The following is a 226,658-nucleotide window of genomic DNA, read 5'->3' as shown; positions in this document are numbered from 1 at the left end:
ACAGCTCGTCGTCCCCGAGCATCGCGTAGTTGCCCAGGTTCAGCAGGATCTGCAGCTTCTGGTCGACGTAGCTGTAGATCTCGGTGTACGGCGGGATGGCCACGTCCGCTTCGGCGAAGCTGATCTTCAGGACGATGAAGAACGGCAGCATGAAGAACAGGAACAGCCAGATGAACGGGATCCCGATGACCAGCTGGCGGCCTCCAGGAATTATTCGGTCGAGTCGGCGCTTGAGCTTTCGCATGTTCATGAGCGCAGTACCACGCCGCTGTCGTCTTCCCACCACACGTAGACCTGGTCACCCCAGGTCGGCCGCGCGCCACGGCGCTCGGCGTTGGCGACGAAGGATTGCACCAGCTTGCCGCTCGGCAGCTCGACGTAGAACACCGAATGGCCACCCAGGTAGGCGATGTCATGGACCTTGCCGCTGGACCAGTTGTACTCGCAGGTCGGCATCTCGGCGGTCACCAGGAGTTTTTCCGGGCGGATGGCGTAGGTCACCGACTTGTCCTGGACCGAGGTGCTGATGCCGTGGCCGACGTAGATGTTGCGGTCCACGTCCTTGCAGGTGATCAAGGCATGGCCTTCGGCATCGTCCACCACTTCGCCCTCGAAGATGTTGACGTTGCCGATGAACTCGCAGACCAGGCGGCTGACCGGGGTCTCGTAGATATCGATCGGGCTGCCGATCTGGGCGATCCAGCCCAGGTGCATGATGGCGATGCGCTCGGCCATGGTCATGGCCTCTTCCTGGTCGTGGGTCACCATCACGCAGGTCACGCCTACGCGCTCGATGATCTCCACCAGCTCCAGCTGCATCTGCGAGCGCAGCTTCTTGTCCAGGGCACCCATGGGCTCGTCGAGCAGCAGCAGCTTGGGTCGCTTGGCCAGGGAGCGGGCCAGGGCCACGCGCTGGCGCTGGCCGCCGGAGAGCTGGTGCGGCTTGCGCTTGGCGTACTGGCTCATCTGCACCAGCTTGAGCATCTCCGCCACCCGGGCGTCGATCTCCGCCGAAGGGATCTTGTCCTGCTTGAGGCCGAAGGCGATGTTCTGGGCCACGGTCATGTGCGGGAACAGCGCATAGGACTGGAACATCATGTTGATCGGCCGTTCGTAGGGCGGCATGTCGGTGATGTCCACGCCATCGAGGAAAATCCGGCCCTCGGTAGGCCGTTCGAAGCCGGCCAGCATGCGCAACAGGGTGGACTTGCCCGAACCGGAGCCGCCCAGCAGGGCGAAGATCTCGCCTTTCTTGATCTCCAGGGACACATCGTCCACGGCCACCGTCTCGTCGAACTTCTTCGTGACCCGGTCGATCTTGACCAACACCTGCTTGGGTGTCTGGTCGCCCTCGAGGGCTTTCTTATAGGCGCCGGAGGCAACTGCCATTTGCGAAACTCCCAACAAAATTTTCAGCCCGCCCCTGGTGGACGGGTCCCGGATAGTTTGAGCCTGTAGAACTATTTACCCGTCTTGACCTTGGTCCAGCTGCGGTTCATCAAGCGTTGGATACTGGCTGGCAACTCTATGGACACGTAAGTCTTGTCGAGCACGGCCTGCGGTGGATAAACCGCTTCATCGGCGCGGATGGACTGGTCCATCAACTTGTCCGACCCGGGGTTGGGGTTGGCATAACCGACGTAGTCACTGACCTGGGCGATCACCTCAGGTTGCAGCAAATAGTTGATGAAGGCGTGGGCCTCGTTGACGTTGCTCGAGTCCTTGGGGATGGCGAGCATGTCGAACCACAGGGCACCGCCTTCCTTGGGGATGGCGTAGGCGATGTTCACGCCCTTGCCGGCATCGGCAGCCCGGGCCCGGGCCTGGAACACGTCGCCGGAGAAGCCGATGGCCACGCAGATATTGCCGTTGGCCAGGTCCGAGATGTACTTGGACGAGTGGAAATAGGTCACGTAGGGGCGTACCGCCAGGAGCTTGGCCTCGGCCTTCTTGTAGTCCTGGGGATTGGTGCTGTTGGCGTCCAGCCCCAGGTAGTTGAGCACCGTGGGCATCATTTCGTCGGCGGAATCGAGGAAGGCCACGCCGCAGCCGCTGAGCTTCTTGATGTTCTGCGGTTCGAACAGAGCGCTCCAGGAGTCGATCTTGTCCACACCCAGGGCGGCCTTCACTTTCTCGACGTTGTAGCCGATGCCGTTGGTGCCCCACAGATAAGGCACCGCGTATTGGTTGCCCGGATCGTTGGCTTGAAGGCGCTTGAGCAACTGCGGGTCGAGGTTGGCATAGTTGGGCAACAGGTTCTTGTCGAGCTTCTGGAAGGCCCCGGCCTTGATCTGCTTGCCCAGGAAGTGGTTGGACGGCACCACCACGTCGTAGCCGGTGCGGCCGGCCAGCAACTTGCCTTCCAGGGTTTCATTGGAATCGAACACGTCATACAGCGGCTTGATACCCGTGCTCTTTTCGAAATCTGCCAGGGTGCTCTGACCGATGTAGTCGGACCAGTTATAAATATGCACGGTCGATGCCGCCTGGGCGCTTGCCACCAGCGTCAGGCTGGCGGCGGCCAGCATGGCTTTGCGAAATAAAGTAGTAGGCAAGTGGAGGTCCTCTTGAATAGTTGGGCCAAAGTTGCCCCGCGCTACCTGACAGCCCCCAAGCTGCCCAGCAACAAAACCGGCGCGCAACTTACCCTCGATAAACCAATCCAGCAAAACTTTCTGTCATTTATTTATTTCCTGTTGCCGCCCTCGCCATGACGACGGCAACAGGCATCGCTGCAAATCGGCTTATTTGCCGGATTTGATCTTGGTCCAGCTGCGGGTCAGGATGCGCTGGGTCGCGGCCGGCAGGTCGGCGATCGCGTACAACTTGGCCTGGACATCGGCAGGAGGGTAGACGCCTGGGTCGCTGGTGATGTCTTTATCGACCAGAGGAGTGGCGGCCGCGTTACCGTTGGGGAAACGCACGGCGTTGGTGATCTCGGCCATGATTTCCGGCTTCTGCAGGAAGGTCATGAACTTGTAGGCGCCCTCGACGTTTTCCGCATCCTTGGGAATGGCGACCATGTCGTAGAAGCTGCCAGCACCTTCCTTGGGAATGTTGTAGCTGACCTTGACCTTGTCACCGGCCTCGGCGGCGCGGGCCTTGGCCTGGTAGATGTCACCCGAGTAGCCCACGGCCACGCAGATGTTGCCGTTGGCCAGGTCCGAGATGTACTTGGAAGAATGGAAATAACCGATCGAAGGACGGATCTTGAGGAACAGCTTCTCGGCCTCGTCCAGTTGTTTCTTGTCCTGGCTGTCGGTCGGATAACCCAGGTAATGCAGTGCCACCGGGATCATCTCGGTCGGCGAATCGAGGAAGCTGATGCCGCAGGACTTCAACTTCTCGGCGTTTTCCGGCTTGAACAGCAGGTCCCAGGAGTTAGTCGGAGCGTCGGCACCCAGTGCGGCCTTGACCTTCTCGGCGTTGAAGCCGATGCCGATCGAGCCCCACATGTAGGGGAAGGCATGCTTGTTGCCCGGGTCGCTCACCGATACCGCCTTGAGCAGCGATTCGTTGAGATTCTTCCAGTTCGGCAACTTGGATTTATCCAGTTCCTGGTAGACACCAGCCTTGATCTGCTTGGCCAGGAAGTTATTGGAAGGCACTACCACGTCATAACCGGACTTGCCGGCCAGCAACTTGGCTTCCAGGGTTTCGTTGCTGTCGAACACGTCATAGACCACCTTGATGCCGGATTCGGCTTCAAACTTCTTGATGGTGTCCGGCGCGATGTAGTCGGACCAGTTGTAGACGTGCAGCACTTTATCGTCCGCTTGTGCCGCCGTCGCCATCACGCCCATCAGGGACATGGCGAGGAGGGTCTTGCCAGCTAACTTCATACCTAATGCCTTCATGCGTAATGCTCCAATTGTTCTTTTTAAGCACATTCTCGGTGACCCGCTGCCGGGTGCCACTGTCCGGGCCCCCTGAAAACGGCGGCTAGTCTGGCAAGATCCAAGGCCGGCTTTCAAGGCAAGTTCCGGCCTTTATATCCGCTTTGAGCGCAGTGCCCGCAAGCACTGCGCTCAAAGCCTAGCACTCAGCCCCGCAGCGCACCCAAGGTCAGGTCCAGGCACTTGCGCGCCTTGGCCACCAGCTCGTCGATTTCCGCCTCGCTGATCACCAGCGACGGGGCGATGATCATGGTGTCGCCCACGGCACGCATGATCAGGCCGTTGTCGAAGCAGAACTGCCGGCAGATCATGCCCACGCCCCGGCCTTCGTAACGCGCCCGAGTGGCCTTGTCCTTGACCAGTTCGATCGCCCCCAGCATGCCCAGGCCGCGAACTTCGCCCACCAGCGGGTGGTCGCTGAGCTCGCGCAAACGCTTCTGCAAATACGGTGCCGTCCGGTCATGTACCTTCTCGACGATTTTCTCTTCGCGCAGGATGCGGATGTTTTCCAGGCCCACCGCCGCTGCCACCGGGTGGCCGGAATAGGTGAAGCCGTGGTTGAAATCACCGCCCTCGCTGAGCACTTTGGCCACGGTGTCACGCACCACCACACCACCCATGGGGATGTAACCGGAGGTCAGGCCCTTGGCGATGGTCATGAGGTCAGGTGCAAGGTCGTAGTAGTCGGAGCCGAACCACTGGCCGGTACGGCCGAAACCGCAGATCACTTCGTCGGCGACGAAGAGGATTTCGTATTTGGCGAGGATCTCCTTGATCTTCGGCCAGTAGGTTTCCGGCGGGATGATCACACCGCCCGCGCCCTGGATCGGCTCGGCGATGAAGGCCGCGACGTTGTCCTCGCCGACTTCGAGGATTTTCTTCTCCAGTTGCTCGGCAGCCCACACACCGAACTCATCCGGCGTCATGTCGCCGCCTTCGCCGAACCAGTATGGCTGCGGGATATGCACGATACCCGGGATCGGCAAGCCGCCCTGCTCGTGCATGCCGCTCATGCCGCCCAGGCTGGCGCCGGCCACCGTGGAGCCGTGGTAGCCGTTGATACGGCCGATGATGGTCTGCTTCTTCGGCTTGCCCTTGAGCGCCCAGTAGTGACGGACCATGCGCAGCACGGTGTCGTTGCCCTCGGAGCCGGAGCCGGTGAAGAACACGTGGCTCATGCCTTTGGGCGCGACGTCGATGATCGCCTTGGCCAGCTCCAGCGCCGGCGGGTGGGCGGTCTGGAAGAACAGGTTGTAGTACGGCAGTTCGCGCATCTGCTTGCTGGCCACTTCGGCCAGTTCATCGCGGCCGTAACCTACGGCCACGCACCACAGGCCGGCCATGCCGTCGAGGATCTGGTTGCCTTCACTGTCCCACAGGTACACACCCTTGGCATGGGTGATGATCCGCGGCCCCTTCTCCTTCAACTGGTTGAAGTCGCTGAAGGGTGCCAGGTGGTGATCACTGCTGAGGGTTTGCCACTCGCGGGTTTGCGGGTTTTTATGAGTCATCAATGTCTCCTTGGTATCAGTGAAGGCGCCACCGACGGGCAGCGGCGCCTGGCGTATCAGACGGCGAACAACAGGAATTCCCTCTCCCAGGAACTGATCACGCGCTTGAAGTTTTCATGCTCGGCTCGCTTGACCGCGACGTAGCCGGTGATGAACTTGTGGCCCAGGTACTTCTCGATGGTCTTGCTGTTTTCCATGCGCTCCAGGGCGTCCTCGATGGTCAGCGGCAGGCGCAGGTTGCGGCGCTCGTAACCACGGCCCACCACCGGTGCGCTCGGGTTGTGCCCTTCGACCATGCCGATGAAGCCGCACAGCAGGCTGGCGGCGATGGCCAGGTAGGGGTTGGCGTCGGCACCCGGCAGGCGGTTTTCCACCCGGCGGTTCTGCGGCCCGGCATCCGGCACCCGCAGGCCCACGGTGCGGTTTTCCTCGCCCCACTCGACGTTCACCGGCGCCGAGGTATCGGGCAGGAAGCGGCGGAACGAGTTGACGTTGGGGGCGAACAGCGGCAGCAACTCGGGGATGAACTTCTGCAAGCCGCCGATATGGTTGAGGAACAGCTGGCTCATGGTCCCGTCGTCGTTGGAGAAGACGTTCTTGCCGGTGCTGATGTCGACGATGCTCTGGTGCAGGTGCATGGCGCTGCCCGGCTCGCCGGTCATGGGCTTGGCCATGAAGGTGGCGGCCACATCATGCTTGAGCGCCGCTTCGCGCATGGTGCGCTTGAACACCAGGATCTGGTCGGCCAGGGACAGGGCGTCGCCGTGACGGAAGTTGATCTCCATCTGCGCCGTGCCGTCCTCGTGGATCAGGGTGTCGAGATCCAGCTCCTGCAACTCGCACCAGTCGTAGACGTCCTCGAACAGCGGGTCGAATTCGTTGGCGGCCTCGATGGAGAACGACTGGCGCCCGGTTTCCGGACGCCCGGAGCGGCCCACCGGCGGCTGCAGCGGGTAGTCGGGGTCGTCGCTGCGCTTGGTCAGGTAGAACTCCATTTCCGGCGCCACGATCGGCTGCCAGCCATGGTCGGCATAGAGCTTGAGGACCTTCTTGAGCACGTTGCGTGGCGACAGCTCGATGGGGTTGCCTTGCTTGTCGTAAGTGTCGTGGATCACCTGGGCGGTGGGCTCGATGGCCCAGGGCACCAGGTACACCGCGTTATGGTCCGGGCGACAGATCATGTCGATGTCCGCCGGGTCCAGCAGTTCGTAATAGATGTCGTCTTCGACATAGTCGCCGGTCACGGTCTGCAGCAGCACGCTCTCGGGCAGGCGCATGCCTTTTTCGGCGATGAACTTGTTGGTCGGCGAGATCTTGCCCCGGGTGATACCGGTCAAGTCGCCGATCAAGCATTCGACTTCTGTGATCTTGTGGTCTTTCAACCAATCGGTGAGCTGGTCGAGGTTGGTACTCATAAATGCCTCTAGGCTGAGTTTCCTGACTCTCTATTAAGTCAGGCGTTGTGTGACGCCTGGGCGTCGCGCTGTTTTGCCCGCTCGCGGCAGGCATCACCAAAAGCCTGGAAGATGGCCAGGTAGTGAGGATTGCAGCTTACCTGCCATTCGGGGTGCCATTGCACCCCCAAAGCAAAAGCCTTGCTCCTGTCTACGGAAATCGCCTCGACCAGCCCGTCTGGAGCACGCGCCTCGACCCGCAAGCCCGGAGCCAGACGCTCCAGGCCCTGGGCATGGATGGAATTGACTTGCAGGGTTTGCGGCAGGCCCAGGTCGGCCAGCACGCCACCGGCCTCGACATGCAGGTCATGGGCCGGGGCGTACCAGGCATCCAGGGGCTGGCCAGGTTCATCCCCATGGCGGTGGTCCATGAACGGCGGCACCTGGTGTACGTCCTGGTGCAGGCTGCCGCCCAGGGCGACGTTCATTTCCTGGAAGCCGCGGCAGATCCCCAGCACCGGAACCCCGGCCTCGACGGCGGCCCGCAGCAGCGGCAAGGTGGCGGCGTCCCGTGCAGAATCATGAGCAGTGCCCGGCGCGCTGGCCTGGCCCTGGTAATGGAAAGGTTCGATATTGGAGGGGGAACCGGTAAAGAGGATGCCGTCCAGTCCGTCCAGGATATCGCACGGTGCCAGCAACGCAGCCAGGGATGGGAGGATCACCGGCAGGCCCTGGGCCGCGGTGGCCACCGCCTGGACATACTCGTCGCCACTGATGTGGTAAGCGTGCAGACCGATCTGCCTGGAGCAGGCGGTGACGCCGATTAACGGCCGGCGAGACATGAAACACCCCGGTATTATTGATGTTATGGGTTTGAGCCGAGCTTAGCCTTGTTCATTTTTTTACACAACACCCCTGTAAAAGATACAACACAGCTCACTCAAGCACGGGGTGGACAGGGTGCCCAAACCCATAAAAGCGCCCTGTTTTACGGCAAAAATGCCCCGCCAGCCCTTTATTAGGGCATAAAAGGCCTCGCTTGACTTCGGCATGCCGTTCGGGTTGACTGAAACCAGAAAAGATCAATGATTGATATTTTTAACAACAAAGGTATTGCATCATGTCGGTACCCCCGCGTGCCGTTCAGCTTAACGAAGCGAACGCGTTCCTTAAGGAACATCCTGAGGTCCTGTACGTCGACCTTCTGATTGCGGATATGAATGGTGTGGTGCGCGGCAAGCGCATCGAACGCACCAGCCTCCACAAGGTCTACGAGAAGGGCATCAACCTCCCGGCTTCCCTCTTTGCCCTGGATATCAATGGCTCCACGGTGGAAAGCACCGGCCTGGGCCTGGATATCGGTGATGCCGACCGGATCTGCTATCCGATCCCCGATACGCTCTCCAACGAACCCTGGCAGAAGCGTCCCACCGCACAGCTGCTGATGACCATGCACGAACTGGAAGGCGAGCCGTTCTTCGCCGACCCCCGTGAAGTGCTGCGCCAGGTAGTGAGCAAGTTCGACGAACTGGGCCTGACCATCTGCGCCGCGTTCGAGCTGGAGTTCTACCTGATCGACCAGGAGAACGTGAACGGCCGTCCACAGCCTCCACGCTCGCCGATCTCCGGCAAGCGCCCGCAGTCGACCCAGGTCTACCTGATCGACGACCTCGACGAATATGTCGATTGCCTGCAGGACATCCTCGAAGGCGCCAAGGAACAAGGCATCCCGGCCGACGCCATCGTCAAGGAAAGCGCCCCGGCGCAGTTCGAAGTCAACCTGCACCACGTCGCCGACCCGCTCAAGGCCTGCGACTATGCGGTATTGCTCAAGCGCCTGATCAAGAACATCGCCTACGACCATGAAATGGACACCACCTTCATGGCCAAGCCTTACCCAGGCCAGGCGGGCAATGGTCTGCACGTCCATATCTCGGTGCTGGACAAGGATGGCAAGAACATCTTCACCAGCGAGGATCCCGAGCAGAACGCCGCGCTGCGTCACGCGATCGGCGGTGTGCTCGAGACCCTGCCAGCGTCGATGGCGTTCCTGTGCCCGAACGTCAACTCGTACCGTCGTTTCGGCGCCCAGTTCTACGTGCCGAACGCGCCGAGCTGGGGCCTGGACAACCGCACCGTGGCCCTGCGCGTACCTACCGGCACGCCGGACGCAGTGCGTATCGAGCACCGGGTTGCCGGCGCCGACGCCAACCCCTACCTGCTGATGGCCGCAGTGCTGGCGGGCGTGCACCACGGCCTGACCAACAAGGTCGAGCCCAGCACCCCGATCGAGGGCAACGCCTACGAGCAGGTGGAGCAGAGCCTGCCGAACAACCTGCGCGACGCCCTGCGCGAGCTGGACGACAGCGAGATCCTCAACAAGTACATCGATCCGAAGTACATCGACATCTTCGTCGCGTGCAAGGAAAGCGAGCTGGAGGAGTTCGAACACTCCATCTCCGACCTCGAGTACAACTGGTACCTGCACACCGTCTGAACGGCTGGCAGCCAAGAACGCCGCGTGGCCCAAGGCTCGCGGCGTTTTTTTATGCCCCTGATACGTGATCGCGGCTCGTGCCTGCCACTACAGGAAACAGCGCCCTCGCGTACAATGCCGGCTGCCCGACAGGAGACCCCGATGACCCGCACCGCCCCTCTTCGCAAGCCCCAGGCTCGCAGCCAGGCCCGGATCGACTCGATACTCGACGCCGCCCGCACCCTGCTGGCCGCCGAGGGCGTGGCCAGCCTGTCGATCTACAGCGTGGCCGAAAGGGCGCAGATTCCCCCCTCATCGGTCTATCACTTCTTCGCCAGCGTCCCGGCCCTGCTGGAAGCCCTCACCGCCGATGTCCACGCTGCGTTCCGCGCCTGCCTGCAGGCCCCCATCGAGCACGACCAGCTCACCAGCTGGCGGGATCTGTCACGCCTGGTGGAGCAGCGCATGCTGGCCATCTACGACGAAGACGCCGCGGCCCGCCAGTTGATTCTGGCGCAACACGGCCTCACCGAGGTGACCCAGGCCGACCGCCAGCATGACCTGGAACTGGGCGAGCTGATGCTCCAACTGTTCGACCGGCACTTCGAACTACCTGCACTGCCCCGGGATGTGGACGTGTTCGCCCTGGCCATGGAACTGGGCGATCGGGTGTATGCCCGCTCGGTACAGCAGCACGGGCAAATCACCGCCCGCATGGCCGAGGAAGGCATGCGAGTGTTCGATGCCTACCTGGGCCTGTACCTGCCGCCCTACCTGCCCAAGCGCTCCACGCAGCCCTGAAGCCGGACCTTGACCTGAACGTCAGACCTGGCGCAGCAGCAGTTTGTCGATGTGGTGGTCCACGGTCTTGTGGATGATCAGGTTGGCTCGCTCCCGGGTAGGCAGGATGTGCTCGACCAGGTTCTTCAGGTTCACACGGTCCCAGGTATCGGACGCCATGGCCAGGGCCTCGGGGTCGGAGAGCCCCTTGAACTTGTTGAAATAGGAATCCGCCGACTGGAACGCGGTGTTCTTCAAGTAGACGAAGCGCTCCAGGTACCAAGTCTTGATGGCCTCCGGCGCGGCGTCGACATAGATCGAGAAGTCGATGAAATCCAGGGCATGCAGGCCCTGCCCTTGCACGCCCTGCAGGACATTCAGGCCTTCGAGGATGACGATGTCCGGCGCTTCCACCGACTGCATTTCATCGGCCAGGATGTCGTAGCGGACATGGGAATAGATGGGAATCTGCGCAGTCTCGCCCCGCCGGCACACCGCCTGCAGGAACTCCAGGAACAGCGGTTCGTCGTAGGACTCGGGAAACCCCTTGCGGTGCAGGATGTTCTTTTCCTGCAAGGTGGCCAGGGGGAAAAGAAACGAATCGGTGGTCACCAGATGCACATTGGGCTTGCCTGGCCAGTAGGCCAGCAACGCTGCCAGGACCCGGGCAAAGCTGCTCTTGCCCACCGCGACACTACCGGACACGCCGATCACATAGGGCACCCTGGCCCCGGCCTGCGGCGCCTTCAGTGCCTGCACCCGGGCTGCATGCAAGTGCAGCAGGCGCGACAAGGGCAGCAAGATCTGCCTCACTTCCTCGGGCGCCATGGGCTGGGTCGGACTGGTCAGCGCCTCCATCTCGGACGGCGCCAGGCTCATGGGTTCCCCGGCCCGGAGAGCGGCCCAATGGTCGCGATCGAACTCCAGGTACCCTGCGTTTGGACCCTGCTTTGTTGTCATGTCTGTACTGTTCAGGCCGTGCGAAAGCAGGGAAAGTATCAAATCTGACCGGTATTTACAGCGTCCATGAAAAAAGCCCCGCAGGGCTCCTACCCTCCGGGGCCGTCTATGGCGGCATTCACAGCTTGGCGATCGAGACCTCGGTGGACTTCACGAAGGCGATCACTTCACTGCCGATGGACAGCTCCAACTCCTTGACCGAGCGGGTGGTGATCACCGAAGTGACAATGCCGGAAGCGGTCTGCACGTCGATTTCCGACAGCACGTCACCCTCGACGATTTCCTTGATGGTGCCCTTGAACTGGTTGCGAACGTTGATGGCTTTGATGGTCATGGTATTTCTCCTGGGGTCGAAAAACAGAGCTGCAAGTTTCAAGCGGTCAGTTGCAAGCCCAAGCACGATACTCTTGCTTGCCGCTGCTCTAGAGCGCCCAACGCAACTGCGTGGGCAAGGGTGAAACAGGTTCCGGCTCGGGCGGCGACCCGGGCAATGACAACACGCGATTGAGCACTTCGGTCTCCAGCGCCGCCAGGCGATGGGAACCTCGCACTCGCGGGCGCGGCAGCTCGACAGGCAGGTCGAGACCGATCTCGCCGTCTTCGATCAGGATCACCCGATCGGCGATCGCCACCGCCTCGCTGACATCGTGGGTCACCAGCAGCACGGTGAAGCCATGCTGCTGCCACAAACGCTCGATCAACTGCTGCATCTCGATCCGGGTCAGCGCATCCAGGGCCCCCAGCGGCTCATCCAGCAGCAACAGCCGCGGTTGATGGATCAGCGCCCGGGCCAGGGCGACACGCTGCTTCTGGCCACCGGACAAGGCCGCTGGCCATTCGTTGGCCCGATCCGCCAGGCCCACCGCCTCCAGGGCCTCCAGGGCCTGGGGACGCCAGTTGCCCTTGAGGCCGAGCCCGACGTTGTCGATCACCTTCTTCCAGGGCAGCAAGCGTGCGTCCTGGAACATCAACCGGGTGTCCTCGCGAGCCTCGGCCAGCGGCGCGGCACCAGCCAGCAACTGGCCAGCGCTGGGCTGGTCGAGGCCGGCCAGCAAGCGCAGCAAGGTGCTCTTGCCACAGCCGCTGCGCCCCACCACCGCGACGAACTGCCCTGCGGGAATGTGCAAGTCGATGTCCCGCAGCACCTGCCGCGAGCCGAAGGTCTTCTGCAGCTTGCGCACCGCCAGCGGGATACCCCGCAGCAGCCGCGGCGGTTGCTGGGCAGTCATTGCGCACCTCCCCTGGCGACCCGGTAGGCCGGGTGCCAGCGCAGCCAGACCCGTTCCAGGCCGCGTGCGGCGAGGTCCGCGAGCTTGCCCAGCACGGCGTACATGACAATCGCCAGGACCACCACGTCGGTCTGCAGGAACTCCCGGGCATTCATCGCCAGGTAGCCGATCCCGGAGCTGGCGGAAATGGTCTCGGCGACGATCAAGGTCAGCCACATGAAACCCAGGGCGAAGCGCACCCCCACCAGGATCGAAGGCAGGGCACCGGGCAGGATCACCTGGCGAAACAGAGCGAAGCCCGACAGCCCATAGCTACGGGACATTTCCACCAGTGCCGGATCGACGTTGCGGATGCCGTGGTAAGTGTTGAGGTAGATCGGGAACAAGGTCCCCAGGGCGACCAGGAAGATCTTCGCCGACTCATCGATGCCGAACCACAGGATCACCAACGGGATCAGCGCCAGGTGCGGCACGTTGCGGATCATCTGCACCGAGCTGTCCAGCAGGCGCTCGCCCCATTTCGACAGGCCGGTGATGAAGCCCAGCGCCAGGCCGATACCGCCGCCGATCAGGAAGCCCAGCCCGGCGCGCCAGCCGCTGATGGCCAGGTGGGTCCAGATATCGCCGCTGCGGATCAGGTTGGCCCCGGCCTCGATCACCGCGCTGGGTGCCGGCAGGATGCGCGTCGACAGCCAGCCGGCCGAAACCGCCAGCTGCCACACCGCGAGCAACAGCAGCGGCAGCACCCAGGGCGCCAACCGTTGCACTATGCGTTCTCTGTTCATGGCCGCACCTCAGCTCTGGGACGCGGCTTTGGGGATGATGTCGTTGGCCACCATCTCGCCGAACGGGCTGACATAACCGGCAGCCTCCGGCAGCTTGGGCCGCTCGATGTCCAGGTGCGGGAACAGCAGTTCGGCCACCCGATAGGACTCTTCCAGATGCGGATAACCGGAGAAGATGAAGGTATCGATCCCCAGGTCCGCGTACTCCTGCATCCGCGCCGCCACCGTAGGCCCGTCGCCTACCAGGGCGGTGCCAGCGCCACCGCGCACTAGGCCGACGCCGGCCCAGAGGTTGGGGCTGACTTCCAGCTTGTCGCGACGACCGCCGTGCAAGGCCGCCATGCGCTGCTGGCCCACGGAGTCGAAGCGCGCCAGGGACGCCTGGGCCCGGGCGATGGTCTCGTCATCCAGGTGGGAGATGAGTTTTTCCGCGGCTTTCCAGGCCTCTTCGTTGGTTTCGCGCACGATCACGTGCAGGCGAATGCCGAAGCGCACGCTGCGCCCTTGCCGAGCGGCCTTTTCCCGCACTTGCCGGATCTTCTCGGCCACGGCGGCAGGCGGCTCGCCCCAGGTCAGCACCATGTCCACCTGTTCAGCGGCCAAGTCCTGGGCCGCTTCCGAAGAACCACCGAAATACAGCGGCGGACGCGGTTGCTGCAAGGGTGGATAGAGCAGCTTGGCGCCCTTCACGCTGATGTGCTGGCCGTCGTAGTCGACGGTCTCGCCTTCCAGCACTCGCCGCCAGATGCGGGTGAACTCCACCGAAGCCTGGTAGCGCTCCTCATGGTCGAGGAACAGGCCATCGCCCGCCAGCTCGTCAGGGTCGCCACCCGTCACCAGGTTGAACAGCGCCCGTCCGCCGGACAGTCGGTCCAGGGTCGCTGCCTGGCGCGCCGCCACCGTCGGGGAAATGATCCCGGGGCGCAGGGCCACCAGGAACTTCAGGCGCTGGGTCACCGGAATCAGCGAGGCGGCCACCAGCCAGGAGTCCTCGCAGGAACGCCCGGTAGGGATCAGCACGCCACCGAAACCCAGGCGGTCGGCGGCCTGGGCGATCTGCTGCAGGTAACCGTGATCGACGGCGCGGGCGCCTTCGGCGGTGCCAAGGTAATGGCCGTCGCCGTGGGTGGGCAGGAACCAGAAGATGTTGAGGCTCATGGAGTGGTCTCCTAAGGGGTCGGGTTACGGCGCTTTGGCCACGGCGGCGCCGGGCGTCCAGATCACGTCTTTGATGTTCAGGGGCTTGGGAATCAGCTTGAGCTGGTAGAAGCTGTCGGCGATTTTCTGCTGGGCGGCGATCACTTCCGGGGTCAGGAAGCCCGCGCCATAGCCCTGGCGCTTGACCGAGGTCAGGGTGATTTCGGGAGACAGGCCCAGCAGCGGCGCCACCTGTTGGGTGACCTCCTGCGGGTTGGCCCTGGACCACTCGCCCACCGCCCGCACTTCTTCCACCAGGGTCTCGATCACCTCAGGGTGCCGTTGTGCATAGGGCTTGGTGGCCAGGTAGAACTGGTGGTTGTCGACGATGCCGCTGCCATCACGCAGGGTTCGCGCTTGCAACTGCTGCTCGGCGGCGGCCTGGTAAGGGTCCCAGATCACCCAGGCATCGACGCTGCCACGCTCGAAAGCGGCGCGGGCATCGGCCGGAGGCAAGAACACAGTCTGGATGTCGCTGTACTTCAGGCCGGCATCTTCCAGGGCGCGGACCAGCAAGTAATGGACGTTGGAGCCTTTGTTCAGCACCACCTTCTTGCCCTTGAGTTCCTGCACCGAGCGGATCGGCGAGTCCTTGGGCACCAGGATCGCTTCGCTCAGGGGCGCCGGCGGCTCATAGGCCACGTAGAGCAGGTCGGCGCCGGCAGCCTGGGCGAACACCGGCGGGGTTTCGCCGGTCACGCCGAAGTCGATGGAGCCGACATTCAGCCCCTCCAGCAGCTGCGGACCACCGGGGAACTCGGTCCACTGCACGTCGACACCCTGCTGGGCCAGGCGTTTCTCCAGGGAGCCCTTGGCCTTGAGCAGGACCAGGGTGCCGTACTTCTGATAACCGATACGCAGGGTCTCGGCCTGGGCTTGGACAATGGCACCGAAGGACACAGCCGCAGCAAACAGAGCGACCAAGCCACGGCGCAAAATGACAGGGCGCATGGCGCTCTCCTTTTGGCTCTTGGGTTATGGCTGCACCTGCTTGCCCGTTGGCGGGCGAGTAAGGCCAGTGATGCGAATCAGGGGTGCGGCTCAGATACTCCAGCGAGCACTGAGCAGGCGTTCGTTCAACAGACTCGGGTCCAGCGGCCTGGGTCGGCGCGCCAGGGCGCTGTGAAACTGCTCGAGGGCTTCACGCAAGCGCTGCTCCAGGGCGTCGGCCAATTGCGGCTGGGCGCTGCCTTCGCCGTAGGCGATCTGGCTGTCCTCGGCAAAGATGCCCTGCAGCATTTCCTGGGCCTTGAGCGCCGACAGCACCGGTTTCAAGGCGTAATCCACCGCCAGCATATGGGCGATGCTGCCGCCGGTGGCCATGGGCAGCACCACCTTGTGGTGCAAGGCGCGCTCGGGCAGCAGGTCGAGCAGGGTCTTGAGCGCACCGGAGAAAGACGCCTTGTACACCGGGGTAGCGATCAGCAAGCCATCGGCCTGTTCGATCTGTTGCAGCAGGTCGATGATCCTGGGGCTGTCGAAGCGGGCATGGAGCAAGTCTTCGGCGGGGAAATCCCGCACCTGGTAGCTGACCACCTCCACGCCCTGCTGCTGCAACCAGCGCCTGGCCAACTCCAGCAACACCCCGGAACGGGAGCGTTGGCTGGGACTGCCACCGAGAGAGACCACCAGCATGCAGGGATTCCTTGAGCGATTGGGGCGATTCGCGGGATGCGATCTCGCCGGACTGAACAGACCTTAACAGTCTATTTTTATATCCATAAATCTTATTTTTTCATTTATTTATTCCTTATATGAATATGAGGAACACTGTTTCGCAGGCCAAAAAAAAGGCCGTCGAAACGGCCTGAAAACCCCTGCTTTATGGATAGGTCACGCGCCTCAACGGTTGGGTTGTGGAGTCAGGCGCAGGTAGGGCTTCACTACGCGGTAGCCTTTGGGAAAACGCCGCTTGATTTCCTCTTCGTCCTTGAGGGAGGGCACGATCACCACTTCGTCACCGTCCTGCCAGTTGGCCGGGGTGGCCACCTTGTAGTTGTCGGTGAGTTGCAGCGAGTCGATCACCCGCAGGATCTCGTGGAAATTGCGCCCGGTGCTGGCCGGGTAGGTGATGGTCAGGCGGATTTTCTTGTTCGGGTCGATGATGAACAGCGAGCGCACGGTCAGGGTGTCGCTGGCATTGGGATGGATCAGGTCGTAGAGGTCCGAGACCTTGCGGTCGGCATCCGCCAGGATCGGGAAGTTGACCCGGGTGTCCTGGGTCTCGTTGATGTCCTCGATCCAGCGGTGATGGGAATCCACCGGGTCCACCGACAGGGCGATGGCCTTGACCCCGCGCTGGGCGAATTCGTCCTTGAGCTTGGCGGTAAAACCCAGCTCGGTGGTGCAAACCGGGGTGAAGTCCGCCGGATGGGAAAACAGCACGCCCCAGCTATCGCCCAGCCACTCGTGGAAACGAATCTTGCCGGCACTGGAATCCTGTTCGAAGTCGGGGGCGATATCGCCCAGTCTGAGGCTCATGGATGCTGCTCCTGTGAGTGCGTGATGGGCCTACTCTGCCTGGGGCGCAGATTATTTAAAAAGAATAAATATCGATTTATTAAGATCCTATAGGAATATTAAAAATCTCTTCACTGGACTCGCGGACAGGCCGGGAACACTCTTGGCCACAAGGTTCGAGAAGGCCTTGAGTAGCTGCAAGAAAGAGGGGAATTCAGGAAGGGCTCACGGGGGTGGGCCTGACTTGGAACGAAGCCTCGCCCGGCATTGCGCCGGGCGAGGTTTTTATTGCCGATTACAGCAGCGGGATCGAGTAGCTGACGATCAGGCGGTTTTCGTCCTGGGAACGAGTGTTGGCCAGGTCGGTACGCCACATGGCGTTTTTCCAGGCAAAGCCCAGGTTCTTCAGCGGGCCTTCCGGAATGACGTAGGCAACGGTCAGGTCGCGCTCCCACTCGGTCTTGCTGCCCAGGGCGGTATCGATGTTGTTGCCACGCAGGTAGACCGCGTTGGCGGTCAGGCCTGGCAGGCCGACCTTGGCGAAGTCATAACCGTAGCGAACTTGCCAGGTACGCTCGCCAGCACGGGCGAACTTCTGGATCTGCATGTCGGTGATGGTGCTGTTGGACGAGCCATCGCCCTGGTTCAGCCAAGGGAAGTCGCTATCACCCTTGGTGTACTGGTAGCCGGCGCCGAAGGTGTGGCCTTCGATCGAGTACAGGGCCAGGTAGCTATACAGGTCGTTGTCGACCTTGCCCTTGGTGACCTTGTTGCCGTAGTAACCCGTGGTGTAGTAGCTCGAGGTGTCGCCGTTGCGGCCATCGTCGCGGCTGCGGTAGTAGCGCAGGTCGCTCTTCAGGACACCCGGGCCGATTGCCCAGTTATGCACCAGGCCGAGGAAGTTCTGGTTGTAGAAGTTCTTCAGTTCGCCGTAGTAGTACGAAGCAGTCAGATCCTTGGTGACCTTGTAGTCGGCACCGGCGTAGTAGAACTTGTTGCTGAACTCGCCTTTCGGGTAGTTCGAGCCAGCGTTGGCGCCCGCGATGGACAGGCCTTCGTTGTTGCTCGAGTTACGACCCTTGGCGCGCTCGACCTGGCCGGCAGTCAGGGTCAGGTCCTTGAATTCGTTCGAGGTGATCTGGCCACCCTGGAAGGTTTGGGGCAGCAGGCGACCGTCGTTGTACTTGATCACCGGGTTGTTCGGCAGCAGGGTGCCGATCTTCAGCTCGGTCTGGGAAACCTTGACCTTGCCGGTCAGGCCCAGGCTGGCGAAATCATGAACAGCCTTGTTGCCATCGCTCGGGAAGATGGTGCCGCCGGAAGCGGTACCAGAAGAGTTACCGCTCGTGGCCGGCGAGGAATCCAGGCGCAGGCCATACAGCGCAATGGCATCGACGCCAAACTGGACAGTGCCCTGGGTGTAACCCGAGGTGAAACGCAGATCGAAGCCTTGGCCCCACTCTTCGTTCTTGTTCGGGCCAGTACCGTCACGGTTATCGGTGTTGATGTAGAAGTTACGCAGCCCCAGAGTGGCCTTGCTGTCCTCGATGAAACCAGCGGCGCCTGCCTGCTGCGCCAAAACCCCTACGGCCACAGCCAGGGCCAAGGTGGACTTGTTCATGTATCGCTCCTCTCGTTTTCTAATTCTTGTGGTTCCTGGCCCCAGATCGAAACGCCCGGGTGCCACAGATGCGCGATTAGCGCCAGACCGTGACTGATAAGTCAATCGTAACGATCTGTGTCTTCGACCAATGTCTAATCGCAGTTATTGAGTCCATGCAGGTTAATGAATTACTCATAAACCCAAAAAGAATTATTCCATTCTTTCTCATACTCTTCAGGAATAAGAAACGCCATCCGCTAGTCAAAAGCTCCAGCGTAGACGCTTGCGAGCCTATTCCTGAAAAATATTTTCCCGCCGCTATACCTTCCAGGCCCTCGGCCAGGTCAATGAATAACGTCATAAGGGATCAAAAAAGCGACGCAATATTGGCTAAGGGCCTATCCTCCCGTCAATTTGTTACAGTTTTAGTATCGAAATGAAATTATTCTGAAATACACAGCGCCGCGGTCCGATCCCATGATCGAGCCGCGGCGCTGGCGAACAGCTGGAAGGATTTCAGAGGGCTTTTTCGAAGATCTTCGAATTGCGCTGATAGTTGTACAGCGAGGCCCGCGCCGATGGCAGGCGCTCCACGCTGCTGGGCACAAAGCCCCGTTCACGGAACCAGTGAGCGGTGCGAGTGGTGAGCACGAACAGGGTCTTGAGGTCCTGGGCCCGGGCCCGGGCCTCGATCCTTTCCAGCAATTCATCGCCACGCTTGCCGTGCCGATACTCCGGGTTCACCGCCAGGCAAGCCAGCTCGCCAGCGTCGGAGTCGGCGATCGGGTACAGCGCAGCGCAGGCGATGATCATGCCTTCGCGCTCGACCACGCTGAACTGCTCGATCTCCCGCTCCAGCACTTCGCGGGAACGCCGCACCAGGATGCCCTGTTCTTCCAGCGGGCTGATCAGCTCCAGCAGGCCGCCAACATCCTCGATCGCCGCCTCGCGCACCCGCTCGAACTGCTCCTGGGCCACCAGGGTGCCACCGCCATCGCGGGTGAACAGTTCGGTCAGCAAGGCGCCATCCTCGGCATAGCTGACAATATGGCTGCGCCCTACCCCACCCCGGCAAGCCTCGGCCGCCGCATCCAGCAACTCGGCCTGGTAGTTGGCGCCCAGACGCTGCAAATGGGCAGGCACCTGTTGCGGACGCAGTTCACGCACCAGCTTGCCATTCTCGTCCAGCAATCCCGGGTCAGCCCCGAACAACAGCAGCTTGTCGGCGCCCAGGTCGATGGCGGCACGGGTGGCGACGTCTTCACAGGCCAGGTTGAAGGTTTCCCCGGTAGGCGAATAGCCCAGGGGCGACAGCAGGACGATGGATCGCTCGTCCAGCAGGCGATTGATACCCTTGCGATCGACCCGACGCACCTCGCCGGTGTGATGGTAGTCGACGCCCTCGAGCACGCCGATCGGCCGCGCGGTCACCAGATTGCCACTGGCGACCCGCAACCGCGAGCCCTGCATCGGCGAGGCCATGTCCATGGACAGGCGCGCTTCGATGGCGATGCGCAGCTGGCCCACGGCGTCGATCACGCATTCCAGGGTGGCGGCATCGGTGATCCGCATCCCGTGGTGGTAATGCGGAGTCAGGCCGCGGGCGGCCAGGCGTGATTCGATCTGTGGACGGGAACCATGCACCAGCACCAGGCGCACTCCCAGGCTGTGGAGCAGCACCAGGTCGTGGACGATATTGCCGAAGTTGGGATGTTCGACACCATCGCCGGGCAGCATGACCACGAAGGTGCAGTCGCGATGGGCATTGATGTAGGGAGACGCATGGCGGAGCCAATTGACGTATTCGGGCATGAACCTGAGCCTGTAAATAAAAAGCAGCCTATGAAAGGACGAAACGGAAAACGCACAACGGGCTGATGGTTATCGTCGGAACAGGCTTGGCGACACGCTTACTCTCCTCATGGGTACGGACAGGGACGACGGCAATTTACTGAAATTGGGCCGGCTTCAGGCAGTAATGTTCAATCAATTCCCGTAATAGATGCACGGTAGGCTGCAAGCGTGACATTTCCAGGTATTCCCCCGGCTGGTGGGCGCACGCGATATCCCCCGGGCCGAGCACCAGGGTCTGGCAACCAAGGCGCTGAAGATAAGGCGCTTCGGTGCCGAACGCCACTGCTTCGGCACGATGCCCGGTCAAGCGCTCCGCCACTCGCACCAGTTCGGCGTCCTCGGGCTGCTCGAACGGCGGAACGGCAGGAAACAGCGGCGCATAGTCGATCCGCACTTCGTGCCGTTCGGCCACCGGCCTGAGCCGCTGGCGGATCGCCTCGCGCAGGGCTTGCGGGTCCATGCCCGGCAGGGGCCGCAGGTCGAACTCCAGCGAACACTGGCCACAGATTCGGTTGGGGTTGTCGCCACCGTGGATACAACCGAAGTTCAGGGTCGGCTGTGGCACGCCAAATTGCGGATTGCGAAACTCTCGCTGCCATTGCAGGCGCAGGCCGCGCAGTTCGCCGATGGCATCGTGCATGGCCTCCAGAGCGCTGCGGCCCAGGCTCGGATCCGATGAATGGCCGCTGCGCCCGAGGATGTCGATGCGCTCCATCATCACCCCCTTGTGCAGGCGGATCGGCTTGAGCCCGGTGGGCTCGCCGATCACCGCCGCGCGTCCCAGGGGCCGTCCGGCATCCGCCAGGGCCCGGGCTCCGGCCATGGAGCTTTCCTCGTCGCAGGTGGCCAGGATCAGCAGCGGCTGCTTGAACGGTTGTTCGAGCAACGGCCGCACCGCCTCAATGGCCAGGGCGAAGAAGCCCTTCATGTCGCAGCTGCCAAGGCCGACCCAGCGCCCGTCGACCTCGGTCAGCTTCAGTGGGTCGGTCTGCCACAGCGCGGCGTCGAACGGCACGGTGTCGCTGTGCCCGGACAGCACCAGGCCGCCAGGGCCACTGCCGAAGCTGGCCAGCAAGTTGAACTTGCCGGGGCTGACCTGCTGGATGTCGCAGGCAAAACCCAGGTCGCCGAGCCAACCGGCGAGCAGGTCGATGACCGGCCGGTTGGACTGGTCCAGAGCAGGCTGGGTGCAACTCACCGAAGGGGCGGCGATCAACGCGGCGAATTGATCCTTCATCGACGGCAATGGCATGGGCGGGCTCCGGAATGTCCAAGACGAGGCCCATCATAGGGGCTGTTGCCCCACCGAAGGAACCGCGGCGGCACCTGTCGGCGCCTTGTCCTGTACACTGCACGACCTTGGCAGCCAACTCTTCCCCGGCTGCGCTCCCGATCCTGGATTGTCCGGCCATGCAGAAAGAAACCGAAATCAAACTCCGCGCCAGCCGCGAGACCCTCGCCGCCCTGCGCGAGCACCCGCTGCTGAAGAAACGCAACAAAAGTGGCTGGGAACGCCGTGAATTGATGAACCAGTACTTCGACAGCCCGGACCGCGACCTGGCCCAGGCCAAGGTGGCCCTGCGCCTGCGCCGCGATGGCGACGTGGTGATCCAGACCCTCAAGACCCGTGGCCAGAGCATCGCCGGCCTGTCCGAGCGCAACGAATACGACTGGCAGTTGCCCAAGGCCAAGCTCGACCTGAAGAAACTCGACGGCCAATGCTGGCCCGAAGCCCTGGCCGAGCTGGACAAAAAGACCCTCAAGCCGATGTTCACCACCGATTTCGTCCGCGAGCGCGCGGAAATCGCCTGGGGTCGCGGAAAGGCCAAGGTGGTGATCGAAGCGGCCCTGGACCTGGGCCAAGTGGTCGCCGGCAAGCACAAGGAAGAAATCTGCGAGCTGGAGCTGGAACTGCGGGAAGGCGAACCGGCCGCCTTGCTGGAACTGGCCTCGGAACTGGCCATGACCCTGCCACTGATGCCCTGCGACATCAGCAAGGCCGAACGCGGCTACCGCCTGTTCGATGCCGGCAGCTATTCCCTGAGCCTGCCGGCCCCGCAACTGACTGCCGAAACGCCGCTGGACGAAGCCTTCGCCGCCCTCGCCTGGCACCTGCTGGGCAGCAGCCAGCGCCTGGCCGAACAGTACCGCTTCAACGGCCATTGGCGACTGCTGCAGGAGTGGGTGGAAAACCTCGCCGAACTACGCGCCCTGGCCAGCAGCCTGGGTCAGGCGGCGCCACGCCAAGCCACCGCCGAACTGCGCAGCGCCCTGGACGCGCTGCTCGAAGACTGGCGCCCGCTGGTACAAGCCGGCCTCGATGACGAAGACGTGCGCAAGGCCGCACCGGAGCAGTTCCTCGAAGAGCTGCAGGACGTACGCTGGGGCCTGTTCTCGCTGACTACCTCACGCTGGTTGCTGGCCCGGGCCTGGACCGCCGAGCGCAACACCCGCGGCAATCGCCAGGGTGCCGCGCGCCTGGACAGCTGGCTGCCACGCCTGCTGGCCGAAGAAGCCAGGTCCCTGCAATTGCCGCGCTACCAGCAGCAACCCGAGGACCTGGCCGAGCAACTGCCGCGCATCGAGCGCATCCAGGCCTGGCTGCACCACGCCCGCGGCGTGCTGGAGATCCCCGAGCTGGACCGCCTCTATGGCGAGCTGAACAAGCTGGCGCAACTGGCCAACGAGCCGCTCGGCGACGAAGCCCTGGCGGCACGCAAGCAGCAAGCCATCGCGGTGTTCCAGAACCGTGCCTGGAAGACCCTGCTGCGCATGTGATCAGCGCAGCAGCGGCAGGCTGGTGGTGGACTTGATCTCCGACAGGGCAACGATCGAGTTCACCTCCTGGATACCCGGCACCATGGACAGCTTCTCGAAGAAGAAGCGCTCGTAGGCCTCGATGTCCGCCGCCACCACCCGCAGCAAGAAGTCCACCGCTCCCATCAGCACGTAGCACTCCAGCACTTCCGGGAAACCACGGATCGCCTCGGTGAACTCGGTGAAGTTGGAACGACCGTGGGCATTGAGCTTGATCTCGGCGAAAATCTGCGTGTTCAGCCCGATCTTCTTGCGATCGAGCAAAGTCACCTGGCCGCGAATCACCCCTTCTTCCTTCAAACGCTGGATCCGCCGCCAGCATGGCGACTGCGACAGTCCCACCTGCTCGGCGATCTGCGCGCTGGATAGCGAGGCGTCTTCCTGCAACAAGGCGAGAATCCGGCGGTCATAGGCGTCCAACTCGCTATGCATGATCAATCTCCAAATCAGCTAGATAACGAATATTTCAATTCGCCAAATCTGAAAAACATCCCATCTTAGATAAGAAATACCCAAAACCGAATGTAAAAATTTCTCCACTGAACTGGAGATCACCATGCCCCCTTTCGACACCGCCTCTGGCCCCTCGCCCCGACCTGATGTCTGGAACCCCAGCCAAGCCCATTGCCGTGTGCACTACCAGTTGGCAGCCGACGCCGAAGCCGATGTGCTGTGCCGGGTCCTCAACCATTTCGCCTTGCAGTTCCTGGTGCCACAGCGGGTCTCGGTGCAACAGCAGGACGATATGTTGCACCTGCAAGTGGAACTCGATGGCTTGAGCTGGCATCGCGCCGGGGTGATCGCCGATAAACTGCGCAACCTGGTGTGCGTCTGCTCGGTCGAGTTGCAACAACTGGACCCCATGCGCCTGCAAGCCGCTGGCTGAGGCCGGCAAAACCCTGCAACCCTTGGTTGCCCGCCCTGGGTCCGCCCAAGGCTACCCTTGGCTGTTCCGGTCGGGATCTCGACCACGAACAGGGAGAACCCCATGGGTACCGACAACCTGTCCCGGGACTGCAAGCTGGAGCTCGGCACGTTGCTGCGCGACTTGCAGGCCCAGGGGCGGATCAGCCAGGAGTCCGCCGATCAAGTCATGGCGGCAAGGCAACATGAGATCGGTGAGCCCCGGCACCCGCTGGAGAGCATCGCCGAACAGCACTTGCCAGACCTGCGCCACCCGGGCCGCCAGCTGGACCTGGACAGCCTCACCGCCTGGCTCGCCCAGGAGGCCGGCCAACCCTATCTACGCCTGGACCCACTGCAGATCGATGTAGCCGCCATCACTCCACTGATGTCCCGGGCGTTCGCCCAGCGACACAGGATCCTGGCCGTCGCCGTGGATACTCGGAGCGTGACCGTGGCCAGCGCCGAGCCCTATGTCAACGGCTGGGAAACGGACCTGGCCCATGCCCTGAAGCGCTCCGTGCGGCGGGTGCTGGCCAGCCCGGCGCAGATTCGCCACCTGACCCAGGAGTTCTATCGCCTTGCCAGGTCGGTCAACGGCGCCAGCAACGAACATCGAGGCAGCGGTCCCGGCAACTTCGAACAATTACTGAAGCCGCGCAGCGGCGACCAGGCGCCGGATGCCGACGACGCCCACATCGTCAATATCGTCGATTGGCTGTTGCAGTACGCCTTCGCACAGCGAGCCAGCGATATCCATATCGAACCTCGGCGTGAACAGGGCAACCTGCGCTTGCGTATCGACGGCCTGCTGCACACCGTCTATGCCTTTGAACTCCATGTGGCCCTGGCCATCGTCAGCCGCCTCAAGAGCCTGGGCCGGATGAACGTCGCGGAACGTCGCAAACCCCAGGATGGGCGGATCAAGACCCTCACTCCCGAGGGCAATGCCGTCGAGCTGCGGCTCTCGACCCTGCCCACCGCCTTCGGCGAGAAACTGGTGATGCGTATCTTCGATCCCCAGGTTCTGCTCAGGGACTTCGACCAACTGGGTTTCGGCGCCGAGGACCTCGCGTGCTGGCAAGCCATGACCGCCCAGGCCCACGGCATCATCCTGGTCACCGGCCCCACGGGCTCGGGCAAGACCAGCACCCTCTACGCCACCCTGAAGAAGCTGGCCACGCCCCAGATCAACCTGTGCACCATCGAAGACCCGATCGAGATGATCGAGCCATCCTTCAACCAGATGCAGGTACAGCACAACATCGACCTGGGTTTCTCCAGCGGCGTACGCGCGCTGCTGCGCCAGGATCCGGACATCATCATGATCGGCGAGATTCGCGACCTGGAAACCGCCGAGGTGGCCATCCAGGCGGCCCTCACCGGGCATCTCGTCCTGTCCACCCTGCACACCAACGATGCCCCGGGCGCCATCAGCCGCCTGCTGGAGCTGGGCGTGCCGCACTACTTGATCAAGGCCACGCTGCTCGGGGTCATGGCCCAGCGCCTGGTGCGCACCCTGTGCCGCCATTGCAAGCAACCGGTGGATCTGGACGCGGATCAATGGCGCAGCCTGGCCCCGCCCGAGCGACTGCCGGCGCCCCTGCACGCCCACCGCGCCATTGGCTGCGCCGAGTGCCGGGGCACCGGCTACCGCGGGCGGGTCGGAGTCTATGAAATCATGCGCTTGAACGATGCCTTGAGGCCCCTGATCCAGCCGGAGCTCGATCTGGCCGGACTGCGCCGCCAAGCCGCTGCCACCGGTATGCGCAGCCTGCGCCTGGCGGCCGCGCACAAGGTGACGCAAGGGCAGACCAGCCTGGAGGAAGTCTTGCGGGTCACGCCCTGTAACGAGTCCTGAAAGTGCCGCAAGGGCACACCCCAGGAGCTGGACTACGCTTTAGGCACAGCCGAAACGCGCAGGGAGCCGGGCATGAACATCCGCCATAACATGATCACCTCGGGGGCTATCAGCCTGCTGGCCATCGCCCTGGTGGCCGGCATCGGTCTCTGGGGCCAGGCGCGCCTGGCCAGCGCCCTTCACGACAACGAACTCAATGCCAGCGCCCTGCGCAACCACCTGGAGGCCGACATGATGCATGACGCCCTGCGGGCCGATGTACTGCAGGCGCTGAGCAGCCAACCCGGTGACGAAGCGGCGGGCAACGAGGTCCGCGACAGCCTGCGCGAGCACGGCGACTGGTTCCGCAAATCCCTGGCCGAGAATGCCCGGCTGCCCCTGGCACCGGATATCCGCGAGGCCATCGGTGAACTGCAACCGGTGCTGGAGAACTACATCCGGGCCGCCCAGGACATCGCCGGGCTGGCCCTCAAGGATCCCCAGGCAGCACGCCTGCAGATGCCGGAGTTCTCCCAGCGCTTCACTGAAGTGGAAACCCGCAACGAGGCCCTGAGCAGCAAGATCGAAGCCAGTAGCGCGCAGACCCGCGCCCGCAGTGAAACAGCCGTGCGCCAGGCCGCTGGCTGGCTGGTCGGTGGCAGCCTGTGCGCTGCCCTGGCCCTGTGCCTGCTGACCCGACAACTGCTCAACCGCGTGCTCAAGCCCCTGGAGAAGTCCGTGGCCACGGCCCGGGCCATTGCCCAGGGCGACCTGACCCGCAACATCAGCGTCGACAGCCAAGACGAAGCCGGCCAGTTGCAACAGGCCCTGGGCGAAATGCAGGACAACCTGCGGCGGATGATCACCACCATCCGCCATGAAAGCGAGGAGCTGCGTGGCCGCTCCCACAGCCTCAGCGGTACCTCGTCGAACATCGCCGACGGCGCCAGCGAGCAGGCCGATGGCGCCACCGACATGGCGGCGGCCATGGAACAGATGATCAGCAACATCGCCCAGGTCGCCGAACATGCGCGCAACGCCCAGAGCATTTCGGCCCACTCCGAATCCCTGGCCGGCAGCGGCGGCCAAGTGATACTCGGCGTGGTGAACGGCATGAGCCAGATTGCCGAGGCGGTCAACCAGTCCTCTGCAAGCATCACGGCCCTGGGCCAGTCCTCCGAAGAAATCCACTCGATCATCCAGGTGATCAACAGCATCGCCGAACAGACCAACCTGTTGGCGCTCAACGCCGCCATCGAGGCCGCCAGGGCCGGCGAGGCCGGACGCGGCTTCGCCGTGGTCGCCGACGAAGTCCGCAACCTGGCGGCACGTACCGCGCAATCGACCCGGGAGATCACCGGCATGATCCAGCGCATCCGGGAGACCACCGAACAAGCGGTCAGCAGCATGCAGACCGGAGTCAGCCGGGTGAACGAGGGGGTGAACATGGCCCAGCAGGCGGGTACCTCGATCAACGAAATCCGCCAGGGCGCCCAGCGCTCGGCGCTGATGGTCCAGGAGATCTCCCACACCATCGGCGAACAATCCAAGGCCAGCAGCGAAGTCGCCCAGCGAGTGGAAATGATCAGTGAAGTGGCCCGGCGCAACAGCCAGGCCATGCGCGACCTGAGCCTTACGGTGGAACAGATGGAGAGCTCGGTAGCCACCCTGCAGACCTCGGTCACGCGCTTCCAGCTGTGAAGCCGAGTCCAGCCCCATGGACCAACACTTGAACAGGTGAGCCTGATGCAGATCACAAGCGTGCTGCTACTTTTCGTCGGCCTGGCCGTGGCCCTGGTGTTCATGGGCTTCAAGGTGGTGCCCCAGGGCTACCAGTGGACCGTGGAGCGTTTCGGCCGCTACACCACCACCCTCAAGCCAGGGTTGAACATCATCATCCCGGTGATGGACCGTATCGGGCGCAAGCTCAACGTCATGGAGAACGTCCTCGACATCCCGCCCCAGGAGGTCATCACATCCGACAACGCCACGGTGCAGATCGATGCGGTGTGCTTCTTCCAGGTGGTCAACACTGCCCAGGCCGCCTATGAGGTCAACAACCTCGAGCATGCCGTGCGCAACCTGCTGCAGACCAACATCCGCACCGTGCTGGGCTCCATGGAACTGGACGCGATGCTCAGTCAACGTGACGCGATCAACGAGAAACTGCTGAAGACCGTGGACGAAGCCACCGCGCCCTGGGGAATCAAGATCACCCGCATCGAGATCAAGGACATCAGCCCACCGGCCGACCTGATGGCTGCCATGTCCGGGCAGATGAAGGCCGAACGGGTCAAGCGTGCGCAAATCCTCGAAGCCGAGGGCCTGCGGGCGGCGGCCATCCTTACCGCGGAGGGCAAGAAGCAGGCGCAGATTCTGGAAGCCGAGGGCGAGCGCCAGGCGGCCTTCCTCGAATCCGAGGCCCGTGAGCGCCAAGCCGAGGCGGAGGCCCGGGCGACCCAGGTGGTGTCCGCAGCCATCGCCAGCGGCAACGTCCAGGCGATCAACTACTTCGTGGCGCAGAAGTACGTCGACACCCTGGGCAAGCTGGCCTCGGCCAACAACACCAAGGTGATCCTGATGCCGCTGGAGGCCAGCCAGGTGATCGGTGCCGTGGGCGGCATCAGCGAGATCGTCAAGGCCACCTTCGACGGCAAGAAGACCTGAGGCGACCGCCATGTCGGCATTCCTGCAAGCGCTTTCATTCTGGGACTGGCTGGCCCTGGGCACCGTCCTGCTGATCCTCGAGGTGTTCGGTGCCGGCGGCTACCTGCTATGGATCGGCTTGGCCGCGATCTGCGTGGGAGTCCTGGCGTTCCTGGTCCCGAGCCTGGCGTGGGAAGCGCAATTGCTGCTATTCGGCCTGCTGTCCCTGCTGACCGCCCTGTACTGGTGGCGACGCCAGCGCAGCGCGATCCGCGCCAGCGACCAGCCGAACCTCAACCTGCGGGGCCGCGAGCTGATCGGCAAGACCTTCGTGGTGCATCAGGCGATCGTCAACGGCCGGGGCCGGATCAAGGTTGCCGATGGCGTCTGGATCGCCAAGGGCACTGACGCTCCAGAGGGCGCGCGAGTCCGGGTGGTGGGCCAGGAAGGAACGATCCTGCTGGTCGAAAATCTCGACTGAACGGTCACGGAACTCGACCGGGGAAACTAGAATCAAACGCTGTAGTTCCCCCCTAGTCGGAGTCACCCATCATGCGTCTGAAAACAGCTGTCGCCACAATTGCCCTGCTGTCGCTCCCCGTAGGTTCGGCAATGGCCGACACCTTCTGGCGTAACGTCATTTCCTCCGGTGCGACCACAGGTTCCACCTACCTGACCTTCAAGGATCACAAGCTGATCGTCGCCGCCCAGGACGACGCTGGCAGCTTCGTCGCCAGCCAGGGCAGCATCCGCGGCCCGTACCTGGAGGCCGCTATCCAGAAGGTCCGCTCCGAGAATCCTGGCCTGCAGGCCAGCGACATGGAATTGGCCAATGCCATCCTGGCGAAGAACGCCGTAGCCCAGGAGTAAGGATCGTCCCAGGGATAGCGCACAAACGCCGCCCCCAGGGGCGGCGTTTTTTTGCCTGGCAGATCCCTAACCGGCCTTGGCGGCCCGGGACACCGCCTGCAAACCGGCCAGCGCATAGCTCATCATGTGTTCGATCAACTCGGGCGGATCGAGCTGCAAGCCGGGCAGCACATTGCGCTGCAACTGGCCATGGGCGATCAGCAGGAACAGGCAGGGCGCGAATACGTTGACCGCACAGCGCAAGGTGGCTGGATCGTCGGGCGAACGCTGCATGATCTGGCCAAGGATGGTGCGCACGATCAGCGCCTTGGGGAAGGCCTGCTCCTCGAGCACCTCGGGCAGGACCGAAGAGGGCGACAGCAACTCGCGGGTCAGCACCTTCAAGGCCCAGCCCTGGCGCGCGCTCCCCAGGCCCTCGATCAGCATGGTGATGATCGCCCGCAGCTTGTCTTCAGGGCTTTGCTGGCTCTCGCTCAGGCTGATCATGGTTTCTATTCCAACCAGGCGGTCATGGGCCTCGCGCAACACCGCCCGATACAGGCCGTCCTTGTTCTCGAAGTGATAGTTGACCGACGCATTGTTGGCCCTGGAGCTCTCGCAGATCTGCTTGCTGGTGGTATTGGCATACCCCAGCTCGGCAAACAATTGACCGGCCATCTCCAGAATCTGCTGGCGAGTCGCCTGGCCATCCTGGCGCGGTGCACGAACTACAGCTGCCTGCGGGGAAACGGGAACGACCATGAGTTCCTCACTAAGTTAAATTCAAATTTGACTTTTGTTTATGGACTGCTTAGCTACAAAGCGCCAGTTTCTCGTTCAACCAGGCTCCAAGGTTGCTGTGAAGTGGCGGCTACTCGTCTATTCAGCCAAAGGATATCAGCATGGAAGCACGCGTCATGACTCCCTTCACCTACTTCTCCCTGCCCATGCAGAAGCTGTTCCTGCATAACCAGGCGGAGGTCAGGAACAAGCCCTACGCCAAGTACTTTCGCGGGGACATGCAGGTGCCGCTGTCCGCCGTGCGCAAGATCCAGCAAGGCCCCATGCCCCTGAAGGACACCCTCACCCCGAGCATCGAGGACATCAATCGCCTGCTCGATCCGGACTTCGTCAGCGAGGAGTCCGGCTATGCCCTGCTGCCGGGGCCGATGGCCTATGTGCAAAGCCGCAAGTTCTTTCCCGACTGCACAGCCGACATGTTCAAGTGGTGGTTCATATGGCACCCGCTGGAGTCGGAGCGTTACACCCTGTGGTTCCCCTATGCCCATGTCAGCAACCCTTGTGTGAAGCATCAGCGCCTGTGCGACGAATCCTTGAGCTTCGAAGAGCGACTGTACGGCAACACCTTCTGCGCCTCGGAGTATGTCGGCGACCGCCTGATGCACCTGCATATCGACTTCCAGGAGCCAGGCAAGCTGGGCCTGGACCCCGATCTTTATCGCGAAGCGAAGATCGACGGCAGCGTCAGCGCCCTGATGAGCCTGGCCGATCATCCACAGGTGCCGGTCTCATTGATGGTGCACTTGTTCAAGGAGGTACCGGGCGGCATGTACTTGACCAGCCGCTACTGGGTCGGCGCACATCCTTCCATGGCCCGTTTTCCCGGGGCAGAAAAGGCGGCGGCCATCCTCGGGGAAAACGGCTTGGGTGCCACCGAGCTGGAAACCCTGGCCTATGAATTCGCCGTACACGACATGTGCGAGTTCAACCACCTGGCCAGCTTTCTTCCGGATCTGTATCGGGAGTTCGCGAAGCCTTCAGCTTGAAGCACTAAACCACCGAGCCCACGATGTTCGCGGGCTCGGTGGTTGGAATGAATCAACGTTGTGCACCAGGGCAAATACCGTTGATCAACATGCAAGTGAACTCCTCGATGTCCTGCTCCATCGTCAACTGCTCGGTCAGCAGTCGATACCAGCAAAAACCGAAGATCATATCGAGCAACAATTCACGGTTGGTGTCCTTGGGCAACTCACCATTGCTGATGGCATTCTCCACCAGCTTTCTGGGCAACTCCCTCCTGCGCTCCATGAATTGATCCTTGAGCTGGATCAATGTTGCTGGATCCAGTTGCGCTTCAGCTATCACGCAACGGAAAGCTTCCCCGCAAATGGTTTCCCTCCAGACTTTCCAGAGATTGCGCAGCAAAAAATCGAGATCTTTCTTGAAAGAGCCGAGATCAGGAGCCTTTCTAACTTGTTCGCTCTCGTTTTCGTAGACTTCTGCGATCAACGCCGCCTTGTTCGTCCACCAGCGGTAGATCGTCGGTTTGCTGGCACCGGCTCGACGAGCCACAGACTCGATACTGAGCCCGGAATAGCCGCATTCCTTAAGGATTTCGATAGTGGAAGTGAGGATGGCTTTATGAGTATGAGGACTTCGCAAAGAGCCGATGGAGCTGCGAGATGGTGTACGAGCCACGATAAAAAAATCTCCAGGCAGGGCGCTTGACAAACGCAACGCAGAGTATAGGATTCCCCCGAATCGGAATGAAACGGTCCGTTTCGTTTCATTCTAAAGAGATCTACGAATTTCTTGTACCGGTCCATCTAGATTTTTTGATTATTGCCTCACAGCCAATTAATACGGGGCATTAGACAGGTACGACTTCGAATTCAAGGCTTCAATCTTTTGCTTTCAAGAACAAAGATCACCCTAGATTCTTATTAAACGAAACGTTCCGTATTATAACATAACGAGGTGAAAAAAAAACTGCTTTCGCCTGGCTTTCTTCCATAGAAGAACCGCTCTACTTTGCGGGTTTGCATGACGCCGGCCAGTTGAAGGCAGCAAAACAGTTTTCCATATGTTTCAAGACTGCTCCCGAAGCAGGCACGCCCCAGTTTTCTGAAGAGAATGGAATCAAGAGGAAAATGAACGTGAAAAAAGTAGGCATAGTCAGCTATGGCGCGGGCATTCCGGTCTGCCGCCTCAAAGTGCAGGAAGTCATCAACGTCTGGAAGAACACCGACCTCAAGCTGGTCGAGGAGAACCTGGGCGTCACCGAAAGAGCCGTGCTGCAGCCGGATGAAGATGTCATCACCCTCGGCGTACTGGCAGCACAACGGGCCCTGGACAAAGTCCCCGGCCATGAACTCCAGGCCCTGTACCTGGGAACCTGCACCAACCCCTATGACTCGCGGGCCTCGGCCTCGATCATCCTGGAAATGCTCGGCAGCGGCTACGACGCCTATTGCGCCGACGTCCAGTTCGCCGGCAAATCCGGTACCTCCGCCCTGCAGATCTGCCAGGCCCTGGTGGCCTCGGGCATGACCGGCAGCGCCCTGGCCATCGGCGCCGACACCATCAACCGCAACACCGCTCCCGGCGACCTGACCGAATCCTATGCCGGTGCCGGCGCCGCCGCGCTGCTGGTCGGCACCGAGAATGTCATCGCCGAATTCGATGGCAGCTTCTCTTGCGCCGCCGACATCGCCGACAACATCCGTCCCCAGGGCGATCGCTACATTCGTTCCGGGATGGGCCTGGGGTCGGACAAGAACAGCATCGGCCTGGAAGACCAGACCCGCCGCGCCGCCGAAGGGCTGATGGCCAAGCTGCACACCAGCGCCGCCGACTACGACTACGTGGTGTTCCAGCAAAACCTGGTGTCCACGCCCTACTCCCTGGGCAAGCACCTGGGCTTCAACGCCAAGCAGATCGAACCGGGCATCTACGCCGGCAACGTCGGTGATACCGGGGCGGCCAGCCCGTTGCTGGGCCTGATCAACGTCCTGGACCAGGCCCGTCCAGGACAGAAGATCCTCATGGTGTCCTACGGTTTCGGCGCCGGCAGCGACGCCATCGCCCTGACCGTCACCGACGCCATCGAGCAGTACCAGAAGCGCAACAAGCCGCTGCGCCAGCTGCTCGAGAACAAGACCTATGTCGATTACGGCACGTCCATCAAGTACGAGTTCAAGTACCTGCGGGCTGACTATGCCCTGACCGCCTATCTCTGATTACGCCTGTCTACGCAAGGAGCATGTACATGTGCGCACGTCGTGTTGCAATAGTTTCGGCTGCCTATACGCCGAAGCCCGGTAGTTCACGAGTTCGGCAGACGTTCAAGGAAATGATCGTCGAGTCCGCCTACAAGGCCATCAAGGATGCCAAGATGCACCCCCGTGAAATCCAGGGCGTTGCCTATGGTTATCACGGTGAAGGCATCTCCGAATATGGCGGCCTGGGCCCGACCATTTCCGACGCCCTGGGGATCAGCCCGGCGCCGACTTTCATGAGCACCGCCAACTGCACCAGCAGCTCGGTATCCTTCCAAATGGGCCATCAGATGGTGGCTTCCGGGGAGTACGACATCGTTCTGTGCGGCGGTTTCGAGAAGATGACCGACCACTTCAACTATGCCGAATACATCGGTTCCAGTACCGAATGCGAGTACGACTACTTCCTCGGCATCTCCCACACCGACGCTTTCGCCCTGGCGACCGCCGAGTACTTCCAGAAGTTCGGTTATGCCGGCCGCGAAGCCGACGTCCTGGCCACCTTTGGCCGGCAGATGCGCATCTATGCGCACAACACCCCTACCGCCACCCGCTATGGCCAGGCGATCCCGACCCTGGAAGCGCTGAAGAACAGTGAAGCCTGCGGCTCGATGCTGGCCTGGGGCGAAGCCAGTGGCTGCGCGATCCTGGTCGCCGAGCACCTGGCCCACAAGTACACCGACAAACCGGTGTTCGTGCGGGGTTGCGCCTATACCGGGGTTTCCCACTACTTCGGTACCCGCTTCCACAACCCGACCCTGCATCACCCGGGCCTGCCCAAGGACGTGGGCATGGCCGTCTCGGCCAACTCCATCGCTTGCGCGGAGATTGCCTACAAGAAAGCCGGGATCACCCCCAAGGACATCGACGTCGCCCAGGTCTACGACCTGCTCGGCGCCGGCCTGATCCAGATGGAATCCATGGGCGTCTGCGGCAAGGGCCAGGCTGGTGACTTCGTTCTCGAAGGCGGTATCGCCCTGGACGGCCAGCTGCCACTGAACACCGACGGCGGCAACATCGGCCGCGGCCATGCTTCCGGCTGCGACGGCATCCTGCACATCACCGAGCTGTTCCGGCAGCTGAGGGGTGAAGCCGACAACCAGGTCAAGGGCGCACGCATCGGCGTGTCGCAGAACCTTGGCGGTTATGCGGCGCACAACTCGGTGATTGTCCTCTCGAACGACTAAGGAGCCCGGACCATGTCCATGTACCCAGAACAGATCCACAGAATGACCACCGCCAGCATGCTCCGCGAATGGCGCGAGCATGGTGGCAAGTACCGCCTCGAAGGCAGCCAGTGCGAAGAATGCAACGAGATCTTCTTCCCCCGGCGTACGGTCTGCGGCGCTTGCAACTCCATGAGCGTGAAGCCCTATCGTTGCGCCCGCACCGGGAAGATCGAAGTCATGGCCCACGCCGACAACCCGATCCTGGCGGCCATGGGCTATGGCGAGACCGTACCGCGCTGCATGGCCATGGTCCGCCTGGACGACGGCCTGGTGATCGCCTCGGAAATCGTCGATGTCTGCGATGCCCAGCAACTGAAGGTCGGGGCGCCGGTGCGCATGGTGGTGCGCAAGCATGTGCGCGAAAGCAACCTGGCCTGGCAATACGCCTACAAGTTCGTTCTGGATAAATAACGTGTTGTTCAAGGTGCCTTGCCAAAAGGCACCTTGAAGTAAGCCATAAAAATAAAATCCAACTTAAAAGCTGCATCAGCGGCAACTTCAGTTCTGGAAGTTGCCCTTGGGCCCCGGTTTTCTTGGGCTCTATGAATTCTATTGCCTATTAACGGGGACACTCCCCAACACTTACTTATTGGCCTGAATACGGCCAAGGATGGGTCATGTCTACTCTTTGCCTCCCACACGTAATGTTTCCGAAACACAAGATCACCCAGCAGCAGATGGTCGATCACCTGGAAGGCCTGCACGCCGACCACCCCCGCATGGCCCTGGCCAAGCGCATGATCGCCAACACCGAGGTCAACGAGCGCCACCTGGTGCTGCCGATCGACGAGCTGGCGGTCCACACCGGCTTCACCCACCGCAGCATCGTCTACGAGCGTGAAGCACGGCAGATGTCGTCGGCCGCCGCACGCCAGGCCATCGAGAATGCCGGGCTGCAGATCAGCGACATCCGCATGGTGATCGTCACTTCCTGCACCGGCTTCATGATGCCGTCGCTGACCGCGCACCTGATCAACGACCTGGGCCTGCCCACCTCCACCGTGCAACTGCCGATTGCCCAGCTGGGCTGCGTGGCCGGTGCCGCGGCGATCAACCGGGCCAACGACTTCGCCAGCCTCGATGCGCGCAACCACGTGCTGATCGTGTCCCTGGAGTTCTCCTCGCTGTGCTACCAGCCGGACGACACCAAGCTGCACGCCTTCATCTCGGCGGCGCTGTTTGGCGATGCGGTCTCGGCCTGCGTACTGCGTGCCGACGACCAGGCCGGCGGCTTCAAGATCAAGAAGACCGAGTCGTACTTCCTGCCCAAGAGCGAGCACTACATCAAGTACGACGTAAAGGACACCGGCTTCCACTTCACCCTCGACAAAGCGGTGATGAACTCCATCAAGGACGTGGCACCGGTCATGGAGCGCCTCAACTACGAGAGCTTCGAGCAGAACTGCGCGCACAACGACTTCTTCATCTTCCACACCGGCGGCCGCAAGATCCTCGACGAACTGGTGATGCACCTGGACCTGGCGTCGAACCGCGTCTCGCAATCGCGCAGCAGCCTGTCCGAGGCCGGCAACATCGCCAGCGTGGTGGTGTTCGACGTCCTCAAGCGCCAGTTCGATTCCAACCTGAACAAAGGCGATATCGGCCTGCTGGCGGCCTTCGGCCCGGGCTTCACCGCGGAGATGGCGGTCGGCCAATGGACCGCCTGATGTGAAACCCCGCGTCTGTCCGACCTGACGCTGCCGGGCTACAAGGCAGCGTCAGGCCGTACCCCCACGGCGCCTCGCGCCGAGTTCATGGTTTGCCAAGGAAGCTGAGCGATGAACACTGGAATGCCAATCACGGCGGCCAACAGCCGCTACGAAAGATCCATGGTGCTATTGCTGTCATTGAGCTTCGGGCTGGTGGGGCTGGATCGCTTCATCATCCTGCCGCTGTTCCCGGTGATCATGCATGACCTGCACCTGGACTATCAGGACCTGGGCTACCTGTCCGCCGCGCTGGCCTTCACCTGGGGCCTGTCGGCCCTGGGCATGGGCAGCGTGATCGAACGCCTGGGCACCCGCCGCGTGCTGGTGGTGTCCATCACCGTCCTGTCCTTGCTGTCCGGTTTTTCCGCGCTGGCCACCGGCGTGCTGGGACTGGTGATCCTGCGCGGGTTGATGGGCATCTGCGAAGGTGCCTTCACGCCCACCAGCATCATCGTCACCAACGAAGTGTCGCGTCCCGGCCGACGTGGCCTGAACCTGGGAATCCAGCAGGCGCTGTTCCCGATTCTCGGCCTGTGCCTGGGCCCGCTGATCGCCGCCAGCCTGTTGCAGATGACCGGCTCCTGGCGTGCCGTATTCGCCATCATCTCGCTGCCGGGCCTGGTACTGGCCGCCTACCTGTGGAAGGTCTACCGGCCACAGCCGGCCCCCACCGCCGACCAGGCCTGCGGCCATGCCGGGACGCGCTGGCTGGCAGCCTTCAAGAGCGGCAACGTGAGCCTGAACATCCTGATCATGTTCTGCATCCTCACCTGCCAGTTCGTGCTCTGCGCCATGCTGCCCAGCTACCTGACCGACTACCTGCACCTGGAAACCCTGTCCATGGCCTTCATCATCTCGGCCATCGGCCTGGGCGGCTTCATCGGCCAGTTGATCATCCCCGGGATGTCCGATCGCCTGGGGCGCAAGCCGGTGGTCTCGGCGTGCTTCATGAGCAGTAGCACCCTGGTCGGCCTGCTGATCGTCAGCCCGGCCATTCCCTGGTTGCTGTTCCTGTTGTTGTTCCTGCTGTCATTCTTCAACTTCAGCCTGATCTGCATGACCGTCGGCCCGCTGACCAGCGAGTCGGTGCCCGCGGCCCTGCTGCCCACTGCGACCGGGATCGTCGTGGGCCTCGGCGAGATCCTCGGTGGCGGGCTGTCGCCGGCGGTAGCCGGGTTCGCCGCCAATCATTTCGGCCTGCCGTCGATCCTGTATGTCGCCCTGAGCGGCAGCCTGGCCGGCCTGCTGCTGTCGTTGCTGCTCAAGGAAAACGCCCTCGAGCCCGGCCGCGCACCAAGCCTGGAGCCACGCCCCTTGCCTTCCCGCCCCCTTGCCGATCGAGGACTAGAGAATCATGGATGATTACCTGCTGTTGCTGGATGTCTGCCACAAGGACCAGCGCGCCATCGGGCTGTTCGATTTGCACAATGGCCGCAGTGTGCGGGCGCTCTCCGAACATGGCGGGTTGTACGAGACCCTGCAGTTCTGCGCCCGGCGGCACCTGGACTGGAACGAGCACTTGCGTAGCCTGCCGCCCCATCCCCAACTCGCCGTCGACGGACGCCAGGAAGGCCCGTTGCGCCCGCCCCTCAAGCCCAGCGACAGCCTGCTGGTCCAGGTCAGCGAAGTCACCCTCAATACCCAGCACACCCACCAGGGCTGGTTCTACAAGGGCAATGGCAGCCTGCTCAAGACCGACGGCGAGCCACTGACCGTTCCTTATCACGCCCTGAGCATCGCCAGCCAACCCGGGGTGGTCTGCGTGTACCTGGTGGATCATTTCGGCCAGCTGCGGTTCGTAGGTTTCAGCCTCGGCCATGACATCCGCGACCCGCTGCTGAGCCGCCAGGACGCCAGCTCCTGCGCGCAGTCGCGCCTGCGCCACTGCGCGATCACCCCGGCGCTGATCCTCGGCGAGCTGCAGGGCAGCCTGTCGCTCAACGTCCGGGTCGAGCGCCAGGGTGCGCAGCTGTCCTACCTCAGCTACCGCCTCGACCAGCAGGCCTGGGGGGCGATTCGCAAGTACTCCCAGGCCTTCCTCGAACAGCACGAACAGTTCCTGCAGCCGGGCATGGTCCACTATGTGTTCCACAGCGCCAGCCGACGCGAGAGCGAACTGCAACTGCAACATGGCGACTGGCTGGACCTGGATTGCCCGGAACTGGAGCTGGGCCTGAGCAACCAGGTCGTCGAGGAAGAACTGCTGCACCTGTACCCTCTCGACGCCCAGCCGCGCCGGACCCGCGCCCAGGCTGTCCGCTCGGCCTGGCAACCGGCTCAGCGGTAGGCGTCCACCGGTACGCAGGCGCAGAAGAGATTGCGGTCGCCATAGACATTGTCCACCCGGTTCACCGCCGGCCAGTACTTGTGGGCCCGCACATGGGCACTGGGCAAGACCGCCTGCTCGATGCTGTAGGCCCGCGTCCAGGCACCAGTGATATCGGCCAGGGTATGGGGCGCGCCCTTGAGCGGATTGTCCTCGGCCGGCCACTGGCCCTCCTGGACCTGGGCGATCTCGGCGCGAATGCTCAGCATGGCCTCGACAAACCGGTCCAGCTCGGCCTTGGACTCACTCTCCGTGGGCTCGACCATCAGCGTGCCCGGCACCGGGAACGACATGGTCGGCGCATGGAAGCCGTAATCCATCAGGCGCTTGGCCACGTCCTCCTCGGTAATCCCGGTCAACGCCTTCAAGGGCCGCAGGTCGAGAATGCACTCATGGGCCACCCGCCCGTTGCGCCCGCTGTAGAGCACCGGGAAGGCGCCGCTGAGCTGGGTGGCCAGGTAGTTGGCGGCGAGGATCGCCACCTCGCTGGCATCGGCCAGCTGCGGCCCCATCATGGCGATGTACATCCAGCTGATGGGCAGAATGCTCGCACTGCCCCAGGGCGCGGCGCTGACCGCATCGTTCTGGGGCAACGGGCCATCAATCGGCACCACCGGATGGTTGGCGACGAAGGGCGCCAGGTGCGCGCGCACGCCGATCGGCCCCATGCCCGGGCCACCGCCGCCGTGGGGAATGCAGAAGGTCTTGTGCAGGTTCATGTGCGAGACGTCGGCGCCGATGTCTGCGGGCCGGGCCAGGCCCACCTGGGCATTGAGGTTGGCACCATCCATGTACACCTGGCCGCCATGGCTGTGGACGACTTCGCAGATCTGGCGGATGCCTTCTTCATAGACCCCATGGGTCGAGGGATAGGTCGCCATCAGGCAGGACAAGCGCTCGCCGGCCTGCGCGGCCTTGGCCGCCAGGTCCGCCAGGTCGACGTTGCCGGCCTCGTCGCACTCGACGATCACCACCTGCATCCCGGCCATCTGCGCCGAGGCCGGGTTGGTGCCGTGGGCCGAGGCCGGGATCAGGCAGATATTGCGTTGCCCTTGCCGACGGCTCTCGTGGTAGCGGCGGATGGCCAAAAGCCCGGCATATTCGCCCTGGGCCCCGGAGTTGGGCTGCATGCAGATGGCATCGAAACCGGTGATCGCGCACAGCCAGCGCTCCAGCTCCTCGATCATCAAGCGGTAGCCGGCGGCCTGCTCCCGGGGCGCGAAGGGGTGCAGGTCGGCGAACTCCGGCCAGGTGATGGGGATCATCTCGCTGCTGGCGTTGAGCTTCATGGTGCAGGAGCCCAGGGGAATCATCGACTGGTTGAGCGCCAGGTCCTTGTTCTCCAACTGCTTGAGGTAACGCAGCATCCGGGTCTCGCTGTGATGGGCACTGAACACCGGATGCTCCAGCACCGGGCTGCGGCGCAGCAGCTCATCGGGCAGGCCGGACTCCAGCTCCTCGGCATCCAGCACGGCTACGTCCAGGCCGTGGTCGGCGCCCAGGAACACATCCAGCAACCGGGCGACGGTGGTTTCGTCGCAGGTCTCGTCGAGGCTCAGGCCCAGCCGGCCACGGCCGAGGATCCGAAAGTTGATCCGCTGGGCCCTGGCGCTCTCGATGATCGCGGTCTGGCTGCCGCCCACCTCCAGGGTCAGGGTGTCGAAGAAGTGCCGGTTGACCCGGGCGATGCCATGGCGCTCCAGCCCCGCAGCGAGAATGCAGGTCAGCCGGTGCACCCGCTGGGCGATGCGCTTGAGCCCCTTGGGGCCGTGGTACACCGCGTAGAAAGCGGCGATGTTGGCCAGTAGCACCTGGGCGGTGCAGATATTGGAGTTGGCCTTCTCGCGGCGGATGTGCTGCTCGCGGGTCTGCAAGGCCATGCGCAGCGCCACCTGGCCCCGGGCATCACGGGACACGCCGATGATGCGTCCGGGCATGGCCCGCTTGTATTCGTCGCGGCAGGCGAAAAAGGCCGCGTGGGGACCACCGTAGCCCATGGGCACGCCAAAGCGCTGGGACGAACCCAGCACCACGTCCGCACCCAGCTCGCCAGGCGGGGTCAGCAGCAACAGGCTGAGCAGGTCGGTGGCGACGCAGGCCAGGGCCTGGCGGGCATGCAATTGATCGATCAGCGGCCGCAGGTCGCGGATCTCGCCGTGGGTATCCGGGTACTGCAACAAGGCGCCGAAGACCTCGTGCCCAGGCAGCTTGTCGAGGCTATCGACCACCAGTTCGAAACCCAAGCCCTCGGCCCGGGTCCGCAGCACCGAGAGGGTCTGCGGATGGCAATGTTCGTCGACGAAGAACCGCTTGCTCCCGGACTTGGCCACACGGCTGGCCATGGCCATGGCCTCGGCCGCGGCGGTGGCTTCGTCCAGCAGCGAGGCATTGGCCAGGTCGAGGCCGGTGAGGTCGATGGTCATCTGCTGGAAATTCAGCAGCGCCTCGAGCCGGCCCTGGGCGATCTCCGGCTGGTAAGGGGTATAGGCGGTGTACCAGCCGGGGTTTTCCAGCACGTTGCGCAGGATCACGTTGGGCGTGCGAGTGCCGTGGTAACCCATGCCGATCAGGCTGGTCCAGACCTGGTTCTGCGCCGCATAGCCCTTGAGCCGCGCCAGGGCCGCCGTCTCGTCGAGGGCCGGTGGCAGGTCCAGGGCTCGATTGAAGCGAATGGCCGGCGGCACCGTCTGCTCGATCAGCTCGACCCGGCTGCCGAGCCCGAGGCTGGCAAGCATGGCTTGCTGCTCCTGGGCATCGGGTCCCAGGTGCCGGTCGAGAAATGCATTGGGCTCACGTAGCTGGGTCAGGGATGGCATGGCAGTCTCTCTCCGATGAACGGCGCTCAGCGTCGATGCGACAGGGTGCCAAGCAGCATAGCAGCCGATTCTGCCCCTCGACGCTCTGGCGTCCCGAGGCATTCGGGACCATCATGCTGGGCGTCAGCGCGCCCCCCCCCCGGCGCGCCTCAATCCATGTTCCCAGCGTCCGCTTATCGGGTGTCCCATCGTCATGAGCCAACTGCCTTTCCTGCCGTTCTCCAAACCCACCATCGATGAACCCACCATCGCCGCCGTCGGCGAGGTGCTGCGCTCGGGCTGGATCACCAGCGGTCCCAAGGTCCAGGCCTTCGAGGCGCAGCTTTCGCAGTTCTGCGGCGGCCGCACCGTGCGCACCTTCAACTCCGGCACCTGCACCATGGAGATCGCCCTGCGCATCGCCGGCATCGGCCCGGGCGACGAAGTGATCACCACGCCGATCTCCTGGGTCGCCACCGCCAACGTGATCCTCGAAGTGGGCGCCACGCCGGTGTTCGCCGACATCGACCCGGTAACCCGCAACCTCGACCTGGACCAGGTCGAGGCCGCCATCACCCCGCGCACCAAGGCCATCATCCCGGTGTACCTGGCCGGCCTGCCGCTGGACATGGACCGCCTCTACGCCCTGGCCAGCAAGCATGGCCTGCGGGTGGTGGAGGACGCCGCCCAGGCCCTGGGCTCCAGCTGGAACGGCCAGCGCATCGGCGCGGGCGGCGACTTCGTGTCGTTCAGCTTCCAGGCCAACAAGAACGTCACCTGCTCCGAAGGTGGCTGCCTGGTGCTCAATACCCCGGAAGAAGCGCGCCTGGCCGAGAAATATCGCCTGCAAGGGGTGACCCGCAGCGGCCACGACGGCCTGGACGTGGATGTGCTGGGCGGCAAGTTCAACATGACCGACGTCGCCGCGGCCATCGGCCTCGGGCAGTTTGCCCATATCGAGGCGATCACCGCCCACCGCCGCGAGCTGGCCCGGCACTATTTCGAATGCTTCGGCAGCGATTTCCAGGAACGCTACGGCGCCCAGCTGCCACCTGCGGACTTCAGCAACAGCAACTGGCACCTGTTCCAGCTGGTATTGCCCGAGCGCCAGGATGGCCAGCCGGCCCGCGCGACCTTCATGGAGCAGATGCAGCAACGGGGTATCGGCATCGGCTATCACTACCCGCCGATTCACCTGTTGAGCCTTTACCGCGAACGCGGCTTCAAGGAAGGGATGTTCCCGGTAGCGGAACGGGTGGGACGCCTGATCGTGTCGTTGCCAATGTTCACGGCGATGGACAAGAGCGATGTGGAGCGCGCGGTAGCCGCGGTCAAAGAGGTGTTGCAGAGGTAATGGACTCGCGGCCGGCCCGCTCGAGGGCCGGCCGCGTATGCCTTATTCGCCGATGGAGGCCTTGTAGCCTGCGGCGTCCAGCAATTTTTCCAGGTCCGCCGGATTGGCCGGCTTGAGCTTGAAGATCCAGGCGTCGTACGGCTCGCTGTTGAGCAGTTCAGGGCTGGCGCTCAGCTCCTCGTTGACCTCGATCACTTCACCCGCCACCGGGGCGTAGATGTCCGAAGCGGCCTTGACCGACTCCACGACGCCGGCCTGGTCCCCTGCCCCGAACACCTTGCCGACTTCGGTCAGCTCGACGAATACCACGTCGCCCAGGGCCTCCTGGGCGTGGTCGCTAATACCCACGGTCACGCTGCCATCGGCTTCCAGGCGGGCCCATTCGTGGCTTTCGGCAAAACGCAGGTGGGCAGGGATATCGCTCATGTTCTATGTCCTCAAGAAGAAATGATCAGCGGCGCAATGCCGGCTGCAAAAATGTTAGATCAAGGTTTTGCCATGGCGCACGAAGGTCGGTTTGACTACCCGCACCGGGTACCACTTGCCACGGATTTCCACTTCGGCCCGATCGCCGGTGGCCATCGGTACCCGCGCCAGGGCAATCGACTTGCTCAGCGTAGGGGAGAAACTACCACTGGTGATCTCACCTTCGCCAACATCGGCGATGCGTACCACCTGATGCGCCCGCAGGACGCCACGTTCCTCGAGCACCAGGCCCACCAGTTTGTGCTGTATTCCACCCGCCCGCTCCGCTTCCAGGGCGGCACGACCGATGAACTGGCGCGTAGCCGGCTCCCAGGCGATGCTCCAGGCCATGTTCGCCACCAAGGGTGAAACCTGCTGGTGGATGTCCTGGCCATAGAGGTTCATGCCGGCTTCCAGGCGCAGGGTGTCACGGGCGCCAAGGCCGATGGGCGAGATGCCCGCGCCCACCAGGTCGTTGAAAAAGGCCGGCGCCTGCTCGGCGGGCAGGACGATCTCCAGGCCGTCTTCACCGGTGTAGCCGGTGCGGGCGATGAACCAGTCACCGTCGGCACGGCCCTCGAAAGGCTTGAGTTGCTGGATCAGGGTGGCCCGGGGCTGGCTCACCAGCTCGGCGATGCGCTGGCGCGCCTGGGGCCCCTGGATCGCCAGCATGGCCAGTTCCGCCCGCTCGCGCAGCCGGACCTGGAAGTCGCCCAGGTGGGCCTGCATCCAGGCCAGGTCCTGCTGGCGGGTCGCGGCGTTGACCACCAGGCGATAACTGTCTTGGAGACGGTAGACGATCATGTCGTCGACGATGCCGCCCTGCTCGTTGAGCATGGCGCTGTACAAGGCCTGGCCGGGGCTTTGCAGGCGCTCGACGTCATTGGCCAGCAAGTGCTGGAGCCAAGCCTTGGCCTGGTCGCCGTCGACATCGATCACGGTCATGTGGGATACATCGAACACTCCGCAATCCCGGCGCACTTGATGGTGTTCCTCGACTTGCGAGCCGTAATGCAAGGGCATATCCCAACCGCCAAAATCGACCATTTTCGCGCCGAGGGCGAGATGCAGGTCATACAGAGGCGTACGCTGTCCCATGGGTTTCTCCTTCCGGGCGTGGCGAGGGTGCGGCCTGGCGCTGCAAAGGTGAAAGCCTTGGAATACATGGCTTCCAGCCGGTTCCAGCGTCCCGGCCAAACAACAGACCGCACCGAATGCCGCGCATTGTAGCCGCAAGGTGGCGGGCTGACACCTAACCGATTCGATGGGCCGAGCGACGGATCAGGCCGATCACCGGCAACAGTCCCACCAGCACCAGGGTCAGGGCCGGCAGCGAAGCCCGCGCCCACTCTCCCTCACTGGTCATTTCGAAAATCCGCACCGCCAGGGTGTCCCAGCCGAACGGGCGCATCAGCAAGGTGGCGGGCATTTCCTTGAGCACATCGACGAACACCAGCAGGGCGGCGCTCAAGGTCCCGGGTAGCAGCAGCGGGAGATACACTTTGAAAAACAGTCGCGGGCCACCGACTCCCAGGCTGCGGGCGGCTTCCGGCAGTGACGGGCGGATGCGCTCCAGGCTGGTTTCCAGGGGGCCGTAGGCCACGGCGATGAAGCGCACCAGGTAGGCCAGCAACAAGGCGCAGAGGCTACCCAGCAACCAGGGTTTGCCAGCTCCGCCCAGCCAGGCGGACAGCGGGATCACCAGTTCGCGATCCAGGTAGCTGAAGGCCAACATGATCGACACCGCCAGCACCGACCCCGGCAAGGCGTAGCCCAGGTTGGCCAGGCTGACGCCCGCCTGGATGCCCCGGGTCGGCGCCAGGCGCCGGGCGAAGGCCAGCAGCAAGGCCACGCTGACCGTTATCAGGGCCGCCATGCCGCCCAGGTACAAGGTGTGGACGATCAGGCCGGCGTAGCGCTCGTCCAGATCGAAGCGCCCACGCTGCCAGAACCACGCCAGCAGTTGCAGCAGCGGAATCACGAAGGCGCAGGCGAACACCAGCAGGCACCAGCCACTGGCCGCCAGCGCCTTGAATCCCCGCAGCTGGTACAGGGCCTTGCCCCGAGGGCGCTCGTTGCCGGTACGGCTGGCGCCCCGGGCACGCCGCTCGCCGTACAGCACCAGCATCACCGCCAGCAGCAACAGGCTGGCCAGCTGCGCGGCGCTGGACAGGCTGAAGAAGCCGTACCAGGTCTTGTAGATGGCCGTGGTGAAGGTGTCGAAGTTGAACACCGCCACCGCGCCGAAGTCCGCCAGGGTCTCCATCAACGCCAGGGCCACGCCGGCGCCGATGGCCGGTCGGGCCATGGGCAGGGCCACGCGCCAGAAGGCCTGCCAGGGCGATTGCCCGAGCACCCGCGCGGCCTCCATCAAGCCCTTGCCCTGGGCCAGGAAGGCACTGCGCGCCAGCAGGTAGACGTAGGGGTAGAACACCAGCACCAGCACCAGGATGACCCCGCCGGTGGAGCGCACCCTGGGCAGCCGCAGGCCACTGCCGAACCACTCCCGCAACAGGCTTTGCACTGGCCCGGAAAAGTCCAGCAGGCCGACGAAGACGAAGGCCAGCACATAGGCCGGGATCGCGAACGGCAGCATCAGCGCCCAGTCCAGCCAGCGCCGCCCGGGGAATTCGCAGAGGCTGGTGAGCCAGGCCAGGCTCACCCCGAGCAACGTGACCCCGACGCCGACCCCGAGCACCAGGGTCAGGGTATTGCCGAGCAGGCGCGGCATCTGGGTCTCCCACAGGTGGGACCAGATCTGTTGGTCGACCGCCTGCCAGGAAAACAGCAGTACGCTCAGCGGCAGCAGGACCAGGGCCGCGACGGCAAAGACCAGGGGATACCAACGACGTTGGGCGGGATGGGCCACAAAAAACTCTCGGGCAGATTGAACAGACAAAAATACTGGTGCAAGACACGCGTGGCGAGGGAGCCGCCCCAAGGGTTGCAGACCCACTCCGACAGTTGACTCACGAAATCAGGGTTTGCCAGCGCCGCGCGCTGAAGCGGGAGCACGCTCCCTCGTCACAAAAAGCTGGGCCGCGAAAGAAAACGCCCCGCAAAAGCGGGGCGCAGTATAACGGTAGGCTCAGTTCCAGCCAGCGCGGTCCATCAGGCGGATGGCCTCGGCCTGGCGCTTGCCGGCGATTTCCACCGGCAGGGTATCGGCCACGAACTTGCCCCAGCTGGCGACTTCGGCGGACGGCGCCACCGCCGGGTTGGCCGGGAACTCCTGGTTGACGTCGGCGAAGATCTTCTGCGCTTCAGGGGTGGTCATCCATTCCACCAGCGCCTTGGCGGCCTCCGGATGCGGTGCATGCTGGGTCAGGCCGATTCCCGACAGGTTGACGTGCACTCCGCGATCGCCCTGGTTCGGCCAGAACAGCTTCACCGCCAGGTTCGGTTTCTGCTTGTGCAGGCGGCCGTAGTAGTAGGTGTTGACGATACCCACGTCGCACTGGCCGGCGTTGATGGCTTCCAGCACGGCGATGTCGTCGGAGAACACATCGGTGGACAGGTTGTTGACCCAGCCCTTGAGGATTTCCTCGGTCTTGTCCGCGCCGTGGGTCTCGATCAGGGTGGCGGTCAGCGACTGGTTGTAGACCTTCTTCGCAGTGCGCAGGCACAGGCGGCCTTCCCATTGCTTGCCGGCCAGGGCCTCGTAGGTGGTCAGCTCGCCCGGCTTGACCCGCTCGGTGGAGTAGGCCAGGGTCCGCGCCCGCAGGCTCAGGCCGGTCCAGGCGTGGCTGGAAGAGCGGTATTGCAGGGGAATGTTGCTGTCGATGACCTTGGAGATGAAGGGCTGCAGGATGCCCATCTGCTCGGCCTGCCAGAGGTTGCCGGCGTCCACGGTCAGCAGCAGGTCGGCGGTGGCGTTCTCGCCCTCGGCCTTGATGCGCTGCATCAGCGGCGCTTCCTTGTCGGTGATGAACTTGATCTTCACCCCGGTCTTCTGGGTGTAGGCATCGAACACCGGCTTGATCAGCTCGTCGATACGCGAGGAGTAGACCACCACTTCGTCGGCGGCCTGGGCGGTGCCGGCGATGAGGGTGAGTGCCAGGGCGGTCAGTAGACGCTTCGGTGCCAACATGGGAGCAGTCTCTCGTATGCAAAGTGAGGCGAAATGATAAGGACTCCCATTTGCTGGCTCAACCGAACCCGGAGCCGAGGAGTAACCAGATGTTGCGCGGGCAGCCTTGCTCTGTGCGGCGGCGCCTGCTCGTCATCGTCAGGCACCTCCCTGGACCCGGATCACTCGGCCCGGGCCAGCTCCGGCAGGTCGCCACTCAGGCCCAGTGCCTGGCGCACGAACAGGGCCTTGGCCTCGGGCATCTGGTCGACCACCTTCAGGCCGGTGTTGCGCAGCCAGCGCAGCGGCAGCGGATCGGCCTGGAACAGCCGCTCGAAGCCCTCCATGGCGGCCATCAGCGCCAGGTTGTGGGGCATGCGCTTGCGCTCGAAACGGCTCAGCACCTTGACCTCGGCCAGGCGCTCGCCACGTCCGGCGGCCTCCAGCAACACCTGGGCCAGCACCGCGGCATCGAGGAACCCGAGGTTGACCCCCTGCCCCGCCAGCGGATGGATGGTATGGGCCGCATCGCCGATCAGCGCCAGGCCCTCGGCCACGTAGCGCTTGGCATGGCGCTGGCGCAGCGGCACGCAGAGCCGTGGATCGGCGCCAAGCACCTGGCCCAGGCGCCCTTCGAAGGCCCGCTCCAGCTCGGCGCAGAAGCCTGCGTCGTCCAGGGCCATCAGGCGCTCGGCCTCGGCGGGCGTGGTGGACCAGACGATGGAGCACCAGTCGTGCTGGCCATCCCGCACCAGGGGCAAAAAGGCCAGCGGGCCGGTGTCGGTGAAGCGCTGCCAGGCCGTCAGTTGGTGGGGCTGGCTGCTGCGCACGCTGGTGACGATGGCGTGGTGCAGGTAATCCCACTCCCGCGTAGCGCAACCGGTGAGGCGGCGCACCGCCGAGTTGGCACCGTCGGCGGCCACCACCAGCGGCGCCCGCAGGCTCCGCCCATCGGCCAGGGTCAGCAGCCAGTCGTCGCCGGAGCGGCGCATCTGCTCCAGCCGGGCATTGGCCAGCAAACCGATGTCGCACTCATGCAGGCGTTCGAGCAAGGCATCCTGGACCACTCGGTTCTCGACGATATGCCCCAATACCTCGGCATGCACGCTGGCCGCCGAGAAGTGGATCTGGCCGGTGCCGCTGCCATCCCAGACCTGCATGTCGCGGTAGGGACTGCTACGGCGCCGGGCAATGCCGTCCCAGGCGCCGAGGCGCTGCAGGATCCGCTGGCTGGCCGCCGACAGGGCACTGACCCGGGGCTCGAACGGCGCCTGCTGGTCGAAAGGCTTGACACTCAGGGATCCACCGTCGAGCAGCAGCACTTCCAGGCCGCTGCCCTGCAACGCCAGGGCCAGGGCACTGCCGACCATGCCGGCTCCGACAATCAGCACATCTGCGCGCATTTCCATGCTTTAGGCCTGTCTCGCTTGCGGCTTGAGCCGCACATAAAGGGTTTTGTCGACCCGCGCCACCAGGGTGCCGGAGCCATCGTGAATCTCGACCTGCAACTGCGGCAGGTACTTTTCTCCGCCAGCGGTGTGCTGGCGGATCTGGTCGATCAGGGCCTGGTCGATGCTGAACCGGGCGAACACCGGGCCCTTGCCCGGTGCGATGAAGTCGATGGCCGCGGCCTTGTCCCAGACGATGTAGTCGCGTCCCAGGTTTTCCATCAGCATCAACATGAAGAACGGGTCCACCATCGAATACAGGCTGCCGCCGAACTGGGTGCCGACCATAGTTGCGGTTGTACCAGCCCAGGCCCATGGACACCCGGACCTCGCGAAAGTCTGCGGCGATATGGCGAATCCGTACTCCTGCGCCGAAGTAGGGCGGGTACAGATTCAACACCCAACGCAACAGGCGTGCCTTGCCGACACGCCGGGCCAACCCGTCACGCATCCGGGCGAACACCCAGGCCCATGGCCTGGCGGGCGAACCAGCGCTTGGCCGGCGGCAGCAGGTCCAGGCCGAGCAAGCCGAGGTTGCGCCCTAGCGACAGCAGCGGTAGCTTGCTGCCGAACAGCCGCGTGACCTGGTCGGAGAAGCCTACGGTCAGGTCCTGGTCGAGGCGCTGGCGCTCGCGATAGGCCTGCAGCACCGAGAAGTCGCCCGGCGCGCGTTCGCTGCCGAGCAGGGCATCGGCGAGGGCCTGGGCATCGCGCAGGGACAGGTTGAATCCCTGGCCGGCGATCGGGTGCAGGCTGTGGGCGGCGTTGCCCAGCACCACCAGGTGCGGGCGCACTTGTTCCTCGGCCTCCACCAGAGAGAGCGGATACAGGTGCCGGGCGCCCACTTGCTTGAGAGTGCCCAGGCGATAACCGAACACTCCCTGCAATTCGCTGAGAAAGCTGCGTTCGTCCAGCTCGGCCAGGCGCTGGGCGTCCATGCCCTGGCGGGTCCAGACCAGCGCGCAACGGTTTTCCGGCAGCGGCAACAAGGCCATGGGCCCGTCGTCGGTGAAACGCTCGAAGGCCATGCCGCCATGGGCTTCGCTGGGGGTGATGTTGGCGATCAGCGCACTCTGGTTGTAAGGGCGCTTGCGAACCCCGATGCCCAGTTGCTCACGCAGGCTGGAGCGGCCGCCATCGGCCAGCACCGCGAGGTCGCACTCAAGGGTGGTCTCGTCATTCAGGGTCAGGCGGTAGCCGCCTTCCAGGGGCTCCAGGCGGGTGACCTCGGCCGGACAGCGCCAGCTGATCACGTCCTGGTCCAGCCCTTGCCACAGGCACTGGCCGAGCCAGGCGTTCTCCACCACGTAACCCAGGGCCGGGACGCCCTCTTCCATGGCCGACAGCCGCGCCGTGGAGAAACGACCACGGTCGGACACATGGATCTGCTTGATCGGCTCGGCGCGCCGGGAGATTGCCTGCCACAGGTCCAGGCGCTGGTAGATCTGTCGCGCGCCGAAGGACAGCGCCGAGGAGCGCGCGTCATAGCTGGGCTGGAAACTGTCGCCAGGAGCGAAGGGTTCGATCAGCACGATCTTCCAGCCCCGGGCCTTGGCCCCGGCTTGCAGGGCCAGGGCCAGGCTGGCGCCGACCAGGCCGCCACCGATGATGGCGAGATTGACCCGACTCATGACGCCTGGCCCCGGGCGGCGGCCATCAACGCCTCGATCTCGGCCACGCTCTTGGGCACGCCGCCTGTCAGAATTTCACAGCCCTGCTTGGTCACTACCACGTCGTCCTCGATGCGCACGCCAATGCCGCGCCACTTCTTCGCCACTTGCTGGTTGTCCGGGGAGATGTAGATGCCCGGCTCCACGGTCAGCGCCATGCCGACCTCCAGCACCCGCCACTCGCCGCCGACCTTGTACTCGCCGACATCGTGTACATCCATGCCCAGCCAGTGCCCGGCACGGTGCATGTAGAACGCCTTGTAGGCTTCGCTGGCGATCAACTCGTCAACATTGCCTTCCAGCAGGCCCAGCGTCACCAGGCCGGCGGTGATCACCCGGACCGTCGCTTCGTGAGCCTGGTTCCAGTGCTTGTCCGGGGCGATCTCGGCGAAGGCGGCCTCCTGGGCGGCCAGCACCAGCTCGTAGATCGCCTTCTGCTCCGGCGAGAACCGACCATTGACCGGCCAAGTGCGGGTGATGTCGCTGGCATAGCAGTCGATTTCGCAGCCGGCGTCGATCAGCACCAGGTCACCGTCCTTGAGCACGGCATCATTCTGCTGGTAGTGCAGGATGCAACCGTTGCGCCCGGCCGCGACGATGGACCCGTAGGCCGGCATCTTCGCCCCGCCCTTGCGGAACTCGTAGTCCAGCTCGGCCTCCAGGCTGTACTCATGCAACCCTGGACGACTGGCCTGCATCGCCCGGATATGCGCCTGGGCGGAAATCCGCGCGGCCTCGCGCATCACCTTCACTTCCGCCGCCGATTTATACAGGCGCATATCGTGCAGCAGATGATCCAGGGCAACGAATTCGTTCGGTGGCTGGGCGCCCAGGTGGGCCTTGGAACGGATCACGTTGATCCACTCCATCAGGTGCCGGTCGAACTCGGGGTTGCTGCCCATGGCCGAATAGACCCGGTCACGCCCCTCGATCAGCCCCGGGAGGATGTCGTCGATGTCGGTGATGGGAAAGGCATCGTCCGCGCCATAGTCGCGGATCGCCCCCTCCTGGCCCGCCCGCAGGCCATCCCAGAGCTCGCGCTCGGCATTGCGCTCGCGGCAGAACAGCACGTACTCGCCATGCTCGCGACCGGGCATCAGCACGATCACCGCCTGGGGCTCGGGAAAGCCGCTGAGGTACTGGAAGTCGCTGTCCTGGCGGTAGACGTGCTCCACGTCGCGATTGCGAATGGCCACGGCCGCCGCCGGCAGGATCGCGATGCTGTTGGGCTCCATCTGCGCCATGAGCGCCTTGCGGCGCCGGCTGTATTCAGCTTTCGGGATATGGATCATGGGCAGGCCCGGTCCCTGTCAGGTCAATGCAGAGAAGGCTTGGCAGCCGGTGCGCCGGCCTTGTTGGTTTCGGTGAACAGCAGCAGCGGCGCGACCCGCAGGTACTCCATCACTTCCATGTAGTCGTTCTCACCGTCGTCGGATTCTTCCAGCGCGTCCTGGACCTGGGCGATGGCTGCAAGGTCCTGCAACACTTCCGTACCTTCGGTGCTCAGGGCACTGCTGTCGCGGAAGTTGAGGCCGAAACCGGAGAGGAAACCCTGGCACCACTGGCCAAGGGCGGTGGCACGCTGGGCCAGCGGAGCATCGTCGCTGGGCAGCAGCAGGACCACGGTCATGTCGTCGCTGGTGAGCTCGCCCTTGACCATTTCCTGCAGGCCGATCAAGGCGTTGCGTACGTTTTCCTGAGGTTCGCCTTCGAGCAGCTCGGCAGCGTCCACCAGCCAGCCGTCGACTTCAAAGCCGGCGCCGGCGCAACTGCGCCCCAGCAACAGGCCATGCAGCTCGGCGGGAGAAACAGAATGACCGCTGCTGCTGAGCAGGGTGGCGAAGGCATCGTAAGGGGAGTTCTGAATGGGCATGGGCAGCTAGGCGCCAAGCGGCGCAATGTCTAGAATGAAGGCCTTGTATCGTAGGGCGTGTCATCATTCATTGCCAGCGTCGCGTTGTGCCCTGCGCCCCGTCACAACGGTCCGCGGGGCCTTGGGTGACGGACAGTTTGCCGAGCGGACAGCACCGGATGCGCCGGGGCTGTCCCGCCAGTTGCCACTCATCAGATCAAATTCAGTGGGACACAATGGAAGACACCGACCTGCACGCACTGATGGCCAGACTCGAACTGCTGATTACCCGGGTCGAGCAACTAAAGAGTCAAAACGCACTCTTACTAGCTCAGGAAAAGACCTGGCGCGAGGAACGCGCGCACCTCATTGAAAAAAACGAAATCGCCCGGCGTAAGGTCGAATCGATGATTTCGCGCCTCAAGGCCCTGGAGCAAGACTCATGAGTTCAAGCAATAGCGTTACCGTGCAGATCCTCGACAAAGAATATTCGATCATCTGCCCCCAGGAAGAACGCAGCAATCTGGTGAGCGCCGCCCGTTACCTGGACGGCAAGATGCGCGAGATCCGCAGCAGCGGCAAGGTCATCGGCGCCGACCGGATCGCAGTCATGGCCGCCCTCAACATCACCCACGACCTGCTGCATCGCCAGGAGCGCCCGGACGTGCAGGCCAGCGCGACCACCCGCGAACAGGTACGCGACCTGCTGGAGCGGGTCGACCTGGTCCTGGCGACAGAATCGGACGCAAGCAAGGCTGATTCCTGACAGCGGTTGCGTTATACTCCCGCCACTCCCTGGGGTGCTTGCCAGTTGGCGATGTCCCTGAGCCGATTTGCACTACCCTGGAAGTTGCACGTTGGGCTGGTGTGCATGTCCGCTAGACGGAAAGCCTTAAAGCCTGCTGCATCTCCCGCCTTGAACTCTCGGGTTCAAGGGCTAAGTCGACAGCGGTTCGCCTGGGGAGCCTGAATCATCGATCAATGCCAGTTATCCATGCTGGCATTGGTTTTTCCGGGTAGGCTGTCCTGCCATCCCGACTTGCAAAGCCTCCTCCATGACCGAACCTGCGCTGCCCTCCCGCCCGCAACTTCGCCGCATGCTGCGTAAAGCCCGTCGCTCCCTGACACCCGCCCAGCAGCGCCAGGCCGCCCGTGGCTTGTATCGGCAACTGGCGCAGGATCCGGTATTTCGCCGTGCGCGGCATCTATCGCTGTACCTGCCCACCGACGGTGAAATCGACCCGCGCCTGCTGTTGCGCGCCGCCCAGCGCCGGGGCAAGGCCACCTACCTGCCGGTCCTCAGCGCCTGGCCCCGGACCAAGATGGTCTTCCAGCGCATTCGTCCGGGCGAGCAGCTGCGGCTCAATCGCTTTCGCATTCTCGAACCCAGGATCAATGTCGCCCGCCAGCGCAAGGTCTGGGCCCTGGACCTGGTGCTGTTGCCGCTGGTGGGGTTCGATGAAGAGGGAGGACGCCTAGGGATGGGCGGTGGATTCTACGACCGCAGCCTGGCCTATCTGGCGCGCCGGAAAACATGGCGCAAGCCGAAGCTGCTGGGGCTGGCCCATGAATGCCAGAAAGTCGGAAAACTGGATCAGGCCAGCTGGGATGTGCCGCTGCAGGGCACGGTGACCGATCGGGAATGGTACGGCGCCCGCTAGGCGCCGCATTCTATCGACGCTGACTCAGCGCTTGAGGGGTTGCTGCTGTTGTGCGATCTCGACCGGAGCATCGGTCTTGCTGGCCCATAGGCTCTGTGCATAACCGGTGGTCACAACGCCCAAACCGAACAAAATAACCAAAATCCATAGCAAATCCGGTTGGCGTTTCATCGATTGCCCCCCCTCAGGCAAATCACACACGCTGGCGGCACGGCATCCATAACAAGCCATGCGGCAGCGTCAAGCTTAAAATCCCGGCATTTTGCGATAACGTGAACCGACACGCAAATGCTGGCGTCAACCGACCGTCGGTTTGTCATAAAATTGCCAGATCACCCGTTCATCCACCTTGTCGGAGGGCAAGCGCATGGCCTATTGGCTGATGAAATCCGAGCCGGACGAGCTCTCCATCGAAGGCCTGCAGGCACTCGGCCAGGCACGCTGGGATGGTGTGCGCAACTACCAGGCGCGCAACTTCCTGCGGGCCATGGCCGAGGGCGACGAGTTCTTCTTCTACCATTCCAGCTGCCCCGAGCCGGGCATCGCCGGGATTGGCCGGATCGTCAAGGCCGCCTACCCCGACCCCACCGCCCTGGAGCCGGACAGCGTCTATTTCGATCCCAAGTCCAGCGCCGAGAAGAACGCCTGGAGCGCTATCGACGTGGCCCATGTGCAGACCTTCGGCAAGGTCCTGCGCCTGGATTACCTCAAGCAGCAAGCGGCCCTTGCCGAGATGCCCCTGGTGCACAAAGGCAGCCGCCTCTCGGTGATGCCCGTAACCGCCGAGCAGTGGGCGGCGGTACTTGCCCTGCGCTGAGCCCCGCGCACGCCATGGCCATGCAAGCCATGGCAGCGTTGCCGGTTTTTTGTCACGTCCACCATGCAGCCCGCAAACATTGAGGTTAGGCTAGCGCCCTTTATATTTGACGAGCATCAAGCGGCCCAGGCTTGAGGTTCGTCAGACTAGGACGCTATAGCCGCAGGACGCAGACCCCATGTCGAAGAACCGCCGTTCCTCCCGTGTTTTCGCTGTTTCCCTCTTGATCCTATTGCTCGCCGCCGGTGGTTTTGGCTATTGGAAATCCCTCCAGGACCGCCTGCCAGAAGGCTTGAGCATGGGCAACGGCCGCCTGGAAGCCACCGAGGTGCAGATCGCCAGCAAGATCCCGGGACGCCTGGCCGAGGTGCGGGTCCATGAGGGCGACAAGGTGCTCCAGGGCCAACTGCTGGCACGCATGGATACCCGGACCCTGGAAGCCCAGCGCGCCCAGGCCGAGGCCGAAGTGGCCAGGGCCCGGGAAAACCTCTCTGCCGCCGAAGCCAATGTGCAGTTGCGCCAGAGCGAACTGCTACTGGCCAACCAGGAACTCAAGCGCTCCCAGGAGCTGTTCCGTCGCGGCTTCGCCAGCCAGCAGATCATCGACCAGCAGCAAGCCCGCCTGAGCACCGGCAACGCGGCCGTGTTGGCGGCCCAGGCCCAGGTCGCCTCGGTCAAGGCCGCCATCGGCGCCGCCCAGGCCCAGGTGGCCCAACTCATCAGCGAAATCGACGACAGCAGCCTGCGCGCGCCCATCGACGGCATCATCCAGCTGCGCCTGGCCGAACCTGGCGAGGTCCTGGGCGCGGGTGGCCGGGTGCTGTTGCTGATCGATCCCAACGACCAGTACATGAACCTCTACCTGCCCGCCTCCGTCGCCGGTCGCCTGACCGTGGGCGATGAAGCGCGCCTGTTGCTCGACGGCCTGCCCAACCAGCCACTGCCGGCGAAGATCAACTTCGTCGCGGCCAAGTCCCAGTTCACCCCCAAGGAAGTGGAGACCCGCGACGAACGCCAGAAACTGGTGTTCCGGGTCAAGGTGCGCCTGACCCAACCCGCCGCCGTGCCACAAGCCAAGCCGGGCATGCCCGGTGCCGGCTACGTGCGCACCGCACCCGTGGACTGGCCGGCTAACCTGCAATGAGCGGCCTGGCGCTGCAAGCGACCGGCATCGCTCATCGCTATGGTCCGCAACAGGCCCTGGTCGATATCGCCTTCAGCCTGCCGGCAGGCACCCGTTGCGGCCTGATCGGCCCGGACGGCGCCGGCAAGTCGAGCCTGCTGGGGCTGATCGCCGGGGTCAAGAAACTCCAGCAGGGCCAGCTCCAGGTGCTCGGTGGCGACATTACCCAGCGGCGCCACCGCAGCAGCCTCTATCCGCGCATCGCCTTCATGCCCCAGGGCCTGGGCGGCAACCTGTACCCCGAGCTGTCCATCAGCGAGAACATCCGCTTCTTTGCCACCCTGTTCGGCCTGCCCGCCAAGGAATGCGCGCAACGCATGCACAGCCTGCTGCTGGCCACCGACCTGCTGCGCTTCGCCGAGCGCCCGGCCGGCAAGCTGTCAGGCGGGATGAAACAGAAGCTCGGCCTGTGTTGCGCGCTGATCCACGAGCCGGACCTTTTGATCCTCGACGAACCGACCACCGGCGTCGACCCGCTCTCGCGCCGACGCTTCTGGGAACTGGTGGAGAACGTGCGCCAGCAACGGCCACAGCTGACGCTGCTGGTGGCCACCGCCTACATGGAGGAAGCCGAGCAGTTCGAGCATTGCCTGATGCTCGATCGCGGCCGGCTGATCGCCCAGGGCCTGAGCCAGGAGCTGGCCAAGGTCACCGCCAGCGGCAAGCTGGACGACGCCTTCACCCACTTCCAGGGCGACGGCGGCCAGGACCATCCGCCGCTGGCGATCCCGCCCCGCTCCGGCGCCAACCAGGACATCGCCATCGAGGCCCATGAACTGACCCTGCGCTTCGGCGACTTCACCGCCGTGAACAAGGTCAGCTTCGCCATCGGCCGGGGGGAGATCTTCGGCTTCCTGGGCTCCAACGGCTGCGGCAAGACCACCACCATGAAGGTCCTCACCGGGCTGATGCCGGCCACCGAGGGCAGCGCCAAGCTGCTGGGCAACCCGGTGAACGCCAAGGACCTGGCCACCCGCAAGCGGGTCGGTTTCATGTCCCAGAGCTTCTCGCTGTACGGCGAGCTCAGCGTGCGCCAGAACCTGGAGCTGCACGCTCGGCTGTTCGACTTGCCCTGGGACCAGAGCGGCCCGCGCATCGAGGAACTTATCCAACGCTTCGACCTGGGCGCAATCGCCGGACAGCAGTCCGGCGCCCTGCCCCTGGGTTTGCGCCAGCGCCTGTCGCTGGCGGTGGCGGTGCTGCACCGGCCGGAAGTGCTGATCCTCGACGAGCCCACGTCCGGGGTCGACCCGGCGGCCCGCGACGACTTCTGGCGCCTGCTGGTGGAGCTGTCCCGGGAACAGGGCGTGACCATCTTCCTGTCCACCCACTTCATGAACGAAGCCCAGCGCTGCGACCGCATTTCCCTGATGCACGCCGGCAAGGTACTGGCCTGCGATACCCCAGAGGCGCTGCAGCGCCAGTACGCCGGCGAGACCCTGGAAGCGGCCTTCGTGCGTTGCCTGGAAGACGCCCAGGGCACCCCGGACACTCCACCTCCCGCCCAACCGGAACCAGCAGCCCCGGCCGCGGCCAGCGCCCCCGTGCGCTCGGGCCTGAGCCTGGCGCGGTTGCTGGCGGTGGCCACCCGCGAAGGCAAGGAACTGCTGCGCGACCGGGTGCGCCTGGGGTTCGCCCTGCTCGGAGCGATCTTCATGATGGTGATCTTCGGCTACGGTATTTCCCTGGATGTGGAGAAGCTGGCCTTCGCCGTCTACGACCAGGACCAGACCCCACAAAGCCGCGCCTACCTGGAAGCCTTCCGCAGCTCACGCTACTTCGAGGAAAAACCAACGATCCGCAACGCCGCCGAGCTGCACCGACGCCTGCAACGCTCGGAGATCAAGCTGGCCCTGGAAATCCCTCCCGGCTTCGGCCGCGACCTCTATGCCGGGCGCCAGCCCGTGGTCGCCGCCTGGCTCGACGGTGGCATGCCGTTTCGCGCGGAGACCAGCCGCAATTATGTCGAGGCGGTGCACCAGGGCAACCTCGAACTGCTGGCCGAACACAGCAGCCTGCCGCGCAACTCGCGGCCTGCGGCCAAGCTGGAAACCCGCTTCCGCTACAACCAGGACGTGATCAGCGTGAACGCCATCGGCCCCGGCGTCATGGCGCTGATCCTGGCGTTCATCCCGGCCATGCTCACCGCCTTGGGCATCGTCCGCGAGAAGGAGTTGGGTTCGATCACCAACTTCTACGCCACGCCGCTGACGCGCCTGGAATTCCTCCTGGGCAAGCAGGCGCCCTACCTGGCCGTCAGCCTGATCAACCTGGGGTTGCTGGTGGCCATGAACCGCTGGTTGTTCGGCGTACCGTTCAAGGGCAGCGGCCTGACCCTGGCCCTGGGCGGGGTGCTGTACGTGCTGGCCACCACCAGCATGGGCCTGCTGATCTCAGCCTTCACCCGCACCCAGATCGCGGCGATCCTGGGCACCATGATCATCACCAGCCTGCCGACCATCCAGTTCTCCGGGCTGATCGTGCCGCGCTCGTCCCTGGACGGTTCGGCGGCGGTCATGGGCCAGCTGTTCCCCGCGGGCTACTTCCTCGACATCGCGGTCGGCACCTTCACCAAGGCCCTGGACGTGCGTGAACTCTGGCCCCAGTGCCTGGCGCTGGTGGGGTTCTTCCTCGGCTTCACCGGGCTGAGCCTGGTCATGTTGAAAAAGCAGGAGGTCTGATGAACCGGTTTGCCCATATCCTGCGCCTGGGCCTCAAGGAACTGACGAGCCTGCGCCATGACAGCGTGCTGCTGCTGTTCCTGATGTACGCCTTCACCGTGGCCATCTACTTGCCAGCCGCCGGTTCGGTGATCGGCGTGCACAACGCCAGCGTGGCGCTGGTGGACGAGGACCACAGCGCACTGTCGCGCCTGCTGGGAGAGTCCCTGCAACCGCCGGAATTCCAGGCCCCGGCAACCCTGCCCTACGACCGGCTGGACGCAGTGCTGGACAGCGGGCAGTACACCTTCGTGATCAACGTCCCGGCCAACTTCCAGAACGACCTGCTGGCCGGGCGCCAGCCGGCGGTGCAGGTCAACGTCGACGCCACCGCCATGAGCCAGGCCTTCATGGGGGCGGGCTACATCGGCCGGATCTTCCAGCGCGAGCTGCTCGACTACGCCGGCCAAGGGGACGCCCCCGCCAAGGCCCCGGCCCTGCTGACCACCCGTGCACTGTTCAACACCAACCTGCAGGGCGGCTGGTTCCTCGCGGTGATCCAGATCGTCAACAACATCACCATCCTGGCCATCGTGCTCACCGGCACCGCGCTGCTGCGCGAACGCGAGCACGGTACCCTCGACCACTTGCTGGTGCTGCCGCTCACGGCCCTGGAGATCATGCTGGCGAAAATCTGGAGCAACATGCTGGTGGTGGTGCTGTGCACCTGGATATCGCTGGAGGTGATCGTCAAGGGCCTGCTGGGCGTACCGCTGGCCGGTTCCCTGGGCCTGTTCCTGATGGTCACCGCGCTCTATCTGTTCGCCAGCACGGCCCTGGGCATCTTCCTCGCCACTTTGGCCCGCTCGACCCCGCAGTTCGGCTTGCTGGCGATCCCGGTGATCATTCCGATGCTGCTGTTATCCGGCGGCAGTACACCGCTGGACAGCATGCCGCAGTGGTTGCAATGGGTGATGCAGGGTTCGCCGTCGACGCATTTCGTCAGCTTGAGCGCGGCGATCCTGTTCCGCGACGCCGGCGTCAGCGTGGTCTGGCCCGACCTGCTGGCCCTGGGCGCGATCGGCCTGGCGTTCTTCGCCATCGCCCTGGCGCGGTTTCGCAAGAGCCTGGCGTCCTGAGGTTGCCTCGGGACGCCGACATGCAGGAGCGAAGCTTGTTCGCGATCAGCCGTCAGGCTGGAATTTGGCGGGGGCCGCGATAGCGCTATCGCGGGCAAGCCTCGCTCCTACGGATCGAGCATTACTGGATGATCAGGTTGTTGAACAGCAGGTCCTCGACCACCGGTTTGCCGGTCTCGTCGTTCATCACCTGTTGCACCTGCTTGAGGGCTTCCTGGCGCAGTTTTTCCTTGGCCTCGACATTGTTCATGGTCTCGGCAGTCTGCAGGGCGAACAACGCCACCAGCTGGTTGCGGATCAACGGCTCGTTGGCCTTGACCGCCTGGGCCGCCGGATCGCCGGTCACCCGCAGGGCCACGTCGGCCTTGTAGACCTTGAGCTTGGGACCGCCATCCAGGCCGTAGTTGCCCACGAAGGGGGGGTTCAGGCTGATATAGCTGACTTTCGGCGCTTCGCCTTCTTTAGCCTCTTCGGCCATCGCTGCCACGGGCAGGGAGAGGGCCAGCAGCAACATGATCCACGCTTTCACAATTCGCTCCTTAATCCGGTTTGCGGCCTAGCATAAAGGCCCGCCAGCCTGAGCCCAAGCACAAGCTTATGGCTGGCTATCAGGGCCGGGCATGCTCGTTGACCACCTGGTTCACGCTCCTACACTTATCGGCCACCACTCCCAAAGGAATAGCCCTGATGAAAGCCGTGCTGTGCAAAGTGTTCGGCCCCGCCGAAACGCTGGTGCTGGAAGAGGTCGCAAGCCCAGTGCCGAAGAAGAACGAGATCCTGCTGGACGTGCATGCCGCCGGGGTCAACTTCCCGGACACCCTGATCATCGAGGGCAAGTACCAGTTCAAGCCACCGTTCCCCTTCTCCCCCGGTGGCGAGGCGGCCGGCGTGGTCAGTGCAGTGGGCGAGAAGGTCAGCCATCTCAAGGCCGGCGACCGGGTCATGGCGCTGACCGGTTGGGGCAGTTTCGCCGAGCAGGTGGCGGTGCCGGGCTATAACGTGCTGCCGATTCCCCAGGCCATGGACTTCAACACCGCCGCGGCCTTCAGCATGACCTACGGCACCTCGATGCACGCCCTCAGGCAACGGGCCAACCTACAGCCCGGCGAAACCCTGCTGGTGCTCGGCGCCTCGGGTGGCGTCGGCCTGGCGGCGGTGGAGATCGGCAAGGCCATGGGCGCGCGGGTGATCGCCGCCGCCAGCAGCGCCGAGAAACTCGCGGTGGCCAAGGCCGCCGGTGCCGACGAGCTGGTCAACTACAGCGAGGCCAGCCTCAAGGACGAGATCAAGCGCCTGACCGGCGGCAATGGCGCCGATGTGATCTACGACCCGGTGGGCGGCGACCTGTTCGACCAGGCCATCCGCTCCATCGCCTGGAACGGCCGGCTGCTGGTGGTGGGTTTCGCCAGCGGGCGCATCCCTGAACTGCCGGTGAACCTGGCCCTGCTCAAGGGCGCTGCGGTGGTGGGCGTGTTCTGGGGCTCCTTCGCCCAGCGCCAGCCCCAGGACAACGCGGCGAACTTCCAGCAACTGTTCGCCTGGCACGCCGAAGGCAAGCTCAAGCCCCTGGTGTCCCAGGTCTATCCCCTGGCCGAGGCGGCCCGGGCCATCGACGACCTCGGCCAGCGCAAGGCCGTGGGCAAGGTGGTGGTGCAGGTACGCTGAGCCGCCAGGAGCTGCGTCCTCAGCAGGCCTTGCAACGCTTGAGCCGCGCCTCCAGGTTGCGATCCGGCATGGCGTGGCTGCGCAGGGCCTGGACAGTCTGCTCGACATAGTCGCGGGTGGTGCCGTACCGCCCACAAGCGCTTTCGAACACCTGGTTCAGCACGTGGTCCGGCAGGTTGCCGGCGTAGCTGGGCAGGTGCCGCTCCAGCACGAACCCCAGCGCCTGGACCTGGTTACCATCTTCGAGGCGGCAGTTGAGCCAGTGCGGGCGGTAGGAGGGATAAGGCATTTCCCGCTGCCACAGGGCATACAGCGAATCTTCCAGGCACTCCTCCGACAATCGGTAGGCAAAACCACTGCAGGAGCCGCCACGGTCCAGGCCGAAGACCAGGCCCGGCCGCTCGGGGGTTCCCCGGTGCTCGTGGGACCACAGGTACAGGCCTCGGTGATAGCCATGTACCCGCCCGCGTACCCGCTCGACCGCCGAACACTCAGGGCGCCAGATCAGCGAACCATAGGCGAACAACCAGACCGGCCCACCCTGGTGCCTGGCCATAGTGGCTTGCATGGAGCTGCGCAGTTGTTCGTGGGTCAGCTGCGGCCCGAGATCGAGCCGCGGAGGGTAAGCCAGGTTCAGGTAGCTGGATTCAAGGGCGGTCATGGCGAATAGCGTTCAGCTCCCCGCGAAAAAGAAGTTACTTAATAGAACGCCCGGCAGTAACTACAAGACACATGAGTTACAAGACAAGTTAAGTAAAAACAACTAAGGCCACTTAACTTTAAGGACAGGTATATAACCTACCGATATTTATCAAATTAGATAAATATCGATAGGCTATATAGCAAGTTATAACGTGCAGAGCAGGGTCGGCAGGATCAGGAACGCGGGGCGTAGGCGAATACATCCGCGCGCATCTGGTGGGCGTCCATGCCGGCGCTCACCAGGGCGTCGAGGGTGGCATAGATCATTGCCGGCGAACCGCTGGCATAGACATGCACCGACGACAGGTCGTCGATGTCCTCGCGCACGGCCTCATGCAGCATGCCGCAGCGCCCTTCCCAGCCACACAGGTCGCTGACCACCTTGTGCAGGTAGAGGTTGGGCAGTTGCTGCCACTGATCCCAGTGCTCCAGCTGGTAGAAGTCCTCGGGCCGGCGTACCCCCCAGTACAGGTGCACCGGGTGCTTGAAACCCTTGGCCCGGCAATGCTCGATCAGGCTGTGCATCTGCGCCATGCCGGTACCGGCGGCGATCAGCACCAGCGGGCCATCGGGCAGCTCGGCCAGGTGGGTGTCGCCAAACGGCAGCTCGACCCGTGCCATGCCGTTGCGCTGCAGTTGTTCCATCAGGCTTTGCGCGCTGTTTTCCCGGGCCAGCACATGCAGCTCCAGTTCACGCCCGCAGTGAGGCGCCGAGGCCAGGGAAAACGCCGACTTCTCGCCGTTGTCCCGCTCCAGCAGCAAATATTGGCCGGCGTGGTAGCGCGGTGGCTTGCCCGCCGGCGCCCGCAGCCGGACACGCCAGACATCACCGCCGACTTCCAGGCATTCAACGAGCTGACACGACAGGCTGCGCACCGGCAACTCTCCCAGCGCAAGGACGCCGTCCCACAACACTATGCAATCTTGCAGCGGCTCCGCGATACAAGTGTAGAGCTCGCCGTGGTCACGCACATCGCCGGCCTGCCGCACACTGCCTTCCACCAACAGGGCGGCGCAGACGTGGCAGTTGCCATTGCGGCAACTCTGGGGGCAGTCATAGCCCAGGCGCCTCGCCGCATCGAGAATACGCTCGCCGGGCAGTGTCTCTAGCACTGCTCCGGAGGGCTGCAAGGTTACACGCATCAATCTATTCCTAATTGATTCCAGATGGCATCGATCCGGCGGGTGACCGCCTCATCCTTGACGATGACCCGCCCCCACTCTCTGGTGGTTTCTCCAGGCCACTTGTGAGTGGCGTCCAGCCCCATCTTCGAGCCCAGGCCGGATACCGGCGAGGCGAAGTCGAGGTAGTCGATCGGGGTGTTGTCGATCATCACCGTGTCGCGCTTGGGATCCATGCGCGTGGTGATGGCCCAGATCACGTCGTTCCAGTCCCTGGCGTTGATATCGTCGTCGGTGACGATAACGAACTTGGTGTACATGAACTGTCGCAGGAACGACCACACGCCGAGCATTACGCGCTTGGCGTGGCCCGGGTACTGTTTCTTCATGGTCACCACCGCCATGCGGTACGAGCAGCCCTCGGGCGGCAGGTAGAAGTCGGTGATCTCCGGGAATTGCTTCTGCAGGATCGGCACGAACACTTCGTTCAGCGCCACGCCGAGGATCGCCGGCTCATCCGGCGGACGCCCGGTGTAGGTGCTGTGGTAGATCGGCTTGGTGCGATGGGTGATGCGTTCCACGGTGAACACCGGGAAGCTGTCCACTTCGTTGTAGTAGCCGGTGTGGTCGCCGTAGGGGCCTTCCGGGGCCGTTTCACCCGGATGGATCACGCCCTCGAGGATGATCTCGGCGGTAGCCGGGACCTGCAGGTCATTGCCACGGCACTTCACCAGCTCGGTGCGGTTACCCCGCAGCAGGCCGGCGAAGGCGTACTCGGAGAGCGTGTCCGGCACCGGGGTCACGGCGCCGAGGATGGTGGCCGGGTCGGCCCCCAGGGCCACGGAGACCGGGAACGGCTGGCCCGGGTGCTTTTCGCACCACTCGCGGTAATCCAGCGCGCCGCCACGGTGGCTCAACCAGCGCATGATCACCTTGTTGCGCCCAATCACCTGTTGCCGATAGATGCCCAGGTTTTGCCGGTCCTTGTTCGGTCCGCGGGTCACCGTCAGGCCCCAGGTGATCAGTGGCGCCACGTCGCCCGGCCAGCAATGCTGGATCGGCAACTGCGAAAGGTCGACATCGTCGCCCTCGACCACCACCTCCTGGCACACCGCGTCCTTGACTACCTTCGGCGCCATCGACACGACCTTCTTGAAGATCGGCAGCTTGGACCAGGCATCCTTCAGGCCCTTGGGCGGCTCGGGCTCCTTGAGGAAGGCCAGCAGCTTGCCGATCTCGCGCAATTCATCGGTGGACTCGGCGCCCATGCCCATGGCCACCCGCTCGGGGGTGCCGAACAGGTTGCCCAGCACCGGGATGTCGAAACCCGTGGGTTTTTCGAACAGCAGCGCCGGGCCCTTGGCGCGCAGGGTGCGGTCGCAGACTTCGGTCATTTCCAGGACAGGAGAGATGGGAACCTGGATGCGCTTGAGTTCACCGCGCTGTTCCAGGCCACGAATGAAGTCGCGCAAATCGCGATACTGCATGCAAGAGCCTCGTGTTGGCCGTATCGGTCGGGGTGCAGAGTGTAGCGCCGTTCAGGCCGCAATGGCCAAAGTGCAGACAGCAAAAAGCCGGGTTGCCCCGGCTTTCGCTCGACCCGCCGATGTTACTTGCGCTTCATCGACAGGAAGAATTCATCGTTGGTCTTGGTCTGCTTCAGCTTGTCGACCAGGAACTCGATGGCGGCGACTTCATCCATCGGATGCAGCAGCTTGCGCAGGATCCACATGCGCTGCAGCTCGTCGTCGGCCGTCAGCAGCTCTTCGCGGCGGGTACCGGACTTGTTGATGTTGATGGCCGGGAATACGCGCTTCTCGGCGATGCGACGGTCCAGGGGCAGTTCCATGTTGCCGGTACCCTTGAACTCTTCGTAGATCACTTCGTCCATCTTCGAGCCGGTCTCGACCAGCGCGGTGGCGATGATGGTCAGCGAGCCGCCTTCCTCGATGTTCCGCGCGGCGCCGAAGAAACGCTTGGGTTTCTCCAGGGCGTGGGCATCGACACCACCGGTCAGGACCTTGCCAGAGCTCGGGATCACGGTGTTGTAGGCACGGGCCAGGCGGGTGATGGAGTCCAGCAGGATCACCACGTCCTTCTTGTGCTCGACCAGGCGCTTGGCCTTCTCGATCACCATCTCGGCCACTTGCACGTGGCGGGTTGGCGGCTCATCGAAGGTGGAGGCAACCACTTCGCCGCGCACGGTGCGCTGCATCTCGGTCACTTCTTCCGGACGCTCGTCGATCAGCAGGACGATCAGGTGGCACTCGGGGTTGTTGCGGGTGATGTTGGCCGCGATGTTCTGCAGCATGATCGTTTTACCCGCTTTCGGCGGAGCGACGATCAGGCCGCGCTGGCCCTTGCCGATCGGGGCGCACAGGTCGATGACACGGCCGGTGAGGTCTTCGGTGGAGCCGTTGCCGGCCTCCATCTTCAGGCGATCGTTGGGGAACAGCGGGGTCAAGTTCTCGAACAGGATCTTGTTCTTGGCGTTCTCGGGGCGGTCGTAGTTGATGGTATCGACCTTGAGCAGCGCGAAGTAGCGCTCGCCTTCCTTCGGAGGGCGGATCTTGCCAACGATGGTGTCACCGGTGCGCAAGTTGAAGCGACGGATCTGGCTTGGCGACACATAGATATCGTCCGGCCCGGCCAGGTAGGAGGCATCGGAGGAGCGAAGGAAGCCGAAGCCGTCCTGGAGGATCTCCAGCACGCCATCACCGGAGATTTCCTCACCGCTTTTCGCGTGCTTTTTCAGCAGGGAGAAAATCACGTCCTGCTTGCGCGAACGGGCCATATTTTCTATGCCCATCTGTTCGGCCAATTCGAGCAGTTCGGTAATCGGCTTTTGCTTGAGTTCAGTCAGATTCATATAGGAATGACGTAATCATTTATAGAGGGGGAAATTAAGCTTTTGGCTTAATGAGGCCGCGCCGCGGAGAAGGCGACAGGATCGCGTACTTATTCGAAAAGGAGAGCGTCGGCGACGGCTTGCAGGGGGCATTGGAGAAACCAGTGCGGGGCCGAATGTAACACCTGAGTTTCGGAGCGTCTAGCCCTCAATTACGAAAAAGCCCCGCATTTTGCGGGGCCTTTTCTAACATGCTGAAACCCAGGTTCAGATGTTGGCGTCGAGGAAAGCCGCCAGTTGCGACTTCGACAGCGCACCGACCTTGGTGGCTTCGACGTTACCGTTCTTGAACAGCATCAGGGTCGGGATACCACGTACGCCATGCTTGGCCGGGGTTTCCTGGTTCTCGTCGATGTTCAGTTTGGCAACGGTGAGCTTGCCCTTGTAGGTCTCGGCAATTTCGTCCAGAACCGGAGCGATCATTTTGCATGGACCGCACCACTCAGCCCAGTAGTCGACCAGTACAGCGCCCTCGGCCTTGAGTACATCGGTCTCGAAGCTGGCGTCGCTGACGTGTTTGATGAGATCGCTGCTCATGGAATTCTCCAGGTTGTAAGCAAAAAAACGTGGCCCATCATATCTGCCCTTCCTGCGTTCAGGAAGCCGCAGCTGATTGACTCTCACTATGGTGCCCCTTGAGTTTGGGTATAGCTCAGCCTGGCGCAAAGCGAGAATTCCGCGCCTGCCTATAAAAGCCGAGACATCTTCGCGCGGCATCTCCTATTAATGTCGTCGAGGCCGTCATATGTGCCTTTCGGCGCGTTCCAGGCGCCCCCCGGACATTCCTGCGCGCGGATATCGACCGGATGAGCGGTAGCACCAGCGCGCTCAAGTCCCTCATGGTGCATCCGGGAATATCGGCTGGTGCAGGGTTTCATGCGATGCATCAACGCATTGGCCACTGCGCGTTGGCGCGAGCCGTTGATCGTGGCAGGATGGCGAGGTTATCGACCGAGACCCCCAGCCATGCCCCAATCCCAAGCCAAGAATCTGTCCCTGATCGCCGCGATCGATCTGGGCTCCAACAGCTTTCACATGGTCGTGGCCAAGGCCCGGAACGGTGAAATCCGCATTCTCGAGCGGTTGGGTGAAAAGGTTCAGCTAGCTGCCGGCATCAATGAAGAGCGCCAGCTCAACGAAGAATCCATGCAGCGCGGGCTCGACTGCCTCAAGCGTTTCGCCCAGCTGATCAACGGCATGCCCCAGGGCACCGTGCGCATCGTCGGCACCAACGCCCTGCGCGAAGCCCGCAACCGCGGCGAGTTCATTCGCCGGGCCGAGGAGATCCTCGGTCACCCGGTGGAGGTCATCTCCGGGCGTGAAGAAGCGCGCCTGATCTACCTCGGGGTTTCCCATACCCTCGCCGACACCCCCGGCAAGCGCCTGGTGGCCGACATCGGCGGCGGCAGTACCGAGTTCATCATTGGCCAGCGCTTCGAGCCCCTGCTGCGCGAAAGCCTGCAGATGGGCTGCGTGAGCTTCACCCAACGCTATTTCCGCGACGGCAAGATCACCCCGGCCCGCTATGCCCAGGCCTATACCGCCGCACGCCTGGAAATCATGAGCATCGAACATGCGCTGCATCGCCTGACCTGGGATGAAGCCATCGGCTCCTCCGGCACCATTCGCGCCATCGGCCTGGCCCTCAAGGCCGGCGGCCAGGGCAGCGGCGAAATCAACGTCGAAGGCCTGGCCTGGCTCAAGCGCAAGCTGTTCAAGCTCGGCGACGTCGACAAGATCGACTTCGAAGGCATCAAGCCCGACCGCCGGGCCATCTTCCCGGCCGGCCTGGCGATCCTCGAGGCGATCTTCGATGCCCTGGAACTGCAGCGCATGGATCACTGCGAAGGCGCCCTGCGCGAAGGCGTGCTCTACGACCTGCTGGGCCGTCATCACCATGAAGACGTCCGCGAACGCACCTTGGGCTCGCTGATGGAGCGCTACCACGTGGACCTGGAACAGGCTTCGCGGGTCGAAGGCAAGGCCTTGCGCTCCTTCGACCAGGTGGCGGCCGACTGGGACCTGGAAGACGGCATCTGGCGCGAGTTGCTGGGCTGGGCCGCCAAGGTGCATGAAGTGGGCCTGGACATCGCCCACTACCACTACCACAAGCACGGCGCCTACCTGATCGAACACTCGGACCTAGCTGGCTTCTCCCGCGAGGACCAGCAAATGCTGGCCCTGCTGGTACGCGGTCACCGGCGCAACATTCCCAAGGAGAAGTTCGCCGAGTTCGGCGACGACGGCATCAAGCTGATCCGCCTCTGCGTGCTGCTGCGCTTCGCCATCCTGTTCCACCACATCCGCGGTACCCAGCAGATGCCCCAGGTGCAGCTCAGCGCCAACGGCGACCAGCTGGACGTGAAGTTCCCGGCCAACTGGCTGGATGAAAACCAGCTGACCCAGGCGGACTTCGCCCTCGAGGCCGAGTGGCTGACCCGGGTCGGCATCGTACTCAACGTCAGCTGAGCCCAGCGTCGGGCAAACAAAAAGGCCAGCCCGAGCACTCGGGCTGGCCTTTTGCATTGGCGCCGGCTGAACCTAGCGCACCGGCAACACCGGGCTGCCAAGGCGCTCCAGTAAGGTAGCCTGGGCACTGCGCGGGTTCTGGTTGCCGGTCGGCGTGTTGCGCACATAGCGCCCGTCGGACTGCAGGCTCCAGCTGTGGGTGTTATCGGTGAGATAACTCTCCAGCTCCTTCTTGACCCGCAGGATCAGCTTCTTGCCCTCCACCGGGAAGCAGGTCTCGACCCGTTTGTCGAGGTTGCGCTCCATCCAGTCGGCACTGGACAGGAACATCTGCTCCTCGCCGCCGTTGAGGAAGTAGAACACCCGGGTGTGCTCCAGGAAGCGGCCGATGATCGAGCGCACGTGGATGTTGTGCGACACCCCGGCGATCCCCGGACGCAGGCAGCACATGCCACGCACCACCAGGTCGATGCGCACGCCGGACTGGCTGGCCTTGTACAGCGCGCGGATGATCTTCGGATCGGTCAGCGAGTTGAACTTGGCGATGATGTGCGCCGGCTTGCCGTCCAGGGCGAACTGGGTCTCCCGGGCGATCATGTCGAGCATGCCCTTCTTCAGGGTGAACGGCGCATGCATGAGCTTCTTCATGCGCAGGGTCTTGCCCATGCCGATCAGCTGGCTGAACAGCTTGCCGACGTCCTCGCACAAGGCATCGTCGGAAGTCAGCAGGCTGTAGTCGGTATACAGGCGGGCGTTGGCCGCGTGGTAGTTACCCGTCCCCAGGTGCGCATAACGCACGATCTCGCCCTGCTCGCGCCGCAGGATCAGCATCATCTTGGCGTGGGTCTTGAAGCCCACCACGCCATAGATCACCACCGCGCCGGCCGCTTGCAGGCGGCTGGCCATCTGCAGGTTGGACTCCTCGTCGAAGCGCGCGCGCAGTTCGATCACCGCGGTGACCTCCTTGCCGTTGCGCGCCGCATCCACCAGGGCGTCGACGATCTCCGAGTTGGCCCCGGAGCGGTACAGGGTCTGGCGCACCGCCAGCACGTGGGGATCCTTGGCGGCCTGGCGCAGCAGGTCGATCACCGGGGTGAAGGACTCGAAGGGATGCAGCAGCAGGATGTCCTGCTTGCTGATGACGCTGAAGATGTTCTCGCTGTTCTGCAGCAGCTTGGGAATCTGCGGGGTGAACGGCGGGTGCTGCAGCTCCGGATGGCTGTCCAGGCCGGTGATGCTGAACAGGCGCGTGAGGTTCACCGGGCCATTGACCTGGTAGAGCTCGGTCTCGTGCAGGTTGAACTGCTTGAGCAGGTAGTCCGACAGGTGCTTGGGGCAGGTATCGGCCACTTCCAGGCGCACCGCGTCGCCGTAGCGGCGGGAGAACAGCTCGCCGCGCAGGGCACGGGCCAGGTCCTCGACGTCCTCGGAATCCAGTGCCAGGTCGGCGTTTCGAGTCAGGCGGAACTGATAGCAGCCTTTTACCTTCATGCCCTGGAACAGGTCATCGGCATGGGCATGGATCATCGACGACAGGAACACATAGTTGTCGCCAGGGCCGCCCACCTCTTCCGGTACCCGGATGATCCGCGGCAACAGGCGCGGGGCCGGGATGATCGCCAGGCCCGAGTCGCGGCCGAAGGCGTCGATGCCTTCCAGCTCGACGATGAAGTTCAGGCTCTTGTTCACCAGCAGCGGGAAGGGGTGCGTCGGGTCCAGGCCGATGGGGGTGATGATCGGCGCGATCTCGTCGCGAAAGTAGCGACGGACCCAGGTCTTGAGCTTGGCGGTCCAGTAGCGGCGGCGGATGAAGCGGATCTGGTGCTTCTCCAGCTCCGGCAACAGGATGTCGTTGAGGATCGCGTACTGGCGATCCACATGACCGTGCACCAGGTCGCTGATGCGTGCCAGCGCCTGGTGCGGTTGCAGGCCGTCGGCGCCAGCCTGCTCACGGGCGAAGGTGATCTGCTTCTTCAGGCCGGCGACCCGGATCTCGAAGAACTCGTCCAGGTTGCTGGAGAAGATCAGCAGGAACTTCAGGCGCTCCAGCAGTGGATAGGACTCGTCCAGCGCCTGCTCCAGCACGCGGATATTGAACTGCAGTTGCGACAGCTCGCGGTGGATGTACAAGCTGCTGTCGTCCAGGTTGGGGATGACGATGGCCGGCACCGGTTGCGCCTCGGTGGCCGGGGCCGCGGGAACGGGCTCCAGCTCCGGCGGGGTCTCGGCTACTTGCTCGACCACTGGCTGGGCTTCTTTTACGGCAACTTCTGTGAGTCCTTCGGTATTCATCGCGTGTTCCTGGGAGGGCTATTTTTGCTCTCGTAACAATTGAGCAGCACGAACGGCAAAGTAAGTCAGGATGCCATCGGCACCTGCACGTTTAAAAGCAGTCAGGGACTCGAGAACGACCCCCTCGGCCAACCACCCATTCTGGATCGCCGCCATGTGCATGGCGTACTCGCCGCTGACCTGGTAGACGAAGGTCGGCACCTTGAAGGCGTCCTTGACCCGCCAGAGGATGTCCAGGTAAGGCATCCCCGGCTTGACCATGACCATGTCCGCGCCTTCGGCCAGGTCCGCCGCCACTTCATGCAGGGCTTCCTCGGCATTGGCCGGGTCCATCTGGTACGAGGCCTTGTCGGCCTTGCCCAGGTTCAGCGCCGACCCCACCGCATCGCGGAAAGGCCCGTAGTAGGCGCTGGCGTACTTGGCCGAATAGGCCATGATCCGCACGTTGACATGGCCCGCCAGCTCCAGCGCTTCGCGGATCGCCTGGACGCGACCGTCCATCATGTCCGAGGGTGCCACCACCTGGGCGCCGGCTTCGGCGTGGGACAGGGCCTGGCGCACCAGGGCATCGACGGTGACGTCGTTCTGCACGTAGCCCTGCGCATCGAGAATGCCGTCCTGGCCGTGGGTGGTGAACGGGTCCAGGGCGACGTCGGTGATCACCCCGAGGTGTGGGAAGCGTTCGCGCAAGGCGCGGGTGGCACGCTGGGCGATGCCATTCGGGTTCCAGGCTTCGGCAGCGTCCAGGGACTTGAGTTCCCCGGGCGTCACCGGGAACAGGGCCAGGGCGGGAATCCCCAGCTCGACCCAGTGCGCCGCCTCTTCCAGCAGCAGGTCGACGCTCAGGCGCTCGACCCCGGGCATCGAGGCCACCGCCTCACGGCGATTCTCGCCGTCGAGCACGAACACCGGCAGGATCAGGTCGTCCACGCTCAAGCGATTCTCGCGCACCAGACGTCGGGAAAAATCATCGCGACGGTTACGCCGCAGACGAGTGGCCGGAAACAGGCGATTGGCGGGAGTAAAGCTCACGACGGACTCCATGGCCCGCGCTGGCGGGCGAGCGTGACAGTTATAAGCGGGCATTATGACGAACAGATGACGGTTATGCTCAAGCTGTTGACCGACAGCAACACACATTGTCATTGAGGGGAAATGTTCACGTCGAGACACATTTCGATACTTTCCCCAACGCCGTCGAAGGGGTAGGCTGCGCGTTCATTTCGCCAGCATCCAGACAATGCTCCAACAATTTCTTCAGGATTTCGGCTACTTCGCCCTCTTTCTCGGCACGTTCTTCGAAGGCGAGACCATTCTGGTTCTAGCCGGGTTTCTCGCGTTCCGTGGATACATGGATATCAACCTGGTGATGGTGGTTGCCTTCTTCGGCAGCTATGCCGGTGACCAGCTGTGGTACTTCCTGGGGCGCAAGCATGGCCGCAAGTTGCTGGCGCGCAGGCCGCGCTGGCAGATGATGGGCGATCGGGCCCTGGAGCACATTCGCAAGCACCCGGACATCTGGGTGTTGAGCTTCCGCTTCGTCTACGGCCTGCGCACCGTGATGCCGGTGGCCATTGGCCTGTCCGGCTATCCGCCAGGACGCTACCTGCTGCTCAACGGCATTGGCGCGGCGATCTGGGCCGTGGCCCTGGCGCAGGCAGCCTTCCACTTCGGCGCCGTCATGGAAGGCATGCTCGGCAGCATCAAGAAGTACGAGCTGTGGGTCCTGGGCGCCCTGCTGGTACTGGGCTTGTGCCTGTGGCTGCGGCGGCGTTTCAAGAATGCCCGCCTGGCCAAGCAGATCTACGAAGCCGAACAAGCCGGGCAGCACAACAAGCCGGCCGAGTAAGCGGCCCCTACGCGGCGTCCGGGCATGGGCGCCGCGATTCTCGACTCCTCTCGAACCACCCTATCCTCGAACGCCTGAACTCGCGCACCCAACGGTTTTCCAAGATTGCATGGCCGCAGCTCGACGCGCCCGGAAAAATCCCGGCCCGATCGTGATACCCCTCTGCGGCGACTGGTGACAAACTGCCGGACATTTAGCGCGATGACCCTGGAGAAACCCCATGAGCAAAAAAGTTGCAGTGATCCTTTCCGGTTGCGGAGTCTTCGACGGCGCCGAGATCCATGAAAGCGTGATCACCCTGCTGCGCCTCGACCAGCGTGGCGCCCAGGTGCAGTGTTTCGCACCGGACATCCCGCAGATGCACGTGCTCAACCACCTGACCGGGGACACCATGCCCGAGGCCCGCAACGTCCTGGTGGAATCGGCGCGCATCGCCCGCGGCGAGGTCAAGGACCTGCGCGAGGCCAAGGCCGAGGACTTCGACGCGCTGATCGTTCCCGGGGGCTTCGGCGCCGCCAAGAACCTCTCCAGCTTCGCCACTGAAGGTGCGGCTTGCTCGGTCCAGGCCGATGTCCTGGCCCTGGCCGAAGCCTTTGCCGAAGCCGGCAAGCCGGTGGGCCTGATGTGCATCGCCCCGGCCATGGCCGCGAAGATCTATGGCCCCGGCGTGACGTGCACCATCGGCAACGATGCCGACACCGCCGCCGCCCTGGGCAAGATGGGCGCCGAGCACGCCGAATGCGCGGTGGACGAGATCATCGAGGACAAGGCCCGCAAGCTGGTGACCACTCCGGCCTACATGCTGGCGCAGTCCATCAGCCAGGCCGCCGCCGGCATCAACAAGCTGGTGGACCGGGTACTGGAACTGACCCACGAAGGCCAGCAGTAACAACTACGCCAATGGCCGGGGAGCGCTTGCTCCCCCGCCGCATCAGCCCTGGCGCGCCAATCTGGTCAGGATCCGGTCCAGGGCATTGGCGAACGCCTGCTTCTCCCGATCGCCATAGGGCGCTTGCCCGCCGCTGACCTGGCCTTGCTCCCGCAGGTCGGTGAACAGGTTGCGTACCGCCAGGCGCTCGCCCATGTTCTGTGCATCGAACTCCTTGCCCCGTGGGTCGAGGGCCGCCACGCCCTTTTTCACCAGCCGGTCGGCCAAGGGCACGTCGCTGCAGATCACCAGCTCGCCAGGCACCGCGTGCTCCACCAGGTAGTCGTCCGCGGCATCCGGGCCACTGGGCACCACGATGAGCTTGACGCAGGCGAACGGCGGCTTGATCTGCGGCTGCCCTGCTACCAGCAGCACCTCGAACTGGCGCTTGAGGGCAAAGCGCACCACTTGCTCCTTGGCCGCCTTGGGACAAGCGTCGGCATCGATCCAGACACGCATCGAATCTTCTCCTTACACAATGCAAAACGGGCAAGCCGCTGTAGGAGCGACTTGCCCGCGAGGGCCAGGCCTCGGTTCAGGAAGCCTGCAGGCGGCGCTTCTCGCTCATCCGGCTGCGGCTGTAGAGCACCGCGATCGCCACGATCGCCACGACCTGGGCCCCCAGCGAGTAGGCGTCGGCATGAATGCCCAGCCAGTCGAAGTCGAAGAACGGCACCGGCCGGGTACCGAAGATCCCCGCTTCTTGCAGCGCCTTCACGCCATGGCCGGCGAAGACCACCGACAAGGCACACAGCAATGCGGCGTTGATGCTGAAGAACAGCGCCAGGGGCAGCTTGGCCGAACCCCGCAGGATCACCCAGGCCAGGCCCACCAGCAGCACCAGGGCGGTGCCGCCACCGGCCAGCACCGCGTTGTGCCCAGCTGGGCCGGCCTGCAGCCACAGGGTCTCGTAGAACAGGATCACTTCGAACAGCTCGCGGTAGACCGAGAAGAACGCCAGCACCGCGAACCCGAAGCGACCGCCACCGCCCACCAGGCTGCTCTTGATGTAGTCCTGCCAGGCCGCCGCGTGCCGGCGGTCGTGCATCCATACCCCGAGCCACAGCACCATCACGCTGGCGAACAGCGCCGTGGCGCCTTCCAACAACTCCCGCTGGGAACCGCTGACATCGATCACATAGGCCGCCAGGGCCCAGGTTCCCAGGCCGGCCAGCAGGGCCAGGCCCCAGCCGGCGTTGACGCTACGCACCGCCGACTGCTGGCCGGTGTTGCGCAGGAAGGCGAGGATCGCCGCCAGTACCAGGATGGCCTCCAGGCCCTCGCGCAGCAGGATCAGCAAGCCGGAGATGAAGCTCAGGGACCAGCTCAGGCTGTCGCCGCCCAGCAGCCCCGCGGACTCCTTGAGCTTGGCCTTGGCTGCGTCCAGGCGTTGCTCGGCCTGTTCCACCGCCAGCCCATCCTGCAGCGACTGACGGTAGGCCATCAGGGCTTTCTCGGTATCCTTGCGCACGGCGGCGTCGACGTTGTCCAGGGAGCTTTCCACCAGCTCGAAGCCTTCCAGGTACGCTGCCACCGAAAGATCGTAGGCCTGCTCACGATCGCCGTTGCGATAGGCCGCGAGGCTCTTGTCCAGGGTCGAGGCGGTGTAGTCCAGCAGTTGCCCCGGGCCGCGCTTGACCTGCGGTGGCTGGGCCCGCTGGGCCCGGAAAGTCGCCGCGGCCTGTGGTCCCTGGGCGGCCAGGACCTCGCCCGGGGTCTGCCGGGCCAGATCGGCCAGGTTGAAACCTTGTTCACTCTTGGCCGCAGCCGGGTCGGCGCTGAAACCGGTGATATAGGTCGCCAAGTCCCAACGCTGGCGATCATCCAGCTGATCGGCGAAAGACGGCATGTCGGTGCCTTCCACCCCCAGCCCCAGGGTGTTGTAGATGGCGTACAGGCTCAGGCGATCCAGGCGCTCGGTATCCCGCAGGTTGGCCGGCGGCGGCGTCATGCCCAGGCTCGCCGGGCCGTCACCGGCCCCTTGCTGGCCGTGGCATACCGAACAGTGCTGGGCGTACAACGGCGCGCCACGGGAAGGATCCGGGGTGATGACCGGGGCCTGGCTGACCTCGTAGGCCACCGCCAGCCGGGCGCCCATCTGCCGCGCCAGATGGGCGACCTGGTTGCCCTCCACACGGTCGGCGACCGCCTTGCGCAGGCTGGTGATGCCCTGCTCCAGCTCGGCCTTCTCCGGCTTGGCCGGCAAGTCGGCGATCAACCCCTGCAAGACCCCGAGAAACTCCACCTGCTCACGGTACTCGGCATCATCGATGACCTTGCCGTCCGCCACCGTGGCCGGATAGTCCGCGCCGATGTAGTCCAGCAAATGCAAGGCCTTGGGCGCGCCATCGACGGTATCGGCCAGGAGGTTGGAGCTGCAGAACACCAGTACCGGCAGTACCAGCAGCGCCAGTAAACGGGAAGGGGCAGTCATGAATGATTCTCAAAGGGAAATACGAAGTAACATATTGTTCCCTTCCAATCAGTTTCACTCAAGGTTTATTGGCCCCCTGAAACATCTTCAGTCCACGAGCACTAGCCCTGCGGTTGCTCCATTGCTGTTTCTTGCACCGCATCCTGGCCAGGCCGACGGCACCGACACGGGTTTTCACCGGGTTAACGCAAGCTGTCGGCATCTACCGCCGACCAAGCGCTTGAGCATTGGCAATACCGCGCCTTAACTATCGCGATTCGCTATTTAAAAATATTTTTAATGAGGCCTTGGCAGGTGCGCAGCTTTCCTGCCAGGAGGGCGTCCAACCCGAGCGGCAGCCAGGCTATTTCACTCAAGGAAGAAGAACTCCCCATGGGATCCCGTGCCCTCACCACGGTTGCGCTCGGCGCAATCACTCCGCTTGCCGGCTGATCGGTCTTTCGCAGCCACGATAGCGAGCTCCAGGAAACCAACCAGCCGCTGCGCGCCGATGATCCTGCGCCGAGCTGAAAAAGCGTCCTTCGGGTTAATGCCGGTCAGTTGAGCAAATGGTAGGAGCGAGGCTTGCCCGCGATGGACGTCAGAGCGCTGCGTTCATCCCGTAAACACGCGCTACCATCGCAAGCAATCGAGCGTCGACCGGCTGCTCCTACAGGGGATCACCTCGACTAACGGACTGGCGACCTTCAGGTCGCCTTTTTATCGCCGGGACAACTAGACCGCAGCCTTGCGGATGGTCGCCAGCAAGCCCGCCGCGCCCAGGAACAAACCGGCGAAGGTACGGTTCATGCGTCGCTGCTGGACCGGGGTGCGCAACAGGCGCAAGACCTTGGAAGCCAGCCCGGTGTAGCCGGCCATGACGATCAGGTCGACGACGATCATGGTGGCGCCGAGGATCAGGTACTGCTTGAGCAAGGGAGCGTGGGGATCGATGAACTGCGGCAATACCGCCAACATGAACACCAGCGCCTTGGGGTTGCTGATGTTCACCAGGAACCCGCGGAACACCAGGGCCAGGGGCTTGCCGATCGGCCGCAGGGCTGCGTCGTCGCTAAGATCGCTGGGCATGGAGCGCCATTGCTTGACCGCCAGGTACACCAGGTAGGCCACGCCGAACCACTTGATGGCATAGAAGGCCGTGGCGGAAGCCGCCAGGATCGCACCGACGCCCGCCGCGACGATGGCGATCTGCAGGGCCAGGCCCAGTTGCAGTCCCAGGGCGTTCCAGTAACCACGCCAGAAGCCGTATTGCAGGCCACAGGACATCGACGCGATCGCGCCGGCTCCCGGAGAAAGACTGATTACCCAGCTGGCGGCGAAGAACGCCAGCCATGTCTCAAGCACCATCGCACACCTCGGATCGAATTGGACGTGACTGCCTAAGCTAATCCTCCGATCCGCGGCTGGCCATGTTTTTTTATCGGGCAGTGATGCGGGCCTGGCCGCCGCAAACGGCGACAAGCACCGCAGGAGTTCGGTCAAGGGCCACGCCTGGTGCGCGGCCGCTCGCAGCGTCTACAGCGAACGGGATATTGCCGGCTATGTCTCGTCGAGCCCCACGGGCAGTACATCAGTGCCACGCCAACGACGCACCGAGCGCTGGAAGAACAGGCTGTTGGGCACCTGTACCATGGCGCTGCCGGTACCGGCCTCCTCAGGTTCGATCAGGGTGGTGTAGAGCAGGTTGATGGCCACCACCCGGCCCTTGATTCCCGGCTTGTCGAGGGTATCCACCAGCTCCACCACATCGCCCAGGCGAAACGGGCCGACGGTGAAGATCAGGATCGCGCACAGCAGGTTGGAGAGCACGCTCCACATGGCGAAGAACGCCACGGCCGCCACGGCGACGAAACCGGACAGGGCGGTCCACAACACCGTGGCCGAGACGCCCAGGCGCTCCAGCACGAAGATCACCGCGCTGCCCATGATCAGCCAACGCAGCCCCCCACGCAGGGGCATCAGCAACTGCGGCGGGAATGGATAGCGCTGGCCCAGGCGGGTCAGGCCACGGGCCACGAAACGCTGGGCCAGGTAGCCCGCCAGGAGGATCAGCAGGATCTGCACACCAAGCCACAACGGGCCGATCCACTGCGCCGGCAACGGCAGTTGCAGGGTCTCCATCAGGACAACGCCTCCAGCTCCGCCTGCATGCTTTCCAACAATTCCAGGGCTTCCATCCAGGCTTCTTCCAGCTCGGATTCGCGGGTCTTGAGCTTGGCTTGCTCGGCCAGCAGATCGCGCAGCTCATCCTTGCGGGCCGCCTCATACAACTCGCTGTCGCCAAGGCTGGCCTCGATCTGCGCCAAGCGAACATGGACCTTGCCCAGCTCCGCCTCGAGCTTCTCGGCCTCGCGCTTGTGCGGTGCCAGTTGCTGGCGCAGGGCCGCGGCGGCCTGGCGCTGGGCCTTCTTGTCGGTCTTGTCGGCGTTCACCGGCACACTGCTGGCCGGCGCGCTGCGCAGGCGGTAGTCCACCAGCCAACGGGCGTAGTCATCCAGGTCGCCGTCGAACTCCTCGACCTTGCCGTCGGCCACCAGCAGGAAGTTGTCGGTGGTGCTCTTGAGCAGGTGGCGATCGTGGGAGACCACCAGTACCGCACCGCTGAACTCTTGCAGGGCCATGGTCAGGGCCAGGCGCATCTCCAGGTCCAGGTGGTTGGTCGGTTCGTCGAGCAGCAGCAGGTTGGGCCGATCCCAGGCGATCAGCGCCAGGGCCAGGCGGGCCTTTTCGCCACCGGAGAAATTCAGCACCGGTTCGTCGACACGTTCGCCACGGAAATCGAAGCCACCGAGGAAGTCGCGCAGGGTCTGCTCGCGCTCGGTGGGCGCCAGGCGCTGCAGGTGCAGCAGCGGGCTGGCCTTGGAATCCAGGGAGTCCAGCTGGTGCTGGGCGAAGTAGCCGACCACCGTGTTCTCGCCGCGGGTCAGGCGCCCGGCCAGCGGCGCCAGCTCGCCGGAAAGGTTCTTGATCAGGGTCGACTTGCCAGCACCATTGGGGCCCAGCAGGCCGATCCGCGCTCCCGGAGTGAGCTGCAGCTTGACCTTCTCCAGCACCGTCTTGTCGCCATAGCCCAGGCGCGCCTCGGACAGGTCGAGCAGTGGGCTGGAGATCTTCTGCGACTCACGGAACACGAAGTCGAAAGGCGAATCGACGTGGGCCGCCGACAGCTCTTCCATGCGCTCCAGGGCCTTGATCCGGCTCTGGGCCTGGCGGGCCTTGGTGGCCTGGGCCTTGAAGCGGGCGATGTACTTCTCCATGTGCGCACGCTGCGCCTGCTGCTTCTCGTAGGCTTGCTGCTGCTGGGCCAGGCGCTCGGCCCGGGCACGCTCGAAGGCACTGTAGCCACCGCGATAGAGGGTGAGCTTGCGCTGCTCGACATGGGCCACATGGTCGACCACGGCGTCGAGGAAATCACGGTCGTGGGAGATCAGTAGCAAGGTACCGGGGTAGCCCTTGAGCCAGTCTTCCAGCCAGAGGATCGCGTCCAGGTCCAGGTGGTTGGTGGGCTCGTCGAGCAGCAACAGATCCGATGGGCACATCAGGGCCTGGGCCAGGTTCAGGCGCATCCGCCAGCCCCCGGAGAAGTCACCGACCTGGCGATCCATCTGTTCGTTGGTGAACCCCAGCCCGGCCAGCAGCTTGCGCGCCCGGGCATCGGCGGTATAGCCATCGGCGCTGTCGAGCTCGGCGTGCAGGCGGGCCTGGGCGGCACCATCCTGGGCGGCCTCGGCGGCGGCCAGGTCGCGCTGCACCTCGCGCAGGCGCAGGTCGCCATCGAGCACATAGTCCACGGCCAGGCGCTCGAGGGTATCGACCTCCTGGCGCATGTGGGCGATGCGCCAGTCTGCGGGCAGGAAGCAGTCACCCGAATCCGGATGCAGCTCACCGCGCAGCAAGGCGAACAGGCTGGATTTGCCGGCACCGTTGGCACCGATCAAGCCGGCTTTCTGGCCGGCGTGCAGGGTCAGCTCGGCGTCTTCTAGCAGACGTTGCGGACCACGCTGTAAAGTCAGGTTCTGAAGTCGAATCATAATGGCGGCGGAGTCTACCAGCTTCGCTCGCAACTGGCGCGAGTAGCACTATGTCCTCGGACCTGTGGAGTTTTTCCCTCAAGACCTATGCCCTGCCCGGCGTCCAGGAAGCCTGCCTGCGCTTGCAGGACGGCGGCGCCGATGTCTGCCTGCTGCTCTGCGGTGCCTGGCTTGGCTGGCGCGGCGTGAAGTGCGATGGCCAGCGCCTGGCTCGCCTCATGGAGCTGGCCGGGCCATGGCAACAAGACGTGGTTGGACCGCTGCGGGCGTTGCGCATCGACTGGCGCGCGGCGGCTACCACGGATTCCGACCTGGGCATGCTGCGCGAGCAGCTCAAGTCCCTGGAACTGGAAGCCGAACGCCGGTTGCTGTTGCGCCTACAGGAGCAGGTACGGGAATGGCCCGCAGCCCAGGCCGAGAGCCTGGACGATTGGCTGGAAGGACTGGCGGCCGGAGCCGCCGACCGCGGCGCATTGCAGGTGCTGCGCGCCGCGGTGGCTAGCGCTTAGGAAGCGCTGGAGGGGGTGCTGGCGGCCGGAGTCGCTGGAGCGGCGACCGGGGTGTTTGTCGCGGCGGGAGCCGGCGCAGCCGCTGGAGTTGGAGCTGCCGCTGCTGGCTTGGCGGCCGGTGCAGCAGGTTTGGCCGCGGCGGGTTTGGCGACGGCAGGCTTGGTAGCTGGCTTGGCCGCAGCAGGTTTGGCGGCTGGCTTCTTCGCTGCGGGTTTGGCCGCAGGTTTGGCGGCAGCAGGCTTGGCTGCCGAAGATGCCGCTGGTTTGGCCGCGGCCTTCACTGGCGCCTTGGCCGCAGCTGGCTTGGCGGCTGGCTTGGCTGCAGCTGGCTTGGCAGCGGCGGTCTTGGCAGGTGCTGGCTTGGCCGCAGGTTTGGCAGCAGGCTTGACGGCTGGTTTCGCGGCAGCCTTGGCCGCCGGTTTAGCGGTTGCCTTGGCGGCGACAGGCTTGGCTGCTGGTTTCGCTGCAGGTTTGGCTGCGGCAGTCTTGGCCGGCGCTGGTTTGGCAGCGGCTTTTGCCGCCGGCTTGGCGGCGGGTTTCGCAGCAGCCTTGGCAGCCGGCTTGGCTGCTGGTTTCGCGGCGGCCTTGGCGGCAGGTTTAGCCGCTGGCTTGGTGGCCGGCTTTTTCGCGGCAACCATTACTGGCTTGGCATCACGAGTGCTCAGCGCCTTGGCGGCGGCTTCCTTCACCTTGCCAACGCCCTGGGCCAGCTTCAGGCTTTCCTGGGCATCGCGTTTGAGTTGCAGGATGTAGCTACGGGTTTGTGCCTGGCGCTCTTTCAGTGCGTCCAGCAACTCTTCGAGTTCTTGCGCCGCGGCCTTGGCCTTGGCTTGTGCCTTGGCTTTGCCAGCTGCAGCGGCGTCCTGCAGTTTGGTGCGCGACTTGTGCAGTTTTTCCTGGGCCTTGCCGCGTTGTTTTTCCAGCTTGGCGAGCAGTTTTTCAGCATCAGCCAGGGCTTGGGAACAAGCGTTTTCCAAGTGTTCGAGCAAGCTGCCCGACAGCTGTTGGAGCAAGTGCAACGGAGTATTTACAGGCTTCTTATTGGCCGACATGGTTTACCTCCTGGCTGACGTGAGTTGCGGCTCATACTAGACCTCTGCTGTTACTGCCGCTAGGCCATGTTGACAGTATCGAAAGCCCCGCGTTGCAGCCGATAGAAAATGTTCTGCGCCGCCCTGGACGTTGCCCACCAACGAGGGCCTCGTCGCTGGCATAATCCACCGCTACTCAGGCCGGAGAGTGTCCATGTCGCGTTACCTGCTTTTGTCCTTGAGCCTGTTCTTGCCGCTGGCCCACGCCACCGCCGAACCGCCGCCCGACGACGCCCACGATCTTGCCTACAGCCTTGGTGCGAGCCTCGGCGAACGGCTGCGCGATGAAGTTCCGGACCTGCAGATCCAGGCCCTGGTGGATGGCTTGAAAGCCGCGTACCGCGGCAAGCCGCTGGCGCTCAAGAGCGAGCGCATCGAGCAGATCCTCGCCCAGCACGACGCGCAGATCAGCGAGCAATCGGCCAAGTCGCAGATCGAAGCCGCACTGGAAAACGAACGACGCTTTCTCGACGAGGAAAAGGCCAAGCCGGGGGCCCGCCAACTGGCGGACGGCATCCTGCTCACCGAGCTGGCTCCCGGCAATGGTACAAAACCCAACCCCAACGGCTCGGTCCAGGTGCGCTACACCGGCCGCCTGCCCGATGGCAACGTGTTCGACGAAGCCCGGCAGCCACAGTGGTTCCGCCTGGACAGCGTGATCGCTGGCTGGCGCAGCGCCCTGGCGCAAATGCCTACCGGCGCCCGCTGGCGCCTGGTGATTCCATCCAGCCAGGCCTATGGCACCGAAGGCGCCGGCGACCTGATCGCGCCCTATACACCCCTGGTATTCGAGATCGAGTTGCTGGCGGTCGCCGACTGAAACCCGGAAACGAAAACGGCACGCCTTGGCGTGCCGTTTCATGTACCACCGGACCGACTCTCAGGCCTGGGCCACCGTCTCCTGCTTGTGAGCGTTGTGCAGCACTTCGATCAGGCAATCTTCAAGCTCGAAGCGCTCGTGCAGCAGGCCACCCAGCTCCTTGAACTTTTGCGCCACGCACTGTCCGGCGTCGCACAGGTCGTTGAACGCCAGGAGTTTCTCGGTGATCACGTCGATGCGCGGGTAGAGGGTGTCGGCCAGCTCGAGACCGCGCTTGTCGCCAAAGGCCTTGGCTTCGCTGGTCAGCTGTTCGTAGATCTCAAAATGACCGGCGGAGACATAATCCACCAGGATTCCACAGAACTCTTGCAGGGGTTTCTTGCTCTTGCTCAGCGCCTCGGGTTCGGCGCCCAGCACATCATAGGCTCGAACCAGTTCATGACGCGCCTGCAACCAGCGGTCGATCAACAGGTGAACTCCACCCCAGCGTTCCTGAGCATTCTGACAACTTTCGAGCATGGTGATCTCTCTTCCCTCAAGGGTCATGTCATTGACCGCCGTCCCCCATGGAGACCCTGGATCAGGTCAGGCGCAACAGCATCGAGCAAGCGAATTAGAGTGACAGGTGCGGGCCAGATTATGCCCGCTCGACAACAGCTTCAAGGTACGCAGGAGATAAAGTTCATACAAGCGTTTAATCCGTTGCGCCCCGCCAAACACTGACTCAGGGCAACGCCACAGCCCGTAGCGAGCGCTGCAGGCGATAACCGCTCAAGGCCAGGAGCAGCAGGAAAAACAGCAGGCTCCACTCCGGCAGGCTCATGTCGAGCAGGGTCCAGGATACCTCCGCGCAGTCCGCCGTCCCCATGAAGACCAATTGCAACGCTTGCCACCAAGATAGGTGGCGCAGCATGAATGGCATGTCCGGCAGGCACGCCAGCAATTGCTCGGAAGGAATGTTCTGCAGCAGTACATGGCGCCCTGCGGTGATCACCCCCAATACCCCCAGCAGCAGGTTCAGCCCCCAGTACAAGGGGCGCCCCCAGCGCATGGGACCCTGCAACGCAGCCAGCAAGTTGGCGCCGGCGAGCAGCAGCATCAGCCCACGCTGCACGCCCCACAGCGGGCACGATTCCAGGCCACCCCCGGCTTGCAGGTTGAAGGCCGCCCACGAGGCAAAGGCCCCCACCAGGAACACCAGGGAGAACAGCGAGCGAGAGCCGGCCAGCGACATGGGATATCCGCAACGGAAGAAACAGGCAGCCACGGTAGAGAAAGCGCTCGCTCCTTTCAAGGAGCGCCAAGCCATGGCCGCTCGAAGACCGATCGGCCGTGGCTGGCCAAGCGGGGTATTAAGAAAGGCCGGTTGCCCGCGACGGGCAACCGGTCCAGGGCGCATCAGGCCCGTGCCGGAACCGGCAAGGGAGCGGCCAACAGGCGCTCGTCCAGTAATCCCAGGCCCTCCTGGAACAGCTGGTTGCTACGCTCGGTATCTCCCAACTGAGCCAGCAGGCGGGCCAGTTCGGCGCAGGCTTCGGGATTGCGCTCCAGGCGCAGGCTGCTCTCCAGGTAGTCGCGGGCCTTGCCCCAGAGACTGTTCTGCAAGCTCAGGCGGCCCAGGGTCAGCAACAACCCAGGATCATCCGCATGTTCCTTGAGCCAGTGCTCGGCCGTTTGCAACTGACGTCCAGGGTCGCTGCCACGCACCAGTCCATATAGCCGGGCAAGGTGGCTTTCGTACTTGCGCTTGATCGCCGTGCGCAGCGTCTCCTCGGCTTCGGCCCCGGCACCCAGTAGACGCAACTGCTCGGCATAGGCCAGCACCAACTGCGGCTCTTGGCGTTGGGCGGCGGTCAATTGCTGCCAGGAGCGGTTGAGCGACTGCAACGACGTGGCCTGGTCTTCTTCGCGGCGCGCGGCCAGTCCCAGGTTCTCACCCCAGGCGCGGCGCTCCAGCTCCTGCAACTCGCTGGCCGGCAAGGCCTTGCCTTTGCGCAACTCCGGCAACAGGCGGATCAGCGCTGGCCAGTCGCCACGCTGTTGATGCAGGCGTTGCAGTTGACGCAAGACCTGGACGCTATGGGGATGGCGCTCATGCATGGCTTGCAGGGTGGTCAGCGCACCTTCGGTGTCGCCACGGTCGGTCTGCAATTGGGCGTGGCTCAGGGCGACGGCCAATTCAGCCTGGGGCTGGCGGGTGAGCGCCCGCTCCAGCAGGCTATCGCACTCTTCGTAGTGGCCCTGTTCGTTGGCCGCCCGGGCCGCGCCGAGGTAATACAACAGCGGTTGGCGCTCGGCCTCCGCGGCACGGTGCAGGTGCTTCTGGGCGCTGGCCCAGCGTCCTTCGGCAAGGTCCATCTGGCCTTGCTCGATGGCGATCTGCACCCGGCGGCTGCGATTGCGGCGCGACCATGGATTGACCACCCCGCCGGAAACCATCACCAGCTCCACCAGCAGCTTGATGCCCCAGATCACCAGCCACACCAACGCTACCAAGGCCAGGGTCGCCCACAGGCTCGATTCATAGCGGAAGTTGCTGTAGGCGATCAGCACGTAGCCTGGGTGTTCGGCGATGGCCAATCCCAGCAGGCCGATGGCGGCGATCAGCAGCAGGACGATCACATAGGCGCGCTTCATGGGCTGGTCTCCCGGGCGGTATTCGCCGCAGGCTTGGCCAGGGGCTTGACCGATTCCTCGACGCTGAGGCTACGCCGCTCCAGATAGGCCTGGACCGTGCTCAGGGTCTTGGCCAGGTCCGGGGTGACCACGGTCACCGGCTGCTTGCTCAGTTCGGCCAGGCGCTCGAGCATGAGCTTGCTCTGCGGATTGTCCTGGTTGAAGTGGCCGGTCAGCACGTCACGAGCTTCGGTCAGGGCCTGGGTATAGACCGCTGCCTGGCCGTTGAGCGCCGCCCATTGCGCCTGCTCCAGCGCCAGGCTGAGGGCCAGGCGTACCTGGGTCAGGCCCTGGCCGGCCAGCAGCGGACGGATGTTCTTGTCGGCATTGAAATCGATGCGGAAGTAGCGGGAAACCTGATCCCACCACTGCGCCCAACGGCTGGCGCCGTCGCCGTCGGCGGTGAGGCCCAGTAGCGAATCGCCCCGGTCCTTGTATTCCGGCGCCACGGCGCTGAGTTCCAGGACCTGGTCACGCAGGGCACCCAATTGCAGGAACAGGCCCGTACGGTCCGGCTGCTCGGTGCTGCGCAAGGCCGCCAGGCTCTTGGCCAGTTGCTCGCGGGCAGCGAAGGCGCCCGGGTCGTTCTGCTCGCGCAGGATATCGTCGGCACCCTGGACCAGGGCCTGGGCACTGCTGATGTCCTGCAGGGCCGACAAGCGCAGGCTGGCCAGGCGCAACAGGTGCTCGGCCTCGGCCAGGCGCCAGTCCTTGCGGCTGGCGCCGAGCACTGTCTCCAGGCGCTGGCTCAGGCGCTGCTGGTCGCCTTGCAACTGCGCTACCAGGCGGCGGCGGTCTTCCAGCTCATCGGCCGCGGGCAGTTGTTCCAGTCGTGAGCTCAAGCGCTGCTCACTGAGCTTGAAGCTCTGGGCCTGGTCGCCCAGTGCCTGCAATTGGCTCAACTGTTGTTGGTTGCTGGTCTGCAGGTTGCGCACCTGCCAGACTCCCCAGCCACCGACAGCGACCCCTGCTGCCCCCAGCAGCAGGGCCAGTATCGCCAACCCGTTGCCACGACGCTCGACGGTTGGGGTCGTGGGTTGCGCCGGCGTCTCGGGCACCGGCTGGAGTTCATCTTTAGGCAAGGCTGTTTCGCTCACGTATCCATCCTTTGCGTTTAGAGAACGGGCACGGGATGCTCCCGTAACGCCGTTAGCAAAGCCGCGGCACTGGCGCCGCGGCAATCCACAACTATTTCCGCCCCGGCGGCGCGCGCCATGTCGGCGACCCGAGGGCTTGGAACAAACAACGGCATCTTCGCCAACTGCGGCCAGGCCTGGCCGGCCAACTGCTGCAGGTGATTGAAACCCTGTCCACTGCTGACCACCAGCCCGTTCAAGCGTTCCCCCTGGATCCGCCGCCGCAGCACATCCTCGGCATAGTGCGGCAGGCAACGGCGGTAGAGCTCCAGATAATCGACACTAGCACCTTGGCTGCGCAAGCGCTCGGAGAGCAGTTCGCGACCACCCTCGCCCCGCACGATCAACACCCGGGGTTCTGGCTGGCCGATAGCCTCGCGCAACTGGGGAAGGTCAAGCAAGGCTTCGCTGTCGTCGCCGGCCTGGGGATAGAACACCGGCAGCCCGGCATCCGCGAGAATCTGGCCGGTGCCGGCACCCACGCAGAACCAGCTCTGGGCCGGAGGCTGCGGCCAATACTGACGCAGCAGTTCAAGACCAAGCTTGGCCGCCGGCTTGCTGACCACGATCACCGCACAGTAGCGATCCAGCTCGAGCAGGATCGACCGCCGTGCCTGGGTCACGGGCAGGGGCTGGATCGCCAGCAACGGCAGGCTGGCGCTGGCCACTCCGGCCTCGGCCAAGGTCGCCGCCAGTACAGCGCAATCCTCGGCCGCCCGGGTCAGCAGCAGGCGCCAACCGGTCACTCCTGCCCCGCCTCGCCATAGACCGCGCGCAGGATATCGCCGGCGCCCTGGGCCAGCAGTTCGTCAGCCACTTGCACGCCCAACTGGGCCGCACTGGCTCGCGGAGCCCGGGCCTCGGCACTGAGCAACACGCCACCACTGGGCTCGCCCACCAGGCCACGCAGCCAGAGCTGGTCGCCTTCGAGCACGGCGTAGCAGGCGATCGGCACCTGGCAGCCGCCATTCAAGTGCTTGTTCAACGCACGCTCGGCGGTCACCCGGCTGGCGGTGTCGGCATGGTGCAGGGGCGCCAGCAGCGCATGGATTTCGTTGTCGGCGCTACGACACTCGATGCCGACCGCGCCCTGGCCACCGGCGGGCAGGCTGTCTTCGACGCTGATGGAGGAACGGATGCGGTCTTTGAAGCCCAGGCGGATCAGGCCCGCAGCGGCCAGGATGATCGCGTCGTACTCGCCGGCATCCAGCTTGGCCAGGCGGGTATTGACGTTGCCCCGCAGGAAGCGGATCTGCAGGTCAGGCCGACGGGCCAGCAACTGGGCCTGGCGGCGCAGGCTGGAGGTGCCGACCACACTGCCGGCCGGCAGTTGCTCGAGGCTGGCGTAGGTATTGGAGACGAAGGCATCGCGCGGGTCTTCACGTTCGCAGATGCAGAACAGGCCCAGGCCTTCGGGAAAGTCCATGGGCACGTCTTTCATCGAGTGCACGGCAATATCGGCCTGGTTCTCCAGCAGGGCGGTCTCCAGCTCCTTGACGAACAGGCCCTTGCCGCCGATTTTCGACAGCGGCGAGTCCAGCAGCTTGTCGCCACGGCTGACCATGGGCACCAGGGTCACGACAAGACCTGGATGGGCCTCCTGCAGACGGGCTTTGACGTATTCGGCCTGCCACAAGGCCAAGGCACTTTTGCGGGTAGCGATGCGGATTTCGCGAGAGGACATGGATCAATCCGTACTGAATAAATACGGCAGATGATAACAGCTCAGCCAAAGCAGCTTTGACTTGTATCAGGTACCCGGTGCCCTCCCGCTGCCAAGCTTCCTTGCTGGCAGGCCACGTCCCGCGCCCTAGAGCTGCTGCATCATCTTGCGCACGCCAGCCACATGGCGCCGACTGACGATCAGCGCGTCACCATTGAGCCCCTTGAGGTACAGCTGGAAGTGCCCCAGGGGCGTTCGTTGCAAGCGCTCGATACGCTCGCGGGCCACCAGGGCATTGCGGTGGATACGCACGAAGCGCTCGCCGAATTCGTCTTCCAGGGCCTTGAGCGGTTCATCCAGCAACACTTCGCCGCTCTCGTGGCGCAGGGTCACGTACTTGTGGTCGGCAATGAAATACACCACCTGGCCCAGGGGAATCAGCTCGATGCCCTTGCGGGTACGCGCACTGATATGGCTTCGCGGGCCACTGCCGGTTTCCGCCGCAGGCCGGGTCAGGGCAGCCAGCTGCACGCGGGTGGGTTTCTCGGCCTTCTTCAACGCTTCCAGCAACAGCTCGGAGCGTACCGGCTTGACCAGGTGGACCACGCTGCTGTCATTGAACGCCTCGAGGGCGAATTCATCCGCAGCCGTGCAGAACACCAGCGCCGGAGGCGTTTCGCGCTCGCACAGCTTGCCGGCGACCTGCAGGCCATCCAGGCCTGGCATGCGCACATCGAGCAGGACGATATCCGGCTTCAGGCTGTCGATCAGGCTCAATGCCTCTTCGCCATTGGTGGCGCTGGGCTCCAGGACACTGTACCCCTCGAGTTCGCCGACCATACGGCTCAGGCGCTCGCGGGCTTGGGGTTCGTCATCAACGATCAGGACATTCATATTGCGCTGGATTCCTGCGTGAGTCTCGCACAAGGATAGCGTAGACAGGTGGAGTGACGTCCGTCACGGCGATCCACGCTAAGACTAGTGCGAAGGTCAAAAAGTGCCGCAAGTCGGGCACCAATATTTACCCGTACCTGCCCGGTGCCGCGTCGGGCCGCTGGATGCGCGACAAGGTCGCAGGGAATGCTGGAACTCAACACTAAGCCTCCCTCGTTTATGGCCGGCGTCCAACCTGGCCACGCCCGCCTGGTTTCCTGGACGGGTTGCATGGCCCTGCGCGGTATGAAATCGATGGCCAGCCCATCGCGGCGCCCCCAGGGTTGCCACACGATTGCGCCGTGCCTCTTGTCCAACTGTAGACGGTTGCCAAGACGATATTGCTCAATCGATAAATATCGTTTGATCGATATCATCTTCGGCACTCAGGCAACCGACCTCGCCCAGGCGCGCCGGTTCCAGTCTCCGCGCCGCCAGGACCAGCACCACGCACTCTCGCAGTCGCGGGCCAAAAGCTGCCGACCAGTGCCAGCGACAGCCCGGGCAACCCTGCTATCATCGACGCCTGTTTTTTCACGCCATCTTCCTTCAGCAGATCACGAGCGAATTCATGAGCACTGACAAGACCAATCAGTCCTGGGGCGGCCGCTTCAGTGAACCCGTCGACGCCTTCGTCGCCCGCTTCACCGCCTCTGTCAATTTCGACCAGCGCCTGTATCGCCACGACATCATGGGCTCCATCGCGCACGCCACGATGCTGGCCAAGGTCGGTGTACTCACCGACGCCGAGCGCGACAGCATCATCGACGGGCTGAAGACCATCCAGGGCGAGATCGAGGCCGGCAGCTTCGAGTGGCGCGTGGACCTGGAAGACGTGCACATGAACATCGAGGCGCGCCTGACCGACCGCATCGGCATCACCGGCAAGAAACTGCACACCGGCCGTAGCCGCAACGACCAGGTGGCCACCGATATCCGCCTGTGGCTGCGCGACGAGATCGACCTGATCCTGGGCGAGATCACCCGCCTGCAAAAAGGCCTGCTGGAGCTGGCCGAGCGTGAAGCCGACAGCATCATGCCGGGCTTCACCCACCTGCAGACCGCCCAGCCCGTGACCTTCGGCCACCACATGCTGGCCTGGTTCGAAATGCTCAGCCGCGACTACGAGCGCCTGGTGGACTGCCGCAAGCGCACCAACCGCATGCCCCTGGGCAGCGCCGCACTGGCTGGCACCACCTACCCGATCGATCGCGAGCTGACCTGCCAGTTGCTGGGCTTCGAGGCCGTAGGCGGCAACTCCCTGGACAGCGTGTCGGACCGTGACTTCGCCATCGAATTCTGCGCCGCCGCCAGCGTGGCGATGATGCACCTGTCACGCTTCTCCGAAGAGCTGGTGCTGTGGACCAGCGCCCAGTTCCAGTTCATCGACCTGCCCGATCGCTTCTGCACCGGCAGCTCGATCATGCCGCAGAAGAAGAACCCCGACGTGCCGGAGCTGGTGCGTGGCAAGAGCGGGCGGGTGTTCGGCGCGCTGATGGGCCTGCTGACCCTGATGAAGGGCCAGCCACTGGCCTACAACAAGGACAACCAGGAAGACAAGGAACCGCTGTTCGACGCCGCCGACACCCTGCGCGATTCGCTGCGGGCCTTCGCCGACATGATCCCGGCCATCAAGCCCAGGCACGCCATCATGCGCGAAGCGGCGCTGCGCGGCTTCTCCACCGCCACCGACCTCGCCGACTACCTGGTACGCCGCGGGCTGCCGTTCCGTGACTGCCACGAAATCGTCGGCCATGCGGTGAAGTACGGGGTAGACACCGGCAAGGACCTGGCCGAGATGAGCCTGGAGGAACTGCGCCAGTTCAGCGACCAGATCGACCAGGACGTGTTCGCCGTGCTGACCCTGGAAGGCTCGGTCAACGCCCGCAACCACATCGGCGGTACCGCACCGGCCCAGGTGCGTGCCGCCGTGGCTCGCGGCCAGGCCCTGCTGGGCAGCCGCTAACCCCCCCGTGCCGCCCTGGCCAGCGCCCGGGCGGCACGCCTTCAGCTTCTTCGCGCGGCCATCAGCGCCGCCTTGTCGGCGGCGATGCGCCGGGCATGGGGGCGTTGCTCCAGGCGCTGCAACAGCGCCCTGGCCTCGGGCATCCGGGCCAGGAAATCGATCCCGAACACCTTGTCCCCAACCACCAGGGCAAGGCTCACGCTGTACTGGAAATACAGATCGGCGATGCTCAAGTCGCTGCCCGCCACATACGGATCGAACCGGGCATGGCGCTGTAGCGCGGCGAAACCCTGCAGCAGTTCGATCCCGGCCTTCTCCTTGATCGCCTCGGGCACGCCCACGCCAAAGAACGCTTCGGGAAAACAGGCACGCGCCGGCAACTCGATGTACAACTCGATTTCCCGGGCCAGCGAAAGCACCCTGGCCCGCTCGAAAGGCTCCTTCGGCACCAGCGCGGGTTCGGGCCGGACCTGCTCCAGGTAATCGAGGATCACGCTGGTCTCGCTGATGAAACCCTGCTCCACCTCCAGCACCGGCACCTTGCCCCGGGGGCTGATGGCCAGGGCCTCGGGACTCTGTCCGGCGTAGAACAGCACCTCTTCGAAGGGCAGGCCCTTTTCCAGCAGCGCCAACTTGACCATGTTGTAGTAGTTGCTGATGGCGAACCCATAAAGCTTGAACATTCCATTGCCTCCAGGCCGCGCGGGGTCGGCTGTTTTATAGAAGCTTAACCCTCCGGCCGCCAAGCACCCGGCCCCGGAATCCGGGTAGACTGGCGCCTTTCCTTGAGGAGCCTGCCATGAGCGAGCCAACCGATATCGACAACGACGAAGAAGAGTTCGCCGAAAACACCCTGATCGAGGCGATCGAGAACCAGATCGCCAGCGACAACCCGCCAGCGGCCAAGGCCACGTTCAACAAGCTGACCCTGGTGGGCTACGAGCGCGAAGAAATCCTCAACCTGATGGCCCATGTCCTGGCGATCGAGATCGATGCGATCCTCGAAGAAGACCGCCCCTTCGACACCCAGTGGTACGAAACCGCCCTGCGGGCCCTACCGCAGCTGCCTCCCGAGAAGCAGTGACCCTCGCTTGCCGGGGCGCCACCTCATGCGGTGCCCCACCCACCCTCCAGCCGCTGGCTACACTGCAACCACCCTGCGGCCAAACACCGCTGTCCCGGGCCGCAAAAGAACTCAGCGAACGCTGGACACACCGCCGCCGTGCGGTCACCTTAAGAACGCTGACCTTTCATTCCTAGAAAGTCTGGAGTCCTTATGTCGTATACCCCTGAGTTGGTTGCCGAACTGGAAATCCTCGCACTGTTCAACCTGGACAGCTCCCAGGAAGGCCTGAAGATCCATCAGACCGCCGCCCCTTCCGCCATCGCTGCCGCCCAGCGCCTGTACACCAAGGAGCTGATCACCCAACCCGATGGCGGCTACCTCACCAGCCTTGGCCGCGACGCCGCCGAGCATGCCCAGGGCCTGCTCACCATCCTCACCGTCGCTGAAACCGCCTGAAGTCTTCCCGGGCCTGCGGGACTCCCGTCTGTCGGGATTCCGTAGGCCGTCTCGCGCCAATGCGTTAGAAATCCGGCGTCAAAAAATAAAATCGGCTTAAGGCTCAACCCGTCTGCCGGTAAACTGCCCCGACCCTGAACCTCGCCACGTTCGAGCTCCGCTTGAAATGCCCCATACCCATGAAATCCGTCCCGACCTGGATGAAGGAATCGACCGCAAGGTTCTCAGTCAACTTCGCGCGCGCTTTCTGACCCTCAACGAAGGACGCATGGCCCGGGCGATCGAGGGGCTGTCGGCGCGCCAGCAACTGGTCCTCAACCTGCTGCCGCTGTTCTTCCACGTCAATCACCCGCTGCTGCCCGGCTACGTCTCCGGGGCGACGCCGGCGGGCTTGTCCAACTACGAACCCGACCCCCAGGTACTGGCCGAAGCCCAGCGCCTGACTCGCTCCTTTTCCTACAAGGCCCGCCACGGCAACCCGCCGCGACCGATCCATGGACTGTTCCTGATGGGCAGCCTGGGCACCCTGGCCCAGGCCGACCAGAGCGACATGGACGTCTGGGTCTGCCATGCCCCGGACCTGGACGAGAACGAACTGGCCGAACTGCAGAAGAAGTGCCAACTGCTGGAGGCCTGGGCCGAAGGCCAGGGCGCCGAAGCGCATTTCTTCCTCATCGACCCAAGCCGCTTCGTGCGCGGCGAACGCGATACCCGACTGAGCTCGGACGACTGCGGCACCACGCAGCACTACCTGCTGCTGGACGAGTTCTATCGCACCGCCATCTGGCTCGCCGGACGTACGCCGCTCTGGTGGCTGGTGCCGGTGTACGAGGAGCCGCGCTACGAGCAGTACATCCATACGCTGTTGTCCAAGCGCTTCGTGTCCGCCGAGGAAAACCTCGACCTGGGGCACATGGCGCGCATTCCTCCGGGGGAGTTCATCGGCGCGGGGCTCTGGCAGTTGTTCAAGGGCATCGAGTCGCCCTACAAGTCGGTGCTCAAGCTGCTGCTGATCGAGGTCTACGCCAGCGAGCACCCACGGGTCCAGTGCCTGAGCCTGCGCTTCAAGCAGGCGGTGTTCGCCAACCGCCTGGACCTGGACGAGCTGGACCCCTACATCGTGGTCTACCGGCGTATCGAGGAATACCTCAAGGCCCGCGGCGAACCCGAGCGCCTGGAACTGGTACGTCGCAGCCTGTATCTCAAGGTCAACCGCAAGCTGACGACCGGCAACGGCGCCCGCAGCCCGAACTGGCAGCGGGCGCTGCTGGAGCGCCTGGCCGAGGAATGGGGGTGGGATCAGCGCCAGCTGGCCCTGCTCGACAGCCGCAGCCAGTGGAAGGTGCGCCAGGTCGGCGCCGAGCGGCGCTCGCTGGTCAACGAACTGAACTACAGCTATCGCTTCCTGACCCAGTTCGCCCGCACCGAACAGGCCGCCAGCCTGATCAACAAGCGTGACCTGAACGTGCTGGGACGGCGCCTGTACGCGGCCTTCGAACGCAAGGCCGGGAAAATCGAATTCATCAACCCGGGCATCGCCCCGGACCTGGCCGAAGACACCCTGACCCTGGTGCAGTCGCCGAATCGCAAGGAGCCCGGACAGACCCACTGGGGACTGTACAACGGCAACCTGACGGCCCTGGAGTGGGAACACTTCGCGCCGATCAAGCGCAGTCGCGAGCTGGTGGAGTTGCTCACCTGGTGCCATCGCAACGGCGTCATCGACAGCAGCACCCGCCTGGCCCTGCATCCCGGCAGCAGCGACCTCAGCGAGTTCGAACTGTTCAACCTGCTGGGCAGCCTGCAACAGACCGTGGCCCTGCCGCTGAACACGGTCAGCGAGGACCAGTTGCTGCATGCCAGCGTCCCCAGCGAGGTGCTGGTGCTGGTGAACGTCGCGGTGGACCCGCTCAAGCACCATCGCGAGCTGAACATCCACATGACCACCGAGCGCACCGACTCACTGAGCTATGCCGGGGTGCGCGAGAACCTGGTGCTGACCCTGGACCAGGTCACCCTCAACAGCTGGAACGAGGTCATGGTGGGCCGCCACGATGGCGGACATGCGCTGCTCGAGTGCCTGCGCGACTACCTCAACAACCTGCCGTCGGGCCCCCAGCCACGGCTGCGGGTCCGCTGCTTCTGCCACAACCGCGCGCAGTTCATCGCCCGCCGGGTGGAGGAGTTGTTCGAGACCGCGCAGGACCTGCTGCTCAGCCAGCTCAACTACCGCTACCTGATCCAGGTGCAGCAGCACTACCACGTCCTCGAACTGCTGCCTGGGCAAGTCCGGCATCGGGCCATGGCCAGCCCCGCGGCACTGCTGGAGTACCTGGGGCAGGAGCAAACCCGCTACAGCCCGCTGCACCTGGACCCCATGGCCCTGGAGGAACACGACCTGGCGCTGGTTCTGCCCATGGGCCAGCCGGACTGCATCCAGGTGTTCTACCGGATCGTCGAGGGCCAGGCCGAGCTGTATGTCCTGGATGAGCACAACGCCCTGTGGCAGCAGACCCTGCCCTACCACGATGAACAGAGCTTGCTGGTCCCACTGCAGCGCTTCTTGCAGTCGATCCTCTACCGCCGCGAGGCCCTGTTGCCCATGGTCAACAGCCCCGGCGAGAAACCTCTGGATACACGCTATTTCCAGATACTGCCGTCAGGCACTGGCCGGGCGCGCCGGGTGGAGTCTCGACCCGCCCCGCTGACCCCGATCGACAAGGGGTTCTACGACGTGCAGGCGATCATCGGCAAGGCCGCACCGGGACAGGTGCAAGTCTCGCTGTACTGCAATCAACGGGAGTTTTCCGAACTGGAATATGGCGACCAGTTGTTCAGTGCGGTGGTCCGGGAAATCGTCGAGCAACGTCGCGAACCGGAGCGCTACCGCTGCTACATCACCGACCTGGACCTGTCCGGCCTGCTCGGTGATGGGCAAAGCTCGAGCATTCTCTACCTGCGTTACAAGGCCAGCCTGGAGCGGGCCCTGAACGAGGCGCTGGAGCAGGTCTAGGCAGGTATCAGAGGTGGAAGTCGCCTGCGGCTTCCGGCTGGTATTCGACTTCCAGCAAGGTCAGTTTCAGGGTCTTGCCGCCCGGGGCCGGCCAGTCGATGTATTGACCGACCTGCAAGCCCAGCAGCGCACTGCCCACCGGCGCCAGGATGGAGATCTTGCCTTCGTCGGCATTGGCATCCTGTGGATAGACCAGGGTCAGGTGATAGTCCTTGCCACTGCTTTCTTCACGGCAGTGCACCCGCGAGTTCATGGTGACGACACCGGCCGGAACCTCATCGTGCCCCACCAGCGTTTCGGCGCGATCCAGCTCGGCTTGCAGGGCAATGACGCCTGGCAGCGAGTCGTCCAGACTATCGATCAGGCGCTCCAGACGCTGCACGTCAAGGCGGGTAAGGATGATGGATGGTGCAGTACTCATGATCCTGGCTGACTCCTGTTTTTTCTGCACAAAAAAGCAAAACCCCGCCAAATAAGACGGGGTTCTCACCGGCCTCGAGGTAGCGAGGCGAAGTCGGACACTATCACAGCATTGGCAATAAACAAACTGTGCGGATAGGCGCTACAGGTCCCTCGATGCCGCGGCCTGTTTGCGCTGCAGCGCCTGGGCGCAGATCACCCGGCGACGCTCGTCGTCGGCCGAGCGCCATTCGCGGATGTCCTCCACATGCCGGAAACAGCCGCGGCAGACCTTTTCTTCATCGAGACGGCACAGGCTGATGCACGGCGAACCCACGGCAGGACTGACGTTGCTGTAGAGCGGCTTGGGCGGACGAACCGCGGGACTCTGGCTCACCACTCAGAGCCCGTCGAACTCGAGCTTGATGTCGGCCTGCTCGAAGACGATGCGCTCAAGCATCTCGCCCAACTGCTCGGCACTCTTGTCGCACACCCAGCGCTCGCTTTCGTCGTCGTAGTCGAAGTGGAAACCACCGGAGCGCGCGGCCAGCCACAGCTGGCGCAAGGGCTCCTGGCGACTGAAGATCACCTGGCTGCCGTTGTCGAACTTGACGGTGAGCACGCCGGCCGAGCTTTCCAGGTCGATGTCCAGGTCGCTCTCGTCGAAAATATCCTCCAGCGCCTGCTGGGTGGCGTCCACCAGGTCGTGGAAACGGGCTTCGGTCAAACTCATTGCGGGAACCTCGAAAAGTGTCTAGTCACGCTCAAGCACCGCAAGATACGGGCGCCACCCGGTGAATGCAAAGGATACAGAACCGGCGGCCACCCGGGACAAGCAATCCGCCGGCAAGCCCCGCAGCCATTGACGAAGGCTCTCCAGGCGGGATTTGCCTTGCATAGGCAAGCTGCCGGGTGGCCGGTATACTCGGGCGCAATTTACGCATTCTCAAGGATTTCGCCATGAAGCGCCTGATCTCCGCCCTTGCTGCGCTCGTCGCGGTTGCCTGCCTTGTAACCGCCTGCGGCCAGAAAGGCCCGCTGTACCTGCCTGACGACAGCAAATCCCCTGAAGAGCAGTCCAAGGCGCACAAGCACGACACCTACGATACCTACTAAGGGCCCGCCATGGACGCTTTCAACTACCGCGACGGCGAGCTGCTCGCGGAAGGCGTAGCCCTGTCCGCCATCGCCGAGCGTTTCGGTACGCCCACCTACGTCTATTCCCGGGCGCATATCGAGGCCCAGTACCAGGCCTATGCCGACGCTCTTGCCGGCATGCCGCACCTGGTCTGCTTCGCGGTGAAAGCCAACTCCAACCTGGGTGTGCTCAATGTCCTGGCGCGCCTGGGCGCCGGCTTCGACATCGTCTCCGGCGGTGAGCTGGAACGGGTGCTGGCTGCCGGTGGCCAGGCCGACAAGGTCGTCTTCTCCGGCGTCGGCAAGACCCGTGACGACATGCGCCGGGCCCTGGAAGTGGGCGTCCATTGCTTCAACGTCGAATCCGCCGAGGAGCTGGAGCGCCTGCAACAGGTGGCCGCCGAGCTGGGCGTGCGCGCCCCGGTGTCGCTGCGGGTCAACCCCGACGTCGATGCCGGTACTCATCCGTACATTTCCACCGGACTCAAGGAAAACAAGTTCGGCATCGCCATCGCCGCCGCCGAGGATGTGTACATCCGCGCGGCACAGCTGCCCAACCTGGAGATCATCGGGGTCGACTGCCACATCGGTTCGCAACTGACCACCCTGGCGCCCTTCATCGACGCCCTGGACCGCCTGCTGGACCTGGTGGATCGCCTCGCCGAATGCGGCATCTACCTGCGCCACATCGATCTCGGTGGCGGCCTGGGCGTGCGTTACCGCGACGAGGAGCCGCCGTTGGCCGCCGACTACGTCAAGGCGGTACGCGAGCGCCTGGCCGGTCGCGACCTGGCCCTGGTGTTCGAGCCGGGCCGCTTCATCGTCGCCAACGCCGGCGTGCTGCTGACCCGCGTGGAATACCTCAAGCACACCGAACACAAGGACTTCGCCATCGTCGACGGCGCCATGAACGACCTGATCCGCCCGGCGCTGTACCAGGCCTGGATGGATGTCAGCGCCGTCCGGCCCCGGGATGCCGAACCCCGTACCTACGACATCGTCGGCCCGATCTGCGAAACCGGCGACTTCCTCGCCAAGGAACGTTCGCTGGCCCTGGCCGAAGGTGACCTGCTGGCCGTGCATTCCGCCGGCGCCTATGGTTTCGTCATGAGCTCTAACTACAACACCCGCGGCCGTGCCGCCGAAGTGCTGGTCGATGGCGACCAGGCTGTGCAAGTGCGTCGCCGCGAAACGGTGGCCGAGTTATTCGCTGGCGAAAGCCTGCTGCCGGAGTAAGACCATGCTGCTGCGTTTTACCAAGATGCACGGCCTGGGCAATGACTTCATGGTTCTCGACCTGGTCAGCCAGCACGCGCATATTCAACCCAAGCACGCCAAGCAATGGGGGGATCGCAATACCGGGATCGGTTTCGACCAGTTGTTGATCGTCGAGGCCCCGACCAACCCGGACGTGGATTTCCGCTATCGGATCTTCAACTCCGATGGTTCGGAGGTGGAACAATGCGGCAACGGTGCGCGCTGCTTCGCACGGTTCGTACTGGACAAGCGCCTGACCACCAAGCGTCGGATCCGCGTGGAGACCAAGAGCGGTGTGATCGAGCTCGATGTGCGCAACGACGGCCAGATCAGCGTCGACATGGGTCCACCACGCCTGGTGCCGGCCGATATCCCGTTCCAGGCACCAGCCCAGGCCACCAGCTATACCCTGGAGGTCGACGGACGCCAGGTCGAGCTGGCCGCCGTGTCCATGGGCAACCCCCATGCCGTGCTGCGGGTCGATGACATCAACAGCGCACCGGTCCACGAGCTGGGCCCGAAGATCGAGCACCACCCGCGCTTCCCGGCCCGGGTCAATGTCGGTTTTCTCCAGGTCCTGGACCGTCAGCGCGCGCAATTGCGGGTGTGGGAACGCGGCGCCGGGGAAACCCAGGCCTGCGGAACCGGCGCCTGTGCAGCCGCAGTGGCCGCGATCAGCCAGGGGTGGATGGATTCGCCGCTATTGATCGACCTGCCGGGCGGACGCCTGTCCATCGAGTGGGCAGGCCCTGGCCAACCGGTGCTGATGACCGGCCCGGCAGTACGCGTATACGAAGGACAGGTGCGTCTATGAGTGAGCGAAATCCATGACCGACCAGCCGCAGGTTCCCAGCACAACGCCCGACGAATCCCCCACCCAGAACCTGGAAGCGGCAGCCGTCGCCGCCTACCTGGAGGCGCATCCGGACTTCTTCGTCGCCCACGAAGAACTGCTTGCGGCCTTGCGCATTCCCCACCAACGCGGCGATACCGTCTCGCTGGTGGAACGGCAGATGAAGATCCTGCGCGAGCGCAACATCGAGATGCGCCATCGCCTGTCGCAACTGATGGACGTGGCTCGGGACAATGACCGGCTATTCGACAAGACCCGGCGCCTGATCCTCGCGCTGCTGGACGCCACCAGCCTCGAAGAAGTGGTAATGAGCGTCGAGGACAGCCTGCGCCAGGAGTTCCAGGTGCCTTTCGTCAGCCTGATCCTGTTCAGCGACAACCCCATGCCGGTGGGCCGCTGGGTATCGGCAGCCGAGGCCCAAGGCGCCATCGGCGGCTTGTTGTCCGAAGGCAAGAGCATCAGCGGCAGCCTGCGCGAGCATGAGCTGGACTTCCTGTTCGGCGAAGAACAGCGCAAGCAGATCGGCTCCACTGCAGTGGTGGCCTTGGCGCACCAGGGCATGCACGGCGTACTGGCCATCGCCAGCCGCGACCCACAGCACTACAAGAGTTCGGTGGGCACTCTGTTCCTCAACTACATCGCCGAAGTCACCGGCCGCGTGCTGCCGCGCTTCACCCACTCCCTGCGTTCGGTCCGCTGAGCATGCAAGGACAACTGGACGCCTACTGCGCTCACCTGCGCAGTGAGCGCCAGGTGTCGCCCCACACCCTGGAGGCCTACCGCCGTGATCTTGGCAAGGTGCTGGGGTTCTGCGAGAAGCAGCAGATACGCAGCTGGGCCGACCTGGATATCCAGGGCCTGCGCAGCCTGATCGTACGCCTGCACCAGCAGGGCCAATCCTCCCGCAGCCTGGCCCGGTTGCTATCCGCGGTACGCGGGCTGTATCACTACCTGAACCGCGAAGGGCTATGCGATCACGATCCGGCCAATGGCCTGTCCCCGCCCAAAGGCGAACGACGACTGCCCAAGACCCTGGATACCGACCGCACCCTGCAACTGCTCGATGGCGCGGTGGAAGACGACTTCCTGGCCCACCGCGACCAGGCCATCCTGGAGCTGTTCTATTCCTGCGGATTGCGCCTGTCCGAGCTGACCAGCCTGGATCTTGCGCAGTTGGACCTGGCCGATGGCCTGGTGCAGGTCCATGGCAAGGGCAGCAAGACCCGGGTCCTGCCGGTGGGCCGCAAAGCCCGCGAGGCCCTGGCGCTGTGGCTGCCACTGCGGGCCTTGAGCAACCCGCCGGACGGCGCCCTGTTCGTCAGCCAGAAAGGCCGCCGCCTCGGCCCCCGGGCCATCCAGCTGCGGGTCAAGGCCGCGGGCGAGCGCGAGCTGGGGCAGAACCTGCACCCCCACATGTTGCGCCACTCCTTCGCCAGCCACCTGCTGGAGTCCTCCCAGGACTTGCGCGCCGTGCAGGAGTTGCTGGGCCATTCGGACATCAAGACCACGCAGATCTATACCCACCTGGACTTCCAGCACCTGGCCGCGGTCTACGACAGCGCCCATCCACGGGCCAAACGCAATAAAGGCGGTGAGTAATGACCATCAAGTTGATCACCTTCGACCTCGACGACACTTTGTGGGACACCGCCCCGGTGATCGTCAGCGCCGAAGCCACGCTGCGCCAGTGGCTGGCCGAGCATGCCCCGGACCTGGGCGGCGTGCCGGTGGAGCACCTGTGGGCGATTCGCGCGCAAGTGCTGGAGCGCGAGCCCGAGCTCAAGCACCGGATCAGCGCCTTGCGCCGGCGCGTGCTGTTCCATGCACTGGAGGAAGCCGGGTATGCACACACCCAGGCCAGCCGGCTGGCCGCAGAGGGTTTCGAAGTATTCCTGCATGCCCGGCACCAACTGGAGATCTTCCCCGAGGTACAACCGACCCTGGAGGCCCTGGCCAATCACTTCGCCCTGGGAGTGGTCACCAACGGCAACGCCGACGTGCGTCGCCTGGGCCTGGCGGACTATTTCCAGTTCGCCCTGTGCGCCGAGGACATCGGCATCGCCAAGCCCGATGCCCGGCTCTTCCAGGAAGCCCTGCACCGCGGCGGCGCCAGTGCCGACACCGCGGTACATATCGGTGATCATCCGGGCGACGACATTGCCGGCGCCCAGCAGGCCGGCTTGCGCGCCATCTGGTTCAACCCGGGCGGCAAGGCCTGGGAAGCCGAGCGCGCACCCGATGCCGAGATCCGCAGCCTGACCGAGCTGCCCGCGCTGCTGGGACGCTGGAAATCCCTCTAGCCGCCCACCCGGCTTTTTGCATCGGCATGAAAAAACCCGCAGCGACGGCGGGTTTTTTCAGCAAGCAAGTAGCGAGGCTCAGATAGGCCGGCTGCCGTACTTGTTATCTGGCTTCTTGGGCGGGTCGGCGACCACGTTGGCCTCGACTTCCTGCACTTTGCCGCCACGGGCCAGGAACTCTTCCATGGCACGCGCCAGTGCATCGCGCTCCTTGTTCTTGGCTTCGACACTCGGCAGCTCGTCTACCGAGACAGCAGCCTTGGACTTGCCTTTGGCGGTCGGAGCGGGAACATCACCGCCATCGTCTTCCGCCACATCTTCGGCGGCCGCTTCAAGACCTTCTTCGGTATCGTCTTCGTCACCTACTTCGAGGTCGTCGTTTTCCAGATCATCGTCGCTCATGTTCTACCTCATGACTTGCGAAAAGCAGATTAGTTATAGCCCAGCTCGGCCAACTGTCGAAGGCTGCCGGAAAAAATCAATATCCACTGGTACTCAGCGGCTTATGCCTTATCACCCTGCAAGGTGACAAGGACTTTACGAGCACCGCCGTGATCACGGTGCTCGCCCAGATAAACACCTTGCCAGGTGCCCAATGCCAGCCGCCCCGCCGAGATCGGCAAAGTCAGCTGACAGCCTAGCAAACTGGCCTTGAAGTGGGCCGGGAGGTCGTCCGCGCCTTCGTCGTTGTGTTCGTACCCGGTCATGCCTTGGGGCACCAGGGTATTGAAGAAACGCTCGAAGTCGCGCCGGACCGCCGGGTCGGCATTCTCGTTGACGCTCAACGAGGCCGAGGTATGTTGCAGCAACAAATGCAGCAGCCCGACTCGATATGCCTTCAACTCAGGCAAGCCGGCGAGCAACTCGTCCGTTACCAGGTGAAAGCCCCGGGGCCTGGCCCGCAGGGTAATCAGGGTCTGTTGCCACATACCTATCTCCACGCTTCGGCGCGCATTCTAGCGCGCTCAGGAAAAAAACAAAGCGCCGAATAATCCTGCTTTAGTGTAAGCATTTGCCCTACGAAAAATCGTCTGGCAAACCTGCCAAGGCTCATCAGAAAAACCTTTCATCCTTCCTCAATGACAAGCACCAGGCAAAAAAATGCCCGGCCGAAGCCGGGCTTTTTCGAGCAGGGTGCTTACAGGTTGTAACCGCGCTCATTGTGCTGGGCCAGGTCGAGGCCGACAGCCTCTTCTTCCTCGGTTACCCGCAGGCCGATGATCGCATCCAGTATCTTGAGGATGATGAAGGTCGCCACGGCGGTGTAGATCACGGTCAGGCCCACACCCTTGGCCTGGACCCAGACCTGCGCGGCGACGTCGGTCACGGTGCCGAAGCCACCCAGGGCCGGGGCAGCGAAGACTCCGGTCAGGATCGCTCCGAGGATGCCGCCAATGCCATGCACGCCGAAGGCATCCAGGGAGTCGTCATACCCCAGCTTGCGCTTGAGGCTGGTCGCGCAGAAGAAGCACACCACGCCCGCCGCCAGGCCGATGATCAGGGCCCCCATCGGGCCGACGGTACCGGCTGCCGGAGTGATCGCCACCAGGCCAGCCACCACGCCCGAGGCGATCCCCAGGGCGCTGGGTTTACCGTGGGTGAGCCACTCGGCAAACATCCAGCCCAGGGCTGCCGCCGCGGTGGCGATCTGGGTCACCAGCATGGCCATGCCGGCAGTGCCATTGGCCGCTGCGGCGGAACCGGCGTTGAAGCCGAACCAGCCGATCCACAGCATCGCCGCGCCCATCAGGGTATAGCCAAGGTTGTGCGGGGCCATCGGCGTGGTCGGGAAACCCTTGCGCTTGCCCAACACCAGGCAGCAGACCAGGCCGGCGATACCGGCGTTGATATGGACTACGGTGCCGCCGGCGAAATCCAGCACGCCCCAGTCGCCCATCAGCGAACCCGGACCGCTCCAGACCATGTGCGCGATGGGCGCATAGACCACGGTGAACCAGATGCCCATGAAGATCAGCATCGCCGAGAACTTCATCCGCTCGGCGAAGGCACCGACGATCAGCGCCGGGGTGATGATGGCGAAGGTCATCTGGAAGGTGACGAACACCGCCTCGGGGAATAGCGCCGCCGGACCGGTTACGCTGGCCGGGGTGATACCGGCGAGGAAGGCCTTGGACAGGCCGCCGACGAAGGAATTGAGATTGACCACGCCAGCTTCCATACCGCCGGTGTCGAACGCGATGCTGTATCCATAGATGAACCAGAGGATGGTCACCAGGCCAGTGATGGCGAAGCACTGCATCATCACCGAAAGAATATTCTTGGACCGCACCATGCCGCCGTAGAACAGCGCCAGCCCGGGGATGGTCATGAACAGTACCAGGGCGGTGGAGGTCAGCATCCAGGCGGTGTCGCCGGAATTGAGGACTGGAGCGGCCGCTTCGTCTGCCGCCATGGCCAGGCCAGGCATTACGAGGGGCAAAAGGGCTCCTAGCCCTGCGAATTTACGCAGAGTCATGTTGTTTTCTCCTGGGGCGTTGGGTTTGGGGCGGCTTAGATTGCGTCGGTATCGGTTTCGCCGGTACGGATGCGAATAGCCTGTTCCAGATTGACCACGAAGATCTTGCCGTCACCGATCTTGCCGGTGTTGGCAGCCTTGGTGATGGCCTCGATGACCCGGTCCAGATCCTTGTCGTCGATGGCGACATCGATCTTCACCTTGGGCAGGAAATCGACCACGTATTCCGCGCCGCGGTACAGCTCGGTATGGCCCTTCTGCCGGCCGAAGCCCTTGACCTCGGTGACGGTAATGCCCTGCACGCCGATTTCGGACAGCGACTCGCGCACGTCGTCCAACTTGAACGGCTTGATGATGGCGGTGACTAGCTTCATGAAACTCTCTCCCGAATTGGTGGACTTGCCCCAGGAAAACAAACCCGACTCAAGTCTAAGCGCAGTGCCTGGCTTTGTAACGCATCGTCGGCCCTCCTCAACCGGACCGACGCTAGCCGCCCTGACGAAACACTCCCCGCTTCGTCGGTCGCACTGCATTCGTCACAGCGACTGCATCAGTGCATGGGTCACCAGGGTCTAAGCAGAAAGCTTGCCAGGTCGGGAAATAGCAGCGATTTCATGAAGTTGCCGGCAGCCCGCGGCCAGGGGCGGGAAAACCCGCCACCGATACGCACGATAACGGTGCGCGCGGTTGCGGCCCGATGCGCAAAAAACGTGCAGGCCGGACAGCGCCAAGCCCTCGGTTCGTGCGTGATACACTGCGGCCCATCAGCTATTCAGGACATTCCCATGCTCGCCCCCAAAGATCTCCTCGACGCCCTGAGCGGCCATGCCTCGCGCTTGTTCAGCGGCGAAACGCCCTTGCCGCGCAACGAAATCGAAAGCCAGTTCAAGGCCCTGCTGCAAAGCGGCTTCAGCAAGCTGGACCTGGTCAGCCGGGAAGAATTCGACAGCCAGATGGTAGTCCTGGCGCGCACCCGGGCCCGCCTGGAAAGCCTGGAAGCCAAGGTCGCCGAGCTGGAAGCCAGGCTTGAGCCGAAGGATCAATGAGCTGACCCCCTCTTCGTCGACCTGCCCTTCAGCACGGCTGAAGGACAGGCCGGCGACACATCCTGTCTGCATTGCCCAGCGCTCGCGCTGATCCTCTCGCCTATCCTTGCAACACCGCAGGACGCGGTTCCCACCGCTGCAAGGAAGAACGTCGCATGTCCCTGGCCATCATCCACAGCCGCGCCCAGATGGGCGTACAGGCTCCGGCCGTCAGTGTCGAAGTGCACCTGGCCAACGGCCTGCCGAGCCTGACCCTGGTGGGGCTGCCCGAGACCGCGGTCAAGGAAAGCAAGGACCGGGTCCGCAGCGCGATCCTCAACGCCGGCTTCGACTTTCCCGCCCGGCGCATCACCCTCAACCTGGCTCCCGCCGACCTGCCCAAGGACGGTGGACGCTTCGACCTGGCGATCGCCCTGGGCATCCTCGCCGCCAGCCAGCAACTTCCGGCCACGGCGCTGGACAATGTCGAGTGCCTGGGCGAGCTGGCGCTGTCCGGGGCCGTTCGTCCAGTGCGCGGCGTGCTACCAGCGGCCCTGGCGGCACGGGATGCTGGCCATGCCTTGCTGGTGCCCCGAGCCAATGCCGAGGAAGCCTGCCTGGCCTCGGGCCTGAGCGTGATCGCGGTCGACCATTTGCTGGAGGCGGCGGCCCATCTCAACGGGCAGGCGCCGATCCCGGCCTGCGTCAGCCAGGGCCTGCCCCATGACCGCGCGCCCTATCCCGACCTGCGCGACGTACAGGGCCAACTGGCCGCCAAGCGGGCCCTGCTGGTAGCTGCGGCCGGGGCCCACAACCTGCTGTTCTGCGGCCCACCCGGTACCGGCAAGACCCTGTTGGCCAGCCGCCTGCCCGGCCTGCTGCCGCCACTGCAAGAACACGAGGCCCTTGAGGTAGCAGCCATCCAGTCGGTGAGCAGCCCCGCCCCGCTGGAACATTGGCCACAACGTCCGTTCCGCCAACCCCATCACTCGGCTTCGAGCGCGGCCCTGGTGGGTGGCGGCTCGAAACCGCAGCCCGGGGAAATCACCCTGGCCCACCATGGCGTGCTGTTTCTCGACGAGCTACCGGAGTTCGACCGCAAGGTCCTGGAAGTCCTGCGCGAGCCCATGGAATCGGGGCAGATCGTCATCGCCCGGGCCCGGGAGCGGGTGCAGTTTCCGGCACGCTTCCAGTTGGTGGCGGCGATGAACCCCTGCCCCTGTGGATACCTGGGCGAACCCAGTGGCCGCTGCCGGTGCACGCCGGAGCAGATCCAGCGTTATCGCAACAAGCTCTCCGGCCCGCTACTGGATCGCATCGACCTGCACCTGACCGTCGCCCGCGAGGCCACGGCCCTGAACCCCTCGCCGCAGCCGGGCAACGACAGTGCCAGCGCCGCCGACCTGGTGGCCCGTGCCCGCAACTTGCAACTGCGGCGCCAGGGCTGCACCAACGCCCTGCTCGACCTGCCCGGCCTGGCGCGCCATTGCCGGTTATCCACAACCGACGAGCGCTGGCTGGAAGCTGCCGGCGAACGCCTGGGCCTGTCACTGCGCGCGCTCCACCGCCTGCTCAAGGTGGCGCGGACCCTGGCCGACCTGCAATCGGCCGATGCCATCAACCGCGAGCACCTGGCCGAAGCACTGCACTATCGACCTGGTAGCGGTTGACGCCTCACTGCTGGCTCAGGTCCACCAGTGGAGTCGACCGCACTTCGGTCGGCCGCCCAGCCTGAATCTGTCCGACACGCTCCAGGGCCTTGTCCACAGCGGCCTTGTCCGCCAGCAGGCTGTAGCGGATCTGGAATTGCCGCTGCTCCTTGGCGTCTATGGTCGGCACCAGACTCAACGGACGCTGATAACGTCGGTTGTAGGAAAAGCTGGTGCCCGGCTCCAACCCGGTCACATAGCCTTGGCCCTGGGTATCGGTGTTCTTCCACAGCGAAAACACCGGCAGCTGCCGGGTATTGAAGCCCAGTGACACGCCGCGGCTGCCGGCCTTGTTGTGCAGCACCGCCAGGGTCTCGCCCTGGGCATCGGCATAGGGCACGACGTTGTAGACGGTTTCGTCATAGTCGCGGGTTGGCCCGCGATAGGTCCGCCAGTCCGCGAGATCGGCCCTGGCCTTGTCGTTGAATGGCGACACCTGCTGCACCGGCGCGGCGAACTGCGCGCCCTGTTCCAGGAGCGGCGGACCGAAGTTGCTGTGATACAGCGCCTGGTACTCCTTCGGGTAGTCGCCGTTGTTGGTCAGGCGATCGTTGAGGGTGAAACTACTGCTGCCGGGCTCGGTGACCAGCTCGGTAGCGATGCCGAAATCGACCTTCTTGAACGCCTGCTCCTTGAGCTCGCCACGCAGGCGAATGGCATGGGGCGGGGCCTCGTCGATATGCAGGGTGACCTTGCTGGCAGGGATGTTCGCCGCCCGGCCGTGCAGGGTCAGCAGCTCGCCGTTGTCCATGCCCGGGTGCCCGACCCACTCGTAGCCACAGCGGGTCACCAGTTCGTTGAAGCCTTCCAGCCAGCCCAGGCCGCCACGGCCGTTGAGCTCGATAAACGCTGGATTGACCACCTCCTTGACCGGCGAATCCCAGCCCAGGCGCACATTGCCCACCGAGGCCTGCAACACATTCATGCCGCGGGTCGGCACCACCGAGAGTTTCATCAGACCATTGTCGATCTCGATGATGCTCACCCCTTCCTGGCGCCCGCCGTGCAGGGTGCGCACGGTTACGGAAAACGGCTGCTTGGTCTTCAGCCCCAACTGTTCACTGCTCAGGTGCAAGTTGTCGGGGGCCTTGTCGGTATCGAGCAATACGTAGTCCCAGGCCACGGCGTGGGACGCGGCGCTCAGCGCACCGAGGGTGACCAGCAGTTTCAGCGAAGTCATGGAAAGAAGCCTTTTTTGGAGTTGTGCAGTTTTTATAGCGCTGAAGAATCGTTTCAGCAAGCAACAAAACCTGGCTAATCGCACAATTCCGACACAACCCGCTGTTCGCCTTCAGCCTTCGAAGCCGAGCAGCAGGCCGGCCACTTCCATGACTTCCTGCAACGCCGCCCGGGCAGACTCGGGGCTAGCCCGCAACAGCAGGTCATCGGCGTAACCCATGGTCTGGGCGAACAGCTGCCTTGCCGCGCGCTCGGGGCTGGCGCAGCGGAAAGCCCCGGCCCGGACCCCATCGGCAATGATCGTCGCCAGCATCTTGCGCCACTCGCCGTTGATCCTAAGGTAGGCCTGCGCCAGCTCGGCGTCGTGCATGGCTTCATCCCAGGCATCGAGCCACAGAGCCCATCCGGCTTCGGCGGAATCGGGCAGGCAGTCCCGGAGAAATCCCTGCAGGGCATCCATGGGCGCGGCACCGCGCAAGGGTTCACCCACCGCCTCCAACTGTTCATTGGCAAAACGCACGAATGCTGCGCGGCGCAGCTCCTTCCAATCGCTGAAGTAGTGATAGACATGGCTGCGGGACAGACCGGCATGCTCGGCCAGGTCACGGGTGGAAACCTCGGCGAAACCCTTGCTGTGAAACAGTTCCAGGGCTGCGCCGATGATCTGGTCCTTTCGGTCGTTACGGGACATAGGCAATCGAACCTCTTGGTGCCGGAATGACCGGCCCTTGCGCTTTGAGCGATCGCTCAAGGACAATTGAGCACTCGCTCAATATTAACCGTTATCCCATCTGTGGTGCAGTCATGCCTGTCGTCACTCGTCCCGCCATCGCGGATCCAACCCAGAAACTCAGCCAGCAATCCGCCGGCCAGACCCTCAAGGCCATCGCTCGCGCATACCCGGGCAAGCTGTTCGTCACCTTGTCGCTGGTGGCCCTGGAGAATGCCCTGCTGCTGGCCTATCCGCTGTTCGCCGGGTTCGCCGTGGATTCGATCCTGCGCGGTGACACCGCCCATGCGCTGGTCTACGCCATGGTGGTGCTGGGTTTCTGGATCGTCGGCGCGGCACGGCGGGCCGTGGATACCCGGACCTTCACCCGCATCTATGCGGACCTGGCCGTTCCGGTGATCCTCAACCAGCGCCAGCAACAACAGAACACCTCGACCGCGGCGGCGCGGGTGGTACTGGCCCGGGAATTCGTCGACTTCTTCGAGAAGCACGTGCCGGTCATCGCCACCGCACTGGTCTCGATCATCGGTGCCGCGGTGATGCTGCTGGCCATCGAACCCTGGATCGGCCTGGCCTGCCTGGCGACGCTGGTGCTGTGCGTGGTGTTGCTGCCGCGTTTCGCCCGGCGCAACCAGCAGTTGCACGAACGCCTGAACAATCGCCTGGAAAAGGAAATCGGCCTGGTGGCCAAGGTCGGCGCCCACTCCCTGCAGCGCCACTACCGCCTGCTGTCGCGGCTGCGGATCTGGCTCTCGGACCGCGAAGCCACGGCCTACCTGTTCCTCGGCGTGGTGGCGGCGGTGCTGTTCGTGATCGCCATCACCCTGCTGTCACTGTCGCCCGAGATCAAGGCCGGCCATGTGTATGCGGTCATGACTTACTTGTGGACCTTCGTCAGCAGCGTCGACGAGGCACCGAGCATGATCGACCAGTTGGCGCGCCTGCGGGATATCGGCCAGCGCGTGGACCCGGGGCTTGGCGATACTGCCGAGCCCCGGTGAACGTCAGAACGGCCGAATGCGGAAACCGCCAGCCCCCTGCTCGGCGAACTTGTAGTACGCCGACAGGTTGATCTGTTCAGCGATGTGCTGGGCGAACGACACACCGTCATCGCCCCAGACCCGACCGATATGGCTATAGGCAAAGGCTTGGGTCGCCCATTTCTTGTCACCCTTGCCCATGTTGTTCATGGCCACATAACCCGATGACTGGGCAGACATGCCACTGACCTCGCCACTGACATCGTTCTGGCCGTTGGTCAGCGGCGAGATGAACACTTTGGCGCTGGAGGTCCGGGCTTCGGCGTACTGCGAGAGTTTCTGGTTCTCCGAATGGTTGAGTACCAGCAGGACCTTGCCCTGCAACTGGCTGGCGGTGGGCCAGGACTTGCCCTTGAGGTTGCTCTGCAGGGCTCCGGCACTGCTGCCGATATGGCTCGCAAGCTCCTGGGGGGTATACAACTTGCCCTGGAAAATCCGGCTCACCAAGTCATCGAAGTCCTGCGGCGTGCGTCCCGAGCTGGCTTTTGACCAACCCTGCTTCTTGTCCAGGATCACGGTGATGGGGAAATGCCCCGGGTGGCCGTCACTCCAGTGCTTGATGTCGTTCAGGCAGGCTTCCAGATCGTTCTTGCCGGTGCCGTCGCCCGTGCAGTTATTGTCGTTGCCGGACTGGAACAGGGTGCCCGCGTCGTGCCGTACAAACCAATGCCGGGGCGACCCGCCGGTCGCGGCATCTTGCTGGTCCCAAAAATCCAGTTCCAGGGTGCGCACACTGTCGAGCACGCTGCTGAAGGTGCGGGCGTACTGCTTTTCATAGCAGTTGTGGCAGGCCACTTGGGCAATCCGGTTGAACGGGGTATTCCAGGACGCCGGGTCGATGAACGCCGGGCTTTCCTGGCCGAAGGCTGCCTGGCCGAGCAAAAGCGTCGACACAGCCAATAGAGGGGGAACGAAACGGGATAGACGAGTCATGCTTGCTCCTGCTGAAAGGTCAGTCCTTGAAGGGCAATCAACCGCTCATCTGTTTTAGTCCAATCATGCGTCATTGCAACCAGCGCCCTCCAACGCCGGGCCGGAGGGCAGGTGCCGTCAACGGAAGCGATCGACCTCGTGGCGCAGGTCGGCGGCCAGGGCCTCCAGCTCGCGCGCGGTGACGGCCAGGTTGGACACCACCTCACGCTGCTCGCTGTTGGCCTGGGCGATGCTCTGCAGGTTGCGGCTCAGGACCGTGGCCGTGCTGCTCTGCTCCTGGGTCGCGGTGGTGATGGCGGCGAATTGCTCGCCGGCGCTCTGGCTCTGCTCGTCGATCAAGGCCAGCGCCGCGGCCACTCCGGCGTTGCGCGACAAACCTTCCTGCATCAGGCGGTTGCCCTGCTCCATGGTCTGGATGGCATTGCCGGTTTCCTGCTGGATGCTGTTGATCATCTGCGAGATTTCCGCGGTGGCCTCGCGGGTGCGCGATGCCAGGTTGCGCACCTCGTCGGCCACCACCGCGAAACCGCGACCCTGTTCCCCGGCGCGGGCCGCCTCGATGGCCGCGTTGAGGGCCAGCAGGTTGGTCTGGTCGGCGATGGCGGTGATCACCCCGACGATCCCGCCGATTTCCTGGGAGCGCTGCCCCAGGGTATCGATCACCGCCGCCGTGCTGCCCAGGGCACCGGCGATCTGTTCAAGCGACGAGGAAGCCTGCTCCATGGACTCGCGGCCGATGTGAGTCTGCTCGGCGTTTTCCTGGGCCAGGCGCTGGGTGCTACCCATGTTGTCGGCGATGTTCAGCGAGGTGGCGCTGAACTGCTCGACCGCCCCGGCCATGCTGGTGATTTCCCCGGATTGCTGCTCCATGCCTTCGTAGGCACCGCTGGACAGCCCGGACAACGCCTGGGCCCGGCCACTGACTTCAGTGGCGGAGCGGCGGATGTGCTCGACCATGGTCGACAAGGCCTCGCCCATCTGGTTGAAGCTGCGGGCCAGCTGGCCGATCTCATCGTGGCTGGACACATTCAAGCGCGCGCTCAGGTCGCCACCGCCCAAGGCCTGGGCCTGGCGCACCAGGTCGCCCAGGGGCGCCAGCTTGCTACGCAGCAACCACACCGTGGCGCCTACCGCCAACAGCATCGCCAACAGGCTGCCGATCACCAGGCGTAGCCCCACGCTCCAGGTCACCTGGCGGATCTCGGACTTGGGCATGCTCGCCACCACCGACCAGGGGCCGTCGGCGAAAGGCATCGCCAGGCTGTAGAAGTCCTCGCCACCATCGCTCCAGAAGCGCCCCTTGCCCGGCTCCTTCGCCGCGTCCACCAGGACCTGCGCCGCCTGGTCCAGGGCCTGCACGCCGGCCGGCGGCACCAGCCACTTGTGCTGTTCGTCGAGCAGGGCCAGGGAACCGCTCTGGCCGATGCGGAAGCGCTTGAGATTGGCGAACTGGGCGTTCTGCGCATCGGTGTAGTCGAAACCCACGAACAACACGGCGATCACTCGACCACTGCGGTCCGTCACCGGGGTGTACTGGGTCATGTAGAAACGTTCGAACAGCAGCGCGCGGCCAACGTAGCCCTGCCCGGCCATGAGCTTCTGATAGGCCGGATGGGCATGGTCGAGCAGGGTGCCGATGGCGCGGCTGCCATCCTGCTTGCTCAGGGAAGTGCTGACACGGATGAAGTCGTCACCGCTGCGTACGAACAGGGTCGCGACCCCGGCAGTCATCTGCTTGAACTGGTCCACTTCATCGAAGTTGTTGTTCAACACCGCGTTGCCCAGGTGCAAGCCAGGCGTCGGCACCCCGGCGACCGTCACCGGCTCTTCGGGATGCACGCTCAGTCCGCTGCGAAAGCGATTCTCGAACAGGCCGCTCAGGCGCTGGGTGCTCTCGCGCAGGCTGCCATGGAAGGTGTTGAGTTGGTCGGCCAGCAGGCGGGCTTCGCTGGCCAGGTGTTCTTCGCGGGTATCGAGGTTCGCCGAATCCAGCGAACGCAAGGCAAACAGGGTGCTGCCGCTGATCACCAGGGCGAGGACCAGGGCAAGGGCGAGCCCTAGCTGGGAGGCTATCCGGGCACGGGGTTGGGACATGATGGCTCCTGGCCGAGAAGGCGGATCATCCTGATCACGTGGCACGCTCGGCAGCAATAATTCCAAGGTTTTCTAGTGAGTCAGGACCTTCCTGGACGCTGGTTCCATATCCCAGGATTCGGCGGCGCCCGGCAATACTTGAGCGGTTTGCAAGGATATATCTCCAGCCCCGCCAACCGGGAGCTTCAACGTTTCAGCCCAGACGCTCCACCTGGGGCAATTGCATGGCCGCGACCTCCCCTTGCAAGAAGTCGCTCAGGCGCCGCAGGCGCTCGCCGCCGGGCCGGGTCCTGGGCCACACCAGATAGTAGTTCAGGCCGCTGGCCACCGCTGTCGGCCAGGGCAGGCTCAAGCGTCCCTGGGCCACGTCCTCGGCCACCATCAGCAGATCGCCGATGGACACGCCGTAGCCCCGTGCCGCAGCGATCATCCCCAGCTCCAGGGTGTCGAACACCTGCCCGCCCTTGAGCGAAACCTGGCCGGCCAACCCCATGTGTTCGAGCCAACTGCGCCAGTCGCGACGGTCCGGGGTCGGGTGCAGCAACTCGGCGCTCGCCAGGCGCGCCGCATCCCAGGGCTGGTCGTGGAGCAGGTTCGGCGCCCCTACCGGAATCAGCAGTTCCGGGAACAGGTAGCTGGACTCCCAGTCCGCGGGAAAGTGGCCGTTGCTCAGCAGGACCGCGCAGTCGAAAGGCTCCTGGTTGAAATCCACCGAGTCCACATCCATCCACGCGCTGGTGAGCTGCACTTCGTTGCCCGGCTGCAAGTGGCGGAAACGACTGAGCCGCGCCAGCAACCAGCGCATGGTCAGGGTCGATGGCGCTTTCATGCGCAGGATGCCGTCTTCACCGTGCAGGATGCTGCACGCCCGCTCCAGGGCGCCAAACCCTTCACGCACGCCGGGCAACAACAGGCGGGCCGCTTCGGTCAACAGCAGGTTGCGTCCGCTACGCTGGAACAACCGGCAGGCGAAGTGTTCTTCCAGGGTACGGATGTGCCGGCTGACAGCGCTCTGGGTGATCGACAGTTCCTCGGCAGCCCGGGTGAACGAACTGTGCCGGGCGGCGGCTTCGAAGGCCCGCAGGGCGTAGAGAGGGGGTAGACGGCGGGACATGCTCAGGCTCCGGTAGCGCAATGACGCCACGCTACCAGAAAGCGCTTCGCATGAGTTTTTATCATGCCAGCAAGTATATTTATCGCTTTGTGCAACGAGCCAAGAGCGCCGAGAATCAGCGCTCCTACCGATATCCACCTGATCGAGCCTGATGACCATGCAGCATCCTGCACGTACCGAACTCTGGGCCATCCTGCGGCTGGCGGGGCCGTTGATCGCCTCGCAGCTGGCGCACATGTTGATGGTTCTCACCGACACCCTGATGATGGCTCGCCTGAGCCCCGAGGCCCTGGCCGGCGGCAGCCTGGGCGCAGCCAGTTATTCCTTCGTCTCGATCTTCTGCATCGGGGTGATCGCCGCGGTGGGTACCCTGGTCGCGATCCGGCATGGCGCCGGCGATATGGAGGGCGCCACGCGCCTGACCCAGGCCGGCGTGTGGCTGGCCTGGCTGATGGCCCTGGTGGCCGGCCTGCTGCTGTGGAACCTCAAGCCAGTGCTGTTGCTGTTCGGCCAGACCGAGAGCAACGTCCAGGCCGCCGGCCAGTTCCTGTTGATCCTGCCCTTCGCCCTGCCCGGCTACCTGAGCTTCATGGCCTTGCGCGGCTTCACCAGCGCCATCGGCCGGGCCACGCCGGTGATGGTCATCAGCCTGTGCGGCACGGTGGCCAACTTCCTGCTCAACTACGCGCTGATTACCGGCATGTTCGGCCTGCCCAAGCTCGGGCTGGTGGGTATCGGCCTGGTCACCGCCATCGTCGCCAACTGCATGGCCGTGGCCCTGGCCTGGCACATCAAGCGCCACCCGGCCTATGCCGCCTACCCGCTACGCCAGGGGCTGTCGCGGATCAGCACCCGCTACCTGCAGGAACTGTGGCGCCTGGGCCTGCCCATCGGCGGGACCTATGCCGTGGAAGTCGGGCTGTTCGCCTTCGCCGCGCTGTGCATGGGCACCATGGGCAGTACCCAGCTGGCGGCGCATCAGATCGCCCTGCAGATCGTCTCGGTGGCGTTCATGGTCCCGGCGGGAGTCTCGTACGCCATCACCATGCGCATCGGCCAGCACTACGGGGCCGGGCAACTGCTGGACGCGCGCCTGGCGGGCAGGGTCGGCATCGCTTTCGGCGCAGTGGTGATGCTGGGATTCGCGGCGGTGTTCTGGCTGCTGCCGAACCAGCTGATCGGTCTGTTCCTCGATCACAACGACCCGGCCTTCGCCCCGGTGATCCATCTGGCGGTGAGCCTGCTGGCGGTGGCGGCCTGGTTCGAGCTGTTCGACGGCACCCAGACCATTGCCATGGGAGCGATTCGCGGCCTCAAGGATGCCAAGACCACCTTCCTGGTGGGCCTGGGCTGCTATTGGCTGATCGGCGCGCCTTCGGCCTGGCTGATGGCCTTCACCCTGGGCTGGGGGCCGACCGGCGTCTGGTGGGGCCTGGCCCTGGGGCTGGCTTGCGCCGCCATCAGCCTGACCCTGGCGTTCGAGTGGCGGATGCGGCGCATGATCAAGCGCGAGGGGGCGGCACCGGCCATGGACCTGCAGCCCGAGTGAGCCCCAGGCTCAGACCACCTCTTCGCGGAACGCGCGCTGGCTGTTGCCGAAGGTCAGGTATTCCACCAGCTCGGCCAGCGGCAGCGGCTTGCTGATCAGGTAGCCCTGGGCCTGGTCGCAGCCGAAGTCGCGCAACAGCGCCAGTTGCTCGGCGGTTTCCACGCCTTCGGCCACCACCTCCAGGTTGAGGTTATGGGCCAGGTTGATCATGGCATGGACCAGCTTGCGGTTTTCCTCGCGCTGCTCCATGCCACCGACGAAGCTCTTGTCCACCTTGAGCAGGGCGATCGGCAGGCTGTTGAGGTGCACGAACGAAGAGAAACCGGTGCCGAAGTCGTCCAGGGAAAAGCGCACGCCCAGGCGCCCCAGGGCGTCCATGGTCTGCTTCACCAGGTCGCTGCGGCGCATCACGGCGGTTTCGGTCAGCTCGAACTCCAGCCACTGCGCCTCCACCCCACGTTCGGCGATCAGCCGGCCCAGCGTCGACAGCAGCTGGCTGTCCTGGAACTGGCGGAACGACAAGTTGACCGCCATGTGCAGCGGCTCCAATCCACGCTCGCGCAAGGCCTGCATATCCCGCAAGGCGCGGGAAATGACCCAGTAGCCCAAGGGAACGATCAACCCGCTCTGCTCGGCCAGGGGCACGAACTCGCTGGGCGGCAGCAGGCCGCGCTCACCATGGCGCCAGCGCACCAGGGCCTCTAGGCCGACGATCTTGCCGTCATGCAGGTTCAGCCGCGGCTGGTAGTGCAGCTCCAGCTCATCGCGGCGCAGCGCCCGGCGCAGCTCGCTTTCCAGATCGGCCAGGCTGCGCGCGTTGCGGTTGATCCGCTCGTTGAAGACATGAAAGGTGCAACCCTGGGTGCTCTTGGCCTGCTGCATGGCGATGTGCGCGTGCCACATCAGCGGGTCGGCACCGGCGTTGGCGCGGGCATGGGCGATCCCCAGGCTGCAGCCGATCAACAGGCTTTCACCATCGATCCAGTAGGGTTCGGCCATGGCTTGGGTGATGCGCTCGGCCATCCATTCGGCGCGCTGTGGGGCGCGGCGGGTATCGATCAGCAAGGCGAACTCATCGCTGCCCAGGCGCGCCAGCTGGTCGCCGGCCTCCAGCTGGCTCTTGAGCCGCGAGACCACCTGCAGGATCAGCCGGTCACCGGCCTGGTGGCCCAGGGCATCGTTGGCGTGGCGAAAGTTGTCCAGGTCCAGGTGGCCCAGGGCCAGGCCGCGTCCGTCGTTTTCCGCCAGACGCGCCGCCAGCAGCGTCTGGAAACCCTGGCGGTTGGCGATGCCGGTCAAGGGGTCCTGCTCGGCCAGGCGCTGCAAGGTGCTCTCCAGCACTCCGCGCTCGCGCACATGGCGCAGGCAACGACGCAAGGCATCGGTGCTCAGGCTCGAACCCACCAGCCAGTCGCTGGCCCCCGCCGGCGTCACCATGGGCTCCTGGTCCAGCAGCAAAATCGTCGGCAGGCTGCAACGCCCGGGTCCGGGCTGCAGTTGTGGAATGGTCAACAGGACCGCGTTGCGATCATTTTCGAACAGTCGGCTGACCGACTCCCAGCTGGGAGCGTTGATCAATACCACCGAGTCCCCCAACGGAGCGACACACTCGCGCAACAACGCTGTCCATACCGGCTCGAGGGCCAGTAGCAGCACACGCAAGGGTTCGACAGGCTTGGACAAGCTAGCTCCCTAGACTCTGCAAAAAAGTTGGCGGCGGGCATTATGGCGCGCGAAAGGACAATATCAATTGATATTAATTATCATACGCAACTTCTTGTACCGCTCTGATGCGAACGTTAGACGCATATTTAGCGCGCATCCTGCGGGAAAGTATCAAAACCGGCAAATTTAGATAGCGTTATGCGTCACAAGTCGGAGAGACGCAGCAGAATCCGTTCATCCTGTTAAAATGCCCGCCCTTTTCGCAACCGACCCCTTTTTTCCGTCATGTCCCGACTCAATCCCCGGCAGCAAGAAGCCGTGAACTACGTCGGCGGCCCTCTTTTGGTGCTCGCCGGTGCAGGCTCCGGCAAGACCAGCGTGATCACCCGCAAGATCGCCCACCTGATCCAGAACTGCGGGATCCGCGCCCAGTACATCGTCGCCATGACCTTCACCAACAAGGCGGCACGGGAAATGAAGGAACGGGTCGGCACCCTGCTGCGCAGTGGCGAAGGTCGCGGCCTGACCGTATCGACCTTCCACAACCTGGGCCTGAACATCATCCGCAAGGAACATGTGCGGCTGGGCTACAAGCCGGGCTTTTCGATCTTCGACGAGACCGACGTCAAGGCCCTGATGACCGACATCATGCAGAAGGAGTATTCCGGGGACGACGGCGTCGACGAGATCAAGAACATGATCGGCGCCTGGAAGAACGACCTGATCCTGCCGGCCCAGGCCCTGGAAAACGCGCGCAACCCCAAGGAACAGACCGCGGCCATCGTCTACACCCACTACCAGCGCACGCTCAAGGCGTTCAACGCGGTGGACTTCGACGACCTGATCCTGCTGCCGGTGAAGCTGTTCGAGGAGCACGCCGACATCCTCGAGAAGTGGCAGAACAAGGTGCGCTACCTGCTGGTGGACGAGTACCAGGACACCAACGCCAGCCAGTACCTGCTGGTGAAGATGCTCATCGGCACGCGCAACCAGTTCACCGTGGTAGGCGACGACGACCAGTCGATCTATGCCTGGCGCGGCGCGCGCCCGGAAAACCTGATGCTGCTCAAGGACGACTACCCGTCATTGAAAGTGGTGATGCTGGAGCAGAACTACCGCTCCACCAGCCGCATCCTGCGCTGCGCCAACGTGCTGATCTCCAACAACCCCCACGAATTCGAAAAGCAGTTGTGGAGCGAGATGGGCCACGGCGACGAGATCCGCGTGATCCGCTGCAAGAACGAGGACGCCGAGGCCGAGCGGGTGGCCATGGAAATCCTCACCCTGCACTTGCGCACCAACCGTCCCTACAGCGATTTCGCGATCCTCTACCGGGGCAACTACCAGGCCAAGCTGATCGAGCTGAAGCTGCAGCACCACCAGGTGCCTTATCGCCTGTCCGGTGGCAACAGCTTCTTCGGCCGCCAGGAAGTGAAGGACCTGATGGCCTACTTCCGCCTGATCGTGAACCCCGATGACGACAACGCGTTCCTGCGGGTGATCAACGTGCCACGTCGGGAAATCGGCTCCACGACCCTGGAGAAACTCGGCAACTACGCCACCGGACGCGGTATCTCCATGTACGCCGCCACCGAGGAAATCGGCCTGGGCGAGCACCTGGACAGCCGCTTCACCGACCGCCTGGCACGCTTCAAGCGCTTCATGGACCGGGTCCGCGAACAATGCGCCGGCGAGGATCCGATCGGCGCCCTGCGCAGCATGATCATGGATATCGACTATGAGAACTGGCTGCGCACCAACAGCTCCAGCGACAAGGCCGCGGACTACCGGATGGGCAACGTCTGGTTCCTTGTCGAGGCCCTGAAGAACACCCTGGAAAAAGACGAAGATGGCGAGATGACCGTCGAGGACGCCATCGGCAAGCTGGTCCTGCGCGACATGCTGGAACGCCAGCAGGAAGAGGAAGACGGCGCCGAAGGGGTACAGATGATGACCCTGCACGCCTCCAAGGGCCTGGAGTTTCCCTACGTGTTCATCATGGGCATGGAAGAGGAGATCCTCCCCCACCGCTCCAGTATCGAAGCCGATACCATCGAGGAGGAGCGACGCCTGGCCTACGTGGGCATCACCCGCGCGCGCCAGACCCTGGCCTTCACCTTCGCGGCCAAGCGCAAGCAGTACGGCGAAATCATCGACTGCGCGCCAAGCCGCTTTCTCGACGAACTGCCTCCGGACGACCTGGCCTGGGAAGGCAACGACGACACGCCGACCGAGGTCAAGGCCGTTCGCGGCAACAACGCTTTGGCCGATATACGCGCGATGCTAAAGCGGTAAAATCGACTATTTTTCAACAGACCCTTGGCCCCAAAGCGGCCAATAGAGGAAGCTCCGTGGAAGCACTGCACCAGAAAATTCGCGAAGAAGGCATCGTGCTTTCCGATCAAGTACTGAAAGTCGATGCCTTTCTGAACCATCAGATCGATCCGCAATTGATGAAATTGATCGGCGACGAATTCGCCAGGCTGTTCAAGGACTCGGGCGTCACCAAGATCGTGACCATCGAGGCCTCCGGCATCGCTCCTGCGATCATGACCGGCCTGAACCTGGGTGTACCGGTGATCTTCGCCCGCAAGCACCAGTCCCTGACCCTGACCGAGAATCTGCTCTCGGCCACCGTCTATTCCTTCACCAAGCAAGTGGAAAGCACCGTGGCCATTTCGCCACGGCACCTGACCAGCAGCGACCGCGTGCTGGTCATCGACGACTTCCTGGCCAACGGCAAGGCCTCCCAGGCCCTGATCTCGATCATCAAGCAGGCCGGTGCCACCGTGGCCGGCCTGGGCATCGTGATCGAGAAATCCTTCCAGGGCGGCCGCGCCGAACTGGACGCCCAGGGCTACCGCGTGGAATCCCTGGCGCGGGTCAAATCCCTTTCCGGCGGCGTGGTCACTTTCATCGAGTGACCCGGCGCCAGGCTCACGGTTGACGGGTGGCCTGCAGGCCGGCCAGCAACAAACGCTGGTACAGGTCCTCACGCAGGCCCTCGGGTTGCTCCAGCCCCATGCGCTCCAGGTGCTCGGGAAATGCCCCGGCCTCCGGCGCGTCGAAGGCCGCCTTGCCCAGCTCGAGGATCTCGCTGAGCTTGAACTTGCTCTTGAGCCAGTTCAGCGCCCGCAGCAAATCGCGCTCCTGGACGGTGAAGTCACTGCCCAGCGGATATTCGGGGAACAGATGGCGATGGCGCGCCTGTATGTCCAGCAAGCGCTGCGGGCTGTTATCGGCAAAACGCGGTTCCAGGCGGAAGTCCCTGGGCAGCTTGCCGGCTTTCTGAGCCTGTTCAATCAGACCTGGCTGGAAGCGTGAGTCGCTGATGTTGAGCAGCGCCTCGATCACCTTCGCATCGGACTTGCCCCGCAGATCGGCGATCCCGTACTCGGTGATGACGATGTCCCGCAGGTGCCGCGGGATGGTGCAATGGCCGTACTCCCAGACGATGTTGGAGCTGACCTCCCCTGCCGACTCCCGCCAACTGCGCAAGATCAGCACCGAACGGGCATCCGCCAGGGCATGGCCCTGGACCACGAAGTTGTACTGCCCGCCCACGCCGCTCAACACCCGCCCACCCTGCAACTGGTCGGACACCGCGGCGCCCAGCAGGGTCATGGTGAACGCGCTGTTGATGAAGCGCGCATCGCGACGCTGCAGGCGCTTGAGTTCCTCATGGCCATACAGCTCGTTGATGTAGCTGATGGCACTCATGTTGAACTCCGCCAACCGCTCCTTGGGCAGCTCGCGCAAGCGCTGGTAGAAACTGCGTGGTCCGAGGAAGAAGCCGCCATGGATCGAGACCCCGCCCGGCGTGGCCGGGTCCAGGGTGCCGGCATTGGCCTGGCCCTGCAGCTCCAGGCTCGGGTAGACCTTGCGCCGCACGATCCCGGCATCGGCCAGGGCCAGCAAGCCGTTGACGAACATCTCGCTGCAACCATAGAGCCCCTGGGCAAATGGCTCGACGCCGCCCTCGCGATCGATCAGCGGCTGCCAATGATCCACCTGCAAGTCCGCCAGCAAGGCACGGTAGCCCGGGTTGTCCGCCTGGCGTGCCAGCAAGGCGGCGGTCAGCGCATCGCCCATGGAGCCAATGCCGATCTGCAGGGTGCCGCCGTCGCGTACCAGGGTACTGGCATGCAGGCCGATGCAGTGGTCTTGCACGCCCACCGGCATGTTCGGCGTGGAAAACAGCGTGCTGCGCTCTTCTTCGTCGATCAGCAGGTCGAAATCCCTCGCCTGGACTTCAGCGTCGCCCGGCATGTAGGGCAGGTCCGCATGGACCTGGCCGAGGACCAGGATGGTCTCCCCGGCGGCGCGGCGCTTGGCGACCAGCGGCAGCATGTCCAGGGTGATATCCGGGTTGCAACTCAGGCTCAGCTGGCCAGGCCGCTGCGGATCGCGGGCCACCAGCTGGGCCACCAGGTTCAGGCCGGCGGCATTGATGTCCCGGGCCGCATGGCTGTAGTTGCTGCTGACGTAGTCCTGTTGCGCCGCCGCGCTGTGCAGCAGGCTGCCGGGCTGCATGAAGAACTGCTCGACGCGGATGTTGGCCGGCAGGCTGTCACGGTGCAGGTCGGCGAGGAAGTCCAGTTCGGGATAGTCGCCGAACACCCGCTCGACGAAGGGTTCGAGAAACCGCCGCTGCAAGCCGTCGCCCAGTGCCGGGCGCCCCAGGCTCAGGGCGGTGTAGATAGTCAGTTGGCGTTCGGGCAACTGGGCGATACGCCGGTACAGGGCATTGGCGAACCGATTGGGTTTGCCCAACCCCAGGGGCATGCCCATGTGGATGTGTTGCGGCAAGCGGGCGAGCACTTCATCCACCGCCTGCTCGATGGAACAGGATTGCAGCATCTGACCCTCCAGGAACCGTCCGTGAATTGAGGTTGGACCGAGCTTGCCGGGAGTTTGCTGCATTGAACAGGGCGCAGGTCAAATCGCGCCCACAAAAAAGCCGCTCGCAAGCGGCTTTTTCGCTGCAGATGACCGCTTATTTCAGGCCGGACATTTTCCGGATCGCGCCCTTGAGTTCCTCATCGGAGCAATCGGCGCAGGTGCCTTTAGGCGGCATGGCATTGATGCCGGTAATCGCCTTGGCCAGGATGCCATCGAGGCCGCCCTGGTGATCGGCACGCTCCTTCCAGGCAGCGGTATCGCCGATCTTCGGCGCGCCCAGCAGGCCGCTGCCGTGGCAAGCGTTGCAGTGCTTGGCGATCACGTCGTCCGGCGACTTGGCGCCACCGCCACCGCCTGCGGAGGCAGCGACTTCCATCCCCTTGCATTCCTGACCCTGGACACAGACCTGGCCAACGGGCTCGAGGCGCTTGGCGATATCGTCATTGGTCGCAGCTTGAGCGCTGACTGCCCAAAGGGCCAATACGGTTGCTGGTGCGGCCAGCATTTTCATAATTAGGTTCACGCGTACACCCTCAATGGTGGCTAGTCACGCCTGCGGCCACGGTTTCGCAGGCGGGCGAAAGTATAACGGTTAGCCCGTCACACTGAAACAACCCCAAAGTCGAAGGGGTCTTGATCGCGGCGAAATGTCGCTGGGGCCTCGCTGCAAGCCTTGCGGGACGCCTCTTGGCCTAGAAATTCGCTGGGGTGGCTGCGCTGATTAGTCGCGCCGGCACATCGAACGGATTACGGAAACGATGGGGCTTGGTGCTTTCGAAATAGTAGCTGTCACCGGCCTCGAGGATGAAGGTTTCCAGGCCTACCACCAGCTCCAGGCGACCTTCGAGCAGGATTCCGGTTTCTTCGCCGTCATGGGTGAGCATCTCCTCACCGGTGTCGGCGCCCGGCGGGTAGATCTCGTTGAGAAAGGCGATGGCGCGGCTCGGGCGTGCACGCCCCACCAGCTTCATGGTCACGGCGCCATCGGAGATGTCGATCAGTTCGTGGGCTTTATAGACGATCTGCGAAGGAGTCTCCTGGAGGACCTCCTCGGAAAAGAACTCCACCATGGACATGGGGATGCCGCCCAGCACCTTGCGCAACGAGCTGATCGAAGGACTGACGCTGTTCTTCTCGATCATTGAAATGGTGCTGTTGGTGACGCCCGCACGCTTGGCGAGTTCACGCTGGGACAAACCCTTCAGTTTACGGATGGATTGCAGTCGCTCACCGACGTCCAATACGGCAGTCTCCTAGGCGGGAATCAGGCGTTGTTGTAATCGAGCGTTATCATGGCGACAGCGTTCAGTATTTACAACACTTGCCCCGGATTCCCCCAGGATAGGCGACTTTCGGTACGGCCCGCGGGCTCTCAGCCCTCGCTGTACACCAGCGGCACCCGCCGCAGGTTGCAAAAGAACTGGTAGGGGATGGTGTCGGCCGCGAGGGCGACCTCGCTAGCCAGGATGTTCTTGCCCCACAGCTCCACGGTCGAGCCCAGGCCGGCCTCGGGCACGTCCGTCAAATCGACACACAGCATGTCCATGGAAACCCTGCCCAGCAGGCGGCTGCGCCGGCCGGCCACCAGTACCGGGGTGCCGGTGGGTGCATGGCGCGGGTAGCCGTCGGCATAACCCATGGCGACCACGCCGATCCGCATCGGCTTGTCGGTGATGAACTTGGCGCCGTAGCCGATGGGTTCGCCGGCAGGCAGCTCACGCACGCAGATGACCTTGGACTCCAGGGTCATCACCGGTTGCAGGCGCTCGGCCAGCGAGTTGGCTTCTTCGAACGGCGTCGCCCCGTAGAGCATGATGCCCGGGCGCACCCAGTCGCTGGGCGCGCTGGGCCAGCCCAGCAACGCCGGCGAGTTGCGCAGGCTGACCTCGGCCCCCAGGCCCTGCCGGGCCGCTTCGAACACCGCGATCTGCTCGGTGCTGCTGGTGCAATGCAGTTCGTCGGCACGGGCGAAGTGGCTCATCAGCACGATCTTCTCGACCTTGCCGCTGGCCTGCAGCCGCTGGTAGGCGCCCTGGTAGTCCTTGGGGTGCAGGCCGACCCGGTGCATGCCCGAGTCCAGCTTGAGCCAGACCGTCAGCGGCTTGGCCAGGCTCGCTTGCTCGATGGCCTCCAGCTGCCACAGCGAATGCACCACGCACCACAAATCATGCTCGATGATCAGCGCCAGCTCCGATGCCTCGAAGAACCCCTCCAGCAACAGCACCGGCGCGCCAATGCCCGCGGCGCGCAGCTCCAGGGCTTCCTCGATGCAGGCCACGGCGAAACCGTCGGCGCAATCCTCCAGGGCCTGGGCGCAGCGCACCGCGCCATGGCCATAGGCATCGGCCTTGATCACCGCGAGGGCACGGGCACCCGAGACTTCGCGGGCCAGTTGATAGTTGTGACGCAGGGCTTGGAGATCGATCAGGGCACGGGCAGGACGCATGGCGGCGGACTTCTAGGCGGTCATGGGAATAAAAACCGGTGCTGGATGGCGCAGAACCACCACCGGCACCGGGAGAGGGATCTTTTCGTTTAAGGCAGGGCGGCCACTACCGACAGCTCGACGAGGATTTCCGGCTCGCAGAGCTTGGCCTCGACGGTGGCCCGGGCCGGTGCCACGCCTTTGGGCAACCACTGGTCCCAGACACTGTTCATGCCTTCGAAATGGGCATCGATGTCCTTCAGGTAGATGGTCACCGACAGCAGCCGGGTCTTGTCGGTGCCGGCCAGGTCCAGCAAGCGCTCGATGCTGGCCAGGGTTTCCCGGGTCTGTTGCTCGATCCCGGCCTGCAGGTTGTCGCCGACCTGTCCGGCCAGGTAGACGGTACCGCCGTGGACAACGATCTGGCTCATGCGCTCATTGGTGAGCTGGCGCTGGATTGACATGTTTAGCTGACTCCTGGGGGTTGCCATAACGGGAAATGTCGAGGCCTTCGGCACTGATCTGCGGCTTCTTCCTGGCCATCAGGTCCGCCAGCAGGCGGCCCGAACCGCAGGCCATGGTCCAGCCGAGCGTACCGTGGCCAGTGTTCAAGAACAGGTTGCGATACGGCGTGGCGCCGACGATCGGTGTGCCATCCGGGGTGGTGGGACGCAGCCCGGTCCAGAAGCTGGCCTGGGACAGGTCGCCGCCCTGAGGATAGAGGTCGTTGACGATCATCTCCAGCGTTTCACGCCGGCGCGGGTTCAACGACAGGTCGAAACCGGCGATCTCGGCCATGCCGCCGACCCGGATACGGTTGTCGAAACGGGTGATCGCGACCTTGTAGGTTTCGTCCAGGATGGTGGACGTCGGGGCCATCGCCGAGTTGGTGATCGGCACGGTCAGGGAGTAGCCCTTGAGCGGATACACCGGCGCCTTGATGCCCAGTGGCTTGAGCAATTGCGGCGAGTAGCTGCCCAGGGCCAGTACGTAGCGGTCGGCGGTTTCCAGCTTGCCGTCGATCCACACGCCGTTGATCCGGTCGCCGGCGAAATCCAGGCGCTGGATGTCCTGGCCGAAACGGAATTCGACCCCCAGCTTGACGGCCATTTCCGCCAGGCGGGTGGTGAACATCTGGCAGTCGCCGGTCTGGTCGTTGGGCAGGCGCAGGGCACCGGCGAGGATGTTGGTGACGCTGGCCAGGGCCGGCTCGACCCGGGCGATGCCGTCGCGGTCCAGCAGTTCGAAAGGCACGCCGGACTCCTTGAGCACGGCGATGTCCTTGGCCGCACCGTCCAGTTGCGCCTGGGTACGGAACAGCTGGGTGGTGCCCAGGCTGCGACCTTCGTAGGCGATGCCGGTTTCCGCCCGCAGTTCGTCGAGGCAGTCGCGGCTGTATTCGGACAGGCGCACCATGCGCTCTTTGTTCACGGCATAGCGGCTGGCGGTGCAGTTGCGCAGCATCTGCGCCATCCACAGGTATTGATCGACGTTGGCGGTGGCCTTGATCGCCAGCGGGGCGTGGCGTTGCAGCAGCCACTTGATGGCCTTGAGCGGAACGCCCGGGGCGGCCCATGGCGAGGCATAGCCAGGCGATACCTGGCCGGCGTTGGCGAAGCTGGTTTCCATGGCAACGGCAGGCTGACGGTCCACCACGGTCACTTCGAATCCGGCTTGAGCCAGATAATAGGCACTGGTGGTTCCGATAACGCCACTGCCCAAGACCAGAACGCGCATTTTCATATCCTCATCGCGGCTGACCGCCGCCGGTTGTTATTCGAAGCAAAGATGCGCGCAGTGTAAGAAACATCAGGCAGTGATTTTCACTATATAACCGCCTATATTTGGCGAGAATTCTCGGCAATATCGCTTTTCACGGAGGGGCATCCCCTATGAGAACCAACCACCAGACCCGCCGCGCCCTGGACAAGATCGACCGCAACATCTTGCGCATCCTGCAGGCCGACGGACGCATTTCCTTCACCGAGCTGGGGGAACGGGTCGGCCTCTCCACCACCCCCTGCACCGAGCGGGTACGGCGCCTGGAACGCGAGGGGATCATCATGGGCTACAACGCCCGCCTCAACCCGCAGCACCTGAAGGGCAGCCTGCTGGTCTTCGTCGAGATCAGCCTGGACTACAAGTCCGGCGACACCTTCGAGGAGTTCCGCCGGGCGGTACTCAAGCTGCCCCACGTGCTGGAGTGCCACCTGGTCTCCGGCGACTTCGACTACCTGGTCAAGGCACGGATCTCGGAGATGGCCTCGTATCGCAAGCTGCTGGGCGACATCCTGCTCAAGCTGCCCCACGTCCGCGAATCCAAGAGCTACATCGTGATGGAAGAGGTGAAGGAAAGCCTGAGCCTGCCGATTCCCGACTGAAGAGGGTTAGACCAGCACCTGGCGCTGGCTGGCCATGTAGTCGTGGATCTGCTTCTCGACCTGCGGATGAATCAGCTCCACCGGGCGCCGGCCATTGGGGCACGGCAGGCTCGGGGTGGTGCCGAACAGGCGGCAGATCAGCGGTCGCTCGTCATACACCGTGCACCCCTCGGGGCCCAGGTGCACACAGTCCAGCGCCGCCATGGCCGCGTCCTGCTCGGCAGCGGTCTTGCGCGGCAAGCGGGACATTTCTTCCGGCGACGTAGTGACCGGGCCGCAGCAGTCGTGGCAGCCGGGCACGCACTCGAAGGAGGGAATCTGCTGGCGCAGGCTACGGACGATCTGGCGGTTACAGCTCATTAAAAGGCCTACAGGCGCGTGGACGACCGTGGATTCTGCCTCAAATCCCCGCGCCAGGTCAGCGCCGACCGCCCTGCGGTTGCCCCGCCGGAAAGGCGCGGATTATCCTCCGTGCATTTTCCAGACCCGATCAGGACGACGCCCTTCATGCCCGCCAGCCTCCAGCACGCCGCCAGCGACCGGCACCCCGCTTCCTATTACGCCGCCAGCAGCCTGCCGCAACCGGACTATCCGGCCCTGGCTGGCGAGCAGGTCGCGGACGTGTGCGTGGTCGGCGGCGGCTTCTCGGGGCTCAACACCGCGCTGGAACTGGCCGAGCGCGGGTTCAGCGTGGTTCTGCTGGAAGCCCGGCAAATCGGCTGGGGCGCCAGCGGGCGCAATGGCGGGCAGTTGATTCGCGGCGTCGGCCACGGCCTGGAACAGTTCACCAAGGTGATCGGCAGCGAAGGCGTGCGGCAGATGAAACTCATGGGCCTGGAGGCGGTGGAGATCGTGCGCCAGCGCATCGAGCGCTTCCAAATCCCTTGCGACCTGACCTGGGGCTACTGCGACCTGGCCAACAAACCCGCCGAGCTCGAAGGCTTTGCCGAAGAAGCCGAGGAACTGCGCAGCCTCGGCTATCGCCACGAGACCCGCCTGCTACAGGCCAGCGAAATGCCCAGCGTGGTGGGCTCCAAACGCTACGTCGGAGGCCTGGTCGACATGGGCTCCGGCCACCTGCATCCGCTGAACCTGGCCCTGGGCGAGGCCCAGGCCGCCCAACGGCTGGGAGTGCGCCTGTTCGAACATTCGTGCGTGACCCGCATCGACTACGGGGCCGAGGTCAAGGTGCATGCGGCCCGCGGCACGGTGCGCGCCAAGACCCTGGTGCTGGGCTGCAACGCCTACCTCAACGACCTCAATCCGCAACTGGGCGGCAAGGTCCTGCCGGCCGGCAGCTACATCATCGCCACCGAGCCCCTGAGCCCGGACCAGGCCCAAGAGCTGTTGCCACAGAACATGGCCGTCTGCGACCAGCGGGTGGCCCTGGACTACTACCGGCTCTCGGCCGACCGGCGCCTGCTGTTCGGTGGCGCCTGCCACTACTCCGGGCGCGACCCCAAGGATATCGCCGCCTACATGCGACCGAAGATGCTGGACGTGTTCCCGCAGCTGTCCGCCGTGAAGATCGACTACCAGTGGGGCGGGATGATCGGCATCGGCGCCAACCGCCTGCCGCAGATCGGCCGGCTCAAGGACCAGCCCAATGTGTATTACGCCCAGGCCTACTCGGGCCATGGAGTGAATGCCACGCACCTGGCGGGCAAGCTGTTGGGCGAAGCCATCAGCGGCCAGCACGGTGGTGGCTTCGACCTGTTCGACAGGGTGCCGCACATCACCTTCCCCGGCGGCAAGCACCTGCGCTCGCCGCTGCTGGCCCTGGGCATGCTCTGGCATCGCCTGAAAGAGCTGGCCTGAGTACCAATAACCTTCTCTGCTGCCAGGGCCCGACGACCCTGGCAGGCAAGCTCCGCTACCGCCGCCAGAAGGGCTTGAGCCCTTCCTGCCGGGCTTCGTCAGGGCTCAGGCCGATATCCCGCAATTGTTCGGCCGGCATCTCCAGCAGGGCCCTGCGCGTGCTCAGCCGATGCCAGTACAAGCCCCAGCGGCCGAGGCCGGAAGGCGCGGAACGGGACGATGCTCGCTCCACTGCCTGTTCCTGCTCCGCCACCAGTTCCTGACCGTGTAACGACAGCCGCACATCGCTCAAGCCGTTCATCTGCATCGCTCCTGTTGCTCAAGTTGCCATGAGCCGACATGATGCGTGTCAAGCGAAAACCAATACAGAGCCAAAGCATCTGTATTAACTCCATACAGATTTAGCCAAAATCCTGCTGAATCCTGGATTTTTTGCCGATCTGTACCGGTCCTCACGCCTACCACTACGAGGCAACAGCATGACCCTCTATGTGAATCTCGCCGAACTTCTGGGCACCCGCATCGAACAGGGCTTCTACCGCCCCGGTGACCGGCTGCCGTCGGTGCGTGCCTTGAGCCTCGAGCATGGGGTCAGCCTGAGCACGGTGCAGCAGGCCTATCGCCTGCTCGAGGACAACGGCATGGCGATGCCCAAGCCCAAGTCGGGCTATTTCGTTCCGCCCAGCCGCGAACTGCCGGCCCTGCCCGCAGTGGGCCGCCCGGCTCAGCGGCCGGTGGAGATTTCCCAGTGGGACCAGGTGCTGGAACTGGTCCGCGCGGTGCCGCGCAAGGACGTGGTACAGCTGGGACGCGGCATGCCGGATATCACCACGCCGACCATGAAGCCGCTGCTGCGGGCCCTGGCCCGGCTCAGCCGCCGCCAGGACATGCCCGGCCTGCATTACGACAACATCTACGGCGTGCTGGAGCTGCGCGAGCAGGTCGCGCGGTTGATGCTGGATTCAGGCTGCCAGGTGGGCGCCAACGACCTGGTGATCACCACCGGTTGCCATGAAGCGCTGTCCACCAGCATCCGCGCCATCTGCCAGCCCGGGGATATCGTCGCCGTGGACTCGCCGAGCTTCCACGGCGCCATGCAGACCCTCAAGGGCCTGGGCATGAAGGCCCTGGAAATCCCCACCGACCCGGTCAGCGGCATCAGCCTGGAAGCCTTGGAACTGGCCCTGGAACAGTGGCCGATCAAGGCCATACAGTTGACCCCGAACTGCAACAACCCCCTGGGCTACATCATGCCCGAGCAGCGCAAGCGTGCCTTGCTGACCCTGGCCCAGCGCTTCGACGTGGCGATCATCGAAGACGATGTGTATGGCGAACTGGCCTACACCTACCCGCGCCCACGGACCATCAAGTCCTTCGACGATGATGGGCGCGTGCTGCTGTGCAGTTCGTTCTCGAAAACCCTGGCGCCCGGCCTGCGCATCGGCTGGGTAGCCCCCGGGCGCTACCTGGAACGGGTGCTGCACATGAAATACATCAGCACCGGCTCCACGGCTCCGCAACCCCAGGTGGCCATCGCCGAGTTCCTCAAGGGCGGCCATTTCGAGCCCCACCTGCGCAAGATGCGCAACCAGTACCAGCGCAACCGCGACCTGATGCTGGACTGGGTCAGCCGCTACTTTCCCGCTGGCACCCGCGCCAGCCGCCCGCAAGGCAGCTTCCTGCTGTGGATCGAACTTCCCGAGCGCTTCGACTCTCTGAAGCTCAACCGCATCCTGCTGGACCAGGGGGTGCAGATCGCCGTGGGCAGCATCTTTTCCGCCTCGGGCAAATACCGCAATTGCCTGCGGATGAACTACGCTGCCAAGCCAACCCCGCAGATCGAGGACGCGGTGCGCAAGGTCGGCGCCGCGGCCAGCCAGCTACTCAGCGACATCCAGGACTGACGCCTGCCCCTTTCGTCCCAAGCCAGGCAGGTACCCCGTGCAGTGATACGAGATGACCCGACTTGAGCCGTAAACAGGCGTTCTCCTTGCTTCTGCTGCTGGGCCTCGGGCTCGGCGGCTGCGCCACTCCACCAGCGCCACCCCGGCCCAGCCAGGCCCTGGCCGCCACCGACTCGGCGTTCGCCCAGTCGATCAAGGCCCAGGCCGCTCCCTACCAAGGACGCTCGGGCTTTCGCCTGCTGCCCAACAGCACCGAGGCGTTCATCGCCCGGGCCGAATTGATTCGCCGCGCGCAAAGCAGCCTCGACCTGCAGTACTACATCGTCCACGACGGCATCAGCACACGGATGCTGGTGGACGAACTGCTCAAGGCCGCCGATCGCGGCGTGCGGGTGCGTATCTTGCTGGACGACACCACCAGCGACGGCCTGGACCAGATCATCGCCACCCTGGCGGCCCACCCGCAGATCCAGATCCGCCTGTTCAACCCCCTGCACCTGGGGCGCAGCACCGTCCTCACCCGCTCCATGGGCCGCCTGTTCAACCTCTCGCAGCAACATCGGCGGATGCACAACAAGCTGTGGCTGGCCGACAACAGCGTGGCCATCGTCGGTGGGCGCAACCTGGGGGATGAGTACTTCGATGCCGAGCCCAACCTGAACTTCACCGACATCGACATGCTCAGCGTCGGCCCGGTAGCCGAGCAGTTGAGCCACAGTTTCGATCAGTACTGGAACAGCGCCCTGAGCAAGCCGGTGGATGGGTTCCTGTCCCGAGCCCCGTCGGCCCGTGACCTGGACAATACCCGGCTGCGCCTGGAGCAATCGCTGCAAGACAGCCGCCGGCAGAACCAGGCGCTGTATCGACAGCTGCTGGCCTATCAGACCCAACCGCGCCTGGAGCTCTGGCGCAAGGAACTGATCTGGGCCTGGAACCAGGCCCTGTGGGACGCGCCGACCAAGGTCCTGGCCAAGGGCGACCCCGATCCGCAACTGTTGCTGACCACCCAGCTGGCACCGGAACTACGGCGCGTGAGCCAGGAGCTGGTCATGGTCTCGGCCTACTTCGTCCCCGGCCAGTCCGGCCTGGTGTACCTGACGGGCCGCGCCGATGCCGGGGTCGCGGTGAGCTTGCTGACCAACTCCCTGGAAGCCACCGATGTCCCGGTGGTGCATGGCGGCTACGCGCCCTATCGCAAGGCGCTGCTGGAGCATGGAGTAAAACTCTATGAACTGCGACGCCAGCCTGGGAAGCATGGCGGCAGCGGGCCACGGCTGTTCCACAGCGGCGCCGTGCATGGCTCCGACTCCAGCCTGCACAGCAAGGCGATGATCTTCGACCAGCGCAAGAGCTTCATCGGCTCGTTCAATTTCGACCCGCGTTCAGTGTTGTGGAACACCGAGGTCGGGGTGCTGGTGGACAGCCCGGAGCTGGCCGGCCACGTGCGCGAGCTGGCCCGGCAGGGTATGGCCCCGGCCCTGAGCTACGAGGTCAGGCTGGAGGGCGGCAAGCTGACCTGGGTCACCGAGGACCAGGGCCGGCTGCACAGCCTGGACCACGAGCCCGGCAGCTGGTGGCGCCGGATCAACGCCTGGCTGAGCACCCGCATCGGCCTGGAACGCATGCTCTAGCCACTACGACGGCTGGGCCTGGGGGCTACCGAAGGCGCCCGGGCACCGCAGCAGGAGCAGCAACCCGAAGGCTCCGGCCGCCACCAGCAGCAATATGGCATGGCCACTGACCCACTGGCTGCCCGCCCCCGCCACCAGGGGACCGACCAGACAGCCGATCCCCCAGAGCTGGGCCACGTGGGCATTGGCCCGCACCAGCGCGTCGTCACGATAGCGCTCGCCGATCAGAATCAGCGACAGGGTGAACAAGCCACCGGCGCTCGCGCCGAACAGCACCCACAGCGGCCAGATCAGCCAGCGGTTATCCAGCAGCAGCGGAATGGCCAGGCTGGAACACAGCAGGATCACCGCGCAGCCGGTGAACAACCCACGCCGCGATATCCGGTCGGCCAGGGCGCCGATCGGCAATTGCAGCAGCGCATCGCCCACCACCACGGTGCTGACCATCGCCAGGGCGATCTCCTCGCTGAAGCCCTGGCTCAGGCAATACACCGGCAACAGGGTGAGGATCAGCGCCTCGAAGGTGGCGAACAGCGCCACCGCCCAGCCAATCGCCGGCAATGCCTGGCAGAAGAGCCAGAGGTCCTTCAGGGTCACGCTGCACGACTCGGTGGCCGGGGCGCCGCTGCGCCCCAGCAGCAGCAAGGGCGCCACCGCCAACAGGCCGACCGACACCCAGAAGCCGTAGTCATGCTCGGTGCCCAGCACACCCAGCAGCAAGGGTCCGGCCAGCTGGCTCAGGGCGTAGCCGCTGCCATACAGTGCCACCAGCCGCCCGCGCCACTGCTCTACAACCAGCTGGTTGATCCAGCTTTCCCCGAGCACGAAGATGATGGTCAGCACCATGCCCAGGACCAGCCGCAGCACCAGCCACACCGGGTAGCTGGGCAACAGCGCCAGCAAGCCGATGGACATCGCCCCGGCCCACAGGCACAGGCGCATCAGGCTGGCGGTGCCAAGGCGGGCCGCCAGGCGATTGGAAATCTTCGCCCCGAGCAATACGCCGATGGCCGGCATCGCCGCGACCACGCCGATTGCAAAGGGCCCGTAGCCCCAACCTTCGAGACGGAAGGACACCAGCGGCATCGTCATGCCCAGGGCCAGGCCCACGCTCAGGACAGCGGACAAAACGGCGAAATAGGTCGCCCAACGCATTTCCACGCTCCTGTGGATCATTGTTCTGCAAGGCACAGACAACACAGCCGGACTTCCCTTGCGGAAAGCCCGGCTGCGCTGCGATCGCCCGCCCCTTCAGGGACGGGCTGGAACAAGGGACTCAGAGCTTGATCCAGGTCGCCTTGAGCTCGGTGTACTTGTCGAATGCGTGCAGCGACTTGTCACGGCCGTTGCCCGATTGCTTGAAGCCACCGAACGGCGCGGTCATGTCGCCGCCGTCGTACTGGTTGACCCATACACTGCCGGCGCGCAAGGCCCGGGCAGCCTGGTGGGCCTTGGAAATGTTCGCGGTCCATACCGCTGCCGCCAGCCCATAGGGAGTGTCGTTGGCAATCTGGATCGCTTCTTCGGCGGTGTCGAAGGTGATGACCGACAGCACTGGGCCAAAGATCTCTTCCTGGGCGATCTTCATCGCGTTGCTGACGCCGTCGAAGATCGTCGGCTCGACATAGGTACCGCCGGTTTCCTCCAGGGTGCGCTTGCCGCCGACCAGCAGCTTGGCGCCGTCGGCATGGCCGGCCTCGATATAGGACAGCACGGTGTTCATCTGCTGGCTATCCACCAGGGCCCCGACATTGGTGGCCGGGTCCAGCGGGTTGCCCGGTTTCCAGGCCTTGAGGGCCTCGAGCACCATGGGCAGGAACTTGTCCTTGATGGAGCGCTCCACCAGCAGGCGCGAGCCGGCGGTGCAGACCTCGCCCTGGTTGAAGGCGATGGCACTGGCCGCGGACTCGGCGGCGGCCTGCAGGTCGGGGGCATCGGCGAACACGATGTTCGGGCTCTTGCCGCCGGCCTCGAGCCAGACGCGCTTCATGTTCGACTCGCCGGAGTACACCAGCAGTTGCTTGGCGATCTTGGTGGAACCGGTGAATACCAGGGTGTCCACGTCCATGTGCAGGGCCAGGGCCTTGCCGACGGTATGGCCGTAGCCTGGCAGCACGTTGAACACACCGGCGGGAATCCCGGCCTCCACCGCCAGGGCGGCGATGCGGATCGCGGTCAGGGGCGACTTCTCCGACGGCTTGAGGATCACCGAGTTGCCGGTAGACAGCGCCGGCCCCAGCTTCCAGCAGGCCATCATCAGCGGGAAGTTCCACGGCACGATGGCCGCGACCACGCCCACCGGCTCACGGGTGACCAGGCCCAACTGGTCATGGGGAGTGGCGGCGACTTCGTCGTAGATCTTGTCGATGGCCTCGCCACTCCAGCTCAGGGCCTGCGCCGCGCCGGGAACGTCGATCTCCAGGGAGTCGGTGATGGGCTTGCCCATGTCCAGGGTTTCCAGGAGGGCCAGCTCCTGGGCGTGCTGCTTGAGCAGGCCGGCGAAACGGATCATCACCGACTTGCGCTTGGCCGGGGCCAGGCGCGACCAGGCACCGGAATTGAAGGTGGCGCGGGCATTTTCCACGGCGCGCTGGGCGTCCGCCGCATCGCAGCTGGCGATGGTGGCCAGCACACGACCGTCTACCGGGCTGATGCATTCGAAGGTTTGGTTGGAAACCGAAGCGGTGTATTCACCGTTGATGTAGGCGCGGCCTTCGATCTTCAGTTCCCGGGCGCGTTGTTCCCAGTCGGCACGAGTCAGGGTGGTCATGCGAGTATCCTCCTCTTGTTGTGGATGCAAGCGCCGCGCGAACGACGCTGGCACTCTTGAAGAATTCTGCCCGGCCAGCCTGTCTTCGGCCCGAGGCACTCGCCACCCTAAACCAGCGGGACCGGTACTTTCAATATATTTGACAGAGCCCGGGCAAACCGGATTGCTATGTGCATTTTAATAAACATAGACTCTGCCCTTCATAGCCACTCGCGCCGTAATCACGGGGGAATCCAGCAATGAGCATCCACAACGTCGTCGACTTCAGCCAGGCCGCCACCGAGGTCGAACGCTATCGGCCCGCCGCAGAAAAGATCCTCAAGGGCGACCCCGAGCAAGCGGTGCTCAACCACTACGCCAGCCCCTGCGGCCAACTCAATGCCGGGATCTGGGAAGGCGCCGTAGGCCAGTGGACGGTGAACTTCACCGAGCATGAATACTGCGAGATCCTGCAGGGCGTGTCGGTCCTGCGCGACGACGACGGCAACGCCAAGACCCTGCGCGCGGGCGACCGTTTCGTGATCCCGGCCGGCTTCAGGGGCACCTGGGAAGTGCTGGAACCCTGCCGCAAGGTCTACGTGGCCTTCGAACAGAAAGCCTGAATCGCAGGCACAAAAAAACCCGCTTGAAGGCGGGTTTTTTTGTCAGAAGAAAAATCAATTACTTGATTTTGCCTTCTTTGTAGATCACGTGCTTGCGAACAACCGGATCGTATTTCTTGATCTCGATTTTGTCCGGAGTAGTACGCTTGTTCTTGTCGGTAGTGTAGAAGTGACCAGTACCGGCGCTCGAGATCAAACGAATCAATTCACGCATGATTAGCTCCCTTAAACCTTGCCGCCATCGCGACGGATTTCGGCCAGAACGGCGTCGATGCCGCGCTTGTCGATGATGCGCATGCCTTTGGCAGATACGCGCAGACGCACGAAGCGTTTCTCGGACTCAACCCAGAAGCGGTGATGCTGCAGGTTCGGCAGGAAACGACGACGGGTTTTGTTGTTTGCGTGGGAAATGTTATTCCCAGTCACCGGACCCTTACCGGTAACTTGACAGACTCTAGACATGCCTCAGCCCTCTAAAACCACATGCCCAACCCGGCATGGGTTGGCCGCTTAATCTCTCAGTCATTTGGCGCCAGGCGCCGCGTTTCTTTAGGGTCTTACCGGCTACGCCTGCAGGTGCAAGGAACCGGGCCCCTAGAAAAGAGCGCTGCTTTATACCAGAAAGACCCCATAGCAACAACAGCCGCTGTGCTCGAGATGATGAAAACTCCTGATTTTCTTGCGTCGGACGCCTGCGGCAAAGGCTATCGCAGAAAATGACCACTCGTCGCTGAATACTTTCCAGGCGCCGCCAACGCTGCAGGGCAACCCTCCAGCAGGTCCACAGTCAGCCTCCTGGCGGCAGTTGGACGGTACGAAAGGGATAGTCATTTTCCCACGAGGTCACTAGGGTAAGGCAATTCCAGACTGCACTCGCAGATGGGCCTTCGATCTGCACAAGGAACCCGACCATGCGTCTCGCCGCCCTCCCGCTCCTGCTCGCCCCCCTCTTGAGCCCATTGGCCCAGGCCGCCGCGCTGAGCGTCTGCACCGAAGCCAGCCCGGAAGGCTTCGACGTGGTGCAATACAATTCGCTGACCACCACCAACGCTTCCGCCGACGTATTGATGAACCGCCTGGTGGAATTCGATGCCAGCAGTGGCAAGGTGGTCCCCAGCCTGGCTGAAAGCTGGGAGATTTCGTCCGACGGGTTGACCTATGTGTTCAAGCTGCATCCGAAGGTGAAATTCCACCGTACCGAATACTTCAGCCCCAGCCGCGAGATGACCGCCGAGGACGTCAAGTTCAGCTTCGAACGCATGCTCGACCCGGCCAACCCCTGGCACCAGGTAGCCCAGAGCGGCTTTCCCCACGCCCAGTCCCTGCAGCTTCCCGGCCTGATCAGGAAGATCGACGCCCTGGACCCGCTGACCGTGCGCTTCACCCTGGACCACGCCGACTCGACCTTCCTCGCTACCTTGAGCATGGGCTTCGCCTCGATCTATTCCGCGGAATACGCCGACCAGTTGCTCAAGGCCGGCACCCCGGAAAAGCTCAACAGCCAACCGATCGGCAGTGGACCGTTCATCTTCAGCCGCTTCCAGAAGGACGCCGCGATCCGCTACAAGGCCAACCGCGACTACTTCGCCGGCAAGCCGGCAGTGGACACGCTGATCTTCGCCATCACCCCGGACGCCAACGTGCGCCTGCAGAAGCTGCGGCGCAACGAATGCCAGATCGCCTTGTCGCCCAAGCCCCTGGACGTCCAGGCCGCCAGCGCCGACCCAGCGCTGAAGGTCGAGCACACCGCGGCCTTCATGACCGCCTTCGTCGCCATCAACAGCCAGCACCCGCCACTGGATAAACCCGAGGTGCGCCAGGCGATCAACCTGGCATTCGACAAGGCCAGCTACCTCAAGGCGGTCTTCGAAGGCACCGCCGAAGCGGCCAATGGCCCCTACCCGCCCAACACCTGGAGCTACGCCAAGGAACTGCCGGGCTACGCCTTCGACCCCGAGAAAGCCCGCCAGCTCCTGGCCAAGGCCGGACTCAAGAGCGGCTTCCAGACCACTATCTGGACCCGCCCTTCCGGCAGCCTGCTCAACCCCAACCCAAGCCTGGGCGCGCAAATGCTCCAGTCGGACCTGGCCCAGGTGGGGATCCAGGCGGAGATCCGCGTGATCGAATGGGGCGAACTGATCCGCCGGGCCAAGGCCGGCGAGCACGACCTGCTGTTCATGGGCTGGGCCGGCGACAACGGCGACCCGGATAACTTCCTCTCGCCGCAGTTCACCTGCGCGGCGGTCACGTCCGGGACCAACTTCGCCCGCTATTGCGACCAGAACCTGGATAAGCTGATCACCGCGGGCAAGACCACCAGCGAGCAAGGCGTACGCAGCAAGCTGTACCAGCAGGCCCAGACCCAGATCCAGCAGCAAGCACTATGGCTGCCCCTGGCCCACCCGACCGCCTTCGCCCTGACCCGCAAGCAGGTCCAGGACTACCAGGTGAGCCCCTTCGGCCGCCAGGACTACTCCAAGGTCAGCTTCCGCTAATCCCGCCACTCCCTCCGAGGCAAGCCGCGGGCTTGCCTCGGGATCAGAGCCAGCCGTACTCTGCCATCGACAACGGATCCCCCTCCCCGATGATGAAGTGGTCCAGCACCCTGACATCGATCAGTTCCAATGCCTGCTGCAAGCGCCGGGTGAGCACCCGGTCCGCGGGGCTGGGATCGGAAATGCCCGACGGGTGGTTGTGGCAGAGGATCACCGCCGCGGCGTTGTGGGCCAGGGTGCGCTTGATCACCTGGCGCGGATGCACCGTGGTGCTATCGATCGAGCCATGGAACAGGATCTCGAACGCCAGGACTCGATGCTTGGTGTCCAGGAACAGGCAGCCGAACACCTCATGGGGCTCATGCCGCAGCATCGACTTCAGGTAGTCGCGCACCACCAGTGGGTTCTCCAACGCGGAGTGCCGACGCAACTCCTGCGCCAGGTTGCGCCGGGCCATTTCCAGCACGGCCTGCAACTGCGCATATTTGGCCGGCCCCAACCCCGGCTGGCGGGTGAAGGTCAGCTGGTCCGCTTCCAACAGGCTGCGCAGGCTGCCAAAACGCTGCAACAGTAGCCGGGCCAGGTCGACCGCGCTCTTGCCGGCGATACCGGTGCGCAGGAAGATCGCCAGCAACTCGGCATCGGAAAGACTGAGCGCACCCTGCTCCAGAAGCCGTTCCCGCGGGCGCTCCGCCGCGGGCCAATCACGAATGCTCATCACACCTCCCTGTGCATGGCGCCGCTGTTCCATGGCGGACGCTGTGCTATCTTAGCCCCCCTCTTTTTGCGTGGTATTTCACCTGGGGAGGGGGACTCCACGCAGTAATCTCTGAACGGAAAGACAGGCCTATGCAGCGGCTGTATCGCAAACGCATCGTGCTCGGCGTCGGTGGCGGCATTGCCGCCTACAAGAGCGCGGAGCTGGTTCGCCGACTCCTCGACCAGGGCGCCGAAGTGCGCGTGGTCATGACCCGGGGCGGCTGTGAATTCATCACCCCGCTGACCCTCCAGGCCCTCTCCGGGCATCCGGTCCACCTCGACCTGCTGGACCCGGCGGCTGAAGCCGCCATGGGCCACATCGAGCTGGCCAAGTGGGCCGACCTGGTGTTGATCGCCCCGGCCACGGCCGACCTGATCGCCCGCCTGGCCCAGGGCATCGCCGATGACCTGCTGACCACCCTGGTCCTGGCCACCGACGCCACCGTGGCCATCGCCCCGGCCATGAACCAGGCCATGTGGCGCGACCCCGCCACCCAGGCCAACACCCAACTCCTGCAGAGCCGCGGCCTGCGAGTATTCGGCCCGGCCTCCGGCAGCCAGGCCTGCGGCGATGTCGGCCTGGGCCGCATGCTCGAAGCCAACGACCTGGCGCGGTGCGCCGCCGACTGCTTCCAGCACCTGGCCCTGACCGGCAAGCACGTACTGATCACCGCCGGGCCGACCCAGGAAAACATCGACCCGGTGCGCTACATCACCAACCATAGCTCAGGGAAAATGGGCTTCGCCCTGGCCGAGGCCGCCGTCGAAGCCGGCGCCCGGGTCACCCTGATCACTGGCCCGGTGCACTTGCCAACCCCCGACCGAGTCACGCGGATCGACGTCGTCAGCGCTCGCGACATGCTGGCAGCCTGCGAGGCGGCCATTCCATGCGACGTTTTCATCGCCTCTGCGGCGGTCGCGGATTACCGTCCCGAAGTCGTTGCCCCACAAAAATTAAAGAAAGACCCTACGAACGGTGACGGCCTGCTGCTGCAGATGGTGCGTAATCCGGACATCCTGGCCACCATCGCCACCCGTCCTGACCGCCCATTCAGCGTCGGCTTCGCCGCCGAGACCGAACACCTGCTCGACTACGCTGCACGCAAACTGAAGGACAAGAACCTCGACCTGATCGTCGCCAACGACGTGGCCAACCCGAGCATTGGCTTCAACAGCGAGGAAAACGCCTGCAGCGTGATTGACCGAGAGTTGCACGCAACCCTCTTCGCCCAGACCAGCAAAGGCAAGATTGCCCGCCAGCTGATCTCTTTCATCGCCGAACGGCTGAACCAGGTTTAACTCGCATGCACGCTTTACAAGCCAAGATCCTCGACCCACGCCTCGGTAGCGAATTCCCCCTGCCGCAGTACGCCACGCCAGGCTCCGCCGGCCTTGACCTGCGCGCCATGCTCAAGGAAGACACCGTACTGGAACCGGGCCAGACCTTGCTGATCCCTACCGGCCTGTCGGTCTACATCGGCGACCCGGGCCTGGCCGCCCTGATCCTGCCCCGCTCCGGCCTGGGCCATAAACACGGCATCGTGCTGGGCAACCTCGTGGGCCTGATCGACTCGGACTACCAAGGCGAACTGATGGTGTCCTGCTGGAACCGCGGCCAGGCTGCCTTCAACATCGCTGTCGGCGAGCGCATCGCCCAGTTGGTGCTGGTACCTGTGGTCCAGGCCCACTTCGAGGTGGTCGAGGCGTTCGACGAAAGCCAGCGCGGCGCTGGCGGTTTCGGCCACTCCGGTAGCCATTGAGGCTGGCTGCGGGCCGGGCGCCCTGCCCGGCCCGATCATCTCACCTGGGAAATTTCAGGATGAACGATCGTCGGTCATCGCCGGCGAATCCGCCCCAACCGCCCCGGCTTCAGGCTGATGGCACACCAGCCATAACCCCCCGATGGCACTTTCGCAGTACGAACTCTATGCTGAAAACGCCGTCATACCCTTCAGTTTGAGCCTGCCGGCCTGTCATTCCACGGCCGTACCGCACCCCCTTCAGATGGAGCACCCTCAGTGATGAGCACCGCAGCCAAAGTCGCCCCGAAACTTCCCGACAGCATCTTCCGCGCCTACGACATCCGTGGCGTTGTACCGGAAACCCTGAACGCCGAAACCGCCTACTGGATCGGCCGCGCCATCGGCTCCCAGAGCCTGGCCCAGGGCGAACCCAACGTTTGCGTCGGCCGTGACGGCCGCCTGTCCGGACCAGAACTGGTGGCTCAGCTGATCCAGGGCCTGCATGACAGCGGCTGCCACGTCAGCGATGTCGGCCTGGTCCCGACCCCGGCCTTGTACTACGCAGCCAACGTACTGGCAGGCAAATCCGGGGTGATGCTCACCGGCAGCCACAACCCGTCGAACTACAACGGCTTCAAGATCGTCATCGCTGGCGACACCCTGGCCAACGAACAGATCCAGGCCCTGCACGAGCGCCTCAAGAGCAACAACCTGAGCAGCGCCCAGGGCAGTGTCACCAAGGTCGATATCCTGCCGCGCTATCTCGAGGAGATCACCCGGGACGTGAAGCTGGCCCGCCGCCTGAAGGTGGTGGTCGATTGCGGCAACGGCGCCGCCGGGGTCATTGCCCCGCAACTGATCGAAGCCCTGAACTGCGAAGTCATCCCGCTGTTCTGCGAGGTGGATGGCAACTTCCCCAACCACCACCCGGACCCGGGCAAACCCGAGAACCTCGAGGACCTGATCGCCAAGGTCAAGGAAACCGGGGCCGACCTGGGCCTGGCCTTCGACGGTGATGGCGACCGGGTCGGGGTGGTGACCGACACCGGCAGCATCGTCTTCCCCGATCGCCTGCTGATGCTCTTCGCCAAGGATGTGGTGGCGCGCAACCCGGACGCGGAAATCATCTTCGACGTCAAATGCACCCGGCGCCTGGTGCCACTGATCAAGGAATATGGCGGCCGCCCGTTAATGTGGAAAACCGGTCATTCGTTGATCAAGAAGAAAATGAAGCAGACCGGCGCCCTGCTGGCCGGCGAGATGAGCGGCCACGTGTTCTTCAAGGAACGCTGGTTCGGTTTCGATGACGGCATCTACAGCGCGGCACGCCTGCTGGAGATCCTCAGCAAGGAAAAAGCCACTTCGGAAGAGCTGTTCGCCACCTTCCCGAACGATATTTCCACGCCGGAAATCAATATCCATGTGACCGAAGAAAGCAAATTCAGCATCATTGATGCCTTGCACGACGCACAGTGGGGCGAGGGTGCCAACCTGACCACCATTGACGGGGTGCGAGTCGACTATGCCAAGGGCTGGGGCCTGGTTCGCGCCTCCAATACCACCCCTGTGCTGGTGCTGCGCTTCGAGGCTGACAATGCAGCCGAACTGCAGCGGATTAAGGACGTGTTCCATGTCCAACTGAAACGTGTTGCACCTGATCTCCAACTACCGTTTTGATTGTTTGAAGCACCGGAGCCCTGAATGACCATCGAACGCGATGCCGCCGCCAATACCGCCAAGGTCCTATCCGAAGCGCTGCCTTATATCCGCCGCTATGTCGGCAAGACCCTGGTGATCAAGTACGGCGGCAACGCTATGGAAAGCGAGGAGCTGAAAACCGGCTTCGCCCGCGACATCGTGTTGATGAAGGCTGTAGGGATAAACCCGGTAGTCGTACACGGCGGTGGCCCGCAGATCGGCGACCTGCTCAAGCGCCTGTCGATCGAAAGCCACTTCGTCGATGGCATGCGCGTGACCGACGCGCAGACCATGGACGTGGTGGAGATGGTCCTCGGTGGCCAGGTGAACAAGGACATCGTCAACCTGATCAACCGTCATGGCGGCAGCGCCATCGGCCTGACCGGCAAGGACGCCGAGCTGATCCGGGCCAGGAAACTCACCGTGACCCGCCAGACGCCGGAAATGACCACTCCGGAAATCATCGACATCGGCCATGTGGGCGAAGTGGAAGGGATCAATACCGACCTGCTGAACCTGCTGGTCAAGGGCGATTTCATCCCGGTGATCGCACCGATCGGCGTGGGCGCCAATGGCGAGTCCTACAACATCAACGCCGACCTGGTGGCCGGCAAGGTAGCCGAAGCCCTGAAAGCCGAGAAGCTGATGCTGCTGACCAACATTGCCGGCCTGATGGACAAATCGGGCAAGGTCTTGACCGGCCTGAGCACCCAGCAAGTGGATGAGCTGATCGCCGACGGCACCATCTACGGCGGCATGCTGCCGAAGATCCGCTGCGCCCTGGAAGCGGTACAGGGCGGCGTTGGCAGCTCGCTGATCATCGATGGTCGCGTGCCCAACGCGATCCTGCTGGAAATCTTCACCGATACCGGTGTCGGCACCCTGATCAGCAATCGCAAGCGTCCTTAAGCACTGCAATAAAAAAGACCCCGCCTGGCTTGGCCTGGCGGGGTCTTTTTTTGCGCCTTCTACAGGAGCGGGGCTTGCCCTCGACATCGGTGTGCCAGACAAGCCCCGCCCCAGTACCTCAGACGCCGAATTGCGTGCGGTAGGCTTCCACTGCCGGCAGATGCTGCTTGAGCTGCGGGTCATCGGCCAGGAATTCCAGGACCTGGTTCAAGGAAACGATGCTTACTACCGGAATACCGAAGTCGCGCTCGACTTCCTGGATCGCCGACAGCTCGCCGTTGCCACGCTCCTGGCGGTTCAGGGCGATCAACACGCCGGCCGCCTTGGCGCCGTCCTGGGAACCGATGATCTGCATCACTTCGCGAATGGCCGTGCCAGCAGTGATCACGTCGTCGACGATCAGCACATCGCCAGTCAACGGCGCCCCCACCAGGCTGCCACCCTCGCCATGGGCCTTGGCTTCCTTGCGATTGAAGCACCAGGGCAGGTCGCGCTGGTGATGCTCGGCCAGGGCGACCGCGGTCGCCGCAGCCAGGGGAATGCCCTTGTAGGCCGGCCCGAACAGCACATCGAAGGAAATGCCGCTATCGACGATCGCCGCAGCATAGAAACGCCCCAGCTGGGCCAGGGCCGTGCCGCTGTTGAACAGGCCGGCATTGAAGAAGTAGGGACTGGTACGCCCGGACTTCAGGGTGAACTCACCGAAGCGCAAAACCCCGCGATCGATGGCAAAACGAATGAAATCGCGCTGATACGCCTGCATGAAAAAACCCCAGATACCACGGATTTAGCTAATTAGGTAGAGCTCGGGTATCATACACGCACGTGATTTTTGGGGCCATTTATGCGGATCATCAGTGTGAACGTCAATGGTATTCAGGCTGCAGTCGAGCGCGGTTTGCTCAGTTGGCTGCAGGCACAGAATGCCGACGTCATCTGCCTGCAGGACACCCGCGCCTCCGCCTTTGAACTGGACGACCCAGCCTTCCAACTGGACGGCTACTTCCTTTATGCCTGCGATGCCGAAGTACCCGCCCAAGGTGGCGTGGCTTTGTACTCGCGGTTGCAGCCGAAGGCGGTCATCAGCGGCCTCGGCTTTGAAACAGCCGATCGTTACGGGCGCTACCTGCAAGCCGATTTCGACAAGGTCAGCATCGCGACCTTGCTGCTTCCATCAGGGCAGAACGGCGATGAAGACTTGAACCAGAAGTTCAAGTTAATGGACGACTTCGCCCGTTACCTGGACAAGCAGCGGCGCAAGCGGCGCGAGTACATCTACTGTGGCTCGCTGTACGTGGCGCAACAGAAGCTGGACATCAAGAACTGGCGTGACAGCCAGCAGTCTCCGGGTTTCCTGGCGCCCGAACGCGCCTGGATGGACGAGATCATCGGCAACATGGGTTATGTCGACGCCCTGCGCGAAGTCAGCCGTGAAGGCGACCAGTACAGCTGGTGGCCGGACAACGAGCAGGCCGAAATGCTCAACCTGGGCTGGCGCTTCGACTACCAGCTGCTGACTCCCGGCCTGCGGCGCTTCGTACGGAGCGCGCGCCTGCCGCGCCAGCCGCGCTTCTCTCAGCACGCACCGCTGATCGTGGACTATGACTGGACGCTGACCATCTAAGCGTCCTTGCATACCCCACAAAAAAGCCGACATAGTGTCGGCTTTTTTGTGCTCGCTCGATCTACTTGACCAGCCGCCAGGTGAAGGGATACCGATAAGGCACGCCCTCCCCGGCCTTGACGCCGCCGATGATGGTCAGCACCAGGGCGCCCAACGCCAGCAGGCCGAACAGGACGAAGCCGATCAGCACGAACATCAGCAGGAAGCACACCGCCGAGGCAATGGCGACCGTCAACTGGAAGTTCAGCGCCTCCTTGCCCTGGGCATCGATGAAGGGATCGGTCTCGCGCTTCATCTGCCAGAGGATCAGCGGCCCGATCAGCGTACCGAACGGAATCCACAGCCCCAGCAAGGCAGACAGGTGACAGAACATTGCCCATTGCCGAACCTCATGGCTCGGCGTAGGCAGCGGAAGTTGCTCATCACTCATAACGCTCTCCTTGCCATGGCGGCCGCCTGGATCAATCGGCGAGGGCAGCCTGTTGCAGTTGGAAGATCTCAGTCATGCCCTGCTGGGCCAAGGCCAGCATCGCATTCAGTTCGGTCGGCTGGAACGGCGCACCTTCGGCAGTGCCCTGGACCTCGATGAAACCGCCTGTGCTGGTCATGACCACGTTGAGGTCGGTCTCGGCCGCCGAGTCCTCAAGGTAGTCCAGGTCCAGCACCGGCTCGCCCTGGTACATGCCCACGGAGACCGCGGCGATCATCTGCTTGAGCGGATCGCCCGCCTTCAGGCCGCCGCGCTTCTTGATCACTTTCAGGGCGTCCACCAAGGCCACCATGGCACCAGTGATGGATGCGGTACGAGTGCCCCCATCGGCCTGGATCACATCGCAATCGACATACAAGGTGATGTCGCCAAGCTTGGACATGTCCAGCGCGGCGCGCAGCGAACGGCCGATCAGGCGCTGGATCTCCAGGGTCCGGCCGCCCTGCTTGCCACGGCTGGCTTCGCGCTGGTTACGCTCACCGGTGGAACGCGGCAGCATGCCGTATTCGGCGGTCAACCAACCCTGGCCCTGCCCCTTGAGGAAGCGCGGCACACCGTTCTCGACGCTGACCGTGCAGATCACTTTGGTATCGCCAAACTCGACCAGTACGGAGCCCTCGGCGTGTTTGGTGTAGTTGCGGGTGATGCGGATCGAGCGGAGCTGATCGGCAGCGCGACCACTTGGACGTTTCATAGAGGAACACCTGTACGAGGACGGAAAACTGCCGGACATTATAAAGCCCGCGACCGCGCCAGGGCAGACCAAAAACCGCCAAAGGTCAATTTGCCCCGGCAAAGCCCTGTCACGATAAGCCCGCGCCAAGGTTTGGGGGCTACCACCGCACTGCGCTACAATCCTGCGCCTTCGCAGCCTGTCGGCTTTAATTCATCACTATCAGCCCACCTAACCCACTGGCGGTTGGCGCCGGCGCTGAATCGGAGGGACCTCCATGGTGCACAGCATGACCGCCTTCGCCCGGGTAGAACGGGCCGGCACCCAAGGCACCCTGAGCTGGGAATTGCGCTCGGTCAACAGTCGCTACCTGGAACCGCACCTGCGCCTGCCCGAAGCCTTTCGCGACCTGGAAGGCGCGGTCCGCGAAGCCCTGCGCCAGGGCTTGTCGCGCGGCAAGGTCGAGTGCACCCTGCGCTTCACCGAGGAAACCACCGGCAAGCCACTGCAGGTCGACCGTGAGCGCGCAGCGCAGTTGGTGGCCGCCGCCGAGTCCGTTGCCGGCCTGATCAAACAACCAGCAGCGCTCAACCCCCTGGAAGTCCTGGCCTGGCCAGGAGTCCTGGTCGCGGACGCCAACGACCCACAGGCGCTGAACAACGACGCCCTGGCGCTGTTCAACCAGGGCCTGAAGGAATTGAAGAATGGCCGCGAGCGCGAAGGCTCCGAGCTGGCCCGACTGATCAACGAACGCCTGTCCTCTATAGAAGAAGACGTGGCGACCCTGCGCGAACTGGTTCCGCAGATGCTCTCGACCCAGCGCCAGAAAATCCTCGATCGCTTTGCCGACATGCAAACCGAGCTGGACCCGACCCGCCTCGAGCAGGAGATGGTCCTGTTGGCGCAGAAGAGCGACGTCGCCGAAGAACTGGATCGCCTGAGCACCCACATCATCGAAGTGCGCCGCGTGCTCAAGTCCGGCGGCGCCGCCGGCCGGCGCCTGGATTTCCTGATGCAGGAGCTCAACCGCGAAGCCAACACACTGGGCTCCAAGGCCTTCGACCCGCGCAGCACCCAGGCTGCGGTCAACCTCAAGGTGTTGATCGAGCAGATGCGCGAACAAGTGCAGAACATTGAGTAAGGCAACTGACATGACCCACAGCACCGGCACCCTGTACATCATTTCCGCCCCCTCGGGCGCGGGCAAGACCAGCCTGGTCAAGGCCCTGATCGACGCCGATGCCAGCATCCGCGTCTCGATCTCCCACACGACCCGCGCCATGCGCCCGGGCGAGACCGACGGAGTGAACTACCACTTCGTCGAGCGCGAAGAGTTCGTGCGGATGATCGAGCACGGCGACTTCCTCGAGCGCGCCGAAGTCTTCGGCAACCTCTACGGAACCTCCCGGAGCCATCTGCAGCAAACCCTGGACGAAGGCCACGACCTGATCCTGGAAATCGACTGGCAGGGCGCCGAGCAGGTGCGCAAGCTGATGCCCCAGGCACGCTCGATCTTCATCTTGCCGCCATCCCAGCAAGCCTTGCGCCAGCGCCTGACCAATCGCGGCCAGGACAGCGACGAGATCATCGAAGGCCGGATGCGTGAAGCGGTCAGCGAGATGAGCCACTACGTCGACTATGACTACCTGATCATCAACGACGACTTCGCCCATGCCCTGGACGACCTAAAAGCGATTTTCCGCACCAACCAGCTGCAGCAGAAGCGCCAGCAACAGCGTTTCGGCAAATTGCTGGCTGAATTGCTGGGTTGAAAACAGCACTTCCCAAAACCGCCGCAAGCGCTTTACATTGGTCCTTGCAGCGCGTTGAAGGGTTTGTTCAAAAAATCAGCGCTTCCCTAAACGCTGGTGATTTTTTAAACTGTTGAGTCCGCTCGCCCATCCGGGCACCGCGCCTATCGCATTTGCTACGAGGAAGACCATGGCCCGCGTAACCGTTGAAGACTGCCTAGAACACGTGGATAACCGCTTTGAGCTGGTCATGCTCTCTACCAAGCGTGCCCGTCAGCTGGCCACTGGCGGCAAAGAGCCGAAAGTAGCATGGGAAAACGACAAGCCTACCGTTGTCGCCCTGCGCGAAATCGCTGAAGGCCTGATCGATTACGCAGCCATCGCCGAAGCCGAGATCGTTGAAGACGAGCCGCTTTTCGCTGCTTTCGAGGACGAGTCCAACGAGGCCGTCTAAGCCTATGCCTGGTCGACGTAGCACGGCGCGGGATCACAGCCTACGGCAGGAGACATCATGCCGAGCATAGACGCCCTCGCCGATCGCTTATCGACCTATCTCGGCACGGACCAGGTGAACCTGGTCCGCCGAGCGTATTTCTACGCCGAACAAGCCCATGATGGTCAACGCCGTCGCAGCGGCGAGGCGTACGTCACGCACCCACTGGCGGTCGCGAACATTCTTGCCGACATGCACATGGACCATCAGAGCCTGATGGCCGCGATGCTGCATGACGTGATCGAAGATACCGGGATCGCCAAGGAAGCGCTCAGCGCCCAGTTTGGCGAGACCGTGGCCGAACTGGTCGATGGGGTCAGCAAACTGACCCAGATGAACTTCGAGACCAAGGCCGAAGCCCAGGCCGAGAACTTCCAGAAGATGGCCATGGCCATGGCGCGCGATATCCGCGTGATCCTGGTCAAGCTGGCCGACCGCCTGCACAACATGCGCACCCTGGAAGTGCTGTCCGGCGAGAAGCGCCGGCGGATCGCCAAGGAAACCCTGGAAATCTACGCACCCATTGCCAACCGCCTGGGCATGCATACCGTGCGCATCGAGTTCGAGGACCTGGGCTTCAAGGCCATGCACCCGATGCGCTCCGCGCGGATCTACCAGGCGGTCAAGCGCGCCCGGGGCAATCGCAAGGAAATCGTCAACAAGATCGAGGAATCCCTGGGCCACTGCCTGGCTATCGACGGCATCCAGGGCGAAGTCAGCGGCCGCCAGAAACACCTCTACGGCATCTACAAGAAGATGCGCGGCAAGCGTCGGGCCTTCAACGAGATCATGGATGTCTACGCGTTCCGGATCATCGTCGACAAGGTCGATACCTGCTATCGCGTGCTCGGCGCCGTACACAACCTGTACAAGCCGCTGCCCGGGCGCTTCAAGGACTACATCGCCATTCCCAAGGCCAACGGCTACCAGTCGCTGCATACCACGCTGTTCGGCATGCACGGGGTGCCGATCGAGATCCAGATCCGCACCCGCGAAATGGAAGAGATGGCCAACAACGGCATCGCCGCCCACTGGCTGTACAAGTCCAGCGGCGACGAGCAGCCGAAGGGCACCCACGCCCGCGCCCGCCAATGGGTCAAGGGCGTACTGGAGATGCAGCAACGGGCCGGTAACTCCCTGGAATTCATCGAGAGCGTGAAGATCGACCTGTTCCCGGACGAGGTCTACGTCTTCACGCCCAAGGGCCGGATCATGGAGCTGCCCAAGGGCTCCACGGCGGTCGACTTCGCCTACGCGGTGCACACCGACGTGGGCAACAGCTGCATCGCCTGCCGCATCAATCGCCGCCTGGCGCCACTGTCCGAACCGTTGCAAAGCGGCTCGACCGTGGAAATCGTCAGCGCCCCGGGCGCCCGGCCGAATCCGGCCTGGCTCAACTTCGTGGTCACTGGCAAGGCCCGCACCCACATTCGCCACGCCCTCAAGCTGCAGCGTCGCTCCGAGTCCATCAGCCTCGGCGAGCGCCTGCTGAACAAGGTGCTCAACGGTTTCGACAGCGCCCTGGAGAAGATCCCCGCCGAACGAGTCCAGGCAATCCTCCACGAATACCGCCTGGAACTGATCGAAGACCTGCTGGAAGACATCGGCCTGGGCAACCGCATGGCCTACGTCGTGGCCCGCCGCCTGCTGGGCGAAGGCGAACAACTGCCGAGCCCGGAAGGCCCGCTGGCCATCCGCGGCACCGAAGGCCTGGTGCTGAGCTATGCCAAATGCTGCACACCGATCCCGGGCGACCCCATCGTCGGCCACCTGTCGGCCGGCAAGGGAATGGTGGTGCACCTGGAAAACTGCCGCAACATCAGCGAAATCCGCCACAACCCGGAAAAATGCATCCAGCTGTCCTGGGCCAAGGATGTCACCGGCGAGTTCAACGTCGAGCTGCGCGTCGAGCTGGAGCACCAGCGTGGCCTGATCGCCCTGCTGGCCAGCAGCGTCAACGCCGCCGACGGCAACATCGAGAAAATCAGCATGGACGAACGCGATGGCCGCATCAGCGTGGTCCAACTGGTGGTCAGCGTGCACGACCGCGTGCACCTGGCCCGCGTGATCAAGAAACTGCGCGCCCTGATCGGAGTCATCCGCATCACCCGCATGCGTGCCTAACCCGCTGCAAAGCCCGCCCATTACAAGGAGTCATTCATGACCAAGACCGTTATTACCAGCGACAAGGCCCCGGCCGCCATCGGTACCTACTCCCAGGCGATCAAGGCTGGCAACACCGTCTACATGTCGGGCCAGATCCCGCTGGATCCAAAGACCATGGAGCTGGTCGAAGGCTTCGAAGCCCAGACCGTCCAGGTATTCGAGAACCTCAAGTCGGTCGCCGAGGCTGCTGGTGGCTCGTTCAAGGACATCGTCAAGCTGAACATCTTCCTCACCGACCTGAGCCACTTCGCCAAGGTCAACGAGATCATGGGCAAATACTTCGAACAGCCCTACCCAGCTCGCGCCGCCATCGGCGTGGCCGCCCTGCCAAAGGGTGCACAGGTTGAAATGGATGCCATTCTGGTCATCGAGTGACACCCTCGGCGCGGCCGTCCAGGCCGCGCCGTTTTCGTTCTGAAAGGATTTCATCATGCGCAAAGCGCTAGCTGTTTCGCTGCTCGCCGCAATGCTCGGCGGCTGTACCAGCGACCCTGCCAAACACGATGTCGGCGGCATCTGGATCAATCAGGTAGCGATCGACGCCGCCTCCAAGGGCGGACCTTTGCGTGAAGCCCTCCAGGCCAATGGCCCGACCCTGGAGTGGGAGATCAACACCAAGGCTGGCCAGGCCCGCTACACCAATGGTTTCGAGACTGTCGAAGGCAAGCTGCCCAGCGAAAGCGCCGACTCCGTCAAGATCGAGGTCTACGGCAGCGCCCCCACCGAACTCAAGCGCAACGGCAAGCGACTGCTCCAGGTCGCCAACGACAACGAGCCCGAGCAAGTCTTCGACCGTCCCAAGGAGCCGGCCCCCGAGGGCGCGCCCCTGGGGGCCAACTTCGAGCGCGCCCTGTACTCGGCGTACCTGGGGGGCAAGTGGAAGATCGTCAACGGAACGGGGCTGGGCAACAGCGTGGAGTTCCAGGCCGATGGCGCAGTACAGGGCCTGCCGGGCGTGGACCGCTATGCCCTGTGCCTGGCTGGCGACTGCGCCTCGATGAGTGGCGGCAACGATAGCATCTGGCTGCAGCTCAATGGGCGCGGCAACTCCTGGATCTTCGTGCGCAAGGATCAGCAGCTGGAGATCTTCCAGGCGGTCAATACCGCCCTGGCAGACGAAGTCCCATCGCTGACCCCAGGCAACCAGCAATGGCTGCTGGAGAAGCAGTAATTCGCCGATAACCGCTGCCGCAGAGGACCACAAGGCCCGCAAGGCCCTGCACCTTGGCGGTAGCGGCTCCCCTCGGGAGCCAACCCCGGCCTTGGCCAGCGGCGACCAGCCAGAGGCGCGGCCTCAGGCCTGCCCTTTAAGAATCGCCGCATACCCCTCGCGATAGCTGGGATAGCTTGGCAACCAACCCAGGGCCTTCGCCCGGGCGTTGCTGCAACGCTTGCTCCCAGTGCGCCGGACGCTGGAGTCCGCCGCCCACTCCGTCACTCCCAGGTACTCACGCAGCCAGCCGACCACCTCTGCCAGCGGCGCAGGCGCATCGTCCACGCCAATGTAGCAATCCTCCAGTGCCACCCCCGCATGATCGGCCTTGAGCAGGCAGGCCAGCAGGCCCGCAGCATCGTCGGCATGGATGCGGTTGCCATACAAAGGCGGCTCCACCGCCACCCGGTAACCGCGACGGACCTGGGTCAACAGCCACTCGCGGCCCGGACCATAGATGCCGGTGAGGCGCACCCGGCTGGCGGCGATCCCGCTATCCAGGGCCACCTGTTCCGCCTCCAGCATCAGGCGTCCGGAGTAGGCATTGGCCTCGGCGGGAGAGGTTTCATCGATCCACTCGCCATCCTTCTGCTCATAGACGCTGCTGCTGGACACGAACAACAGGCGCTTGGGGCGCTGGCCGTGCTGCTTGAGCCAGCCCAGCACATGTTGCAATCCCTCGACGTAGGCTGCGCGATATCCGGCCTCGTCATGTTCGGTGGCCGCGGCGCAATACACCAGGTAGTCCAGGGTCCCCTGGGGCCAGCTGGCCGGGCACTGTTCGCTGAACAAATCGCCGGCGACGCCAAGCACTCCCTGGGGCAGGTGCGACACCGTACGACGCAAGCCATGGACTCGCCATTGCTCGGCCAACAGCCGAGTCGCCAGGCGACTTCCGACATCGCCGCAACCGGCGATCAGAACAGAGGGGGCAGACATCAGAAAACTCCTTGCACAAAGGTCAAGACTAGCCTTCGCACAAGACGAGCGGCTAGTAATCGAGGAAAAAAAGATACTCTATTACTTCTGTTAACAAGAATTACTTGCAATAATGACCGCCCATTTTGTTCTCGGCCCAGCGAGGCCTAGAAGGACATTCACCCTATTCTCCTCTCAGGTCCGGCCAGCATGACAAGCAATCCATTCTCCGTCTCGCCAACCACCCGCCCCAGCCCGCTGCGCACCATGGGCGCGGTCGCCGCGCTGCTGTGCAGCCTGCTGCTGGCCCCGACCGCAGCCTGGGCCGACCAGCACGCCCCAGCCACGGCGCCAGCCGCCTCCACGCCGGCCGCCGATCCGGCAGCACCTGCCACGGCTCCCGCCGCAGCTGCGGCAACCGGCGAACAAGCTCCGACCGACGGCCAGCCAGTAGCCGCCCAGGAGCTTCCCGAAGTCCTGGAAGCCGACAATACCCTGGGCATGGCCCACGACCTGTCGCCATGGGGCATGTACCAGAACGCCGACATCATCGTGAAGCTGGTGATGATCGGCCTGGCCATCGCCTCGATCATCACCTGGACCATCTGGATCGCCAAAGGCTTCGAGCTGATGGGCGCCAAGCGCCGCCTGCGCCATGAAATCGCCGCCCTGAAGAAGGCCACCAATCTCAAGGAAGCCAGCGCCAGCGCGACCAAGCAAGGCACGCTGACCAACCTGCTGGTCCACGACGCCCTGGAAGAAATGCGCCTGTCGGCCAATAGCCGGGAGAAGGAAGGCATCAAGGAACGCGTGAGCTTCCGCCTGGAGCGCCTGGTAGCCGCTTGCGGCCGCAACATGAGCAGCGGCACCGGCGTGCTGGCCACCATCGGCTCCACCGCCCCCTTCGTCGGCCTGTTCGGTACCGTGTGGGGCATCATGAACAGCTTCATCGGCATCGCCAAAACCCAGACCACCAACCTCGCCGTGGTCGCCCCCGGTATCGCCGAAGCCCTGCTGGCCACCGCCCTGGGCCTGGTCGCCGCGATCCCGGCAGTGGTGATCTACAACGTCTTCGCCCGCTCCATCACCGGCTACAAGGCCCAGGTGACCGACGCCTCGGCTGAAGTCCTGCTACTGGTCAGCCGCGACCTGGACCACCAGCCAGGCGAGCGCTCCGCACAACCGCACATGGTGAAAGTGGGGTAATCGGCCATGGGCTTGCATTTGAAGGAAGGGGCAGGCGACGACCTGGCCGAAAACCACGAGATCAACGTCACGCCGTTCATCGACGTGATGCTGGTGCTGCTGATCATCTTCATGGTGGCCGCTCCCCTGGCCACCGTGGACATCAAGGTCGACCTCCCCGCCTCCAGCGCCAAGCCGGCGCCGCGCCCCGAGAAACCGGTGTTCCTCAGCGTCAAGGCCGACCAACGCCTGTTCCTCGGCGATGACGAGGTCAAGGCCGAGACCCTGGGCGCCGCCCTCGACGCCAAGACCCAGGGCAAGAAGGACACCACGATCTTCTTCCAGGCCGACAAGGGCGTTGACTACGGCGACCTGATGAGCGTGATGGACACCCTGCGCGCGGCCGGCTACCTGAAGGTCGGCCTGGTCGGACTCGAGACGGCAGCCAAGAAATGATCACGACGCGCCAAAGACTGACGCGTTACAGCGGTAGCCTGGCGGTGGTGCTGGGCGTCCATGCGGTGGCGATCGCACTCGCCCTCAACTGGTCCAAGCCACAGCCGATGCCCATTCCACCCCAAGCCATGGTGGTCGAACTGGCGCCTGCCCCTGTGCCGCCCCCTCCGGCACCCCCGAAAGTGGTGACCCCGCCGCAACCACCGGCGCCGGTTGAAGAACTACCGCTGCCCAAGCTGGCCGAGGCGCCCAAGCCCACCATCTCGGTACCCAAGCCGGCCAAGCAGAAGCCCAAGCCACAGCCACCCAAACCCGTGGTCAAGCCTGAGCCGCCCAAGGAAAAACCTTCCGACGAAAAACCCAGCGACGCTCCCGTGACACCGGCTCCGTCCAGCAACCCGGCACCGGCGGCACCAGGCCCATCGCCAGCCCAGGCGGCCGCCAAGGCCAACTGGCAGGGCGAGTTGCAGGCTCACCTGGCCAAGTACAAGCGCTACCCGAGCGAAGCCCAGCGACGCGGCAAGGAAGGCACCAACTCCCTGCGTTTCGTGGTGGATGCCGAAGGCAAGGTGCTGTCCTACGAGCTGGTCAACCGCTCCGGCAACGCCGACCTGGACCGGGCTACCCTGGAAATGATCCGCCGGGCCCAACCACTGCCCAAGCCACCCGCCGACATGCTCAACAACGGCAGCGTGGAGATCACCGCCTCGTACAACTACGAGATCGATCGCAGCCGCGGCCGCCGCTGATCCAAGGCAAGGGCACCCTGGGGTGCCCTTCGCATGCACCCCGTCCGGCGCAGGCATTGGCGGGTGTCGCACTCCATCCCCAGTCTGATAACGTGCGTCTATCGATTGCAGCCGTTATGCTTGGCCGCAACCTTACGGACGCCCGCTATGACCCTTACAGAACTGCGCTACATCGTTACCCTTGCCCAGGAGCAGCATTTCGGCCATGCCGCCGAGCGTTGCCATGTCAGCCAGCCCACCCTCTCGGTCGGCGTGAAGAAGCTCGAGGACGAACTCGGTGTGCTGATCTTCGAGCGCAGCAAGAGCGCCGTGCGCCTGACACCGGTGGGAGAAACCATCGTCGCCCAGGCGCAGAAGGTCCTGGAGCAGGCCCAGGGCATCCGTGAACTGGCCCAGGCTGGCAAGAACCAGCTGACTGCCCCGCTCAAGGTCGGCGCCATCTATACCGTCGGCCCATACCTGTTCCCCCACCTGATTCCACAGCTGCACCGGGTCGCCCCGCAGATGCCGCTGTACATCGAGGAAAACTTCACCCACGTGCTGCGTGACAAGCTGCGCAACGGCGAGCTGGACGCGATCATCATCGCCCTGCCGTTCAGCGAAGCCGATGTGCTGACCCTGCCGCTGTACGACGAACCCTTCTATGTGCTGATGCCCAGCGACCACTCCTGGACCCGCAAGGAAACCATCGACGCCAGCCTGCTCAACGACAAGAGCCTGTTGCTGCTGGGTGAAGGCCACTGCTTCCGCGACCAGGTCCTGGAAGCCTGCCCGACCCTGACCAAGGGCAACGACGGCGCCAAGCACACCACCGTGGAATCCAGCTCGCTGGAAACCATCCGCCACATGGTCGCCTCGGGGCTGGGCGTCTCGATCCTGCCGCTGTCGGCGGTGGACAGCCACCACTATGCCCCGGGGGTCATCGAGGTCCGTCCACTGACCCCGCCGGCACCATTTCGCACCGTGGCCATCGCCTGGCGCGCGAGCTTCCCGCGGCCCAAGGCCATCGAGATCCTCGCCGACTCGATCCGCCTGTGCTCCGTGGCCAAGCCGCCCGTCGCCAGTTAAGCCGTCACCATGACCGAGTTGTCGAAGGTGCCAGTGACGGCGCTCAAGGGCGTCGGCGAGGCCATGGCCGAGAAGCTGGCCAAGGTCGGCCTGGAGAACCTCCAGGACGTGCTGTTCCACCTGCCCTTGCGCTATCAGGACCGTACCCGCGTGGTTCCCATCGGCGCCTTGCGCCCGGGCCAGGATGCGGTGATCGAAGGCACCGTCAGCGGCGCCGACGTGGTCATGGGCAAGCGCCGCAGCCTGCTGGTGCGCCTGCAGGACGGCACGGGCGGCCTGAGCCTGCGCTTCTACCATTTCAGCAACGCCCAGAAGGAAGGCCTCAAGCGCGGCACCCGGGTACGCTGCTACGGCGAGGCCCGCCCGGGCGCTTCGGGGCTGGAGATCTACCACCCCGAATACCGCGCCATCAGCGGCGACGAACCGCCGCCGGTGGACCAGACCCTGACCCCCATCTACCCGCTCACCGAAGGCCTGACCCAACAGCGCCTGCGCCTGCTCTGCCAGCAGAGCCTGGCCATGCTCGGCCCCCGCAGCCTGCCCGACTGGCTGCCCGAGGAGCTGGCCCGGGACTATCAGTTGGCGCCCCTGGACGACGCGATCCGCTACCTGCACCACCCACCGGCCGACGCCGATGTCGACGAACTGGCCCTGGGTCATCACTGGGCCCAGCACCGCCTGGCCTTCGAAGAGCTGCTGACCCACCAGCTGTCCCAGCAGCGCCTGCGCGACAGCCTGCGCTCCCAGCGCGCGCCGGTGCTGCCCGTGGCCAAGAAGCTGCCGGCCCGCTACCTGAAGAACCTGGGCTTTGCTCCCACCGGCGCCCAGCAGCGAGTGGGCAATGAGATCGCCTACGACCTGAGCCGGCCCGAGCCCATGCTACGGCTGATCCAGGGCGATGTCGGCGCCGGCAAGACCGTGGTCGCCGCCCTGGCTGCCCTGCAAGCGCTGGAGGCCGGCTATCAGGTAGCGCTGATGGCGCCCACCGAGATCCTCGCCGAACAGCACTTCATCACCTTCAAGCGCTGGCTGGAGCCGCTGGGCCTGGAAGTCGCCTGGCTGGCCGGCAAGCTCAAGGGCAAGAGCCGCAGCGCCGCCCTGGAACAGATCGCCGCCGGCGCGCCCATGGTGGTGGGCACCCACGCGCTGTTCCAGGACGAAGTGCAATTCAAGAACCTGGCCCTGGTGATCATCGACGAGCAGCACCGCTTCGGCGTCCAGCAGCGCCTGGCCCTGCGCCAGAAAGGCGCGGGCGGCCGGCTCTGCCCGCACCAGTTGATCATGACCGCCACGCCCATTCCCCGGACGCTGGCCATGAGCGCCTATGCCGACCTGGACACCTCGATCCTCGACGAACTGCCGCCCGGGCGTACTCCGGTGAACACCGTGCTGGTGACCGACAGCCGGCGCATCGAGGTGATCGAGCGGGTCCGCGCCGCCTGCGCCGAAGGACGCCAGGCCTATTGGGTCTGCACCCTGATCGAGGAATCCGAGGAGCTCACCTGCCAGGCCGCCGAGACCACCTTTGAGGATCTCTCCAGCGCCCTCGGCGAGTTGCGGGTGGGGCTGATCCACGGCCGCATGAAGGCGCCGGAAAAAGCCGCGGTCATGGCCGAGTTCAAGGCCGGCAACCTGCAACTGCTGGTGGCCACCACGGTGATCGAGGTCGGTGTCGACGTGCCCAATGCCAGCCTGATGATCATCGAGAACCCGGAACGCCTGGGCCTGGCGCAGCTGCACCAGTTGCGCGGCCGGGTCGGCCGTGGCAGCGCCGCCAGCCACTGCGTGCTGCTCTACCATCCGCCGCTTTCACAAATCGGTCGTCAACGCCTGGGCATCATGCGCGAAACCAACGACGGCTTCGTCATCGCCGAAAAGGATCTGGAATTGCGCGGCCCGGGGGAAATGCTCGGCACCCGCCAGACCGGCCTCTTGCAGTTCAAGGTCGCCGACCTGATGCGCGACGCCGACTTGCTGCCCGCGGTACGCGATGCCGCCCAGGCCCTGCTGGAACGCTGGCCGGCCCACGTCAGCCCGCTGCTGGAGCGCTGGTTGCGCCATGGCCAGCAATACGGTCAAGTGTGAACCAAGCCTCAGTTAGTGAACCATTGGAATGACCAAGCTGGTTATACTGGTCACATTGTAGAAAAACGGATACCACGCCATGACAGAAGTTGCCCTCGCCACTGCTACCCCGCACGCGCCATCTGTCATCCGGTTGCTGCTCGACAAACTGGCCATCGGTTATAACGAAGTCATCGACCGCCCCGAACTACCCGCCACGCGCAAAGTCCAGGCGGTGTTGCTCGATGACGCCGTCGGCGCCCTGATGGTGCTGTTCCCGCAAAGCCAGTTGCTGGACCTGAACCGCCTTGCCGAGCTTACCGGCCGGCGCCTGCACTCGGTTTCCACCGAACGCCTGGAGCGCATGCTCGGCAAGCACAGCCTGAGCCTGCTGCCAGGCCTGCCGGCCCTGACCAGCTCGCCCTGCCTGTACGAAGAAAGCCTGCTGCACGAGCCCAGCCTGCTGATCCACTCGGGCGAGCCGGGCGTGCTGCTGGAAATCAGCCGCGAAGACTTCAAGGGCATGCTCAGCAAGGCCAGCGCCGGCAAGTTCGGCGAACCTCTGAGCAGCATCCGCCCCAACCTCGACCGCCCGGACGACGACCGCGAGGAGATCTCCCAGGCGATGCAGGCCTTTACCGCCCGGCGCATCCAGCAGCGCCTGGAGGCCACCATCGAGATCCCGCCCCTGGCGGAAACCGCGCAGAAGATCATCAAGCTGCGGGTCGACCCCAACGCCACCATCGACGACATCACCGGGGTGGTGGAAACCGACCCGGCGCTGGCCGCGCAGGTCGTGAGCTGGGCGGCCTCGCCCTACTACGCCTCGCCAGGCAAGATCCGCTCGGTGGAGGACGCCATCGTCCGGGTGCTGGGCTTCGACCTGGTGATCAACCTCGCCCTGGGCCTGGCCCTGGGCAAGACCCTGAGCCTGCCCAAGGACCAGCCGCAGCACGCCACGCCGTACTGGCAGCAATCGATCTACACCGCCGCCGTAATCGAGGGCCTGACCCGCGCCATGCCCCGCGCCCAGCGGCCCGAAGCCGGCCTGACCTACCTCGCCGGCCTGCTGCACAACTTCGGTTACCTGCTGCTGGCCCATGTGTTCCCGCCGCACTTCTCGCTGATCTGCCGGCACCTGGAGGTCAACCCGCACCTGTGCCACAGCTACATCGAGCAGCACCTGCTGGGCATCAGCCGCGAGCAGATCGGCTCCTGGCTGATGCGCTACTGGGATATGCCGGACGAGTTGTGCAGCGCCCTGCGCTTCCAGCACGACCCGAGCTACGACGGCGCCTATGCCGAGTACCCGAACCTGGTCTGCCTGGCGGTGCGCCTGCTGCGTAGCCGGGGCATCGGCTCCGGTCCCCGCGAAGAGATTCCCGACGCTCTGTTCGAGCGCCTGGGGCTCAGTCGCGACAAGGCCGAGGATGTGGTGAGCAAGGTGCTTGAGGCCGAGGTATTGCTGCGCGAGCTGGCCTCGCAATTCAGCCAGGCCTGAGTCTTTCCGCAGGCCCTTGCGGCCTGCGGAATCCCTTCCGGATCATCTCCTGCGACCGGTCGCGGCCCTGCCGACGACTGGCGCGTCGAACGCCTCAAGCCTTGGGCTTGGACTTCTTGGGCTTGAGGTACTTGGTCAGCCCCTGGAACCAGATCACCAGGGCCGGATTGCCCTTGATCTGGATCGACTTGTCCTGGATCCCGGTCATGAACGCCAGTTGCTTGTTCTTCGCCTGCATGGTGGCAAAGCCGTAGGCGGCGTCCTTGAAGGCGATGGCGAAGGCCGGCTCGGGATAGAACCCCGAACGACTGGTGACACGCTGGTCCTTGACGAAGAAATGCCGAGCAACCTTGCCATCGAGCGTCTGCAGCTGGAACACCAGCTCCTTGTCGCCCAACTGTTGCTGGAAAGCGGGATTGTCGCGACTGGCTTTGCCCATCAACAGGCCAAGCACCCAGAGGAGAAAACGAAATTTCATGCGCGGCGCCTCAGTGGAATTATTGGATGGCCGGCGCAGTGTAACCTGTAACTCGCCGAGCGCCAGTCGATCTGCTCGATTGCTCGAAGATCGCCTGGCGTTCAGCGCTTATAGCGACATCTTGTCAGACAATTACTGACTCAGACGTTCGGGCAAGGCACCGGTGCCCAGTCGCCCAGGTCCGGGTTCTTGCACATGCTGTTGACCTGGGTCTGGCCGCTGGTGGCCACCTGGTTGCTCTCGGCCTGCTTGGTCTTGGCCTGCTGCATCGACTTCTCGGTGCTCACCGCTTCCTTCGGCACCACCGGCAGTTTCTGCTTGACCGGTGGGTTCTTGCCTTTGCCCTTGCCTTTGCCGGTGGTGGCCACAGGAGTGGTGTCGGCGGCGGCCACCTTGACCACGTCGGTGCGCTGCACGCCCACCTGCTGCAGGTCTTGCTCATAGGCCTGGTTGTACTTGCTCAGGTCCTCGCTGGCCCGACCGTTCACCGCGGCGATCAGGTCGTTGGACTCCTTCAGCCCGCTGACGATTTCCGCCAGGCGCTTGCGGCCTTCCACGTCGTTGATGCTGTTGGCCTTGCGAGCGCTGATCAGGCTGTCGAAAGCGCGCTGGTAGCACGTCTGCGAAGCACGGGCATAAGCGGTGCTGCGGTCGATGTCGGCCACGCTCTTGTTGACGTCGGCGGCGTAGGAAGCGATGCGCTGGTTGTCATCGGCGATCTGCTTCTGGCGCTCGGTGTAGTACCCGGCGGCACCACCGGCCAGGGCACCGCCAGCGGCGCCGATGGCCGCGTTACGACCGCGATGCTCGCCACTACCGGTCAAGGCACCGAGCAAGGCACCGCCGGCAGCGCCCAGGGCGGCACCGGTGACCACCGACTTGGTCATGTCCGAGTCAGTGGCGCGCAAGTGCTGCACCGGCTCATAGCAGCTCGGGTAGTACTCGACCTTGGTGGTGGAGGCCACCTTGGACACCGGAGAGGTCGCGCAACCGGTCAATACGGTGCTGAACCCGGCGGCAACCAACAGCAGGTGACGCTTGGACGTTGAAGCAAATGGGTTGCGGGAAAAAAGCATGTTCGTGATCTCGATTAAGTTTGACCCACTCGGCACGACACCAGGTCGTCCGAGATCCTCCAGGCTCGACAGACAGCGGCCGGTCAAGACTTCTGACCGGTCGATGCGAGCAGTTCCTTCAAAATCGTCGCCGGGTCGGCCCGCCGTTTCTGGCGGTAGTCCCCGACATGGCGAACGAATAGCGTAGCGCGCGTCACCAGGCTCTTGCCGAGCACCGGCTTGCGATTGAGCTCTTCCTTGATCCGTTGAAATTGCGCCTGGATCACCGCGTCGGTGTAACGGGTGCCCGTGGCCAGGTTGTCGATGTAGATCGCCACCGCCCCGTCCAGAGCGCTGCGGCCATTGTCGATGGCTTCGGCGAACAGCTTGGCGCTGGGTTCATCCTTGGCATCGAGGGCCTGCTGCTGGCTCTTCTTCAGGTTGGTCAGACGAATGTTGTAGTTGTTGATCGTCTCGGCCACCAGTGCCGAGGACTGAATCAGGTTGCCCGCCGCTTCCTCGCGTTGCTGGGCGATCAGCGAAACGTTGCGCTTGAGCTCCTCGTTGACCAGCCCCAACTCCGCCTGCAACCGTGGATCGACGCTGGCGGCGATAATGCTGTCCAGGCGCTTGGTCGGGTCCTGGGCGTCATCGATGGCATCGGTCAGGGACGCCAGGCGCCCTTCCTTCTGCCACTGGGCGAACAGTTCCTTGTAGCGCGAGCGCGGCGCCGACAAGGCACCGATGGCCACCCGGAATCCCGTGGTCTCGTTGCTTTGCTCGGTGCCATCGGCGGCGAACAGCGGGTATTCGCGGCGCATGCCGGTGAACAGCGTGCCCTCGCCTTCCAGGTAGTTGCCACCCTTGACCACGAAACCACCATAGGTGCCCTGGCGCCGGCCGGCGTGCACCAGCTGGAAGGACTCCTGGACCATCTCCGCGGCGTTGCCGATCACGTCGAACAGGCCGATGGGGTTGGGCAGCTTGGTGCCGATCGGCATCAGTCGCGCCGCCTGGCCCGTACCGCCAGCCACCTGGTTGAACACCGCCCAGTCGGCCAGCGGGCCATCGCTCTCGCTGCCCTCCACGCGCCGTGGGAACAGCCGGCCCTCGAGCTCCTGGCGGCTCACCGCCTGGCCACCACGGGCCGCGTATTCCCACTCCACTTCCGTGGGCAGGCGCACGAAGCCCAGGCCACCGTCCTCGGCGGAACCGCCACGCCCGCTGACCGGCAGCAGGTCGCGGTGATTCTTCATCAGCCAGGCGCTGTAGACCGCGGCGAAACGCTCGGCCTCGAAACGCGACAGCTTGACCTTGGGCAACCGCCCCTGCATGCCATCCGGCGCCTCGCAGGCCGGCGCCGGTTCGCCGCTGGCCAGGGACTGGGCCTGGGCCATGACCTGGGCGTACTGGCGGGCCGTGACTTCATACTTGCCAATGAAATACATCATCGGCTTGAGCGGCACCCCGGTACCGGCCTTGGGCAGCAACGGGCCGATGGTCTTGGCCCAGGGGCCCGGCAAGTCCTTGAGGGTGAACTGGCCGTTGATGTAGTCCCGCCGGTAGCCGGAAATGAACGACTGCTGGTAGCCGCTCTCGCCCTCGGCGAAGGGGTAGCCGAGGTTGATCTCGCGGTCGTCCAGGGTGCCCTGGGCCAGCACGTAGACGTAGCGGAACACCATCTCGCCATCGCATGGCAGCGGCAGGCTGACATCGCCGGCCAGGGGCTTGGGGTTATCCATCTTATTGACGGGCTCTTCGGCCCACACGGCCCCCGCCAGGGTCATGGCCAGCACGGTGCTGATCAACTTATACATCGCGAATTCCTTCACAAGCTTCAATGCGCGACACCCGCCAACCGCCCAGCGCAGCGGCCAGGCTACTGACGCCCAGCGTCGCCAACAGGGCCAGGCCGAGGTGACCCGGCAGCAGATGGCTGGCGTATTCGCCCGGCACCTGCATGAACAAATGATTCAGCCCGGCCTGCGCCAGGGCATACAACACGCCGCTCAGCACGGCGGCGAAACCGGCGCTGTACAGGGCCTGGGCCACCACGAACAACAGCAGCGCCCCGGTGGAAAAACCCAGCAGGCGCAGCACCGACAGCTCCCGGCGCTTGCGCTCCACCGCTGCCAGGGCGCCCGCGAAGATCGCCGCGAAGGCCCCGGCCAGGGCCAGCCCGGCGATGATCCAGAACACGATCGACAAGTTGCGGCTCAAGGACTGCACCTGGGCGATGGCCTGGGCCTGGGTCGACACCAGCAGGCCGCGCTCGGCGAAATAGCGACGCAGCGGCTCGACGTCGTCGAGGCTGCGCGCATACAGGCGAAACGCCGGGTAGACCCGCTGCCCGGCTTGGGTCGGGGCGCCACCGGCCCAGCCCATGGCCAGCACCGCACGGCCGTCGCGATAGTCCTCGGCGGCCTCCAGCAACTCCAGGGGCGCCAGCAAGGCATCGCGGGCAAAAGCCTCCAGGGGCAGCACGCCCTCGACCTGGACCCGGGTCCGCTGCACCTCGCTGCGCCCGGCCACCTGGCGGCCGAAACTGGCCTGCAGCCAGTCTCCCGGCCGGGCCCCGAGCTTCTCGGCGGCGGTGTGGCTGAGCACCACCCCGTTCATGCCTTGCAATGCCGGCAACGCCCCCAGCAAGGGGTCGGTAGGCGCGGTCGGCAGCATTTCCACGGTCAGGCCAACATCCCCCTCGCTTCGCGCCAGCTCTGCCGTGGCGGCGATCTGCCGGGTCCTGGGCAAGGCGAACGCCACGTCCGGACGTTGCCTCAGCTCGGCAATGAACGCGGCACTGAAACGCCCGCCGCCCAGGGGAACGATCTCGCGCACCGCCGGGTCCTTCTCCAGGCGCTCGGTCAGGCTGCTGACCAGGCCGAACTTGAGCCCGAACAGCACCAGCAGCGGCGCGATCACCGCCACCAGGGCCAGCACCGAGCAGGCCGAAAGCCAGGTATCGGCCCGGTAGTCCTGCCAGGCCAGCGCCGCGGTCAGGGCTGCACGCATCAGCACGCCTCCCCGAGGGTCGCGGTCACGCCGCCATCGACATCGCGCTGGCAGGCGATACGCCGGATCTGCAAGCCATTGGCCCGCGCCAGCGGCTCATCGTGGGTCGCCACCACGCAGCACAACTGCTGGTCCCGCGCCTGTTGCACCAACAACTGCATCACCCGCTGGGCGTTCAAAGGGTCCAGGGCCGCGGTCGGTTCGTCCGCCAGCAGCACCTGCGGCCCGTGGGCCAGGGCCCGGGCGCAACTGACCCGCTGGCGCTGGCCCACCGACAGGTCGGCGGGCTTCTTGTGGAGCTGGTCGGCGATCTCCAGCCGCTCGGCCAGGCGCCGGGGAATGCCCTCGTCGGCCAGGCCCAGCATCTTGCGCGGCAGGCTGATGTTGCCCCGCACATCGAGGAACCCCAGCAAGCCGCCGGTCTGCAGCACATAACCCAGGTGCCGGCTACGCAGCTCGGCCAGGGCGCTGTGCCCGGCCTGCTTCCAGATCCCGGCGATATCGAGGGTTTCCCGGTCCGGGGCGAAATCGAAGCGCCGGCTCGAATCCGGGGCCAGCACCAGCGCCAGCAAATCGAGCAAGGTGCTCTTGCCGCAGCCGCTGGGGCCCACCACGGCCAGCTGGTCGCCGGCACGCAATTGCAGCCGGGGGATCACCAGGCTGTAGCGTTGGCGTCCCTCGCCGCGGCTCTTGCGCACATCCCAAAGGTTCAGCATCAGGGCAACGTCGACAAGGGAACGCGGTACAGGGCATCACCCGGCTCGGCGTCGCCGAAGCGCACCCAGTTGGCCAGGTCGTTGTGGAAGGTCTCGTAGAGACGGATCTTCGAATCCAGTTCGTCGATGAAGTCTTCCTGTTCGGCCACGCTCAGCGACAACCACAGGTCCTGGGTCATGTTCAGCGACTTGCTGCGGTACGGCAGGCCTTCCAGGTACTCCCCCAGCACGCCGCCATCGGCAAGGTTGCCGCCCTTGCGCAGGGCCGCCGGATCGCGGCTCATGTAGGCGCTGGCGCTGGCGATTTCCTGGAAGAAGTCCTTGGGCGAGGTCTGGGTCTTGCGCGCCGCGTCGACGATCAACTTCAGCGACTGCTGCAAGTCGTTGAGCTGCAGCTTGGTGAGCATCACGCAGACCTGGAACGCCGGCAACGCCGGGTTGGTCAGGTCGCGGTCGGCGGTCCAGGCGCTGACCAGTTGCGGCGCCTGGCTGGCGGATTTATGTCCAAGGAAGTCCATGTGCATGGCATAGCCGATGGCCGCCGATTTCTCGGCGATGCTCGGGCTCGCCGCCAGCAGCGGGACGGCCTGCTCCTGGTTGCTGCGCACCTGGTGCACCAGGTCGGCGAACACCGTGCCGATCTCGTCGACCCGCTCGCCGAACTTGCCCACGTCGCCACCGGGCACCGGGATATACAGGTCGCCGATCTTCGGGTTGGCATCGGCGGTCAGTACCCGGTACTGGGTCTCGGCCTGGGCGTGGTTCTTCTTGCCGGCGTCGGTACGCAGGTGCAGGGCATAGATCTTGATCTGCTTGCCCAGGGCCGCCTGGCGCACCTCAGCCTCGTTCATCTGGGTCCGGCTGTAGGGATCGTTCTTGCGCAGGGCACCGGCATCGCTGACCAGCAGGATCAGGCGGCCGCCGTAGCCCTTCCAGTCCATGCCCTCCACCGCCTGCATGATCCCGGCGAAGGCATCTTCGTTGAACGAGTGGCTGGACACGTTGGTGGCCTTGACCTGGCTCACCAGCTCCTGGAACCGCTGGGGATCGCGGCCCTGGTCCAGGGTCACCAGGGTCTTGGCGACATATTCCAGGCCCGGGGTCTTCTTGATGTTGTTGCGAAAGCCCACCAGGCCGAAGCTGACGCTGTCCAGCTCGCCGCGCGCGGCCAGCTTGCCTTGCAGCTCATGCACCACATCGCGGACCCGGTCGATGTAGGGCTGCATCGACACCGAGGTATCCACCACCAGCACCACGGCGGTGCGGAACGCATCATCGGCGGCTGGCGCGGTACTCACCGGCAGGCGCTTGCCGGCGCTGTCGCTGATGCTCTGCGGGCTGTTGCCCGGGTCGATGGAGGCGACATTGAGCAACTGCACCGGCTGGCCGTTCTCGTCGAAGCTCTCCTTGGCGTCGAAGATCGGCAGCAGGTAGAACTGGTCCTGGGGCACCGCGCTGGCATTGGGTTCCAGGGCCAGCACCTGCTGGTCGTCCTGGGGATTCTTCTGCGCATTGAGCAAAAGGTTCTTGGCCGCCGCAGGATCGGCCAGCAGGCGTTCCAATTGGCTGGCCTGGCGCACGAACATCACCGGCGCCCGCCCGGAGCGCTCGGTGAACTTGAGTACCAGGCTCTGCTTCCAGTCGCTGACCTGGTCCTCAGGCAGCCAACCGGCGCTGCGACCATCGCTGGCCGCGCCCAGGCGCAACCAGGCGCGGCCGTCGAGGCTCTTGCGCTGGTACACGTACAGCACCGAGAACGCCGGTACCGCCGCGCCCGGGGCCGCCCCGGGCTCGCTGGAGAAACTCGCCCCAGGCTTGCTCAGCACTCGCTGGAACAGGGTCTTCTTGCCCGGCATCAGCAACGGCCGCTGGCCGCCATCGGCATCGCTCGCCACGGGCTGGTTCACCGGCGGCGCCACGCTGGGCGTGCTCGCGCTACCGGAGGCCGAGGTGCCGGCCACGGCCTTGGGCGCTGGCTGCGGGCTGTCCCCGGATAACCACCAATAGCCACCACCGGCCACGGCCAGGGCCACCGCCACGGCCACGCCGGCCAGGGCCAGCACCGGGCCACGCCGCTGCCCGGCCGGCTCGGCGCCCTGGGGCGGCAGGCTGGAGACGCGCTGGGGCTGCGCCACAGGTTCCGGACGTGACTCCTGGTGCGGGGCCGGTTGCGGGGCCTGCCGGGGAATCTCGATGGAGACCGGGGTCAACCCGGCCAGGTCGTTGCCCACAGGCACTTCCCGGGGCGGCAAGGGCAACGGCTGGATCAGCGTTGCCTCGACCTCGGGGGCCGCCGGCAGGTTGTCCAGGGCCGCCAGCAAGGCGGCGGCATCCGGGTAGCGCTCCGCCGGGTCCTTGGCCAGCAGCTTGCCCAGGATGTGCTGGTAGCGGCCGTGGTGCACCGGCAGCTCGGGCAACGGCTCGGTGAGGTGGGCCAGGGCCGTGGACAAGGCATCGGTGCCGTTGTACGGCAGCTTGCCGACGAGGATTTCGTAGAGCACCACGCCCAGCGCATAGAGGTCGGCACGACCGTCGATGTCCTGGCCGCGGGCCTGCTCGGGGCTCATGTAGCTCGGAGTGCCGACGGCGAAACCGGCCTGGGTGAACTGGGTGCGATCGTCCAGGGACTTGGCGATGCCGAAGTCCGAGAGCACTGCCGTGCCATCGGCGCGGAACAGGATGTTGGCCGGCTTGACGTCACGGTGCACCAGCCCCTGGGCGTGGGCATAACCCAGGGCCGAGGCGATCTGGCGGATGTAGGTCAGGCCCTGCTCCGGGGTCAGCCCGGCGGCGATGCGCTCCTTGAGCGTGCCGTTGGGCAGGTATTCCATGGCCATGTAGTACAGCTCGCCGACATTGCCGATGTCGTGGATGGTCACGGTGTGCGGGTGGGACAGCCGCGCCAGGGTCTTGCCCTCGCGCAGGAAGCGCTCGCAGAAGCTCGGGTCGGCGGCCAGCGAGGCAGCCATGACCTTGAGCGCCACCTTGCGCTCCAGGGAGCGCTGGGTCGCCAGGTACACGCTGGCCATGGCGCCTTCGCCAATCTCGCCCTGGATATCGAAGCCGGGAATCAGAATGTCCATGGTCAGTGTCCTGCGGCCTTGATCACGATGGCGGTGATGTTGTCCGGCGCGCCCCGGGTCAGGCCCAGGTGGATCAGGCTGCGCACCACGTCGTTGGGCTCGTTGTGACTGAGCACGTCGCGCAGTTCGAAGTCCTCGGCGGTCTTGTTCAGGCCATCGCTGCACAGCAGGAAGGTATCGCCGGCCTGCACTTGCAGGTCGACCTGGGACAGCTCCAGCTGGGCCTCGACACCAATGGCCCGGGTGACGATGTTGGCCCGCGGGTGGACCCGGGCCTCGGCCTCGCTGAGCAGGCCGCTGTCCTGCAGGTCCTGGACGTAGCTGTGATCCCGGGAGATGCCCTCCAGTTGCTCGTCGCGCAGCCGGTACAGGCGGCTATCGCCCGCCCACAGGCACACCGCCTGGTCGCCGCGTACCGCCAGCAGGACCACCGTGCTGCCCATCATGGTCACGCCACGGTTGGCGGTTTCCTCGCGCACCGCGGCATTCACCGCCGCCAGGGCATTGCGCAACGCCGCGACGTAGTGCTCCAGGCTGTCGCCGCCCGGCACCGCGCGCAGGCTGTCGACGATCAGGCTGCTGACGTAATCGCCGGCGGCGTGCCCGCCCATGCCGTCGGCCACCAGCCACAGGCCGGTCTCCGGGGCTTCGAGCCAGGCGTCTTCATTGATTTTCCGCACCATGCCGACATGGCTGTAGCTGGCGGACTGGTAGGACAGTTGTGGCGCTGAACGCATTTAGACGGCACCCTCTTGCCCGAGCAGAAATTGCCCAAAATCACTGGCTGGCGGCAGCCCCTGGCAACGCAGCAGCATCGGGCTGATGTACTGCGAACCACGTCCCCACCAGACACTCGACCCGTCCAGGGCCAGGGCGGCGAGCACCGCGCTCCGGGCCTGTGGGTCATTGACGTAGAAGCGTTGCAGGCCGGCGTAATGGCTGCCTTCGGCCCGTGGCGCCGCGAGCGGCGCGCCCAGGGTCTGCAAGCCCGTCTCCAGCGCCTCGAAGCTGGCGCCCTCGTCGAGGGTCGCCAGGAGCAACTGCTCCACTTGTTCGAACCACAGGTCCGGGCCGCCGACCACGCCAGCCAGGTCTTCGCCGGGCTCCAGCAGCGCGGCGACCGTCAGGGGGAAATAGCGCCCGACCCGGTCGATGCTCGGCATCACCACCCCGACCGCCGCCTGGGGCCCGCACAGGCCCGGGGCCAGGGCGAAACGCCACAACGGGCTGACCAGGTAGGCGTTGAGCCAGTGCTCGCCCATGGCGTTCTGGCTGGCCAGCAACCCCGCCGCCAGCCAGCTGTCCCAGGGGCCGATGAAGCTCTGCGGCAGGCCACGGCTGACGAAGTCGCCACGGCTGGCCAGCTTGCCGTACAGGCCGGGGGCCGTCATAGCCGCTCCGGCAGGCTGAAGCCGCTGAGCACTCGGCTCTTGAACGGGTTGAAGGCGCTGCTGGCACGCAGCTCATAGGAAATGCTCGCGCCATCGACCCGCAACCGCAGGTTGAAGCGGTCCGGCGAGTTGGTGGCGGAGAGTTCCGATTGCTCCAGCAGGCGGAACCAGGCCCAAGGGCCGTCCAGGGTGATCCCCGAACGCCCGCTGGCCGACGGCGGCATGATCGACAGGCGCACCACGCCGATGCTCCCCGGGTTCGGCCACTGCATGGCCACCGGCCGGCTCGGGCCGTGGTCGTAGCTCAGTTGCTGGCCATCCAGATCGAGCAGGAACTGGCTGATATTGGCGTCCATCTCCACCGGCTTGAGCTCGAAGCGCACGGCCGGCTGGGTGCCGCCGCTGGAGCGGAAGAACGCATCGCGGATGTTCGAAGCGCGCTGGAAGGTCTGTAGCACCCCGGGGGAAATCCCCAGCTTCTGCGCCGCACCCGGCTGCCAGCTCCAGGTCGCGGTGGAGGTGTTGACGTAGGGTTGCAGGTACTTGCGGAAGTAGCTGTCCATCACCCCGCCCGTACCGAAGAACTGGCCGAAGTCCTCCAGGGTCGCATCCCGCGAACTGCCCGGCGACATCGGATAGCGCCCGCTCAGGGACTGGCGGTAGACATTCACCACCTCGCTGACCCAGGCCGCGTTCAACTGGTTGCGCACCCCGCCCATCATGGTGTTGGTGGTGGAACCGACCACCGACTTGACCAAGCCCTGGACCACTGGCGGCTGGCGCGCGGCGGTCAGGCTGACCCGGGCCGCGGCGGCGCTGGCCTGGTTCTTGGCTTCGCCCAACAGCGCATCGCCGCTGGCGCCGACCATGGCGCTGACCTGCACGTACAGGGCGTTCATGTCCGCCAGCAGGCCATCGATGGCCGCCGGCTCGCCTTCATTCTTGCTCACCAGGCCGATCAGGTCGGCGAAATGCGCGCTCACCGGGTCTTCGCTGGCCACCGCCGCAGGGCTGGTTGCCTGCTCCTGGCCCAAGAGCGACCCCAGGCGCTGCTTGAGCTGGTCGACCCCGCCCTCGACCTTCTGGCCCTGGGCCGCCAGCAGGCGTTCTTCCTGTTGCAGGTCGGTTTCCCTGGATACCGCCACCAGCAGTTTTTTCAACGGCGAGGTGGGACCGGAGATGATCCGCAGCACGTCCGCGGCCTGGGCCACGCTGGTGATCGGCACGAAGTCGATGTCGGCCAGCAGCGCGTCCCATTGGCGCAGGTAATCCTGGAAGTACAGGCGGCGCACGTCGGCGGCCAGGCTGGCGACGTTCTGCTGCTCGGCCTGGTCGCGGCCCAGCACCCACTGCTCCTCGGCCAGGGTGCCGGCCTGGTTGACGCTAGCCAGCAGGAAGCCCTCGCGATAACCCTTGGCGGTGAACAACCCGCTCAGGGGTTCGCTCAAGGGCTTGCCGCTCTTGCGCGTGAACACCAGCGCCGCATCGCGGCCACCGGCTTCGCTCAGGCGAAAGTCCGGCACGCCGGCCGGCAGCTTGGCGCGCTTGACCCGGTCGTAGACCCGCTGGGCCACCGGCAACTGCTGCAACTGGCGACGCAGGTCGTCGATCAGGCGCTGATCCAGGCGGGCATTGGGCGGATGCTTCTCGAACAACGCCTGCAAGTGCCCGGTCAGGGCCTGGCGCTGGTCGGGCGGCAGCTCGCGGGACAGGGTCTGGTCCCAGTCCAGGGTGATCCAGGCCTTGATGAAGTCGGCATCGTAATGCTCGTTGTCAGCCAGCATCAGGTAGGCCTTGAGCCCCTCGTAGAGGAAGTCCGAGTTGCCGCCGCTGTGCAGTTGTTCTTCGATGCGGGTCATCAACCGTGGGGCGAACACCGCCACCAGCAGCTTGCGATAGACGCTGGCGGACTCGGCCTCGAGCATATCGCCCTGGTACAGGCCAAGACCCTCGGCCCAGCCCGGGGCATCGCCGGCCAGGTTGCGGGTCGCGTTGAGCAGCGGCAGCACCGCCAGCACATCGCGCTGGGCCGGGCTGAGGTTCTGCACGCCCTGGCGCACCGGCGCCACGCGCTGGTCGACCTGGGCGATATAGCTCTGGTTGGCCCGGTAGCTGACGATCCACAGGGTGCCCACCACCAGCACCAGGGCCACGGTGGCGGCAAGGGCGCCACGGGCGATCCATTTGCGCCGACGCTCGACCTTGGGGTTGACCCCCACCAGCCCGCGCTCGGCGAAAGCCACGGCACTGAACAATTTCTCGATGAAGTAGCTGCGGCCGGTGCCGGTCTGGCGCGCCAGGTGCTGGCGGTCCAGGTTCATGCTCTGGGCCATGGCGCCGATCAGGCGATCGATGGGGCTGCCTTCCTGGGTGCCACTGGTGAAGTACACCCCGCGCAGCAGCACCCGCTCCTCGAAGGCATTGGGCTTGAACACGCCTTCGAGGAAGCCCTGCAAGGACTCCTTGAGCGCCGCGAACTGCTGCGGGAAGCCGTAGATCAGGTCGCGCCGCGCCGGGTCGCGCTCCTGTTGCAAGCGCTCCACCAGGCGTTCGTTGAGGCGCTGCTCCAGGGCCACCAGCTCTGCCGGCAGGTGCGCCAGGGGGCTGTCGCTGCCCTTGCCGTCATCCAGGGCGAAGGTCATGCCCCAGACCTGGGCTCGCTCTTCCTTGCTCAGGGAGTCGAAGAACTCCATGAAGCCCGGCACCAGGTCCAACTTGGTCAGCATCAGGTAGATCGGGAAGCGCACGCCCAGCTGGGTGTACAGCTCCTGGATGCGCAGGCGGATCGCCGCCGCATGGGCCGCCCGCTCGGCTTCACTGCCCAGCAGCAGGTCGGACAGGCTGATGGCCACGAAGGCGCCATCGATGGGGCGGCGCGAGCGCTGGGTCTTGAGCAGGTCGAGGAAGCCCAGCCAGGCCGCCTTGTCGACGTTGGCGTGGCTGTCCTGGGTGGTGTAGCGGCCGGCGGTGTCCAGCAGCACGGCCTGGTCGGTGAACCACCAGTCGCAATTGCGCGTCCCGCCGACACCACGCACGGCGCCGGCACCCAGCTGCGCCGCCAGGGGGAAATGCAGGCCGGAGTTGACCAGCGCGGTGGTCTTGCCCGAGCCGGGCGGACCGATGATCACGTACCATGGCAGTTCGTAGAGGTTGCGCCTCTCGTCACCGCCGAGCTTGGCCTTCTTCAGCAGCGCCAGGGCTTCGTCCATGCGCTGGCGCAGGGCCGCCAGTTCCTCGGCGGTGGCCAGGCTGTCCGGGTCCGGTGGCGTGTCGGCCGCCAGGCTCTGCAAGACCTTGGCTGCATGGCGGCGGGCCTGGATGATGCGAAACACCCGGTAGGCGATCCATACCGCGAAGATGAAGATGATCAGCGCCCAGCGCCGGCCTTCCGGCACCAGGAACTCCAGCAGCGGGCCGATGAACCAGATGATCAGGCTCAGGGCGATCAGGCCCAGCAGCGGGATCACCCAGCGAATCACAAAACTGAAAAACGCCTTCACTCGACCCCCTCCGCCAATACGCTGATTTCTACCCGACGATTACGCGCCCGCCCTTCGGCAGTGGCATTGGTGGCCAGCGGTTCGGTATCGCTGCGGCCTTCGGCGCTGAAGCGCGCCGGTTGCCCGGTCTTCGCCACGAGAATCTCCTGCACCGATTCGGCGCGGGCCTGGGACAGTTTCCAGTTGGAAGGGAAGCGCAGGGTGGCGATTGGCCGATTGTCGCTATGGCCGGTGATCCGTACCTGGCCCTTGACCTTGCGCACGGCATCGGCGATGCGCAGCATCAACGGCTGGTACTCGTCGCGGATGCTGGCGCTGGCGGAAGCGAACAGCTCGTCGCCACGGATGGTCACCACCGAACGGTCGGCGGTGTCTTCCACCGCCACGCGCCCGGCACGGATATCGTCGGCCAGGAACCCGGAAAGGCGCGGACGCTCCACCACCTTGGGCTGGATCACCGGCCGGTCCAGGGTTTGCACCGGGATCTCGCCCAGGGCATGGATGTTCTTGAACACCGGCTCGGCATCCGCCGCCAGCTTCAGGCGCAGGCCGAACAGCAGGGCCAGCAGCAACGCCACACCGATGGCGATGCCGACCCAGGGCGGCATGAACTGGGCCAGGCGGTCCCGGGCCACGGTCACTCCACGCCAGTGGGGCGAGAGCTCGCGCTCATGTTCGCCACGGGCGCTGCGGATGGTCGCCGCAGTACGCTCGCGCAGGGCCTCGAGCTGGCTGCGACCGTCGATCATCACCCGGTAGCGGCCTTCGAACCCCAGGCACATGCACAGGTACAAGAGCTCCAGCAGGTACAAACGCTCGCGCGGGCTCTGCAGGCAGTGCTCCAGCAACTGGAACACCTTCTCGCCGCCCCAGGCCTCGTTGTGCACGGTAATCAACAAGCTCTGCTTGCCCCAGTCGCTGGTGCTGCCCCAGGGCGTGCTCAACACCGCCTCGTCCAGGGCGGTACACAGCGCATAGCGGGCCAGCAACACATCGTTGCGCGGCACGCCGGCGGCCTCGGCGCGCTCCTCGAACTGGCGCAGGTAGGCCAGCAGTTGCGCCCGCAAGCTGGCCGGCGCCGGATGCGCCAGGGTGCTGCGCAAGCGAGTGAGCAACGCCAGCAGCGGGCCAGCAGCGCTCTCCAGGGGGTTCAGGCCCTGGGCCTGGCCGGAGGCCAGCGGCGCCGCCGGCATCGCCAGCGAGGGCGCCGGAGCGGCTGCCGGGCGTCCGGGCTCGGGCGCGCGACCACCGGGGCGCGGCATGAATTGGGTACGGTCGTTGGCCGGGGACGGCTGCCCTGCCGAATCGTCGAACGGATGCATCGCGACTTATCCTCGAATGGCCCAGAAGGCCAGGTTCAACCCCGGGAATTCCCCCGCGACGTGGAAGGCGAAGCCACCGGAATGGGCCAGCTGCTTCCAGTGCTCGCTGCCGCGATCGAGCTCGTAGTAGGTGGAGCCCGCGTGATACGGCAACTGGCGTGGCGCCACCGGCAGCGGCAGCAGGCCGATGCCCGGCAATTGCAGGTTGACCAGGTCGCGGATGTGCTCCACCGAGCCGACCTTGCTCTGCTGGGCGAAACGCCCGCGCAGGGTCTCGCCAGGCACGTCGGCGCGCACCACCAGGATGAAGCTGGCGTTGTCCAGCAAGGTCCGGTCGGCCAGCATCGCCACGTGCACGCCGTAGGCTTTCTCGACGATCGGGATCGGCGTGGCCTTGCTGTCGATCAGCATCGACAGCGCCTCGCGCAGCGCCTGCATCACTGGGGCGTAGCTCAGTGCCAGTTCGTCATGCTGGTACTGCGGGAACTCCGCCGGACGCCGACTGCTGTTGGAAAAGGTCGAGAACTCGCCGGCCAGGCCCACCAGCTCGCTGTAGAAGCGCTCCGGATGCAGCGGGCTGATCTGGTTCAGGTGGTTGATCAGCGGCTGCGCGCGGTTGACCAATTGCAGCAGCATGAAATCGGCGATTTCCGAAGCGCCGCCGGCCCCCGAGGCCACCACGCGCCCGGCCAGGGCTTCGCCGCGCTGGTGCAGCAGGCCCAGCAGTTCGCTGCGAAAGGCGCTCAACGGTTTTGAAGCCGCCACATCCAGCAACGGCGGGATGTAGCTGTCGTCCAGCACCAGGGCGCGGTCGGCACGCTTTTCCTTGACCCGCACCACACCGACGGCGGCGTAGTCGCTCAAGCCATCCTGGGCCGTGAGCAGGCGCAGAGCACGTGCGCCGACGGCCACCGGGGCGCGGTTTTCGAAGGGCGCGTTGTCGTCACGTACCTCGCGGACCTGGCTCAGGTAGCGCGCCCCGCCCAGCTCCTCGCCTTCGTCCACGGTGTCCCGGGCGCCCGCGCGCTTGAGCGGCAGGGCCAGGTACACCAGGCCATCGCGCAGGTTGTCGTCGATGCTCAGCGGGCTCGGCGCCAGGTCATCATGGGGAATGTTGAACGGCGTGCCGTCGGGCAACAGGCCACGGGCGCTGATGATCGCCAGCTTGCCCTGGGCCAGCAGGCCCTGGTCGATGCGCAGCTCGGAAAAGCCCCAGGCGCCGATCGCCAGCGGGCGGCTGCGGGCGTCGATGAGGTTCTCCAGGTAACGGTCGTGCTGCTGGAAGTGCTGGGTTCCAATGAACATGCCTTCCGACCAGACCACTCGATTGTTCCAGGACATGGTTGCTCCGATTGCCTATTGGGCGGGGCTGGATGGGGACGCCGCGAGTTCGGCGCTGACCGCGCGCAGGTCGAGGCTGATCTGATATGCGTTGTTCAGGTGGGGCGCGGCGTTGACGCTGACCCGCCACAGGGCCCGGTCGATCTCGCGAAAACCCACCACCAGGCCGACCTGGCGAGTGGCCGGGTCCAGGGTGCGCTTGAGCGTGAACTGGTCGCCGGGCTGGACCAGCACTTCGTCCTGGTCGATCAAGTCGGGGCCCAGGGTGGCCGGGGCCCGCTCGGCCAGGGCGAAGTAGTCGGCCCGCATGAAGGCCGCCGGGTTCTTGAGCTCGAAGATCCGCACCCGCACCGGCGTGCTGCTGCCGTCAGGACTGGGGTTGAGCCCGGGCGTGGCCTGGAAATGCAATTCCACCGTGGTGGCCCCGGGTCCGTCCTTGGCCGGCTCTGCCGCTGGTGGCGGGGTGTCCTTGGCACAAGCCGCCAGTACCAGCATGGCGACCACTGTCAGTAATCGTTGAATCATCCTGCGTCCTCAATGACGTGTCAGCTGTCCGTGTATCCGTGTTTGGGGGTTCCAGGCGCGCTCAGGAACGGCGCAGCCGATGGGTGTGTTCTTCATAGGCGCGACTGAACTCGCGACCGAAGAGGTCCTGGAAATCATCCTGGGCCTCCCGGGAAATCTGCTGGTACAGCGCGGTGAACTGCTGCCAGTTCTGCGCCTGGCGCGAACCGCCGAAGAGGTTGCCCAGGCCACCGGGCTTGCTCATGCGGGCTTCAAGCTCGCTGGGCTCGAAACGCCCGAGCAGATGCTTGATCGCCGCTTCCACACCGGCCATGACCGCCAGTTGGTGAGCGCGCAAATCGTCGAAGCTGTCCTGCACCGCCTGGTCCGGAGACATGAACGCCTGGCTGCTGTGACGGAGCAACAAGAGCATCGCCTCGTCGACGTTGGGCGCGAACTTCAGCGGGTTGTTCTCCACCGGGCGGATCATCGTCTGCTGCATGCGAAATTCGCCCTTGAGGCTGCTGCGGGCACGCAACACGTCGATCAGCCCCTCGACCATCAGCCGATAGCTGCGCCCCAGGCTTTCCATCTGCGCCGCGGCCTGTTGCGGGTCGATGCGCAAGTGCTCCAGGCCAGCGCCACGCAGGAAGGCTTGCAGCAGGTCGGCTTGTGGCGCCGGTTCGCTGGCCGGCGGAGCGACCGGGGCGGCAGGGGCGACAACAGGTGCAACTGGCGCAACAGGTGCAACAGGTGCAACAGGTGCAACTGGCGCAACGGCCAAGGGTTGCGGCTGCGGCTCCTCGAATGGCGTGGCGAGCTCACCGATCTCGGGAAACGGCGTCGCGGCTGGCGGCGGCACTGGCGAGGCGAACTCGGGCAGCGGTGCGGGCGCCGGCCGGGACGGCGTCTCGGCGAACAGGTCCCAATCCTCCGGGATCATCCCTATTCCCTGGGCTGCTGGCGCGGCCGGTGGCACCTGGGGCAGCGGCTGGGGGATAGCGGTAGGCGTCGGCGGCCGGAAGTCGTGCTGCTCGGCAGGAACATGGTCGGGCTGGGTCGCTGGCGGCGTAGCGGCCGGGGTCAGGAAGTCGAACAGATCGGGGAAAGTGTCCTGGGCCGAAGCGCCCTGGAAGTGCGCCACCGGCGCCATGGAGATCGGCTCGATCGGCGTGGGCGCCGACGACTGGCGGCCCATCAGCGCCTCGAAGCTGTTGGCGTTGTCCCCGGCGAAAGCCTCGACCTGGGCCCGGCTCATGTTGAAGTCGATTCGTGCACTGATCTCGTAATCGCCGATCCGAATGATCTCGCCATCTTCCAGCAGCTCGCTGGCGCCTCGGCGCATGCGGATACCGGCGCGGACTAACTCCACACCATTAGTACTGTTATCGGTCAAGTAATAGCGGCCATCCTTGTATTGGATGACGCAATGTCGCGCGGAGACTAAGCGCTCTGGATCAGGAAGTACCCAATCGTTATCAGAACTACGGCCAATTGCCATCACTCCCTGGTTCATTAGTTTCTCAGGGCATTGACCGGGGGTAATCTTATGATAACTAGTGATAGTCAAACACAGCGACATCGCGCCTCCTTGCTGTACATCCGCGTGCGAACCGGCGTTGGGTAAAAAGTTCCGTAAAAAGATGAAAAGCCCGCAAAAATCCCTTAAATCGCACAGTTCACAGCACGTTCGCTCAACCTAACCTACACAGATGACAAAAGCCTTTCTTACGGCCTCGATTTGACCCGTCGGTCAAGGGGCCAAGTAAGGCGACATATCACTGTCATGCAAGGTGAATAGCTTACCTTGACAAGGCACAAGTACTACACCAAAAATGCACAACTTCTTGAACACGGATGATGGCTCACTAGTATCAGAGAGTCTATATAAACCAAGAAATGTGCGCGAGTTCACAATTAACTAGTGCATTAACTGCCTGACTGTCCTGCAGGCTGATAGGGAGATCGAACCAGGTGGATGTACCGATGTTGCTCGCTGCGATTTCAGCAACTTCGCCTTGTGGCGAAGACCTGGAATACGACGCGGATTTCTTGCATCTGGAGCGGTCCGCCCAGGGCCAGCCCGAGCGCAGCATGGGCGACTCGATTCTCCCGGCCGAACCGCCGGAGTGGCGCGGCATCCAGCAGCAGAGCCTGGACTTGCTGTCTCGCAGCAAGGACCTGCGTATCACCCATTTCCTGCTCCAGAGCACCCTGGCCCTCGAAGGCCTGCCGGGCCTGGCCACCAGCCTCGAGCTGATCGACGGCCTGTTGCGCGACTACTGGGAGCAACTGCATCCACGCCTGGACGCCGACGACGACAACGATCCCACCGTCCGTATCAACGCCCTCGCCGGCCTGGCTTCCGATACCACCATCGGCCTGCTGCGCGACGCCATCCTCACCCGCTCCCGGACCTTCGGCCCGGTCAGCGTGCGGGCCGCCCTGAACGCGGCCGGCCTGCAGCATTTTTCCGGCGAGAGCCTGGGTTCCGACCATCTGGCCGGCGCGCTGCAAGACAGCGATCCCGAGCACCTGGATGCCATTCGCCACGCCTTGAGCAGCGCTCGCTCGGCGGTCGAGTCCATCGAGAAGCAGGTCAGCGAACAGGTCGGCTCCGCCAGTGGCGTCGACCTCAGCGCCCTCAAGCAACCGCTGCGCCTGGCGCTGCAGGTACTGGGCCAGCACGCTCCGCAGGCGCCCGACAGCCCCGCCGAAGCCGAGGCCGAGCCTGCGCCCGGCCAAGAGCCCAGCGCGCCCATGACACCGGCCCAGCCCCGGGTTTCGGGGGAGATCAACAGCCGCGACGACGTGCTGCGCAGCCTCGACCGATTGCTGGCCTACTACAGCCGCCACGAGCCCTCGAGCCCGCTACCGGTGTTGCTCAACCGGGCCAAGAACCTGGTCAATGCCGACTTCGCGGCCATCGTGCGCAACCTGATCCCCGACGGCATGTCCCAATTTGAAAACCTGCGCGGCCCCGAATCCGACTAATCCCGGACGGGCCGAACAGTAACGTCAACGGCAATCACCGACCGACGCCAACACCGTCGCAGCAGCGACCAGGAGCACAACGTGGCGAAGCAAAGTTCTCAGAAATTCATCGCGCGCAACCGCGCGCCCCGGGTACAGATCGAATACGACGTCGAGCTCTACGGCGCCGAGAAAAAGGTCCAGCTGCCCTTCGTCATGGGCGTCATGGCCGATCTGGCGGGCAAGCCGGCCGAGCCCCTGGCCCCGGTGGCCGACCGCAAGTTCCTGGAAATCGACGTCGACAACTTCGACTCGCGCCTCAAGGCGATGAAGCCACGGGTGGCGTTCCACGTGCCCAACGAGCTGACCGGCGAAGGCAACCTGAGCCTGGACATCACCTTCGAGAGCATGGACGACTTCAGCCCTGCGGCGGTGGCGCGCAAGGTCGACTCGCTGAACCAGCTGCTCGAAGCCCGTACCCAGCTGGCCAACCTGCTGACCTACATGGACGGCAAGACCGGCGCCGAAGAAATCATCATGAAAGCCATCAAGGATCCGGCGTTGCTCCAGGCCCTGGCGAGTGCGCCAAAGCCTGTGGACTCCGAGCCGAACGCTTAATCAGGACCAACGATCATGACCGAATTGATGCGTGACAATCAGGCGCAACCCGGCGCCACCGAACAGGCCAGCGAATTCGCCTCGCTGCTGCTGCAAGAGTTCAAGCCCAAGACCGAACGCGCTCGCGAAGCCGTGGAGACCGCGGTCCGTACCCTGGCCGAACAGGCCCTGGCGCAGACCGACCTGGTGTCCAACGACGCGATCAAGTCGATCGAGTCGATCATCGCGGCCATCGACGCCAAGCTCACCGCCCAGGTCAACCAGGTGATCCATCACCCGGAATTCCAGCAGCTGGAAAGCGCCTGGCGCGGCCTGCACTACCTGGTCAACAACACCGAGACCGACGAGCAACTGAAGATCCGCGTGCTCAACATCTCCAAGCCGGAGCTGCACAAGACCCTGAAGAAATTCAAGGGCACGGCCTGGGACCAGAGCCCGATGTTCAAGAAGATGTACGAAGAGGAATACGGCCAGTTCGGCGGCGAGCCTTACGGCTGCCTGGTGGGCGACTACTACTTCGACCAGTCGCCACCGGATGTCGAGCTCCTGGGCGAGCTGTCCAAGGTCTGCGCAGCCATGCACGCGCCATTCATCTCCGCGGCTTCGCCGACCGTGATGGGCATGGGCTCGTGGCAGGAACTGTCCAACCCACGGGACCTGACCAAGATCTTCACCACCCCGGAATACGCCGGCTGGCGCTCCCTGCGTGAATCGGAAGACTCGCGCTACATCGGCCTGACCATGCCGCGCTTCCTGGCACGCCTGCCTTACGGCGCCAAGACCGATCCGGTGGAAGCCTTCGCCTTCGAAGAGAACACCGACGGCGCCGACAGCTCCAAGTACACCTGGGCCAACGCGGCCTACGCCATGGCGGTGAACATCAACCGTTCGTTCAAGCACTTCGGCTGGTGCTCGCGGATCCGCGGCGTGGAGTCCGGCGGCGAGGTGGAGAACCTGCCGGCGCACACCTTCCCCACCGACGACGGTGGCGTGGACATGAAGTGCCCGACCGAGATCGCCATCTCCGACCGGCGCGAGGCGGAGCTGGCCAAGAACGGCTTCATGCCGCTGCTGCACAAGAAGAACACCGACTTCGCGGCCTTCATCGGCGCCCAGTCGCTGCAGAAACCGGCCGAGTACGACGATCCGGACGCCACCGCCAATGCCAACCTGGCCGCGCGCCTGCCGTACCTGTTCGCCACCTGCCGCTTCGCCCACTACCTCAAGTGCATCGTGCGCGACAAGATCGGCTCCTTCAAAGAGAAGGACGAGATGCAGCGCTGGTTGCAGGACTGGATCCTCAACTACGTCGATGGCGACCCGGCGCACTCCACCGAGACCACCAAGGCCCAGCACCCGCTGGCCGCGGCGGAAGTGGTGGTCGAGGAAGTCGAAGGCAACCCGGGCTACTACAACTCCAAGTTCTTCCTGCGTCCGCACTACCAGCTCGAAGGACTGACCGTTTCGCTGCGCCTGGTTTCCAAGCTGCCATCGGCAAAAGGCGCCTGACACCCCAACTAGCGGCCGCTGACCGAATGCCGGCGGCCGCCAAGCCGAACAAACATCGTGGCAAGGGCCACACAGGGAGAAAACATGGCTGTTGATATTTTCATCAAGATCGGTGACATCAAGGGCGAGTCCATGGACAAGATCCATAAGGACGAGATCGATGTGCTGAACTGGAGCTGGGGCATGTCCCAGTCCGGCAACATGCACGTTGGCGGTGGCGGCGGCGCGGGCAAGGTCAACATCCAGGACCTGTCGTTGACCAAGTACGTCGACAAGGCTTCGCCGAACCTGATGATGCACTGCTCCAGCGGCAAGCACATCGACAAGGTGCGCCTGACCGTGCGCAAGGCCGGCGGTGAAAGCCAGGTCGAGTACATGATCATCGACCTGGAAGAAGTGCTGATCACTTCCCTGAGCACCGGTGGTTCGGGCAGCGACGATCGCCTGACCGAGAACATCACCCTGAACTTCGCCCAGGTGGCGGTCGAGTACCAGCCGCAGAAAGCCGACGGCACCAAGGACGGCGGCCCGATCAAATACGGCTGGAACATCCGCTCGAACACCAAGCGCTGATCCACTGCGGCCGCGTCGCAGGCATCCCGAGGCCCGGGCAACGTCCCGGGTCTCGTCGCCTGCGGCAGCGGCTACAGGTTGGCGCGTTTTGAGGCTGCATCCATTTTCCTGACGTCCTGCCTGCGCAATCCGATCCTGGAGCGAACCCCGTGGTAACCGACATCGCCGCTCGCGATCGCTTGCAACCTTCCCTGCTGGATCGTCTGACCGACGACGAACCCGGCAACCTGAAAGAAAGCCCGGACAAGCGCGTCCTGTCCCTGAGCCAGCTCAAGGCCTCGGTCCTGCGCGATCTCGCCTGGCTGCTCAACACCACCTCATTGCTCGAAGCCGACGCCACCCTGCACACCCCCGCCGGCACCTCGGTGGTCAACTACGGCCTGCCGGCCCTGGCCGGGTACAGCGCGTCGAGCATCGATATCCCGGCCCTGGAGAACCTGATCCACCAGGCCATCGCCACCTTCGAACCGCGGATCCTGCGCAACACCTTGCGGGTCCGCGCGCGCACCGCGCCCGGCGAGATGAACCACAACGCCCTGAGTTTCGAGATCGAAGGCGACCTGTGGGCGCAACCGATGCCCCTGCGCCTGTTGCTGCAAACCGACATGGACCTGGAATCCGGGCATGTCCGGGTGGTCCAGGGCGATTCCCGGAGGCGCCCATGAACCCGCGCCTGCTGGACCTGTACAACCAGGAATTGCACCACGTGCGCGAGAGCGCCGCGGAGTTCGCCAAGGAATACCCGAAGATCGCCAGCCGCCTGACCCTGTCGGGCATGGACTGCGCCGACCCCTATGTCGAGCGCCTGCTGGAAGGCTTCGCCTACCTGGCGGCCCGGGTGCAACTCAAGCTCGATGCCGAATACCCGACCTTCACCCATAACCTGCTGGAGATCGCCTACCCGCACTACCTGGCGCCGACCCCGTCGATGACCGTGGTGCAATTGCAGACCGATCCCGACGAAGGCAGCCTGGGCAGCGGCTTCACCCTGGAGCGTGGCATCAGCCTGCGCGCGGCCCTAGGTCGCGACACCCAGACCTGCTGTGAATACCGCACCGCCCACCCGGTGACCCTGTGGCCGCTGCAAGTGAGCCAGGCCGAATACTTCGGCAACCCCTCGGCGGTACTCGGGCGCCTGGCCGCCAGCGAACCCAAGGCCAAGGCCGGGCTGCGCCTGACCCTGCGCACCGGCGCCGAGCTGCCATTTTGCAGCCTGGCCCTGGACGAGCTGCCGCTGTACCTGAACGGCAACGACGAGCTGCCGTTCCGTCTCTACGAACAACTGCTGGGCAACGCCTGCGCGATCTTCGCCCGGGCCCCGGGTGGCGACTGGGTCGAACGCCTGCCCCAGGACGCCCTGCGCTCGCGGGGTTTCGACGACCGCGACGCGGCGCTGCCAGTGGTGCCCCAGGCGTTCCAGGGCTATCGCCTGTTGCAGGAATACTTCGCCCTGCCCAACCGCTTCCTGTTCGTCGAGTTCGCCCAGCTGGGCCGCGCGGTGCAGCGTTGCACCGGCCAGGAGCTGGAGCTGATCGTGCTGTTCGAGCGCTTCGAGCAGAGCCTGGAAGGCAGCGTCGGCAGCAACCAGTTCGTGCCCTTCTGCACCCCGGCGATCAACCTGTTTCCCAAGCGCCTGGACCGCATCCACTTGTCCGACCGGGTCAACGAGCACCATGTGATCGCCGACCGTACCCGGCCGATGGACTATGAAGTGCATTCGTTGAGCACCCTCAGCGGCCACGGCACCGGGCCGGAGCAGCCGTTCCTGCCGTTCTATGCGGTGCGCGATCCGTCGCGCTATGGCCGTGACCAGGCCTACTACATCCTGCGGCGCGAACCCCGGGTGCTGTCCAGCGACCAGCGCCGCAACGGCCCGCGCTCGACCTACATCGGCAGCGAATCCTTCGTCAGCCTGGTGGACAGCCAGCAGGCGCCCTATCGCCATGACCTGCGCCAGCTCGGGGTCAGCGCCCTGTGCACCAACCGCGACCTGCCGCTGTTCATGAACGTGGGCAGCGGCAAGACCGACTTCACCCTGGCCGACAGCGCCCCGGTGCAGGCCATCCGCTGCCTGGCCGGACCGAGCCGGCCACGTCCCAGCCACGCCCATGACGGCAAGGCCTGGCGCCTGATCAGCCAGCTGTCGCTGAACTACCTGTCGCTCGCCGAACAGGGCCAGGGCGCGGCGGCCCTGCGCGAGCTGCTGCGCTTGTATGGCGACAGCAACGACGCGGCCCTGCAACTGCAGATCGAAGGCCTGCGCGAGGTCAGCAGCAAGGCGGTGACGCGGCGCCTGCCGATGCCTGGGCCGATCGTCTTCGGACGGGGCCTGGAGATCACCCTGGAATTCGATGAAAACGCGTTTCGCGGCACCGGGGTGTTCCTGCTCGGGGCCGTGTTCGAGCGCTTCCTGGCACGCTACGTGTCGATCAACAGTTTTACCGAGACGGTGATCCGTACCACCGAACGCGGCGAGATCATGCGATGGAAAGCCAAGCCCGGACGTCGTCCGACTCTTTGAATACGCTGGCGGCGATGCACGCCGAGCCCTGGGAGTACGACTTCTTCCAGGCCCTGCGGCGTATCGAATGCCTGTCGCCGCAACTGCCGCGCTTCGGTCACTCCCTGCGCCTGGCGGACGATCCGCTGCGCCTGGGCCAACAGGCCGATTGCACCTTCGCCCCGGCGACCCTGGCCTCGGTCACCCCCGGCAACGACGGCGCCAGCACCCGCCTGGAGCAGTTCTTCTTCGGCCTGGGCGGTCCCAATGGGCCGATGCCGCTGCACTTCACCGAATACGTGCGCGAGCGCCAGCGCAACAACGCCGACAGCACCAGCAAGCGCTTCCTGGACGTATTCCACCATCGCCTGCTGAGCCTGTTCTATCGCGCCTGGGCCGAAGCGCGGCCGACGGTCAGCCACGATCGCCCGGACGACGACTACTGGTCGGCGCGCCTGGCGGCCCTGAGCGGCCGGGGCATGCGAAGCCTGCTCAAGCAGGGGCTGATCGCCGACACCGCCAAGCTGCACTACAGCGGCCATCTCTCGGCCCAGACCCGCTACCCCGACGGCCTGCGGGCGATCATCGGCGAGTATTTCGGCCTGCCGGTGGCGATCGAGGAATACGTCGGCCAGTGGCTGGAGTTGCCCGAGCGTAGCCGGCTCGGGGTCCAGGCCCACCAGCTGGGCGTGGACTTCTGCCTGGGCAGCCACGTCTGGGACCGCCAGCACAAATTCCGCATCCGCCTCGGTCCGCTGAAGCTGGACGACTACCTGGGGATGCTCCCTGACGGCCAGCAGTTCAAGGAGCTGGTGGCTTGGGTCGCCGAATACCTGGGCCACGAACTGGACTGGGACCTGAACCTGGTCCTGCGCAAGGACGAGGTCCCCCAACTGCAACTCAATGGCCGCCAGCGCCTGGGTTTCAACACCTGGCTCGGGCGTCCCGGCAGCGATGCCGAAGACCTCATTCTGGCCCGGCACTACGCCGATCAGGCCACTACCTCACAAACACCAAGGAGCACAGAGCATGGGTGAAATCAGTCGCGCGGCGCTGTTCGGCAAACTCAACAGCGTTGCCTACAAAGCCATCGAAGCCGCCACGGTCTTCTGCAAGTTGCGGGGCAACCCCTATGTGGAGCTGGCCCACTGGTTCCACCAGTTGCTGCAGCTGCAGGACTCGGACCTGCACCGCATCATCCGCCAGTTCAACCTGGAGCCGGCGCGCCTGGCCAAGGACCTGACCGAGGCCCTGGACCGCCTGCCCCGGGGCTCGACCTCGATCACCGACCTGTCGTCCCACGTCGAGGAAGCGGTGGAGCGCGGCTGGGTCTACGGCAGCCTGATGTTCGGCGAGAGCCAGGTACGCACCGGCTACCTGGTGATCGGCATCCTCAAGACCCCAAGCCTGCGCCATGCGCTGCTGGGGCTATCGAAGGAGTTCGACAAGATCAAGGTCGAGAGCCTGGCCGAGCGCTTCGACGAATACATCGGCGACTCGCCGGAAAACGCCCTGGCGGCCAGCGATGGCTTCAATGCCGGCGCGGTGCCCGGCGAAGCCAGCGGCGCCATGGCCCCCAGCGCCCTGGGCAAGCAGGAAGCGCTCAAGCGCTTCACCGTGGACCTGACCGAACAGGCCCGCAGCGGCAAGCTCGACCCCATCGTCGGCCGTGACGAAGAGATCCGCCAGCTGGTGGACATCCTCATGCGCCGCCGGCAGAACAACCCGATCCTCACCGGCGAGGCCGGGGTGGGCAAGACCGCCGTGGTCGAAGGTTTCGCCCTGCGCATCGTCGCCGGCGACGTGCCACCGGCGCTCAAGGACGTCGAACTGCGCAGCCTCGACGTCGGCCTGCTGCAGGCCGGCGCCAGCATGAAGGGCGAATTCGAACAGCGCCTGCGCCAGGTCATCGAGGACGTCCAGGCCTCGCCCAAGCCGATCATCCTGTTCATCGACGAAGCCCATACCCTGGTCGGCGCCGGGGGCGCCGCCGGCACCGGCGACGCGGCCAACCTGCTCAAGCCGGCCCTGGCCCGCGGCACCCTGCGCACCGTGGCCGCCACCACCTGGGCCGAGTACAAGAAGCACATCGAGAAAGACCCGGCCCTGACCCGGCGCTTCCAGGTGGTACAAGTGGCCGAGCCCTCGGAAGACAAGGCGCTGCTGATGATGCGCGGCGTGGCCTCGACCATGGAACAGCACCACCAGGTACAGATCCTCGACGAAGCCCTGGAGGCGGCGGTCAAGCTGTCCCATCGCTACATCCCGGCGCGCCAGTTGCCGGACAAGTCGGTGAGCCTGCTGGACACCGCCTGCGCCCGAGTCGCCATCAGCCTGCATGCGGTGCCGGCCGAGGTGGACGACAGCCGTCGGCGCATCGAAGCGCTGGAAACCGAACTGCAGATCATCGCCCGGGAACAGGCGATCGGCGTCGCCATCGGCCAGCGCCAGGTCAACAGCGAGAACCTGCTGGCCGCCGAGCGTGAGCGCCTGGCCGAGCTGGAAAGCCGCTGGAGCGAAGAAAAGACCCTGGTGGACGAGTTGCTGGCCACCCGCGCCCAACTGCGCGAGAACGTCGGCCTGGTGGACAGCGACGCGGGCGATGAAGGCCACGGCCTGCGCGAGAAACTGGTGGACCTGCAACAACGCCTCAGCGCCCTGCAGGGCGAGAACCCGCTGATCCTGCCGACCGTGGACTACCAGGCGGTGGCCTCGGTGGTGGCCGACTGGACCGGGATCCCGGTGGGTCGCATGGCCCGCAACGAAATCGAGACTGTGCTCAACCTCGACCAGCACCTGAAGAAGCGCATCATCGGCCAGGACCACGCCCTGCAGATGATCGCCAAGCGCATCCAGACCTCCCGCGCGGGCCTGGACAACCCCAACAAGCCGATCGGCGTGTTCATGCTCGCCGGCACCTCCGGGGTGGGCAAGACCGAGACCGCCCTGGCCCTGGCCGAAGCCATGTACGGCGGCGAGCAGAACGTCATCACCATCAACATGAGCGAGTTCCAGGAAGCCCACACCGTCTCCACCCTCAAGGGCGCCCCGCCCGGCTACGTCGGCTACGGCGAAGGTGGCGTGCTGACCGAGGCCGTAAGGCGCAAGCCCTACAGCGTGGTGCTGCTCGATGAAGTGGAAAAAGCCCACCCGGACGTGCACGAGATCTTCTTCCAGGTATTCGACAAGGGCGTCATGGAAGACGGCGAAGGCCGCATGATCGACTTCAAGAACACCCTGATCCTGCTCACCACCAACGCCGGCACCGAGCTGATCGCCGATGTCTGCAAGAACCCGCAGGACGTGCCGGAGCCGGAAGAGATCGCCAAGGCCCTGCGCCAGCCGCTGCTGGAGATCTTCCCGCCGGCACTGCTGGGCCGCCTGGTGACCATCCCCTACTACCCGCTGAGCGACGAGATGCTCAAGGCCATCACCCGCCTGCAGCTGGGGCGGATCAAGAAACGCGTGGAGAGCACCCACAAGGTGGGCTTCGACTTCGACGACGCGGTGGTCGACCTGATCGTCTCGCGCTGCACCGAGACCGAAAGCGGTGGCCGCATGATCGACGCCATCCTGACCAACAGCCTGCTGCCGGACATGAGCCGCGAGTTCCTCACGCGCATGCTCGAAGGCAAGGCCCTGGCCGGAGTGCGCATCAGCCAGCGGGACAACGAACTGCACTACGACTTCAGCGAGCCAAACTAAGAGTCAGCGGCAAGCGGCAAGCTCCAGGCTTGTAGCTAGCAACTTGCAGCTTGCCGCTGCTTTCCCCCTTCAACGAGACTGACGATGCTATTTCAGCAATCCACACGACTGGCGCAGGTCAACTGCCCCCTGGGCCCGGATGTCCTGCTGCTCAAGAGCATGGGCGGCGGCGAGGAGCTGGGGCGCCTGTTCGACTACCAGCTGCAACTGACTTCCAGCGACGCGGCCATCGACCTCAACCAGCTGCTGGGCAAGCCCATGGGCTTGAGCGTGCAGCTGGACGGCGGAGGCCAGCGGCATTTCCACGGCATCGTGGCGCGTTGCAGCCAGAACATCGACACCGGCCAGTTCGCCAGCTACCAGGTGACGCTGCGGCCCTGGCTGTGGTTGCTCAGCCGCACCTCCGACTGCCGGATTTTCCAGAACCTGAGCATTCCGCAGATCATCAAGCAGGTGTTCCGCGACCTGGGTTTCTCGGATTTCGAAGACGCCCTGAGCCGTCCCTACCGCGAGTGGGAATACTGCGTGCAGTACCGGGAGACCAGCTTCGACTTCGTCAGCCGGTTGATGGAGCAGGAAGGCATCTACTACTTCTTCCGCCACGAGAAGGACCGCCATGTGCTGGTGCTCGCCGACGCCTACGGCGCCCACGGCAGCGTGCCCGGCTACGCCTCGGTGCCCTACTACCCCCGCGACGAACAGCAACGCGAGCGCGACCATATCTTCGACTGGCACCTGGCCCAGGAAGTCCAGCCCGGCTCCCTGGAGCTCAACGACTACGACTTCCAGCGCCCCAGCGCGCGGATCGACGTGCGCTCGGCCATGCCGCGCCCGCACACCGGCGGCGACTATCCGCTGTACGACTATCCCGGCACCTACGTACAGAGCAGCGACGGCGAGCACTATGCGCAGACCCGCATCGAGGCCCTGCAAAGCCTGCACGAGCGCATCGAGCTCAGCGGCAACGCCCGTGGCCTGGGAGTGGGCAACCTGTTCAGCCTCACCGGCTTCAGCCGCCAGGACCAGAACCGCGAGTACCTGATCGTCGGCATCCGCTACTACCTGGTCCAGGAAAGCCTGGAGAGCGGCGGCGGCGGTGGTGGCGCGCAGTTCGAAAGCCACCTGACCTGCATCGACTCCCAGCAGAGCTTCCGGCCCCTGGCCAGCACCCACAAGCCGCTGGTCCAGGGCCCGCAGACCGCGCGGGTGGTGGGTCCTGCCGGCGAGGAGATCTGGACCGACCAGTACGGCCGGGTCAAGGTGCACTTCCACTGGGATCGCCATGACCAGTCCAACGAAAACAGCTCCTGCTGGATCCGCGTGTCCCAGGCCTGGGCCGGCAAGAACTGGGGCTCGATGCAGATCCCGCGGATCGGCCAGGAGGTCATCGTCAGCTTCCTCGAGGGTGACCCCGACCGCCCGATCATTACCGGCCGGGTGTACAACGCCGAGCAGACCGTGCCCTACGACCTGCCGGCCAATGCGACCCAGAGCGGCATGAAGAGCCGCTCGAGCAAGGGCGGCTCGCCGGCCAACTTCAACGAAATCCGCATGGAGGACAAGAAGGGCGCCGAGCAGCTGTACATCCATGCCGAGCGCAACCAGGACATCGTGGTCGAGGTCAACGAGAGCCACTCGGTGGGCAACAACCGCAACAAGAGCATCGGCCACGACGAGTTCGTGACCATCGGCAACAAGCGGGTGCGCATCGTCCGGCACGTGGATGAACTGACGGTGGGCGAGAAGAAACTCGACAGCATCGGCCAGAGCTACGTGATCGAGGTCGGCGAGCGCCTGCGCCTGGTCTGCGGCGCCAGCATCCTGGAGCTCAACGCCAGCGGCCAGATCAACCTGTGCGGGGTCAACATCAGCGTCCACGCCTCCAGCGACGCGCAGATCAATACCGGCGGCGTATTGCACCTGAACAATGGCGGCGGCCCGGGCACCACCACTGAAGGCCAGGGCGTACAAGGCGCCATTACTGCCAAGGTCAGCGCGGTCTTCCCCGCCCCCAAGGGTTAATCAAAGGACACATGGGTCATGACCTATCGCCTCAACGAACTGCAGTTCCAGCCGCCAGCCGGCGAACTGCAGGACGCCTCGATCAACATCCTCAAGTTCCCGGACCTGGGCACTTCGCTGATCGTCAGCCGCAGCCTGCTGGGCGACGGCGAAACCCTGGAGAGCAGCCTGGCCAGCCAACTGCAACGCCTGGAGCAGCAGGTGCAGGAGCTGCGCGCGCAGGCACCGCAGCCAGTGCTGGTGGGGCCGGCCAAGGAGATCCAGGCCATGGAGCTGCGCAGCCAGTTCAACAAGGGCAAGGAACGCGTATTCCAGTACCAGCTGGCGCTGGTGCTACCCGGCACCCGACAGATGCTCGCCATGAGCTACGTCAAGGCCCAGAAGCTCGGCGACGCCGAAGCCGCGCATTGGCAGCAGATCAAGAACACCCTGGTCCTGGGCTGAGGCTCGCACATGTCTGATGCACTCTGGGCCGCCCGCCTGGGCGACGGGCTGGAACACACCTCGATGATGGCCGACATCCTCGGCGGTGTACTGGAGGTCGCGGCCAACGTTGCCATCGGCGCCCTGGCGACCATGGCAGTCGCTGCGGCAGCCGGCATCACCGTGGCCACCGGCGGCCTCGGTGCCTGCGTGCTAGGGCTGGTGGTGGGCGTGGTGGTGGGCGTGGTCATGAGCAAGACCGGCGCCGACAAGGGCTTGAGCAGTTTATGCGAGGACATAGGCAACGCACTGTTCCCGCCCTCGATCCAGGCCACCATCGCCAGCGGCTCGAAAAAGGTCCTCACCAACAACAAGCCGGCGGCCCGCGCGGCCGGTATCGCCCCGCCGTCGCAGATCAACGGCGACGGTGCCGAAGAAGGCGAAGCCACCGACACGCCTTCGGCCACCCCGGAGGAAGGTCCGGGCTTTCTCGACATGGCCACGGAATTCTTCTCGCAGATGTGGCGGCCCACCTTGGCCTCCCCTGCCCCTGGCTCCGAACCCAGGGACCAGGACCTGATCACCTGTACCAAGCACCCGCCCATGCCACCGCAGTACCTGGCCGAGGGTTCGGAGAAGGTCAGCATCGACGGCCAGCCGGCAGTGCGCAGCGGCGATCGCAGCACCTGCGACGCCAAGGTGGTATCGGCCGGCCCCATTTCCCCCAACGTCACCATCGGCGGCGGCTCGGTGGTGGTACGCGAGATCCGCAGTGGCAAGACCCCGGGGGTGGGCCTGGCGGTGACCGTGCTGATGATGCTCAAGGGCGGCAAGGGCAAGTTCCTCAGCAACCTGCCGTGCATGCTGATGTCGGGGGTCAATTCCTTTGTGGTCAGCCAGGCAACGGGAGCGCTGACCCAAGCCATCGCCGGCTCGCCGAACCCGGTGCACGCAGCGACCGGGGCCAAGGTTCTGGGGGATGACGAGGACCTGGACTTCGCCTTGCCCGGTGTGCTGCCCATCGACTGGCAGCGTGTCTACAACAGCCTCGATGAGCGCCGGGACGGGTTGTTCGGCGCAGGCTGGAGCGTGAATTACGAGATCTGCGTGCAGCTCCACGCTCACCCCGAAGGCGGTGAACGCCTGATCTACACCGATGAACAGGGACGACGGATCGATATGGGGTCGATCCCCCTCGGTGGCGCGGTATTCAGCGATGGTGAAGGACTCAGCGTAAGGCGCAACCACGACGGCCGGCTGCTGATCGAAAGCGAGGACGGCCTGTACCGACTGTTCGAACCCACGCCAGGCAACCCCGAGCACTTGCGCCTGAGCCAGTTGGGAGATCGCAACGACAACCGCATTCACCTGGACTATGACACCAGCGGACTCCTTAGCCGCCTGCGCGACGCCTTCGATCAGGTCCAGGTTGAACTGATCTACAGCCCGCAGTGGCCCGGTCGGGTAGCGCAGATCGAGCGCCTGTACCCCGATCAACAGCGCGAAGTGCTGGTCAGCTACACCTATGACAGCCAAGGCGACCTGGCCGAGGTGCGCGATGCCAGCCAGCAGTTGCAGCGCCACTTTGCCTACGATCATGCCCGGCGCATGGTCGAGCACTGGCTACCCACCGGGCTGCGCTGCTTCTATGAGTGGGCCTGGATCGATGAGCGCGAATGGCGGGTGGTGCGCCACTACACTGACGAAGGCGACGAATACCGCTACGACTACGACCTGCAGGCAGGCGTCACCCGCATCACCGACAGCTTGCAACGCCAGAGCCTGCGGCGCTGGAACAGCCAGCGGCAGATCACCGAATACACCGATAACCTGGGACAGACCTGGCAGTTCCAATGGAACGACGAGCGCCAGTTGCTCGCAGCGATCGACCCCATGGGCGGCCAATATCAATTCGAGTATGACGATGCCGGCAATCTCTGCCGCAGCATCGACCCCCTGGGCCGCAGCGAGTCGACCCTGTGGCTGGAACACTGGTCCCTGCCACTGGCGGAAATCGACGCTGCCGGCAATACCTGGACCTACCAGTACGACGCCCGGGGCAACTGCACTCGCGAAACCGATCCTCTGGGCCACAGCACCCTCTACCGCTATGACTCACGGGGCCTGGTGCGGGAAGTAATCGACGCCAGCGGCAAAAGCAAGACGCTGGAATGGAACGACCAGGGACAGCTGCAGCAACAGATCGACTGCTCGGGTTACCCCACCCGTTTCAGCTATGACCGCCAAGGCTATCTGCAGGTCATTACCAACGCCCTGGGCGAGCGCCAGACCTTCCACTACAACGCCCAGGGGCGCTTGTTGCAAAGCCGGCTGCCGGATGGCCGCAGCGAACACTACCAGCGCGACGCCAGTGGCCTGCTGACCGGCTATATCGACCCGGCGGGCCACAGCACAGGGTATCAATACGATCGCCGGGGACAGGTACGCTTGCGCACCGATCCCCACGGCCGGCAGGTGCAGTTCGGCTATGACGCCTTTGGCCGCCTGCAGGTACTGACCAATGAAAACGGAGAAAGCTACCGCTTCATCTGGGACGCTGGTGATCGCCTGGTGCAACAGCAGGACCTCGACGGCAGCGCCCGATGCTATGCCTACGACCGCCTGGATCAGGTCACCCGGCTGGAGTTCGTGCCCGCGCCCCAGGCCCCGGGAGCGCCGGCCGTAGAGCCCATCGTCCATCACTTGCAGCGCGATGCCGTGGGTCGCTTGATCGGCAAGACCACCGACGACGGGCATACCCAATACCACTACGATCCGCTGGATCAACTGACGGCGGTGCAATTCACCGATATCGCCGGCCAGCAGCAAAATCTGGCTTTCGCCTACGATGCCCTCGGCCAGTTGCTCTCGGAACAGGGCCCCGAGGCCAGCCTGCACTACCAATACGACGAGCTGGGTAATCCCACCCGTACTCGCCTGCCGGATGGCCGCTGGCTCAACCGCTTGTATTACGGCAGCGGCCATCTGCACCAGATCAACCTCGACGGCCAGCCCATCAGCGACTTCGAACGCGACCGGCTGCACCGCGAAGTGTTGCGGACCCAGGGCCAGATCAGCAGCCACAGTGAATATGACCGCGGCGGGCGCCTGCGCGCTCGCCTGCGGCGCTCGACACAAGCACCGGGCAACCCTTCGCTGGAACTGCAGAAGCACTTCGACTTCGACCCTGGCGACAACCTGATCGGCCGCATGACACGCCAGCCTCAGGGACAGGCTCGGCAGCTCCTGCACTACGACGCCAGCGGTCGCATCATTGCCAGCCAGGGGCCCTTGGCGGGGCAGAACGAAACCTTCAGCTACGACGCCGCGGCCAATCTGCTCGACGGGCCGCAGGTTGCGGGCGGGCGGGTGCAACACAACAAGCTGCTGACCTTCCAGGACAAACGCTACCGCTACGACGGCTTCGGTCGGCTGATCGAAAAACGCAGCGGCAGCCGGGGTGTACAGCATTTCACTTATGACGCCGAACATCGCCTGATCGAAGTGCGCAACCAGAACGGCGCCGGCGATACCCTGGTGCGCATGCGCTACGACCCGTTCGGCCGGCGGATCGCCAAGAGCCTCTGCGACAGCCAGGGCCAACTGCTGGATGAAACCCGCTTCACCTGGGATGGCATGCAGCTGCTGCAAGAACACAACAGCCGCCATGACAGCCTGTACATCTATGTCCCGGACAGTGACGAGCCCCTGGCACGGGTCGATGGCCTGGGTGCCCGGCAGAAGCTCCGCTACTACCACAACGACTTGAGCGGGATGCCGGAGCAACTGACCGAAGCCGATGGCCACTGCATCTGGCAGGCCCGTTATCGGGTCTGGGGCAACACCCTTGAAGAAGTGCGTGAACCCTATTACATCGAAGAGCAGAACCTGCGGTTCCAGGGGCAATACCTGGATCGGGAAACCGGCCTGCACTACAACACCTTCCGCTTCTACGACCCGGACGTGGGACGCTTCACCACGCCGGACCCGATCTCCCTGGCCGGGGGCCTCAACCTCTACCTCTATGCCCCCAACCCCTTTGGCTGGATCGATCCCCTAGGCTGGAGCTGCGCCTCATCGATCAACCGCCGGATCAAGAGCCTCAAGAAACAGGGCTATCAGGACCACCACATCCTGAGTGACAAGCACCCTGCCACCAAGAATCACCCGTTGCTCAAGCTGGCCGGGTACGATCTGCAAAGCCGAAGGAATAAAATCTTCCTGCCGAACAAGAAGACCGCGGCGAAGGACCCTCGCCGGTCGATCCACGAAGGTCGTCATGCCGGCCGGGTCAGCGACAACCTGGCGGCGAAGATGACTCAGGTGGAACAGGTCGGCAAACGCAATAACTGGAACCAGGCCCAATACCGCAAGGCCCTGGACAAAATTGTCTCCGACGAGCGCCAACTGCTGCGCTCAGGCCAGCGACAACTGAACAAGAACGCCCGGCCGGGAGCCTATTACGATTAGGAACAGAAGATGATCTTGAGCTGGAAACCACCGATCCAATACAACCCGAAACTGATCGGCTCCTACGACGTCGATAGCGGCGCCTATGAAACCCCTGGGTCGAGCTTCGACTACCTGGCCCTGCTCGCCGGGCAGCCGTACCCAGAGGCCATGGACAAGCCGCCGGTGTTTTTCCAGTGCAAGGCGAAGAAACTGCTGGAGCACGATTGCCTGTGGCTGTTGGGGGCCGTTCCCCTGGTTTCAGCTCGGCTGGCGGACTTTCTCACCCAGCATGCGGGAGCCGATATCCAGTTGATCCAGCCCCTGAGCCTCATTGCCGACGCCCAGGAAGTCAGCCAGCCATACTACATCGTCAATGCCATCAAGCTCGTCAATGCCGTAGACCACACGCGCTCCGAAGCGGAGCGGGACGACGACGGCACCCTGCTCTACTTCAACAAGACCTGGTTTCTTCAAGCCGCCCCGCAAATGGGCCAGATCGCCCGGGAGCCGGAGTCCGGGGATCTGCTGATCAGCGCGGCCCTGGCCGACAGCCTGATCGACGCGGGTTTCAAGGGCGACAAGGGGCTGGGGCTCTACAGCGCCGAACGACGTTTCGTACCCTACCGCAACAATGCCTGAAGCCCGGCAGATGCCGGGTCAGATCGCCGTACCGCGCTTCTTGCCCGGCTTGATGATCAGCAACTGGTCCAGCTCCTGCTTCCGGGCGCGGGTGACGAATTCCAGCGCGGCCTGCATATCCCTCTCGAACAGCTCGAAAGTCGCCCGATCGATGGCGTAGTACTCCTCGTAATCGACCCTGCCGTTGCTGACCGGGAAGGAGACGTAGTACTGCCCGGAAATTTCTTCGACGCCCATCGAGAACATTTCCTCACGGCTTACGAACAGAGCGCTGAACTTCATATTGCTCCCTGGAAGCTGAAAATCGTCCCATTCAAGTCGAACTCAAGAGCTCTGGCGCCGGTCAAGGCCTCGCTGGCCACTCACTGGAGCCTGGCCGACTCCCTCCGCGGGAGCGTGGCTGCCAGGCTATTCAGCGCGTACTCCGCAACCTTTGCAGTCAGGTCACCGACGGCTGCGGCTTGAGGCTCTGCATGGCCTGCTTCCAGGCGGGCTCGTGATGGGGCATATCGTTGACCGTGGTGGTCAGGGTAGTGATCAGTACCGCCGGCTTACGCTCGATGAACACCTGGCGCAGCATCAGCTCGCGGCCTTCACGCTTCCAGCTGTAGTCCAGCAGCACGGCGGCGTGGCCGTGCATGTCGAAGTCCCAGCGCTTGATCAGGCTGAAGCCTGGCAGTTGCTGTTCGGCACTGTCCAGCTGCCGGGCCACGTAGTCGCTGAAGGAGGCGTCGCCCTGGCTGGGATCGCGGCTGATGACGAAGCTGGCTTCCTGGGCACCCCCGACGGCAGGCAGCTTGAAGATATTGATGCTCTGGTCCTGCCAGGAGTCAGGGATATTCAGGTCGGCTTCTTGAAGACGGTAAGAGGACAAGGGATTCGCGTTCCGTGCAGAAAAAGGGGGAAGTCGTACAGCGGCAAATCTTCAAGCAATGCCTGGTAACAATCAAGGAACCCGTCGGCAACTTTGGGCGAACGCTTGATCGTCCGCGCCGGTGAGCTCCAGCAACTGGCCGCCGGTCTTGAGGTAGAGAAAACGCTGCGCTACCTCCACCAACAAGCGTGGGGCCTTGGGCGCCACGCTGTAGTCCTCGCGAGCCAGGGAATAACCGCAGATCCAGGAACCGGGATCGTCGTACTGCTGGCTGTGAAACCAGCCAAGGGCCTCGCGGTAGCCTACCTGCTCCAGGCGCGGCTGGCTGCCGGCCAGAGCCGAGGGCAGGGCCAGGGTCAGGAAACCGGCACGCAGGCCGGGACGAACAGACCACCAAGCAGGGCGGTCGATAGCGCGCAATGGTTGATCGGGCGGGTCAACCTTGGCCTTGGGTCGCGACACAAACAGGCGGGCATCCTAGCCACGCCCACAGGCCTTCGCAAGCCAGGCCCGGGCTTGCGACAGGCAAAAAAAATAGGCACCCGATGCGCTCGGCATGCCTATTTCCCCCCTATGCGCCCCCGCTGGCGAGAGCACCCAATGTTTATGGATTGACGCTGTCCTTCAGCGATTTGCCAGGCTTGAATGCCACGGTGTTGCTGGCCTTGATCTTCACCGGCTCGCCGGTCTGCGGGTTCTTGCCAGTGCGGGCGCCACGGTGGCGTTGCAGGAAGGTGCCAAAACCGACCAGGGTGACGCTGTCTTTGCGGTGCAGGGCCCCGGTGATTTCCTCGAGGATGGCGTTGAGCACGCGGTTGGCTTGATCTTTGGTCAGGTCCGCTTTTTCAGCAATGGCTGCGGCGAGTTCTGGTTTACGCATAGTGTGAAGCCTCTTTGACGGTTTTTTGTTGTTATGTCCGTGCTGTTCAGGGGAACAGCCCCAAGGCGCCGCAGGCTCTACGCTGCGGCAGACGGGAGTGAGGATGGCACGCGCTGGAGAGTGGCGCCAGTCTCCCGGCGACCTTTGTGAGGGCAAAAACCCGGTTATTCCGACAGAACGACCGGTATTCAGGCCAGCAGCGCCGGAAGCTCCTTGTTCAGGGCCAGTTTTTCCATCACCGCGGCCCCGGTCAGGGCGTAACCCAGCAACTGGCCGCTGGCGTCGCGGCACAAGGCCCGAACATCGGCGCCCTGCCCCTCGGCGGTCCAGACGCCTTCCATGCCCCGGGGGGGTGGCGATACCACCAGCGGGCAGACCGGAGTCTTGACGGTGATCGGCATCGGGCCATAGCTGACCGCCGTCGGGTTGCCGGCCAGGGTCTGCGCCAGGGCCCGGGCGCAGCTCATCAGCGGCAACACGTACAGCAGGTTCAGGCCATCGACCTCGGCACAGTCGCCCAGCGCATAGATATTGGAGTGGGACGTCTTGAGCTCGCGGTCCACCACCACGCCGCGATTGACCATCAGCCCGGCAGCGGCGGCCAGGTCGATCCGCGGACGCAGGCCGATGGCCGAAACCACCAGGTCGCAGATGATCACCTGGCCATCGGACAGATGGGCCTCCAGGCCGTCGGCATTGCGTTGCAGGCGGTTGAGCACCGGGCCCAGGTGGAAGCGCGCGCCCAGGCTTTCCAGGCCGGCCTGGACCGCAGCAGCCGCGGCCGGAGGCAGCAGGGTCGGCATGACCTGTTCGCAAGGCGCCACCAGGTCCACCTCGTAGCCACCGACGATCAGGTCGTTGGCGAACTCGCAACCGATCAGGCCGGCCCCCAGCAGCAGCACCCGGCGCTTGCCGGCCGCGGCGGCACGAAAGCGCGCATAGTCCTCCAGGTCGTTGATCGGGAAGATCAGCTCGCCGGCATCGCCCTGCACCGGCACCCGCACGGTCTCGGCGCCCCAGGCCAGGACCAGGTCGCGATAGGCCACCGCCTCCTCGCCGATCCACAGGCGCTTGTGGCCCGGGTCGATGCCGCTGATCCGGGTATGGGTGCGCACCTCGGCCTTGAGCTGCTCGGCCATGGCGCCGGGCTCGGCCATGCTCAGGCCATCGGCATCCTTGTTCTTGCCGAAGCCGGTGGAGAGCATCGGCTTGGAGTAGGAACGACCATCATCGGCGGTGATCAGCAGCAACGGCGTGTCGCCGTCGAGCTTGCGAAATTCCCGCGCCAGGTTGTACCCCGCCAGGCCCGTCCCTACGATCACTACCGGTGCGCTCATTCCTTGCTCCTTGTTATTGGTCATTGTCTGCAAAAGTCGATCAAGCGATCTCGATCATTTCGAAGTCGGTCTTGCCCACGCCACAGTCCGGGCAGAGCCAGTCTTCAGGCACGTCCTCCCAACGGGTGCCCGGCGCGATACCGTCGTCCGGCCAACCTTCCGCTTCGTTGTAGATCAGGCCACAGACCACACACTGCCACTTCTTCATCGATGCATATCCTCGAGCATTCAGGCTTTGCCGGCGGGGCGGTCGATGGGTCGACTCTGGGAGGTCCCCACGCTGATCAGCTTCCGGCACTGGGGTTTTTTACTGGTCGCTACCGGCAGATGCAAGCACGTTCGTGCCGCCTGGCGTCCCCGGTCAATCAAAACCACCGGTGGCCGTGCTAAGCTCGCCGCCTCATTTGCTGCCAATAACGAACCACCGTGCCGCACTCAATGCCCCCCGCGCCGGCCCCGACCTGGCTGGTGCAAAGCCGTCTGTCCCCTGTTCCCGGCGCACTGGTCGCCAACTGGCTGTTCGACGAGGGATCGCTGACCCGACGCCTGACCCGCCTGTCCAACAATGGCTTCAGCGTCACGCCGCTGGTGGAACAATGGCAAACCCTGCGCAGCGACGAGTGCACGGCCCTGGGCCTGCCCGAGCACAGCCAGGGCTGGGTCCGCGAGGTGTACCTGCGCGGGCATGGCGAGGCCTGGGTATTCGCCCGCAGCGTGGCCGCCCGCAGCGCCCTCGAAGACGGCGGGCTGAACATCGACGAACTGGGCAGCCGGTCCCTGGGCGAGTTGCTGTTCTGCGACGAAGCCTTCACCCGCCAGCCCATCGAAGTCTGCCGCTATCCCCAGCCGTGGCTGCCCGCCCAGGTCGCTGCCGGCGACCTGTGGGGCCGGCGCTCGCGCTTCGATCGCGGGCCTCTTAGCCTGTTGGTGGCCGAGGTCTTCCTGCCCGGGCTGTGGCACGCCATAGAGACCCAATCGGAGGCTTGCTGATGTACCTGCGCCTGCTCCAGTCCCTGAACCGTCTGCACCCGCGGACCTGGGATTTCCTGCAACTGACCCGCATGGACAAGCCCATCGGCATCTACCTGCTGCTGTGGCCGACCCTCAGCGCCCTGTGGATCGCGGCCAAGGGCGCGCCATCCCTGGGCCATGTGCTGATCTTCGGCCTCGGCGTGGTCCTGACCCGGGCCGGCGGTTGCGCGATCAACGACTTCGCCGACCGCAAGGTCGACGGCCAGGTCAAGCGCACCGACCAGCGTCCGCTGGCCACCGGCAAGGTCAGCGCCAAGGAGGCCCTGGTGTTGTTCGCAGTGCTCATGGGTACGGCCTTCCTGCTGGTGCTGTGCACCAACGCCACCACCGTCTGGTTGTCGTTCGGCGCCCTGGCCCTGGCCGCCTGCTACCCCTTCATGAAGCGCTACACCTATTACCCGCAGGTGGTGCTGGGGGCAGCTTATTCCTGGGGCATCCTGATGACCTTCACCGCCCAGGACGGCCAGCTGCCGGCCACGGCGTGGCTGCTGTACATCGCCAACCTGCTGTGGACGGTGGGCTACGACACCTACTACGCCATGACCGACCGCGACGACGACCTGAAGATCGGCGTGAAATCCACGGCGATCCTGTTCGCCGAGGCCGATCGGGTGATCATCCTTACCCTGCAGGGCCTGTCCCTGGCCTGCCTGCTGCTGGCGGGCGCGCGGTTCGACCTGGGGGGCTGGTTCCACCTGGGCCTGGCGGTGGCGGCGGCGTGCTTCGCCTGGGAATTCTGGTACACCCGGGATCGCGACCGGATGAAATGCTTCAAGGCCTTCTTGCACAACCACTGGGCGGGCATGGCGATCTTTATCGGCGTGGTGCTGGACTACGCCCTGCGCTAGGGCCGTACAGCCGCTGCCGAAGGCTCGGACCGCGTTCGGACGTGGGTTTGAAGGGACACAGCGAGCTTGAGGCCGCCAGAGGATCTAATAGAACTGCCAAGCAAGGCCCTGCGGGCCTTTGTGCAGCTTCGCAGGCTCAGCAGCGGCTACAGGACTTGTAGCCGCCATAGGTGGGATTACTGCTTGGCGACCTTCCAGGCACCGTCCATCTTGCCGTCGCCGGTCATGTCGCCGGCCTGCTTGTCCATCACGAAGCCGTACAGCGGCTTGCCGTCATAGGCCCACTGCATCTTGCCGTCGTCACGCTTGATCACCGTCCACTTGCCTTCGGCCTTGTCGCCGGCCTCGGCCATCAGCGGCGGCCAGTTGGCGGCGCACTTGTCGTTGCACATGGACTTGCCATCGCCATCCTTGGCGAAGGTGTAGAGGGTCATGCCCTTGTGATCCACCAGCATGCCGTCCTTGCTCATCGCCGGCTCGGCGGCCAGGGCCAGGGTCGGCAGGGCCAGGGCGGCGCCCACCAGCAGGACTTTCAGGGAGTGCTTGAACACAGTCATGGAAACCTTCTTTTGTGGTTGTCAGGAATCGGACCCCAAGCTTAGTCGAGGAAGCTGCACCTCGCTCCGCGACCTGAAATACTGTCACACGACTGCAATAATTCCGTTATCTAATGCGGCGCAAGACAGTTGAATGACAAGAGGTTCAAGCATGGTTGGCAGAAGCATTCTGATCGTTGACGACGAAGCGCCCATCCGCGAGATGATCGCCGTTGCGTTGGAAATGGCCGGCTATGACTGCATGGAGGCAGAGAACTCCCAGCAGGCGCATGCCATCATCGTCGACCGCAAGCCGGACCTGATCCTGCTGGACTGGATGCTCCCGGGAACCTCGGGCATCGAGCTGGCGCGCCGCCTCAAGCGTGACGAGCTGACCGGCGACATCCCGATCATCATGCTCACCGCCAAGGGCGAAGAGGACAACAAGATCCAGGGCCTGGAGGTCGGCGCCGACGACTACATCACCAAGCCGTTCTCCCCACGCGAACTGGTGGCCCGGCTCAAGGCCGTGCTGCGCCGCGCCGGCCCCTCCGACGGCGAGGCCCCCATCGAAGTCGGCGGCCTGCTGCTGGACCCCATCAGCCACCGGGTGACCATCGACGGCAAGGCGGCGGAAATGGGCCCCACCGAATACCGCCTGCTGCAGTTCTTCATGACCCACCAGGAACGCGCCTACACTCGTGGCCAGCTGCTGGACCAGGTCTGGGGCGGCAACGTGTACGTCGAGGAGCGCACCGTGGACGTGCATATCCGCCGGCTGCGCAAGGCACTGGGGGATGCCTACGAAAATCTGGTACAAACCGTGCGCGGCACCGGGTATCGCTTTTCAACCAAAGGTTGAAAGCAGTTGCAAGCTGCCAGCTACCAGCGGCAAGTAGGAACCCATCTGCTTTGACTTGAAGCTTGCAGCTTGAAACTTTTCACCGTCCGAAGGACCGATTGTGAATCAAAACTGGCATGGCACCCTGATTCGCCACATGTTGCTGTTGCTCACCGGCTGCCTGCTGGTGGGGCTGGCCAGCGGCTACTATGGCTGGAGCCTGGCCGCCGGCCTGGGGATCTACCTGGCCTGGACCCTCAAGCAGCTGTTGCGCCTGCACGAATGGCTGCGACTGCACCAGCCCGACGAAGCACCACCCGACGGCTACGGCCTGTGGGGCGAGGTGTTCGACAGCATCTACCACCTGCAACGCCGCGACCAGCGGGTCCGGGGGCGCCTGCAAGCGGTGATCGACCGCGTCCAGGAGTCCACCGCGGCGCTCAAGGACGCGGTGATCATGCTCGACAGCGACGGCAACCTGGAATGGTGGAACCGTGCCGCCGAGACCCTGCTGGGCCTCAAGACGCCCCAGGACAGCGGCCAGCCGGTGACCAACCTGGTGCGTCATCCGCGCTTCAAGGAATACTTCGAGCAGGACAACTACGCCGAGCCGCTGGAGATCCCCTCCCCGGCCAGCGACCGCGTGCGCATCCAGCTGTACATCACCCGCTACGGCAACAACGAGCACCTGATGCTGGTGCGCGACGTGACGCGCATCCACCAACTGGAACAGATGCGCAAGGATTTCATCGCCAACGTGTCCCACGAGCTGCGCACGCCGTTGACGGTGATCTGCGGCTACCTGGAGACCCTGCTGGACAACGTCGACGAGGTGAATCCACGCTGGAACCGCGCCCTGCAGCAGATGCAGCAGCAAGGCGGGCGCATGCAGACCCTGCTCAACGACCTGCTGTTGCTGGCCAAGCTGGAGGCCACCGACTACCCCTCGGACAACCATCCGGTGCCCATCGACGCGCTGCTGCAATCGATCAAGAGCGACGCCCAGGCGCTGTCCGGCGAACGCAACCAGCACATCACCCTGGAAGCCGACGCCTCGGTACTGCTCAAGGGCAGCGAGGCCGAACTGCGCAGCGCCTTCTCCAACCTGGTGTTCAACGCGGTGAAGTACACCCCGGCCGAAGGCAACATCCGCATCCGCTGGTGGGGCGACGAACAGGGTGCGCACCTGAGCGTGCAGGATTCCGGGATAGGCATCGACAGCAAGCACCTGCCGCGCCTGACCGAACGCTTCTACCGGGTCGACTCCAGCCGCAACTCCAATACCGGCGGCACCGGCCTGGGCCTGGCCATCGTCAAGCATGTGCTGCTGCGCCATCGCGCCCGCCTGGAAATCAGCAGCGTGCCGGGCCATGGCAGCACCTTCACCTGCCACTTCGCCCCGGCCCAGGTGAAGAAAAACCGCATCGCCAGCCTTACCGACCAGCGTTGACAGCGGCCTGCCCCTAGGCAACCGCCCTGTCAGCCGCTACATTGCGTAGCTTGTGCCTGCCGTCCAGGTACCGTGTCACCCTCTTTTCGAATACATGGAATCCGCAAAACCCCATCATGGACCCTTCCCCTGGTTTTACCTTCGCGTCTCTGTTCGCCGACTTCGGCATGATTGTCTTCGCTCTGCTCCTGGTCCTGCTCAACGGCTTCTTCGTGGCCGCCGAGTTCGCCATGGTCAAGCTGCGCTCGACCCGGGTCGAGGCCATCGCCCACAAGAACGGCTGGCGCGGGCAGATCCTGCGCACCGTACACAGCCAGCTGGACGCCTACCTGTCGGCCTGCCAACTGGGCATCACCCTGGCCTCCCTGGGCCTGGGCTGGGTCGGCGAACCGGCCTTCGCCCACCTGCTGGAACCCCTGCTGGGCGCCGTCGGCGTCAACTCTGCGGAAGTGATCCGCGGCGTATCCTTCTTCACCGCGTTCTTCATCATTTCCTACCTGCACATCGTGGTCGGCGAACTGGCGCCCAAGTCCTGGGCGATCCGCAAGCCAGAGCTGCTGTCTCTGTGGACGGCGGTACCGCTGTACCTGTTCTACTGGCTGATGTACCCGGCCATCTACCTGCTCAACGCCAGCGCCAACACCATCTTGCGCATCGCCGGCCAGGGCGAGCCCGGCCCGCACCACGAGCACCACTACAGCCGTGAAGAGCTCAAGCTGATCCTGCACTCCAGCCGTGGCCAGGACCCCAGCGACCAAGGCATGCGGGTACTGGCCTCGGCGGTGGAGATGGGCGAGCTGGAAGTGGTGGACTGGGCCAACTCCCGGGAAGACCTGATCAGCGTCGAGTCCACGGCGCCGCTCAAGGAAGTCCTGGCGCTGTTCCGCCGCCACAAGTTCAGCCGCTACCCGGTCTACGACAGCGAGCGCAACGAGTTCGTCGGCCTGCTGCACATCAAGGACCTGCTGCTGGAACTGGCGGCGCTGGACCATATCCCGGCGTCGTTCAACCTGGCCGAGCTGACCCGCCCGCTGGAGCGGGTATCGCGGCACATGCCGTTGTCCCAGTTGCTGGAGCAGTTCCGCAAGGGCGGCTCGCACTTCGCCCTGGTGGAGGAAGCCGACGGCAAGGTGATCGGCTACCTGACCATGGAAGACGTGCTGGAAGTGCTGGTCGGTGACATCCAGGACGAACACCGCAAGACCGAACGCGGCATCCTCGCCTACCAGCCGGGCAAGCTGCTGGTACGCGGCGACACCCCGCTGTTCAAGGTCGAGCGCCTGCTGGGCATCGACCTGGACCATATCGAGGCCGAAACCCTCGCGGGCCTGGTGTACGAGACCCTGAAGCGGGTGCCTGAAGAGGAAGAAGTGCTGGAAGTCGAAGGCCTGCGCATCATCATCAAGAAGATGAAGGGGCCGAAGATCATCCTGGCCAAGGTCCTGATGCTCGACTGATCGAGCCCGCACCGGCCGGCTCCCGTGCGAGCCGGCCGGCCATTGCCTGCCCTATTTGTTGCCCAGGGCGAAGTTCGGCAAGCCCCCCAGGGGTTGGTCGAACTGATAGGGAATCGACACCAGCCCCAACCCGGTATTGCGCTGCACCACGAAGTGCAGGTGCGGCCCGCTGCTGTTGCCGGTATTGCCCGACAGCCCCAACGGGCTGCCCACCGCCACCCGCTGGCCCTCGCGCACGCTCACCGACCCTTGCTTGAGATGCAGGTACACGCCCATGGTGCCGTCGTCGTGCAGCACCCGGACGAAATTGCCGGCCGGGTTGTCGCCCCGACCGTTCTGGGCGTTCTCGGTCTTGACCACCATTCCGCCTCGGGCCGCGATGATCGGCGTGCCCACCGGCATGGCGATGTCCATCGCATAACGGCTCTTGGGGCTGGAATGGCTGTACTGGCCGTTGGCGCCCTGCGTCAGGCGAAACGGCCCGCCCCGCCAGGGCAAGGGGTAGCGGTAGGCCTGCACGGCTCCCCCCGGGTCGCCCAGGGAGTAACGAAACCTCGGAACATAGCTCAAGGGCTGGTCGGCCCGGATCGCCGTCAAGAGCGCCAGGCGCTGCCTGCTGCGGGCCGGCAGCACCCGGCGGATCGGTTGCGCCGGCGCGCCGCTGACGTTGTGCAGGCTGGCGAACCCCAACTCCACCTCCACCGGCCCATGCAGGTCGTTGCGCACGTACAGTGCATCCACGCCCCTGTGCTTCTGGATATCCAGCCGCACCTGGCGCTCCAGGTGTTCCTCCATGCGATCGCGGAACACGAACGCCTGCGCTCCCGGCGAGGGTCGGTCGCTGTAGGACACCACCCCGTCGGCATCGACGGACTTGTAGACCGTCATCGCCGCCAGCGAGCTGGCGACCATGGACAAGCCGCAGAGGAACAGCAGGCGTACGAACATTGAGCAGTTTCTTGGCAGGGGAGAAACCATGCTAGCAGCCTGATATGGAGCTTGTATGAATCAGGCGGGTGCCAGGGGGACCCTGCCGCCCACGCCGAGGCGGATCTCCACCCCCACCTGCGCGGCCTCGCAGAGGTTGACCAGCGCATCGAGTGAGAACTTGTTGATCCTGCCGCTAAGCACATCGTTGAGCCGGGGCTGGGTGATATTGAGGCGCTTGGCCGCCTCCTTCTGCGACACCCCCCAGGCCTGCACGGTCTTGCCCAGTTCCAGCATCAGCTTGGCCCGCAGGCGCATGTTGGCGGCCTCCTGGGGGGTGGCTTCAAGGGCATCCCAGACACTGGTAAAGCGCTGGTTGATCTGTTGGTCAGTCATGGCGTGAACCTGCTTGCTGAAATCTGGCACGGGCCAGCTCGATATCCCGCGCTTCGGTCTTGCGGGTGGTCTTGCGCACCGCGTGCAACACATAGATGGCTGCAGGCCGCCTGACCACATAAAACACCCGAAACGCCCCTGAATCTTCATGAATCCTGATTTCGAAGACACTCGGACCGATGGCTTTCACCGGCCTGCAATCGTAGGGCTGTTCGCCCTGCTGCAGCAGATCCAGCTGAAACCCGGCAGCCCGACGGGCATCTTCAGGGAATGCCCTGAGATCCCGCAGCGCGCTCCCGACAAACACCACATCCTTGTGCCTGGGCATCGAACTTCTCCTGTCAGTGACCAGGAACAAGGCTAATCAAGACTGCCAGGGCTGGCCGCACGGGGTTGTTTCAAGGCATGGCTGCAAAAGGTGAATCAGGTAGAGCGCCTCCTGCAATTTATATCCAAATAGATATAAAGCAAGTACAGGACAATTAATCAGACGTACGGTGGAAGGTGGCGGGAAGAACGGCCAAGCCCTGTGGCCAGGGGGTTACAGCCGAAGGTGCGGGTTGTTGGCGGGATCGGGGGATAACGCAGCCGCCAGCCTGGGCGACTGGCAGAAATTCGGCGTGGGAAAGTGTTTTCAGCAGATTTGCGCTTCGCTGCAGGAGCTTGCGAGCCCCTGCAGCGAGCGACCGGCGAGGATCAGCCCGCGCCTGGAACGAAGTGCTTCTGCGCGGTGCCGCGGGCGATCAGGCGCGAGATGTAGTCCAGCTTCTGCGCATCCTGGTCGACGAAACGGAAGGTCAGCTGCAGCCAATCGCTGTCGGGCTTCGGTTCGTGCGCCACCACCGCATGCAGGTAGCCATTGAGCCGCGCCACTTCGGCGTTGTCGCCCTGCTCCAGGTCCAGTACCGCGCTGTCCAGCACCTGCGGCAGGTTTTCGGTGCGCTTGACCACTAACAGCGCTTCCTTGATGCTCAGGGCCTTGATCACGCAAGGCTGGGTGCCGCCAGGCAAGCGCAGTTGGCCTTGGCCACGGCCGCCACTGGCGGCAGCGGCGGCGGCAGGTGCCTTGACCGGTGGGCTATTGAGCAGGCCACGCGATGGCGCCGCAGCCGGGGCTGGTGCAGCGGCTACCGGAGCGGCTGGCCGGGCTGCCGGGGCGACCACCTCGGCCTTGCCACCGGTCAGGGCGCTCAGCGAATCGTTGCCAAAGGCGGAGTTCATCTTGGTCGGCGCGCTGTTCATCAGGGTGTCGAGCTTGCCGACCTTGTTCAGCGCCTGCTTGACCTTGGTCAGCAGCTGTTCGTTGGTGAAGGGCTTGCTGACATAACCGGAAACCCCGGCCTGGATCGCCTGCACCACGTTTTCCTTGTCGCCCCGGCTGGTCACCATGACGAACGGCATGGCCTTGAGCGCTTCCTGGCCACGGCACCAGGTCAGCAGTTCCAGGCCGGACATTTCCGGCATTTCCCAATCGCACAGGACCAGGTCGAAGGCTTCGCGGGCGAGCATCGCCTGGGCCTTCTTGCCGTTGACCGCGTCTTCGATCTTGATGCCCGGGAAGTAGTTGCGCAGGCACTTCTTCACCAGGTCACGAATGAACGACGCGTCGTCCACCACCAACACACTTACCTTACTCATCGACCACCCCTCTAAAAATCCCGGCAAGCATAACGCTGGCTGATGGCACTTTGCCAAAACTCTTCAGTCACGCCGGGACTTTTCGTTCGCGGGTGCTGCTTTTCGAATTCAAGGGCCGTAAACAAAAACGCCCGGTCAAAAGGCCGGGCGCTCTTCTCGGGCAATCTTAATTATCGTCAGCTTCACCCGGAACATTAGCGGATTCGCCAGCCGGTCCTTCAACTTCTTCCTTCATGCGCTTGAGGCCCAGGTGGCGCACATCGGTGCCACGCACCAGGTAGATCACCAGCGCGGAGATGTTGCGCGCGTGGTCGCCGATACGTTCCAGCGAGCGCAATACCCAGATGATGCTCAAAACCCGCGAGATAGAGCGCGGATCTTCCATCATGTAGGTGGCCAGCTCGCGCAGCGCGGTCTTGTACTCGCGGTCGATGATCTTGTCGTACTGGGCCACCGACAGGGCCAGCTCGGCATCGAACCGGGCAAAGGCATCCAGCGCGTCACGCACCATGTTGCGGACCTGGTCGCCGATATGCCGCACCTCGACGTAGCCACGCGGGGCCTCGCCCTCCTCGCACAGCTGGATGGCCCGGCGGGCGATCTTGGTGGCTTCGTCGCCGATGCGCTCCAGGTCGATCACCGACTTGGAGATGCTGATGATCAGGCGCAGGTCGGAAGCCGCAGGCTGGCGCCGGGCGAGGATGCGCAGGCACTCCTCGTCGATGTTGCGCTCCATCTGGTTGATCTGCTCGTCGATCTCGCGCACCTGCTGGGCCAGCCCGGAGTCGGCCTCGATCAGCGCGGTGACGGCGTCATTGACTTGCTTCTCCACCAGCCCGCCCATGGCCAGCAGGTGGCTGCGCACTTCCTCGAGCTCGGCGTTGAACTGCTGGGAGATGTGGTGGGTCAAGCCTTCCTTCGAAATCATCGTGTTCGCTCCGCGAAAGTTGCAAGCTTCAAGCCGCAAGCTTCAAGCAGTTAAATATTGATCCGGATATCGCCTACCGCTTCTGTCTTGCCGCTTGTAGCTTGCGGCTTGCAGCTGCTCCTAGCCATAACGTCCGGTAATGTAGTCTTCGGTCTGCTTCTTGGCCGGGTTGGTGAACAGGGTGTCGGTGTCGCCGAACTCCACCAGTTTGCCCATGTACATGAACGCGGTGTAGTCCGAGACCCGCGCCGCCTGTTGCATGTTGTGGGTCACGATGACGATGGTGAACTTGGACTTGAGCTCGTAGATCAGTTCCTCGACCTTCAGGGTCGAGATCGGGTCCAGGGCCGAGCAGGGTTCGTCCAGCAGCAGCACTTCCGGTTCCACGGCGATGGTGCGGGCGATCACCAGGCGCTGCTGCTGGCCACCGGACAGGCCCAGGGCCGAGTCGTGCAGGCGGTCCTTGACCTCATCCCACAGCGCCGCGCCCTTGAGCGCCCACTCCACGGCTTCGTCGAGCACGCGCTTCTTGTTGATGCCCTGGATGCGCAGGCCATAGACCACGTTCTCGTAGATGGTCTTGGGGAACGGGTTGGGCTTCTGGAACACCATGCCCACCCGGCGGCGCAGCTCGGCCACGTCCTCGCCCTTGCGGTAGATGTTGTTGCCGTACAGGTTGATGGCGCCTTCCACGCGGCAACCGTCCACCAGGTCGTTCATGCGGTTGAAGGTGCGCAGCAGGGTCGACTTGCCGCAGCCGGACGGGCCGATGAAGGCCGTCACGCGCTGCTTGGGAATGTTCATGCTGACATCGAACAGCGCTTGCTTCTCGCCGTAGAACAGGCTCAGGCCGGGCACTTCGATCGCCACGGTTTCCTGCTCCAGGCTCAAGCTCTGCTTGTCGCGACCCAGGGCGGACATGTTGATGCCGTGGGTATGGGTTTCGTGTTGCATGAGTCTCACTCCGTTCGTAGCTGCAAGCTTCTAGCTGCAAGCCGCAAGTTTTGAGCAAAAGCGGCTTGTAGCTTGCCGCTTGTGGCTAATGGCTTTAGCTGTCCAGCGCCTTGTACTTCTCGCGCAGGTGGTTACGTATCCATACCGCCGACAGGTTGAGCACGGCGATCACCAGCACCAGCAGCAACGCGGTGGCGTATACCAGTGGCCGCGCGGCCTCGACGTTGGGGCTCTGGAAGCCGACGTCGTAGATATGGAAGCCCAGGTGCATGATCTTCTGGTCCAGGTGCAGGTACGGGTAGTTGCCATCCACCGGCAGCGACGGCGCCAGCTTCACCACCCCCACCAGCATCAGCGGCGCCACTTCACCGGCGGCACGGGCCACGGCGAGGATCATGCCGGTCATCATCGCCGGGCTGGCCATGGGCAGGACGATCTTCCACAGGGTCTCGGCCTTGGTCGCGCCCAGGGCCAGGGAGCCTTCGCGCACGGTCCGCGGGATCCGCGCCAGGCCTTCCTCGGTGGCCACGATCACCACCGGCACCGCCAGCAGCGCCAGGGTCAGGGACGCCCAGAGCAGGCCCGGGGTACCGAAGGTCGGCGCCGGCAGTGCCTCTGGGAAGAACAGGCGGTCCAGGGACCCACCCAGCACGTAGACGAAGAAGCCCAGGCCGAACACGCCGTAGACGATGGCCGGTACGCCCGCCAGGTTGTTCACGGCGATGCGGATCACCCGGGTCAGGGCGTTCTGCTTGGCGTATTCACGCAGGTAGACCGCCGCCAGCACGCCGAACGGCGTGACGATCATGGCCATGATCAGGGTCATCATCACAGTGCCGAAGATGGCCGGGAAAATCCCGCCCTCGGTGTTGGCTTCCCGTGGGTCGTCGCTGAGGAACTCCCAGACCTTGCTGAAGTAGAAGCCGACCTTGGTGAAGGTGCCCATGGCGTTCGGCTGGTAGGCATGCACCACCTTGCCCAGGCCGATCTCCACTTCCTTGCCGTTGGCATCGCGGGCGGTCAGGCTGTCGCGGTTGAACTGGGTATGCAGCTCGCTCAGGCGGGCCTCGATGTCCTGGTAGCGGGCGTTGAGTTCGGCGCGCTCGGCATCCATATCGGCCTGGGCGGCGGCGTCCAGCTTGCCACCCAGCTCCAGCTTGCGACCGTGCAGGCGGATGCGCTCCAGGCCGGCGTTGATCGCGCCGATGTCGGACTTCTCCAGGGTCTTGAGTTGGGTCGCCAGCTTGTTCACCCGGTCGATCCGCGCCTGCAGCTCGGGCCAGGCGGCTTCGCCCTCGGCGACCACCTTGCCGTTTTCCTTGACGTTGACCAGGTAGCCGTAGAAGTTGCCCCACTCACGGCGCTCGATGGCCATCAGTTCCTTGGGGTAGCTCTGGTTGGTCAGCCACTCGCCGACGATCCACGTGAAGTCGCTGCCGTTCAGGTCGCGGTTGCCCACCTTGAGCAACTCGCGGGTCATGAACTCGGGGCCCTGGTCGGGCACCGGCAAGCCGGCACTTTTCAGGCGGGCCCGGGGCACTTCTTCCTTCTGCACCACTTCACCGACGACCAGCTGATTGGCCTGGCCGGGCACGTCGTAGCGGGCATGCAGCAGGTCCGCCGGCCAGAAGTGGCCCAGGCCGCGCACGGCGATCACCGCCAGCAGGCCGATGGTCATGATGACCGCGATGGACACCGCGCCACCGCTGATCCAGACGCCGGGGGCGCCGCTCTTGAACCAGTCTTTGAGGGAGTTCTGTTTCACAGACTTCTACCTTTCTTAAAGCGACGAGTATTTCTTGCGCAGACGCTGACGGATCAGCTCGGCGAGGGTGTTCATGATGAAGGTGAACAACAGCAATACCAGCGCCGAGAGGAACAGCACGCGGTAGTGGCTGCCGCCGACTTCCGACTCCGGCATTTCCACCGCGACGTTGGCCGCCAGGGTGCGCAGGCCTTCGAACAGGTTCATTTCCATGACCGGGGTGTTGCCGGTGGCCATCAGCACGATCATGGTCTCGCCCACGGCGCGGCCCATGCCGATCATCAGGGCCGAGAAGATGCCCGGGCTGGCGGTGAGGATCACCACGCGGGTCATGGTCTGCCATGGGGTGGCGCCCAGGGCCAGGGAGCCCAGGGTCAGGCCCCGGGGCACGCTGAACACGGCGTCTTCGGCGATGGAGTAGATGTTCGGGATCACCGCGAAGCCCATGGCCAGGCCCACCACCAGGGCGTTGCGCTGGTCGTAGGTGATGCCTAAGTCGTGGGAGATCCACATGCGCATGTCGCCGCCGAAGAACCAGTTCTCCATGAACGGGCTCAGGTACAGCGAGAGGAAGCCGACCAGGATGATCACCGGGATCAGGATCGCGCTCTCCCAGCCGTCCGGCACCTTCAGGCGCAGGGACTCGGGCAGGCGGCTCCAGGTGAAGCCGGCCACCAGGATGCCGATCGGCAGCAGCACCAGCAGGCTGAAGATGCCCGGCAAGTGGCCTTCGACATAGGGCGCCAGGAACAGGCCGGCGAAGAAGCCGAGGATCACCGTCGGCATCGCCTCCATCAGTTCGATCACCGGCTTGACCTTGCGGCGCATGCCGGGGGCCATGAAGTAGGCGGTGTAGATCGCCGCGGCCACGGCCAGCGGGGCCGCCAGCAGCATGGCGTAGAAGGCGGCCTTCAAGGTGCCGAAGGTCAGCGGCGACAGGCTCAGCTTGGGCTCGAAGTCAGTGTTGGCCGCCGTGGACTGCCAGACGTACTTGGGCTCGTCGTAGTTCTCGTACCAGACCTTGCTCCACAGCGCGCTCCAGGACACTTCCGGATGCGGGTTGTCCAGCACCAGGGGTTGCAGCTTGCCACCGGCCTCGACGATCACCCGGTTGGCCCGCGGCGACAGGCCGAACAGGCCCTGGCCGTCCACCACCTGGTCCACCAGCAGGGTGCGGTGGGCGGTGCTGTGGAAGACCCCGAGCTTGCCGGCGGCATCCAGCGCGACGAAGCCCTTGCGGCGCTCTTCGGCGGTGATCTCGACGATGGGCGCGGTGCCCATCTGGAAGGTGCGGATCTGCTTCAGACGCAGCTCGCCGTCCGGGTCGCGGGCCATGAACCACTGGGCCAGGCCACCCTTGGAAGTACCGATGATCAGCGAGATGCCGCCCACCAGCTGGGCACTGGCGGTGACTTCGGTATTGGCGTCTTCCAGCAGCTTGTAGCGACCATTGAGGCTCTTGTCGCGCAGGCTGAAGACGTCGGCCTGGGCACGGCCGTTGATCACGTACAGCCACTGCTGGCGTGGGTCGATGTACATGGCCTTGACCGGTTCGGTCATCTGCGGCAGGTCGATAGCGCTCTGCTCGCTGGTGACCTCGCCGGTCATCATGTTTTCTTCGCGCGAGAGCTTCAGCACATGCAACTGCGAGCCAGTGGAGCCGGCCAGCACCAGCGAGTTATCGCTGGCGTTGAGGTTGACGTGTTCCAGCGAGCCGCCTTCTGCGTTGAGGGTGATCGGGGCTTCGCCGTAGGGGTATTCGATCGCCGGGGAGATGGTCTTCTTGCCATCCGGGTAGCTGACTTTATAGGTGTGGCGGAACACCAGGGCCTGGCCGTTGGACAAGCCGACCACCACCATGGGGATACCGGGCTGGTCCTTGCCGATGGAGGTGACGCGGGTGCCCGCCGGGATCGGCAGGTCGATCTTGCGCAGCTCGGCGCCGCTATCGATATCGAAGAACAGCGCCTGGCCCTTGTCGGAAACGCGCATGCCGACCTGGTTCTGCTCTTCCAGGGAGAACATCAGGGGCTTGCCGGCGTCTTGCATCCAGGCGGGGGTCAGGGGGGCCTTGGAGGTCAGCTCGGCGCCCTGGAACAGCGGGGCGACGACGTAGGCCAGGAAGAAGAAGATCAGGGTGATCGCCGCCAGGACGGCCAGGCCGCCGACGAGGACGTACCAACGGGTCAGGCGGTCCTTGAGCGCACGGATGCGGCGCTTGCGTTGCAACTCAGGCGTATTGAAGTCAATGCGCTTGGGGGGAGAAGTCGTAGTCATGGTGGAATTGGCCAGATCGTTCATGCGCACACCCTAGCGATCCTGTATGACAGAAAGATGACAATGCAGTGACGCAACAAATCCGCCGCGTGGCAGGGCCTGCAGCGGACAGAAAATGGAGGTGGCAGGAGCCGGCCGGGGTGGTTGACCCAAAGGCCGGCTGCTGCGAAAAGGTCCGGCCGGGCCGGACCTTCGGCGGCGGTTTATGCGCCTTCTTTCAGACCCAGGTCAGCCAGGGCCTTGGCGGCGACTTTGGCTGGCAGCGGGATGTAACCGTCCTTCACGACCACTTCCTGACCCTGCTTGGACAGGACCAGTTTCACGAACTCGGCTTCCAGCGGGGCCAGAGGCTTGTTCGGGGCCTTGTTGACATAGACGTACAGGAAGCGCGACAGCGGGTACTTGCCGTTCAGGGCGTTTTCTTCGGTGTCTTCGATGAAGTCGCTGCTGCCTTTCTTGGCCAGGGCCACGGTCTTCACGCTGGCGGTCTTGTAGCCGATGCCCGAGTAGCCGATGCCGTTCAGCGAGGAGCTGATGGACTGCACGACCGAAGCCGAACCTGGCTGCTCGTTGACGTTAGGCTTGTAGTCGCCTTTGCACAGGGCCTCTTCCTTGAAGTAGCCGTAGGTGCCGGATACCGAGTTGCGACCGAACAGCTGCACTGGCTTGTTGGCCAGGTCGCCCTTCACGCCCAGGTCACCCCAGGTCTTCACTTCTTCCTTGGCACCGCACAAGCGGGTCGAGGAGAAGATCGCGTCGACCTGTTCCATGGTCAGGTGCTGGATCGGGTTGTCCTTGTGCACGAATACGGCCAGGGCGTCCACGGCAACCGGGATGGCGGTTGGCTTGTAGCCGTACTTCTGTTCGAAGGCCGCCAGCTCGGTGTCCTTCATCTTGCGGCTCATCGGGCCCAGGTTGGAGGTGCCCTCGGTCAGCGCGGGTGGCGCGGTGGCGGAGCCAGCGGCCTGAATCTGGATGTTTACGTTCGGATATTCTTTCTTGTAGTGCTCGGCCCACAGGGTCATCAGGTTGGCCAGGGTATCGGAACCGACGCTGGACAGGTTGCCCGACACACCAGTGGTCTTGGTGTAGCTCGGGATAGCAGGATCGACAGCGGCAACCGCATGGGCAGTCGCAACGCCAGCGGCGACGAAGGTCATTGCCGCCATCAAACGCTTCAGTTTCATGCCTTACTCCTAGCAGATAGGGTGTGTTAAGTCGGGGCCAAGTATCTGTAGGCCGTGTGAACACTCTATGTCCGGAATATGACAATTAGATGAAAGGCCAGCATCGCGACACCCGCGAGCCGGCCTTTTTTTCACCTGCGCCGCCGGGCGCCGTTCATGCAGGTGCGGCTGGTTTCAGCGACCCTTTTTCCACAGGTACAGCCCCGACAGCAGGCCGATGCCGCAGATGATCGCCACGTAGTAGGCCGGGGCCATGGGGCTGCTCTTGAGCATCCAGGTCACCACCATCGGCGTCAGCCCGCCGAAGATCGCGTAGGCCAGGTTGTAGGAGAACGACAGGCCGCTGAAGCGCACCGCCGCCGGGAAGGCGCGGACCATCACGTAAGGCACCGCGCCGACGAGGCCGACGCACAGGCCGGTCAGGGCGTAGAGCGGGAACAGCAGGTGCGGGTTGTCTTGCAGCACGTGGTAGAAGACCCAGGACGAGGCCAACAACAGCAGGCTGCCGAAGACGAACACCCGCCCGGCGCCGAAACGGTCGGCCAGGCTGCCGAACAGGACGCAGCCCAGGCTCAGGAACACGATGGCCAGGCTGTTGGCCTCGAGGGCGGTGATGGCCGAGAACTTGTAGACCGTCTGCAGCACGGTGGGGGTCATCAGGATCACCACGATGATCCCGGCCGACAGCAGCCAGGTCAGCAGCATGGAGATCAGGATCGCGCCACGGTGGTCACGCAGCACCGCCCGCAGCGGCAGCTCCTCGGCCAGGGCCTTGCGCAGTTGCAGCTCGGCGAATACCGGGGTCTCGTGGAGCAGGCGGCGCAGGTACACCGAGAACAGGCCGAATACCCCGCCCAGCAGGAACGGCACGCGCCAGGCATAGGCCGCCACTTCTTCCGGGGTATAGATGCTGTTGATAGCCGTGGCCACCAGCGAGCCCAGGAGGATGCCAGCCGTCAGCCCCGAGGTCAGGGTGCCGCAGGCGTAGCCGATGTGCCGCGCCGGTACGTGCTCGGAAACGAACACCCAGGCCCCTGGCACTTCGCCACCGATGGCCGCGCCCTGGATCACCCGCATCAGCAACAGCAGCACCGGTGCCCACAGGCCGATCTGCTCGTAGGTGGGCAACAGGCCCATGATCAGGGTCGGCACCGCCATCATGAAGATGCTCAGGGTGAACATCTTCTTGCGGCCCAGCAGGTCGCCGAAGTGGGCCATGACGATCCCGCCCAGGGGCCGGGCCAGGTAGCCGGCGGCGAAGATGCCGAAGGTCTGCATCAGGCGCAGCCATTCGGGCATGTCCGCCGGGAAGAACAACTTGCCCACCACGGTGGCGAAGAACACGAAGATGATGAAGTCATAGAACTCCAGCGCGCCGCCCAGGGCGGACAGCGAAAGAGTCTTGTAGTCGCTACGAGTCAGGGGACGGGCGGGAGGCGCTGCTTGCGCGGCGCTGGAGGGCACAGTGGTCATGGCAAGGGGCTTCTCTTATTAGTTGGTTCTGGAAGCCGCAACAGCTCTGGTTGGGGCCTGGCAGGTTCGGCACGATAGCAAATTGTTCGAATACCTACACAGCGACGCACAAATGACGCACAAAATTGCGAACCAGACGGGTCGTCGTGGAGTCTATCGACCGATATACTCGCAGGGCCCGGCGCGCAAAGCCGCTCCCGGCAAGGGTTGTTGTGCGAAAACGTCGTTGTACTCGTGACCGCCGGCAACCGCCCGGCGCCAGCAAGACCAGACAGGAACACCAGTGCATGCCCCACCCCAAGTGCCCGGCGCGCAATGCTTCTTCCTGTGCATGAGCAGCCGGTTTCGCAGAGTTTCCCGCTAGCACGCCTTCGAAAGAACGTGACGAACGTAGTATGTTCGGGCTGAATCGTTTTTCCTGAAGACGGCTATTCACCTGAAGTACCCATGAAGCGTCACGGGTCAGAGGCCCCTCGGCATGATAGAGCTCGAACAAGAAGATCCAATCCCGCAAGGCGACCTGGCCCTGCAAATCACCGCCCTGCCACGTGAAACCAACGGTTTCGGCGATATTTTCGGCGGCTGGCTGGTGGCCCAGATGGACCTGGCGGGCACCGCCATGGCCAGTCGCGTCGCCGGTGGCCGGGTAGCCACCGTGGCCATCGATCGCATGGCATTCCTGGTACCGGTGGCCGTCGGCGCGCAATTGTCCTTCTACACCCAGACCCTGGAGATCGGCCGCAGCTCGATCCAGATGATGGTGGAAGTGTGGAGCGACGATCCGCTGTCCAGCGAGTGGCGCAAGGTCACCGAGGCGGTGTTCGTGTTCGTCGCCATCGACGGCAGTGGCCGTACCCGCTCGGTGCCGCCCAGGGCACGTTGAACCCGCAGGCTGCCTGGAAGTCCATGGCAGCCCAAGCCTTCTGAACGAGAACCGCCATGCCTACGCCCCACGTTGAAACAGTACAACTGGACCAACTGAACTGCTGGCGCATCCGCCACGGCGATGCCGAACTGCTGGTGGCCCAGCAGGGCGCGCACATCCTCAGCTACCAGCTGGCCGGGCAACCGCCGCTGATCTGGCTGAACGAAGAAGCGCAGTTCAAGACCGGCAAGAGCATCCGCGCCGGCGTCCCGGTGTGCTGGCCGTGGTTCGGCAACTTCGCGCGCAATCCACAGAGCGTCCAGGCCATGCGCCAGGGCGACGACGCGGCGCCGGCCCACGGCCTGGTCCGCGCCACCGACTGGGAACTGCAAGGCATCGAGAGCGAAGGCGACAGCCTGCTGGTGCGCTTGCGCCTGCCCTGCCCTGCCGGAGGTTTTCCCGGCTGGCCGCACCAGGTGGAACCCAGCTTGCTCATCCGCCTCGACCAGCAACTGCACATCAGCCTGACCAGCCATAACCTGGGCAATGAAAGCGTCAGCATCAGCCAGGCGCTGCACAGCTACTTCGCGGTCAGCGACGTGCGCCAGGTGCATGTCGAAGGTGTCGACGGGCTGGACTACATCGAGACCCTGGAAGACTGGACGACCAAGCGCCAGGCGGGCGACCTGCATTTTGCCGGGGAGACCGACCGTATCTACCTGGATACGCCGACGCAGCTGGATATCGTCGACCCGCAGTGGCAGCGGCGCATCCGCCTGGCCAGCCAGGGCTCGCGCACCGCAGTGATCTGGAACCCATGGATCGGTCGCGCCGCGCAGTTCAGCGACATGGCCGACGATGGCTGGCAGCGCATGCTGTGCATCGAGACCGCCAATGTCATGGACGACATCGTGACCCTGGCTCCCGGCGCCAGCCACACCTTGAGCGTGAGCATCGACAGCCTCGCGCCCTGACTACAGGCCATGGGGAAGGAGTCGCTCCTTCCCGCAGCCAACCCTCCTGTCGGCTACAAATCCGACTCCTGCACCACCCGCACCTTCGCCGCGTCCAGGGCGTAGGCGGCGTCCGCCAGATCGTTGCTGACCTTCTCGACCTTCAGGGTGCCAGTCACCCACAGCGGGGTGTAGATGTCATCGAGCTTGACGCCCTTGGGAAAGCGCACCAGCACCAGCTGGTTGGGCGGCGGCGGTGGTACGTGGATGCAGGCCCCCGGGTAGGGCACCAGGAAGAACAGCGTGCTGTGGCCCTTGGCATCGGCCTCCAATGGCACCGGGTAGCCACCGATGCGGATCTGCTTGCCATTCATGGCCGCCACGGTCTTGGTCGAATACATCACCGCCGGCAGGCCCTTGCTCTGTTTCAAGCCACCTTTCTGGGTGAAGGTGCCGTTGGCTTCAGGCGAGTTGTGGTCGATTTCCGGCATCTGCTCCAGGGCTTTCTGGTCCGATTTGGGCATCAGTTCCAGCCAGTCGGTTTCCGGCAGTTCAGCAGCCTGGGCCAGGCCGCAGCCCAGCAGAACGAGGGTCAACAAGAGACGACGCATGAGGGTGGGGCTCGGTCAAAAGGAAAGGACGGAAGAAGGCGGGCATTCTAGTGCCCAAACCATGGGCTGCGTTGAAGTTTCAGATGAAGAAATCGCCCCCCTTCGCCCGAGCGGCGAAGGGGAGCTCGCGCACCGGCTCAGTTCTTCTTGATGAAGCCGTAGATCACCAGGAGAACGATCGCGCCCACCAGCGCACCGAAGAAACCGGCACCTTGGCCAGCCTGGTAGATACCCAGCGCCTGGCCGCCGTAGGTGGCCGCCAGCGAACCGCCGATACCCAGCAGGATGGTCATGATCCAGCCCATGCTGTCGTCTCCCGGCTTGAGGAAACGCGCCAGCAGACCAACGATCAAGCCGATGAAAATGGTTCCGATAATGCCCATGGCTGTTCCTCTGTAGGAGTGGGTAAACCAAAGCCTAGTCAGCGCCTTGGCATCCTGCTATCAGAGAACGGCGGGAAACGAAGGTTCCCGCCAGCCGGTGGATTTGTTACTTGGCGACCAGCGCCTGGACCTTGAGGATCTGCGCCTGCAGGGTGGCCTGGTCGGCGCAGCGCAGGTTGGCATGGCCGACCTTGCGCCCGGCCTTGAAGGCCTTGCCGTAGTGATGCAGATGGCAGTCGTCGATGCGGATCACCTGGTCCACCGGCGGTACTTCGCCGATGAAGTTGATCATGGCGCTCTCGCCCACCTTGGCGGTGGAGCCCAGCGGCAGGCCGGCCACCGCCCGCAGGTGGTTCTCGAACTGGCTGCACTGGCTGCCGTCGGTGGTCCAGTGCCCGGAGTTGTGCACCCGCGGGGCGATTTCGTTGGCCTTCAGGCCGCCGTCCACCTCGAAGAACTCGAACGCCATCACACCCACGTAGTCCAGTTGCTTGAGCACGCGGCTGGAATAATCCTCGGCCAGCGCCTGCAACGGGTGATCGCTGCTGGCCACCGACAGGCGCAGGATGCCGCTGTCATGGGTGTTGTGCACCAACGGGTAGAAACGGGTCTCGCCATCACGGGCACGCACGGCGATCAGCGAGACTTCGCCAGTGAACGGCACGAAGCCTTCCAGCAGGCATGGCACGCTGCCCAGCTCGGCGAAGGTGCCCTCGACATCGGCAGCGCTGCGCAGGACCTTCTGGCCCTTGCCGTCATAGCCCAGGGTCCGGGTCTTGAGCACCGCCGGCAGGCCGATGCGCGCCACCGCGGCGTCCAGGTCGGCCTGGGACTGGATGTCGGCGAACTCGGGGGTGGGAATCCCCAGGTCCTTGAACATGCTCTTCTCGAACCAGCGGTCACGGGCGATGCGCAGCGCCTCGGCACTGGGGTACACCGGTACGAATTGCGAGAGGAAGGCCACGGTTTCGGCCGGCACGCTCTCGAATTCGAAGGTCACCAGGTCCACCTCGTCAGCCAGCTGGCGCAGGTGGTCCTGGTCGCCGTAATCGGCCCGCAGGTGTTCGCCCAGGGCAGCTGCGCAGGCATCCGGCGCCGGGTCGAGAAAAGCGAAGCTCATTCCCAGCGGGGTTCCCGCCAGGGCCAACATGCGACCGAGCTGGCCGCCACCGATTACACCGATCTTCATCGTCAACGACCTCAGGCGACGCGCGGGTCTGGATTGTCCAGGACGCTGTCTGTCTGTTCAGCACGGAATTTTTTCAGCACCGCATGGAACTGCGGGTGCTTGGCGCCCAGGATGCTCGCCGAGAGCAGCGCGGCGTTGATCGCACCGGCCTTGCCGATGGCCAGGGTCGCCACCGGGATGCCGGCGGGCATCTGCACGATCGACAGCAGCGAGTCCACGCCCGAGAGCATCGAGGACTGCACCGGCACGCCCAGCACCGGCAGGTGGGTCTTGGCCGCACACATGCCTGGCAGGTGGGCCGCGCCACCGGCGCCGGCGATGATCACCTCGATGCCACGCGATTCGGCCTCTTCGGCATACTGGAACAGCAGGTCCGGGGTGCGGTGTGCGGAAACCACCTTCACCTCGTAGGGAATGCCGAGTTTATCCAGCATATCGGCGGTGTGGCTAAGGGTGGACCAATCGGACTTGGAGCCCATGATCACGCCAACCAGTGCACTCATCGTCGTGCCTCTTTCTCTCTGGGCGCCCACAGGCGCGTCAAAAAACAACAAGCCACGCAAAATGGCGTGGCTTGTTGTACGAATTCTGGCCAGGTAAACCGGCCGGAGGCCGCGCAGTATACCCAAAAAAATGTCCGCGACACACGTTCACCGACCACCTGCGACACCCTGGCCTTTTTTGCCCAAAGGCCCGGTTTTATTGACTTTGAAGTCAGCCGCCCCGCACTGGAAATTCCTGCGGCCCTGCCTGTTTCTCGTAGCCGCTGCCGCAGGCTGCGCACGAGCGCGCGGCGATTGCAGGAAAGGCCCAGCCGGCCGAGCCTTGTCGCAGCCTCGCTGGCTCGGCAGCGGAGAGGATCATGGGTTGCTCGTACCCTGCGCCGCGGCGCCCTCGAGCTTGCGCCACAGCAGGCGCACGTTGGCCTTGCGCACCAGGGCGCAGCGGTACAGGCGGATTTCCAGCGGCACGTGCCACTGTGCGCCGCCGCACACCACCAGTTCGCCCCGGGCCAGCTCGGCGCGCACACTCAACTGGGGCACCCAGGCGATGCCCAGGCCCTCCAGGGCCATGCTCTTGAGGCTATCGGCCATAGCGGTTTCGTAGACGGTGGTGAAACGCAGGTTGCGCTGGCGCAGCAGCAGATTGACCGAACGTCCGAGGAAGGCCCCGGCGCTGTAGGCCAGCAGCGGCACGCTGGACTCGCCCTCCAGGTCGAACAGCGGCTTGCCCTGGGGGTCGGCGGCGCAAACCGGAAGCATCTCGGTGTGCCCCAGGTGCAGCGAAGGGAAGATTTCCGAATCCATCTGCAGGGCCGCGTCCGGGTCATAGAAGGCCAGCATCAGGTCGCAGCCGCCTTCACGCAGGGCATGCACTGCATCACCGACGTTGGTCGCCACCAACCGGGTGGCGATATTCAGGCCCTCGTTGCGCAGCTGTGCGATCCAGCGTGGAAAGAACCCCAGGGCCAGGGAGTGGGCCGCCGCGACTTGCATCACCTCGCCCTGCCCGCCCTCCAGGTGGTGCAAATGGCGCACTACCTCACCGAGCTGCTCGACCACGGTCCGCGCCGTCACCAGGAACAGCTGCCCGGCCGCCGTCAGCTCCACCGGTGTGCGCGAACGATTGACCAAGGTCAGGCCCAGGGCGGCCTCCAGGCTACGGATCCGCCGGCTGAAGGCCGGCTGGGTCACGAAGCGACGTTCGGCGGCCTGCGAGAAGCTGCGGGTGGCGGCCAGGGCACTGAAGTCCTCGAGCCATTTGCTTTCCAGATTCATCACGTCCTCCCGGACACGCACCATTTTAGGTCACACGCTTGCCGGCAACGCGGCGTCACACGGGCATTATGCCGAATATGCATAGGCCAGTGTTTAACAGCATTGGCCCAAAATTTCCCTTAGCCCTAGGATTCGCAGCGCTCCCGGCACTGACCGGGTCCCTACCGAGATGATTTCCGTCATGTCCTCCGCTGCATCTTTCCGCACAGAAAAAGATCTGCTTGGCGTACTCGAAGTACCGGCTCAAGCGTATTACGGCATCCAGACCCTGCGAGCGGTAAACAACTTCCGCCTCTCGGGCGTTCCGATCTCGCATTACCCAAAACTGGTCGTGGCCCTGGCGATGGTCAAGCAGGCAGCTGCCGACGCCAACCGCGAACTCGGTCACCTGAGCGAGGTCAAGCACGCGGCCATCAGCGAGGCTTGCGCCCGCCTGATCCGCGGCGATTTCCACGAAGAGTTCGTGGTGGACATGATCCAGGGCGGCGCTGGCACTTCGACCAACATGAATGCCAACGAAGTCATCGCCAACATCGCGCTGGAGGCCATGGGCCACAGCAAGGGCGAATACCAGTACCTGCACCCGAACAACGACGTGAACATGGCGCAGTCGACCAACGACGCCTACCCGACCGCGATCCGCCTGGGTCTGCTGCTGGGTCACGACGCGCTGCTGGCCAGCCTCGACAGCCTGATCCAGTCGTTCGCCGCCAAGGGTGAAGAGTTCAGCCACGTCCTGAAGATGGGCCGTACCCAGCTGCAAGACGCCGTGCCGATGACCCTCGGCCAGGAGTTCCACGCCTTCGCCACCACCCTGGGTGAAGACCTGGCCCGCCTGAAGACCCTGGCGCCGGAAGTGCTGACCGAAGTCAACCTGGGCGGCACCGCCATCGGCACCGGCATCAACGCCGACCCGCGCTACCAGAACCTGGCCGTGCAACGCCTGGCCACCATCAGCGGCCAGCCGCTGGTCCCGGCCGCCGACCTGATCGAAGCCACCTCCGACATGGGCGCCTTCGTGCTGTTCTCCGGCATGCTCAAGCGCACCGCGGTCAAGCTGTCGAAGATCTGCAACGACCTGCGCCTGCTGTCCAGCGGCCCGCGTACCGGTATCAACGAGATCAACCTGCCAGCGCGCCAGCCCGGCAGCTCGATCATGCCCGGCAAGGTCAACCCGGTTATCCCGGAAGCGGTCAACCAGGTGGCGTTCCAGATCATCGGCAACGACCTGGCCCTGACCATCGCGGCCGAAGGCGGCCAGCTGCAACTGAACGTGATGGAGCCGCTGATCGCCTTCAAGATCTTCGACTCGATCCGCCTGTTGCAACGCGCCATGGACATGCTGCGCGAGCACTGCATCACCGGCATCACCGCCAACGAAACCCGTTGCCGCGAGCTGGTTGAGCACTCCATCGGCCTGGTCACCGCGCTGAACCCGTACATCGGCTACGAGAACGCCACCCGTATCGCCCGCATCGCCCTGGAAAGCGGCCGCGGCGTGCTGGAACTGGTTCGCGAAGAAGGCCTGCTGGACGACGCCATGCTCGACGACATCCTGCGTCCGGAAAACATGATTGCCCCGCGCCTGGTTCCGCTGAAGGCGTAACCGACGCGACACCGAAACATGCAACACCGCTCACCAGGTTGAGGGACTAGACACCTCTCACCTTTTGAGGGCCTGGAGATTCGTCTCCAGGCCCTTTTTTTTGGTTCTTCACGGAATTGGGAAAGACAGAAACAAGAACGTCTATTTTTCAGCGCCGACCCTTTATGGAGCACCGTGATAGCACTGAAGCCGTGCACATCTTCGTTTTATGACGGACACAGCGCTGCCCCAATGCAGCCCAGCATCGAAGCGGATTCGCTTTGTTTTGTAGGGTAAATCCGAGAGAATCCCCCACGCCTTTGAGCGCCTTGTACCCCTCTTACCGATCAGGCAGCCTCCCTGAGCCGCTGCAAAATCAGCGGCCCGGATGTGGAAGTTCGGATCTGAGTAAGCATGAGCGCTTATGGGCATAGCTCGACGCTTTGTCGTCGGCATCGCTTTATGGCGGTTGTGCGCGGGACACCTTCGGGTGTGCTGGGTTACTCAGTCCCGGTCTTCCACACCCTCGCACAACTGCCACCCCTCATGTGGAAGTGAGCTCGGCAGTCCGTTTATTACTGAGTGAGTGACCATCATGAAAAAGCTCGTCCCCGATCCACCTTTGCCAACCGATCATCCGCGCCGCGACCCAGAGCTGGACTGCGCCAACGCTAACCTGCTGGCCGCCTTGCACGGCACCCGCCATCGCCCCTTCGGCCTGTGCGATGGCCAGGACCGCCCGCTGTTCGCCGTGCAACCCCAAGTAAATGCCGAAGAAGCGCTGGTGCACGTCTCGCTGCTGCTCAAATGCGCCGAAGAGGTGTCCGATGAAATCACCGAACGGGCCAGCGGCATCGAACGCGGACTGATCTGGTCCATGGTGCATTCCGTGGAAATGGCCCGCGCCGTAGTGGACGCCCTGCTCGACGGCGCCCGCCCAGGCCCTTGACCTGGCGGGTGGCAACGGCATCGCCCGCAGCTAGAACCTGTGGCGAGGGGGCTTGCTCCCTCGCCACGTACAAAACACTCGGCCTGAGCTCCAGCAACGGTGGATAATCCCCCCTCAACCGCCAGCCACCCCCGAGGCAGCACAGTCGATGGACCCGACACACACCCAGGCCCTGCAACAGCTACGCGCCCTGCTCCCCATCGGCCTGCGTCACGCCCAAGCCCTGCTCGCACGCTGCGCAGGCCACCCTCAACGAGCCGCCGAGCTCTACAAGTCCGAGCTGTTGCAGGTGCTGGTGGACAAGTCCGGGCTGTCCGCCGAACAAGCCCGGGAATACCTGCATAGCGCCGAATACGACCTGAACCGCGCCCTGCACGCTATAGAAGAAGCGCGCTTCACCCTGACCCAGCGCATCCTGCGCAAGCACCGGCGCAACCCGGGCCAGGCCGTGGGACTGATCGCCCAGGCCATCGAAACCGCCCAGGCGTTGCCCCGCCAGTACTGGCTGGACTTCGACCAGCTGGCGCAACTACCTCCAGCACTACGCTGCTTCATGGTGCTCCACGAGTGGCTGGCCTACGAAAGCTGGGAAGGCTTCGACAGCGCCCTGCACTTCCACCTGCCCGAAGCCCTCGCCCAATTCCGCCAGCTACGACAACACGCCCTGGCCGACACCCTCGAGCAGGCCGGCCAGCGCCAAGACCAGCTACGCGCCGCATACACGCCTGCAACGGCCCCGACCGAACTGGCGAACCTGATCAACCAGGACCCAGGGTTCCGAACCTGCCAGGACGCCTATCGCCAACTCCTGCCCCAGCTGGACGAACGCCTGGTGCAATGGGTGGAAGAACACCTCGAACAATTCCCGACCTGAGCCGCACCCATGGACATGGAACGGTTGCTGAGCCGCAGTTCGCTCCCACTTGCTTCGACGAGCAACCGGAGTCCTGACAAGCGCTAGGATAAAATCGGCAAAAAATCGTGAAAAACCGAATAACAAGCTCCTTTTGTCGGCTTTTCCAATTTGGCATGACAATCGATCATGACCGTTCGGTCAGCCGCCAGAGAGCCCTCGCCCGGGCTTGCGCAGACCAGGCAAAGCCCGCCGCGACAAGAACCGATTCAGCCTCCCGCCTCCTGCCGTTCCTCGGTTCGGCGCGCTATATGCAGACGGCAGGCCCGCGCACCGGTATAGTGCGCCCCCTCTTCCCCTGGGCTGTCGCCGGTAGCGCGGCTCAAACCCATGGGAAACCCGAACTAATAACAACCCGCGAATAGAGAACCGGGACGAACATTCGCCCCACCGCTTTGCCGTGCGTGCAATGAGCGGTGTGACAAATTGTTTCTGCCCATTCTGCGTTTGCCTACACAAAAAACAGCGAGGAATACTCCATGCTCGAAGTCATCAACGACTTCCTCTCAGGGAAAGTGCTGATCGTGCTCATTGTCGGGCTCGGCGGCTACTTCACGATCCGCTCGCGTTTCGTTCAACTGCGCCACTTCCTCCATATGTTCGCGGTGTTCCGCGATAGCCTGAAAAGCAGCGGCGGCCAGCTCAGCTCATTCCAGGCGCTGATGCTCAGCCTCGCCGGCCGGGTCGGCGCAGGCAACATCGCAGGCGTCGGCATCGCCGTGACCCTGGGTGGTCCGGGCGCCGTGTTCTGGATGTGGGTGACCGCACTGGTGGGCATGTCCAGCAGCTTCTTCGAATGCACCCTGGCCCAGGTCTACAAGCGCGCCGACGGCGACGGCCTGTACCGCGGCGGCCCGGCCTATTACATCCAGCACGGCCTGAAGTTCAAAGGCATGGCAGTGGTGTTCTCCATCCTGCTGCTGGTCACCTACGGCTTCGCCTTCATCGGCCTGCAGTCCTACACAGTGACGCACTCGCTGCAGGACGCCTTCGCCTTCGACCCAAGCCACACCGGCATCGTCCTGGCGCTGCTGCTGGCCATCACCTTCATCGGCGGCATCAAGCGCATCGCCGCGGTGTCCGACCTGCTGGTTCCGATCAAGACCCTGGCCTACATCGCCGTGACCCTGTATGTGATCGGCACCCAGATCGAACACGTGCCGGCCATGCTGGCGACCATCATCAAGAGCGCCTTCGGCCTCGACCCGGCCTTCGGCGGCCTGCTCGGCAGCGCCATCGTCATGGGCGTGAAGCGTGGCGTGTTCGCCAACGAAGCGGGCCTGGGCAGTGCGCCGAACGTCGCCGCCGTGGCCGCCGTGAAGCACCCGGGCGCCCAGGGCGTGGTCCAGGCCTTCAGCGTGTTCCTCGACACCTTCGTGATCTGCACCTGCACCGCGCTGCTGATCCTGCTGTCGGGCTTCTACACCCCGGGCTTCGAAGGCGACGGCATCGTCCTGACCCAGAACTCGCTGGCCGCCGTGGTCGGTGACTGGGGTCGCCTGTTCGTCAGCGTCGCGCTGTCGCTGTTCGTCTTCACCTGCATCCTCTACAACTACTACCTGGGCGAAAACAGCCTGCAGTTCCTCTCCCGCAACCGCACTGTACTGATGCTGTTCCGCGGCCTGGTGCTGGCGCTGGTGA

Annotated in this window: 209 protein-coding genes, 1 other RNA gene and 4 pseudogenes (2 of these 214 cut by a window edge); 94 read left to right on the top strand and 120 right to left on the bottom strand. The window is 64.2% G+C overall.

The window, feature by feature from the left end; genetic code table 11:
* From H7A76_RS02140 to H7A76_RS02110, 7 genes are all read right to left on the bottom strand, one after another.
* Positions 1–250, bottom strand: partial view of an ABC transporter permease subunit gene (locus H7A76_RS02140; protein ID WP_185696985.1) — the beginning only. 671 nt of this gene lie to the left of the window's left edge; the window shows 250 of its 921 coding nt (coding positions 1–250); it begins with the start codon at positions 248–250; the stop codon falls past the left edge of the window.
* The gene (locus H7A76_RS02135) at positions 247–1,389 is read right to left on the bottom strand and encodes an ABC transporter ATP-binding protein (protein WP_053133831.1); all 1,143 of its coding nucleotides are present in this window, start codon (positions 1,387–1,389) and stop codon (positions 247–249) included. Before H7A76_RS02135 ends, H7A76_RS02140 begins: the two co-directional genes overlap by 4 nt.
* Before the next feature lie 71 nt (positions 1,390–1,460).
* Positions 1,461–2,555: a polyamine ABC transporter substrate-binding protein gene (locus tag H7A76_RS02130; RefSeq protein ID WP_185696984.1), complete on the bottom strand. Its 1,095-nt coding sequence runs from the start codon at positions 2,553–2,555 to the stop codon at positions 1,461–1,463.
* Between the two features lie 189 nt (positions 2,556–2,744).
* Entirely contained in the window at positions 2,745–3,842 is a 1,098-nt protein-coding gene (locus tag H7A76_RS02125; protein ID WP_022641705.1) for a polyamine ABC transporter substrate-binding protein, read from the bottom strand.
* Between the two features lie 200 nt (positions 3,843–4,042).
* Complete coding sequence (locus H7A76_RS02120) at positions 4,043–5,407, bottom strand: aspartate aminotransferase family protein (RefSeq protein WP_185696983.1); 1,365 nt, start codon at positions 5,405–5,407, stop codon at positions 4,043–4,045.
* 56 nt (positions 5,408–5,463) lie between these two features.
* A complete protein-coding gene (locus H7A76_RS02115) occupies positions 5,464–6,822 on the bottom strand; it encodes a glutamine synthetase family protein (RefSeq protein ID WP_022641707.1) in 1,359 nt (452 codons plus the stop codon).
* Positions 6,823–6,860: 38 nt separating this feature from the next.
* The gene (locus H7A76_RS02110; protein ID WP_185696982.1) at positions 6,861–7,643 is read right to left on the bottom strand and encodes a gamma-glutamyl-gamma-aminobutyrate hydrolase family protein; all 783 of its coding nucleotides are present in this window, start codon (positions 7,641–7,643) and stop codon (positions 6,861–6,863) included.
* Between the two features lie 278 nt (positions 7,644–7,921).
* On the opposite strand from H7A76_RS02110, the gene H7A76_RS02105 reads away from it, so the two are divergent.
* Positions 7,922–9,298: a glutamine synthetase family protein gene (locus H7A76_RS02105; RefSeq protein WP_185696981.1), complete on the top strand. Its 1,377-nt coding sequence runs from the start codon at positions 7,922–7,924 to the stop codon at positions 9,296–9,298.
* Between the two features lie 141 nt (positions 9,299–9,439).
* A complete protein-coding gene (locus tag H7A76_RS02100; RefSeq protein WP_185696980.1) occupies positions 9,440–10,078 on the top strand; it encodes a TetR/AcrR family transcriptional regulator in 639 nt (212 codons plus the stop codon).
* Positions 10,079–10,099: 21 nt separating this feature from the next.
* On the opposite strand, the gene coaA is transcribed toward H7A76_RS02100, so the two are convergent.
* The 11 genes from coaA to argE all read right to left on the bottom strand — a co-directional run bounded on the left by coaA (position 10,100) and on the right by argE (position 21,397).
* Positions 10,100–11,017 (bottom strand): type I pantothenate kinase, encoded by a 918-nt coding sequence (gene coaA, locus H7A76_RS02095; RefSeq protein ID WP_185696979.1) that lies wholly within the window; start codon positions 11,015–11,017, stop codon positions 10,100–10,102.
* 118 nt (positions 11,018–11,135) lie between these two features.
* Positions 11,136–11,351, bottom strand: a complete 216-nt coding sequence (locus H7A76_RS02090) for a molybdopterin-binding protein (protein ID WP_011064106.1) — start codon at positions 11,349–11,351, stop codon at positions 11,136–11,138.
* An 88-nt stretch (positions 11,352–11,439) separates the two neighbouring features.
* Complete coding sequence (gene ssuB / locus H7A76_RS02085; RefSeq protein ID WP_185696978.1) at positions 11,440–12,246, bottom strand: aliphatic sulfonates ABC transporter ATP-binding protein; 807 nt, start codon at positions 12,244–12,246, stop codon at positions 11,440–11,442.
* Positions 12,243–13,031 carry an aliphatic sulfonate ABC transporter permease SsuC gene (gene ssuC, locus H7A76_RS02080; RefSeq protein ID WP_185696977.1) on the bottom strand — a complete coding sequence of 263 codons (789 nt, stop codon included), beginning with the start codon at positions 13,029–13,031 and terminating at the stop codon, positions 12,243–12,245. The genes ssuB and ssuC overlap by 4 nt, the downstream gene beginning before the upstream one ends.
* Before the next feature lie 9 nt (positions 13,032–13,040).
* Positions 13,041–14,189, bottom strand: a complete 1,149-nt coding sequence (gene ssuD, locus H7A76_RS02075) for an FMNH2-dependent alkanesulfonate monooxygenase (protein WP_022641712.1) — start codon at positions 14,187–14,189, stop codon at positions 13,041–13,043.
* A gap of 24 nt (positions 14,190–14,213) precedes the next feature.
* Entirely contained in the window at positions 14,214–15,179 is a 966-nt protein-coding gene (locus tag H7A76_RS02070; RefSeq protein WP_185696976.1) for a sulfonate ABC transporter substrate-binding protein, read from the bottom strand.
* Between the two features lie 90 nt (positions 15,180–15,269).
* Positions 15,270–15,863 carry an NADPH-dependent FMN reductase gene (gene ssuE, locus H7A76_RS02065; protein WP_185696975.1) on the bottom strand — a complete coding sequence of 198 codons (594 nt, stop codon included), beginning with the start codon at positions 15,861–15,863 and terminating at the stop codon, positions 15,270–15,272.
* 207 nt (positions 15,864–16,070) lie between these two features.
* Complete coding sequence (locus H7A76_RS02060) at positions 16,071–16,709, bottom strand: peroxiredoxin (protein ID WP_185696974.1); 639 nt, start codon at positions 16,707–16,709, stop codon at positions 16,071–16,073.
* Between the two features lie 274 nt (positions 16,710–16,983).
* On the bottom strand, positions 16,984–18,309 hold the full coding sequence (locus H7A76_RS02055; protein WP_185696973.1) for an OprD family porin: 1,326 nt from the start codon (positions 18,307–18,309) through the stop codon (positions 16,984–16,986).
* A 498-nt stretch (positions 18,310–18,807) separates the two neighbouring features.
* Complete coding sequence (gene argA, locus H7A76_RS02050) at positions 18,808–20,103, bottom strand: amino-acid N-acetyltransferase (RefSeq protein ID WP_185696972.1); 1,296 nt, start codon at positions 20,101–20,103, stop codon at positions 18,808–18,810.
* Positions 20,104–20,239: 136 nt separating this feature from the next.
* A complete protein-coding gene (argE, locus tag H7A76_RS02045; protein WP_185696971.1) occupies positions 20,240–21,397 on the bottom strand; it encodes an acetylornithine deacetylase in 1,158 nt (385 codons plus the stop codon).
* Positions 21,398–21,555: 158 nt separating this feature from the next.
* On the opposite strand from argE, the gene H7A76_RS02040 reads away from it, so the two are divergent.
* Complete coding sequence (locus tag H7A76_RS02040) at positions 21,556–22,923, top strand: inorganic triphosphatase (protein WP_185696970.1); 1,368 nt, start codon at positions 21,556–21,558, stop codon at positions 22,921–22,923.
* On the opposite strand, the gene H7A76_RS02035 is transcribed toward H7A76_RS02040, so the two are convergent.
* Entirely contained in the window at positions 22,924–23,394 is a 471-nt protein-coding gene (locus H7A76_RS02035) for an Lrp/AsnC family transcriptional regulator (RefSeq protein WP_085594347.1), read from the bottom strand.
* 124 nt (positions 23,395–23,518) lie between these two features.
* Here H7A76_RS02035 and H7A76_RS02030 point away from each other — a divergent pair, with 124 nt between their 5' ends.
* The 7 genes and pseudogenes from H7A76_RS02030 to H7A76_RS02005 all read left to right on the top strand — a co-directional run bounded on the left by H7A76_RS02030 (position 23,519) and on the right by H7A76_RS02005 (position 29,221).
* Positions 23,519–23,848: a hypothetical protein gene (locus tag H7A76_RS02030; protein ID WP_185696969.1), complete on the top strand. Its 330-nt coding sequence runs from the start codon at positions 23,519–23,521 to the stop codon at positions 23,846–23,848.
* Between the two features lie 102 nt (positions 23,849–23,950).
* Positions 23,951–25,726 (top strand): GspE/PulE family protein, encoded by a 1,776-nt coding sequence (locus tag H7A76_RS02025; protein WP_185696968.1) that lies wholly within the window; start codon positions 23,951–23,953, stop codon positions 25,724–25,726.
* 72 nt (positions 25,727–25,798) lie between these two features.
* A pseudogene (locus H7A76_RS32690) lies at positions 25,799–26,551 on the top strand (HAMP domain-containing protein); the annotation flags it as partial.
* Positions 26,543–27,406, top strand: coding sequence for a methyl-accepting chemotaxis protein (locus H7A76_RS32685; RefSeq protein ID WP_409519174.1), 864 nt, complete (start codon positions 26,543–26,545; stop codon positions 27,404–27,406). The pseudogene H7A76_RS32690 and the gene H7A76_RS32685, both read left to right, overlap by 9 nt.
* Positions 27,407–27,451: 45 nt before the next feature.
* On the top strand, positions 27,452–28,372 hold the full coding sequence (locus H7A76_RS02015; protein ID WP_185696966.1) for an SPFH domain-containing protein: 921 nt from the start codon (positions 27,452–27,454) through the stop codon (positions 28,370–28,372).
* A 10-nt stretch (positions 28,373–28,382) separates the two neighbouring features.
* Complete coding sequence (locus H7A76_RS02010; protein ID WP_185696965.1) at positions 28,383–28,832, top strand: NfeD family protein; 450 nt, start codon at positions 28,383–28,385, stop codon at positions 28,830–28,832.
* 71 nt (positions 28,833–28,903) lie between these two features.
* A complete protein-coding gene (locus tag H7A76_RS02005; RefSeq protein WP_185696964.1) occupies positions 28,904–29,221 on the top strand; it encodes a DUF2388 domain-containing protein in 318 nt (105 codons plus the stop codon).
* Between the two features lie 66 nt (positions 29,222–29,287).
* Here the strand turns inward: H7A76_RS02005 and H7A76_RS02000 are convergent, their stop codons facing one another.
* Positions 29,288–29,962 (bottom strand): TetR/AcrR family transcriptional regulator, encoded by a 675-nt coding sequence (locus H7A76_RS02000; RefSeq protein WP_185696963.1) that lies wholly within the window; start codon positions 29,960–29,962, stop codon positions 29,288–29,290.
* A gap of 140 nt (positions 29,963–30,102) precedes the next feature.
* On the opposite strand from H7A76_RS02000, the gene H7A76_RS01995 reads away from it, so the two are divergent.
* A complete protein-coding gene (locus H7A76_RS01995; protein ID WP_185696962.1) occupies positions 30,103–30,987 on the top strand; it encodes a DAPG hydrolase family protein in 885 nt (294 codons plus the stop codon).
* A gap of 52 nt (positions 30,988–31,039) precedes the next feature.
* On the opposite strand, the gene H7A76_RS01990 is transcribed toward H7A76_RS01995, so the two are convergent.
* Positions 31,040–31,642 carry a TetR/AcrR family transcriptional regulator gene (locus H7A76_RS01990; RefSeq protein ID WP_185696961.1) on the bottom strand — a complete coding sequence of 201 codons (603 nt, stop codon included), beginning with the start codon at positions 31,640–31,642 and terminating at the stop codon, positions 31,040–31,042.
* A gap of 452 nt (positions 31,643–32,094) precedes the next feature.
* On the opposite strand from H7A76_RS01990, the gene H7A76_RS01985 reads away from it, so the two are divergent.
* The 6 genes from H7A76_RS01985 to H7A76_RS01960 all read left to right on the top strand — a co-directional run bounded on the left by H7A76_RS01985 (position 32,095) and on the right by H7A76_RS01960 (position 38,447).
* Positions 32,095–33,183 (top strand): hydroxymethylglutaryl-CoA synthase, encoded by a 1,089-nt coding sequence (locus tag H7A76_RS01985; protein ID WP_221775068.1) that lies wholly within the window; start codon positions 32,095–32,097, stop codon positions 33,181–33,183.
* A 29-nt stretch (positions 33,184–33,212) separates the two neighbouring features.
* Complete coding sequence (locus tag H7A76_RS01980) at positions 33,213–34,409, top strand: thiolase family protein (protein WP_031320678.1); 1,197 nt, start codon at positions 33,213–33,215, stop codon at positions 34,407–34,409.
* Between the two features lie 12 nt (positions 34,410–34,421).
* Positions 34,422–34,862 (top strand): Zn-ribbon domain-containing OB-fold protein, encoded by a 441-nt coding sequence (locus H7A76_RS01975; protein ID WP_053133774.1) that lies wholly within the window; start codon positions 34,422–34,424, stop codon positions 34,860–34,862.
* A gap of 206 nt (positions 34,863–35,068) precedes the next feature.
* Complete coding sequence (locus tag H7A76_RS01970) at positions 35,069–36,118, top strand: type III polyketide synthase (protein WP_031320680.1); 1,050 nt, start codon at positions 35,069–35,071, stop codon at positions 36,116–36,118.
* Positions 36,119–36,229: 111 nt separating this feature from the next.
* Positions 36,230–37,522: an MFS transporter gene (locus tag H7A76_RS01965; protein WP_260497891.1), complete on the top strand. Its 1,293-nt coding sequence runs from the start codon at positions 36,230–36,232 to the stop codon at positions 37,520–37,522.
* Positions 37,515–38,447, top strand: a complete 933-nt coding sequence (locus H7A76_RS01960) for a fumarylacetoacetate hydrolase (RefSeq protein WP_185696960.1) — start codon at positions 37,515–37,517, stop codon at positions 38,445–38,447. Before H7A76_RS01965 ends, H7A76_RS01960 begins: the two co-directional genes overlap by 8 nt.
* Here H7A76_RS01960 and gcvP read toward each other — a convergent pair.
* A complete protein-coding gene (gene gcvP / locus H7A76_RS01955; RefSeq protein ID WP_185696959.1) occupies positions 38,438–41,302 on the bottom strand; it encodes an aminomethyl-transferring glycine dehydrogenase in 2,865 nt (954 codons plus the stop codon). The two genes, H7A76_RS01960 and gcvP, sit on opposite strands and share 10 nt — an antisense overlap.
* Positions 41,303–41,495: 193 nt before the next feature.
* Between gcvP and H7A76_RS01950 the strand changes: the two genes are divergently transcribed.
* A complete protein-coding gene (locus H7A76_RS01950; protein WP_185696958.1) occupies positions 41,496–42,635 on the top strand; it encodes a DegT/DnrJ/EryC1/StrS aminotransferase family protein in 1,140 nt (379 codons plus the stop codon).
* 42 nt (positions 42,636–42,677) lie between these two features.
* Here H7A76_RS01950 and gcvH read toward each other — a convergent pair whose 3' ends face one another.
* The 9 genes and pseudogenes from gcvH to H7A76_RS01905 all read right to left on the bottom strand — a co-directional run bounded on the left by gcvH (position 42,678) and on the right by H7A76_RS01905 (position 52,160).
* A complete protein-coding gene (gene gcvH, locus H7A76_RS01945) occupies positions 42,678–43,061 on the bottom strand; it encodes a glycine cleavage system protein GcvH (RefSeq protein ID WP_068576033.1) in 384 nt (127 codons plus the stop codon).
* 54 nt (positions 43,062–43,115) lie between these two features.
* Complete coding sequence (gcvT, locus tag H7A76_RS01940; RefSeq protein WP_185696957.1) at positions 43,116–44,198, bottom strand: glycine cleavage system aminomethyltransferase GcvT; 1,083 nt, start codon at positions 44,196–44,198, stop codon at positions 43,116–43,118.
* Positions 44,199–44,352: 154 nt separating this feature from the next.
* Positions 44,353–45,969, bottom strand: a complete 1,617-nt coding sequence (locus H7A76_RS01935) for an ABC transporter permease (protein WP_185696956.1) — start codon at positions 45,967–45,969, stop codon at positions 44,353–44,355.
* Positions 45,970–46,188: 219 nt separating this feature from the next.
* On the bottom strand, positions 46,189–47,190 hold the full coding sequence (locus H7A76_RS01930) for an extracellular solute-binding protein (RefSeq protein WP_185696955.1): 1,002 nt from the start codon (positions 47,188–47,190) through the stop codon (positions 46,189–46,191).
* A gap of 161 nt (positions 47,191–47,351) precedes the next feature.
* Positions 47,352–48,572, bottom strand: coding sequence for a 2-octaprenyl-3-methyl-6-methoxy-1,4-benzoquinol hydroxylase (locus H7A76_RS01925; RefSeq protein WP_185697251.1), 1,221 nt, complete (start codon positions 48,570–48,572; stop codon positions 47,352–47,354).
* A gap of 9 nt (positions 48,573–48,581) precedes the next feature.
* Positions 48,582–49,068 (bottom strand): annotated as a pseudogene (locus H7A76_RS01920) (DUF4442 domain-containing protein).
* Positions 49,061–50,248: a 2-octaprenyl-6-methoxyphenyl hydroxylase gene (gene ubiH, locus H7A76_RS01915; protein ID WP_185696954.1), complete on the bottom strand. Its 1,188-nt coding sequence runs from the start codon at positions 50,246–50,248 to the stop codon at positions 49,061–49,063. The pseudogene H7A76_RS01920 and the gene ubiH overlap by 8 nt, the downstream one beginning before the upstream one ends.
* Positions 50,245–51,579, bottom strand: a complete 1,335-nt coding sequence (pepP, locus tag H7A76_RS01910) for a Xaa-Pro aminopeptidase (protein ID WP_185696953.1) — start codon at positions 51,577–51,579, stop codon at positions 50,245–50,247. Before pepP ends, ubiH begins: the two co-directional genes overlap by 4 nt.
* 23 nt (positions 51,580–51,602) lie before the next feature.
* On the bottom strand, positions 51,603–52,160 hold the full coding sequence (locus H7A76_RS01905; RefSeq protein WP_022641750.1) for a YecA family protein: 558 nt from the start codon (positions 52,158–52,160) through the stop codon (positions 51,603–51,605).
* Between the two features lie 215 nt (positions 52,161–52,375).
* Here H7A76_RS01905 and H7A76_RS01900 point away from each other — a divergent pair, with 215 nt between their 5' ends.
* The 4 genes from H7A76_RS01900 to H7A76_RS01885 all read left to right on the top strand — a co-directional run bounded on the left by H7A76_RS01900 (position 52,376) and on the right by H7A76_RS01885 (position 53,800).
* Positions 52,376–52,585: a TIGR02449 family protein gene (locus H7A76_RS01900; protein WP_011064144.1), complete on the top strand. Its 210-nt coding sequence runs from the start codon at positions 52,376–52,378 to the stop codon at positions 52,583–52,585.
* Complete coding sequence (locus H7A76_RS01895; RefSeq protein WP_185696952.1) at positions 52,582–52,905, top strand: cell division protein ZapA; 324 nt, start codon at positions 52,582–52,584, stop codon at positions 52,903–52,905. Before H7A76_RS01900 ends, H7A76_RS01895 begins: the two co-directional genes overlap by 4 nt.
* A 23-nt stretch (positions 52,906–52,928) precedes the next feature.
* A non-coding RNA gene (gene ssrS / locus H7A76_RS01890) (6S RNA) lies at positions 52,929–53,107 on the top strand.
* Between the two features lie 87 nt (positions 53,108–53,194).
* On the top strand, positions 53,195–53,800 hold the full coding sequence (locus H7A76_RS01885) for a 5-formyltetrahydrofolate cyclo-ligase (protein WP_185696951.1): 606 nt from the start codon (positions 53,195–53,197) through the stop codon (positions 53,798–53,800).
* Between the two features lie 24 nt (positions 53,801–53,824).
* On the opposite strand, the gene H7A76_RS01880 is transcribed toward H7A76_RS01885, so the two are convergent.
* Positions 53,825–53,971: a hypothetical protein gene (locus H7A76_RS01880; protein WP_164485043.1), complete on the bottom strand. Its 147-nt coding sequence runs from the start codon at positions 53,969–53,971 to the stop codon at positions 53,825–53,827.
* Between the two features lie 196 nt (positions 53,972–54,167).
* Here H7A76_RS01880 and H7A76_RS01875 point away from each other — a divergent pair, with 196 nt between their 5' ends.
* The 4 genes from H7A76_RS01875 (at position 54,168) to H7A76_RS01860 (ending at position 59,599) form a co-directional block, all read left to right on the top strand.
* The gene (locus H7A76_RS01875; RefSeq protein ID WP_022641755.1) at positions 54,168–54,617 is read left to right on the top strand and encodes an EVE domain-containing protein; all 450 of its coding nucleotides are present in this window, start codon (positions 54,168–54,170) and stop codon (positions 54,615–54,617) included.
* A 178-nt stretch (positions 54,618–54,795) separates the two neighbouring features.
* Positions 54,796–55,761: an HlyD family secretion protein gene (locus H7A76_RS01870; RefSeq protein WP_022641756.1), complete on the top strand. Its 966-nt coding sequence runs from the start codon at positions 54,796–54,798 to the stop codon at positions 55,759–55,761.
* Complete coding sequence (gene rbbA, locus H7A76_RS01865) at positions 55,758–58,481, top strand: ribosome-associated ATPase/putative transporter RbbA (RefSeq protein WP_185696950.1); 2,724 nt, start codon at positions 55,758–55,760, stop codon at positions 58,479–58,481. The genes H7A76_RS01870 and rbbA overlap by 4 nt, the downstream gene beginning before the upstream one ends.
* Complete coding sequence (locus tag H7A76_RS01860; RefSeq protein WP_185696949.1) at positions 58,481–59,599, top strand: ABC transporter permease; 1,119 nt, start codon at positions 58,481–58,483, stop codon at positions 59,597–59,599. Before rbbA ends, H7A76_RS01860 begins: the two co-directional genes overlap by 1 nt.
* Before the next feature lie 121 nt (positions 59,600–59,720).
* Here H7A76_RS01860 and H7A76_RS01855 read toward each other — a convergent pair whose 3' ends face one another.
* On the bottom strand, positions 59,721–60,128 hold the full coding sequence (locus tag H7A76_RS01855) for a flagellar basal body-associated protein FliL (protein ID WP_185696948.1): 408 nt from the start codon (positions 60,126–60,128) through the stop codon (positions 59,721–59,723).
* Positions 60,129–60,286: 158 nt separating this feature from the next.
* Here H7A76_RS01855 and H7A76_RS01850 point away from each other — a divergent pair, with 158 nt between their 5' ends.
* Positions 60,287–61,264, top strand: coding sequence for an NADPH:quinone oxidoreductase family protein (locus tag H7A76_RS01850; RefSeq protein ID WP_185696947.1), 978 nt, complete (start codon positions 60,287–60,289; stop codon positions 61,262–61,264).
* A gap of 19 nt (positions 61,265–61,283) precedes the next feature.
* On the opposite strand, the gene H7A76_RS01845 is transcribed toward H7A76_RS01850, so the two are convergent.
* The 5 genes from H7A76_RS01845 to trxA all read right to left on the bottom strand — a co-directional run bounded on the left by H7A76_RS01845 (position 61,284) and on the right by trxA (position 66,533).
* Positions 61,284–61,925: a gamma-glutamylcyclotransferase gene (locus tag H7A76_RS01845; RefSeq protein WP_185696946.1), complete on the bottom strand. Its 642-nt coding sequence runs from the start codon at positions 61,923–61,925 to the stop codon at positions 61,284–61,286.
* A 215-nt stretch (positions 61,926–62,140) separates the two neighbouring features.
* The gene (locus H7A76_RS01840) at positions 62,141–63,109 is read right to left on the bottom strand and encodes a CDP-6-deoxy-delta-3,4-glucoseen reductase (protein WP_185696945.1); all 969 of its coding nucleotides are present in this window, start codon (positions 63,107–63,109) and stop codon (positions 62,141–62,143) included.
* Positions 63,109–64,575 carry a 4-hydroxy-3-polyprenylbenzoate decarboxylase gene (ubiD, locus tag H7A76_RS01835; RefSeq protein WP_185696944.1) on the bottom strand — a complete coding sequence of 489 codons (1,467 nt, stop codon included), beginning with the start codon at positions 64,573–64,575 and terminating at the stop codon, positions 63,109–63,111. Before ubiD ends, H7A76_RS01840 begins: the two co-directional genes overlap by 1 nt.
* Before the next feature lie 122 nt (positions 64,576–64,697).
* Complete coding sequence (rho, locus tag H7A76_RS01830) at positions 64,698–65,957, bottom strand: transcription termination factor Rho (RefSeq protein ID WP_022641764.1); 1,260 nt, start codon at positions 65,955–65,957, stop codon at positions 64,698–64,700.
* A 246-nt stretch (positions 65,958–66,203) separates the two neighbouring features.
* Entirely contained in the window at positions 66,204–66,533 is a 330-nt protein-coding gene (gene trxA, locus H7A76_RS01825) for a thioredoxin TrxA (RefSeq protein ID WP_044465682.1), read from the bottom strand.
* Positions 66,534–66,962: 429 nt separating this feature from the next.
* Between trxA and ppx the strand changes: the two genes are divergently transcribed.
* Positions 66,963–68,465: an exopolyphosphatase gene (gene ppx / locus H7A76_RS01820; RefSeq protein WP_053133736.1), complete on the top strand. Its 1,503-nt coding sequence runs from the start codon at positions 66,963–66,965 to the stop codon at positions 68,463–68,465.
* 72 nt (positions 68,466–68,537) lie between these two features.
* Here ppx and ppk1 read toward each other — a convergent pair whose 3' ends face one another.
* Both ppk1 and hemB read right to left on the bottom strand, forming a co-directional pair.
* Complete coding sequence (gene ppk1, locus H7A76_RS01815; protein WP_185696943.1) at positions 68,538–70,757, bottom strand: polyphosphate kinase 1; 2,220 nt, start codon at positions 70,755–70,757, stop codon at positions 68,538–68,540.
* 18 nt (positions 70,758–70,775) lie between these two features.
* Entirely contained in the window at positions 70,776–71,789 is a 1,014-nt protein-coding gene (gene hemB, locus H7A76_RS01810; RefSeq protein WP_185696942.1) for a porphobilinogen synthase, read from the bottom strand.
* 208 nt (positions 71,790–71,997) lie between these two features.
* Between hemB and H7A76_RS01805 the strand changes: the two genes are divergently transcribed.
* A complete protein-coding gene (locus H7A76_RS01805; RefSeq protein ID WP_185696941.1) occupies positions 71,998–72,606 on the top strand; it encodes a DedA family protein in 609 nt (202 codons plus the stop codon).
* Between the two features lie 220 nt (positions 72,607–72,826).
* Positions 72,827–73,495, top strand: coding sequence for an isoprenoid biosynthesis glyoxalase ElbB (gene elbB, locus H7A76_RS01800; protein ID WP_185696940.1), 669 nt, complete (start codon positions 72,827–72,829; stop codon positions 73,493–73,495).
* 42 nt (positions 73,496–73,537) lie between these two features.
* Here elbB and H7A76_RS01795 read toward each other — a convergent pair whose 3' ends face one another.
* From H7A76_RS01795 to H7A76_RS01775, 5 genes are all read right to left on the bottom strand, one after another.
* Positions 73,538–73,993 (bottom strand): YaiI/YqxD family protein, encoded by a 456-nt coding sequence (locus tag H7A76_RS01795; RefSeq protein ID WP_022641771.1) that lies wholly within the window; start codon positions 73,991–73,993, stop codon positions 73,538–73,540.
* 76 nt (positions 73,994–74,069) lie between these two features.
* Positions 74,070–75,968 carry an FTR1 family protein gene (locus H7A76_RS01790; protein WP_185696939.1) on the bottom strand — a complete coding sequence of 633 codons (1,899 nt, stop codon included), beginning with the start codon at positions 75,966–75,968 and terminating at the stop codon, positions 74,070–74,072.
* A 714-nt stretch (positions 75,969–76,682) separates the two neighbouring features.
* A complete protein-coding gene (locus H7A76_RS01785; protein WP_185696938.1) occupies positions 76,683–77,315 on the bottom strand; it encodes a LysE family transporter in 633 nt (210 codons plus the stop codon).
* Between the two features lie 192 nt (positions 77,316–77,507).
* Positions 77,508–78,089, bottom strand: a complete 582-nt coding sequence (locus H7A76_RS01780) for a mechanosensitive ion channel family protein (RefSeq protein ID WP_022641777.1) — start codon at positions 78,087–78,089, stop codon at positions 77,508–77,510.
* Positions 78,089–79,999, bottom strand: coding sequence for an ATP-binding cassette domain-containing protein (locus H7A76_RS01775; RefSeq protein WP_185696937.1), 1,911 nt, complete (start codon positions 79,997–79,999; stop codon positions 78,089–78,091). Before H7A76_RS01775 ends, H7A76_RS01780 begins: the two co-directional genes overlap by 1 nt.
* Positions 80,000–80,049: 50 nt before the next feature.
* Between H7A76_RS01775 and H7A76_RS01770 the strand changes: the two genes are divergently transcribed.
* Positions 80,050–80,508, top strand: coding sequence for a TIGR02444 family protein (locus tag H7A76_RS01770; protein WP_185696936.1), 459 nt, complete (start codon positions 80,050–80,052; stop codon positions 80,506–80,508).
* Here the strand turns inward: H7A76_RS01770 and H7A76_RS01765 are convergent.
* On the bottom strand, positions 80,505–81,560 hold the full coding sequence (locus H7A76_RS01765) for an AlgP family protein (protein ID WP_185696935.1): 1,056 nt from the start codon (positions 81,558–81,560) through the stop codon (positions 80,505–80,507). The two genes, H7A76_RS01770 and H7A76_RS01765, sit on opposite strands and share 4 nt — an antisense overlap.
* A 193-nt stretch (positions 81,561–81,753) precedes the next feature.
* Between H7A76_RS01765 and H7A76_RS01760 the strand changes: the two genes are divergently transcribed.
* Positions 81,754–82,419, top strand: coding sequence for an FKBP-type peptidyl-prolyl cis-trans isomerase (locus H7A76_RS01760; protein WP_185696934.1), 666 nt, complete (start codon positions 81,754–81,756; stop codon positions 82,417–82,419).
* A 60-nt stretch (positions 82,420–82,479) separates the two neighbouring features.
* Here the strand turns inward: H7A76_RS01760 and H7A76_RS01755 are convergent, their stop codons facing one another.
* From H7A76_RS01755 to H7A76_RS01725, 7 genes are all read right to left on the bottom strand, one after another.
* On the bottom strand, positions 82,480–82,938 hold the full coding sequence (locus H7A76_RS01755) for an Rsd/AlgQ family anti-sigma factor (protein ID WP_022641784.1): 459 nt from the start codon (positions 82,936–82,938) through the stop codon (positions 82,480–82,482).
* A gap of 205 nt (positions 82,939–83,143) precedes the next feature.
* Positions 83,144–83,653 carry a disulfide bond formation protein B gene (locus H7A76_RS01750; RefSeq protein ID WP_185696933.1) on the bottom strand — a complete coding sequence of 170 codons (510 nt, stop codon included), beginning with the start codon at positions 83,651–83,653 and terminating at the stop codon, positions 83,144–83,146.
* 164 nt (positions 83,654–83,817) lie between these two features.
* The gene (locus H7A76_RS01745) at positions 83,818–85,056 is read right to left on the bottom strand and encodes a heme biosynthesis protein HemY (RefSeq protein WP_185696932.1); all 1,239 of its coding nucleotides are present in this window, start codon (positions 85,054–85,056) and stop codon (positions 83,818–83,820) included.
* On the bottom strand, positions 85,053–86,192 hold the full coding sequence (locus tag H7A76_RS01740; protein ID WP_185696931.1) for a uroporphyrinogen-III C-methyltransferase: 1,140 nt from the start codon (positions 86,190–86,192) through the stop codon (positions 85,053–85,055). The genes H7A76_RS01745 and H7A76_RS01740 overlap by 4 nt, the downstream gene beginning before the upstream one ends.
* Positions 86,193–86,209: 17 nt before the next feature.
* Entirely contained in the window at positions 86,210–86,977 is a 768-nt protein-coding gene (locus tag H7A76_RS01735) for a uroporphyrinogen-III synthase (protein ID WP_185696930.1), read from the bottom strand.
* Complete coding sequence (hemC, locus tag H7A76_RS01730; RefSeq protein WP_185696929.1) at positions 86,974–87,915, bottom strand: hydroxymethylbilane synthase; 942 nt, start codon at positions 87,913–87,915, stop codon at positions 86,974–86,976. Before hemC ends, H7A76_RS01735 begins: the two co-directional genes overlap by 4 nt.
* Positions 87,916–88,041: 126 nt before the next feature.
* Complete coding sequence (locus H7A76_RS01725; protein WP_185696928.1) at positions 88,042–88,788, bottom strand: LytR/AlgR family response regulator transcription factor; 747 nt, start codon at positions 88,786–88,788, stop codon at positions 88,042–88,044.
* A 610-nt stretch (positions 88,789–89,398) separates the two neighbouring features.
* Between H7A76_RS01725 and argH the strand changes: the two genes are divergently transcribed.
* Positions 89,399–90,793 (top strand): argininosuccinate lyase, encoded by a 1,395-nt coding sequence (gene argH / locus H7A76_RS01720; RefSeq protein ID WP_185696927.1) that lies wholly within the window; start codon positions 89,399–89,401, stop codon positions 90,791–90,793.
* A gap of 41 nt (positions 90,794–90,834) precedes the next feature.
* Here argH and H7A76_RS01715 read toward each other — a convergent pair whose 3' ends face one another.
* The gene (locus H7A76_RS01715; RefSeq protein WP_185696926.1) at positions 90,835–91,476 is read right to left on the bottom strand and encodes a glutathione S-transferase family protein; all 642 of its coding nucleotides are present in this window, start codon (positions 91,474–91,476) and stop codon (positions 90,835–90,837) included.
* Between the two features lie 116 nt (positions 91,477–91,592).
* Between H7A76_RS01715 and H7A76_RS01710 the strand changes: the two genes are divergently transcribed.
* The 3 genes from H7A76_RS01710 to H7A76_RS01700 all read left to right on the top strand — a co-directional run bounded on the left by H7A76_RS01710 (position 91,593) and on the right by H7A76_RS01700 (position 95,328).
* Complete coding sequence (locus tag H7A76_RS01710; protein ID WP_022641790.1) at positions 91,593–91,877, top strand: hypothetical protein; 285 nt, start codon at positions 91,593–91,595, stop codon at positions 91,875–91,877.
* A 192-nt stretch (positions 91,878–92,069) separates the two neighbouring features.
* Positions 92,070–92,315 carry a TIGR02647 family protein gene (locus tag H7A76_RS01705; protein ID WP_022641791.1) on the top strand — a complete coding sequence of 82 codons (246 nt, stop codon included), beginning with the start codon at positions 92,070–92,072 and terminating at the stop codon, positions 92,313–92,315.
* 166 nt (positions 92,316–92,481) lie between these two features.
* Positions 92,482–95,328, top strand: coding sequence for a class I adenylate cyclase (locus H7A76_RS01700; RefSeq protein WP_185696925.1), 2,847 nt, complete (start codon positions 92,482–92,484; stop codon positions 95,326–95,328).
* Between the two features lie 7 nt (positions 95,329–95,335).
* Here the strand turns inward: H7A76_RS01700 and rnk are convergent, their stop codons facing one another.
* The 3 genes from rnk to cyaY form a co-directional block, all read right to left on the bottom strand.
* On the bottom strand, positions 95,336–95,749 hold the full coding sequence (rnk, locus tag H7A76_RS01695; RefSeq protein WP_022641793.1) for a nucleoside diphosphate kinase regulator: 414 nt from the start codon (positions 95,747–95,749) through the stop codon (positions 95,336–95,338).
* A 141-nt stretch (positions 95,750–95,890) separates the two neighbouring features.
* Positions 95,891–96,124 (bottom strand): DUF1289 domain-containing protein, encoded by a 234-nt coding sequence (locus tag H7A76_RS01690; protein WP_185696924.1) that lies wholly within the window; start codon positions 96,122–96,124, stop codon positions 95,891–95,893.
* A gap of 3 nt (positions 96,125–96,127) precedes the next feature.
* On the bottom strand, positions 96,128–96,460 hold the full coding sequence (gene cyaY, locus H7A76_RS01685; protein ID WP_185696923.1) for an iron donor protein CyaY: 333 nt from the start codon (positions 96,458–96,460) through the stop codon (positions 96,128–96,130).
* Between the two features lie 227 nt (positions 96,461–96,687).
* Between cyaY and lptM the strand changes: the two genes are divergently transcribed.
* Genes lptM through H7A76_RS01655 form a run of 6 tightly spaced genes read left to right on the top strand, consistent with a single transcriptional unit; the run spans position 96,688 to position 101,274 of the window.
* Entirely contained in the window at positions 96,688–96,843 is a 156-nt protein-coding gene (gene lptM, locus H7A76_RS01680; protein WP_022641796.1) for an LPS translocon maturation chaperone LptM, read from the top strand.
* 9 nt (positions 96,844–96,852) lie between these two features.
* Positions 96,853–98,100, top strand: a complete 1,248-nt coding sequence (gene lysA, locus H7A76_RS01675; RefSeq protein ID WP_185696922.1) for a diaminopimelate decarboxylase — start codon at positions 96,853–96,855, stop codon at positions 98,098–98,100.
* Positions 98,101–98,104: 4 nt separating this feature from the next.
* The gene (gene dapF / locus H7A76_RS01670) at positions 98,105–98,935 is read left to right on the top strand and encodes a diaminopimelate epimerase (RefSeq protein ID WP_185696921.1); all 831 of its coding nucleotides are present in this window, start codon (positions 98,105–98,107) and stop codon (positions 98,933–98,935) included.
* A gap of 13 nt (positions 98,936–98,948) precedes the next feature.
* Positions 98,949–99,674, top strand: a complete 726-nt coding sequence (locus H7A76_RS01665; RefSeq protein ID WP_185696920.1) for a DUF484 family protein — start codon at positions 98,949–98,951, stop codon at positions 99,672–99,674.
* A 2-nt stretch (positions 99,675–99,676) separates the two neighbouring features.
* A complete protein-coding gene (gene xerC, locus H7A76_RS01660) occupies positions 99,677–100,573 on the top strand; it encodes a tyrosine recombinase XerC (RefSeq protein ID WP_185696919.1) in 897 nt (298 codons plus the stop codon).
* On the top strand, positions 100,573–101,274 hold the full coding sequence (locus H7A76_RS01655; RefSeq protein WP_185696918.1) for an HAD family hydrolase: 702 nt from the start codon (positions 100,573–100,575) through the stop codon (positions 101,272–101,274). Before xerC ends, H7A76_RS01655 begins: the two co-directional genes overlap by 1 nt.
* A 78-nt stretch (positions 101,275–101,352) precedes the next feature.
* Here H7A76_RS01655 and sutA read toward each other — a convergent pair whose 3' ends face one another.
* The 4 genes from sutA to glnK form a co-directional block, all read right to left on the bottom strand.
* Positions 101,353–101,676: a transcriptional regulator SutA gene (sutA, locus tag H7A76_RS01650; RefSeq protein ID WP_185696917.1), complete on the bottom strand. Its 324-nt coding sequence runs from the start codon at positions 101,674–101,676 to the stop codon at positions 101,353–101,355.
* A gap of 101 nt (positions 101,677–101,777) precedes the next feature.
* Positions 101,778–102,203 carry a secondary thiamine-phosphate synthase enzyme YjbQ gene (locus H7A76_RS01645; protein ID WP_185696916.1) on the bottom strand — a complete coding sequence of 142 codons (426 nt, stop codon included), beginning with the start codon at positions 102,201–102,203 and terminating at the stop codon, positions 101,778–101,780.
* 209 nt (positions 102,204–102,412) lie between these two features.
* Complete coding sequence (locus tag H7A76_RS01640; RefSeq protein WP_185696915.1) at positions 102,413–103,750, bottom strand: ammonium transporter; 1,338 nt, start codon at positions 103,748–103,750, stop codon at positions 102,413–102,415.
* A 35-nt stretch (positions 103,751–103,785) separates the two neighbouring features.
* On the bottom strand, positions 103,786–104,124 hold the full coding sequence (glnK, locus tag H7A76_RS01635; protein ID WP_002555808.1) for a P-II family nitrogen regulator: 339 nt from the start codon (positions 104,122–104,124) through the stop codon (positions 103,786–103,788).
* 411 nt (positions 104,125–104,535) lie between these two features.
* On the opposite strand from glnK, the gene H7A76_RS01630 reads away from it, so the two are divergent.
* Together H7A76_RS01630 and H7A76_RS01625 are read left to right on the top strand one after the other, a co-directional pair.
* Positions 104,536–104,796, top strand: a complete 261-nt coding sequence (locus H7A76_RS01630) for an accessory factor UbiK family protein (RefSeq protein WP_022641805.1) — start codon at positions 104,536–104,538, stop codon at positions 104,794–104,796.
* 155 nt (positions 104,797–104,951) lie between these two features.
* A complete protein-coding gene (locus H7A76_RS01625; RefSeq protein ID WP_185696914.1) occupies positions 104,952–106,445 on the top strand; it encodes a YifB family Mg chelatase-like AAA ATPase in 1,494 nt (497 codons plus the stop codon).
* A 4-nt stretch (positions 106,446–106,449) separates the two neighbouring features.
* Here H7A76_RS01625 and H7A76_RS01620 read toward each other — a convergent pair whose 3' ends face one another.
* Positions 106,450–107,664 carry an aldose 1-epimerase family protein gene (locus tag H7A76_RS01620; protein ID WP_185696913.1) on the bottom strand — a complete coding sequence of 405 codons (1,215 nt, stop codon included), beginning with the start codon at positions 107,662–107,664 and terminating at the stop codon, positions 106,450–106,452.
* A 111-nt stretch (positions 107,665–107,775) separates the two neighbouring features.
* Positions 107,776–108,354 carry a TetR/AcrR family transcriptional regulator gene (locus tag H7A76_RS01615; protein ID WP_185696912.1) on the bottom strand — a complete coding sequence of 193 codons (579 nt, stop codon included), beginning with the start codon at positions 108,352–108,354 and terminating at the stop codon, positions 107,776–107,778.
* A gap of 26 nt (positions 108,355–108,380) precedes the next feature.
* Here H7A76_RS01615 and H7A76_RS01610 point away from each other — a divergent pair, with 26 nt between their 5' ends.
* Positions 108,381–109,394, top strand: a complete 1,014-nt coding sequence (locus H7A76_RS01610) for an ABC transporter six-transmembrane domain-containing protein (RefSeq protein WP_185696911.1) — start codon at positions 108,381–108,383, stop codon at positions 109,392–109,394.
* Between the two features lie 3 nt (positions 109,395–109,397).
* Here the strand turns inward: H7A76_RS01610 and H7A76_RS01605 are convergent, their stop codons facing one another.
* The 4 genes and pseudogenes from H7A76_RS01605 to H7A76_RS01595 all read right to left on the bottom strand — a co-directional run bounded on the left by H7A76_RS01605 (position 109,398) and on the right by H7A76_RS01595 (position 113,574).
* Positions 109,398–110,366: a Ca2+-dependent phosphoinositide-specific phospholipase C gene (locus H7A76_RS01605; RefSeq protein WP_185696910.1), complete on the bottom strand. Its 969-nt coding sequence runs from the start codon at positions 110,364–110,366 to the stop codon at positions 109,398–109,400.
* Positions 110,367–110,483: 117 nt separating this feature from the next.
* Positions 110,484–111,206: a methyl-accepting chemotaxis protein gene (locus H7A76_RS32680; protein WP_409519173.1), complete on the bottom strand. Its 723-nt coding sequence runs from the start codon at positions 111,204–111,206 to the stop codon at positions 110,484–110,486.
* A 180-nt stretch (positions 111,207–111,386) separates the two neighbouring features.
* Positions 111,387–112,460, bottom strand: a pseudogene (locus H7A76_RS32675) (Cache 3/Cache 2 fusion domain-containing protein); the annotation flags it as partial.
* A 193-nt stretch (positions 112,461–112,653) separates the two neighbouring features.
* Positions 112,654–113,574, bottom strand: a complete 921-nt coding sequence (locus H7A76_RS01595; RefSeq protein WP_185696908.1) for a LysR substrate-binding domain-containing protein — start codon at positions 113,572–113,574, stop codon at positions 112,654–112,656.
* Positions 113,575–113,731: 157 nt separating this feature from the next.
* Here H7A76_RS01595 and H7A76_RS01590 point away from each other — a divergent pair, with 157 nt between their 5' ends.
* Entirely contained in the window at positions 113,732–115,123 is a 1,392-nt protein-coding gene (locus H7A76_RS01590; RefSeq protein WP_185696907.1) for a NorM family multidrug efflux MATE transporter, read from the top strand.
* 9 nt (positions 115,124–115,132) lie between these two features.
* Here the strand turns inward: H7A76_RS01590 and H7A76_RS01585 are convergent, their stop codons facing one another.
* Complete coding sequence (locus H7A76_RS01585) at positions 115,133–116,806, bottom strand: bifunctional diguanylate cyclase/phosphodiesterase (RefSeq protein ID WP_185696906.1); 1,674 nt, start codon at positions 116,804–116,806, stop codon at positions 115,133–115,135.
* Between the two features lie 267 nt (positions 116,807–117,073).
* Here H7A76_RS01585 and rep point away from each other — a divergent pair, with 267 nt between their 5' ends.
* Positions 117,074–119,083 carry a DNA helicase Rep gene (gene rep, locus H7A76_RS01580; protein WP_031320690.1) on the top strand — a complete coding sequence of 670 codons (2,010 nt, stop codon included), beginning with the start codon at positions 117,074–117,076 and terminating at the stop codon, positions 119,081–119,083.
* 56 nt (positions 119,084–119,139) lie between these two features.
* Complete coding sequence (locus H7A76_RS01575) at positions 119,140–119,712, top strand: xanthine phosphoribosyltransferase (RefSeq protein WP_185696905.1); 573 nt, start codon at positions 119,140–119,142, stop codon at positions 119,710–119,712.
* Positions 119,713–119,725: 13 nt separating this feature from the next.
* Here the strand turns inward: H7A76_RS01575 and H7A76_RS01570 are convergent, their stop codons facing one another.
* The 6 genes from H7A76_RS01570 to dadA all read right to left on the bottom strand — a co-directional run bounded on the left by H7A76_RS01570 (position 119,726) and on the right by dadA (position 125,852).
* On the bottom strand, positions 119,726–121,648 hold the full coding sequence (locus tag H7A76_RS01570) for an acetyl-CoA hydrolase/transferase family protein (protein WP_185696904.1): 1,923 nt from the start codon (positions 121,646–121,648) through the stop codon (positions 119,726–119,728).
* Positions 121,649–121,784: 136 nt separating this feature from the next.
* Complete coding sequence (locus H7A76_RS01565; protein WP_185696903.1) at positions 121,785–122,201, bottom strand: cytochrome c5 family protein; 417 nt, start codon at positions 122,199–122,201, stop codon at positions 121,785–121,787.
* A gap of 181 nt (positions 122,202–122,382) precedes the next feature.
* Positions 122,383–122,931, bottom strand: coding sequence for a cupin domain-containing protein (locus H7A76_RS01560; RefSeq protein ID WP_185696902.1), 549 nt, complete (start codon positions 122,929–122,931; stop codon positions 122,383–122,385).
* Positions 122,932–123,062: 131 nt separating this feature from the next.
* Positions 123,063–124,136, bottom strand: coding sequence for an alanine racemase (gene alr / locus H7A76_RS01555; RefSeq protein ID WP_185696901.1), 1,074 nt, complete (start codon positions 124,134–124,136; stop codon positions 123,063–123,065).
* Between the two features lie 89 nt (positions 124,137–124,225).
* Positions 124,226–124,579, bottom strand: a complete 354-nt coding sequence (locus H7A76_RS01550; protein WP_022641824.1) for a RidA family protein — start codon at positions 124,577–124,579, stop codon at positions 124,226–124,228.
* The gene (dadA, locus tag H7A76_RS01545; protein WP_185696900.1) at positions 124,551–125,852 is read right to left on the bottom strand and encodes a D-amino acid dehydrogenase; all 1,302 of its coding nucleotides are present in this window, start codon (positions 125,850–125,852) and stop codon (positions 124,551–124,553) included. Before dadA ends, H7A76_RS01550 begins: the two co-directional genes overlap by 29 nt.
* 155 nt (positions 125,853–126,007) lie before the next feature.
* On the opposite strand from dadA, the gene H7A76_RS01540 reads away from it, so the two are divergent.
* The gene (locus H7A76_RS01540; RefSeq protein ID WP_011064210.1) at positions 126,008–126,496 is read left to right on the top strand and encodes an Lrp/AsnC ligand binding domain-containing protein; all 489 of its coding nucleotides are present in this window, start codon (positions 126,008–126,010) and stop codon (positions 126,494–126,496) included.
* A gap of 6 nt (positions 126,497–126,502) precedes the next feature.
* On the opposite strand, the gene H7A76_RS01535 is transcribed toward H7A76_RS01540, so the two are convergent.
* The gene (locus H7A76_RS01535; RefSeq protein ID WP_185696899.1) at positions 126,503–126,856 is read right to left on the bottom strand and encodes a YkgJ family cysteine cluster protein; all 354 of its coding nucleotides are present in this window, start codon (positions 126,854–126,856) and stop codon (positions 126,503–126,505) included.
* Between the two features lie 147 nt (positions 126,857–127,003).
* Here H7A76_RS01535 and H7A76_RS01530 point away from each other — a divergent pair, with 147 nt between their 5' ends.
* A complete protein-coding gene (locus H7A76_RS01530; RefSeq protein ID WP_185696898.1) occupies positions 127,004–128,314 on the top strand; it encodes an FAD-binding oxidoreductase in 1,311 nt (436 codons plus the stop codon).
* 55 nt (positions 128,315–128,369) lie between these two features.
* Here H7A76_RS01530 and H7A76_RS01525 read toward each other — a convergent pair whose 3' ends face one another.
* Positions 128,370–128,615: a DUF1127 domain-containing protein gene (locus H7A76_RS01525; RefSeq protein ID WP_185696897.1), complete on the bottom strand. Its 246-nt coding sequence runs from the start codon at positions 128,613–128,615 to the stop codon at positions 128,370–128,372.
* Positions 128,616–128,793: 178 nt separating this feature from the next.
* On the opposite strand from H7A76_RS01525, the gene H7A76_RS01520 reads away from it, so the two are divergent.
* Positions 128,794–130,218 carry a PLP-dependent aminotransferase family protein gene (locus H7A76_RS01520; protein WP_185696896.1) on the top strand — a complete coding sequence of 475 codons (1,425 nt, stop codon included), beginning with the start codon at positions 128,794–128,796 and terminating at the stop codon, positions 130,216–130,218.
* 62 nt (positions 130,219–130,280) lie between these two features.
* Positions 130,281–131,849, top strand: a complete 1,569-nt coding sequence (locus H7A76_RS01515; protein ID WP_185696895.1) for a phospholipase D family protein — start codon at positions 130,281–130,283, stop codon at positions 131,847–131,849.
* Between the two features lie 3 nt (positions 131,850–131,852).
* Here the strand turns inward: H7A76_RS01515 and H7A76_RS01510 are convergent, their stop codons facing one another.
* A complete protein-coding gene (locus H7A76_RS01510; protein WP_185696894.1) occupies positions 131,853–133,004 on the bottom strand; it encodes an MFS transporter in 1,152 nt (383 codons plus the stop codon).
* A gap of 121 nt (positions 133,005–133,125) precedes the next feature.
* Positions 133,126–134,619: an aldehyde dehydrogenase gene (locus H7A76_RS01505; RefSeq protein WP_185696893.1), complete on the bottom strand. Its 1,494-nt coding sequence runs from the start codon at positions 134,617–134,619 to the stop codon at positions 133,126–133,128.
* A gap of 239 nt (positions 134,620–134,858) precedes the next feature.
* Here H7A76_RS01505 and H7A76_RS01500 point away from each other — a divergent pair, with 239 nt between their 5' ends.
* On the top strand, positions 134,859–135,221 hold the full coding sequence (locus H7A76_RS01500) for a cupin domain-containing protein (RefSeq protein WP_185696892.1): 363 nt from the start codon (positions 134,859–134,861) through the stop codon (positions 135,219–135,221).
* Between the two features lie 58 nt (positions 135,222–135,279).
* Here H7A76_RS01500 and rpmG read toward each other — a convergent pair whose 3' ends face one another.
* Both rpmG and rpmB read right to left on the bottom strand, forming a co-directional pair.
* The gene (rpmG, locus tag H7A76_RS01495) at positions 135,280–135,435 is read right to left on the bottom strand and encodes a 50S ribosomal protein L33 (RefSeq protein WP_003177274.1); all 156 of its coding nucleotides are present in this window, start codon (positions 135,433–135,435) and stop codon (positions 135,280–135,282) included.
* An 11-nt stretch (positions 135,436–135,446) separates the two neighbouring features.
* Positions 135,447–135,683, bottom strand: coding sequence for a 50S ribosomal protein L28 (rpmB, locus tag H7A76_RS01490; protein ID WP_185696891.1), 237 nt, complete (start codon positions 135,681–135,683; stop codon positions 135,447–135,449).
* Between the two features lie 449 nt (positions 135,684–136,132).
* On the opposite strand from rpmB, the gene H7A76_RS01485 reads away from it, so the two are divergent.
* A complete protein-coding gene (locus tag H7A76_RS01485; protein WP_185696890.1) occupies positions 136,133–137,716 on the top strand; it encodes an ABC transporter substrate-binding protein in 1,584 nt (527 codons plus the stop codon).
* Positions 137,717–137,759: 43 nt separating this feature from the next.
* Here the strand turns inward: H7A76_RS01485 and radC are convergent, their stop codons facing one another.
* Positions 137,760–138,434: a RadC family protein gene (gene radC, locus H7A76_RS01480; RefSeq protein WP_185696889.1), complete on the bottom strand. Its 675-nt coding sequence runs from the start codon at positions 138,432–138,434 to the stop codon at positions 137,760–137,762.
* Between the two features lie 131 nt (positions 138,435–138,565).
* Between radC and coaBC the strand changes: the two genes are divergently transcribed.
* The 4 genes and pseudogenes from coaBC (at position 138,566) to argB (ending at position 142,824) form a co-directional block, all read left to right on the top strand.
* Positions 138,566–139,774 carry a bifunctional phosphopantothenoylcysteine decarboxylase/phosphopantothenate--cysteine ligase CoaBC gene (gene coaBC, locus H7A76_RS01475; RefSeq protein WP_185696888.1) on the top strand — a complete coding sequence of 403 codons (1,209 nt, stop codon included), beginning with the start codon at positions 138,566–138,568 and terminating at the stop codon, positions 139,772–139,774.
* 5 nt (positions 139,775–139,779) lie between these two features.
* The gene (gene dut / locus H7A76_RS01470; protein ID WP_185696887.1) at positions 139,780–140,235 is read left to right on the top strand and encodes a dUTP diphosphatase; all 456 of its coding nucleotides are present in this window, start codon (positions 139,780–139,782) and stop codon (positions 140,233–140,235) included.
* Between the two features lie 258 nt (positions 140,236–140,493).
* Positions 140,494–141,894 (top strand): annotated as a pseudogene (locus H7A76_RS01465) (phosphomannomutase/phosphoglucomutase); the annotation flags it as partial.
* Positions 141,895–141,918: 24 nt separating this feature from the next.
* Positions 141,919–142,824 (top strand): acetylglutamate kinase, encoded by a 906-nt coding sequence (gene argB, locus H7A76_RS01460; protein WP_085594219.1) that lies wholly within the window; start codon positions 141,919–141,921, stop codon positions 142,822–142,824.
* Positions 142,825–142,942: 118 nt separating this feature from the next.
* Here the strand turns inward: argB and pyrE are convergent, their stop codons facing one another.
* On the bottom strand, positions 142,943–143,587 hold the full coding sequence (pyrE, locus tag H7A76_RS01455) for an orotate phosphoribosyltransferase (RefSeq protein ID WP_185696885.1): 645 nt from the start codon (positions 143,585–143,587) through the stop codon (positions 142,943–142,945).
* 81 nt (positions 143,588–143,668) lie between these two features.
* Here pyrE and H7A76_RS01450 point away from each other — a divergent pair, with 81 nt between their 5' ends.
* Positions 143,669–144,448, top strand: a complete 780-nt coding sequence (locus H7A76_RS01450) for an exodeoxyribonuclease III (RefSeq protein WP_011064227.1) — start codon at positions 143,669–143,671, stop codon at positions 144,446–144,448.
* A gap of 61 nt (positions 144,449–144,509) precedes the next feature.
* On the opposite strand, the gene H7A76_RS01445 is transcribed toward H7A76_RS01450, so the two are convergent.
* Together H7A76_RS01445 and rph are read right to left on the bottom strand one after the other, a co-directional pair.
* On the bottom strand, positions 144,510–144,878 hold the full coding sequence (locus H7A76_RS01445; RefSeq protein ID WP_085594216.1) for a DUF4870 domain-containing protein: 369 nt from the start codon (positions 144,876–144,878) through the stop codon (positions 144,510–144,512).
* Between the two features lie 31 nt (positions 144,879–144,909).
* The gene (gene rph / locus H7A76_RS01440; RefSeq protein ID WP_185696884.1) at positions 144,910–145,632 is read right to left on the bottom strand and encodes a ribonuclease PH; all 723 of its coding nucleotides are present in this window, start codon (positions 145,630–145,632) and stop codon (positions 144,910–144,912) included.
* Positions 145,633–145,888: 256 nt separating this feature from the next.
* Here rph and H7A76_RS01435 point away from each other — a divergent pair, with 256 nt between their 5' ends.
* From H7A76_RS01435 to H7A76_RS01410, 6 genes are all read left to right on the top strand, one after another.
* On the top strand, positions 145,889–146,752 hold the full coding sequence (locus tag H7A76_RS01435) for a YicC/YloC family endoribonuclease (RefSeq protein WP_185696883.1): 864 nt from the start codon (positions 145,889–145,891) through the stop codon (positions 146,750–146,752).
* 10 nt (positions 146,753–146,762) lie between these two features.
* On the top strand, positions 146,763–147,383 hold the full coding sequence (gmk, locus tag H7A76_RS01430; protein WP_185696882.1) for a guanylate kinase: 621 nt from the start codon (positions 146,763–146,765) through the stop codon (positions 147,381–147,383).
* 169 nt (positions 147,384–147,552) lie between these two features.
* Positions 147,553–147,816, top strand: a complete 264-nt coding sequence (gene rpoZ, locus H7A76_RS01425) for a DNA-directed RNA polymerase subunit omega (protein WP_007921129.1) — start codon at positions 147,553–147,555, stop codon at positions 147,814–147,816.
* A 57-nt stretch (positions 147,817–147,873) separates the two neighbouring features.
* On the top strand, positions 147,874–149,979 hold the full coding sequence (spoT, locus tag H7A76_RS01420; protein WP_058435416.1) for a bifunctional GTP diphosphokinase/guanosine-3',5'-bis pyrophosphate 3'-pyrophosphohydrolase: 2,106 nt from the start codon (positions 147,874–147,876) through the stop codon (positions 149,977–149,979).
* Positions 149,980–150,015: 36 nt separating this feature from the next.
* Complete coding sequence (locus H7A76_RS01415; RefSeq protein ID WP_003176922.1) at positions 150,016–150,396, top strand: RidA family protein; 381 nt, start codon at positions 150,016–150,018, stop codon at positions 150,394–150,396.
* Between the two features lie 55 nt (positions 150,397–150,451).
* Positions 150,452–151,192 carry a hypothetical protein gene (locus H7A76_RS01410; protein WP_185696881.1) on the top strand — a complete coding sequence of 247 codons (741 nt, stop codon included), beginning with the start codon at positions 150,452–150,454 and terminating at the stop codon, positions 151,190–151,192.
* Between the two features lie 123 nt (positions 151,193–151,315).
* Here the strand turns inward: H7A76_RS01410 and H7A76_RS01405 are convergent, their stop codons facing one another.
* A complete protein-coding gene (locus tag H7A76_RS01405; protein ID WP_185696880.1) occupies positions 151,316–152,173 on the bottom strand; it encodes an NAD-dependent epimerase/dehydratase family protein in 858 nt (285 codons plus the stop codon).
* A 189-nt stretch (positions 152,174–152,362) separates the two neighbouring features.
* Here H7A76_RS01405 and exbB point away from each other — a divergent pair, with 189 nt between their 5' ends.
* From exbB to H7A76_RS01375, 6 genes are all read left to right on the top strand, one after another.
* Positions 152,363–153,358 (top strand): tonB-system energizer ExbB, encoded by a 996-nt coding sequence (gene exbB, locus H7A76_RS01400; protein ID WP_185696879.1) that lies wholly within the window; start codon positions 152,363–152,365, stop codon positions 153,356–153,358.
* Between the two features lie 6 nt (positions 153,359–153,364).
* The gene (exbD, locus tag H7A76_RS01395; RefSeq protein WP_185696878.1) at positions 153,365–153,793 is read left to right on the top strand and encodes a TonB system transport protein ExbD; all 429 of its coding nucleotides are present in this window, start codon (positions 153,365–153,367) and stop codon (positions 153,791–153,793) included.
* Entirely contained in the window at positions 153,790–154,542 is a 753-nt protein-coding gene (locus H7A76_RS01390) for an energy transducer TonB (protein ID WP_185696877.1), read from the top strand. Before exbD ends, H7A76_RS01390 begins: the two co-directional genes overlap by 4 nt.
* Before the next feature lie 147 nt (positions 154,543–154,689).
* Positions 154,690–155,610 (top strand): hydrogen peroxide-inducible genes activator, encoded by a 921-nt coding sequence (locus H7A76_RS01385; protein WP_185696876.1) that lies wholly within the window; start codon positions 154,690–154,692, stop codon positions 155,608–155,610.
* Positions 155,611–155,619: 9 nt separating this feature from the next.
* Positions 155,620–157,695 carry an ATP-dependent DNA helicase RecG gene (recG, locus tag H7A76_RS01380; RefSeq protein WP_185696875.1) on the top strand — a complete coding sequence of 692 codons (2,076 nt, stop codon included), beginning with the start codon at positions 155,620–155,622 and terminating at the stop codon, positions 157,693–157,695.
* Positions 157,696–157,774: 79 nt separating this feature from the next.
* Positions 157,775–159,175, top strand: a complete 1,401-nt coding sequence (locus tag H7A76_RS01375) for an aminoacyl-tRNA deacylase and HDOD domain-containing protein (protein WP_185696874.1) — start codon at positions 157,775–157,777, stop codon at positions 159,173–159,175.
* Between the two features lie 94 nt (positions 159,176–159,269).
* On the opposite strand, the gene H7A76_RS01370 is transcribed toward H7A76_RS01375, so the two are convergent.
* From H7A76_RS01370 to tagH, 13 genes are all read right to left on the bottom strand, one after another.
* Positions 159,270–159,653, bottom strand: coding sequence for a helicase (locus H7A76_RS01370; RefSeq protein WP_185696873.1), 384 nt, complete (start codon positions 159,651–159,653; stop codon positions 159,270–159,272).
* A 140-nt stretch (positions 159,654–159,793) separates the two neighbouring features.
* The gene (tagQ, locus tag H7A76_RS01365; RefSeq protein ID WP_185696872.1) at positions 159,794–160,729 is read right to left on the bottom strand and encodes a type VI secretion system-associated lipoprotein TagQ; all 936 of its coding nucleotides are present in this window, start codon (positions 160,727–160,729) and stop codon (positions 159,794–159,796) included.
* 83 nt (positions 160,730–160,812) lie between these two features.
* A complete protein-coding gene (locus H7A76_RS01360; protein WP_260497898.1) occupies positions 160,813–162,495 on the bottom strand; it encodes a formylglycine-generating enzyme family protein in 1,683 nt (560 codons plus the stop codon).
* Between the two features lie 22 nt (positions 162,496–162,517).
* The gene (locus tag H7A76_RS01355) at positions 162,518–163,720 is read right to left on the bottom strand and encodes an ABC transporter permease (protein WP_185696870.1); all 1,203 of its coding nucleotides are present in this window, start codon (positions 163,718–163,720) and stop codon (positions 162,518–162,520) included.
* Positions 163,720–164,436 carry an ABC transporter ATP-binding protein gene (locus H7A76_RS01350; protein WP_185696869.1) on the bottom strand — a complete coding sequence of 239 codons (717 nt, stop codon included), beginning with the start codon at positions 164,434–164,436 and terminating at the stop codon, positions 163,720–163,722. The genes H7A76_RS01355 and H7A76_RS01350 overlap by 1 nt, the downstream gene beginning before the upstream one ends.
* The gene (locus H7A76_RS01345) at positions 164,436–167,519 is read right to left on the bottom strand and encodes a serine/threonine-protein kinase (RefSeq protein ID WP_185696868.1); all 3,084 of its coding nucleotides are present in this window, start codon (positions 167,517–167,519) and stop codon (positions 164,436–164,438) included. Before H7A76_RS01345 ends, H7A76_RS01350 begins: the two co-directional genes overlap by 1 nt.
* Positions 167,520–167,521: 2 nt before the next feature.
* Positions 167,522–168,256, bottom strand: a complete 735-nt coding sequence (locus H7A76_RS01340) for a PP2C family protein-serine/threonine phosphatase (RefSeq protein WP_022641861.1) — start codon at positions 168,254–168,256, stop codon at positions 167,522–167,524.
* Positions 168,257–168,910: a type VI secretion system-associated protein TagF gene (gene tagF / locus H7A76_RS01335; RefSeq protein ID WP_185696867.1), complete on the bottom strand. Its 654-nt coding sequence runs from the start codon at positions 168,908–168,910 to the stop codon at positions 168,257–168,259.
* Positions 168,907–172,410 carry a type VI secretion system membrane subunit TssM gene (gene tssM / locus H7A76_RS01330; protein ID WP_185696866.1) on the bottom strand — a complete coding sequence of 1,168 codons (3,504 nt, stop codon included), beginning with the start codon at positions 172,408–172,410 and terminating at the stop codon, positions 168,907–168,909. The genes tagF and tssM overlap by 4 nt, the downstream gene beginning before the upstream one ends.
* Entirely contained in the window at positions 172,407–173,732 is a 1,326-nt protein-coding gene (locus H7A76_RS01325; protein WP_053133602.1) for a DotU family type VI secretion system protein, read from the bottom strand. The genes tssM and H7A76_RS01325 overlap by 4 nt, the downstream gene beginning before the upstream one ends.
* Positions 173,733–173,738: 6 nt before the next feature.
* Complete coding sequence (gene tssK / locus H7A76_RS01320; RefSeq protein WP_185696865.1) at positions 173,739–175,073, bottom strand: type VI secretion system baseplate subunit TssK; 1,335 nt, start codon at positions 175,071–175,073, stop codon at positions 173,739–173,741.
* 15 nt (positions 175,074–175,088) lie between these two features.
* Complete coding sequence (tssJ, locus tag H7A76_RS01315; RefSeq protein WP_185696864.1) at positions 175,089–175,598, bottom strand: type VI secretion system lipoprotein TssJ; 510 nt, start codon at positions 175,596–175,598, stop codon at positions 175,089–175,091.
* A 61-nt stretch (positions 175,599–175,659) separates the two neighbouring features.
* Positions 175,660–177,159: a type VI secretion system-associated FHA domain protein TagH gene (gene tagH / locus H7A76_RS01310; protein ID WP_185696863.1), complete on the bottom strand. Its 1,500-nt coding sequence runs from the start codon at positions 177,157–177,159 to the stop codon at positions 175,660–175,662.
* Between the two features lie 392 nt (positions 177,160–177,551).
* Between tagH and tssA the strand changes: the two genes are divergently transcribed.
* The 12 genes from tssA (at position 177,552) to H7A76_RS01250 (ending at position 194,991) form a co-directional block, all read left to right on the top strand.
* Positions 177,552–178,571: a type VI secretion system protein TssA gene (gene tssA, locus H7A76_RS01305; protein WP_185696862.1), complete on the top strand. Its 1,020-nt coding sequence runs from the start codon at positions 177,552–177,554 to the stop codon at positions 178,569–178,571.
* A gap of 81 nt (positions 178,572–178,652) precedes the next feature.
* Positions 178,653–179,168, top strand: coding sequence for a type VI secretion system contractile sheath small subunit (gene tssB, locus H7A76_RS01300; protein WP_185696861.1), 516 nt, complete (start codon positions 178,653–178,655; stop codon positions 179,166–179,168).
* Between the two features lie 15 nt (positions 179,169–179,183).
* On the top strand, positions 179,184–180,677 hold the full coding sequence (tssC, locus tag H7A76_RS01295) for a type VI secretion system contractile sheath large subunit (protein ID WP_022641869.1): 1,494 nt from the start codon (positions 179,184–179,186) through the stop codon (positions 180,675–180,677).
* An 84-nt stretch (positions 180,678–180,761) separates the two neighbouring features.
* Entirely contained in the window at positions 180,762–181,250 is a 489-nt protein-coding gene (locus H7A76_RS01290) for an Hcp family type VI secretion system effector (protein WP_185696860.1), read from the top strand.
* Positions 181,251–181,399: 149 nt separating this feature from the next.
* Complete coding sequence (gene tssE, locus H7A76_RS01285) at positions 181,400–181,915, top strand: type VI secretion system baseplate subunit TssE (RefSeq protein ID WP_185696859.1); 516 nt, start codon at positions 181,400–181,402, stop codon at positions 181,913–181,915.
* On the top strand, positions 181,912–183,771 hold the full coding sequence (tssF, locus tag H7A76_RS01280) for a type VI secretion system baseplate subunit TssF (RefSeq protein ID WP_185696858.1): 1,860 nt from the start codon (positions 181,912–181,914) through the stop codon (positions 183,769–183,771). Before tssE ends, tssF begins: the two co-directional genes overlap by 4 nt.
* Positions 183,735–184,787 carry a type VI secretion system baseplate subunit TssG gene (gene tssG, locus H7A76_RS01275; RefSeq protein ID WP_185696857.1) on the top strand — a complete coding sequence of 351 codons (1,053 nt, stop codon included), beginning with the start codon at positions 183,735–183,737 and terminating at the stop codon, positions 184,785–184,787. The genes tssF and tssG overlap by 37 nt, the downstream gene beginning before the upstream one ends.
* Complete coding sequence (gene tssH / locus H7A76_RS01270; protein ID WP_185696856.1) at positions 184,780–187,455, top strand: type VI secretion system ATPase TssH; 2,676 nt, start codon at positions 184,780–184,782, stop codon at positions 187,453–187,455. Before tssG ends, tssH begins: the two co-directional genes overlap by 8 nt.
* Before the next feature lie 84 nt (positions 187,456–187,539).
* Positions 187,540–189,477: a type VI secretion system Vgr family protein gene (locus H7A76_RS01265; protein ID WP_185696855.1), complete on the top strand. Its 1,938-nt coding sequence runs from the start codon at positions 187,540–187,542 to the stop codon at positions 189,475–189,477.
* Positions 189,478–189,495: 18 nt separating this feature from the next.
* Positions 189,496–189,921, top strand: coding sequence for a DcrB-related protein (locus H7A76_RS01260; RefSeq protein WP_185696854.1), 426 nt, complete (start codon positions 189,496–189,498; stop codon positions 189,919–189,921).
* Positions 189,922–189,930: 9 nt separating this feature from the next.
* Entirely contained in the window at positions 189,931–194,370 is a 4,440-nt protein-coding gene (locus tag H7A76_RS01255; RefSeq protein ID WP_185696853.1) for an RHS repeat-associated core domain-containing protein, read from the top strand.
* A gap of 9 nt (positions 194,371–194,379) precedes the next feature.
* A complete protein-coding gene (locus H7A76_RS01250; RefSeq protein WP_185696852.1) occupies positions 194,380–194,991 on the top strand; it encodes an imm11 family protein in 612 nt (203 codons plus the stop codon).
* 18 nt (positions 194,992–195,009) lie between these two features.
* Here the strand turns inward: H7A76_RS01250 and H7A76_RS01245 are convergent, their stop codons facing one another.
* From H7A76_RS01245 to H7A76_RS01220, 6 genes are all read right to left on the bottom strand, one after another.
* Positions 195,010–195,273, bottom strand: a complete 264-nt coding sequence (locus H7A76_RS01245) for a hypothetical protein (RefSeq protein ID WP_185696851.1) — start codon at positions 195,271–195,273, stop codon at positions 195,010–195,012.
* Between the two features lie 157 nt (positions 195,274–195,430).
* Positions 195,431–195,865, bottom strand: a complete 435-nt coding sequence (locus H7A76_RS01240) for a DcrB-related protein (protein WP_185696850.1) — start codon at positions 195,863–195,865, stop codon at positions 195,431–195,433.
* Between the two features lie 72 nt (positions 195,866–195,937).
* Positions 195,938–196,327, bottom strand: a complete 390-nt coding sequence (locus H7A76_RS01235) for a hypothetical protein (protein ID WP_260497889.1) — start codon at positions 196,325–196,327, stop codon at positions 195,938–195,940.
* Positions 196,328–196,469: 142 nt separating this feature from the next.
* Positions 196,470–196,745, bottom strand: a complete 276-nt coding sequence (locus H7A76_RS01230; protein WP_185696849.1) for an HU family DNA-binding protein — start codon at positions 196,743–196,745, stop codon at positions 196,470–196,472.
* A 188-nt stretch (positions 196,746–196,933) separates the two neighbouring features.
* The gene (locus tag H7A76_RS01225) at positions 196,934–198,082 is read right to left on the bottom strand and encodes an FAD-dependent oxidoreductase (protein WP_185696848.1); all 1,149 of its coding nucleotides are present in this window, start codon (positions 198,080–198,082) and stop codon (positions 196,934–196,936) included.
* A 40-nt stretch (positions 198,083–198,122) separates the two neighbouring features.
* The gene (locus H7A76_RS01220; protein WP_185696847.1) at positions 198,123–198,290 is read right to left on the bottom strand and encodes a rubredoxin; all 168 of its coding nucleotides are present in this window, start codon (positions 198,288–198,290) and stop codon (positions 198,123–198,125) included.
* A gap of 218 nt (positions 198,291–198,508) precedes the next feature.
* Between H7A76_RS01220 and H7A76_RS01215 the strand changes: the two genes are divergently transcribed.
* Complete coding sequence (locus tag H7A76_RS01215; protein ID WP_185696846.1) at positions 198,509–199,072, top strand: chorismate lyase; 564 nt, start codon at positions 198,509–198,511, stop codon at positions 199,070–199,072.
* Positions 199,072–199,962, top strand: a complete 891-nt coding sequence (ubiA, locus tag H7A76_RS01210; protein ID WP_185696845.1) for a 4-hydroxybenzoate octaprenyltransferase — start codon at positions 199,072–199,074, stop codon at positions 199,960–199,962. Before H7A76_RS01215 ends, ubiA begins: the two co-directional genes overlap by 1 nt.
* A 176-nt stretch (positions 199,963–200,138) precedes the next feature.
* On the opposite strand, the gene H7A76_RS01205 is transcribed toward ubiA, so the two are convergent.
* A complete protein-coding gene (locus H7A76_RS01205; RefSeq protein WP_185696844.1) occupies positions 200,139–200,519 on the bottom strand; it encodes a hypothetical protein in 381 nt (126 codons plus the stop codon).
* A gap of 151 nt (positions 200,520–200,670) precedes the next feature.
* Here H7A76_RS01205 and phoB point away from each other — a divergent pair, with 151 nt between their 5' ends.
* The 3 genes from phoB to H7A76_RS01190 all read left to right on the top strand — a co-directional run bounded on the left by phoB (position 200,671) and on the right by H7A76_RS01190 (position 204,246).
* Positions 200,671–201,360: a phosphate regulon transcriptional regulator PhoB gene (phoB, locus tag H7A76_RS01200; protein ID WP_185696843.1), complete on the top strand. Its 690-nt coding sequence runs from the start codon at positions 200,671–200,673 to the stop codon at positions 201,358–201,360.
* 136 nt (positions 201,361–201,496) lie between these two features.
* Positions 201,497–202,789, top strand: a complete 1,293-nt coding sequence (gene phoR, locus H7A76_RS01195) for a phosphate regulon sensor histidine kinase PhoR (protein ID WP_221775082.1) — start codon at positions 201,497–201,499, stop codon at positions 202,787–202,789.
* 116 nt (positions 202,790–202,905) lie between these two features.
* Complete coding sequence (locus H7A76_RS01190) at positions 202,906–204,246, top strand: hemolysin family protein (protein WP_185696841.1); 1,341 nt, start codon at positions 202,906–202,908, stop codon at positions 204,244–204,246.
* Between the two features lie 51 nt (positions 204,247–204,297).
* Here the strand turns inward: H7A76_RS01190 and H7A76_RS01185 are convergent, their stop codons facing one another.
* The 10 genes from H7A76_RS01185 to H7A76_RS01140 form a co-directional block, all read right to left on the bottom strand.
* Positions 204,298–205,194: a peptidoglycan DD-metalloendopeptidase family protein gene (locus H7A76_RS01185; RefSeq protein ID WP_185696840.1), complete on the bottom strand. Its 897-nt coding sequence runs from the start codon at positions 205,192–205,194 to the stop codon at positions 204,298–204,300.
* A gap of 60 nt (positions 205,195–205,254) precedes the next feature.
* Positions 205,255–205,569: a helix-turn-helix domain-containing protein gene (locus H7A76_RS01180; protein ID WP_185696839.1), complete on the bottom strand. Its 315-nt coding sequence runs from the start codon at positions 205,567–205,569 to the stop codon at positions 205,255–205,257.
* Positions 205,562–205,897, bottom strand: a complete 336-nt coding sequence (locus tag H7A76_RS01175) for a type II toxin-antitoxin system RelE/ParE family toxin (protein WP_185696838.1) — start codon at positions 205,895–205,897, stop codon at positions 205,562–205,564. The genes H7A76_RS01180 and H7A76_RS01175 overlap by 8 nt, the downstream gene beginning before the upstream one ends.
* A gap of 368 nt (positions 205,898–206,265) precedes the next feature.
* Positions 206,266–207,207, bottom strand: a complete 942-nt coding sequence (locus H7A76_RS01170; RefSeq protein ID WP_185696837.1) for a response regulator — start codon at positions 207,205–207,207, stop codon at positions 206,266–206,268.
* A gap of 166 nt (positions 207,208–207,373) precedes the next feature.
* Positions 207,374–208,135 (bottom strand): phosphate signaling complex protein PhoU, encoded by a 762-nt coding sequence (phoU, locus tag H7A76_RS01165; RefSeq protein WP_185696836.1) that lies wholly within the window; start codon positions 208,133–208,135, stop codon positions 207,374–207,376.
* Between the two features lie 120 nt (positions 208,136–208,255).
* A complete protein-coding gene (gene pstB, locus H7A76_RS01160; protein WP_016964959.1) occupies positions 208,256–209,089 on the bottom strand; it encodes a phosphate ABC transporter ATP-binding protein PstB in 834 nt (277 codons plus the stop codon).
* A gap of 94 nt (positions 209,090–209,183) precedes the next feature.
* Positions 209,184–210,854, bottom strand: coding sequence for a phosphate ABC transporter permease PstA (gene pstA / locus H7A76_RS01155; protein ID WP_185696835.1), 1,671 nt, complete (start codon positions 210,852–210,854; stop codon positions 209,184–209,186).
* A 15-nt stretch (positions 210,855–210,869) separates the two neighbouring features.
* Positions 210,870–213,155: an ABC transporter permease subunit gene (locus H7A76_RS01150; protein ID WP_185696834.1), complete on the bottom strand. Its 2,286-nt coding sequence runs from the start codon at positions 213,153–213,155 to the stop codon at positions 210,870–210,872.
* Between the two features lie 179 nt (positions 213,156–213,334).
* Positions 213,335–214,318 (bottom strand): phosphate ABC transporter substrate-binding protein PstS, encoded by a 984-nt coding sequence (locus H7A76_RS01145; RefSeq protein ID WP_022641895.1) that lies wholly within the window; start codon positions 214,316–214,318, stop codon positions 213,335–213,337.
* A gap of 174 nt (positions 214,319–214,492) precedes the next feature.
* Positions 214,493–215,782 (bottom strand): MFS transporter, encoded by a 1,290-nt coding sequence (locus H7A76_RS01140; RefSeq protein ID WP_172681662.1) that lies wholly within the window; start codon positions 215,780–215,782, stop codon positions 214,493–214,495.
* Positions 215,783–216,269: 487 nt separating this feature from the next.
* On the opposite strand from H7A76_RS01140, the gene H7A76_RS01135 reads away from it, so the two are divergent.
* Complete coding sequence (locus tag H7A76_RS01135) at positions 216,270–216,674, top strand: acyl-CoA thioesterase (RefSeq protein ID WP_003229628.1); 405 nt, start codon at positions 216,270–216,272, stop codon at positions 216,672–216,674.
* A 56-nt stretch (positions 216,675–216,730) separates the two neighbouring features.
* The gene (locus H7A76_RS01130) at positions 216,731–217,630 is read left to right on the top strand and encodes a D-hexose-6-phosphate mutarotase (protein ID WP_185696833.1); all 900 of its coding nucleotides are present in this window, start codon (positions 216,731–216,733) and stop codon (positions 217,628–217,630) included.
* Positions 217,631–217,683: 53 nt separating this feature from the next.
* Here H7A76_RS01130 and H7A76_RS01125 read toward each other — a convergent pair whose 3' ends face one another.
* From H7A76_RS01125 to H7A76_RS01105, 5 genes are all read right to left on the bottom strand, one after another.
* Positions 217,684–218,220, bottom strand: a complete 537-nt coding sequence (locus H7A76_RS01125; RefSeq protein ID WP_185696832.1) for a DUF3299 domain-containing protein — start codon at positions 218,218–218,220, stop codon at positions 217,684–217,686.
* 137 nt (positions 218,221–218,357) lie between these two features.
* A complete protein-coding gene (locus tag H7A76_RS01120; RefSeq protein ID WP_022641917.1) occupies positions 218,358–218,603 on the bottom strand; it encodes a GlsB/YeaQ/YmgE family stress response membrane protein in 246 nt (81 codons plus the stop codon).
* A 106-nt stretch (positions 218,604–218,709) separates the two neighbouring features.
* Positions 218,710–219,792 carry a 5-(carboxyamino)imidazole ribonucleotide synthase gene (locus H7A76_RS01115; RefSeq protein ID WP_185696831.1) on the bottom strand — a complete coding sequence of 361 codons (1,083 nt, stop codon included), beginning with the start codon at positions 219,790–219,792 and terminating at the stop codon, positions 218,710–218,712.
* A gap of 11 nt (positions 219,793–219,803) precedes the next feature.
* Positions 219,804–220,295 carry a 5-(carboxyamino)imidazole ribonucleotide mutase gene (gene purE / locus H7A76_RS01110; protein WP_022641919.1) on the bottom strand — a complete coding sequence of 164 codons (492 nt, stop codon included), beginning with the start codon at positions 220,293–220,295 and terminating at the stop codon, positions 219,804–219,806.
* A 357-nt stretch (positions 220,296–220,652) separates the two neighbouring features.
* Entirely contained in the window at positions 220,653–221,570 is a 918-nt protein-coding gene (locus H7A76_RS01105; RefSeq protein WP_185696830.1) for a LysR substrate-binding domain-containing protein, read from the bottom strand.
* A gap of 181 nt (positions 221,571–221,751) precedes the next feature.
* Here H7A76_RS01105 and aspA point away from each other — a divergent pair, with 181 nt between their 5' ends.
* The 4 genes from aspA to H7A76_RS01085 all read left to right on the top strand — a co-directional run.
* On the top strand, positions 221,752–223,176 hold the full coding sequence (gene aspA / locus H7A76_RS01100; RefSeq protein WP_185696829.1) for an aspartate ammonia-lyase: 1,425 nt from the start codon (positions 221,752–221,754) through the stop codon (positions 223,174–223,176).
* A gap of 574 nt (positions 223,177–223,750) precedes the next feature.
* Positions 223,751–224,104, top strand: coding sequence for a DUF6124 family protein (locus H7A76_RS01095; protein WP_185696828.1), 354 nt, complete (start codon positions 223,751–223,753; stop codon positions 224,102–224,104).
* 148 nt (positions 224,105–224,252) lie between these two features.
* Positions 224,253–224,978 carry a hypothetical protein gene (locus H7A76_RS01090; RefSeq protein ID WP_185696827.1) on the top strand — a complete coding sequence of 242 codons (726 nt, stop codon included), beginning with the start codon at positions 224,253–224,255 and terminating at the stop codon, positions 224,976–224,978.
* Positions 224,979–225,496: 518 nt separating this feature from the next.
* Positions 225,497–226,658 carry the 5' portion of an alanine/glycine:cation symporter family protein gene (locus tag H7A76_RS01085; protein ID WP_185696826.1) on the top strand. It continues 278 nt past the right edge of the window, so only the first 1,162 of its 1,440 coding nucleotides appear in the window; it begins with the start codon at positions 225,497–225,499; the stop codon falls past the right edge of the window.

The sequence above is a fragment of the Pseudomonas sp. MSSRFD41 genome (assembly GCF_014230245.1).
Taxonomy (GTDB): domain Bacteria; phylum Pseudomonadota; class Gammaproteobacteria; order Pseudomonadales; family Pseudomonadaceae; genus Aquipseudomonas; species Aquipseudomonas piscis.
The sequence above is the reverse complement of the archived record's forward strand: the minus strand, read 5'-3'. Positions and strand labels throughout refer to the sequence as shown.

Coding starts and splice junctions, on each gene's coding strand:
- H7A76_RS01260 (WP_185696854.1), top strand. CDS start 189,496: ATGACCTATCGCCTCAACGAACTGCAGTTCCAGCCGCCAGCCGGCGAA.
- ubiD (WP_185696944.1), bottom strand. CDS start 64,575: ATGCAGTATCGCGATTTGCGCGACTTCATTCGTGGCCTGGAACAGCGC.
- H7A76_RS01220 (WP_185696847.1), bottom strand. CDS start 198,290: ATGAAGAAGTGGCAGTGTGTGGTCTGTGGCCTGATCTACAACGAAGCG.
- cyaY (WP_185696923.1), bottom strand. CDS start 96,460: ATGAGTTTGACCGAAGCCCGTTTCCACGACCTGGTGGACGCCACCCAG.
- tagF (WP_185696867.1), bottom strand. CDS start 168,910: ATGACGGCCCCCGGCCTGTACGGCAAGCTGGCCAGCCGTGGCGACTTC.
- H7A76_RS01225 (WP_185696848.1), bottom strand. CDS start 198,082: ATGAGCGCACCGGTAGTGATCGTAGGGACGGGCCTGGCGGGGTACAAC.
- H7A76_RS01875 (WP_022641755.1), top strand. CDS start 54,168: ATGGCCTATTGGCTGATGAAATCCGAGCCGGACGAGCTCTCCATCGAA.
- H7A76_RS01805 (WP_185696941.1), top strand. CDS start 71,998: ATGCTCCAACAATTTCTTCAGGATTTCGGCTACTTCGCCCTCTTTCTC.
- H7A76_RS01710 (WP_022641790.1), top strand. CDS start 91,593: ATGAGCGAGCCAACCGATATCGACAACGACGAAGAAGAGTTCGCCGAA.
- H7A76_RS32680 (WP_409519173.1), bottom strand. CDS start 111,206: ATGGCCGGGGCGGTCGAGCAGTTCAGCGCCACCTCGCTGAACATCGCC.
- H7A76_RS01610 (WP_185696911.1), top strand. CDS start 108,381: ATGACCGGCCCTTGCGCTTTGAGCGATCGCTCAAGGACAATTGAGCAC.
- spoT (WP_058435416.1), top strand. CDS start 147,874: ATGCCGAGCATAGACGCCCTCGCCGATCGCTTATCGACCTATCTCGGC.
- hemC (WP_185696929.1), bottom strand. CDS start 87,915: ATGTCCTCTCGCGAAATCCGCATCGCTACCCGCAAAAGTGCCTTGGCC.
- H7A76_RS01105 (WP_185696830.1), bottom strand. CDS start 221,570: ATGAATCTGGAAAGCAAATGGCTCGAGGACTTCAGTGCCCTGGCCGCC.
- H7A76_RS01390 (WP_185696877.1), top strand. CDS start 153,790: ATGATCACGACGCGCCAAAGACTGACGCGTTACAGCGGTAGCCTGGCG.
- H7A76_RS01505 (WP_185696893.1), bottom strand. CDS start 134,619: ATGACCACCCTGACTCGTGCCGACTGGGAACAACGCGCCCGGGAACTG.
- H7A76_RS01145 (WP_022641895.1), bottom strand. CDS start 214,318: ATGAAACTGAAGCGTTTGATGGCGGCAATGACCTTCGTCGCCGCTGGC.
- pepP (WP_185696953.1), bottom strand. CDS start 51,579: ATGATCCATATCCCGAAAGCTGAATACAGCCGGCGCCGCAAGGCGCTC.
- H7A76_RS01185 (WP_185696840.1), bottom strand. CDS start 205,194: ATGTTCGTACGCCTGCTGTTCCTCTGCGGCTTGTCCATGGTCGCCAGC.
- alr (WP_185696901.1), bottom strand. CDS start 124,136: ATGCGTCCTGCCCGTGCCCTGATCGATCTCCAAGCCCTGCGTCACAAC.
- H7A76_RS01375 (WP_185696874.1), top strand. CDS start 157,775: ATGACAGAAGTTGCCCTCGCCACTGCTACCCCGCACGCGCCATCTGTC.
- H7A76_RS01950 (WP_185696958.1), top strand. CDS start 41,496: ATGAGCCAACTGCCTTTCCTGCCGTTCTCCAAACCCACCATCGATGAA.
- gmk (WP_185696882.1), top strand. CDS start 146,763: ATGACCCACAGCACCGGCACCCTGTACATCATTTCCGCCCCCTCGGGC.
- H7A76_RS01410 (WP_185696881.1), top strand. CDS start 150,452: ATGCGCAAAGCGCTAGCTGTTTCGCTGCTCGCCGCAATGCTCGGCGGC.
- H7A76_RS01640 (WP_185696915.1), bottom strand. CDS start 103,750: ATGACTCTGCGTAAATTCGCAGGGCTAGGAGCCCTTTTGCCCCTCGTA.
- rho (WP_022641764.1), bottom strand. CDS start 65,957: ATGAATCTGACTGAACTCAAGCAAAAGCCGATTACCGAACTGCTCGAA.
- H7A76_RS01540 (WP_011064210.1), top strand. CDS start 126,008: ATGAGAACCAACCACCAGACCCGCCGCGCCCTGGACAAGATCGACCGC.
- H7A76_RS01960 (WP_185696960.1), top strand. CDS start 37,515: ATGGATGATTACCTGCTGTTGCTGGATGTCTGCCACAAGGACCAGCGC.
- rpmB (WP_185696891.1), bottom strand. CDS start 135,683: ATGTCTAGAGTCTGTCAAGTTACCGGTAAGGGTCCGGTGACTGGGAAT.
- ubiA (WP_185696845.1), top strand. CDS start 199,072: ATGTACCTGCGCCTGCTCCAGTCCCTGAACCGTCTGCACCCGCGGACC.
- H7A76_RS02105 (WP_185696981.1), top strand. CDS start 7,922: ATGTCGGTACCCCCGCGTGCCGTTCAGCTTAACGAAGCGAACGCGTTC.
- tssG (WP_185696857.1), top strand. CDS start 183,735: ATGGAAAGCCAAGCCCGGACGTCGTCCGACTCTTTGAATACGCTGGCG.
- H7A76_RS02005 (WP_185696964.1), top strand. CDS start 28,904: ATGCGTCTGAAAACAGCTGTCGCCACAATTGCCCTGCTGTCGCTCCCC.
- argE (WP_185696971.1), bottom strand. CDS start 21,397: ATGCCATTGCCGTCGATGAAGGATCAATTCGCCGCGTTGATCGCCGCC.
- H7A76_RS01525 (WP_185696897.1), bottom strand. CDS start 128,615: ATGAACGGCTTGAGCGATGTGCGGCTGTCGTTACACGGTCAGGAACTG.
- tssK (WP_185696865.1), bottom strand. CDS start 175,073: ATGTCCTGGAACAATCGAGTGGTCTGGTCGGAAGGCATGTTCATTGGA.
- ssuC (WP_185696977.1), bottom strand. CDS start 13,031: ATGAACAGAGAACGCATAGTGCAACGGTTGGCGCCCTGGGTGCTGCCG.
- H7A76_RS01630 (WP_022641805.1), top strand. CDS start 104,536: ATGCTCGCCCCCAAAGATCTCCTCGACGCCCTGAGCGGCCATGCCTCG.
- H7A76_RS01150 (WP_185696834.1), bottom strand. CDS start 213,155: ATGAACGATCTGGCCAATTCCACCATGACTACGACTTCTCCCCCCAAG.
- H7A76_RS01790 (WP_185696939.1), bottom strand. CDS start 75,968: ATGACTGCCCCTTCCCGTTTACTGGCGCTGCTGGTACTGCCGGTACTG.
- H7A76_RS01530 (WP_185696898.1), top strand. CDS start 127,004: ATGCCCGCCAGCCTCCAGCACGCCGCCAGCGACCGGCACCCCGCTTCC.
- H7A76_RS01205 (WP_185696844.1), bottom strand. CDS start 200,519: ATGACTGTGTTCAAGCACTCCCTGAAAGTCCTGCTGGTGGGCGCCGCC.
- H7A76_RS02055 (WP_185696973.1), bottom strand. CDS start 18,309: ATGAACAAGTCCACCTTGGCCCTGGCTGTGGCCGTAGGGGTTTTGGCG.
- H7A76_RS01715 (WP_185696926.1), bottom strand. CDS start 91,476: ATGTTCAAGCTTTATGGGTTCGCCATCAGCAACTACTACAACATGGTC.
- H7A76_RS02135 (WP_053133831.1), bottom strand. CDS start 1,389: ATGGCAGTTGCCTCCGGCGCCTATAAGAAAGCCCTCGAGGGCGACCAG.
- dapF (WP_185696921.1), top strand. CDS start 98,105: ATGCTGCTGCGTTTTACCAAGATGCACGGCCTGGGCAATGACTTCATG.
- H7A76_RS01255 (WP_185696853.1), top strand. CDS start 189,931: ATGTCTGATGCACTCTGGGCCGCCCGCCTGGGCGACGGGCTGGAACAC.
- H7A76_RS01985 (WP_221775068.1), top strand. CDS start 32,095: ATGAACGTGAAAAAAGTAGGCATAGTCAGCTATGGCGCGGGCATTCCG.
- xerC (WP_185696919.1), top strand. CDS start 99,677: ATGCAAGGACAACTGGACGCCTACTGCGCTCACCTGCGCAGTGAGCGC.
- H7A76_RS01605 (WP_185696910.1), bottom strand. CDS start 110,366: ATGACTCGTCTATCCCGTTTCGTTCCCCCTCTATTGGCTGTGTCGACG.
- H7A76_RS01565 (WP_185696903.1), bottom strand. CDS start 122,201: ATGAAAATGCTGGCCGCACCAGCAACCGTATTGGCCCTTTGGGCAGTC.
- H7A76_RS01665 (WP_185696920.1), top strand. CDS start 98,949: ATGACCGACCAGCCGCAGGTTCCCAGCACAACGCCCGACGAATCCCCC.
- H7A76_RS01570 (WP_185696904.1), bottom strand. CDS start 121,648: ATGCTGCAATCCTGTTCCATCGAGCAGGCGGTGGATGAAGTGCTCGCC.
- H7A76_RS02115 (WP_022641707.1), bottom strand. CDS start 6,822: ATGAGTACCAACCTCGACCAGCTCACCGATTGGTTGAAAGACCACAAG.
- aspA (WP_185696829.1), top strand. CDS start 221,752: ATGTCCTCCGCTGCATCTTTCCGCACAGAAAAAGATCTGCTTGGCGTA.
- H7A76_RS02040 (WP_185696970.1), top strand. CDS start 21,556: ATGCAGAAAGAAACCGAAATCAAACTCCGCGCCAGCCGCGAGACCCTC.
- H7A76_RS01245 (WP_185696851.1), bottom strand. CDS start 195,273: ATGAAGTTCAGCGCTCTGTTCGTAAGCCGTGAGGAAATGTTCTCGATG.
- H7A76_RS01520 (WP_185696896.1), top strand. CDS start 128,794: ATGACCCTCTATGTGAATCTCGCCGAACTTCTGGGCACCCGCATCGAA.
- phoB (WP_185696843.1), top strand. CDS start 200,671: ATGGTTGGCAGAAGCATTCTGATCGTTGACGACGAAGCGCCCATCCGC.
- H7A76_RS01770 (WP_185696936.1), top strand. CDS start 80,050: ATGTCCTCGGACCTGTGGAGTTTTTCCCTCAAGACCTATGCCCTGCCC.
- H7A76_RS01850 (WP_185696947.1), top strand. CDS start 60,287: ATGAAAGCCGTGCTGTGCAAAGTGTTCGGCCCCGCCGAAACGCTGGTG.
- H7A76_RS02070 (WP_185696976.1), bottom strand. CDS start 15,179: ATGCGCCCTGTCATTTTGCGCCGTGGCTTGGTCGCTCTGTTTGCTGCG.
- tagH (WP_185696863.1), bottom strand. CDS start 177,159: ATGTCGCTGTGTTTGACTATCACTAGTTATCATAAGATTACCCCCGGT.
- tssC (WP_022641869.1), top strand. CDS start 179,184: ATGACCGAATTGATGCGTGACAATCAGGCGCAACCCGGCGCCACCGAA.
- H7A76_RS01350 (WP_185696869.1), bottom strand. CDS start 164,436: ATGCTGAACCTTTGGGATGTGCGCAAGAGCCGCGGCGAGGGACGCCAA.
- H7A76_RS01370 (WP_185696873.1), bottom strand. CDS start 159,653: ATGAAATTTCGTTTTCTCCTCTGGGTGCTTGGCCTGTTGATGGGCAAA.
- lysA (WP_185696922.1), top strand. CDS start 96,853: ATGGACGCTTTCAACTACCGCGACGGCGAGCTGCTCGCGGAAGGCGTA.
- H7A76_RS02090 (WP_011064106.1), bottom strand. CDS start 11,351: ATGACCATCAAAGCCATCAACGTTCGCAACCAGTTCAAGGGCACCATC.
- H7A76_RS01595 (WP_185696908.1), bottom strand. CDS start 113,574: ATGTCCCGCCGTCTACCCCCTCTCTACGCCCTGCGGGCCTTCGAAGCC.
- gcvP (WP_185696959.1), bottom strand. CDS start 41,302: ATGCCATCCCTGACCCAGCTACGTGAGCCCAATGCATTTCTCGACCGG.
- H7A76_RS01795 (WP_022641771.1), bottom strand. CDS start 73,993: ATGCGTGTCTGGATCGATGCCGACGCTTGTCCCAAGGCGGCCAAGGAG.
- dut (WP_185696887.1), top strand. CDS start 139,780: ATGCACGCTTTACAAGCCAAGATCCTCGACCCACGCCTCGGTAGCGAA.
- H7A76_RS01725 (WP_185696928.1), bottom strand. CDS start 88,788: ATGAATGTCCTGATCGTTGATGACGAACCCCAAGCCCGCGAGCGCCTG.
- H7A76_RS01840 (WP_185696945.1), bottom strand. CDS start 63,109: ATGCGTGTAACCTTGCAGCCCTCCGGAGCAGTGCTAGAGACACTGCCC.
- H7A76_RS01485 (WP_185696890.1), top strand. CDS start 136,133: ATGCGTCTCGCCGCCCTCCCGCTCCTGCTCGCCCCCCTCTTGAGCCCA.
- H7A76_RS01745 (WP_185696932.1), bottom strand. CDS start 85,056: ATGAAGCGCGCCTATGTGATCGTCCTGCTGCTGATCGCCGCCATCGGC.
- H7A76_RS01120 (WP_022641917.1), bottom strand. CDS start 218,603: ATGGGCATTATCGGAACCATTTTCATCGGCTTGATCGTTGGTCTGCTG.
- H7A76_RS01860 (WP_185696949.1), top strand. CDS start 58,481: ATGAACCGGTTTGCCCATATCCTGCGCCTGGGCCTCAAGGAACTGACG.
- rep (WP_031320690.1), top strand. CDS start 117,074: ATGTCCCGACTCAATCCCCGGCAGCAAGAAGCCGTGAACTACGTCGGC.
- H7A76_RS01870 (WP_022641756.1), top strand. CDS start 54,796: ATGTCGAAGAACCGCCGTTCCTCCCGTGTTTTCGCTGTTTCCCTCTTG.
- H7A76_RS01130 (WP_185696833.1), top strand. CDS start 216,731: ATGCCTACGCCCCACGTTGAAACAGTACAACTGGACCAACTGAACTGC.
- H7A76_RS01970 (WP_031320680.1), top strand. CDS start 35,069: ATGTCTACTCTTTGCCTCCCACACGTAATGTTTCCGAAACACAAGATC.
- pstB (WP_016964959.1), bottom strand. CDS start 209,089: ATGCAACACGAAACCCATACCCACGGCATCAACATGTCCGCCCTGGGT.
- H7A76_RS02010 (WP_185696965.1), top strand. CDS start 28,383: ATGTCGGCATTCCTGCAAGCGCTTTCATTCTGGGACTGGCTGGCCCTG.
- H7A76_RS01785 (WP_185696938.1), bottom strand. CDS start 77,315: ATGGTGCTTGAGACATGGCTGGCGTTCTTCGCCGCCAGCTGGGTAATC.
- H7A76_RS01125 (WP_185696832.1), bottom strand. CDS start 218,220: ATGCGTCGTCTCTTGTTGACCCTCGTTCTGCTGGGCTGCGGCCTGGCC.
- trxA (WP_044465682.1), bottom strand. CDS start 66,533: ATGAGCAGCGATCTCATCAAACACGTCAGCGACGCCAGCTTCGAGACC.
- gcvH (WP_068576033.1), bottom strand. CDS start 43,061: ATGAGCGATATCCCTGCCCACCTGCGTTTTGCCGAAAGCCACGAATGG.
- H7A76_RS01405 (WP_185696880.1), bottom strand. CDS start 152,173: ATGTCTGCCCCCTCTGTTCTGATCGCCGGTTGCGGCGATGTCGGAAGT.
- H7A76_RS01415 (WP_003176922.1), top strand. CDS start 150,016: ATGACCAAGACCGTTATTACCAGCGACAAGGCCCCGGCCGCCATCGGT.
- gcvT (WP_185696957.1), bottom strand. CDS start 44,198: ATGGGACAGCGTACGCCTCTGTATGACCTGCATCTCGCCCTCGGCGCG.
- H7A76_RS01510 (WP_185696894.1), bottom strand. CDS start 133,004: ATGCGTTGGGCGACCTATTTCGCCGTTTTGTCCGCTGTCCTGAGCGTG.
- H7A76_RS01095 (WP_185696828.1), top strand. CDS start 223,751: ATGAAAAAGCTCGTCCCCGATCCACCTTTGCCAACCGATCATCCGCGC.
- H7A76_RS01885 (WP_185696951.1), top strand. CDS start 53,195: ATGACCGAACCTGCGCTGCCCTCCCGCCCGCAACTTCGCCGCATGCTG.
- sutA (WP_185696917.1), bottom strand. CDS start 101,676: ATGAGCGACGATGATCTGGAAAACGACGACCTCGAAGTAGGTGACGAA.
- H7A76_RS02060 (WP_185696974.1), bottom strand. CDS start 16,709: ATGAGCCTCAGACTGGGCGATATCGCCCCCGACTTCGAACAGGATTCC.
- H7A76_RS02015 (WP_185696966.1), top strand. CDS start 27,452: ATGCAGATCACAAGCGTGCTGCTACTTTTCGTCGGCCTGGCCGTGGCC.
- ubiH (WP_185696954.1), bottom strand. CDS start 50,248: ATGAGTCGGGTCAATCTCGCCATCATCGGTGGCGGCCTGGTCGGCGCC.
- H7A76_RS01705 (WP_022641791.1), top strand. CDS start 92,070: ATGTCGTATACCCCTGAGTTGGTTGCCGAACTGGAAATCCTCGCACTG.
- H7A76_RS02120 (WP_185696983.1), bottom strand. CDS start 5,407: ATGACTCATAAAAACCCGCAAACCCGCGAGTGGCAAACCCTCAGCAGT.
- dadA (WP_185696900.1), bottom strand. CDS start 125,852: ATGCGCGTTCTGGTCTTGGGCAGTGGCGTTATCGGAACCACCAGTGCC.
- H7A76_RS01930 (WP_185696955.1), bottom strand. CDS start 47,190: ATGTTGGCACCGAAGCGTCTACTGACCGCCCTGGCACTCACCCTCATC.
- exbB (WP_185696879.1), top strand. CDS start 152,363: ATGACAAGCAATCCATTCTCCGTCTCGCCAACCACCCGCCCCAGCCCG.
- H7A76_RS32685 (WP_409519174.1), top strand. CDS start 26,543: ATGCAGGACAACCTGCGGCGGATGATCACCACCATCCGCCATGAAAGC.
- H7A76_RS01175 (WP_185696838.1), bottom strand. CDS start 205,897: ATGCCCAGGCACAAGGATGTGGTGTTTGTCGGGAGCGCGCTGCGGGAT.
- H7A76_RS01135 (WP_003229628.1), top strand. CDS start 216,270: ATGATAGAGCTCGAACAAGAAGATCCAATCCCGCAAGGCGACCTGGCC.
- H7A76_RS01345 (WP_185696868.1), bottom strand. CDS start 167,519: ATGGACATTCTGATTCCCGGCTTCGATATCCAGGGCGAGATTGGCGAA.
- H7A76_RS01880 (WP_164485043.1), bottom strand. CDS start 53,971: ATGAAACGCCAACCGGATTTGCTATGGATTTTGGTTATTTTGTTCGGT.
- H7A76_RS01755 (WP_022641784.1), bottom strand. CDS start 82,938: ATGCTCGAAAGTTGTCAGAATGCTCAGGAACGCTGGGGTGGAGTTCAC.
- H7A76_RS02035 (WP_085594347.1), bottom strand. CDS start 23,394: ATGCATAGCGAGTTGGACGCCTATGACCGCCGGATTCTCGCCTTGTTG.
- tssF (WP_185696858.1), top strand. CDS start 181,912: ATGAACCCGCGCCTGCTGGACCTGTACAACCAGGAATTGCACCACGTG.
- exbD (WP_185696878.1), top strand. CDS start 153,365: ATGGGCTTGCATTTGAAGGAAGGGGCAGGCGACGACCTGGCCGAAAAC.
- H7A76_RS01180 (WP_185696839.1), bottom strand. CDS start 205,569: ATGACTGACCAACAGATCAACCAGCGCTTTACCAGTGTCTGGGATGCC.
- rpmG (WP_003177274.1), bottom strand. CDS start 135,435: ATGCGTGAATTGATTCGTTTGATCTCGAGCGCCGGTACTGGTCACTTC.
- elbB (WP_185696940.1), top strand. CDS start 72,827: ATGAGCAAAAAAGTTGCAGTGATCCTTTCCGGTTGCGGAGTCTTCGAC.
- H7A76_RS01265 (WP_185696855.1), top strand. CDS start 187,540: ATGCTATTTCAGCAATCCACACGACTGGCGCAGGTCAACTGCCCCCTG.
- purE (WP_022641919.1), bottom strand. CDS start 220,295: ATGAGTGCACTGGTTGGCGTGATCATGGGCTCCAAGTCCGATTGGTCC.
- H7A76_RS01445 (WP_085594216.1), bottom strand. CDS start 144,878: ATGAGTGATGAGCAACTTCCGCTGCCTACGCCGAGCCATGAGGTTCGG.
- H7A76_RS01115 (WP_185696831.1), bottom strand. CDS start 219,792: ATGAAGATCGGTGTAATCGGTGGCGGCCAGCTCGGTCGCATGTTGGCC.
- H7A76_RS01435 (WP_185696883.1), top strand. CDS start 145,889: ATGGTGCACAGCATGACCGCCTTCGCCCGGGTAGAACGGGCCGGCACC.
- H7A76_RS02025 (WP_185696968.1), top strand. CDS start 23,951: ATGGGTACCGACAACCTGTCCCGGGACTGCAAGCTGGAGCTCGGCACG.
- argB (WP_085594219.1), top strand. CDS start 141,919: ATGACCATCGAACGCGATGCCGCCGCCAATACCGCCAAGGTCCTATCC.
- H7A76_RS02110 (WP_185696982.1), bottom strand. CDS start 7,643: ATGTCTCGCCGGCCGTTAATCGGCGTCACCGCCTGCTCCAGGCAGATC.
- H7A76_RS01780 (WP_022641777.1), bottom strand. CDS start 78,089: ATGGAGACCCTGCAACTGCCGTTGCCGGCGCAGTGGATCGGCCCGTTG.
- H7A76_RS02000 (WP_185696963.1), bottom strand. CDS start 29,962: ATGGTCGTTCCCGTTTCCCCGCAGGCAGCTGTAGTTCGTGCACCGCGC.
- ppk1 (WP_185696943.1), bottom strand. CDS start 70,757: ATGAATACCGAAGGACTCACAGAAGTTGCCGTAAAAGAAGCCCAGCCA.
- H7A76_RS01965 (WP_260497891.1), top strand. CDS start 36,230: ATGAACACTGGAATGCCAATCACGGCGGCCAACAGCCGCTACGAAAGA.
- H7A76_RS01230 (WP_185696849.1), bottom strand. CDS start 196,745: ATGCGTAAACCAGAACTCGCCGCAGCCATTGCTGAAAAAGCGGACCTG.
- tssH (WP_185696856.1), top strand. CDS start 184,780: ATGGGTGAAATCAGTCGCGCGGCGCTGTTCGGCAAACTCAACAGCGTT.
- coaA (WP_185696979.1), bottom strand. CDS start 11,017: ATGACAACAAAGCAGGGTCCAAACGCAGGGTACCTGGAGTTCGATCGC.
- argH (WP_185696927.1), top strand. CDS start 89,399: ATGAGCACTGACAAGACCAATCAGTCCTGGGGCGGCCGCTTCAGTGAA.
- H7A76_RS01615 (WP_185696912.1), bottom strand. CDS start 108,354: ATGTCCCGTAACGACCGAAAGGACCAGATCATCGGCGCAGCCCTGGAA.
- H7A76_RS01360 (WP_260497898.1), bottom strand. CDS start 162,495: ATGACCCTGGCGGGGGCCGTGTGGGCCGAAGAGCCCGTCAATAAGATG.
- recG (WP_185696875.1), top strand. CDS start 155,620: ATGACCGAGTTGTCGAAGGTGCCAGTGACGGCGCTCAAGGGCGTCGGC.
- radC (WP_185696889.1), bottom strand. CDS start 138,434: ATGAGCATTCGTGATTGGCCCGCGGCGGAGCGCCCGCGGGAACGGCTT.
- pyrE (WP_185696885.1), bottom strand. CDS start 143,587: ATGCAGGCGTATCAGCGCGATTTCATTCGTTTTGCCATCGATCGCGGG.
- rbbA (WP_185696950.1), top strand. CDS start 55,758: ATGAGCGGCCTGGCGCTGCAAGCGACCGGCATCGCTCATCGCTATGGT.
- H7A76_RS01900 (WP_011064144.1), top strand. CDS start 52,376: ATGGAAGACACCGACCTGCACGCACTGATGGCCAGACTCGAACTGCTG.
- H7A76_RS01250 (WP_185696852.1), top strand. CDS start 194,380: ATGATCTTGAGCTGGAAACCACCGATCCAATACAACCCGAAACTGATC.
- H7A76_RS01385 (WP_185696876.1), top strand. CDS start 154,690: ATGACCCTTACAGAACTGCGCTACATCGTTACCCTTGCCCAGGAGCAG.
- rnk (WP_022641793.1), bottom strand. CDS start 95,749: ATGAGTACTGCACCATCCATCATCCTTACCCGCCTTGACGTGCAGCGT.
- rph (WP_185696884.1), bottom strand. CDS start 145,632: ATGAAACGTCCAAGTGGTCGCGCTGCCGATCAGCTCCGCTCGATCCGC.
- H7A76_RS01290 (WP_185696860.1), top strand. CDS start 180,762: ATGGCTGTTGATATTTTCATCAAGATCGGTGACATCAAGGGCGAGTCC.
- rpoZ (WP_007921129.1), top strand. CDS start 147,553: ATGGCCCGCGTAACCGTTGAAGACTGCCTAGAACACGTGGATAACCGC.
- H7A76_RS01995 (WP_185696962.1), top strand. CDS start 30,103: ATGGAAGCACGCGTCATGACTCCCTTCACCTACTTCTCCCTGCCCATG.
- coaBC (WP_185696888.1), top strand. CDS start 138,566: ATGCAGCGGCTGTATCGCAAACGCATCGTGCTCGGCGTCGGTGGCGGC.
- H7A76_RS01655 (WP_185696918.1), top strand. CDS start 100,573: ATGACCATCAAGTTGATCACCTTCGACCTCGACGACACTTTGTGGGAC.
- H7A76_RS01450 (WP_011064227.1), top strand. CDS start 143,669: ATGCGGATCATCAGTGTGAACGTCAATGGTATTCAGGCTGCAGTCGAG.
- H7A76_RS02125 (WP_022641705.1), bottom strand. CDS start 3,842: ATGAAGTTAGCTGGCAAGACCCTCCTCGCCATGTCCCTGATGGGCGTG.
- ssuD (WP_022641712.1), bottom strand. CDS start 14,189: ATGAGCCTCAACATCTTCTGGTTCCTGCCCACCCACGGCGACGGCCAT.
- lptM (WP_022641796.1), top strand. CDS start 96,688: ATGAAGCGCCTGATCTCCGCCCTTGCTGCGCTCGTCGCGGTTGCCTGC.
- H7A76_RS01760 (WP_185696934.1), top strand. CDS start 81,754: ATGTCGCGTTACCTGCTTTTGTCCTTGAGCCTGTTCTTGCCGCTGGCC.
- H7A76_RS02100 (WP_185696980.1), top strand. CDS start 9,440: ATGACCCGCACCGCCCCTCTTCGCAAGCCCCAGGCTCGCAGCCAGGCC.
- H7A76_RS01340 (WP_022641861.1), bottom strand. CDS start 168,256: ATGCGTTCAGCGCCACAACTGTCCTACCAGTCCGCCAGCTACAGCCAT.
- H7A76_RS01895 (WP_185696952.1), top strand. CDS start 52,582: ATGAGTTCAAGCAATAGCGTTACCGTGCAGATCCTCGACAAAGAATAT.
- H7A76_RS01620 (WP_185696913.1), bottom strand. CDS start 107,664: ATGACTTCGCTGAAACTGCTGGTCACCCTCGGTGCGCTGAGCGCCGCG.
- ssuE (WP_185696975.1), bottom strand. CDS start 15,863: ATGCTGGTGGTCTCTCTCGGTGGCAGTCCCAGCCAACGCTCCCGTTCC.
- ppx (WP_053133736.1), top strand. CDS start 66,963: ATGCCCCAATCCCAAGCCAAGAATCTGTCCCTGATCGCCGCGATCGAT.
- H7A76_RS01590 (WP_185696907.1), top strand. CDS start 113,732: ATGCAGCATCCTGCACGTACCGAACTCTGGGCCATCCTGCGGCTGGCG.
- H7A76_RS02030 (WP_185696969.1), top strand. CDS start 23,519: ATGCCCCCTTTCGACACCGCCTCTGGCCCCTCGCCCCGACCTGATGTC.
- H7A76_RS01750 (WP_185696933.1), bottom strand. CDS start 83,653: ATGTCGCTGGCCGGCTCTCGCTCGCTGTTCTCCCTGGTGTTCCTGGTG.
- ssuB (WP_185696978.1), bottom strand. CDS start 12,246: ATGACTGCCCAGCAACCGCCGCGGCTGCTGCGGGGTATCCCGCTGGCG.
- tagQ (WP_185696872.1), bottom strand. CDS start 160,729: ATGCTTTTTTCCCGCAACCCATTTGCTTCAACGTCCAAGCGTCACCTG.
- H7A76_RS01625 (WP_185696914.1), top strand. CDS start 104,952: ATGTCCCTGGCCATCATCCACAGCCGCGCCCAGATGGGCGTACAGGCT.
- H7A76_RS01980 (WP_031320678.1), top strand. CDS start 33,213: ATGTGCGCACGTCGTGTTGCAATAGTTTCGGCTGCCTATACGCCGAAG.
- H7A76_RS01975 (WP_053133774.1), top strand. CDS start 34,422: ATGTCCATGTACCCAGAACAGATCCACAGAATGACCACCGCCAGCATG.
- H7A76_RS01170 (WP_185696837.1), bottom strand. CDS start 207,207: ATGAGTAAGGTAAGTGTGTTGGTGGTGGACGACGCGTCGTTCATTCGT.
- H7A76_RS01905 (WP_022641750.1), bottom strand. CDS start 52,160: ATGCCCATTCAGAACTCCCCTTACGATGCCTTCGCCACCCTGCTCAGC.
- H7A76_RS01925 (WP_185697251.1), bottom strand. CDS start 48,572: ATGCGCGCAGATGTGCTGATTGTCGGAGCCGGCATGGTCGGCAGTGCC.
- glnK (WP_002555808.1), bottom strand. CDS start 104,124: ATGAAGCTAGTCACCGCCATCATCAAGCCGTTCAAGTTGGACGACGTG.
- H7A76_RS01550 (WP_022641824.1), bottom strand. CDS start 124,579: ATGTCAATCCAGCGCCAGCTCACCAATGAGCGCATGAGCCAGATCGTT.
- phoU (WP_185696836.1), bottom strand. CDS start 208,135: ATGATTTCGAAGGAAGGCTTGACCCACCACATCTCCCAGCAGTTCAAC.
- H7A76_RS01325 (WP_053133602.1), bottom strand. CDS start 173,732: ATGCATCCGTTCGACGATTCGGCAGGGCAGCCGTCCCCGGCCAACGAC.
- H7A76_RS01765 (WP_185696935.1), bottom strand. CDS start 81,560: ATGTCGGCCAATAAGAAGCCTGTAAATACTCCGTTGCACTTGCTCCAA.
- H7A76_RS01535 (WP_185696899.1), bottom strand. CDS start 126,856: ATGAGCTGTAACCGCCAGATCGTCCGTAGCCTGCGCCAGCAGATTCCC.
- phoR (WP_221775082.1), top strand. CDS start 201,497: ATGTTGCTGTTGCTCACCGGCTGCCTGCTGGTGGGGCTGGCCAGCGGC.
- H7A76_RS01700 (WP_185696925.1), top strand. CDS start 92,482: ATGCCCCATACCCATGAAATCCGTCCCGACCTGGATGAAGGAATCGAC.
- H7A76_RS01775 (WP_185696937.1), bottom strand. CDS start 79,999: ATGATTCGACTTCAGAACCTGACTTTACAGCGTGGTCCGCAACGTCTG.
- argA (WP_185696972.1), bottom strand. CDS start 20,103: ATGCCCGAATACGTCAATTGGCTCCGCCATGCGTCTCCCTACATCAAT.
- H7A76_RS01645 (WP_185696916.1), bottom strand. CDS start 102,203: ATGTGGCAACAGACCCTGATTACCCTGCGGGCCAGGCCCCGGGGCTTT.
- H7A76_RS01500 (WP_185696892.1), top strand. CDS start 134,859: ATGAGCATCCACAACGTCGTCGACTTCAGCCAGGCCGCCACCGAGGTC.
- H7A76_RS01355 (WP_185696870.1), bottom strand. CDS start 163,720: ATGCGTGCAGCCCTGACCGCGGCGCTGGCCTGGCAGGACTACCGGGCC.
- H7A76_RS01845 (WP_185696946.1), bottom strand. CDS start 61,925: ATGACCGCCCTTGAATCCAGCTACCTGAACCTGGCTTACCCTCCGCGG.
- tssJ (WP_185696864.1), bottom strand. CDS start 175,598: ATGATTCAACGATTACTGACAGTGGTCGCCATGCTGGTACTGGCGGCT.
- H7A76_RS01090 (WP_185696827.1), top strand. CDS start 224,253: ATGGACCCGACACACACCCAGGCCCTGCAACAGCTACGCGCCCTGCTC.
- H7A76_RS01190 (WP_185696841.1), top strand. CDS start 202,906: ATGGACCCTTCCCCTGGTTTTACCTTCGCGTCTCTGTTCGCCGACTTC.